The sequence below is a fragment of the Micromonospora sp. DSM 45708 genome (assembly GCF_039566955.1).
Taxonomy (GTDB): Bacteria; Actinomycetota; Actinomycetes; order Mycobacteriales; family Micromonosporaceae; genus Micromonospora.
In genome coordinates this window covers 4,220,275-4,447,326 of the sequence record NZ_CP154796.1, presented here as the reverse complement: position 1 = coordinate 4,447,326, position 227,052 = coordinate 4,220,275, and the positions used below count along the sequence as shown (strand labels likewise).

Annotated in this window: 204 protein-coding genes and 1 riboswitch (1 of these 205 only partly in view); of the genes, 106 read left to right on the top strand and 98 right to left on the bottom strand. The window is 74.1% G+C overall.

Translation table 11 applies throughout. The features are described 5' to 3' along the window. Window positions 1-69: 69 nt before the first annotated feature. The 12 genes from VKK44_RS18865 to VKK44_RS18810 all read left to right on the top strand — a co-directional run bounded on the left by VKK44_RS18865 (window position 70) and on the right by VKK44_RS18810 (window position 13,692). Window positions 70-1,338, top strand: a complete 1,269-nt coding sequence (locus VKK44_RS18865) for a cytochrome P450 (protein ID WP_343442434.1) — start codon at window positions 70-72, stop codon at window positions 1,336-1,338. A gap of 144 nt (window positions 1,339-1,482) precedes the next feature. Beyond that, window positions 1,483-1,932 (top strand): helix-turn-helix transcriptional regulator, encoded by a 450-nt coding sequence (locus VKK44_RS18860; RefSeq protein ID WP_343442433.1) that lies wholly within the window; start codon window positions 1,483-1,485, stop codon window positions 1,930-1,932. A gap of 253 nt (window positions 1,933-2,185) precedes the next feature. Next, window positions 2,186-4,567, top strand: a complete 2,382-nt coding sequence (locus tag VKK44_RS18855) for a sensor histidine kinase (RefSeq protein ID WP_343442432.1) — start codon at window positions 2,186-2,188, stop codon at window positions 4,565-4,567. A 17-nt stretch (window positions 4,568-4,584) separates the two neighbouring features. Continuing rightward, the gene (locus VKK44_RS18850) at window positions 4,585-4,989 is read left to right on the top strand and encodes a roadblock/LC7 domain-containing protein (RefSeq protein WP_343442431.1); all 405 of its coding nucleotides are present in this window, start codon (window positions 4,585-4,587) and stop codon (window positions 4,987-4,989) included. A 49-nt stretch (window positions 4,990-5,038) separates the two neighbouring features. Then, window positions 5,039-6,232 carry an ABC transporter substrate-binding protein gene (locus tag VKK44_RS18845; protein WP_343442430.1) on the top strand — a complete coding sequence of 398 codons (1,194 nt, stop codon included), beginning with the start codon at window positions 5,039-5,041 and terminating at the stop codon, window positions 6,230-6,232. A gap of 3 nt (window positions 6,233-6,235) precedes the next feature. Next, window positions 6,236-7,108: a branched-chain amino acid ABC transporter permease gene (locus tag VKK44_RS18840; RefSeq protein WP_343442429.1), complete on the top strand. Its 873-nt coding sequence runs from the start codon at window positions 6,236-6,238 to the stop codon at window positions 7,106-7,108. After that, window positions 7,105-8,124, top strand: coding sequence for a branched-chain amino acid ABC transporter permease (locus tag VKK44_RS18835; RefSeq protein WP_343442428.1), 1,020 nt, complete (start codon window positions 7,105-7,107; stop codon window positions 8,122-8,124). Before VKK44_RS18840 ends, VKK44_RS18835 begins: the two co-directional genes overlap by 4 nt. Further along, window positions 8,121-8,864 (top strand): ABC transporter ATP-binding protein, encoded by a 744-nt coding sequence (locus VKK44_RS18830; RefSeq protein WP_343442427.1) that lies wholly within the window; start codon window positions 8,121-8,123, stop codon window positions 8,862-8,864. The genes VKK44_RS18835 and VKK44_RS18830 overlap by 4 nt, the downstream gene beginning before the upstream one ends. Continuing rightward, on the top strand, window positions 8,864-9,637 hold the full coding sequence (locus VKK44_RS18825) for an ABC transporter ATP-binding protein (protein WP_343442425.1): 774 nt from the start codon (window positions 8,864-8,866) through the stop codon (window positions 9,635-9,637). Before VKK44_RS18830 ends, VKK44_RS18825 begins: the two co-directional genes overlap by 1 nt. A gap of 32 nt (window positions 9,638-9,669) precedes the next feature. Continuing rightward, window positions 9,670-10,503: a methyltransferase domain-containing protein gene (locus VKK44_RS18820; RefSeq protein ID WP_343442424.1), complete on the top strand. Its 834-nt coding sequence runs from the start codon at window positions 9,670-9,672 to the stop codon at window positions 10,501-10,503. A 106-nt stretch (window positions 10,504-10,609) separates the two neighbouring features. Then, window positions 10,610-12,277 (top strand): NAD(P)/FAD-dependent oxidoreductase, encoded by a 1,668-nt coding sequence (locus tag VKK44_RS18815; RefSeq protein ID WP_343442423.1) that lies wholly within the window; start codon window positions 10,610-10,612, stop codon window positions 12,275-12,277. Next, complete coding sequence (locus VKK44_RS18810; protein WP_343442422.1) at window positions 12,274-13,692, top strand: ATP-binding protein; 1,419 nt, start codon at window positions 12,274-12,276, stop codon at window positions 13,690-13,692. Before VKK44_RS18815 ends, VKK44_RS18810 begins: the two co-directional genes overlap by 4 nt. Window positions 13,693-13,735: 43 nt before the next feature. Here VKK44_RS18810 and VKK44_RS18805 read toward each other — a convergent pair whose 3' ends face one another. Both VKK44_RS18805 and VKK44_RS18800 read right to left on the bottom strand, forming a co-directional pair. After that, window positions 13,736-14,551, bottom strand: coding sequence for a DUF72 domain-containing protein (locus VKK44_RS18805; RefSeq protein WP_343447813.1), 816 nt, complete (start codon window positions 14,549-14,551; stop codon window positions 13,736-13,738). Window positions 14,552-14,961: 410 nt separating this feature from the next. Next, window positions 14,962-16,080 (bottom strand): RNA ligase RtcB family protein, encoded by a 1,119-nt coding sequence (locus tag VKK44_RS18800; protein ID WP_343442421.1) that lies wholly within the window; start codon window positions 16,078-16,080, stop codon window positions 14,962-14,964. A gap of 175 nt (window positions 16,081-16,255) precedes the next feature. Here VKK44_RS18800 and VKK44_RS18795 point away from each other — a divergent pair, with 175 nt between their 5' ends. Then, window positions 16,256-17,011, top strand: a complete 756-nt coding sequence (locus VKK44_RS18795; RefSeq protein WP_343442419.1) for a peptidylprolyl isomerase — start codon at window positions 16,256-16,258, stop codon at window positions 17,009-17,011. An 88-nt stretch (window positions 17,012-17,099) separates the two neighbouring features. Further along, window positions 17,100-18,077: a DUF2804 domain-containing protein gene (locus VKK44_RS18790; RefSeq protein ID WP_343442418.1), complete on the top strand. Its 978-nt coding sequence runs from the start codon at window positions 17,100-17,102 to the stop codon at window positions 18,075-18,077. 43 nt (window positions 18,078-18,120) lie between these two features. Here VKK44_RS18790 and VKK44_RS18785 read toward each other — a convergent pair whose 3' ends face one another. The 8 genes from VKK44_RS18785 to VKK44_RS18750 all read right to left on the bottom strand — a co-directional run bounded on the left by VKK44_RS18785 (window position 18,121) and on the right by VKK44_RS18750 (window position 27,148). Next, a complete protein-coding gene (locus tag VKK44_RS18785; protein ID WP_343442417.1) occupies window positions 18,121-19,494 on the bottom strand; it encodes a glycosyl hydrolase family 18 protein in 1,374 nt (457 codons plus the stop codon). 104 nt (window positions 19,495-19,598) lie between these two features. Beyond that, the gene (locus tag VKK44_RS18780; RefSeq protein ID WP_343442416.1) at window positions 19,599-21,275 is read right to left on the bottom strand and encodes a discoidin domain-containing protein; all 1,677 of its coding nucleotides are present in this window, start codon (window positions 21,273-21,275) and stop codon (window positions 19,599-19,601) included. A 146-nt stretch (window positions 21,276-21,421) separates the two neighbouring features. Continuing rightward, window positions 21,422-23,683 (bottom strand): catalase, encoded by a 2,262-nt coding sequence (locus tag VKK44_RS18775; RefSeq protein ID WP_343442414.1) that lies wholly within the window; start codon window positions 23,681-23,683, stop codon window positions 21,422-21,424. A gap of 88 nt (window positions 23,684-23,771) precedes the next feature. Continuing rightward, window positions 23,772-24,431, bottom strand: a complete 660-nt coding sequence (locus tag VKK44_RS18770; protein WP_343442413.1) for a 4'-phosphopantetheinyl transferase family protein — start codon at window positions 24,429-24,431, stop codon at window positions 23,772-23,774. Beyond that, a complete protein-coding gene (locus VKK44_RS18765) occupies window positions 24,428-25,261 on the bottom strand; it encodes a metallophosphoesterase family protein (RefSeq protein WP_343442412.1) in 834 nt (277 codons plus the stop codon). Before VKK44_RS18765 ends, VKK44_RS18770 begins: the two co-directional genes overlap by 4 nt. Before the next feature lie 54 nt (window positions 25,262-25,315). Next, the gene (pip, locus tag VKK44_RS18760; protein ID WP_343442410.1) at window positions 25,316-26,272 is read right to left on the bottom strand and encodes a prolyl aminopeptidase; all 957 of its coding nucleotides are present in this window, start codon (window positions 26,270-26,272) and stop codon (window positions 25,316-25,318) included. A gap of 43 nt (window positions 26,273-26,315) precedes the next feature. Further along, window positions 26,316-26,690, bottom strand: a complete 375-nt coding sequence (locus VKK44_RS18755) for a hypothetical protein (RefSeq protein WP_343442409.1) — start codon at window positions 26,688-26,690, stop codon at window positions 26,316-26,318. Window positions 26,691-26,770: 80 nt separating this feature from the next. Then, the gene (locus tag VKK44_RS18750; RefSeq protein ID WP_343442408.1) at window positions 26,771-27,148 is read right to left on the bottom strand and encodes a MerR family transcriptional regulator; all 378 of its coding nucleotides are present in this window, start codon (window positions 27,146-27,148) and stop codon (window positions 26,771-26,773) included. A gap of 48 nt (window positions 27,149-27,196) precedes the next feature. Here VKK44_RS18750 and VKK44_RS18745 point away from each other — a divergent pair, with 48 nt between their 5' ends. After that, on the top strand, window positions 27,197-28,201 hold the full coding sequence (locus VKK44_RS18745) for an NADP-dependent oxidoreductase (RefSeq protein ID WP_343442407.1): 1,005 nt from the start codon (window positions 27,197-27,199) through the stop codon (window positions 28,199-28,201). A gap of 3 nt (window positions 28,202-28,204) precedes the next feature. Here VKK44_RS18745 and VKK44_RS18740 read toward each other — a convergent pair whose 3' ends face one another. The 4 genes from VKK44_RS18740 to VKK44_RS18725 all read right to left on the bottom strand — a co-directional run bounded on the left by VKK44_RS18740 (window position 28,205) and on the right by VKK44_RS18725 (window position 32,247). Next, on the bottom strand, window positions 28,205-29,737 hold the full coding sequence (locus VKK44_RS18740) for a coiled-coil domain-containing protein (RefSeq protein WP_343442406.1): 1,533 nt from the start codon (window positions 29,735-29,737) through the stop codon (window positions 28,205-28,207). Between the two features lie 119 nt (window positions 29,738-29,856). Further along, window positions 29,857-30,819 (bottom strand): sensor histidine kinase, encoded by a 963-nt coding sequence (locus VKK44_RS18735; protein ID WP_343442405.1) that lies wholly within the window; start codon window positions 30,817-30,819, stop codon window positions 29,857-29,859. Then, entirely contained in the window at window positions 30,816-31,643 is an 828-nt protein-coding gene (locus tag VKK44_RS18730; RefSeq protein ID WP_343442404.1) for an MEDS domain-containing protein, read from the bottom strand. Before VKK44_RS18730 ends, VKK44_RS18735 begins: the two co-directional genes overlap by 4 nt. Before the next feature lie 88 nt (window positions 31,644-31,731). Next, the gene (locus tag VKK44_RS18725) at window positions 31,732-32,247 is read right to left on the bottom strand and encodes a 2'-5' RNA ligase family protein (protein WP_343442403.1); all 516 of its coding nucleotides are present in this window, start codon (window positions 32,245-32,247) and stop codon (window positions 31,732-31,734) included. An 89-nt stretch (window positions 32,248-32,336) separates the two neighbouring features. On the opposite strand from VKK44_RS18725, the gene VKK44_RS18720 reads away from it, so the two are divergent. Continuing rightward, on the top strand, window positions 32,337-32,846 hold the full coding sequence (locus tag VKK44_RS18720) for a mycothiol transferase (protein ID WP_343442402.1): 510 nt from the start codon (window positions 32,337-32,339) through the stop codon (window positions 32,844-32,846). Here the strand turns inward: VKK44_RS18720 and VKK44_RS18715 are convergent. The 3 genes from VKK44_RS18715 to VKK44_RS18705 form a co-directional block, all read right to left on the bottom strand. Further along, a complete protein-coding gene (locus VKK44_RS18715) occupies window positions 32,830-33,810 on the bottom strand; it encodes a glycoside hydrolase family 88 protein (RefSeq protein WP_343442401.1) in 981 nt (326 codons plus the stop codon). The two genes, VKK44_RS18720 and VKK44_RS18715, sit on opposite strands and share 17 nt — an antisense overlap. A gap of 154 nt (window positions 33,811-33,964) precedes the next feature. After that, window positions 33,965-34,669, bottom strand: coding sequence for a Pr6Pr family membrane protein (locus tag VKK44_RS18710; RefSeq protein WP_343442400.1), 705 nt, complete (start codon window positions 34,667-34,669; stop codon window positions 33,965-33,967). Between the two features lie 23 nt (window positions 34,670-34,692). Next, window positions 34,693-35,649: a hypothetical protein gene (locus tag VKK44_RS18705; RefSeq protein ID WP_343442399.1), complete on the bottom strand. Its 957-nt coding sequence runs from the start codon at window positions 35,647-35,649 to the stop codon at window positions 34,693-34,695. 188 nt (window positions 35,650-35,837) lie between these two features. On the opposite strand from VKK44_RS18705, the gene VKK44_RS18700 reads away from it, so the two are divergent. Further along, entirely contained in the window at window positions 35,838-36,728 is an 891-nt protein-coding gene (locus tag VKK44_RS18700) for a DUF72 domain-containing protein (protein WP_343442398.1), read from the top strand. A gap of 54 nt (window positions 36,729-36,782) precedes the next feature. Next, the gene (locus tag VKK44_RS18695) at window positions 36,783-36,977 is read left to right on the top strand and encodes a GTPase activator (protein ID WP_343442397.1); all 195 of its coding nucleotides are present in this window, start codon (window positions 36,783-36,785) and stop codon (window positions 36,975-36,977) included. Between the two features lie 61 nt (window positions 36,978-37,038). Here VKK44_RS18695 and VKK44_RS18690 read toward each other — a convergent pair whose 3' ends face one another. Both VKK44_RS18690 and VKK44_RS18685 read right to left on the bottom strand, forming a co-directional pair. Next, window positions 37,039-37,668 (bottom strand): hypothetical protein, encoded by a 630-nt coding sequence (locus VKK44_RS18690; protein WP_343442396.1) that lies wholly within the window; start codon window positions 37,666-37,668, stop codon window positions 37,039-37,041. Window positions 37,669-37,721: 53 nt separating this feature from the next. Continuing rightward, window positions 37,722-38,591 (bottom strand): alpha/beta hydrolase family protein, encoded by an 870-nt coding sequence (locus tag VKK44_RS18685; protein ID WP_343442395.1) that lies wholly within the window; start codon window positions 38,589-38,591, stop codon window positions 37,722-37,724. Window positions 38,592-38,748: 157 nt separating this feature from the next. On the opposite strand from VKK44_RS18685, the gene VKK44_RS18680 reads away from it, so the two are divergent. Together VKK44_RS18680 and VKK44_RS18675 are read left to right on the top strand one after the other, a co-directional pair. Next, complete coding sequence (locus VKK44_RS18680) at window positions 38,749-39,186, top strand: RrF2 family transcriptional regulator (protein ID WP_343442394.1); 438 nt, start codon at window positions 38,749-38,751, stop codon at window positions 39,184-39,186. Then, on the top strand, window positions 39,186-39,818 hold the full coding sequence (locus VKK44_RS18675; protein WP_343442393.1) for a class I SAM-dependent methyltransferase: 633 nt from the start codon (window positions 39,186-39,188) through the stop codon (window positions 39,816-39,818). Before VKK44_RS18680 ends, VKK44_RS18675 begins: the two co-directional genes overlap by 1 nt. Window positions 39,819-40,075: 257 nt before the next feature. Here VKK44_RS18675 and VKK44_RS18670 read toward each other — a convergent pair whose 3' ends face one another. Next, a complete protein-coding gene (locus VKK44_RS18670) occupies window positions 40,076-41,332 on the bottom strand; it encodes an SGNH/GDSL hydrolase family protein (protein ID WP_343442392.1) in 1,257 nt (418 codons plus the stop codon). A gap of 294 nt (window positions 41,333-41,626) precedes the next feature. Here VKK44_RS18670 and VKK44_RS18665 point away from each other — a divergent pair, with 294 nt between their 5' ends. Both VKK44_RS18665 and VKK44_RS18660 read left to right on the top strand, forming a co-directional pair. Then, window positions 41,627-43,741 carry a DNA gyrase/topoisomerase IV subunit B gene (locus tag VKK44_RS18665; RefSeq protein ID WP_343442390.1) on the top strand — a complete coding sequence of 705 codons (2,115 nt, stop codon included), beginning with the start codon at window positions 41,627-41,629 and terminating at the stop codon, window positions 43,739-43,741. A gap of 32 nt (window positions 43,742-43,773) precedes the next feature. Further along, window positions 43,774-46,263, top strand: a complete 2,490-nt coding sequence (locus VKK44_RS18660) for a DNA gyrase/topoisomerase IV subunit A (RefSeq protein WP_343442389.1) — start codon at window positions 43,774-43,776, stop codon at window positions 46,261-46,263. A 159-nt stretch (window positions 46,264-46,422) separates the two neighbouring features. Here the strand turns inward: VKK44_RS18660 and VKK44_RS18655 are convergent, their stop codons facing one another. From VKK44_RS18655 to VKK44_RS18645, 3 genes are all read right to left on the bottom strand, one after another. Continuing rightward, entirely contained in the window at window positions 46,423-47,745 is a 1,323-nt protein-coding gene (locus VKK44_RS18655; protein WP_343442388.1) for a uracil-xanthine permease family protein, read from the bottom strand. A 70-nt stretch (window positions 47,746-47,815) separates the two neighbouring features. After that, window positions 47,816-48,454, bottom strand: coding sequence for an alpha-ketoglutarate-dependent dioxygenase AlkB (locus VKK44_RS18650; RefSeq protein WP_343442387.1), 639 nt, complete (start codon window positions 48,452-48,454; stop codon window positions 47,816-47,818). A gap of 43 nt (window positions 48,455-48,497) precedes the next feature. After that, window positions 48,498-49,823 carry a polysaccharide pyruvyl transferase family protein gene (locus tag VKK44_RS18645; protein ID WP_343442386.1) on the bottom strand — a complete coding sequence of 442 codons (1,326 nt, stop codon included), beginning with the start codon at window positions 49,821-49,823 and terminating at the stop codon, window positions 48,498-48,500. Between the two features lie 145 nt (window positions 49,824-49,968). On the opposite strand from VKK44_RS18645, the gene VKK44_RS18640 reads away from it, so the two are divergent. The 4 genes from VKK44_RS18640 (at window position 49,969) to VKK44_RS18625 (ending at window position 54,137) form a co-directional block, all read left to right on the top strand. Next, window positions 49,969-51,177, top strand: a complete 1,209-nt coding sequence (locus VKK44_RS18640; RefSeq protein ID WP_343442385.1) for an acyltransferase family protein — start codon at window positions 49,969-49,971, stop codon at window positions 51,175-51,177. A 78-nt stretch (window positions 51,178-51,255) separates the two neighbouring features. Next, the gene (locus VKK44_RS18635; protein WP_343442383.1) at window positions 51,256-51,702 is read left to right on the top strand and encodes a hypothetical protein; all 447 of its coding nucleotides are present in this window, start codon (window positions 51,256-51,258) and stop codon (window positions 51,700-51,702) included. A gap of 149 nt (window positions 51,703-51,851) precedes the next feature. Next, complete coding sequence (locus tag VKK44_RS18630) at window positions 51,852-52,616, top strand: hypothetical protein (protein WP_343442382.1); 765 nt, start codon at window positions 51,852-51,854, stop codon at window positions 52,614-52,616. A 327-nt stretch (window positions 52,617-52,943) separates the two neighbouring features. Further along, window positions 52,944-53,084: riboswitch (cyclic di-AMP (ydaO/yuaA leader) on the top strand. Between the two features lie 159 nt (window positions 53,085-53,243). Beyond that, window positions 53,244-54,137 (top strand): C39 family peptidase, encoded by an 894-nt coding sequence (locus VKK44_RS18625; RefSeq protein WP_343442381.1) that lies wholly within the window; start codon window positions 53,244-53,246, stop codon window positions 54,135-54,137. A 60-nt stretch (window positions 54,138-54,197) separates the two neighbouring features. On the opposite strand, the gene VKK44_RS18620 is transcribed toward VKK44_RS18625, so the two are convergent. Continuing rightward, on the bottom strand, window positions 54,198-54,752 hold the full coding sequence (locus tag VKK44_RS18620; protein ID WP_343442380.1) for a hypothetical protein: 555 nt from the start codon (window positions 54,750-54,752) through the stop codon (window positions 54,198-54,200). Window positions 54,753-55,364: 612 nt separating this feature from the next. On the opposite strand from VKK44_RS18620, the gene VKK44_RS18615 reads away from it, so the two are divergent. After that, on the top strand, window positions 55,365-56,165 hold the full coding sequence (locus tag VKK44_RS18615) for an alpha/beta fold hydrolase (protein ID WP_343442379.1): 801 nt from the start codon (window positions 55,365-55,367) through the stop codon (window positions 56,163-56,165). On the opposite strand, the gene VKK44_RS18610 is transcribed toward VKK44_RS18615, so the two are convergent. The 4 genes from VKK44_RS18610 to VKK44_RS18595 form a co-directional block, all read right to left on the bottom strand. Then, window positions 56,162-57,835 carry a CDP-glycerol glycerophosphotransferase family protein gene (locus VKK44_RS18610; RefSeq protein WP_343442378.1) on the bottom strand — a complete coding sequence of 558 codons (1,674 nt, stop codon included), beginning with the start codon at window positions 57,833-57,835 and terminating at the stop codon, window positions 56,162-56,164. The two genes, VKK44_RS18615 and VKK44_RS18610, sit on opposite strands and share 4 nt — an antisense overlap. A gap of 16 nt (window positions 57,836-57,851) precedes the next feature. Beyond that, window positions 57,852-59,351: a bifunctional cytidylyltransferase/SDR family oxidoreductase gene (locus VKK44_RS18605; protein WP_343442377.1), complete on the bottom strand. Its 1,500-nt coding sequence runs from the start codon at window positions 59,349-59,351 to the stop codon at window positions 57,852-57,854. A 102-nt stretch (window positions 59,352-59,453) separates the two neighbouring features. Then, window positions 59,454-60,254 (bottom strand): ABC transporter ATP-binding protein, encoded by an 801-nt coding sequence (locus VKK44_RS18600; RefSeq protein WP_343442376.1) that lies wholly within the window; start codon window positions 60,252-60,254, stop codon window positions 59,454-59,456. Further along, window positions 60,247-61,149 carry an ABC transporter permease gene (locus VKK44_RS18595; protein WP_343447812.1) on the bottom strand — a complete coding sequence of 301 codons (903 nt, stop codon included), beginning with the start codon at window positions 61,147-61,149 and terminating at the stop codon, window positions 60,247-60,249. The genes VKK44_RS18600 and VKK44_RS18595 overlap by 8 nt, the downstream gene beginning before the upstream one ends. Window positions 61,150-61,304: 155 nt before the next feature. Here VKK44_RS18595 and VKK44_RS18590 point away from each other — a divergent pair, with 155 nt between their 5' ends. The 5 genes from VKK44_RS18590 to VKK44_RS18570 all read left to right on the top strand — a co-directional run bounded on the left by VKK44_RS18590 (window position 61,305) and on the right by VKK44_RS18570 (window position 67,539). Further along, entirely contained in the window at window positions 61,305-61,937 is a 633-nt protein-coding gene (locus VKK44_RS18590) for a TetR/AcrR family transcriptional regulator (RefSeq protein ID WP_343442375.1), read from the top strand. A gap of 130 nt (window positions 61,938-62,067) precedes the next feature. After that, window positions 62,068-63,177, top strand: coding sequence for a DegT/DnrJ/EryC1/StrS family aminotransferase (locus VKK44_RS18585; RefSeq protein WP_343442374.1), 1,110 nt, complete (start codon window positions 62,068-62,070; stop codon window positions 63,175-63,177). Further along, a complete protein-coding gene (locus VKK44_RS18580) occupies window positions 63,174-64,202 on the top strand; it encodes a Gfo/Idh/MocA family protein (RefSeq protein ID WP_343442373.1) in 1,029 nt (342 codons plus the stop codon). Before VKK44_RS18585 ends, VKK44_RS18580 begins: the two co-directional genes overlap by 4 nt. Then, window positions 64,199-65,878, top strand: a complete 1,680-nt coding sequence (locus VKK44_RS18575) for a glycosyl transferase family 1 (protein ID WP_343442372.1) — start codon at window positions 64,199-64,201, stop codon at window positions 65,876-65,878. The genes VKK44_RS18580 and VKK44_RS18575 overlap by 4 nt, the downstream gene beginning before the upstream one ends. Before the next feature lie 41 nt (window positions 65,879-65,919). Next, a complete protein-coding gene (locus VKK44_RS18570; protein ID WP_343442371.1) occupies window positions 65,920-67,539 on the top strand; it encodes a glycosyltransferase family 4 protein in 1,620 nt (539 codons plus the stop codon). A 63-nt stretch (window positions 67,540-67,602) separates the two neighbouring features. Here VKK44_RS18570 and VKK44_RS18565 read toward each other — a convergent pair whose 3' ends face one another. Both VKK44_RS18565 and VKK44_RS18560 read right to left on the bottom strand, forming a co-directional pair. Further along, window positions 67,603-69,753 carry a glycosyltransferase gene (locus VKK44_RS18565; protein ID WP_343442370.1) on the bottom strand — a complete coding sequence of 717 codons (2,151 nt, stop codon included), beginning with the start codon at window positions 69,751-69,753 and terminating at the stop codon, window positions 67,603-67,605. Continuing rightward, window positions 69,750-71,120, bottom strand: coding sequence for a glycosyltransferase family protein (locus VKK44_RS18560; protein ID WP_343442369.1), 1,371 nt, complete (start codon window positions 71,118-71,120; stop codon window positions 69,750-69,752). The genes VKK44_RS18565 and VKK44_RS18560 overlap by 4 nt, the downstream gene beginning before the upstream one ends. A 206-nt stretch (window positions 71,121-71,326) precedes the next feature. Here VKK44_RS18560 and VKK44_RS18555 point away from each other — a divergent pair, with 206 nt between their 5' ends. Next, window positions 71,327-73,168 (top strand): hypothetical protein, encoded by a 1,842-nt coding sequence (locus VKK44_RS18555; protein WP_343442368.1) that lies wholly within the window; start codon window positions 71,327-71,329, stop codon window positions 73,166-73,168. A 21-nt stretch (window positions 73,169-73,189) separates the two neighbouring features. Here the strand turns inward: VKK44_RS18555 and VKK44_RS18550 are convergent, their stop codons facing one another. Further along, complete coding sequence (locus tag VKK44_RS18550; protein WP_343442367.1) at window positions 73,190-73,624, bottom strand: hypothetical protein; 435 nt, start codon at window positions 73,622-73,624, stop codon at window positions 73,190-73,192. A 1,032-nt stretch (window positions 73,625-74,656) separates the two neighbouring features. On the opposite strand from VKK44_RS18550, the gene VKK44_RS18545 reads away from it, so the two are divergent. The 4 genes from VKK44_RS18545 to VKK44_RS18530 all read left to right on the top strand — a co-directional run bounded on the left by VKK44_RS18545 (window position 74,657) and on the right by VKK44_RS18530 (window position 81,024). After that, a complete protein-coding gene (locus VKK44_RS18545) occupies window positions 74,657-76,222 on the top strand; it encodes a glycosyltransferase family 4 protein (RefSeq protein ID WP_343442366.1) in 1,566 nt (521 codons plus the stop codon). Next, complete coding sequence (locus tag VKK44_RS18540) at window positions 76,219-77,787, top strand: glycosyltransferase (RefSeq protein WP_343442365.1); 1,569 nt, start codon at window positions 76,219-76,221, stop codon at window positions 77,785-77,787. The genes VKK44_RS18545 and VKK44_RS18540 overlap by 4 nt, the downstream gene beginning before the upstream one ends. 3 nt (window positions 77,788-77,790) lie before the next feature. Next, the gene (locus VKK44_RS18535; RefSeq protein WP_343442364.1) at window positions 77,791-79,074 is read left to right on the top strand and encodes a nucleotide sugar dehydrogenase; all 1,284 of its coding nucleotides are present in this window, start codon (window positions 77,791-77,793) and stop codon (window positions 79,072-79,074) included. Between the two features lie 201 nt (window positions 79,075-79,275). Continuing rightward, window positions 79,276-81,024: a CDP-glycerol glycerophosphotransferase family protein gene (locus VKK44_RS18530; protein WP_343442363.1), complete on the top strand. Its 1,749-nt coding sequence runs from the start codon at window positions 79,276-79,278 to the stop codon at window positions 81,022-81,024. 57 nt (window positions 81,025-81,081) lie between these two features. Here the strand turns inward: VKK44_RS18530 and VKK44_RS18525 are convergent, their stop codons facing one another. After that, on the bottom strand, window positions 81,082-81,624 hold the full coding sequence (locus VKK44_RS18525; protein WP_343442362.1) for an acyltransferase: 543 nt from the start codon (window positions 81,622-81,624) through the stop codon (window positions 81,082-81,084). A 67-nt stretch (window positions 81,625-81,691) separates the two neighbouring features. After that, entirely contained in the window at window positions 81,692-82,030 is a 339-nt protein-coding gene (locus tag VKK44_RS18520; protein ID WP_343442361.1) for a DUF952 domain-containing protein, read from the bottom strand. Between the two features lie 85 nt (window positions 82,031-82,115). Between VKK44_RS18520 and VKK44_RS18515 the strand changes: the two genes are divergently transcribed. Next, entirely contained in the window at window positions 82,116-82,772 is a 657-nt protein-coding gene (locus VKK44_RS18515; protein WP_343442360.1) for a response regulator transcription factor, read from the top strand. 10 nt (window positions 82,773-82,782) lie between these two features. Continuing rightward, window positions 82,783-84,225, top strand: a complete 1,443-nt coding sequence (locus tag VKK44_RS18510) for a sensor histidine kinase (protein ID WP_343442358.1) — start codon at window positions 82,783-82,785, stop codon at window positions 84,223-84,225. Between the two features lie 6 nt (window positions 84,226-84,231). Here VKK44_RS18510 and VKK44_RS18505 read toward each other — a convergent pair whose 3' ends face one another. From VKK44_RS18505 to VKK44_RS18490, 4 genes are all read right to left on the bottom strand, one after another. Further along, entirely contained in the window at window positions 84,232-85,194 is a 963-nt protein-coding gene (locus VKK44_RS18505) for a TAXI family TRAP transporter solute-binding subunit (RefSeq protein ID WP_343442357.1), read from the bottom strand. A gap of 45 nt (window positions 85,195-85,239) precedes the next feature. Beyond that, a complete protein-coding gene (locus tag VKK44_RS18500; protein WP_343442356.1) occupies window positions 85,240-85,890 on the bottom strand; it encodes a hypothetical protein in 651 nt (216 codons plus the stop codon). Between the two features lie 107 nt (window positions 85,891-85,997). After that, window positions 85,998-86,795 carry a peroxide stress protein YaaA gene (gene yaaA, locus VKK44_RS18495; protein ID WP_343442355.1) on the bottom strand — a complete coding sequence of 266 codons (798 nt, stop codon included), beginning with the start codon at window positions 86,793-86,795 and terminating at the stop codon, window positions 85,998-86,000. Window positions 86,796-86,817: 22 nt separating this feature from the next. Continuing rightward, window positions 86,818-88,425: a hypothetical protein gene (locus VKK44_RS18490; RefSeq protein WP_343442354.1), complete on the bottom strand. Its 1,608-nt coding sequence runs from the start codon at window positions 88,423-88,425 to the stop codon at window positions 86,818-86,820. A gap of 112 nt (window positions 88,426-88,537) precedes the next feature. Between VKK44_RS18490 and VKK44_RS18485 the strand changes: the two genes are divergently transcribed. Next, window positions 88,538-89,578, top strand: coding sequence for an App1 family protein (locus tag VKK44_RS18485; protein ID WP_343442353.1), 1,041 nt, complete (start codon window positions 88,538-88,540; stop codon window positions 89,576-89,578). A 17-nt stretch (window positions 89,579-89,595) separates the two neighbouring features. Here VKK44_RS18485 and glgB read toward each other — a convergent pair whose 3' ends face one another. The 4 genes from glgB to glgA all read right to left on the bottom strand — a co-directional run bounded on the left by glgB (window position 89,596) and on the right by glgA (window position 96,329). Beyond that, window positions 89,596-91,698, bottom strand: coding sequence for a 1,4-alpha-glucan branching protein GlgB (gene glgB, locus VKK44_RS18480; RefSeq protein WP_343442352.1), 2,103 nt, complete (start codon window positions 91,696-91,698; stop codon window positions 89,596-89,598). Continuing rightward, entirely contained in the window at window positions 91,686-93,782 is a 2,097-nt protein-coding gene (locus VKK44_RS18475; protein WP_343442351.1) for an alpha-1,4-glucan--maltose-1-phosphate maltosyltransferase, read from the bottom strand. The genes glgB and VKK44_RS18475 overlap by 13 nt, the downstream gene beginning before the upstream one ends. Window positions 93,783-94,068: 286 nt before the next feature. After that, window positions 94,069-94,842 (bottom strand): phosphotransferase family protein, encoded by a 774-nt coding sequence (locus VKK44_RS18470; protein ID WP_343442350.1) that lies wholly within the window; start codon window positions 94,840-94,842, stop codon window positions 94,069-94,071. 281 nt (window positions 94,843-95,123) lie between these two features. Then, entirely contained in the window at window positions 95,124-96,329 is a 1,206-nt protein-coding gene (gene glgA / locus VKK44_RS18465; RefSeq protein WP_343442349.1) for a glycogen synthase, read from the bottom strand. A gap of 94 nt (window positions 96,330-96,423) precedes the next feature. Between glgA and glgC the strand changes: the two genes are divergently transcribed. Further along, entirely contained in the window at window positions 96,424-97,656 is a 1,233-nt protein-coding gene (gene glgC, locus VKK44_RS18460; protein ID WP_343442348.1) for a glucose-1-phosphate adenylyltransferase, read from the top strand. A gap of 32 nt (window positions 97,657-97,688) precedes the next feature. Next, window positions 97,689-99,332, top strand: a complete 1,644-nt coding sequence (pgm, locus tag VKK44_RS18455; protein ID WP_343442347.1) for a phosphoglucomutase (alpha-D-glucose-1,6-bisphosphate-dependent) — start codon at window positions 97,689-97,691, stop codon at window positions 99,330-99,332. 3 nt (window positions 99,333-99,335) lie between these two features. Here pgm and VKK44_RS18450 read toward each other — a convergent pair whose 3' ends face one another. Together VKK44_RS18450 and VKK44_RS18445 are read right to left on the bottom strand one after the other, a co-directional pair. Next, the gene (locus VKK44_RS18450; RefSeq protein ID WP_343447811.1) at window positions 99,336-100,202 is read right to left on the bottom strand and encodes an NAD(+)/NADH kinase; all 867 of its coding nucleotides are present in this window, start codon (window positions 100,200-100,202) and stop codon (window positions 99,336-99,338) included. 112 nt (window positions 100,203-100,314) lie between these two features. Beyond that, the gene (locus VKK44_RS18445; RefSeq protein ID WP_343442346.1) at window positions 100,315-101,508 is read right to left on the bottom strand and encodes a glycosyltransferase family 4 protein; all 1,194 of its coding nucleotides are present in this window, start codon (window positions 101,506-101,508) and stop codon (window positions 100,315-100,317) included. Window positions 101,509-101,697: 189 nt separating this feature from the next. Between VKK44_RS18445 and VKK44_RS18440 the strand changes: the two genes are divergently transcribed. Then, on the top strand, window positions 101,698-102,822 hold the full coding sequence (locus tag VKK44_RS18440; protein WP_343442345.1) for a glycosyltransferase: 1,125 nt from the start codon (window positions 101,698-101,700) through the stop codon (window positions 102,820-102,822). Window positions 102,823-102,857: 35 nt separating this feature from the next. On the opposite strand, the gene VKK44_RS18435 is transcribed toward VKK44_RS18440, so the two are convergent. After that, window positions 102,858-104,066, bottom strand: a complete 1,209-nt coding sequence (locus VKK44_RS18435; RefSeq protein ID WP_343442344.1) for a glycosyltransferase family 4 protein — start codon at window positions 104,064-104,066, stop codon at window positions 102,858-102,860. A gap of 190 nt (window positions 104,067-104,256) precedes the next feature. Between VKK44_RS18435 and wecB the strand changes: the two genes are divergently transcribed. Both wecB and VKK44_RS18425 read left to right on the top strand, forming a co-directional pair. Next, window positions 104,257-105,381, top strand: coding sequence for a non-hydrolyzing UDP-N-acetylglucosamine 2-epimerase (gene wecB, locus VKK44_RS18430; protein WP_343442343.1), 1,125 nt, complete (start codon window positions 104,257-104,259; stop codon window positions 105,379-105,381). Window positions 105,382-105,494: 113 nt separating this feature from the next. After that, window positions 105,495-106,358: an FkbM family methyltransferase gene (locus VKK44_RS18425; protein WP_343442342.1), complete on the top strand. Its 864-nt coding sequence runs from the start codon at window positions 105,495-105,497 to the stop codon at window positions 106,356-106,358. A gap of 8 nt (window positions 106,359-106,366) precedes the next feature. On the opposite strand, the gene VKK44_RS18420 is transcribed toward VKK44_RS18425, so the two are convergent. After that, a complete protein-coding gene (locus VKK44_RS18420) occupies window positions 106,367-107,773 on the bottom strand; it encodes a lipopolysaccharide biosynthesis protein (RefSeq protein WP_343442341.1) in 1,407 nt (468 codons plus the stop codon). Beyond that, window positions 107,770-108,975 carry a glycosyltransferase gene (locus VKK44_RS18415; protein WP_343442340.1) on the bottom strand — a complete coding sequence of 402 codons (1,206 nt, stop codon included), beginning with the start codon at window positions 108,973-108,975 and terminating at the stop codon, window positions 107,770-107,772. Before VKK44_RS18415 ends, VKK44_RS18420 begins: the two co-directional genes overlap by 4 nt. A gap of 371 nt (window positions 108,976-109,346) precedes the next feature. Here VKK44_RS18415 and VKK44_RS18410 point away from each other — a divergent pair, with 371 nt between their 5' ends. The 9 genes from VKK44_RS18410 (at window position 109,347) to VKK44_RS18370 (ending at window position 119,739) form a co-directional block, all read left to right on the top strand. Further along, a complete protein-coding gene (locus tag VKK44_RS18410) occupies window positions 109,347-110,495 on the top strand; it encodes a glycosyltransferase (protein ID WP_343442339.1) in 1,149 nt (382 codons plus the stop codon). A 212-nt stretch (window positions 110,496-110,707) separates the two neighbouring features. Continuing rightward, window positions 110,708-112,198, top strand: a complete 1,491-nt coding sequence (locus VKK44_RS18405; RefSeq protein ID WP_343442338.1) for a hypothetical protein — start codon at window positions 110,708-110,710, stop codon at window positions 112,196-112,198. A gap of 96 nt (window positions 112,199-112,294) precedes the next feature. Next, complete coding sequence (locus VKK44_RS18400; RefSeq protein WP_343442337.1) at window positions 112,295-113,239, top strand: NAD-dependent epimerase/dehydratase family protein; 945 nt, start codon at window positions 112,295-112,297, stop codon at window positions 113,237-113,239. A gap of 173 nt (window positions 113,240-113,412) precedes the next feature. Further along, window positions 113,413-114,453, top strand: coding sequence for a polysaccharide biosynthesis protein (locus VKK44_RS18395; RefSeq protein WP_343442336.1), 1,041 nt, complete (start codon window positions 113,413-113,415; stop codon window positions 114,451-114,453). Beyond that, the gene (locus VKK44_RS18390) at window positions 114,450-115,580 is read left to right on the top strand and encodes a polysaccharide biosynthesis C-terminal domain-containing protein (protein WP_343442335.1); all 1,131 of its coding nucleotides are present in this window, start codon (window positions 114,450-114,452) and stop codon (window positions 115,578-115,580) included. Before VKK44_RS18395 ends, VKK44_RS18390 begins: the two co-directional genes overlap by 4 nt. Further along, window positions 115,577-116,875: a glycosyltransferase family 4 protein gene (locus VKK44_RS18385; RefSeq protein WP_343442334.1), complete on the top strand. Its 1,299-nt coding sequence runs from the start codon at window positions 115,577-115,579 to the stop codon at window positions 116,873-116,875. The genes VKK44_RS18390 and VKK44_RS18385 overlap by 4 nt, the downstream gene beginning before the upstream one ends. Window positions 116,876-116,902: 27 nt before the next feature. Next, window positions 116,903-117,643 (top strand): sugar transferase, encoded by a 741-nt coding sequence (locus VKK44_RS18380; RefSeq protein WP_343442333.1) that lies wholly within the window; start codon window positions 116,903-116,905, stop codon window positions 117,641-117,643. Between the two features lie 17 nt (window positions 117,644-117,660). Continuing rightward, window positions 117,661-118,605: an NAD-dependent epimerase/dehydratase family protein gene (locus tag VKK44_RS18375; protein ID WP_343442332.1), complete on the top strand. Its 945-nt coding sequence runs from the start codon at window positions 117,661-117,663 to the stop codon at window positions 118,603-118,605. Between the two features lie 126 nt (window positions 118,606-118,731). After that, entirely contained in the window at window positions 118,732-119,739 is a 1,008-nt protein-coding gene (locus VKK44_RS18370) for a DUF389 domain-containing protein (protein WP_343442331.1), read from the top strand. Here VKK44_RS18370 and VKK44_RS18365 read toward each other — a convergent pair. Both VKK44_RS18365 and VKK44_RS18360 read right to left on the bottom strand, forming a co-directional pair. Next, window positions 119,702-120,136: a hypothetical protein gene (locus VKK44_RS18365; protein ID WP_343442330.1), complete on the bottom strand. Its 435-nt coding sequence runs from the start codon at window positions 120,134-120,136 to the stop codon at window positions 119,702-119,704. The two genes, VKK44_RS18370 and VKK44_RS18365, sit on opposite strands and share 38 nt — an antisense overlap. Before the next feature lie 154 nt (window positions 120,137-120,290). Beyond that, window positions 120,291-122,813, bottom strand: a complete 2,523-nt coding sequence (locus VKK44_RS18360; protein ID WP_343442329.1) for a Tex family protein — start codon at window positions 122,811-122,813, stop codon at window positions 120,291-120,293. A gap of 171 nt (window positions 122,814-122,984) precedes the next feature. Between VKK44_RS18360 and VKK44_RS18355 the strand changes: the two genes are divergently transcribed. Next, a complete protein-coding gene (locus tag VKK44_RS18355) occupies window positions 122,985-124,247 on the top strand; it encodes a nucleotide sugar dehydrogenase (protein WP_343442328.1) in 1,263 nt (420 codons plus the stop codon). A 45-nt stretch (window positions 124,248-124,292) separates the two neighbouring features. Then, a complete protein-coding gene (locus VKK44_RS18350; RefSeq protein ID WP_343442327.1) occupies window positions 124,293-125,804 on the top strand; it encodes a deoxyguanosinetriphosphate triphosphohydrolase family protein in 1,512 nt (503 codons plus the stop codon). A gap of 25 nt (window positions 125,805-125,829) precedes the next feature. Here the strand turns inward: VKK44_RS18350 and VKK44_RS18345 are convergent, their stop codons facing one another. From VKK44_RS18345 to VKK44_RS18320, 6 genes are all read right to left on the bottom strand, one after another. After that, window positions 125,830-126,975 carry an MBL fold metallo-hydrolase gene (locus tag VKK44_RS18345; RefSeq protein ID WP_343442326.1) on the bottom strand — a complete coding sequence of 382 codons (1,146 nt, stop codon included), beginning with the start codon at window positions 126,973-126,975 and terminating at the stop codon, window positions 125,830-125,832. Window positions 126,976-127,054: 79 nt separating this feature from the next. Next, complete coding sequence (locus VKK44_RS18340; RefSeq protein WP_343442325.1) at window positions 127,055-128,002, bottom strand: SDR family NAD(P)-dependent oxidoreductase; 948 nt, start codon at window positions 128,000-128,002, stop codon at window positions 127,055-127,057. Further along, window positions 127,999-129,183 (bottom strand): zinc-dependent alcohol dehydrogenase, encoded by a 1,185-nt coding sequence (locus VKK44_RS18335; RefSeq protein ID WP_343442324.1) that lies wholly within the window; start codon window positions 129,181-129,183, stop codon window positions 127,999-128,001. The genes VKK44_RS18340 and VKK44_RS18335 overlap by 4 nt, the downstream gene beginning before the upstream one ends. 152 nt (window positions 129,184-129,335) lie before the next feature. After that, window positions 129,336-130,097 carry a succinate dehydrogenase/fumarate reductase iron-sulfur subunit gene (locus VKK44_RS18330; protein WP_343442323.1) on the bottom strand — a complete coding sequence of 254 codons (762 nt, stop codon included), beginning with the start codon at window positions 130,095-130,097 and terminating at the stop codon, window positions 129,336-129,338. Beyond that, window positions 130,094-132,028 carry a fumarate reductase/succinate dehydrogenase flavoprotein subunit gene (locus tag VKK44_RS18325; protein ID WP_343442322.1) on the bottom strand — a complete coding sequence of 645 codons (1,935 nt, stop codon included), beginning with the start codon at window positions 132,026-132,028 and terminating at the stop codon, window positions 130,094-130,096. Before VKK44_RS18325 ends, VKK44_RS18330 begins: the two co-directional genes overlap by 4 nt. A 1-nt stretch (window position 132,029) precedes the next feature. Continuing rightward, entirely contained in the window at window positions 132,030-132,662 is a 633-nt protein-coding gene (locus VKK44_RS18320) for a succinate dehydrogenase cytochrome b subunit (protein WP_343447810.1), read from the bottom strand. Between the two features lie 134 nt (window positions 132,663-132,796). Here VKK44_RS18320 and VKK44_RS18315 point away from each other — a divergent pair, with 134 nt between their 5' ends. Then, entirely contained in the window at window positions 132,797-133,729 is a 933-nt protein-coding gene (locus VKK44_RS18315) for a LysR family transcriptional regulator (protein WP_343442321.1), read from the top strand. Here VKK44_RS18315 and VKK44_RS18310 read toward each other — a convergent pair. Then, window positions 133,726-134,304 carry a TetR/AcrR family transcriptional regulator gene (locus VKK44_RS18310; RefSeq protein ID WP_343442320.1) on the bottom strand — a complete coding sequence of 193 codons (579 nt, stop codon included), beginning with the start codon at window positions 134,302-134,304 and terminating at the stop codon, window positions 133,726-133,728. The genes VKK44_RS18315 and VKK44_RS18310 overlap by 4 nt on opposite strands. Window positions 134,305-134,371: 67 nt before the next feature. Between VKK44_RS18310 and VKK44_RS18305 the strand changes: the two genes are divergently transcribed. Then, window positions 134,372-134,863, top strand: coding sequence for an FBP domain-containing protein (locus tag VKK44_RS18305; protein WP_343442319.1), 492 nt, complete (start codon window positions 134,372-134,374; stop codon window positions 134,861-134,863). Window positions 134,864-134,976: 113 nt separating this feature from the next. Here VKK44_RS18305 and hrpA read toward each other — a convergent pair whose 3' ends face one another. Next, complete coding sequence (hrpA, locus tag VKK44_RS18300) at window positions 134,977-138,972, bottom strand: ATP-dependent RNA helicase HrpA (protein WP_343442318.1); 3,996 nt, start codon at window positions 138,970-138,972, stop codon at window positions 134,977-134,979. 132 nt (window positions 138,973-139,104) lie between these two features. Between hrpA and VKK44_RS18295 the strand changes: the two genes are divergently transcribed. Both VKK44_RS18295 and VKK44_RS18290 read left to right on the top strand, forming a co-directional pair. Next, window positions 139,105-139,572, top strand: coding sequence for a cytidine deaminase family protein (locus VKK44_RS18295; protein WP_343442317.1), 468 nt, complete (start codon window positions 139,105-139,107; stop codon window positions 139,570-139,572). 62 nt (window positions 139,573-139,634) lie between these two features. Continuing rightward, complete coding sequence (locus tag VKK44_RS18290; protein WP_343442316.1) at window positions 139,635-140,468, top strand: phytanoyl-CoA dioxygenase family protein; 834 nt, start codon at window positions 139,635-139,637, stop codon at window positions 140,466-140,468. 9 nt (window positions 140,469-140,477) lie between these two features. Here the strand turns inward: VKK44_RS18290 and VKK44_RS18285 are convergent, their stop codons facing one another. Further along, entirely contained in the window at window positions 140,478-141,419 is a 942-nt protein-coding gene (locus tag VKK44_RS18285) for a MerR family transcriptional regulator (RefSeq protein WP_343442315.1), read from the bottom strand. A 119-nt stretch (window positions 141,420-141,538) separates the two neighbouring features. On the opposite strand from VKK44_RS18285, the gene VKK44_RS18280 reads away from it, so the two are divergent. The 4 genes from VKK44_RS18280 to VKK44_RS18265 all read left to right on the top strand — a co-directional run bounded on the left by VKK44_RS18280 (window position 141,539) and on the right by VKK44_RS18265 (window position 145,536). Continuing rightward, window positions 141,539-142,585 carry a FecCD family ABC transporter permease gene (locus VKK44_RS18280; protein WP_343442314.1) on the top strand — a complete coding sequence of 349 codons (1,047 nt, stop codon included), beginning with the start codon at window positions 141,539-141,541 and terminating at the stop codon, window positions 142,583-142,585. A 137-nt stretch (window positions 142,586-142,722) separates the two neighbouring features. Further along, complete coding sequence (locus VKK44_RS18275; RefSeq protein WP_343442313.1) at window positions 142,723-143,715, top strand: FecCD family ABC transporter permease; 993 nt, start codon at window positions 142,723-142,725, stop codon at window positions 143,713-143,715. Beyond that, window positions 143,712-144,554, top strand: a complete 843-nt coding sequence (locus VKK44_RS18270; RefSeq protein WP_343442312.1) for an ABC transporter ATP-binding protein — start codon at window positions 143,712-143,714, stop codon at window positions 144,552-144,554. The genes VKK44_RS18275 and VKK44_RS18270 overlap by 4 nt, the downstream gene beginning before the upstream one ends. A 37-nt stretch (window positions 144,555-144,591) precedes the next feature. After that, window positions 144,592-145,536 carry an ABC transporter substrate-binding protein gene (locus VKK44_RS18265; protein WP_343442311.1) on the top strand — a complete coding sequence of 315 codons (945 nt, stop codon included), beginning with the start codon at window positions 144,592-144,594 and terminating at the stop codon, window positions 145,534-145,536. 108 nt (window positions 145,537-145,644) lie between these two features. Here the strand turns inward: VKK44_RS18265 and VKK44_RS18260 are convergent, their stop codons facing one another. Next, complete coding sequence (locus VKK44_RS18260; RefSeq protein WP_343442310.1) at window positions 145,645-146,292, bottom strand: hypothetical protein; 648 nt, start codon at window positions 146,290-146,292, stop codon at window positions 145,645-145,647. 209 nt (window positions 146,293-146,501) lie between these two features. Here VKK44_RS18260 and VKK44_RS18255 point away from each other — a divergent pair, with 209 nt between their 5' ends. Next, window positions 146,502-146,744 (top strand): ABC transporter permease, encoded by a 243-nt coding sequence (locus VKK44_RS18255; RefSeq protein WP_343442309.1) that lies wholly within the window; start codon window positions 146,502-146,504, stop codon window positions 146,742-146,744. Between the two features lie 45 nt (window positions 146,745-146,789). Next, window positions 146,790-151,703, top strand: a complete 4,914-nt coding sequence (locus VKK44_RS18250) for a VCBS repeat-containing protein (protein ID WP_343442308.1) — start codon at window positions 146,790-146,792, stop codon at window positions 151,701-151,703. Between the two features lie 78 nt (window positions 151,704-151,781). Here the strand turns inward: VKK44_RS18250 and VKK44_RS18245 are convergent, their stop codons facing one another. Next, window positions 151,782-154,286: a DEAD/DEAH box helicase gene (locus VKK44_RS18245; protein ID WP_343442307.1), complete on the bottom strand. Its 2,505-nt coding sequence runs from the start codon at window positions 154,284-154,286 to the stop codon at window positions 151,782-151,784. Between the two features lie 89 nt (window positions 154,287-154,375). After that, complete coding sequence (gene trmB, locus VKK44_RS18240) at window positions 154,376-155,002, bottom strand: tRNA (guanosine(46)-N7)-methyltransferase TrmB (protein WP_343447809.1); 627 nt, start codon at window positions 155,000-155,002, stop codon at window positions 154,376-154,378. A 150-nt stretch (window positions 155,003-155,152) separates the two neighbouring features. On the opposite strand from trmB, the gene VKK44_RS18235 reads away from it, so the two are divergent. Both VKK44_RS18235 and VKK44_RS18230 read left to right on the top strand, forming a co-directional pair. Beyond that, window positions 155,153-155,710, top strand: a complete 558-nt coding sequence (locus tag VKK44_RS18235; RefSeq protein ID WP_343442306.1) for a hypothetical protein — start codon at window positions 155,153-155,155, stop codon at window positions 155,708-155,710. A gap of 482 nt (window positions 155,711-156,192) precedes the next feature. Then, window positions 156,193-156,792, top strand: coding sequence for a class F sortase (locus VKK44_RS18230; RefSeq protein ID WP_343442305.1), 600 nt, complete (start codon window positions 156,193-156,195; stop codon window positions 156,790-156,792). A gap of 414 nt (window positions 156,793-157,206) precedes the next feature. Here VKK44_RS18230 and VKK44_RS18225 read toward each other — a convergent pair whose 3' ends face one another. The 3 genes from VKK44_RS18225 to VKK44_RS18215 are packed head-to-tail and all read right to left on the bottom strand — an operon-like array spanning window position 157,207 to window position 159,303. Beyond that, entirely contained in the window at window positions 157,207-157,527 is a 321-nt protein-coding gene (locus tag VKK44_RS18225; protein ID WP_343442304.1) for an antibiotic biosynthesis monooxygenase family protein, read from the bottom strand. A 20-nt stretch (window positions 157,528-157,547) separates the two neighbouring features. Next, window positions 157,548-158,345 carry an exodeoxyribonuclease III gene (locus VKK44_RS18220; RefSeq protein WP_343442303.1) on the bottom strand — a complete coding sequence of 266 codons (798 nt, stop codon included), beginning with the start codon at window positions 158,343-158,345 and terminating at the stop codon, window positions 157,548-157,550. A 37-nt stretch (window positions 158,346-158,382) separates the two neighbouring features. Continuing rightward, window positions 158,383-159,303, bottom strand: coding sequence for a proteasome assembly chaperone family protein (locus VKK44_RS18215; RefSeq protein WP_343442302.1), 921 nt, complete (start codon window positions 159,301-159,303; stop codon window positions 158,383-158,385). A 389-nt stretch (window positions 159,304-159,692) separates the two neighbouring features. On the opposite strand from VKK44_RS18215, the gene VKK44_RS18210 reads away from it, so the two are divergent. The 3 genes from VKK44_RS18210 (at window position 159,693) to VKK44_RS18200 (ending at window position 161,580) form a co-directional block, all read left to right on the top strand. Then, window positions 159,693-160,556, top strand: coding sequence for a peptidase M23 (locus tag VKK44_RS18210; protein ID WP_343442301.1), 864 nt, complete (start codon window positions 159,693-159,695; stop codon window positions 160,554-160,556). A gap of 93 nt (window positions 160,557-160,649) precedes the next feature. Next, window positions 160,650-160,799, top strand: a complete 150-nt coding sequence (locus VKK44_RS18205; RefSeq protein ID WP_281939450.1) for a hypothetical protein — start codon at window positions 160,650-160,652, stop codon at window positions 160,797-160,799. A gap of 37 nt (window positions 160,800-160,836) precedes the next feature. Next, window positions 160,837-161,580, top strand: coding sequence for an EcsC family protein (locus VKK44_RS18200; RefSeq protein WP_343442300.1), 744 nt, complete (start codon window positions 160,837-160,839; stop codon window positions 161,578-161,580). A gap of 15 nt (window positions 161,581-161,595) precedes the next feature. On the opposite strand, the gene VKK44_RS18195 is transcribed toward VKK44_RS18200, so the two are convergent. Then, a complete protein-coding gene (locus VKK44_RS18195) occupies window positions 161,596-162,441 on the bottom strand; it encodes a GDSL-type esterase/lipase family protein (RefSeq protein WP_343442299.1) in 846 nt (281 codons plus the stop codon). Window positions 162,442-162,562: 121 nt separating this feature from the next. Beyond that, a complete protein-coding gene (locus tag VKK44_RS18190) occupies window positions 162,563-163,162 on the bottom strand; it encodes an antibiotic biosynthesis monooxygenase (protein WP_343442298.1) in 600 nt (199 codons plus the stop codon). A gap of 161 nt (window positions 163,163-163,323) precedes the next feature. Between VKK44_RS18190 and VKK44_RS18185 the strand changes: the two genes are divergently transcribed. The 5 genes from VKK44_RS18185 to VKK44_RS18165 are packed head-to-tail and all read left to right on the top strand — an operon-like array spanning window position 163,324 to window position 167,892. Further along, a complete protein-coding gene (locus VKK44_RS18185; RefSeq protein WP_107160622.1) occupies window positions 163,324-163,587 on the top strand; it encodes a DUF6343 family protein in 264 nt (87 codons plus the stop codon). Window positions 163,588-163,599: 12 nt separating this feature from the next. Further along, window positions 163,600-165,012 (top strand): NADP-dependent succinic semialdehyde dehydrogenase, encoded by a 1,413-nt coding sequence (locus tag VKK44_RS18180; RefSeq protein ID WP_343442297.1) that lies wholly within the window; start codon window positions 163,600-163,602, stop codon window positions 165,010-165,012. A gap of 42 nt (window positions 165,013-165,054) precedes the next feature. Next, window positions 165,055-166,020, top strand: coding sequence for a TIGR03885 family FMN-dependent LLM class oxidoreductase (locus VKK44_RS18175; protein ID WP_343442296.1), 966 nt, complete (start codon window positions 165,055-165,057; stop codon window positions 166,018-166,020). Between the two features lie 37 nt (window positions 166,021-166,057). Continuing rightward, a complete protein-coding gene (locus tag VKK44_RS18170) occupies window positions 166,058-167,638 on the top strand; it encodes a Na+/H+ antiporter (RefSeq protein ID WP_343442295.1) in 1,581 nt (526 codons plus the stop codon). Then, window positions 167,635-167,892, top strand: a complete 258-nt coding sequence (locus VKK44_RS18165) for a UBP-type zinc finger domain-containing protein (RefSeq protein WP_343442294.1) — start codon at window positions 167,635-167,637, stop codon at window positions 167,890-167,892. The genes VKK44_RS18170 and VKK44_RS18165 overlap by 4 nt, the downstream gene beginning before the upstream one ends. Window position 167,893: 1 nt before the next feature. Here the strand turns inward: VKK44_RS18165 and VKK44_RS18160 are convergent, their stop codons facing one another. Together VKK44_RS18160 and VKK44_RS18155 are read right to left on the bottom strand one after the other, a co-directional pair. After that, entirely contained in the window at window positions 167,894-168,427 is a 534-nt protein-coding gene (locus tag VKK44_RS18160) for a GNAT family N-acetyltransferase (protein WP_343442293.1), read from the bottom strand. Between the two features lie 179 nt (window positions 168,428-168,606). Then, window positions 168,607-169,209: an HAD family hydrolase gene (locus tag VKK44_RS18155; protein ID WP_343442292.1), complete on the bottom strand. Its 603-nt coding sequence runs from the start codon at window positions 169,207-169,209 to the stop codon at window positions 168,607-168,609. Between the two features lie 295 nt (window positions 169,210-169,504). On the opposite strand from VKK44_RS18155, the gene VKK44_RS18150 reads away from it, so the two are divergent. Next, window positions 169,505-170,035 carry a DinB family protein gene (locus VKK44_RS18150; RefSeq protein ID WP_343442291.1) on the top strand — a complete coding sequence of 177 codons (531 nt, stop codon included), beginning with the start codon at window positions 169,505-169,507 and terminating at the stop codon, window positions 170,033-170,035. A 10-nt stretch (window positions 170,036-170,045) separates the two neighbouring features. On the opposite strand, the gene VKK44_RS18145 is transcribed toward VKK44_RS18150, so the two are convergent. Both VKK44_RS18145 and VKK44_RS18140 read right to left on the bottom strand, forming a co-directional pair. Then, window positions 170,046-170,366, bottom strand: a complete 321-nt coding sequence (locus VKK44_RS18145; RefSeq protein WP_343442290.1) for a DMT family transporter — start codon at window positions 170,364-170,366, stop codon at window positions 170,046-170,048. Between the two features lie 89 nt (window positions 170,367-170,455). Next, window positions 170,456-173,065, bottom strand: coding sequence for a glycoside hydrolase family 9 protein (locus tag VKK44_RS18140; RefSeq protein WP_343442289.1), 2,610 nt, complete (start codon window positions 173,063-173,065; stop codon window positions 170,456-170,458). Window positions 173,066-173,280: 215 nt separating this feature from the next. On the opposite strand from VKK44_RS18140, the gene VKK44_RS18135 reads away from it, so the two are divergent. Further along, window positions 173,281-174,006 carry a PP2C family protein-serine/threonine phosphatase gene (locus VKK44_RS18135; RefSeq protein ID WP_343442288.1) on the top strand — a complete coding sequence of 242 codons (726 nt, stop codon included), beginning with the start codon at window positions 173,281-173,283 and terminating at the stop codon, window positions 174,004-174,006. 6 nt (window positions 174,007-174,012) lie between these two features. Here the strand turns inward: VKK44_RS18135 and VKK44_RS18130 are convergent, their stop codons facing one another. From VKK44_RS18130 to VKK44_RS18120, 3 genes are all read right to left on the bottom strand, one after another. Next, window positions 174,013-176,679 carry an ATP-dependent RNA helicase gene (locus VKK44_RS18130; RefSeq protein WP_343442287.1) on the bottom strand — a complete coding sequence of 889 codons (2,667 nt, stop codon included), beginning with the start codon at window positions 176,677-176,679 and terminating at the stop codon, window positions 174,013-174,015. Between the two features lie 177 nt (window positions 176,680-176,856). Beyond that, the gene (locus VKK44_RS18125) at window positions 176,857-177,657 is read right to left on the bottom strand and encodes a SigB/SigF/SigG family RNA polymerase sigma factor (RefSeq protein WP_343442286.1); all 801 of its coding nucleotides are present in this window, start codon (window positions 177,655-177,657) and stop codon (window positions 176,857-176,859) included. Window positions 177,658-178,609: 952 nt separating this feature from the next. After that, window positions 178,610-180,199: a phospholipase D family protein gene (locus tag VKK44_RS18120; protein ID WP_343442285.1), complete on the bottom strand. Its 1,590-nt coding sequence runs from the start codon at window positions 180,197-180,199 to the stop codon at window positions 178,610-178,612. Window positions 180,200-180,340: 141 nt separating this feature from the next. Between VKK44_RS18120 and VKK44_RS18115 the strand changes: the two genes are divergently transcribed. Further along, complete coding sequence (locus VKK44_RS18115; RefSeq protein WP_343442284.1) at window positions 180,341-180,469, top strand: hypothetical protein; 129 nt, start codon at window positions 180,341-180,343, stop codon at window positions 180,467-180,469. 62 nt (window positions 180,470-180,531) lie between these two features. Here VKK44_RS18115 and VKK44_RS18110 read toward each other — a convergent pair whose 3' ends face one another. Continuing rightward, window positions 180,532-181,518, bottom strand: coding sequence for a pirin family protein (locus VKK44_RS18110; RefSeq protein ID WP_281939484.1), 987 nt, complete (start codon window positions 181,516-181,518; stop codon window positions 180,532-180,534). Between the two features lie 11 nt (window positions 181,519-181,529). Continuing rightward, window positions 181,530-182,012, bottom strand: a complete 483-nt coding sequence (locus VKK44_RS18105) for a MarR family winged helix-turn-helix transcriptional regulator (protein WP_107160653.1) — start codon at window positions 182,010-182,012, stop codon at window positions 181,530-181,532. Window positions 182,013-182,135: 123 nt separating this feature from the next. Between VKK44_RS18105 and VKK44_RS18100 the strand changes: the two genes are divergently transcribed. Then, the gene (locus VKK44_RS18100) at window positions 182,136-182,723 is read left to right on the top strand and encodes a DUF1684 domain-containing protein (protein ID WP_343442283.1); all 588 of its coding nucleotides are present in this window, start codon (window positions 182,136-182,138) and stop codon (window positions 182,721-182,723) included. A 54-nt stretch (window positions 182,724-182,777) separates the two neighbouring features. On the opposite strand, the gene VKK44_RS18095 is transcribed toward VKK44_RS18100, so the two are convergent. Further along, window positions 182,778-183,365, bottom strand: a complete 588-nt coding sequence (locus VKK44_RS18095; protein ID WP_343442282.1) for a general stress protein — start codon at window positions 183,363-183,365, stop codon at window positions 182,778-182,780. A 121-nt stretch (window positions 183,366-183,486) separates the two neighbouring features. Between VKK44_RS18095 and VKK44_RS18090 the strand changes: the two genes are divergently transcribed. Genes VKK44_RS18090 through VKK44_RS18080 form a run of 3 tightly spaced genes read left to right on the top strand, consistent with a single transcriptional unit; the run spans window position 183,487 to window position 186,635 of the window. Beyond that, entirely contained in the window at window positions 183,487-185,322 is a 1,836-nt protein-coding gene (locus VKK44_RS18090; RefSeq protein WP_343442281.1) for a glycoside hydrolase family 15 protein, read from the top strand. Further along, window positions 185,319-186,098, top strand: a complete 780-nt coding sequence (locus tag VKK44_RS18085; protein ID WP_343442280.1) for an SDR family oxidoreductase — start codon at window positions 185,319-185,321, stop codon at window positions 186,096-186,098. Before VKK44_RS18090 ends, VKK44_RS18085 begins: the two co-directional genes overlap by 4 nt. A gap of 36 nt (window positions 186,099-186,134) precedes the next feature. Continuing rightward, on the top strand, window positions 186,135-186,635 hold the full coding sequence (locus VKK44_RS18080) for a metallophosphoesterase family protein (protein ID WP_343442279.1): 501 nt from the start codon (window positions 186,135-186,137) through the stop codon (window positions 186,633-186,635). A 9-nt stretch (window positions 186,636-186,644) separates the two neighbouring features. On the opposite strand, the gene VKK44_RS18075 is transcribed toward VKK44_RS18080, so the two are convergent. Then, window positions 186,645-186,866: a DUF3072 domain-containing protein gene (locus VKK44_RS18075; protein ID WP_343442278.1), complete on the bottom strand. Its 222-nt coding sequence runs from the start codon at window positions 186,864-186,866 to the stop codon at window positions 186,645-186,647. Window positions 186,867-186,946: 80 nt separating this feature from the next. Between VKK44_RS18075 and VKK44_RS18070 the strand changes: the two genes are divergently transcribed. After that, on the top strand, window positions 186,947-187,912 hold the full coding sequence (locus VKK44_RS18070) for an NAD(P)/FAD-dependent oxidoreductase (protein WP_343442277.1): 966 nt from the start codon (window positions 186,947-186,949) through the stop codon (window positions 187,910-187,912). A 22-nt stretch (window positions 187,913-187,934) separates the two neighbouring features. Here VKK44_RS18070 and VKK44_RS18065 read toward each other — a convergent pair whose 3' ends face one another. The 3 genes from VKK44_RS18065 to VKK44_RS18055 all read right to left on the bottom strand — a co-directional run bounded on the left by VKK44_RS18065 (window position 187,935) and on the right by VKK44_RS18055 (window position 192,139). Continuing rightward, complete coding sequence (locus tag VKK44_RS18065; protein ID WP_343442276.1) at window positions 187,935-189,221, bottom strand: cation:proton antiporter; 1,287 nt, start codon at window positions 189,219-189,221, stop codon at window positions 187,935-187,937. A 102-nt stretch (window positions 189,222-189,323) separates the two neighbouring features. Continuing rightward, window positions 189,324-190,001, bottom strand: coding sequence for an HAD family hydrolase (locus tag VKK44_RS18060; protein WP_343442275.1), 678 nt, complete (start codon window positions 189,999-190,001; stop codon window positions 189,324-189,326). A 41-nt stretch (window positions 190,002-190,042) separates the two neighbouring features. Beyond that, window positions 190,043-192,139, bottom strand: coding sequence for an ATP-binding SpoIIE family protein phosphatase (locus VKK44_RS18055; protein ID WP_343442274.1), 2,097 nt, complete (start codon window positions 192,137-192,139; stop codon window positions 190,043-190,045). 200 nt (window positions 192,140-192,339) lie between these two features. Between VKK44_RS18055 and VKK44_RS18050 the strand changes: the two genes are divergently transcribed. Next, window positions 192,340-193,200 carry a mechanosensitive ion channel family protein gene (locus tag VKK44_RS18050; protein ID WP_343442273.1) on the top strand — a complete coding sequence of 287 codons (861 nt, stop codon included), beginning with the start codon at window positions 192,340-192,342 and terminating at the stop codon, window positions 193,198-193,200. 58 nt (window positions 193,201-193,258) lie between these two features. Here the strand turns inward: VKK44_RS18050 and VKK44_RS18045 are convergent, their stop codons facing one another. Continuing rightward, on the bottom strand, window positions 193,259-193,621 hold the full coding sequence (locus VKK44_RS18045; protein WP_343442272.1) for a DUF6401 family natural product biosynthesis protein: 363 nt from the start codon (window positions 193,619-193,621) through the stop codon (window positions 193,259-193,261). Between the two features lie 164 nt (window positions 193,622-193,785). Between VKK44_RS18045 and VKK44_RS18040 the strand changes: the two genes are divergently transcribed. Next, on the top strand, window positions 193,786-194,232 hold the full coding sequence (locus VKK44_RS18040) for a hypothetical protein (RefSeq protein ID WP_343442271.1): 447 nt from the start codon (window positions 193,786-193,788) through the stop codon (window positions 194,230-194,232). Here VKK44_RS18040 and VKK44_RS18035 read toward each other — a convergent pair whose 3' ends face one another. The 5 genes from VKK44_RS18035 to VKK44_RS18015 form a co-directional block, all read right to left on the bottom strand. Next, the gene (locus tag VKK44_RS18035; protein WP_343442270.1) at window positions 194,233-194,448 is read right to left on the bottom strand and encodes a hypothetical protein; all 216 of its coding nucleotides are present in this window, start codon (window positions 194,446-194,448) and stop codon (window positions 194,233-194,235) included. It abuts the gene before it with no gap. 160 nt (window positions 194,449-194,608) lie between these two features. Further along, a complete protein-coding gene (locus tag VKK44_RS18030; RefSeq protein ID WP_343442269.1) occupies window positions 194,609-194,869 on the bottom strand; it encodes a hypothetical protein in 261 nt (86 codons plus the stop codon). A gap of 101 nt (window positions 194,870-194,970) precedes the next feature. Continuing rightward, window positions 194,971-195,432: an SRPBCC family protein gene (locus VKK44_RS18025; protein ID WP_343442268.1), complete on the bottom strand. Its 462-nt coding sequence runs from the start codon at window positions 195,430-195,432 to the stop codon at window positions 194,971-194,973. 55 nt (window positions 195,433-195,487) lie between these two features. After that, window positions 195,488-195,904, bottom strand: coding sequence for a DUF2795 domain-containing protein (locus tag VKK44_RS18020; RefSeq protein WP_343442267.1), 417 nt, complete (start codon window positions 195,902-195,904; stop codon window positions 195,488-195,490). A gap of 82 nt (window positions 195,905-195,986) precedes the next feature. After that, window positions 195,987-196,964: a YihY/virulence factor BrkB family protein gene (locus tag VKK44_RS18015; RefSeq protein WP_343442266.1), complete on the bottom strand. Its 978-nt coding sequence runs from the start codon at window positions 196,962-196,964 to the stop codon at window positions 195,987-195,989. Window positions 196,965-197,108: 144 nt separating this feature from the next. On the opposite strand from VKK44_RS18015, the gene VKK44_RS18010 reads away from it, so the two are divergent. Then, the gene (locus tag VKK44_RS18010; RefSeq protein ID WP_343442265.1) at window positions 197,109-197,513 is read left to right on the top strand and encodes a ChaB family protein; all 405 of its coding nucleotides are present in this window, start codon (window positions 197,109-197,111) and stop codon (window positions 197,511-197,513) included. Window positions 197,514-197,577: 64 nt separating this feature from the next. Here VKK44_RS18010 and VKK44_RS18005 read toward each other — a convergent pair whose 3' ends face one another. Continuing rightward, the gene (locus VKK44_RS18005; protein WP_343442263.1) at window positions 197,578-199,011 is read right to left on the bottom strand and encodes an aldehyde dehydrogenase family protein; all 1,434 of its coding nucleotides are present in this window, start codon (window positions 199,009-199,011) and stop codon (window positions 197,578-197,580) included. A gap of 70 nt (window positions 199,012-199,081) precedes the next feature. On the opposite strand from VKK44_RS18005, the gene VKK44_RS18000 reads away from it, so the two are divergent. After that, window positions 199,082-200,674, top strand: a complete 1,593-nt coding sequence (locus VKK44_RS18000) for a phytoene desaturase family protein (protein WP_343442262.1) — start codon at window positions 199,082-199,084, stop codon at window positions 200,672-200,674. Window positions 200,675-200,971: 297 nt separating this feature from the next. Here the strand turns inward: VKK44_RS18000 and VKK44_RS17995 are convergent, their stop codons facing one another. Then, window positions 200,972-201,739 (bottom strand): polyprenol monophosphomannose synthase, encoded by a 768-nt coding sequence (locus tag VKK44_RS17995; protein ID WP_343442261.1) that lies wholly within the window; start codon window positions 201,737-201,739, stop codon window positions 200,972-200,974. A gap of 90 nt (window positions 201,740-201,829) precedes the next feature. Beyond that, window positions 201,830-202,276 carry an SRPBCC family protein gene (locus tag VKK44_RS17990; protein WP_343442259.1) on the bottom strand — a complete coding sequence of 149 codons (447 nt, stop codon included), beginning with the start codon at window positions 202,274-202,276 and terminating at the stop codon, window positions 201,830-201,832. Window positions 202,277-202,391: 115 nt separating this feature from the next. On the opposite strand from VKK44_RS17990, the gene VKK44_RS17985 reads away from it, so the two are divergent. Genes VKK44_RS17985 through VKK44_RS17950 form a run of 8 tightly spaced genes read left to right on the top strand, consistent with a single transcriptional unit; the run spans window position 202,392 to window position 211,017 of the window. Next, the gene (locus tag VKK44_RS17985) at window positions 202,392-204,032 is read left to right on the top strand and encodes an HAD-IIIA family hydrolase (RefSeq protein WP_458351544.1); all 1,641 of its coding nucleotides are present in this window, start codon (window positions 202,392-202,394) and stop codon (window positions 204,030-204,032) included. Then, on the top strand, window positions 204,029-205,003 hold the full coding sequence (locus tag VKK44_RS17980; protein WP_343442258.1) for a glycosyltransferase: 975 nt from the start codon (window positions 204,029-204,031) through the stop codon (window positions 205,001-205,003). The genes VKK44_RS17985 and VKK44_RS17980 overlap by 4 nt, the downstream gene beginning before the upstream one ends. Further along, entirely contained in the window at window positions 204,988-206,205 is a 1,218-nt protein-coding gene (locus tag VKK44_RS17975) for a glycosyltransferase (RefSeq protein WP_343442257.1), read from the top strand. The genes VKK44_RS17980 and VKK44_RS17975 overlap by 16 nt, the downstream gene beginning before the upstream one ends. Beyond that, window positions 206,205-206,879 (top strand): D-sedoheptulose-7-phosphate isomerase, encoded by a 675-nt coding sequence (locus tag VKK44_RS17970; RefSeq protein WP_343442256.1) that lies wholly within the window; start codon window positions 206,205-206,207, stop codon window positions 206,877-206,879. Before VKK44_RS17975 ends, VKK44_RS17970 begins: the two co-directional genes overlap by 1 nt. Window positions 206,880-206,890: 11 nt before the next feature. After that, on the top strand, window positions 206,891-208,381 hold the full coding sequence (locus VKK44_RS17965) for a PfkB family carbohydrate kinase (RefSeq protein WP_343442254.1): 1,491 nt from the start codon (window positions 206,891-206,893) through the stop codon (window positions 208,379-208,381). Next, a complete protein-coding gene (locus VKK44_RS17960; protein WP_343442253.1) occupies window positions 208,378-209,085 on the top strand; it encodes an SDR family oxidoreductase in 708 nt (235 codons plus the stop codon). Before VKK44_RS17965 ends, VKK44_RS17960 begins: the two co-directional genes overlap by 4 nt. Further along, a complete protein-coding gene (locus VKK44_RS17955) occupies window positions 209,082-210,041 on the top strand; it encodes a glycosyltransferase family 9 protein (protein WP_343442252.1) in 960 nt (319 codons plus the stop codon). Before VKK44_RS17960 ends, VKK44_RS17955 begins: the two co-directional genes overlap by 4 nt. Further along, window positions 210,025-211,017: a DNA topoisomerase IB gene (locus VKK44_RS17950; protein WP_343442251.1), complete on the top strand. Its 993-nt coding sequence runs from the start codon at window positions 210,025-210,027 to the stop codon at window positions 211,015-211,017. Before VKK44_RS17955 ends, VKK44_RS17950 begins: the two co-directional genes overlap by 17 nt. 174 nt (window positions 211,018-211,191) lie before the next feature. On the opposite strand, the gene VKK44_RS17945 is transcribed toward VKK44_RS17950, so the two are convergent. The 5 genes from VKK44_RS17945 to VKK44_RS17925 all read right to left on the bottom strand — a co-directional run bounded on the left by VKK44_RS17945 (window position 211,192) and on the right by VKK44_RS17925 (window position 215,746). Continuing rightward, window positions 211,192-212,223: an AraC-like ligand-binding domain-containing protein gene (locus VKK44_RS17945; RefSeq protein WP_343442250.1), complete on the bottom strand. Its 1,032-nt coding sequence runs from the start codon at window positions 212,221-212,223 to the stop codon at window positions 211,192-211,194. A gap of 136 nt (window positions 212,224-212,359) precedes the next feature. Continuing rightward, window positions 212,360-212,863, bottom strand: coding sequence for a hypothetical protein (locus tag VKK44_RS17940; RefSeq protein WP_343442249.1), 504 nt, complete (start codon window positions 212,861-212,863; stop codon window positions 212,360-212,362). Window positions 212,864-212,926: 63 nt separating this feature from the next. Further along, window positions 212,927-214,558: a RecQ family ATP-dependent DNA helicase gene (locus tag VKK44_RS17935; RefSeq protein ID WP_343442248.1), complete on the bottom strand. Its 1,632-nt coding sequence runs from the start codon at window positions 214,556-214,558 to the stop codon at window positions 212,927-212,929. A 49-nt stretch (window positions 214,559-214,607) separates the two neighbouring features. After that, entirely contained in the window at window positions 214,608-215,558 is a 951-nt protein-coding gene (locus VKK44_RS17930; RefSeq protein WP_343442247.1) for a TIGR03557 family F420-dependent LLM class oxidoreductase, read from the bottom strand. A gap of 65 nt (window positions 215,559-215,623) precedes the next feature. Next, window positions 215,624-215,746, bottom strand: a complete 123-nt coding sequence (locus VKK44_RS17925) for a hypothetical protein (protein WP_281182311.1) — start codon at window positions 215,744-215,746, stop codon at window positions 215,624-215,626. Between the two features lie 138 nt (window positions 215,747-215,884). On the opposite strand from VKK44_RS17925, the gene VKK44_RS17920 reads away from it, so the two are divergent. Next, on the top strand, window positions 215,885-217,384 hold the full coding sequence (locus tag VKK44_RS17920; RefSeq protein ID WP_343442246.1) for a glycoside hydrolase family 3 protein: 1,500 nt from the start codon (window positions 215,885-215,887) through the stop codon (window positions 217,382-217,384). 46 nt (window positions 217,385-217,430) lie between these two features. Here VKK44_RS17920 and VKK44_RS17915 read toward each other — a convergent pair whose 3' ends face one another. After that, entirely contained in the window at window positions 217,431-217,718 is a 288-nt protein-coding gene (locus VKK44_RS17915) for a GNAT family N-acetyltransferase (RefSeq protein ID WP_343442245.1), read from the bottom strand. Beyond that, window positions 217,715-218,941 (bottom strand): cysteine desulfurase-like protein, encoded by a 1,227-nt coding sequence (locus VKK44_RS17910; protein WP_343442244.1) that lies wholly within the window; start codon window positions 218,939-218,941, stop codon window positions 217,715-217,717. The genes VKK44_RS17915 and VKK44_RS17910 overlap by 4 nt, the downstream gene beginning before the upstream one ends. A gap of 130 nt (window positions 218,942-219,071) precedes the next feature. Between VKK44_RS17910 and VKK44_RS17905 the strand changes: the two genes are divergently transcribed. The 7 genes from VKK44_RS17905 to VKK44_RS17875 all read left to right on the top strand — a co-directional run bounded on the left by VKK44_RS17905 (window position 219,072) and on the right by VKK44_RS17875 (window position 223,432). Beyond that, window positions 219,072-219,437 carry a hypothetical protein gene (locus VKK44_RS17905; protein WP_343442243.1) on the top strand — a complete coding sequence of 122 codons (366 nt, stop codon included), beginning with the start codon at window positions 219,072-219,074 and terminating at the stop codon, window positions 219,435-219,437. A gap of 67 nt (window positions 219,438-219,504) precedes the next feature. Further along, window positions 219,505-220,326: a DUF1206 domain-containing protein gene (locus VKK44_RS17900; RefSeq protein WP_343442242.1), complete on the top strand. Its 822-nt coding sequence runs from the start codon at window positions 219,505-219,507 to the stop codon at window positions 220,324-220,326. A gap of 76 nt (window positions 220,327-220,402) precedes the next feature. Further along, window positions 220,403-221,599 carry a mechanosensitive ion channel family protein gene (locus tag VKK44_RS17895; RefSeq protein ID WP_343442241.1) on the top strand — a complete coding sequence of 399 codons (1,197 nt, stop codon included), beginning with the start codon at window positions 220,403-220,405 and terminating at the stop codon, window positions 221,597-221,599. A gap of 288 nt (window positions 221,600-221,887) precedes the next feature. After that, window positions 221,888-222,322 (top strand): phage holin family protein, encoded by a 435-nt coding sequence (locus VKK44_RS17890; protein WP_343442240.1) that lies wholly within the window; start codon window positions 221,888-221,890, stop codon window positions 222,320-222,322. After that, complete coding sequence (locus tag VKK44_RS17885) at window positions 222,319-222,672, top strand: DUF3618 domain-containing protein (protein WP_343442238.1); 354 nt, start codon at window positions 222,319-222,321, stop codon at window positions 222,670-222,672. The genes VKK44_RS17890 and VKK44_RS17885 overlap by 4 nt, the downstream gene beginning before the upstream one ends. Continuing rightward, window positions 222,669-222,941 carry a DUF4235 domain-containing protein gene (locus tag VKK44_RS17880; protein ID WP_343442237.1) on the top strand — a complete coding sequence of 91 codons (273 nt, stop codon included), beginning with the start codon at window positions 222,669-222,671 and terminating at the stop codon, window positions 222,939-222,941. The genes VKK44_RS17885 and VKK44_RS17880 overlap by 4 nt, the downstream gene beginning before the upstream one ends. 287 nt (window positions 222,942-223,228) lie before the next feature. Further along, entirely contained in the window at window positions 223,229-223,432 is a 204-nt protein-coding gene (locus VKK44_RS17875) for a cold-shock protein (protein ID WP_091424054.1), read from the top strand. Window positions 223,433-223,517: 85 nt separating this feature from the next. Here VKK44_RS17875 and VKK44_RS17870 read toward each other — a convergent pair whose 3' ends face one another. Both VKK44_RS17870 and VKK44_RS17865 read right to left on the bottom strand, forming a co-directional pair. Then, window positions 223,518-223,709, bottom strand: a complete 192-nt coding sequence (locus tag VKK44_RS17870; RefSeq protein ID WP_343442236.1) for a hypothetical protein — start codon at window positions 223,707-223,709, stop codon at window positions 223,518-223,520. Between the two features lie 91 nt (window positions 223,710-223,800). After that, window positions 223,801-224,784 (bottom strand): aldo/keto reductase, encoded by a 984-nt coding sequence (locus tag VKK44_RS17865; protein ID WP_343442235.1) that lies wholly within the window; start codon window positions 224,782-224,784, stop codon window positions 223,801-223,803. An 87-nt stretch (window positions 224,785-224,871) separates the two neighbouring features. On the opposite strand from VKK44_RS17865, the gene VKK44_RS17860 reads away from it, so the two are divergent. Together VKK44_RS17860 and VKK44_RS17855 are read left to right on the top strand one after the other, a co-directional pair. Further along, window positions 224,872-225,663: a trans-aconitate 2-methyltransferase gene (locus tag VKK44_RS17860; RefSeq protein ID WP_343442234.1), complete on the top strand. Its 792-nt coding sequence runs from the start codon at window positions 224,872-224,874 to the stop codon at window positions 225,661-225,663. Beyond that, window positions 225,660-226,685: an adenosine deaminase gene (locus VKK44_RS17855; RefSeq protein WP_343442233.1), complete on the top strand. Its 1,026-nt coding sequence runs from the start codon at window positions 225,660-225,662 to the stop codon at window positions 226,683-226,685. Before VKK44_RS17860 ends, VKK44_RS17855 begins: the two co-directional genes overlap by 4 nt. Before the next feature lie 211 nt (window positions 226,686-226,896). On the opposite strand, the gene VKK44_RS17850 is transcribed toward VKK44_RS17855, so the two are convergent. Then, window positions 226,897-227,052, bottom strand: the 3' end of a protein-coding gene (locus VKK44_RS17850; RefSeq protein WP_343442232.1) for a HAMP domain-containing sensor histidine kinase. 1,233 nt of this gene lie beyond the right edge of the window; only the last 156 of its 1,389 coding nucleotides appear in the window; its start codon lies beyond the right edge, outside the window — the gene reads right to left on this strand; it ends in the stop codon at window positions 226,897-226,899.

The window sequence follows — 227,052 nt, the reverse complement described above, 5'->3', positions numbered from 1 at the left end:
GCAAATCTTGACGCGTGTTCGTCCAGTGGCGCACGGTAAGGAAAGCGGCCGGTAGTGCAGGAGGCGGTCATGCGGTTGAATCCGTTCGCGGGAGCGTATCTCACCGATACGGCCGGCGTCTGGGCCCGCCTGCTGGCCGCCGACGGCGGCGTGCACCACGACGACGAACTCGGGTTGTGGCTGATCACCCGGCACGCCGACGTCCGGCGGGCGCTGGCCGACGCGCGGACGTTCGGCAACGCCCTCACGCTCGCCCCGGTGTACGACATCTGCCCGGAGGCGTTGGCCCTGGTCGCCCGGATCGACGCGCCGCCCACCACCGCCGCGGCCGACCCGCCGGCGCACCCCCGTACCCGCCGGGCGCTGCGGGTCACGTTCGCCAACACCCCGGAGCGGGTCGAGCAGCGCTACGGCCGGATCGTGCGCCGCCGGGTGGACGAGCTGGTGTCGCGGCTGGCCACCCGCGCCGGTGACGAGGTCGACCTGGTCCCGGAGTTCACCGCCGAGCTGCCGCTGCTGGTGCTGCTCGACATCCTCGGCGTGCCGGCGCGCGACGTGCCGCGGATCCGGGCCTGGGCGGACGGGCAGATCGCCCTGGTCTGGGGCAGCCCCGACCCGGCCGAGCAGGTCCGGCTGGCCGGTGGGCTGCTGGAGTTCTGGCGCTACTGCCAGGGCCTGGTGCGGGGCCGACTGGGCGGTGGCGGTGACGACTATGTCGCCGAGCTGCTGGCGTACCGGGGCGGTGACGACGAGGTGCTGACCGTCGCCGAGGTGTCGAGCATCGTGTTCAACCTGCTGGTCGCCGGGCACGAGACCACCGCCGGGCTGCTCGCCCACGCGGTGGACCGGGCGTTGTCCGAGCCGGGTCGGTGGCGCGAGCTCGGCGCGCGTCCGGAGCGGGTCCCGGCGTTCGTCACCGAGACGCTGCGGTTCGCGCCCGCCATCGACGGCTGGCTGCGGGTGACCAACCGTCCGGTCACGCTGGGTGGCGTGGCCATCCCCGCCGGGGCGCGCTGCCTGTTGCTGATCGGCGCCGCCAACCGGGACCCGGCGGTGTTCGGCCACCCGGACCGGTTCGACCCGGACCGGCCGGACGCGCACGACCACCTCTCCTTCGGCCACGGCCCGCACTTCTGCATCGGGGCGGCGCTGGCCCGGCTGGAGGCGGGCACCGCGCTCGCCCGTCTCGCCACGGCGCTGCCGGACCTGCGGCCGGCCCCCGGGCATCCCCGCGTCTTCCGGCCCAACCTGGCGTTCCGCGCGCACCGTGGGCTGCCGGTGATCGTCGCGCCGGCGGTGCCGACCGGTGACCGCCCGGTCGCGCGGCCGGCGGCGTGACCGGGGGCCGTCGGCGGACACGCAGCGCAGTCACGTCTTCACACCCGTACGCCGGTGGGTTAAGAATGACCCCCTGCGAATGCCCAGTCATCGCCCGTCCTCGATCTGTTGCCGATGCCGGTCCGGCGTCGCGAAGGTGAGCACATGGATCGCACGCCCGCGTCGAGCGCCGCTCCCTCCGTCGCCAGCCGCCAGTTCCGTGTCGAGCTGCGCCGCTGGCGGACCCGGCGTGGCCTGACCCAGCGGTCGCTGGCCGAGCGGGTGCGGTTCAGCCGGGAGACGGTCGCCGCGGTCGAGTCCGGCCGGCGGTTCGGCAGTCAGGAGTTCGCCGTCCGCTGCGACGAGGTGCTCGCCACCGGCGGACGGCTGGCCGAGCTGTGGCCGCAGGTCGCCGCCGAGCAGTTGGCGGCGGACGGCCGGCGGGGGCCCCGGCTCGGCGAGCTGGACCCGGCCGGCCCACCGGCGACGCGACGTGATCCGCGCGATCCGCAGGCCGTGGCGGCGGCGATCGACGAGCTGCGCGAACTGATCGGTCAGGTGCTCGCGCAGCCCGAACCGGAAGGCCCGCCGCCGTCGGCGGCCGGCCGGCACTGACCGGGACCGACGCCCCGGCCCGGGTCCGCCGTCGGCGTCGCCAACTCTGGGTACAGATGCTGGTACGGCCTGTTTGTACCACGGTCGGGTCTGGCCTCGGCGCGCGGCTTCCGGCGGAATGAGACGTGCAATCCGCAAGTGCAGATAGAACTTTGCCGATCAGCGCCGGGAGTCAGCAGTGGCGTCGAGCACGAGGTCCCACGCGGCCCGACCCTACCCGCCCCGCCGCCGTCGGTGGCGCATCGGCGGCCGGATGCGCCTCATCGTGGCGGCCCCGCTCGTCGCCGTGATGGGCTTCGCCGGGCTGGCGCTGACCGAGAGCGCCCGGCAGACCGCCCGTGCCAGCGACCTCGGCCAGCTCGCCCAGCTCGGCGCCGAGGCGGGCGGCCTGGCCCACCGCCTGCAACACGAGCGGATCGTCGCCGCCGACCTGCTCACCCGGGGCGCCCCCGACCAGCAGGACGCGTTCGCGGACGCCACCACCGCCACCGACGCCGCGGTCGCCGGATACCGCCGGCAACGGGCCCGGGTGCCCGCCGGCGCCGCCGCCGAACAGGCCGTCCTGCCGCGGATCGACACGGCGCTGGCCAACCTCGCCCCGCTGCGCGCCCAGGTCCGCACCGCCGAACGCGCCTCGGTCTCGGCGATGACGTTCAGCTACCGCATCGTCATCGCCGACCTGCTCGGGCTGCGGGAGAGCGTCACACTCGGCGTGGTCGAGCCGCGGATCGCGGACGGCATCCGGGCCTCCGCCGCGCTGTCCAAAGTGGCCGAGGCGGTCGGCCAGCAGCAGGTGGCCGTGCTGCGCGCGGTCACCGCCGGCCAGGTGACACCCGCGCTCCAGCAGGACATCACCGCCGCCCGCACCGGCTTCACCGAGGCGTCGCTGGCCTTCCTGGCGCTCGCCCGACCGGCCTGGCAGGGCTGGTGGGAGCAGGCCGGCAGCGGCGAGAACGCGCTGCGGCTGCAACGGCTCCTCGACCAGGTGGCCCGGACGGCGGCGGGCGACCGCCTCGACCTGGACCTGGGCACCTGGCTCACCGCCACTCAGCAGTGGTCGGTCCGCCTGGCCGAGCTGCGCCTACGGGTCGACGGGGCGGTGCTCGACGACATCCGGGCCGCCCACGCGGACCAGCGTCGCCGTACCGTGGTGGAGGCGGCAGCCGCCCTGCTGGCGCTGCTGCTGACCGCGTTGGTCACCTGGGCGGTGGCCCGCCAGATCACCCGGCGGCTGCGCCGGCTGCGGGACGCGGCGAACGCGGTCGCGTTCGAGCGGCTGCCCCAGGTGGTGGCCCGGCTGCAACAGCCGGACAGCGCCTCGGTGGACCCGGACGAGCTGGCCCGCCGCCAGGCCGCCGACGCGCTGGAGGTCTCCGGCGACGACGAGATCGGCGAGGTCGGGCAGGCGTTCAGCGCGGTGCACCGGGCCGCCGTGCGGACCGCCGCGGAGCAGGCCGTGATGCGGGCCAACACGGCGGAGATCTTCATCCACCTGAGCCGGCGGGAACAGCGCCTGGTCGACGCCGTGCTGGCCCAGGTGGACCGCGTCGAGCGGGACGAGACCGATCCCGACCGGCTGCACCAGCTCTACGCGCTGGACAATCTCGCCACCCGGATGGGCCGGATCAACGCCAGCCTGCTCGTGCTGGGCGGAGTGGGCGTCGGGCGGGTCCGCCACCACGACGTGCCGCTGCCGCAGGTGCTCCAGGCCGCGCAGAGCCAGATCGAGCACTACCCCCGCATCCGTCTCGGCCTGGTTGACGGCGACGTCGCGGTGGCCGCCGAGTCGGTCGACGAGGTGGTGCACCTGCTCGCCGAGCTGATGGAGAACGCCACCGGCTACTCGCCGCCGGCGACCGAGGCGTGGGTGACCGGCCGGAGCCTCGGCGACCGGGTGATCGTGCAGATCAGCGACGAGGGCGTCGGTCTGCCCCCGCACCGGCGGCAGCAGCTCAACGACCTGCTCGCCCAGCCACCCGCCATCGACGTGGCCACCGTGCGGGCGATGGGACTGGTCGTGGTGGGGCAGCTCGCCACCCGGCTGGGCGCCGTCGTGCAGCTCCGGTCCGGGCCGCGGCGCGGCACCATCGCCGAGGTGGCGCTGCCGGCCGCGCTGATCCGGCCGCTGCCGCCCGAGGAGTTCCTGCTCACCCCCGAGCGGCCGTCCCGGCGGGCGGCCCGCGCCACGGTCGCGTCCCCGGTCGGGCGGGCCGCCGTCGTGCCCGCCGGCGCGCGGCCCGCCCCACAGCCCTGGGCCGGGGGACCGGCCGCCGACCGGGCGCTCCCGGTCGCCCCGGAGTTCCAGCCGGCGTCGGCCGACGCCCCCACCGAGGAGCTGATCATCTTCGACCAGGTGAACCACTGGTTCCAGGCCGACCGGCCGGGCGACGACGCGTCCTGGGCCGGCCCGGCCGACGACGCCTGGCGTACGGCGGCGCGCGCCGACGAGCCCCGGGTCGCCGGCACCACCACGTCCGGGCTGCCGCGCCGGCAGCCGCAGGAACACCTGGTGCCCGGCGGTGTCCCGGCGCCCCGGCAGGCCACCGAGCACCGGGACCCGGCGCGGGTGGCCACCGCCATGGCGGCGTACGCCCGCGGGGTCGCCGGCCGCCGGACCAACCTGATCACCAACTGACCCGACAGGGAGTGCACGTGACCGACCACCAGGATCTCGGCTGGCTGCTGGACTCGTTCGCCGAGCGCGCCGCCGAGGTCACCCACGCGATCGCGATCTCCAGCGACGGTCTGATGGTGGCCGCCACCCGCGGCCTCCCGCCGGACCGGGCCGACCAGTTGGCGGCCACCGGCAGCGGGCTGGTCAGCCTGCTGCGCGGCGCGGCGGCGTTCTTCGACGCCGGCGCGGTGATCTCCAACGTCACCCAGTTGGAGGGCGGCTTCATGTTCTCCATGGCGTTCAACGACGGCGCCTCCCTGCTCGTGCTCGCCGATCCGCGCTGCGACGTCGGCAAGGTCTCCTACGAGATGGCCGAGTTGGCGAACCGCATCGGCGACGCGCTCACCCCCGCGGCCCGGGCGGCCCTGAGCCGCAGCCGCTGACCGCCGGCGTCCCGCCGGATCCGCACCCCTGACACCCAGGAGAGACACCATGTCCCAGACCCTCACCCGGCACCGCCGTGCCCGCACCGCGGCGCTGCTCGCGCTCGTCCTGCTCGCGACGCCCGCCTGCGCCGACGACGGACCCGCCGCCGGCCCCGGCGGCACCGTCAAGATCGGCCTGCTCGCGTCGCTCTCCGGCACCTACCAGTCGGTCGGCAAGGACATCCGCGACGGCTTCCAGCTCTACCTGTCCGGCCACGACGGCAAGCTCGGCGGGCGGAAGGTCGAGCTGGTCGTCGCCGACGAGGGCAACGGCGCGGCCACCGCCGTGCCCGCCGCCACCAAGCTGCTCAAGCAGGACCGGGTGGTGGCGCTCACCGGCATCGTCGGCGGCGGCTCGGTGGCCGCGGTCTACCCGCTGCTCAACGAGACGAAGGTGCCGCTCGTCGGCTCCAACGGCCGGCCGGAACTCAAGGACGTGTCGCGGGTCTGGCACACCTCCTACCTCTCCGACGAGCCCGGCGAGGCGATCGCGTCGCACGTGCGCGAGGACGTCAAGGGCAGCGTCTACGCGATCGGGCCGGACTACCAGGGCGGCTGGGACGAGCTGCGCGGCTTCACCGAGGCGTTCGCGAAGGCCGGCGGCACGCTCGCCAACCCGGACGGCAAGACCACGTTCACGCCGTTCCCGGCGACCACCAACTTCACCCCGTACTTCGCCCGGATCAAGGCGTCCGGCGCGGACGCGGTCTACACGTTCTACGCCGGCAGCGCCGCTGTCGACTTCGTCAAGCAGTACGCCCAGTCGGAGATCAGGGACGTGCCGCTCTACGCCGCCGGCTTCCTGACCGAGGGCGGCGTGCTCGACGCGCAGGGCGACGCCGCACGCGACATCTACTCGGTGCTGAACTACTCACCGGACCTCGACAACGCGGAGAACCGGGCCTTCGTGGCCGCCTGGAAGGCCGAGCACGACGGCTCCCCGACGACCTACGCGATGGCCTCGTACGACGCGGCTGCCGTGCTGGACCGGGCGATCGCGGCGGCCGGCGACGACGCCACCGGAGAGCGGATCAACGCGGCCATCGGCCAGCTCGGACAGATCGCCAGCCCGCGCGGCACCTGGCAGTTCTCGCCGACCACCCACGCGCCGGTGCAGAAGTGGTACCTGCGTCAGGTCCGCCCGGACGGCCGGGCACTGTCCAACACCGTGGTGGGCGACCTCGCCACCGTGGGCGGCTGAGAAGTGCCTGTCGACCCGTACGTCGTCCCGGCCGTGGACGGGGTCGCCTACGGGCTGCTGGTGTTCGTCGCCGCGTCCGGGCTGGTGCTCTGCTTCGGCGTGGCCGGCATCCTGAACCTGGCCCACGGCACGCTGTTCGCGATCGGCGGCTACACCGCCGCCGCGCTGCTGGACGGTGGCTGGGCCAGCCTGGCGCTCGCGCTGGCGGTCGGCGTGGTCGCCGCCACCGCCGCCGGTGCGCTGGTCGCGGTGCTGCTCACCCGGGTCGCGGCGGCCGGGCACCTCACCCAGGCGCTGGTCACCTTCGGCGTCGCGCTGGCCGGCGGCAGCCTGCTGGTGGCCGCGTTCGGCCCGGACGACCCGCCGGTCCGGGTACCGGCCGCGCTGGACGGGTCGGTGCTGGTGGCGGGGCACCGCTACGCCGCGTACCGGCTGGTCTTCATCCTGGTGGCCGCGTTGCTCGCCGGCCTGCTGCACCTGGTGGTGCGCCGCACCCGGGCCGGCATGCTGGTGCGGGCCGCGGTCGACGACGCCGAGATGGTCGCCACGCTCGGGGTGAGCCCGGCCGTGGTGCGGGTCGGCGTGCTGGCCGCGGCCGGTGCGCTGGCCGGAGCCGCCGGCGTGCTCGGTGCGCCGATCATCGGTCCGGGGCCGGGCACGGCCGACGCGGTGCTGCTGCTCTCCCTGGTCGTGGTGGTGCTCGGCGGCCTGGGCTCGACGACCGGCACGCTGCTCGCGGCGCTGGCGGTCGGCCAGATCCAGACGCTCGGCGTGGCGCTCGCCCCGTCGGCGGCCCCGTTCCTGCTCTTCGCCGCGATGGCGGCGGTGCTCGCGGTCCGGGCGCGCGGTCTGGCCACCGCCCGGAGGGCGACATGAGGACCCGGGCCGTGCGGACGCTGCGCGTGGCCGCCGCCGTGCCGGTGCTGGCCGGGTTGGTCGCCGCGCCCTGGGTGGTGGACGACTACACCGTGGCGTTGCTGGCCCGCACGCTGGCGCTGGGCCTGGTCGCGGTGAGCGTCGCGGTGCTGACCGGCGTCGCCGGACTGCCCACGCTCGGCCAGACCGCGCCCTACGCGGCCGGCGCGTACGCCGGCGCGGTGGCCGGCGGCCAGCTCTCCGACGTCGGGCCGGTGCAACTGCTGGTCGCGGCCGGGGCGGGCGCGGCGCTGGCCGTGGTGGCGCTGCCGCTGGTGCTCCCGGCCCGTGGGGTGGTGCTCCTCATGATCACGCTGGCGGTCGGCGAGCTGGCGGTGATCCTCGCCGGCCGGTGGACCTCGGTCACCGGCGGCACGGACGGTTTCGCCGGCATCGCCCCGACCCGGCCGCTGTGGGGCCTGCCGGTGCTGGCCACCGACCGGGCCCGCTACCTCTACACGCTGGTGGTGGTGGCGATGCTGGCCGGCCTGGTGCTGCTGGTGCTGCGCAGCCGGGTCGGGCTGCTGCTGCGGGCCGGGCGGGACGACGAGGCGCGGCTGCGGGCCAGCGGGCACCGGGTGCCGGGGCACGTGGCCGGCGTCCACGTCGCCGCCGGCGCGATCGCCGGCGCGGCCGGCTCGCTGCTGGTCACCGCGCAGCAGTACGTCTCGCCGGCCGACTTCGGGTTCGACACCTCCGCGCTGCTGCTGCTCGGCGTCGTCGTCGGGGGCACCGCCTCGGTCGGTGGCGCGCTGGTCGGCGCCGTGCTCGTGGTCGCCGCCCGGGACTGGCTGTTCGGCGCGTTGCCCGGGCAGGCGCCGCTGGTGCTGGGCCTGGCCTTCGTCGTCGCCGCCCACCTGCTGCCCACCGCCCGCCGCACCCGGTGGGCCGGGCGCGCACGACCGCCGTCCGCCCCGGACGGCGCGCGCCCCACCGACGCCCGCCGGCCACCCGCCGCGACCGGGATACGCGCATGACGCCGCTGCTCGCCGCGGAGGCGGTCACCGTGCGCTACGGGTCGCTGGCCGCGCTGGACGGCGTCGACCTGCGGATCCCGCTCGGTCAGCGGCACGCGCTGATCGGGCCGAACGGCGCGGGCAAGACCACGCTGCTCGACGTGGTGGCCGGCGCGACCCGGCCGGCCGCCGGCCGGGTCCGGCTGGGCGGGCACGACGTCACCCGGCTCGGGCCGGCCGCCCGGGCCCGGCGCGGCGTCGGCCGGATCCACCAGCGGCCCGCCGTCTGGGGTTCGCTGACCGCCCGGGAGAACGTGCTGGTCGCCGCGCTGCCCCGGGCCCAACGGACCGGCCGGTGGCATCCGTCGGCACGGCGTCGGGCGGCCGGGCGCACCGCGGACGCGCTGCTGGACCGGGTGGGCCTCGGCGACCTCGCCGCGACGCCGGCCGGGCAGTTCGCCCACGGGCAGCGCCGGCAACTGGAGATCGCCGTGGCGCTGGCCGGGCGGCCCCGGCTGCTGCTGCTCGACGAGCCGGCCGCCGGGCTGTCCGCGGTGGAGGTCGGCTGGTTGACGGAGTTCCTGCGCGAGCTGCCCCGCGCGGTCGGGGTGCTGCTGGTCGAGCACCGGCTCGACCTGGTCTACGCGCTCTGCGACACGGTGACCGTGCTGCGCGACGGCCGGACGCTCGCCACCGGGTCGCCCGCCGAGATCCGCGCGTCCGGCCCGGTCCGGGAGGCGTACGCGGAGGGAGTGACGTGATGCTGCGCATCGACCGGCTCTGCGCCGGCTACGCCGGTGGCACCGTGCTGCACGAGGTGAGCCTCGACGTGCGGCCCGGCACGGTGCAGGTGGTGGTGGGCCGCAACGGCGCTGGCAAGAGCACGCTCGTGCACTGCGTGGCCGGCCTGGTCCGGCCGCAGGCCGGGCGGATCGACATCGGCGGCGTGCCGGTCGCCGGCCGGCAGCCGCACCGGATCGCCCGCGCCGGGGTGGGGCTGGTGCCGCAGGGGCGGCGGGTCTTCTCCCGGCTGACCGTGGCCGAGCACCTGGTCCTGGCCGCCGCGCCGTGGCGGGCGGCGACGCCGGGCGGCGAGGGCTGGACGGTCGCCCGGGTGCTGGAACTGCTGCCCCGGCTCTCCGAACGGCTGCGGCACCGCGGCGACCAGCTCTCCGGCGGGGAACAGCAGATGCTGGCGATCGCCCGGGCGCTGCTCGGCCAGCCCCGCGTGCTGCTGCTCGACGAGCCGTGCGAGGGCCTCGCGCCGGACCTGGCGCTGCGGGTACGCGACCTGGTCCGGTCGCTGGCCGGCGCCGGGCTGACCGTGCTCCTGGTCGAGCAACAGATCCGGCACGCGGTCGAGGTCGCCGACCGGATCGCGGTGCTGGAGTACGGCCGGGTGGTCTACGACCGGCCGGCCGACGAGGCCCGGGGCGACCCGGGCGCGGTGGCGGCGCTGCTCAGCGTCGCCGCGGTCGCGGAGCCACCGGCTCCCCGGCCCCGGCCCGGGCTGCCGACGCCCTCGGGCCCGTGAACCGTACCGACCGCGACAGGAACGAGGAAGCGATGCCGACCGACGTGCCCGAGACCGACCACGCCCCCGAGACCGACTACGCCTTCGACACCGGCGCCGCCGACGCGGTGCCCCAGCTGCACGCGCTCGAAGCCTTCCTCGACCCGATCACCACCGGCCGGCTCGCGGCGCCGCTGCTCGCCCCCGGCGTCCGGTGCTGGGAGGTCGGCGCCGGCGGCGGCTCGATGGCCCGTGCGATGGCCGCCGCCGTCGGCCCGGCCGGCCGGGTGCTCGCCACCGACCTCGACCTGACGCACCTGCGGTCGGCCGGCAACCTCGACGTCCGCCGGCACGACGTGCGCCGGGACCCGCCGCCCGGGGACGTGTTCGACGTGATCCACGCCCGGCTGGTGCTGCTGCACCTGCCGGAGCGGCGCCGGGTCCTGCGTACGCTGGCCGGCGCGCTCGCCCCGGGCGGGTGGCTGGTGGTCGAGGAGTTCGACTGCACCGCGCCGCTGCGGGTGCTCACCGCGCCGAGCGACGACGCGGCGAAACTCTTCGCCCAGGTCACGGACACGATGCTGGGCATCCTGCAGAGCCACGGCGCGGACCTGGCCTGGGCGCAGGACGTGCACGCCGAGCTGGCCGCCGCGGGCCTGGTCGACGTCGACACCGTCACCCACGCGCAGAGCTGGACGGGCGGCTCGCTCGGCATCTCGCTGTACGGCACGAACTCCCGTCAGCTCGAACCGGAACTGCTCGACGCCGGGCTGTCGCCGGGTCAGCTCGACGCGTTCCGCCGGCTGCTGCGCGACCCCGGGTTCGCGGCGATGTCGTACCAGTTCGTGTCGACCCGGGGCCGGCGTCGGAGTCCGGAACGGCGGTGACGCGCGGGCCTCAGCGCAGCGGGCCGTAGCCCCGGGCCGGCCGGGTCGTCGACGAGGTGCACCGCGGCCGGTGCGACGGTGGGCACCGGCGACCGGGGGTGCTTGGATGGACGGCATGCCCAACCCCGCGATCCTCACCGTCGACGACGACCCGGCCGTCTCCCGGGCGGTCGCCCGCGACATCCGGCGTCGCTACGGCGACCGCTACCGGGTGGTTCGGGCCGACTCCGCCGAGGCGGCGCTGGACGCGCTGCGCGAGCTGAAGCTGCGCGGCGAGCAGGTGGCGGTGCTGCTCGCCGACTACCGGATGCCGCAGATGAACGGCATCGAGTTCCTCGAGGCGGCGATGGACCTGTTCCCCGCCGCGCGCCGGGTGCTGCTCACCGCGTACGCCGACACGGACGCCGCGATCAACGCGATCAACGTGGTCGACCTCGACCACTACCTGCTCAAGCCGTGGCACCCGCCGGAGGAGAAGCTCTACCCGGTGCTGGACCAGCTCCTGGCGGCGTGGACCGCCGAGGGCGCCACCGCCACGCCCGAGCTGCGGGTGGTGGGGCACCGCTGGTCGGCGCCGTCGTTCACGGCGCGTGACTTCCTGGCCCGCAACCTGGTGCCGTTCCGCTGGGTGCCCGCCGACGAACCGGAGGGCGCCGAGCTGCTCACCGCGGCGGGCGTGACCGCTGACGACGTACCCCTGGTGGTGACCGCGGACGGCACGTCGCTGGTGCGGCCGACGACGGCCGACCTGGCCGCGCGGGTCGGCCTCGCCACCACGCCGGCCGCCGACTTCTACGACCTGGTGGTGGTCGGCGCCGGCCCGGCCGGGCTGGGCGCGGCGGTCTACGGCGCCTCGGAGGGGCTGCGGACCGTGCTGATCGAGCGGCGGGCGACCGGCGGGCAGGCCGGGCAGAGCAGCCGGATCGAGAACTATCTCGGCTTCCCGGACGGCGTCTCCGGCGCCCAGCTCACCGACCGGGCCCGCCGGCAGGCGCTGCGGTTCGGCGCGGAGCTGCTCAGCGCGCGCGAGGTGGTGTCGCTGGAGAACGCGGGCGGGGCGCGGGTGCTGCGGTTCAGCGACGGCAGCAGCGTCGCCGCGCACACCGTGGTGCTGGCCACCGGTGTCTCCTACCGGATGCTGCCGGCGCCCGAGCTGGCCGAGCTGACCGGGCGCGGCTGCTTCTACGGCTCGGTGGCGAGCGAGGCGCCGAGCTGCGCCGGGGAGGACGTCTACATCGTCGGTGGGGCGAACTCGGCCGGCCAGGCCGCGGTGCACTTCTCCCGGTACGCCCGCCGGGTGCACCTGCTCATCCGCGGCGACGACCTGTCCCGGTCGATGTCCAGCTACCTGATCGACCAGATCGCCCGGATCGACGCCATCGAGGTGCACCCGTGCACCGAGGTGGTCGGCGGCGCCGGCCAGGAGCACCTGGAGCGGGTGACGCTGCGGGACATGCGCACCGGGGAGACCCGGGAGGTGGACACCTCGTGGCTGTTCGTCTTCATCGGCGCGGAGCCGCACACCGACTGGCTCGACGGCGCGGTGGTCCGGGACCGTCGGGGCTTCGTGCTGACCGGGCCGGACCTGACCCGGGGCGGCCACCGGCCGGCCGGCTGGTCCCTGCCGCGCGACCCCTACCATCTGGAGTCCAGCATGCCGGGCGTGTTCGCCGCCGGGGACGTGCGGGCCGACTCGGTGAAGCGGGTCGCGTCGGCGGTGGGGGAGGGCGCGATGGCCGTCTCGCTGGTGCACCGCTACCTGGAGGCGCAATGAGTGCTGACCGGCTCACCACCGACGAGCTGCGGGGGCTCTTCCTGTTCGAGTCGCTCACCCCGGAGCAGCTCGCCCATCTGGCCGAGCACGGCCGGGTGGAGCGGCGCCGCGCCGGCGAGGCGGTCTACGTCGAGGGCGAGCCGGCGAGCTGCTTCTACGTGCTGCTGGACGGCACCGTGGCGATGCACCAGCGGGTGCAGGGCGACGAGGTGGAGGTGAGCCGCACCAGCCAGCGTGGCGTCTACGGCGGCGCCATGCAGGCGTACATCGGTGACCCGGCCGAGCAGCGCTACCGCAACAGCCTGCGCGCGGTCACCGACTGCGCGGTGTTCGCGCTGCCCGCGGCGATCATCGCGGACGCCATGCGCGGCTGGTTCCCGATGGCCACCCACCTGCTCGAGGGGCTGTTCATCGGGATGCGCAACACGCAGACCATCGTCGGCGAGCGGGAACGGCTGCTGGCGCTGGGCGCGCTCTCCGCCGGGCTCACCCACGAGCTGAACAATCCGGCGGCGGCGGCGGTGCGGGCCACGTCGGCGCTGCGCGGCCGGGTGGCGAAGATGCGGCACAAGCTCGCCATGATCGCCGACGGCCGGCTCGACGGGCGACGGCTGCACGACCTGGTCGCGTTGCAGGAGGAGGCGGTGAAGCGGGCCGCCGCCGCGCCCGCGCTGTCGCCGCTGGCGGCCAGCGACGCCGAGGACGAGCTGGCCGACTGGCTCGACGAGCACGGCGTACGCGGGGCCTGGGAGCTGGCCCCGACGCTGGTGGCCGGCGGCCTCGACACCGGCTGGCTGGCCCAGGTCGACGCCGCGGTCGGCGGCGACGACCTGGAGTCGGCCGTGCACTGGATCACCTACACCATCGACACCGAGCTGCTGATGGGCGAGATCGACGACGCGGTCACCCGGGTCTCCGGGCTGGTCGGCGCCGCGAAGCAGTACTCCCAGCTCGACCGGACGCCCTACCAGACGGTGGACGTGCACGAGCTGCTCGACGCCACGCTGGTCATGCTCCAGGCGAAGGTCCCGTCGGGCGTGCGGGTGGTCCGGGAGTACGACCGGAGCCTGCCGACGATCGCGGCGTACGCGGCCGAACTCAACCAGGTCTGGACGAACCTGATCGACAACGCGCTGGGCGCGATGGCCGGCGACGGCACGCTGACGGTGCGCACCGGCCGCACCGACGACCGGCTGACCGTCGAGATCGCCGACACCGGTCCGGGCATCCCGCCGGAGGTCCGGCCGCGCATCTTCGAGCCGTTCTTCACCACCAAGGCGGTGGGCGAGGGCACCGGTCTCGGGTTGGACATCTCGTACCGGATCGTGGTCAACAAGCACCACGGCGACATCCGGGTCCGGTCGGAGCCCGGCGACACCCGGTTCACGGTGCTGCTGCCGCTCACACCGGCCTGACCGGGCGCGGCCGGCCGGGTGGGCGGCGCCGGGCCGGTCGGTGTCAGAACAGCGTGGCCGGGCCGACCGGGGCCGGCTCGGGCAGCGGCGCCAGCTCGGGCAGGCGGGCCCGGACTTGGTCGTGGAACCGGCGGGCCAGGTCGGGGGCGTCCGCGTTGTCAGGCGTGTGCACGAACACGGTCGGCGAGCGGCCCTCGCGCAGCCAGCCGGTGACCACGTCCAGCCACGGCTGCCAGCCCTCGACCGTCGCGGCCGGGTCGTCCCGGCCCAGGTAGCGCACCACCGGCCGGTCGGTCAGCGCCCCGGTACGCGACGGCAGGCGCGGCTTGCGCGTCCACGCCTCGCGCTCGGCGTCGCTGGTCGGCGGCGTCCGGAAGAACGCGGTGGTGTCGAACGGGACCCATTCCGCGCCGGTCCGACGCAGCGTCTGCTCCAGCGCCCGCACCGCGGCGGAGTCGGTGAAGAACGCGGGGTGCCGAACCTCGACCGCGTACCGGTGGGTGGCGGGCAGGGTGCGCAGGAACCGGTCGAGGTCGGGCACGTCGGTCGGGCCGAACGAGCCGGGCAGCTGCACCCAGAGCATGTGTGCCCGGGGCCCGAGCGGTTCCATCGCGTCCAGGAAGGCCCGCAGCTCCGCCTCGCCGCCGGTGAGGCGACGCTCGTGCGTGACCACCTTCGGCAGTTTCGCCAGGAAGCGGAAGTCCGGGTCCGTCTGCTCCGCCCAGGAGGCCGCCGTCTCCCGGGCCGGCGTCGCGTAGAACGTGGTGTTGCCCTCGACCGCGTCGCACCAGCCGGCGTAGGCCCGCAGCCGCTCGTGGGCCGGTAGGGACCGCCCCGGCCAGGACCGGTGCGTCCACATGGCACACCCGACGTGCAGCCGCATCCGGCCTCCTCCCGCGCCGCGTCGGACGGGGACCGCCCGAACCGTGCCCACCGTATCCGGCGGGGACGGCGGGCCGGATCGGGCCCGCGGCGGCGCGCGCCCGCCTCACGGGGCGTATCTCGGCCCCGGTTACCGTGCGTGACCTTGTCGACGGAACGGTCGGCTCTGAGCGATATACCTCGGAGTCATAATTATGACTCCGAGGTATATCGCTTCCAGCCCTTCGATGCCGCCGGCCCCGACCCGCCGGGTACGGTCCCATGGTCCCGCGCCGGAAAGCCCACATCGACACCGACGCTGACGTCGTCCGGGCCCGGACAGGCGCGCGTCACGGCCGTCCCACGCGCACTCCTGCGGGCCGCGCCCGGCGGACAGGAGAAGATCCGTCACCGCCGCCCCCGGCGGCGACCCGGCGCGGCGTCCGGGGTCTTGTAGGTGACCAGGGGCACCGTGGTGGTGACCGGGGTCGCCAGGTGGTGCGCGACCAGGTCGCCGATCACCTGCTCGATCCGCTTGTAGGCGGTCGGTGCCTCCTCGAACAGCAGTTGCCGGTCGCCGCACACCACGACCGAGCCGACCGGCGTGCGGCGTAGCTCCTCCACGGTGTGCTTGGCCTTGCCCCGGCGCAACGCGTCGGCGCGGGACATCTTCCGTCCGGCGCCGTGTGCCACCGAGTGGTTGGCGTCCGCGCCGGCGTGCGCGGCCACCAGGTAGGACGGGGTGCCCCGGGTGCCGGCGACCAGCACGTCCCGGCCGTCGCCGGGGGCCGCGCCCTTGCGGTGCAGGTAGTGCCCGTCGCGGCGCTCGACCAGGTTGTGGCACTGGTCGACGACCGGCTCGGTGGGCTCGGCGCCCAGCGCGTACGCGACCCGGGCGGCCAGCAGCCGCCGGTTGAGCGAGCCCCACCGGACGGCGTCGTCGTGCCGGGCCAGGTAGGCGTCCGGATCGGGCGCGGGGCCGGCGCCGTGCGCCTCGGTGTGCTCGCGCAGGACCCGCTCGCCCAGCCCGCGCGACCCGGAGTGCACCACCAGCACCAGGTCGCCGGTGGTCAGCCCGAGCCGCTCGGCGTGCGCCGGCGCGTCGAGCGTGCCGACGCGGGCCAGCTCGACGAAGTGGTTGCCGCGCCCGACCGTGCCGAGGCCGTCGAGGTGGCCGGTCGGCACGTCGCCGGTCAGCACCGACCAGGCCGGGTCGTCAGCGTCGCGCTCCGGGTGCAGCGCGTGGTCCAGGTCGGGGAAACGGGCGGCGAGCCGCTCCGGTACGGCCCGCCGCAGCGCGATCGGGAACACCGCGATGCCGCATCCGATGTCGGAGCCGACCAGGAACGGGTAGAGCACTGTCGACGCCATGGCGGCGCCGATCGGGGCGCCCTTGCCGGGGTGCAGGTCGGGCATGGCGGCGACGTGCGTCATGCCGTCCAGCGCGGCGACCTGACGGCACTGGTCGAGCGCGGCGGACTCGATCCAACTGGTGGGGGAGGAGAAGACGGAGACGGTGGCGGGCACGGACGCTCGTTTCTTTCGGTGGGTGCGGGAAGCGGTGGGTGCGGTCCGTCAGAACGTCATGACCGACACCTTCCCGGACCCCCGCCGCGCCCGGCAACCGACTTTCCGTCGACATCGGGTCACCGGCTCCATAGACTCCGGTCGTTCTGGTACCACGAGTCCAGGGAGGAAACACGTGTCGAGCGAAACCCGACCGCACGCCGCCCCGCTGCTGGCCCGTCTCGCCGGGGTGACGGTGGCCGCCGCCGCGCTGGTCGCCGCCGCCGGCGTCGCCGCGAGCGCCGCGCCGGCCGCCGAGCCGACGCCCACCAGGGGGCCGTGCGCGTACACGCCGACGCCGGACGAGCCGGCGGCCCGACCGGTGCCGTTGCCACCGGACCCGCGCCGCACGCCGGACCGGGGCACGGTACGGGTCACGCTGCGCACCAACCAGGGGCCGATCGGGCTGACCCTCGACCGCGAGCAGGCGCCGTGCACCGTGCAGAGCTTCCTGCACCTGGCCCGGCACAAGTTCTACGACCGGACGCCCTGCCACCGGCTCACCGCGTACCCGACGCTGACGGTGCTCCAGTGCGGTGACCCGTCCGGCACCGGCGAGGGCGGTCCGGGCTACCGGTACCGCGACGAGCTGCCCACCGACCTGCCGCCCGCGCCGACCGACCCGACCGGCGTGCGCCGCCTCTACGCGCGCGGCACGCTGGCCATGGCGAACGCCGGCCCGGACACCAACGGCAGCCAGTTCTTCCTGGTCCAGGCCGACTCGGCGCTGCGCCCGAACTACACCGTCTTCGGGCGGGTCGACGCCGCCGGACTGGCCACGCTGGACCGGATCGCGGCCGGCGGCATCGCCGCCACGCCGGAGGACCCGGCGCCGGTGGACGGCGCACCCGCCCAGCCGGTGGAGATCTGCCGGGCCACCCGGGGCCGCTGACGTCGCCGGCCCGGCGGAACGGCGGACGTCCCGCCGGGCCGCCGGGCGGCTGTCGTCGCCCCGCCGGGCCGCCCGGTAGCCTGCGGCGATGACGCACGAGCGGGAGATCACCGAGCCGGTCGACCTGTGCCGGCCGGACGGGCGGCTGAACCCGGCGGCGGTCGGGTGGAGCCGCCGTCCGCTGCACCGGTCGAACCTGCGCGGCTGGGGTCGGGCCAAGCGGTGGGAGCACTGGGGCGTGGTCACCCCGACGCACATCCTCGGCCTGGTCGCGTCCTCGCTGGACTATGCCGGCGTGCAGAGCCTCTACCTGCTCGACCGGCGGACCGGCCGGGAGACCGTCACCGAGGCGGTGGTCCCGTTCGCCCGGGGTGCCGTGTTGCCGCCGGTCAGCGGCGCTGGGGCGGTCCGGGCCCGCGGTGGCGGACTGGTCATCGAGGTGGACCAGGGCCCCGACGGCAGCGCCATCCGGGCCACCGCGCCCGGCGTCGAGGTCGACCTCACGGTGCCGCTGCCACCGGGGCACGAGTCGCTCGGCGTGGTGGTGCCGTGGAGCACCCGCCGGTTCCAGTACACGGTCAAGGACGTGGGCCGCCCGGTGCACGGCACGCTGCGGGTGGACGGCACCGCGTACCCGGTGGGCGCGGAGTCGTTCGCGGCGCTGGACCACGGTCGCGGCAAGTGGCGGTACGCGGTGCGGTGGAACTGGGCGGCGGGCAGCGGGCCCGGCCGGGCGATCCAACTCGGCGGCACGTGGACCGACGGGACCGGCTCGACCGAGAACGCGGTCTTCGTCGACGGACGGCTGCACAAGATCGGGGACGACCTCGCCTGGCGGTACGACCGGGCCGACTGGCTGCGGCCGTGGCGGATCACCGGCGACCGGGTGGACGTCACCTTCCACCCCTTCCACGAGCGGGTGGGGCGCACCAACCTGGTGGTGCTGGCCGGCGAGACCCACCAGTGTTTCGGGCACTTCACCGGCTGGGCCGCCACCGACGACGGTGCGCGGGTGGACCTCGACGGCCTGGTCGGCTGGGCCGAGGAGGCGCGTAACCGCTGGTGACACGCGTCCCCACCGGGTACGGCGGGGACGCGCGTCGGGGCGGTCAGGCCGGCAGTCGCCAGACCTGGTTGGCGCCGGCGAAGCAGTCCCAGATCTGCAACCGGGTGCCGTCGGCGGAGCTGTTGTCGGTGGCGTCCAGGCACCGGTTCGACACCGGGTTGCGCAACGTGCCGTTGCTCTGCGCCTGCCAGACCTGCGCGCCGGTGCCGTTGCAGTCCCAGAGCTGGATCTTCGTGCCGTTCGCGGTGCCGGCGCTGGTCACGTCGAGGCACTTGCCCAGCGACCGCAGCGTGCCGTCGCCGCCCACGGTCCAGTTCTGCGCGGCGGTGCCGTTGCAGGTGTAGAGCTGGATCGCGGTGCCGTTGGCGGTGCCGGCGGCGGCGACGTCGACGCACTTGCCGCCGATGCCGGTGATCGGCCCGGTCCGCCCGGACGGCGGTGGCGTGGTGCCGCCGGTGACCGTGTCGTAGATCGCGCTGACCAGCGACGTCGCGCCGGTGGTGTCCTGGGACAGCTCCCAGTTCATCATGCCGCCGGCGTTCGCCATGGCCCACTGCGTCTTGCGCTTGACCGTCGGAATGCCGTTGTAGCACTGCTGGACGCCGCCGGCCGTGGTGCAGTCCCGGTTGGCGTTGGCCGGGTCCAGGCCGACCAGCGCGGCGTACGTGTAGTAGCCGGGCCGGCTGTAGAACGGCACGCCGAGCACCGCCTTGGCGGCGGGCAGGCCGCGCGCCTTCCACCCGTTGACGCTGGCGATCGACCAGTCGTAGTTGGCGTGCGGGCTGCCGCCGTCGTACGCCATGATGTTGAGCCAGTCGACCGAGCCGAAGACCGCGGTGGGTACGCCGTTGACGTAGTAGCCCTCGGAGACCACGGCGGCGGTGAGCAGTTTGCCGTGGCTGTGCAGGGCGCTGCCGAGCTGCTGCATCAGCAGCGTGTAGTTGCTGGCGGACGCGCCCGGGTCGGGGTACTCCCAGTCGATGTCGACCCCGTCGAGGTTGTACTGGTTGACGAAGGCGACCACGTTGTTCACGAACGCGCCGCGGGCGCCGGAGTTGGCGGCGAGCGCCTCGAACGCGGAGTCGTCGCCGTCGTTCCAGCCGCCGATGGCGATGGAGACCTTGACGTTGTTGGCGTGTCCGAGCGAGACCAGTGAGGAGAGCTTGCTCGGGTTCTCCACCGGGCGCAGGCTGCCGTCGCCGTTGGGCAGCACGAAGGCGTAGTTGACGTGGGTGAGCTTGCCGTACTGGATGCTGGTGACGCTGCCGCTCCACGACGGCAGGTAGCCGACGCTCTTGAAGCCGTTGGGCAGCACGACCGCCTCGGCGGCGGACGGGGTGAGGGCGAGCGTCGCGGCGGCGGTGGCCAGCGCGAGCGCACCGGCGGCGAGGCGACGCCGGAGGTTGGGTGTGGGCATCGAGGGCCTTCCCGGGGGGGACGGGGGCGGACAGGGGGTGTTCCTCGAGGTGGAGCAAATATTAAAGACTATTAACTAAGCCGTCAATGATGAACTTCGATGAGCTAGGCGGCGTACGCGGAGAGTTGCGCGAGCTGCCCGGCCGGCCAGCCGGTGTTGGCGGTGATCAGCACCCGCACGTACCGGACCGGGGTGGCGGCGAACGTCAACGTCGCCTGGTTGCCGGTGGCCGGGTCGAACCGGACGCCGACCGACCCGGCCAGCGTGGCGAACGTCGTGCCGTCCGTGCCGCCCCGCACCGAGAGCGTCTGCGTCCGGGCCTCCCAGCCGGCCGGCAGCGCGAGCACCAGGCGCGCCACCGGCCGGGTGGCGCCGAGATCGACCTGCCACCACTGCGGGAACGCGCCGTTGGCCGACTCCCAGTACGTGCCCCGGTCGCCGTCGACCGCGTTGCCGGCGCCGAACGGCCCGTTCTGCTGGCTGCTCGCCGACGCCGGCCGGCCGGCCGCCAGGTCGCCGCCGGGCGGCTGCCCGCCCCCGGTCACCGGCGGCGTGGGCCGCACCGACGTGAGCGCCAACTGGCCCTTGAGCATCCGACCGCCGTCGGCGGTGATCCGCAGGTAGTAGTCCGCCGAGCAGGCGGTGCCGTCCTCGTCGAGCGCCCGGATCCCGGTCCCGGCCGGGGTGGCCGCCGCCGTCTCGCTGGTCTTGGCGATCTGGTTGCCCTCGTTGAACTCGTCGAACATGGACACGTAGAGGCCCTGCGCGCCGAGCCGCACCATGTTGTAGAGGTGCCGCCAGTAGAAGTCACCGTGTCGCCGGTGGCCGGCGGACAGGTCACCCGGCATCACGCAGGGCTGGTAGTCGATGCCGTGCGCGGCGCAGTCGGCCAGGTCGGGCACGTTGACGTTGGTGTGGAACCAGTCCAGCCCGTCGAGCGTGCCGGTGCGCCCGACCATCCACGGCGACAGCATGTCGAACGCGTGGTAGACGTCGGCGAAGCCGGGCCGGGAGTCGTTGATCCCCTGCCGCCAGTACGTCGGCACGCCGCCGATGACGTAGCAGCCCTGGGCCTTGAGCCACCGCACCACGTCCAGGCAGGCGGCGGGCGCGAACGGCCGGCCGTCGTCGGCGAAGCCGAACCCCCACACGCAGACCACCGGCTTGCCGTTCTGCCGGGCGTACGCCGGTGAGGCGGTGTGCGCCGACATCTTCGTCGCCCAGTCCTCCTTGAGCTGCGACTGCATCGCCGTCCAGCCGGTCACGTCGTACATCACGTAGAACTTGCGGCCGAACCGTTCCGCCGCGGAGCGGACCTTCACCGCCATCGCGTCGCGGGTCGGCCCCTCGTCGCCGAACGGGTTGAACCGTTGCAACGCCGCGGTGTCGCAGCCGTACTCCTGCATCCAGCGGAAGTGGGTGTCCACGGTCTGCTGGTCGTAGGAGGAGAAGAGCGTGGCCGGCCGGCCGTCGCCGAGGTTCGGATAGGCGGTGGGGTAGCCGCGGGCGTACTCCCGCATGTCCGGCCAGGACACGATCGTGGTGTTCGCCGGCGAGGGGGACTGGAACCGGTCCCGGCTCCAGTGCCACCAGCCGCCGATCGGGGCCCCGTCGCCCGGGCAACTGAACCAGCCCTGGTAGCCGACGGAGACCTTGCCGACCACGTCGCCGGGGGGACTGGCGGCGGCTGCGGGGGTGGGGGAGAGCGCGAGGTCGGGCAGCGCGGCGAGCGCGGACCCGGCCACCACGGACCGGATCAGGGTACGGCGGGTGGGCGCCATGCGGACCGCTCCTTCGGGGGGAGGAAGAAATTGACGGTCATCATGGCAGCGCGCGACATGGAACTGCAATACTCAGACAGGTCGATGAAACAAATAGCGCGAGGGGCGGCCCGCCGGTGGCGGACCGCCCCTCGACCGTGCGTCGGTCAGGCGACCGAGGCCGGGAACCGCTCCCAGACCCGGTGCGCCGCCATCAGCCGCTGCACCGACTCCAGCACCTCGGCGCCGGAGCCACCGGTCACCACGCCCGGCGAACCGGCCACCCCGGTCTGTCGCAGCACCTCGGCGCCGGCGCCCCACGCGCCGATCGCCTTGGCGTGCCGCCACGCCTCCTCGACCAGCAGCGACACCCGCGGGTCGACGGTGGCCGCACCCGGTGCGCCGGCCTTGGCGTCCCGCGCCGGCGACGCGTCCGGCGCCGGTGCCGGGGCCCCGGCCAGCAGCACCGCGTCGAACTCGACGGACCGGGCCGTGGCGAACGTGCGCTGCACCGGCAGCCCACCCACCGTGCCGCCGTGCGCGGCGATCAGCAGCGGCACCATGCCGGCCGCGAACACCGCCCGCTGGACCTCCCCGACGTCGTCCAGGTCGCCGTCGGCGTCCACCACGATGCCCACCATCCGGCCGTCCGCCGGCCACTCCCGGCCGACCTGGGACAGCGCCGGGCTCGGCTGCACCTCGGCCAGCGGCACTGTCGGCTGCGGCGCGGGCAGCCCCAGGCCGGTGGCGACCTGCTCGCAGAGCACCGGGTCGATGTTGGCCAGGCACTGGAGCTGCCGCTCCTTGATCGCCTGGTGGTAGCACTTGCCCAGCTCGAACGTGTACGCCCGGATGATGTGCTCCTTCTCCACCGGCGACATGCTCGCCCAGAAGAGCCGGACCTGGCTCCAGTGGTCGTCGAAGGAGGCCGGCGCGGCCCGCACCTTCGGCGCCTCCGCCACCGTCACCGGCACGTCGACGAACGCGTGCTCCCGGTCACCGGCCGGGAACGGGTTGCCGCCGTCGAGCGAGTTCGGCCGGTAGGGCGCCACCCCGGCGTGCACCGCCTGCTGGTGGAAGCCGTCCCGGAGCATGTCGTTGACGTCGGCGTGCGGCCGGTTGATCGGGATCTGGGTGAAGTTCGGCCCGGCCAGCCGGGTGAGCTGCGTGTCCAGGTACGAGAAGAGCCGCCCCTGCAACAGCGGGTCGTTGGTGACGTCGATGCCGGGCGGCAGGTGCCCCAGGTGGAACGCCACCTGCTCGGTCTCGGCGAAGAAGTTGCGTGGCGTCCGGTTGAGGGTGAGCGTGCCGATCGGCTGCACCGGCGCCAGCTCCTCCGGCACGATCTTCGTCGGGTCCAGCAGGTCGATCCCGGCGAACGTCTCCTCCGGCGTGTCCGGGAAGACCTGGATGCCCAGCTCCCACTGCGGGTACGCGCCGGCCTCGATGGCGTCGTAGAGGTCGCGGCGGTGGAAGTCCGGGTCGATGCCGTTGATCAGCTGCGCCTCCTCCCACTCCAGCGAGTGCACCCCGAGCTTCGGCTTCCAGTGGAACTTGACCAGCACCGTCGCGCCGGCGTCGTCGACCAGGCGGAACGTGTGCACGCCGAAGCCCTCCATGGTCCGGTAGGACCGCGGGATGCCCCGGTCGGACATGTTCCAGATCGTGTGGTGCTGCGCCTCGGTGTGCAGCGAGACGAAGTCCCAGAACGTGTCGTGCGCGCTCTGCGCCTGCGGGATCTCCCGGTCCGGGTGCGGCTTGGCGGCGTGGATGATGTCCGGGAACTTGATCGCGTCCTGGATGAAGAAGACCGGCATGTTGTTGCCGACCAGGTCGAACGTGCCCTCGTCGGTGTAGAACTTGGTGGCGAAGCCCCGGGTGTCGCGGACCGTGTCCGCCGACCCGCGCGAGCCCAGCACGGTCGAGAAGCGGACGAAGACCGGCGTCTCGCGACCCTTCTTCAGGAAGCCGGCCCGGGTGACCTGCTCCGCCGCGCCGTTGGCGACGAAGACGCCGTGCGCGCCGGCGCCGCGCGCGTGCACCACCCGCTCCGGGATCCGCTCGTGGTCGAAGTGCATGATCTTCTCGCGCAGGTGGTGGTCCTGGAGCAGCACCGGGCCACGCGGGCCGGCCTTGAGCGAGTGGTCGGTGTCGCGCAGCCGGGCGCCGTTGGCGGTGGTGAGGTACGCCCCCTGCTGCCCCTTGGCGACCTTCGGCACGCCGGTCTCCGCGCCGGTCGGGGTACGCGTGTCCGGCGCGCCCTGCTCGTCCTTGGGCGGCAACGGGCCGTGCGGCGCGGTCGGCTCCTCGAGCGATGGCGGCGCGCTGCCCGGCGCGCCCGGCACGTCCGGCGTCAGCGCCTCGCCGACCTTCTCGACAGCGGCCTCGACGACACCCTTGACGACCTGGGCGGGCTTGCTGGATTCCATCAGGCTCTGTCCTCCCTGCGGCGATCTGACCTAGCCCTCAGGGCCCTACCCTGGGCGGGGGAGGACAAACGCGGATCACCCGGACGGGTCAGCGGTGCGGTACGACCACCGCGGTCACCACCAGCCCACGGTCCACCAGCCATCGGCCGTCGAGCACACGCAACGGCGGCCCGCCGTCGATCCGCGCGCCGTCGACCAGCACGCGGGCGGTGAAGCGGCCGGCCGGGGCCAAGGTCAGCTCCGCCTCCTCGAACCCGAGCCACCGGCCGGTCAACGGGTACCACGCCTTGTAGACGGACTCCTTCGCGCTGAACAGCAGCCGGTCCCAGTGCACGCCCGCGTCGGCGGCGCGCAGCCCGGCCAGGTGCGCCGGCTCGCCGGCGACGGTGACCGCGTCGGCCACCCCGTCGGGCAGCGGCCCGTGCGGCTCGGCGTCGATGCCCAGCCCGGCCAGCGCGGCGGCCGGGGCCACCACCGCCGCCCGGTAACCGGCGCAGTGGGTGATGCTGCCCACCACCCCGGCCGGCCAGAGCGGCTCCCGGCGGGGGCCGGAGCGGATCGGTCCCGGCGCGTACCCGAGCCCGGCCAGCGCCTCCCGCGCGCAGCGCCGGGCGGTGACGAACTCCCGGCGGCGGCTGGGCACCGCGCGGGCCACCAGGTCCTCCTCCCCGGGGAACGGCTCGTCGCCGGCCCGGTCGGCGAACGCCTCCACGGCCACCGCCGCCGGCGGCAGCAACGCCTCGATCACGGGGTGCCGCCGAGGATCCGCCGCATCGGCCGGGGCTCACCGCCCCGGCGGCCCCACTCGCGCGGATAACCCAGCGACACCTCCTCGAACCGCACCCCGTCGTAGTGGGTGGTGCGGGGGATGTGCAGGTGACCGTAGACCGCGACGGCGGCCCGGTGCCGCACGTGCCAGTCGGCGCTGCGGTCGGTGCCGCACCACTGGGCGAACTCCGGGAACCAGAGCACCTCGGTGGGCTGGCGGACCAGCGGCCAGTGGTTGACCAGCACGGTCGGCAGCGCCGGATCGGTCGCCGCCAGTCGCCGCTCGGTGGCCGCCAGCCGCGCCCAGCACCACGACTCCCGGTCCGGGTACGGGTCGGGATGCAGCAGCATCTCGTCGGTGCACACCACCCCGGACTCGTACGCCACGCGCAGCGACTCCTCCTTGGTGGAGGTGCCCGGGGCCCGGAACGAGTAGTCGTAGAGCAGGAACAGCGGGGCCACGGTGACCGGCCCGCCCGCGCCCCGCCACACCGGATAGTCGTCCTCCGGGGTGAGCACGCCCAGGCCCCGGCACATCGCGACGAGCGCCTCGTAGCGCGCCACCCCGCGCAGCGTCACCGGGTCGGTGGGATGGGTCCACAGCTCGTGGTTGCCGGGCACCCAGAGCACCCGGGCGAACCGGTCACGAAGCTGGCCCAGCGTCCGCTCGATGTCGGCGAACAGCTCACCGACGTCGCCGGCCACGATCAGCCAGTCGTCCGCCGACTCCGGCCGCAGGCCGTCCACCACCGCCCGGTTCTCCGGGTACGACACGTGGAGATCACTGACCGCGTACAGCGCACCCGTCATTTGGCCGATCTTGCCAGCGACGCTCCCGAATGACCAGGCGTCCAACGGCGGTGCTCAGCCGATCAGGTCGGCGACCCGGTCGACGGCGCGCAGCAGTTCCCGCGCGATGCCCGGCTCGGCCGCCGAGTGGCCCGCGTCCGGCACGATCCGCAGCTCCGCCTCCGGCCACCGGCGGGCCAGGTCGTACGCGGACACCGGCGGGCAGCACAGGTCGTAGCGGCCGTTGACGATCACGGCCGGCAGGTGGCGGACCCGGTCCACGTCGTCGAGCAGTTGCCCCTCGGTGAGGAAGCCGCCGTGCACCGCGTAGTGCGACAGGATCCGGGCGATCGGCAACGCCTGCTCGTCGGCGGTGAAGTGGGCGAGCACCGCCGGGTCGGGTCGCAGCGACGAGTTCACCGCCTCCCACCGCCCCCAGGCGCGCGCGCAGTCCCGCGCCACGTCGGCGTCCGGGCCGTGCAACCGCCGGTGGTAGGCGGCCAGCACGTCGTCGCGTTCGGCCGGCGGGATCGGGGCGACGAACCGCGCCCACTCCTCGGGCTGGAGGTGCCGCAGGCCGCCCTGGTAGAACCAGTCCCGCTCGCTGCGCCGCAGCAGCAGCACGCCGCGCAGCACCAGGCCGGTCACCCGGTCCGGGTGCGCCTGCGCGTACGCCAGGCCGAGCGTGACTCCCCACGAGCCGCCGAACACCAGCCACCTGTCGATGCCGAGCCGCTGCCGGATCGTCTCCAGGTCGGCCACCAGGTGCCAGGTGGTGTTGGCCCGCAGCTCGCCGAACGGGGTGCTGCGGCCCGCGCCGCGCTGGTCGAACAGCACGGCGCGGTAGCGCGCGGGATCGAAGAACCGCCGCGCCGCCGGCACCAGACCGCCGCCGGGCCCGCCGTGCAGGAAGACCACGGGTACGCCGTCCGGCCGGCCGACCTCCTCCACGTGCAGGACGTGGCCGGCACCGACCGGGACCCGGTGGGTGGCGTACGGCTCGACGGGCGGGTGGAGTGCGACGCCGGTCATGCCCGGTGATTCTGCCCGCCCGACCCGCGTCGTGTGGGCCCGCTCAGCAGGCGACGTTGCCGCCGAGGTTGTCGAGCAGCGCGTCGGCGACCCAGCCGGAGACACCGGTGGTGGTGTCCCGCAGGTAGGTCCAGGTGTAGGTGGTGTGCCCGTTCGCGCTGACCCGGTCGCCGCTGGCGAAGCAGTGGAAGTCGACGTTGTGGCTGAGCTGGCCGTAGCCCAGTGACCCGCAGGTGGTGTGCGGGCCGCTGCGGATGTTGACGTTGGTGGCGTTGAAGAGCTGGCCGAACTTGGTGTCCACGTTGGAGTGCGGGTGACTGCAACTCGCGCTGGCCGGCGTCGCCGCGCCCACCACCGCGACTCCCGCCGCGGCGACGGCCAGGAGTGCAGCCGCGCCGATCGAGGACGCCTTCCGCATGTCGAACCCCCGGGAGTCGTGGCGGCAGATTGATCCACATATTTGCATATCGCAAAGGCGGGTGGCAAGGACGTCCGGGTTCAGCGCCGCGCCCGCGACCGGGCACGCCGCAGTCGCAGGTGCCGGCGTACCGCGTCCCGGCTCAGGCTCAGGCACGCGATCCGGTCGTCGAGGCGGGCCAGTTCGGCGCTGAAGAGCGTGACCATCTCGCCCTCCTCGTCGCCCGGCTCGTCCCCGGCCACCGGGCCGTACGGGTCGCGGAGCAACGGCAGGATCAGCCGGGTCGGTAGCCCCGACCTGATCAGGCTGCCGACCAGCGTCGCCCGTGCCACGTCGGCCTCCGCGTACCGCCGGTAGCCGCTCGGGGCGCGCTCCGGCGCCAGCAACCCGCGCTCCTCGTAGTACCGCAGCATCCGCACCGGAATTCCGGTGCGCCGGGACAGCTCACCGATCCGCACGGCGACTCCTTGACTCTCACATCGATGTGAGACTTTACGGTGCTGTCCATGACCACTCAACCCTCCGGATCCGCCGCCCGGTCGACGCCGCCGCCCGTGCCCGACCTGATCCGCGCCGGCGTCGTCACCCGGTTCGGTGGACCCGACGTGCTGCGCACGGTCCGGCTGCCACGACCCGTCCGGGCGCCCGGACACGCCCTGGTCCGGGTCCACGCGGCGTCGGTCAACCGGGGTGAGACGAAGATCCGGCGCGGACTCGTGCCCGAACTCGGTCCGCCACCGCTGGTCCTGGGCTCGGACCTGTCGGGCACCGTCGTCGAGGCGGAGCCGAACGGCCGGTTCCGGGTCGGTGACGAGGTCTACGGAATCCACTTCATCGGCACGTACGCCGAGTTGGTCTCGGTGTCCGAAGCGACGCTCGCGGCCAGACCCGCGACCGTCGACCATCCGACGGCAGCCGCGCTGCCGGTCGCGGCGCGCACCGCGCTTCTCGCCGTCGCCGAGTACGCGGACCTGCGCCCCGGCCAACGGATCCTGATCCACGCCGCCGCCGGCGGGGTCGGTCACCTCGCGGTCCAGCTCGCCCGGCAGCGCGGCGCGTACGTGCTCGGCACGGCCCGCGCCGCGCACCACCGGTTCCTCCGCGATCTCGGCGTGCACGAACCCATCGACTACACCCGCACCGACTTCCGCCACGTCGCCCGCGACGTGGACGTCGTCCTCGACCTGGTCGGCGGCGACTACGGACGACTGTCGCTCGACGCGCTCCGTCCCGACGGCCTGCTGCTCGGCGCCGCCCTGGACCCGGGCGTCACGGAACAGCAGGCGCACCGACGGGGCCGGCGGTACCGCTGGTTGGGCGGGACGAAGCTGACCGCGCCGCTCGACACGATCCGCGACCTCGTGGACGCGGGCCAACTCTCGGTCCACATCGAGCGGACCTACCCCCTGTCCGAGCTGGCCGCCGCGCACGCGCGCGCCGACACCGGCCGGGTCACCGGCAAGCTCGTCGTCACGATCGACGACGTGCCCGGGGCGGACGGCTCCGCCTGAGCGTCAGGCCGGGGCGCGGACGTCGGCGTCCGGCCCGGTGGTCTCCGCCTCGGGCACCCCACGGGGCGCCGGCGTCCGCACCGCGAACGCGTCGAAGCTCGGCCCGTCCAGCCGCTCGATGAACGGCTCGGCATGTGGCCGGCCGGCCTCGTCCCGTTCACCCTCCGGCCGGCCGGCGCGCGGCCGGTCGGCCTCGTCCCGCTCGGCCTCCACCCGCCCCGCGCGCGGCCGGTCCGCCTCGTCCCGTTCGGTGTCGGTCCGCTCGACGGGCACCGGCTCGGCCGCCGCCGCCCGCACGGCCACCTGCGGGTACTCGGCGGTCTCGCCGCCGCCCGCGGCAGCCGCCATCACCGCCGCCGCAGCCAGGCCCGCCACCCGCTTGGCCTCCCGCTGCACCCGGGCCCGCGTCTCCTTGGCGTGCTGCTCCGCCAGCTCCGCCGCGCGCCGCGCCTCGTCCAGCCGCCTGGTCTCGGCGGCCAGGTCCCGGCGTACGCCGACCAGCCGCTCCTCCAGCTCGGCGCCGGTCCGCTCGATCGTGGCGATCTCCCCACGGGCCTGCTCCAACTGCTGGCCGACGGTCTCCAGCTCGCCCTTGAGCTGAGCCAGCGCCTCCTGCCGCTGCTGGATCTCCCGCTGCACGGCGGTGAGCCGCACCTGGTGCGCCGCGGTCTCCTCGTCGGCCCGCTCGCGCACCTCGGTGGCGTACTGCTGGGCCTCGGCGACCAGCGCGGCGATGTCCCGCTCGGCAGCCGTCGCCCGGTCGGCCAACTCCTGCTCGGCCGCGGCCCGCCGCTCGTCCAGCTCCCGGGCCATGGTCGCCTGCCACTGGGCCAGCTCCTGCTGGGCCTTGCTCCGGTTGGCCTGCACCTCCTGCTGGATCTGGGTGCGGGCGGCCTTCACCAGCGCCTCGGACGCGGACCGGGCCTGCTCGACCTGCTGCGTGGTCTGCTCGCTGATCCGCTTCGCCTCCTGCTGGGCCCGGTCGTGCACGGCCTGACCCTCGGAACGCAGCTTCTCCGCCAGCTCCCGGACGGCGGTCAGCTCGGCCTGCGCGACGGCCCGCCGCTCCTCGTCGGCCCGCTCCTGCTCGGCCCGGCGGGTGGACAGCTCCTCCTCCAGCTCGCGCCGCTGGAGGGCGGCCTGCTCCTGGGCCGCGGTCAGCACCCGCTCCGCCTGGGCCTGGAAGTCCTCGGCGCGCTTCGTGGCCATCTCGGTGATCTGGCCGGCCTGCTTCTCGGCCAGGTCGAGGATCTGGTCGACCATCGGGCCGAGGTCCCGGAACGACGCCCGGTCCACCGCCGTCGGACGGTCCCGCAGCTCGACCGCCTCGGCCTGCGCCCGCTGCACCTGCGCGGTCAGGTCACGCACCTGGGCGTACGCCCGGTCCCGGGCGGCGGTCAGCGCGCCGACCTCGCCGTCCATCTGCTCGACGTACCGGTCGACCTGCCGTTTGTCGTAGCCGCGCAGCGCCGGGTCGAACCGCGGTCGCGCGGACACGTCGTCGTGGGGTGCGAACGGTTCCTCACCGTTGGACATGCGCCATCCTCCGTCGGTTCGCCAGCGCCAGGCCGCAGGGCACGATGAGGCGCAACGGTACCGTGTTCGCGCGCGGCGCTCGCCCCGCCCCGCCCCCGGCCCGCCGGTCGGTCCGACGGTCAGACCGGGAAGTGCGGATTCCCCGCCGTCAGGCGGATGGTGAAACCGTCGGCGTCCCGGTGGTGCGTCACGTGGTCGCAACTCTGGTGGCTGATCCACAACCCCAGGCCGCCCTCGGTGCCGTCACCGGCCGGCAGCAGCCCGGCGTACGGGTCCTTGGGACCGGGCCCCCGGTCGTGGACGCTCACCACCATCCGGTCCGCCGCGCACCACAGCCGCAGGCGCACCGGCGGCGTCCCGTGCCGCGTCGCGTTGCACACCACCTCGCTGACGGCCATCACCAGGTCGTCGACACCGTCGGGCCGAAGTCGCCCGGAGTCGGCGGCGCGTACCGCCTCCCGGGCGAGAGCCGGCGTCGGATCGGTCAGCTCGACCAGCGGCGCCAGGTGCTGGAGCGGGTCCAGCGGGGCCGGCCGGCACTCGGCCAGATAGGTCGCCGGCTCGGTGTAGACGCCGGTCGGCTCGTGGCTGCCGTCCGGCCCGGCGATCCGGGGATGGGTGCGGGCCACATCGGTCAGCACGTGCGGCGGCGTCACCCGCCGGTCGTACGCGCACATGCTCCAGAGCGGGAAGTCGTCGTACGCGTGGTTGATCGCCGACTCGTAGCGGGCCCACCAGTCCCAGGTCGCGCCGAACACCGCCGTCGGCAGCTCGCCGACGATCCGGATCTGCGTCGCACCGGCGGCCACGTGGGAACCGAGCAGGTCACGGTACGCGCGGATCGCCACGGTGGGCCGGGCGTACATGTCGCCGCCGGGGAGGAAGGTGACCCCGGCGTCGGCCGGCAGCGCCCGGCGGACCAGGTCGGCGGTGCGGGTGCCCAGCCCCACCAGGGTCGGCTCACCGGCCTCGACGCCGCCCCGCAGGAACGGCAGCACCACGGCCAGCAGGTGTTCGTCGGAGTCGTACAGGATCGCCTCGTGGAAGTAGCCCACGTGGCCGGCAGCCGCGCCGGTCCTCACCGGACCACCTCCACCCGCACCTCGGTCAGGCCCAGCAGCTCGACCAGCCGGGCCGTGGCCGGCCGGCCGGTGCGCAGCACCGCGACCGCGTCGTGCCGACGGGCGTGGTCGCGCAGGTGCAGCAGGCTGCGGTGGTCGACGAAGCGCAGTCGGGTCGCGTCGAACACCAGCCGCCCGGCCGTCGGGCGCGGATCGGCCCGCTCCAGCGCGGCGGCGAAGAGCCCGTGGTCGGTCGGATCCAGCTCACCGCGGAGCGCCACCACCGCGTCACCACCGCCGGCGTACAGCCGGAACGGCACGTCGGTGTTGGTCTCCGGATGCATGCAGGCCAGCTCCGCGATCGCCGCGTCGCCGAGGACCCGCCGGTCGTAGGCGCAGACCGCCGACATCGGCCGGTGCCGCAGCCAGTGGTCGATGCGGTGCTCGTAGCGGGCGAAGGCGTCACGCTGCGCGGCGGTGCGCACCAGGCCGGTCGCCTCGGCCAGCACCCGCAGGCCGGTGTGGCCGGCGGCCAGCGCCTCGGAGGTGGCCCGCGCGTACGCCTGCACCTGCCGCTCCGGGTCGACGACCTCGTCGTGGCGGTAGGCGTGGCCGACCGGGAACAGCCGCACCGCGCCGCGTCGCCGTGCGGCGTCGAAGCCGGGCACCGGGGCGAGTCGCCGCGCCACGGTGTCGGCCTCCTCCGGGCCGACCAGCCAGACCTGCTCGCCCGCGGCGAGACCGGTGGTGACCTGCTCGACCGCCCAGGCGTGGAACACCGCCGGGTCGTCGTAGGCGAGGCAGGCATGGCCGTAGCCCGGGTCCGTCACGCCCCCGTCGGTCACCGGCTCCGCCTCATCGACCCATCCTATGCCGCGACCCGGTCGGCGGAGCTGCCCCCGCCGCTCCGCCCGGCGGCGGCCGTCCGCGGGATCAGGGGAGAGGATGGGCGATGTCGCGGGCATGGTCGGTCACGGCGGCGCCGACCACGGTGGCGGTCAGCGGCAGCACCTCCAGGCAGCGACGCACCGCGGCGGCCATCAGCGGGTTCGGCACCCGCATGGAGAGCGTGCAGTGCGGCACCCAGCGGCCCGGCCGGTAGTGCTCCACCACGCCGACACCGGCCCGGGCCAGCCGTTCGTGCACCCCGGCGTGGTGTGCCAGCAGCTCCGACGTCGGTGCCGGCCCGAGCCAGAGCACCCGTCCGACGAACTGGCCGGCGTGTTGGAACTCCAGTCGCAGCGGCGCGGCCACCACCGTCCCGGCGAGCGCCGCGGCCACCTGGCCCGGGTCGAGGCGGGGCGCGACGGCCAGCGAGACGTGCGGTCGGTGCCGCTGCGCCAGCAGCGACCGCATGCTCGGCACCCCCTCGGACTCCAGCAGGTCCCACAACACCCGGATCCGCCGGGAGGCGTCGGTGTCCAGATACAGCTCCAGCGCCGCGACCACCCGATCACCCTAAGCGGCGAGGTTTGCCGCCCACGCTGGGCGGTACTGCCCCGGGGACGGCACGAGACGATGGGGGAAGTGAGGCGCACGTGGACGTGAACGACCTGCTGACCGAGGCGTACGGGCGACTGCCGGACCTGGTCGCGGCGGCGCTCGACGGGCTCGGCCCGGAGCAGCTACGGCAGGCCCCGGCGGACGGGGCGAACCCGGTGGGCTGGCTCGTCTGGCACCTGACCCGGATCCAGGACCACCACGTCGCCGACCTGCTCGGCGAGCGGCAGCTCTGGGTCACCGGCGAGTGGGCGGGACGGTGCGGCCTGCGGCCCGATCCCGACGACACCGGCTACGGTCACGGCCCCGAGCAGATCGCCGCCGTGCGGCCGGAGAACGGCGACGTGCTGCTCGACTACCACCGGGCGGTGGTCGAGCGGAGCGTGACGTACCTGCGCGGGCTGCGTCCGGCCGACCTGGACCGGGTGGTGGACGAGAACTGGGACCCGCCGGTCACGCTCGGCGTCCGGCTGGTGAGCGTGCTCGACGACGACCTCCAGCACGTCGGGCAGGCCGGCTACGTGCGCGGGCTCATCCGGCAGGGCTGACCACCGCCCGGGCACGTCGCAGCGCGGCCTGCCCGAGCAGGAAGCAGGCCTGCGCCTCGGGGGAGGTGCCCGGGCCGGTGAAGTCGGGCGCGCCGCTGACGCCGGTCACCCGGCCGTACCGGTCCACCCGGCGGGCGGCGGCGGCCAGCAGCTCCGCGCCGGTGCCGAGCCACGACGGCGGCAGCCAGCCGTCGGCCACCCCGGTCAACGCGGCGCACCCGAGCAGTTGGGCGGTGTTGGCCTCGCGGAACGTGCCGGGGTCGTCGAGCACGTCGGGGAAGAGCCCGTCGTCGGTGCGGTGCCGGAGGCAGGCGGTCAGCACCTCCTCGGCGTGCCCGGCCAGCTCGGCGCGCGTCCCCGCCGGCCAGTCCGGCGCCAGGCGCAGCGCCCGGGCGATCCCGGCCACCACCCAGCCGTTGCCGGTGCCCCACGGCTGCGGCCGGTCCAGCTCGCCCCGCCCCTCGTCCCAGCGGGCCGCGTAGAGGCCGGTACGCGCGTCGTGCAGCCGGCGCCGGTGCCCCGTCACCTGGGCGGCGGCCAGTTCCGTCCGGCCGGTCAGCGCGAGCAGCGGCACCACCATGTAGACCGTGTCGGCCCACACCTGGCGGCCGTCCAGCAGGTGGAACAGCGTGCCGTCGACGGCCCGGGGGGCCCGACGCGTCAGCCAGTCGAGTTGGGCGTCGAGCGCGGCGGCGTACCTCGGGTCGCCGGTGGTGAGCGCGGCGTGCCGGACCACCTCGCCGCACGCGGCGCCGTTCACCGCGCCCACCGCGCCGGCCAGCTCGCCGAGCCGGCCGTCGGGCCGTTGCCGGGTCACCGCGGCGTCGGCGACCAGCGTCGCCGCCTCGGGCCGGCCCAGGTCGAGCAACGCCTGCCCGGTGATCCCCTGCTCCCAGGACTCCCGTTGCATGGTCAGCAGCGCGAGCAGCACCCGGTCGGTGGCGGCGTCCCCGGTCGTCGACATGACCCGTTCCGTACCCGGTGCGCCGGCCCGTCTCACCCGCAGCGGGTGAGTCGGTCCCACCGCACGTACGCCCGGGGGCCGCGGCTGTACAACCAGGTCGGCGCGGTCCGGCCGTCGGGCGGGCCGCCGGCTGCCACGCGGACTGGCCGCGCCGTCAGCCGGCGCCGCGCGCCGCCGTTGTCGTCGGCTCGGCGGCCGGGGGCGGCCCACCCACCCGGGCCGCCCGCGTCGCACCCGTCCGGGCGAGCAGCCGGTCGACGCCCACGAAGAGGAGGCCCAGCAGCCAGAACACGGCGGCGAAGCCGAGCGCGCTGAGCCCGACGCCGTCGTAGCCGAGTTGCCCGGCGTCGAGGAACGGGTACGGGTAGCGGTGCACGACGAGCCCGCGTACCAGCGCGAACCCGAGGTACGCCAGCGGGAACGCCAGCCACCAGGCGGCGTACCGGGGGCGCAGCCGGCCGCGCCTGTCGAACAGCGCCCAGTCGGCGACCGCGAGCAGCGGCACCACGGTGTGCAGGAGGTGGTTGCCCCACCACTCACCCGGCTCGCGGTGCGGCTGGACCATCGCGAACGGGCTCGCCGGATTGGCCAGCACCAGGTGGTAGACCGTGCCGGTGATGGTGATGTAGAGCGTCACCGCGCCCTTGAGCACGCTCGGCGGCTCGGGCCGGTCACGCGTCGCGCACCAGGCGGCGTAGCCGGCGAGCACGCCGACCGCCACGTTGCTCTGGATGGTGAAGTACGGCAGCAGGCCGGTCACCGTGGCCGGGCCGAGCGCGGTGAGCACGATGCCGGCGACCACGCCGAGCACCACGGCCAGGCGGAGGAGGATCGCCGGTCGGCGACGCCGGGGGGTCACCGGGGCAAGTTACCAGCCGGTCGTCAACCGGCGCGCCGGCCGGTCGGGTCGGGCGCGGTGTCGCCCGGGGTCCGGTCGGCGCCGGTTCCCCGACCGGCCGGGGTCCGGTCGGTGTCGGTGCTGGGTTCGACGCCGGTGGGGCTGACCAGCGGTCCGGCGGTGGCGGGGACGGTCGGTGGCCGTGCGGTGCCGACCGGGGGCCCGGCCGGCGGCGAGGTGGGAAGGTCCCCGGTCGGTGGCCCACCCGTCGGAAGCTCCGGCCGCGCGCTCGGGTCACCCGGCGACGGTGTGCCGGACCCGGTCGGCGTGGGGCCGTCGAGCAGGGCGGCGCAGTAGTCGGCCACCCGCTCCGCGCCGCCGGCGGCGGCGACCAGCCCGGCGAAGGCCGGAGCGTCCAACGCGCGGCGTCGTGCGGTCCCGGTGACGGCGCGGTACGCGGCGCAGAGCCCGGCCGGTGAGGACGGGTCGGGTGCGCCGGCGGTGGGACCGGTGGCCGGACGGCCCGGGCGGGCCGGGTGCGGGGAGCCGGCCGTGGGTCGGGCGCCGGTGGTGGTGCCGACCGGTGGCGCTTCGTGGCGAGAGGTGCCGGGCAGGTTGCCGGTCACGGCGGCCAGCGCGACGCCACCGGTGAGCGACGCGGCCAGCGTGGCGACGGCGAGCTTGACGCCGAGCAGCCCGGCGAACCGGCGGGCCGGACGGTCGCCCGCAGCGCGGCGTCCGGCGCCCGCCGGTCGACCGGCGGTGACGGCTGCCGGCCGTAGCCCGATGGCGCGGGCCGCCGGCCCGGCGGCGGGGGTGGTCGACCGGACCGCCCGGAACGCCGCGACGGCGGCGGCCTCGCCGTCGAGTTCCCCGGCGTCGGGCACCGACCGGACCACGTCGAGGAAACGGACGAGCGCGGGGGGAGCGGTCCGCGCGCCGCCGGCGGAACCGGCGAGCAGCCGCTCGACGGTTTCCTGATCCAGGCGGGGTGCGTCCATCTCGTGACCCTCAGCGCCGCCACCTGTGGAAGCGTCACACGACGGGCCCGGCGCGGGACGTGAGACCGGTCACCCTCGCGGGCGCCCGACCCGCCGTGGCCACCGTACGAACCGGCACCGACAACTCCGGCGATCCACACCGGAGCCTCCGGTTGCCGGTCCGTCCGGTTCGCGGTGAACTGAACGACATGGGTGTCATCAAGGTGGGCACGTCCTCCTGGGCCGACCAGATGCTGGTCCGCTCCGGCTGGTATCCGCGCGGGACCAACACGCCGGCCGGCCGGCTGCGCTGGTACGCCGAGCACTTCGGCCTGGTCGAGGTGGACACGTCGTACTACGCCGTGCCAGCGCCGGAGACCACGACGGCCTGGGCGGACGCCACCCCGCCCGGCTTCACCTTCGACGTCAAGGCGTTCCGGCTCTTCACCGGCCACCACACGCCGGTCGACGCGCTGCCCAAGGACCTGCGGCCGGCCGGCGGCCCGAGCCGGATCCGGTGGCGCGACCTGTCCGCCGGGGCGTACGACGAGTTGTGGGACCGGTTCCACGCGGCGCTGGCGCCGCTCGCGGCGGCCGACCGGCTCGGCGCGGTGCTGTTGCAGTTCCCGCCGTGGTTGGCCCGCGGCGACGCGGCCCGGCGGCGGATCGTGGCCGCCGCGCAGCGGTGCCGGCCCTTCCCGGTCACCGTCGAGCTGCGACACTCCTCCTGGTTCACCGGCGACGCCGCGGTCGACACCGTGACGTTCCTGCGCGAGCACGGGCTCGGCTACGGCTGTGTGGACATGCCGCAGGGACACGTCTCCTCGGTGCCGCCGATCCTGGTCGCCACCACCGACCTGGCGGTGGTCCGGTTCCACGGGCACAGCGACGCCTGGGCCGGCGGCGACAAGCAGGAGCGGTTCCGCTACGCCTACGGCGAGTCGGAGCTGCGGCACTGGTCCGTGCTGCTGCGCGAGCTGGCCGACCAGTGCGCCGAGCTGCACGTGCTGACCAACAACTGCTGCGGCGACCAGGCCCAACGGGACGCCACCCGTCTCGCCGAACTGCTCGGTGCGGTGCCGGCCGCCGCGCGCGCCTGAGGTTTTCCCGGCCACCGCACGGGTACCGGCCAGGGACGACAGCGAGGGGGACACGTGGCGCAACGGCGGGACGAGACGACCCCGGACGGCCGGGACCCCCGGGCGACCCGGGAGGCCGAGGAGGCGCACGGCGGCAGCATGGCCCCGGGCCTGGTGGACGACACCGGACGTCCGGTGACCGGGTCGCCGGTGCCGGACAACGAGCCGTCCGCGCCGGGCGCTGCGGGGGAGGACGGCACCGGCTCCTGAGACGGGAACACCGCGCGGCCGGCGACCCACCCCGATGTGGGTCGCCGGCCGCGCGGTGGTCTCAGCGGCCGGACGCGACCAGATGACGCCCGGCCGCGCCCATGGCGGCCATCTTGCCGAGGTTCTTCGGCGTGGACACGAGCCCGTTGGCCCGGCCCAGCATGCCCCGGAACACCTGCCCCGGCTTCTGCTGCTCGCCCATGTACGCCGTCACCACGACCAGCGCGCCGGTCAGCGCCGGAATCGCCCACTGGAGCATCTTCATCTGCCGCTGGCTGGCCGCGACCGAGGCCGGCGTGTGGTGGTTCGGTTCGGTGATCCCGTCGACGGGCGGCCCGCCCGCCTTCTCCAGTCGCATGCCGATCAACCGGCTGTAGCCGGTCACCGCCAGCGCGCCGACGGTGAGCGCGGTCTTCACCGCGCTCACCTTCCCCACCCCGGCCTGCCGGGCCATCCGTGGGCTCTCGGTGACCAGCTCGCCGACCGCGCCGGCCAGGTGCGCGCCGATCGCCGCCGCGTTCACCGGGGTCCACCGCGCCCAGCCGGCCGAGGCCACCGGCAGCCGCTGAGTCGTGTCGTCGATTCGTGCCGCCGCGCCGTTGACGCCGAGCGCCCCCATCAGTGAGCCGCCGAACCAGGCCGCCAGGCCCAGGTCGTGCATCGAGCGCAACGCGGTGTGCCGTTCGGACATCTGATCCCCCTCCGCCGTGTTCGGGCGGTGCGGCATACCCGTCCTCGGCCCGCTCACGCCCCCGGGTTTCGTCTCGGCAGGGCGCCGGCGAACGCGGCCACCCGGGCGGCCAGCGGCGCCGCCGCGCGTACCCAGGTGAAGTGGTCCAGCGCGGCGCCCGCCTCGGCGGCCGAGTAGCGGTGCCGGGTCACCGGCGCGGCGGTCAGCTTGTCGCAGAGGTGATCCAGCGTCTCGTGCGGCGTGTACTGGTCGTCGTCCACGCTGACCGCGAGCACCGGGGTCCGGACCCGCCGCACGGCGGCCTCCGCGTCGACGCCGTCGAGCGTCGGGAACCGGCCGGTACGGGCGGTGTGCGCCCAGTGCCGGATCACGCCGCGCGCCTGCCGGCCGCCGAAGCCCCAGCCGGGCCAGACGCCCAGCAGCCGGGTCACCGCCGCGATGCCCTGGGTGTAGGGCAGCACGCCCCAGCCGCGCCGCCCCGGGTAGCGGCGCCACCACGGCAGGCCCACCGCCACCAGCGCCAGCCCGTCCACCCGGCCGGCGTCGTGCAACGCCTGGTGCAGCACCGCCACCTGCCCGCCGAGGGAGTGCCCGAGCAGCACCCGGACGCGGCCGTCCAGGCGGGGCTTGAGCGCGTCCAGCACCGCGCCGACGTCGGTGGCCAGCTCCGCGTAGCCGTACCGGCAGGTGCGGGCCGGTGCGGGGGTGCTCTCCCCGGTGCCGCGCAGGTCCGCCACGATCACCGCGAGCCCCGCGTCGCGCAGCGCGGCGGCGAACGGGCGGTAGTAGCGGGCCCGGACGCCCATCGCCGGCCAGATCACCACCACCGGCGCGCCGGGCGGCCCGGCCGGCTCCGGATAGACCTGGACGCCGATCCGGGCGCCGTCGACGTCCACGAACTCCTGCGCGTACTCGCCACTCACCGGCCCAGCCTAGCTACCGGCGGGTAGCAAGCGGTGGGTGGACCCGACGCGAGGCGTGCCTGGGCGCGATCCCGTCCAGGACCGGCCCCCCGCGGCGGCGGAGGATTCCGGGAGCACGGCCTGTCTCCTTCCGGCGTCCAATGACTAATGTCGGGGCGTGAGGCTCAACCGGTCGACCGACATGGCACTGCGGATCGCCATGCTGACCGCGGCGTCCCCGGTCCGGGCCACGGTGGACGAGTTGGCCACCCGGCTCGCCCTGCCGCGCAGCCACGTGGCCAAGGTGGTGCAGCGGTTGCAGCGGCTCGGCGTCCTGGTCACCATCCGCGGGCGCTCCGGCGGGGTCGCCTTCGCCGAGCACGCCGGCGACGTGACAGTCGCCGCGGTGGTGCGCGCCTTCGAGGGCGACGACGAGGTGGTCAACTGCGCCGAACCGGCCTGCCCGCTGGTCAGCGGCTGCCGGCTGCGCGGCGAGCTGCGCCGGGCCCAGGCCGCCTTCCTCGCCGTGCTCGACGGCGTACGCCTCGGCGACCTGGTCGACGGCGCGGCCGGCCCGCTCCTGCTCAGCCTCGGCGCCCGCCCGGCCATTCGCTGATGGGCGTCTCGCACCCGGTCTTCGCCCGGCTCTTCGCCCGGGCCAGCGTCGCCATGGACGCCGCCGGCGCGGCCACGCACCGGGGCCGCCTGGTGGCCGGGCTGCACGGCCGGGTCGTCGAGGTCGGCGCCGGCAACGGACGCAACCTGCCGCACTACCCGCCGACCGTGACCCGGGTGCTCGCCGTGGAGCCGGAACCCCGGCTGCGCGCCCTCGCCCGTGCCGTCGCGTCCACCGCCCCGGTCCCGGTGACCGTCGCCGCCGGCCTGGCCGAGGCGCTCCCGGTCGCCGACGGTGCCGCCGACGCGGTGGTGCTGTCGCTGGTGCTCTGCTCCGTGCCCGATCAGGCGGCGGCGCTGCGCGAGGCGGGCCGGGTGCTCCGACCCGGTGGCGAGCTGCGCTTCTACGAGCACGTGGTCGCCCCGACACCGGGCCTGCGTCGGGCCCAGCGTCTCGCCGACGCGACGCTCTGGCCGCTGCTCTGCGCCGGCTGCCACACCGCCCGGGACACCGTGGGCGCGATCCGGGCCGCCGGCTTCACCGTGACCGAGCTGGACCGGTTCCGTTTCCCCGCCGCCGGGATCCCGGCACCCGCCTCGCCGCACGTGCTCGGCACCGCGACCCGCGCCTGACCGACCGCGCCGCCGGTGCTCGACCGGGCTGCGGGGGCGGTGTGTCGACCGGGCTGCGCGGCCCGTGCTCGTCCGGCCGGCGGTTCGCGCGGCGGGCGGGCCCGACCAGGCCGCCGCCGCCTGTCGAGCTGGGTCGTTCGTGATGTCGCCCCGGCCGTGCCCGACCGGCTGTCGCTTCCGCACGCCGGACCGCGCCGGCCGGCGCTCCCGGGACGGGGACGCCGGCCGACGGCCTCAGCTCACGCTGATCGACGGTGTCAGCTCACGCTGATCGTGCCGTCCGGGGCGCGGACGCAGGACACGGCGCGTGCGCCGGTCACCGCCGCTCCGCTCAGGCAGCGGCCGAGCACCTGGTGGCCGGCGGCGCTCGGGTGCCACGACTCCTGGCAGGTCTGGAAGTAGGTCCCGCAGGCGTTCGCGATCCGCTGGATGTCCAGCTTGTCGTAGCCGGAGAGGCTGGTGACGAAGGTGCCGCTCGGGCCGTCCATCAGCCGGATCGGGGTGGCCAGCGCGTTGGCCGGGCTACCCGCCGACTCGCAGAGCCGGGCGCCGTCGAACGCCCGCTGCACGTTCAGGTAGACCAGGTCGTCGGCCGGGAACTCGGCGGCCAGCGTGCCGCGTACGGAGCTGACCAGCGTGCCGAGCCCCTGGGAGAAGCGCTGGCCGGGGGCCAGGCTGGCCCGGTGGATCGGGCAGCCGGCCGCGTACCGCTCCGCGCCCAGCGCGCGGAACTTGTCCCGGGTGTCGTCCCGGCTGTCCTCGCTCCAGTAGCTCTGGTCCAGCTCGTACGGCAGCGGGTTGGTGTAGTCCTGGAACACCACCCGGTGCTGGCCGTCGGCGTCGACCTCGTCGAGCGTGGTGAGCAACTGCCGCAGCGCCGCGGTGGTCTCCGCGGTGGCGGCGGAGAACTGCGCGGCGGTGCCCAGGTCGGCGTCGGTGCACGGCTTCTGCTCCACCGGCCCGCCCAGGTACGCCCAGAACTCCCACCAGCCGGTCCACGCGTCCGCGATGAACCGGTTGGCGCACTTCTCCGCCACGCTGCCGAACGTGAACGAGCTGTTGTTCGAGCCGAGGCCGACGAGCACCAGGTCGATGTCGTGGGTCCGGGCCACCGACCGGAGCTGGTCGAGCTGGGCGGCCACCTGCCGGCCCTTGGTCCGGGAGGCCGAGGCGTTGGCGATGTCGTACGGCTGCCCGCCCGAGCAGGCCAGGTTGAACCGCGCGGCGATGCCCGGCAGGTCGGCCCGGAACAGCGAGGCGTTCGGTGAGCGGTGGCAGAAGTAGGCGTTGGCGTTCGCCGCCGACCACCCGGGGAAGCCCTGCGCGACGCCGTTGACGTCGACCACCGGGGCGTACGCGCCGGCGCCCTCGCCACTGATGAAGCTGTCACCCAGCGCCACCGCGGCGGTGGGCAGCGCCGCGGCGGCGGGCGCGGCGGGCGCCGCGGCGGCCGGCAGCGCTGCCGTGGCGAGCGCCAGCGCCGCCACGAGCACGGAACGACGGAACACGGACATGCCCCACCTCACCCTCACAGATAGAAACGTGAAAGATCCTCTGAGGGGGCGATCAGATCACGGGCGTGTGACGGGCGTCAATGGCTGGACACACGGTCGCGACCGGTGTCGACAGTCCGCCCGCGGGCGCCGGGAAGACGTCCGCAGGTCCGATCGTTGTCGTGCACGGACGCCTTCCCACCGCCACCGTCCGGCGGCCGGCAGGCCCGCCGGACAACGCACCGCACCGGGTGCATCGGAGCTGTCGGAGCGCCGGGCTAGGCTCGCTGCGGCGCGCCGCGCCCGGCGATCGCCGTGGGGACCGCTCACGGTGAACGGCACCACACCGCCGAGACCTGGGAGTACGACCAGTTGACCGCACAGCCTGAGACGCTCTACGGGGCCGACGACCTGACCCACCTGGAGGGCCTCGACGCCGTCCGCAAGCGCCCCGGCATGTACATCGGCTCCACCGACAGCCGTGGCGTGGGTCACCTCGTCAACGAGATCCTCGACAACTCCACCGACGAGGGTGTCGCGGGTCACGCCACCACCGTCGACGTGATCCTGCACGCCGACGGCTCGGTCCAGGTCGACGACGACGGTCGCGGCATCCCCACCGACGTGCACGCCAAGTCCGGCATCTCCGGCGTCGAGCTGGTGCTCACCCGGCTGCACGCCGGTGGCAAGTTCGGCGGCTCGGGCTACAAGACCTCCGGCGGCCTGCACGGCGTCGGCGCCTCCGCCGTCAACGCGCTCTCCCGCCGCTTCGACGTCACGGTCCGCCGCGCCGGCAAGGTGCACGCCATGTCGTTCCGCCACGGCGTGCCCGGGATCTTCGACGGCGACGGCCCGGACGCGCCGTTCACCCCCGGTCCCGGTCTCCAGGTCGTCGGCGCCATGAAGCGCGGTCAGCGCACCGGCACCTCGATCCGCTGGTGGCACGACCCCCGATACTTCGAGACCGGGGCCGCGCTCGACACCGACGCGGTCCGGCTCAAGCTGCGCAACACCGCCTTCCTGGTCCCCGGCGTGGCCTACCGGCTGTGCGACGAGACCGGCGAGCAGGCCGTGGAGGAGCGCTTCCACTTCCCCGACGGCCTGACCGACATGGTGGAGTTCCTCGCCCCGGCCGGTGACCGTCCGGTCTCCGGCACGCTGCTGGTCACCGGCGAGGGCACCTACCGCGAGAACGCCGCCGACGCCAACGGCGTGATGCAGTCCAACGTGCAGCGCCGCGCCGAGGTCGAGATCGCGTTCCGCTGGGGCACCGGCTACGAGCGCACCGTCGAGTGCTTCACCAACACCATCCGCAACGCCCACGGCGGCACCCACCGCAAGGGCTTCGAGCGCGCGTTGGCCCGGACCCTCGCCGAGGCCGCCCGCACCACCCGGGGCCTACTCAAGCCCAAGGAGGACGCGCCCACGCTGGACGACGTCCTGGAGGGCATGACCGCCGTGGTGCACGTGCGGATCCCGGAGCCGCAGTTCACCTCGCAGACCAAGGATGAGCTCTCCACCGCCGGCATCACCAAGGTGCTCCAGGGCCTGGTCGAGGCGCACCTCAAGAGCTGGCTCGACGACCGCCGCACCAAGGCCGAGGCCCGCACGGTGCTCCAGAAGATCGTCGACGCGGCCCGGGTCCGGCTCACCCAGAAGCAGCAGAAGGACGCGGCCCGCCGCAAGACCGCGCTGGAGGGCGCGGCCATGCCGGCCAAGCTGGTCGACTGCCGCGCGTCAGGCATCGACAGAAGTGAATTATTTATCGTGGAGGGGGACAGCGCCCTCGGGACAGGGCGCCTCGCCCGATCCTCCGAGTACCAGGCCCTGCTGCCGATCCGGGGCAAGATCCTCAACGTGCAGAAGGCCAACCTCCAGCAGGTGCTGGACAATGCCGAGTGCGCGGCGATCGTGCAGGTGCTGGGCGCCGGCTCCGGGCGGACGTTCGACCTGTCCACGCTGCGCTACGGCCGGGTCCTGATCATGGCGGACGCGGACGTCGACGGCGCGCACATCCGGACGCTGCTGATCACGCTCTTCGCCCGGTACATGCGACCGCTGATCGAGGCCGGCCGGCTCTACGCCGCGATGCCGCCGCTGCACAAGATCACCACCAGGGGACGCAGCCCGCAGACCGTCTACACCTACACCCAGGCCGAGATGGAGGCGACGGTCCGCAAGCTGGAGAAGGCCGGCAGGCAGATCGTCACCCCGATCCCGCGCTTCAAGGGTCTGGGCGAGATGGACGCCGACGAGCTGTGGGAGACCACCATGAACCCGGCCACCCGGGCGGTCCGCCGGATCACGCTCGACGACGTCGACGCCGCCGAGCGCATCCTCGAACTGCTGATGGGGGAGAAGGTCGAGCCCCGCCGCAACTGGCTCATCGAGTCCGCCGACCGCGTCGACCGCGACGCCATCGACGCCTGACCACCGCGTTCGTTTCGGAAGGAAGCTGCACCATGGCACGCCGCAAGGACGACCGCGCGAAGGCGGATCTCTCCGCCTTCGACCAGGCCGGCGCCCGGGTCTTCGACAACCCGCTGGTCACCGAGGTTTCCGACTCCTACCTGGAGTACGCGTTCTCGGTCATCCACTCCCGCGCCCTGCCGGACGCCCGGGACGGGCTCAAGCCGGTGCACCGACGCATCCTCTGGTCCATGCACGAGTCGGGGTTCCGGCCGGACCGGTCGCACGTCAAGTCGGCCCGTGTGGTCGGCGACGTGATGGGTCGCTACCACCCGCACGGCGACACCGCGATCTACGACGCGATGGTGCGGCTGGCGCAGGACTTCTCGCTCAACGTGCCCCTCATCGACGGGCACGGCAACTTCGGCAGCCCGGACGACGGCCCGGCCGCGGCGCGCTACACCGAGGCCCGGATGTCCCGGGAGGCCATGCTGCTCGTCGGCGAGCTGGGCGAGGACACCGTCGACGTCGAGCCCAACTACGACGGCTCGCTGACCCAGCCCACCGTGCTGCCGGCCGCCTTCCCGAACCTGCTGGTCAACGGCGCGTCCGGGATCGCGGTCGGAATGGCGACCAACATGATCCCGCACAACCTCGGCGAGGCGGTCCAGGCCGCCCGCTGGCTGATCAACCACCCGGACGCCACGCTCGACAAACTCATGGAGTTCGTGCCCGGCCCCGACCTGCCCACCGGCGGGCTGCTGCTCGGCCTGGACGAGGTGCGCCGGGCGTACGAGACCGGGCGCGGTGTGGTGCGGATGCGGGGCCGGGTGCAGATCGGCCCGCTGGAGGGCAGCCGGGGCCGGCAGGCCATCACGGTCACCGAGCTGCCGTACGGCGTCGGCGCGGAGAAGGTCATCGCGGCCATCACCAACGAGGTCAACAAGACCAAGCGGCTGACCGGCATCGCCGACGTCAAGGACCTCACCGACCGGGAGAACGGCACCCGCCTGGTGGTGGAGTGCAAGGTCGGGGTCAACCCGCAGGCGCTGCTCGCCGACCTCTACCGGCTCACCCCGCTGGAGCAGTCGTTCGGCGTGAACAACCTGGTGCTGGTGGACGGCCAGCCGCGCACGCTCGGGCTCAAGGAGCTGCTGGAGGTGTTCCTGGCCCACCGCTACGAGGTGGTGACCCGGCGCACCGCGTACCGCAAGCGCAAGCGGGAGGAGCGGCTGCACCTGGTCGACGGGCTGCTGATCGCGCTGCTCGACATCGACAAGGTCGTGAAGCTGATCCGGGCCAGCGAGGACGCCCAGGCCGCCAAGGACGGCCTGATGCAGAAGTTCAAGCTCTCCGAGATCCAGGCCAGCTACATCCTGGACACCCCGCTGCGTCGGTTGACGAGGTACGACCGGCTGGAGCTGGAGGCCGAGCAGGAGAAGCTGCGCGGGGAGATCGCCGAGCTGTCGACGATCCTGGACGATGAGAAGGTGCTGCGGAAGCTGGTCTCCGACGAGCTGGCTGCGGTGGTGAAGCAGTTCGGCGCGCAGCGGCGCACCACGCTGGTCGACGGGGACCTGAAGGAGGTCCTCGCGGCCTCGGTGCCGGCCGGCCCGCTGGAGGTCGCCGACGACCCGTGCCAGGTGATCCTCTCCGCGACCGGGCTGGTCGCCCGGACCGCCGCCGAGTCGGAGGAGGCGGCCGAGGCGCGTCGCCGCAGCGGCCGGGTCAAGCACGACGCGGTACGCGCGGTGGTGCACTCCACCGCCCGGGGGCGGGTGCTGCTGGTCACCAGCGCCGGCCGGGCGTTCAAGATCGACGTCCTGCCGTTGCCGGTGCTGCCGGAGCAGTCCGGCACGGTGTCGCTGCGCGGCGGCATGTCGGCCGCCGAGTTGGCGCCGTTGGCGCCGGGGGAGACCGTGGTCGGGCTGACGCCGCTGGGCCCGTCCGCCGAGGGGTCGCCCGGTCTGGCGCTGGGCACCCGGCAGGGCGTGGTGAAGGTGTGCGCGCCCGACTGGCCGGTCCGCTCGGACGAGTTCGAGGTGATCTCGTTGCGGGAGGGGGACGAGGTGGTCGGCGCGTCCTGGCTGACCGACGGCGCCGAGGCGCTGGCGTTCGTCTCCTCGGAGGCGTCGTTGCTGCGCTTCGCGGCGTCCCTGGTGCGACCGCAGGGCGTCAAGGGCGGCGGGATGGCCGGCATCAACCTCCCGGCGGGCGCGCGGGTGGTCTTCTTCGGCGCGGTCCGCACCGACGAACCGCGGCACGGTGAGCCGATGGTGGTCACCTCGACCGGCGCCACGGTCAAGGTGACGCCGATGCAGGCGTACCCGGCGAAGGGACGGGCGACCGGCGGCGTGCGCGCGCAGCGGCTGCTCAAGGGTGAGCTGGAGCTGTCCGTGGCCTGGATCGGCCCGCGGCCGGTGGGCGCGACGGCCAACGGTGACCCGGTGGACCTCCCTCCGGCCGACCCGCGCCGCGACGGTTCCGGCTTCGCCGTGATGCTGGGCCCCACCGTCATCGGCCACCACATCGACCGCGACTGACCCCCTGCCCCCACCCCCACCCCCACCCCCACCCCCGCGTCGATCTTGCACTTGCCGCCCGCATCTTCCGGGTGAAGCCGGCATTTCCGAGGCCGTAAGTGCAAGATCGGCGGGACGCGGGGACGCGGGGACGGGGGGACGGGGGACGGGGAGCCGGGGTCAGAGTTCGGGCTCGGGGGCTTGGCGGGGCTCGGGGGTGGTGCCACGCAGGCGGGCGATCAGGCGCATGCCGTGGTAGATCACCAGGGCGGCGGCGGTGCCCAGCGCGATGCCGTTGAAGGACAGGTCACCGGCGGTCAGCGTGTAGTTGGCGGCGCCCACGATCACCGCGACCGCGGCGGTGAACAGGTTGACCGGGTCGTGGAAGTCGACCCGGTTCTCGATCCAGATGCGGGCGCCGAGCACCGCGATCAGGCCGTACAACGCGGTGGTGGCGCCGCCGAGCACACCGGCCGGCACGGTGAGGATCAACGCGCCGAACTTCGGGCAGAGCCCGAGCAGGATCGCCGTGCCGCCGGCCACCCAGTACGCGGCGGTGGAGTAGACGCGGGTCGCGGCCATGACGCCGATGTTCTCCGCGTACGTGGTGGTGCCGGAACCGCCGCCGGAGCCGGCCAGCACGGTGGCGACGCCGTCGCCGAGGAACGCGCGACCCATCTGCCGGTCGAGGTTGCGGCCGGTCATCGCCGCGACCGCCTTGACGTGCCCGGCGTTCTCCGCGATCAGCACCAGGATGACCGGGATGACCAGCACGACGGCGCGCGGGCTGAAGCTGGGCGTGTGGAACTCCGGCAACCCCACCCAGGCGGCCTGCCGCAGCCCGGTGACCGCCTGCTGGTCGAGCTGGCCGGTCAGCGCCGCGACCAGCCAGCCGACCACCACGCCGAGCAGGATCGACAGCCGGGCCAGGAAGCCGCGGAAGAGCACGGTGGTGACCAGGATCGCCAGCAGCGTGACCACGGCGATCAGCGGTTGCGCCTTGACGCCGGTGCCGGCGCCGCCGCCGTCCCAGGCGACCGGGGCGAGGTTGAGCCCGATCAGCGCGACGATCGCGCCGGTGACCACCGGCGGCATCAGGGCGTCGATCCACCGCGCGCCGGCCACGTGCACCACGACGCCGACCAGCGCCAGCGCGGCGCCCGCGACCACGATGCCGCCGAGAGCCGCGCCGATGCCGCCGTCGGTCTTGGCGGCGATCACCGGGGCGATGAACGCGAACGACGAGCCGAGGTACGACGGCAGCCGGTTACCGGTGATCAGCAGGAACAGCAGCGTGCCCAGGCCGGAGAAGAACAGCGTGGTGGCCGGCGGGAAGCCGGTGATCAGCGGCACGGTGAAGGTGGCGCCGAACATGGCGACCACGTGCTGCACGCCCACCCCGACGGTGCGCGGCCAGGAGAGCCGTTCGTCGGGATGGACCACGTCGCCGGGGCGTACCGACCGGCCGTCGCCGTGCACGGCCCACGTGGGGAACTGGGTCATCGCCTCGCCCTTTTTCTCGGGTGACGGGGGCGTGATCGACCCTGGGAGTTGTTTCTAGCACGGGGCCGGGTCAGGCCACCCCGGCGGGGCGGAACTGGACGCTGACCCGGGGACCGACCGGGCGGGTGGTCTTCGGCACGGCGTGCTCCCAGGTGCGTTGGCAGGAGCCGCCCATCACCACCAGGTCGCCGTGGCCGAGCGGAAAGCGCAGGCCGGGGCCGCCCCCGCCCCGGGGGCGCAGCAGCAGCGGGCGGGGCGAGCCGAACGAGACGATCGCCACCATGGTGTCGGTGTGCGCGGAGCGGCCCTTGGTGTCGCCGTGCCAGGCGACGCTGTCCCGGCCGTCGCGGTAGAGGCACAGGCCGGCGGTGACGAACGGCTCGCCCAACTCGGGCGCGTAGTGCCGGGTGAGGGCGTCGCGGGCGGCGGCGAGCACCGGGTGCGGCAGCGGTCGGCCGCCGGCGTACCAGCACAGCAGGCGCGGCACGTCGACGGTGGTGTCGTACATGGCGCGACGCTCGGCCCGCCACGGCACGTCGTGCCGGAGCGTGTCGAGCACCGCGTCGGAGCCCCGCACCCAGCCGGGCAGGTGGTCGACCCACGCGCCCCGGCTCAGCTCGTGCCGACGCACCTGGCCCGCGAGCGGACCCAGGGTCGGGCCGTGCTCGGCCAGGTCGAGCATCGAGGGCTGGTACGCGACGTCGGACACGCAGGCGATCGTACCCCGGGCGATCGAACAGGCGTACGACGGATCAACGTCGCAGCAGACGGCGGACCGGGTCCGGGACGGCCTGCTTGATCCGCTCGCGCAGCCCCTGCGCGCGCAGCGTGCGCACGGTGTCGGCGAGCCGGCGGTTCTCGTCACTGAGCCGCTGGATGCGGGTCAGCAGCTCGGCCGGCGGGGTGGCGGCGGCCGGTCGCACGGCCGGCGGGAACTCCGTCTCCGCGACCCGCCTGTCGAACGCCGCGGCGCTGTCGCCGTCGGCGAACGAGGTGCCGAGGTCGTGCTTGGCCAGGAACGCGGTGATGGTGTCGAAGCGGGCCTTGTGGCCCCCGGTCAGCGAGGTGTAGTCGGCCTCCGCGTAGAGGTCGGCGGCGTCGACGTCGGCCGGCACGTCCCGCATGATCCGGTGCGGGATGCCGAAGTAGCGGGCCAGCTCCAGGGTGCGCGAGTCGTGCGCGAAGAGGTAGCCGGGGGTGCCGGCGATCAGCGCCGTGATGGTGCCGTGGATCCGGGTGCCGAAGTTGAAGTCGAAGCCGGACAGGTGCGACATCCAGGTCCACGGGTCGACGAACATCCGCACCTTGTCCTCGACGAAGAGCGGGTGCGAGGTGTGCAGCGGCATCTCGCTGCTCTTGCCCCGGTGCTCGGGCGCGTCGCCGTAGAGCAGCGTGCCGAGCGTGCGCAGGTCCTGCGGCACGTAGCACAGGTTCGGGTAGCGCTCCCGGTGGCGGCGGACGACCGGGGCCATCGAGGAGACGTAGGGGGAGATGGTCAGCGCGATCCGGTCGTCGGTGGTCAGCTCCGGCCGGGTCTTCTCCAGCGTGAACGTGTCCCCGTGCAGGAACATCGACGGGCAGCCGATCTGCTCCACCGCGGAGAAGCCGAGCGTACGCAGGTAGCTCTCGGTGATCTCGCCGCGCACCCCGATGCTGTGCGAGCGGTCGAGCACCGCCCGGCAGAACGCGCTCACCGGCTCGTCGATCTGGCGCAGGTACTCCCGGTCGCCGTCGACGTTCGTCTGCACGCCGACGCCGAGGACCACCACCGGGATCTTCAGCCGCTCGATCAGCCGGGTCATCGGTTCGAGGCGGTTGATGAAGCTGCGCCGGAACGCGTTGGCCAACGGTACGACGAAGACGTCGTACCGTTCGTTGATCTCGTCGGCGTCGCGCGGGTCGGCGAGCTTCCGGGTCGACGTGACCTCCGCCGTGGAGGTGGCCAGCAGCTTGTGTGCGGCGTGGCTGAAGACCAGGTTGCCGGTGTTGTCGCTGATCCAGTTGCCGGCGAAGGTCTCCTCGGGCGTCAGGACGTCGAACGGGCCCTTGCGGGCGCGGAGGAGGATCCGCTGGTGCATCCGGTTGCTCACCTTCCGTACGGGTCCGGCGGGCCCGGTGGGGCCCCGCCGGGCAGGAACGGAAATCCTATCCGCCGTCCGCGGGCACCGGCCCGGACGTCGCCGTGCCGGAACCCGCGCCCTGCGACCCGGTAAGGTGCCCGGGATGACCAGTGCCCCGACCACCACCCGTGCTCCGCGTCTGCCGTCGCTGACCGGGCTGCGGTGGATCGGGGCCCTGTTGGTCTTCGGCTTCCACGCGGGCACCATGCAGATCATCGCGGAGCCGCAGTGGAAGACGGTGATGGGCAAGGTCTTCAGCCTGGGGCTCTCCGGCGTCGAGTTCTTCTTCATCCTGAGTGGATTCGTGCTGGTCTGGTCGTACCGGGGTGGCGAGTCGGGGTGGACGTTCCTGCGCCGCCGGGCGGCCAAGATCTACCCGAACCACGTGGTGACGTTCCTGGCGGCGCTGGCCGTGGCGGCCTGGTTCGCCGACCCGGTCCTGCCCTGGGCGGCGATCGGCAACCTCTTCCTGGTCCAGGCGTGGATCCCGGTCAACGGCTACTTCTACAGCATCAACAACGTGAGCTGGTCGCTCTCCTGCGAGCTGGCCTTCTACCTGTGCCTGCCGCTGGTGGTGCCGTGGCTGCGCCGGGCGCGTACCGGCGTGCTCCGGGCCGCGCTGGTCGCCGCGCCGCTGCTCATCCTGGCGCTCTGGCCCGGCCAGCACCTGGTGCCCGAGGAGCAGCGCTGGTGGTTCACCCAGATCTTCCCGGTCACCCGCTCGATCGAGTTCTGGATGGGGGCGGCGGCGGCCGAGCTGATGCGCCGTGACCGCTGGCGCGGCCCCGGGCTGACCTCGGCCAGCCTGATCTTCGTCGCCACCTGGGTGGTCGCCGCGCTGTGGATCCGGGCGGAGTTCTGGGCGGCGCTGCTCGCCGTCGCGTACCTGGTGGTCATCGCCGCGGCGGCGGACGCCGACGTGCGGGGCCGGCGGACCCCGTGGCGGTCCCGGCCGATGGTCTGGCTCGGTGAGGTCTCGTTCGCGTTCTACCTGGTCCACGTGCTGGTCATGATGACCGTGCTGCGGCTCACCGGCCACTGGGGGACCGGGCTGCGCGGGTGGCGGGGCCCGCTCGCGGTGCTCGGCTTCCTGCTGCTCACCCTGGCGCTCGCGGCGGCGCTGCACCGCTGGGTGGAGGAGCCGATGATGCGCCGCCTCGGCCCGTCGCGCCGAGCCCGTCGCGGCCCGGCCGCCGCTGCGCCGGCACCCGGCGTGCCCGCACCGCGTTCGGCCGCCGACGACACCGGCGCGGCGTCCGCCGGGGAGCCGGACCGTTCGATCGAGTACGCCGGGCGGCGCCGGCCGGACTGAGCGGTCCACCCTGGTCAGCGGCGTCGCGACACGCCGGGCGACGATGCGCTGTGCCCGGATCGGCGGTAATTTGTAGCCGTGGCTCCGATCGCGCTCACCTGTCCCGTGTGGTGGGTGGCGCGCTGGGCCGCACGGATGCTGGCCAGCCTGGCCGTGGTCGTCGCCTGTTCGCTGGGGGCCGCCACGCTGCCGACCGGCGTGTCCCCGATCGCACCGGCGGTGGCCGGCCCGGTCGCCGGTCCGTCGTGCGGCCCGCCACCGGCTGGCCACACCGTCGTCGACCGGCGGGCCGACGCGATTGCCGGCGCCTCCATCGTCGGTCGGCCCGGCGACGCCGTCGTCGAGCGGCGCAGCAGCACCGTCACCGAGCGACAGGGCGTCCCCGCCGTCGATCGGCAGGGCAGCCGCGTCGACGTTCCCGAGCCGCAGCCGGCGGGCGGGGCCGTGCCCCCGACCGGGCGGCACCCGTTCCCGGCCGGCCAGCCGCCGGCACCGGCCGGTCCGCGGGCCCCGCCCGCGCGCTGACCCGCCACGGGCCCCGGCCCGTGACCGCGCCCACCGAACCTCACCCCGCACCCGCCCTCGGCGGCCCGGCGGCGCCCGGACTCCGGCCGCGCCCCGCCCCGACCGGCCGTGCGGAGTTCCCCGCCACTGTCTCCCGTGAGGTGCCGACCATGTCGCAGACCGTTCTTCTCCACTTCCTCACCGCCGTCCCCGAGGCCGCCGCCATCTGGTCGGCCCTGACCGTGCTCGCCCTCGTCCTGCTCGCCGTGCTGGTCGCGCGCCCGGAACGCGACGGCGCGGTGGACCCGGCACCCGAACCGGTCGACGTGGAGGCGCTCCACCGCGCCGACCTGACCCGGTACGCCGACGAGGTGGCGGTGGCCGCCGCCGGGGCCGCGCAGACCGCCCGCCGTCGCCGCGAGCAGTGGCTGGCCGCCCAGAGCGAGGCGGACCGGGCCTGGACCGCCTACGACGAGTCGGACGCCGCCGCCCGCCGCCTGGCCGCCGCCGGCGCGCTGCCCGCCCCGCACACGCCCCGCACCCCCGCCGAGTACGCGGCGCGCGAGCGTTGGCTGCACCGCACCGCCATGGCGGCGCACTGGCGAGGCGAGCTGACCGCCCGCCAACTCGCCGACGTGCTGGCCCGCCGCAACGGGTGGGACCCACGCCGGCACCCGGCCGAGCAGGAGATCGTGCTGGCCCGGACCATCCGCGACGGGCGGCGGGCCGGCTGGGAGGCAGCCGCCGAACGGGAGCGCCTGGCCTGGCGGGACGCCGAACTCGCCGCCGAGGCGGCCCGGACGCTCGCCGCCGAGGCGTACGCGGCCACCACGGCGCTGCGGCCGGCACCCGCGTCCCGCGTCTCGCCGGCGACCCGCCTCCCGGCCCCGGCAGCCGTACCGGGGACCCGGTGGCGTCCGGCCCGCGTCGGCTGACCGGCACGCACCGGCGCCCACGACGGGACGTCGACCGAATCGTTATCCGGAAGCGGTGACGCCGGTCACCGGTGCCGCCCACCGGTGAGCGTCCGGATCGATGGCCCCTGCTGCGCCCGCTGCCCGTTTCTCCACCCGCCGGATGTCCGCTTCCTGCCGGACGGGCGCCGACGCGACCGCTTGTCCCATAGGGGGAAGTCGGTGACCGACTGTTCCGAATCCGTAGTCGCCCACGACGTTTGCGCAGGTGAGAGCGCTTGGCAGGGCGTGTACCCACCGGTAGTGTCGGCGCGGTCCGGTGCGGTTCCCGATCGCAGATGGCGACGCCGCGCCGACCCGCCTAATCGTGCAATACGAACCGGGGACCCATCGCACCATCGGGGTGAATCCGCGAGCCACGGCCCGCGGTAGGGCGTACTTCCCGCCCGAATCCGTCAGCTAACCCGGTCGGCGGACACGGAAGGAGTTCCATCCTCGTGCCCACCACCCCCCGAACGTCCCCCCGCCTCCACGGCATCGGGGTGCCGGCGCTCGCCTGACGCGACGCCGCTTTCCGACCCCTGTCCGCCCGGCAACCCGGGCGACGTCCCGTGGCCGTTCCGCCCGCCAGCGCATGTGGGTTCCTCCATGTGCGGGGCCGGTGCGTGCCGCCCACCCCCGTGGAGGAAACCCGTGAAGCACCACCTGAAGCGCCACCTGCGTCGCCTCGCGACCCAGCGCCCGTACCAGATCATCGCCGGTTCGGCCGCGGCCCTCGTGCTGGCCGGCGGCACCGGCGCCGCGCTGACCGCCAACGACGACGCGCCGACCCGGCAGGAGAACACCGCCACGGTGGCGGAACTCGGCTCCCGCCTGGGCGACACCGCCAGCCGCAGTGAGGCACGGATCGCCGCCCCGTCGCCGAGCGCGTCACCCAGCGCCTCGCCCAGCCGCTCGCCCAGCGCGTCGCCCACGGCGTCGCCGTCGGCGAAGGTCGCCGACCCGGACACCACCCGCACGGCCAAGCCGAAGCCGCCGTCGAGCAGGGTGCTCGACTACGACTACCAGGCGCAGACCACCTACTACTACTGCGGCCCGGCCGCGGTGCGGAACGCGCTCAGCGCCACCGGCATCGAGCGCAGCCAGGACACGCTCGCCGTCGCGCTCGGCACCACCGAGATGGGCACCAACTCGGCCGAGGACACCACCCGGGTGCTCAACCAGCAGGTCAAGGGCGACCCGTACCGGACCCGCATGATCCCGGGCACGGCCACCGGGGCCCAGATCGACCGGCTCCAGGCCGACGTGGTCAACGCGGTCAGCAACGGCCGGGCCGTGGTCTCGAACGTCGTCGGGGACGCCACCGACACCGACGGCGGCTGGCACTCGTTCCCGGGCGGCCACTACATCGCCGTGGTCGGCTACAAGAACGACGGCCGGACCGTACGGATCGCCGACTCGGCCGACCCGTCGCTGCCGGCGTACTGGATCAGCACCATCGACCTGGCGAACTGGATGGCCACGCGCGGCTACTCCGCCTGACCCGTTTCCGGTACGCGCTGAAGGCCGGCACCCGCTGGGGGTGCCGGCCTTCATGCCGTCTTAGCTGTTCCAGTGCTTGGCGACCAGGTCGGTGGCCTGCTTCTCCCACTGGGCGTACGCGTCCGGGTAGGCCGACACCTGCACCGTCTGGGCGGCCTTGGTCACCGGCATGTCCTGCCAGCCGTCGACCTGCTTCAACCCCTTCAGGAACGCGAGGGTCGAGTACTCCGGGTCGGTGATCTGCTCCGGCGTGCCCCAACCCGAGGAGGGGCGCTGCTGGAACAGACCCAGCGAGTCGTGGTCGTTGCGGTCGCCGAGGTGGCCCAGGTTCTCCAGCTTCGACTCCTGCAACGCCGTCGCGATCGAGACCACCGCCGCCCGCTCCGGCAGGCCGGCCTTCTTCGTCGCGGCGATGATCGCCTTGACGTTGGCGGTCTGCTCGTCGTTGAGGGTGATCGTGGACTGCTCACCCTGCACACTCGCGACCGCGATCGGCTTGCTGGCGGTGGCGGCGTGCGCGGACTCGACGTGACCGGCGATCGGACCGGCGAACACACCACCGGTGAAAGCCAGACCAGCAATACCCAGCACACTCTTACGCAGCATCGTGTTCATGGGGAGGGCTCCATTCGGGGGTCAACGCACCGGGGGGTGCGGGCACCGTCAGGCGCACAAGAAGAAGCTCGGGGGATCCGGCTGCTCGCGGGGCGGGGGCCTCGTCGCGGCGCCGGAACTGTGTGTAACGACCGGGGGTCCACCGTCATTCCCGGGCGGGGGGCGGCGCGGGGGCGCTTGCCTTCCTCGGCCGTGCACCGGGATACAACGCCGCCACCCCGTCGACGATTCCGCCGCCAGCGTGCCGCCCACCACCGCCGAACCGGACAACCCACCCCGTGAGGCACTGGCACGCCAGGGATGTCTCACGCGCGCCCACACATCCACCGCGTTCCACTCGCCGTCCCACCAGTGTCACGTCCAGCGCCTGCAAACCTGATGGTGTGGACGGGTCAGGACGGGTGACCCGTCCACGCCATCAAGTTCGTAGCGCTGCGAGCGCAAGCAACGTCCGGCATGCCCGACGCGTCGACACCGCTCCGCGCCCAGGTTGTGGAACGACGCGGTGGTGTCTCCGGTGTCCGAGGGCAATCACCGCGTTCCATTCGCCCGGGGCGGTGCCGGCGTGCGTGGTCTCGCGCGGGGTGTCCGTGCGGTGGCAGACTGCGGCGTATGGGCGATGTGACGGGGACCCGCCACCTGGTGCTCCTGCACGGCATGGGTGCCACCGGCGAGGTGTGGTTGCCCTGGGCGCCGCTGCTGGAGCGTCGCTGGCAGGGGCGTTGGCTCGCCCCCGACCTGGCCGGCCACGGCTGGTCACCGCCGTTGTCGGAGGCCGGGTACTCGTTCGCGGCCCTGGCGCGGCGGGTGGCGGACGGGCTCGACGCGCTCCGGCTCGGCCCGCACGACCGGCTGGTGCTGCTCGGGCACTCGCTCGGCGGGGTGGTGGCGCTGTCGCTCGCCGCCCGGCAGCGGGGCCTGCCGGTCGACGCGGTGGTCGGGCTGGGCATCAAGGTGGTCTGGTCACCGGCCGAGCTGGCCAAGGCGGACGAGTTGGCGGCCCGGCCGGTGACCTGGTTCGCCACCCGTGACGAGGCGGCCCGCCGCTACCTGCGGGTCTCCGGGCTCGCCGGCCTGTTCGCCCCCGACCACCCGGTGGTCGACGCGGGGCTGCGGCGGGAGGACGGCCGCGGGCACCGGAGCCACCCCGGCGGCGACGAGCGGGGCGGTGGACGGTGGCGGCTGGCCATGGATCCGGCCGCGTTCGCGGTGGGTGAGCCCGACATGCCCGCCCTGCTGGCCGCCGCCGCCGACGCGCAAGTGCTGCTGGCGCGCGGCGAGACGGATCCGATGGTGACGGACGCGCAGCTCAAGGCGTTCGGCGTGCCGGTGGCCACCCTGCCCGGGTTGGGCCACCACGCCCACGTCGAGGACCCGGCTGCGGTGCTCGCCCTGCTCGACCCCTATCTCTAGGCCGGACGCGGCGCCGGGACGGCCCAGTCCGGTTCCAGCTCGCGGCGGGCGGCGGCGAGGAACGCCTCGGCGTAGCCGTCGGTGGGGAAGTCGCCCAGGTAGCGGGTCCGGGCCGTCCAGCGCTCCGCGGCCTTCGGGTCGGTGTCGAGCAGCGCGGTGAGCACGTCGTCCACGTTGGACATGTCGCGGCGCAGCACGTAGCCGGAGGCCGCGAGCGGGAACCGCTCGACGAAGTGCGCGCCGTCGGCGCCGGTGTCGGTGACCGCGTACGGCTTGCCGGAGTAGAGCCAGTCGGAGATGACCCCGGAGACGTCGGAGACCAGCGCGTCGGCGCGGTTGACGCAGTCGGTGAGCGTCAGGTCCCGGGCCGCAGCCGCGCCCCACAGGTGGGGTCGGCCCGTCTTCGCCTTGTCGGCGGCGAGCAGCTCGGTGAGCCGGGCGAGCTGCCGCGCCGAGGCCGGGTTCCGGTCGGTGTACGGGTGGGCGCGCAGGATCACCGCCGCGCCGCGGTCGATCAGCCGGCGGACCAGCGTCTCGGCCACCGGCAGGGAGCAGTAGTTCGCGTCGGCGTGGTGCCCGGTCCAGGTCGGGGTGTAGAGGACGGTCGGGTGCGCCGACGACGACGTCGGCTCCTGGCGTACCTCGATGGCCTCGACCTGGGGGCGGCCGACCACGACGAACTTCTCGGCGGGGATCTCCACGCCGGCGCGGGCGTACCTGTCGATCGCGGCCTGCCCGGCCACGAAGATCTTGTCGAAGATGGCCGAGACCGGGTTGGCGCTGGGCGCCTTGTCGCTGTCGCCGTGGTGCAACTGCACGTGGGTGAGCTGGTGGAACCGGATCACGTGGGCGTTCTTCGCGCCGTGGTTGACGTAGAACGCCGCCCGCAGGCTGGGCACCAGCGCCTCGTCGAGCGCCTTCAGCGTGGGGCAGAGGACCACCGGCGCGCGGGTGGCGGCGGCCACGGTGGACAGGAACTCGGGCTCGCGGACCACCACCAGGAACGGCCGGCCGATCCGCTCCAGGTAGGGCAGCCACATGGTGACCTGGTACTCCGAACCGGGCGGGGCGGAGAAGTGCAGCACGAACTCCGGTTGCTGGCGACGCAGCGCCCGGCCGACCGGACCGCCCCCGGCCGGCGGCCGGAACCGTCGCCGGGCGAGGTCGGACGCGATCGCGGCGCAGCCGGCGCCGACCAGCAGCGTGGCGGCCAGCGGCAGCCAGGCCGGCAGCGTCAGCGCGGCGGCGAGCGCCACCAGGGCGAGCAGCGCCAGCAGGGCGTCGCCGAGCCGGGCGGCGACCAGCGGCGTCCAGGAGCGGACCGGCAGGTTGGCGGCTCGGATCTCCAGCGCGCCGGCCTGCCGCAGCGGGCCGACCAGCAGCACCAGCCCGAGCAGGACCAGCGCGGTGGCGGCCAGCGCCGGATCGAACCCGTCGTCGGCCCGGCGGGCGTAGCCGACCAGGATCCCGGCGGCCACCAGCACCGTCTCGACGAGCCCGTCGGCGCTGGGCCGGACCCGGCGTTCCCAGGCGGTGGCGGCCAGCGCGGCCACCGCCACGGCCAGGCCGGCGCCGGTGGCGCCGGTGAGTGCCACGACGAGGAACGCCAGCACCGCCAGCCCGCTGGTCAGCACCCGGGCGAGCAGCTTCCGGACCAGGTCACCACGCATCTGCACGTCCCTCGGGTCAGGCGCGGGTGGACAGTTCGGACCGGTGCGCGCCGGGCTGCGCCGGCACGTCGGCCACCGGCTCGCCGGGTGCCCGGCGGACGTCGACCACCTGACCGGTCAGTTCGGAGATCAGCACGTCCAGGGACGCCTGCGCGACCGCCTCGGAGGCGAGCAGCGTGTGCTCCGGCTCCTCGCCGAACGCCTTGGTCCGCATCGGGGTGGCGGTGCGTTCCGGGTTGACGCAGTTGACCCGTACGCCGAATTCCGCCCACTCGTCGGCGAGCGCCTGGGTGAGGTTGACCAGCGCGGCCTTGGTGGCCGAGTAGAGCGCGTACCGGGCCCGGCCCCGGGTGTAGGAGCTGGACGTGTAGAGCAGCAACTGCCCCTTGGTCTGCTGGAGGTACGGCAGCGACTGGCGGGCGATGGTGACCGGGCCGACGAAGTTGACGTGCAGGAGACGGTCCATCGTCTCGTCGTCCATCTCGGCGAGCGCGCCCTTCTCCAGGATGCCGGCGGTGACCACCACGTGGTCGATCCGGCCGGTCGCCTCGAACGCGGTCTTCAGCGCGGCGGCCACGTCCTCGGCGCGTTCCACGTGGGTGCCGGTGCTGGACCGGCTGAACGGGAAGACCTGGGCGCCGTAGCGGCGGGCCAGCTCGGTGAGGTCGTGCCCGATGCCGTAGCTGCCGCCGAAGACCACGATGGTCCGGCCGGTCAGCTCCTCGGCGTAGCCGCGGTGGGTGAGCCGGGGCGCCTGGGCGGCGGCGAGCTGAAACAGCTTGTCGGCCAGGTGCACGTCGACCGGGTGGGTGACCTTGATGTTCTCGTCCGAGCCGTCGATCACCTTGATCGGCGTGCCGGGCAGGTAGCGCAGCACCACGCCGCAGTCGTCGGTGGCGGCGAAGTCGGGGTCACCCTCGGCCCGGCGGTACGCCTCCCGGATGGTGCCGGAGCGGAACGCCTGCGGGGTCTGGCCGCGGCGCAGCCGGGACCGGACCGGGATGTCGGTGATGCAGTCGTCCGCGTCGACCTGGACGATCGTGTCGGCGGACGGGATGGCCACGTCGACGGCCGAGTAGCTCCAGAGCGCGTTCACGCACTCGCGCACGATCCGCGCGCTGACCAGCGGGCGGACCGCGTCGTGGAAGAGGATGTTGACGTCGCCCTCGCCGACCGCGTCGAGCGCGATCCGGGTGGTGTCGTTGCGCGTCTCGCCGCCCTCGATCACCTTGGTGACCTTGCGGAAGCCGGCGCCGGCGACGATCCGCTCGGCGTCCGGCACGTGGCCGGTGGCCATCAGCACGATGATCTCGTCGATCTCCGGCGCGGCCTCGAAGACGGCAAGCGTGTGCTCGATGATCGGCTTGCCGGCGATCTTCAGCAACTGCTTCGGGATGCCCAGACCGAGGCGGGTCCCGGTGCCCCCGGCGAGGATCACGGCCACCGTACGCGTGGGGCGCCAGGGTGCCGGGCTCGCCGGCGCGGCGTCCGGTGCGGTGGTGTGGTCCTGCGTCATTGCCGTACCTCACTCTGGGTGAAGGGGATGGGTCCGGAAACCTTAACGCGAACGGCGGAGCGCACCGCCCGGACGGATCCCGGGTCGGTGCGCTCCGGCGGGTTACTTCTGGTTCTCGTAGGCGTCGCAGACCTCCTGGGTGGGGCCGTCCATCCGCAGGACGCCGCTCTCCAACCAGATGGTCCGCTCGCAGGTGTCCCGGATCGAGCCGATCGAGTGGCTGACCAGGAACACGGTGCCGGCGCTGTCGCGCAGCTCGCGGACCCGCTGTTCGCTGCGGACCCGGAACTTGCGGTCGCCGGTGGCCAGCGCCTCGTCGATGAGCAGCACGTCGTGCTTCTTCGCCGACGAGATGGCGAAGCGCAGCCGGGCGCCCATGCCGGAGGAGTAGGTGCGCATCGGCAGCGAGGCGAAGTCGCCGCGCTCGTTGATCCCGGAGAACTCGATGATCTCCGGGGCGATGCGCTTGACCTCGTCCGGGTGCATGCCCATGGCGAGGCAGCCGAGCACCACGTTCCGCTCGCCGGAGAGGTCGTTGAGCAGCGCGGCGTTCACGCCGAGCAGGGACGGCTGGCCCTGGGTGTAGACCGCGCCCCGGGCCGGCGGGAGCAGGCCGGCGATGGCGCGCAGCAGGGTCGACTTGCCGGAGCCGTTGCTGCCGATCAGGCCGATGGCCTCGCCCTCGTACGCGGTGAAGCTCACCCCCTTGACGGCGTGCACCTCGCGGATGTTCGGCGCCTTGGTGCGGGAGACGATCCGCTTGAGCGCGGAGACCGGGGTGGTGCCACCGGCGGCACCCTTGTGGATCCGGTAGATCACGTGCACGTCGTCCACCACGACGGTGGGGACGCGGCCCGAGTCGGTCACGGTGCCGGCGTTCACCGGCAGGGTCTGCTCAGCCACGGCCGTACTCCTTCTCTCCGCGCCAGAAGTAGACGAACCCGCCGACGCCCATGACGATCGCCCAGAACACGCCGAGTGCCCAGAGCTTCGGCGGGGAGCTGACCATGTTGGGCTGGTGGGAGTCGAGCAGCGCGTAGCGGGCCAGCTCGATGAAGACCAGCGGCGGGTTCCACTCCAGGATGCTGGCCGCCCAGGACGGCAGGTGCTCGCGCAGCAGCGCCACCGGGTAGAGCACGCCGGAGGCGTACAGCCAGGTGCGCATCACGAACGGCATGATCTGCTTGAGGTCGGCGACCTTGGAGCCGAGGCGGGCCATGACCATGCTCAGCCCGACGTTGAAGATCGTCTGGAGCAGCAGCATCACCGGCAGCAGCAGCCAGCGGAACGTGATCGGCTCGCCGGTGAGCAGCACGATGGCGGCCAGCACCACCATCGACATGAGGAGCTGCTGGAGCTGCACCAGGGTGACCGTGATCGGCAGCGCGGCGCGCGGGAACTGCAACGCCCGGATCAGCCCCAGGTTGCCGGTGATCGCGCTGGTGCCGTTCGTCGCCGCGGTCTGGGTGAAGATGAACACGAACACACCGGTGCAGAGGTACGCGATGAAGTTGTCCACGTTCCGGTGCTGGGCCAGGATCAGGCCGAAGATCAGGAAGTAGACCGCCGCGTTGGTGAGCGGTGTCAGCACCTGCCAGAGCTGGCCGAGCTGGGTGTTGCTCAGCGAGGACGCGACCTTCGCCCGCGAGTACGCGGTCATGAAGTGTCGGTACGCCCAGAGCCGGCGGGCGTACTCGCCCAGTGGCGGTCGTTCCCCGGCGACCCGCAGCCCGTACCGCCCGGCCAGTTGGGCCCGGGTCAGTCCGGATTCGGGGTCGGCCACCGCGGTGTTGGCCATGGTCAGGCGCTCCGATCTTTTCGTGCCGATGGGGAGCAGTGCGGTGAAGACATCCAGCGTGGCCGGGCGGGGAGGAGCCGCCTCGCTGCTGCATGGAAGGTAGTCCACCGAACGTCGGGACGCAACCGTACCGTCGTTGCGCTACATTGTCCCACGTGACGACCGAGAAGAGGCGTGCCCCGGCCGGCGCGGCGGTGCTGCGCGGCGAGATCACCAGCGCCATCCGCACCGCCGTGATGCAGGAGTTGGCCCAGGTCGGCTACGGTCGCCTCTCGATCGAGGCGGTGGCCCGCCGGGCCGGTGTGAGCAAGACCGCGATCTACCGGCGCTGGCGTTCCAAGCTCGACCTGGTGCTGGACATGGTCTCCGCGGTGGCCGGGCGCAACCTGCCGCTGCTGGACACCGGGAGCCTCCTGGGCGACCTGGAGATCCTGCTGCACGTGATGGCACGTGCGCTGCGTCACCGTCTGGCCGCGCAGATCATCCCCGACCTGCTGGCCGAGGCGGCGCGCAACCCCCAGATCGCCGAGAAGTTGCAGACCGCGCTGGACGACTACCAGCAGGCCGTCGGCCGGATCCTGATCGGCCGGGCGGTGGAGCGCGGCGAACTCTCGCCGGACACCGACCGGCGGGCCGCGGTCGACCTGATCGTCGGGCCGGTCTACTGGCGGATGGCGATCTCCCGGGCCCCGCTCGAGCCGGCGGAGGTGCCACGCATGGCCGCCGCGATCGTCGCGGCGCTGCGGGTAGCATGCTTGGGGCCTGCCCGCGACGAGGTGGAAGTGTGAGTCACCCGTCGATCATGAACAGCGCGGAACATCCGGTCGGACACTGAGCGCGAACGCAGCGTTTTCCGTCCAGACCGCTACCATCCCCCCGAACGTCCCCCACAGTCACGCGTCGACAGGAGGAAGCCCCATGGCCGGGCCGCATCCAGAGTTCATTCCCCCAGCACGACCGATCATCGGCGAGGCCGAGATCGAGGCGGCTGTCCGGGTGCTGCGGAGCGGCCGGGTCGTGCAGGGCCCCGAGGTCGCCGGGTTCGAGGAGGAGTTCGGCGACCTGGTCGCCGGCCGGCACTGCGTCGCCGTCAACTCCGGCACGTCCGCGCTCCAGCTCACCCTGATGGCGCTCGGCTTCGGCCCGGGTGACGAGGTCATCGTGCCCTCGTTCTCGTTCGCCGCCAGCGGCAACGCGGTCCGGCTGGTCGGCGCCGAGCCGGTCTTCGTGGACATCGAGCCGGGCACCTTCTGCGTCGACCCGGAGGCGGTCGCCGCCGCGATCACCCCGAAGACGGTCGGCATCATGCCGGTGCACCTCTACGGCCACCCCGCCGCGATGGACCGGATCATGGCGATCGCGCAGCAGCACGGCCTGGCCGTCGTCGAGGACGCCGCCCAGGCGCACGGCGCCGAGCTGAACGGCACCCCGGTCGGCGCGTTCGGCACCGCCGGCTGCTTCAGCTTCTACCCGACCAAGAACATGCACTCCCTCGAGGGCGGCATGATCACCACCGCCGACGCCGGGCTCGCCCGCACGCTGCGACTGCTGCGCAACCAGGGCATGGAGCAGCGGTACGCCAACGAGATCGTCGGCGCCAACATGCGGATGACCGACGTGGCCGCCGCCATCGGCCGGGTGCAGCTCGGCCAGCTCGCCGGGTGGACCGAGCAGCGCCGCGCGAACGCCAAGTTCCTCGACTCCGCGATCACCGGCATGGTCACCCCGCCGGTCGCCGACGGCGCGAAGCACGTCTACCACCAGTACACGGTGCGGGTGACCGGCGACCGCGACGCCGCCCAGGCCCGCCTCACCGAGCTGGGCATCGGCAACGCGGTCTACTACCCGACCCCGATCCACCGGCTCAAGCCCTACCTGAACGCCGACGGCCAGCCCGGCCCGTGGGAGCTGCCGGAGACCGAGCGGGCCGCCGCCGAGGTGGTGTCGCTGCCGGTGCACCCGTCGCTGAGCCAGGCCGAGCTGGAGCGGATCGCCGACGCCGCGAACCTCGCGGGCGGTGCCCGATGAGCGGGGGGCGCAAGCTGCGCGCCGGGCTGATCGGCCTCGGCGCCATGGGGCGCAACCACGCCCGGGTGCTGTCCAACCTGGACGGCGTCGAGCTGGTCGGCATCGTCGACCCGGCCGGTGACACGACCGGCACGCTGCGCGCGCCGGTCGTGGCCGAGCTGAGCGACCTGCTGGCGCTGGGCGTCGACTACGCGGTGGTCGCCTGCCCGACCGCGCTGCACGAGTCGATCGGTCTGGAGCTGGCCGCCAACGGCGTCTGCGCGCTGATCGAGAAGCCGCTCGCGCAGTCCGTCGAGGCGGCCACCAAGCTGGTCGACGCGTTCGAGACGGCCGGCCTGGTCGCCGGCGTCGGCCACATCGAGCGCTACAACCCGGCGTTGCAGAGCCTGCGTACCCGGCTGGAGGCCGGCGAGCTGGGCGAGGTCTTCCAGGTGGTCACCCGCCGCCAGGGCCCGTTCCCGCACCGCATCGCCGACGTCGGCGTGGTGATGGACCTGGCCACCCACGACATCGACCTGACCGCCTGGGTGACCGGCCAGGAATACACCTCGGTCGCCGCCCGCACGGTCTCCCGCAGCGGCCGGCTGCACGAGGACATGGTCGCCGTGGTCGGCTCGCTCGCCGACGGCACCATGGTCAACCACCTGGTCAACTGGCTGAGCCCGCTGAAGGAGCGGTCCACCGTGGTCACCGGCGACAAGGGCTGCTTCGTCGCCGACACGCTCACCGCGGACCTCACCTTCTACGCCAACGCCGCGATCGACACCGAGTGGGAGGCGCTGCGCGCGTTCCGCGGGGTGGCCGAGGGCGACATGGTCCGCTACGCCATCCCGAAGCGGGAGCCGCTGCTGGTCGAGCACGAGCGCTTCCGCGACGCGGTGGAGGGCAAGCAGAGCGACATCGTCACCCTGCGACAGGGTCTGCGTACCGTGCAGGTGGCGGCGGCGCTGCTGGAGTCCGCGTCCGACGGCAAGGTCGTGTCGGTCGTGCCGAGCGGCAGCGACGCGGAGCCGGCGCTGCGATGAGCCCGGCGCCGGTGCGGCGGACGGTCTCGGCGGTACGGCGGCGGATTCCCCGGCGGTGGCGCATCGCGCTCCGCCGGGCCGCCGCCGGCACGCGGCCCTTCCAGGCCCCGTCGGTACGCGAACTGTGTGAGCTGCCCACCGGCACGCCACTCCTGGTGCACGCCGGCGGGATCACCGCGGACCGGGCGTTGGACGGGGTGGTCCGTGCCCTCGACCGGTTGCCCGAGATCCACCTCGCGCTGGTCTGCGACGAGGCGGAGCGGGCGGCGGCCCAGGAGCTGATCGGCCGCGCCGGCAAGGCCCGCCGCCGGATCCACCAGGTGCCGCGCCCACGCGCGGTGACCGCCGCGTTCCTCGCCTCGGCGGACCTGGCCGTGTTCGGCTTCGACCCGGACGCCGGCCTGGCGCTGCTCGACACCTACCTCGCCGCCGGGCTGCGGATCGTCGCGGCGGACAGCCGGGTGGTCCGCGAGCACCTGGCCCGGCACGGGACCGGCGACGTCTTCGCGCCCGGCTCGCTGCCCTCCTTCGCGAAGGCGGTGCAGCGCGCCGGGCAGCCCGGCGACGGGTCACCGGCACCGGGCGGGCCGGCGGTCCCGCCGATCGAGGCCGGCACGCCGGGCCCCTGGCGGGCGCTCGGCGCCGGTCCGGTCCGGTTGGGGCTGGGCACCGCCAACTACGCCGGGCAGCTCTCCGCCCTGGCGGTGGCGATCACCGCCGCCCGCGCCGACGTCGGCGTCGAGCTGGTGATGGCCAAGCCGCCGGAGACCTACCGCTACCCGGCCGACCGGTACCTCAACTACCCGGGCGAACACCGGCTCGACGTGCAGGCGGAGCAGGCCCGCCGGGTGCTCGGCTGGTACACGCACCTGATCGTGGACGCGTTCCGCCCGGTGCTCGGCCGGGCCAACGGCGACGACATCGCCGCCGACCTGCCCGCGCTGCGCCGGGCCCGGCTCAAGGTCGCGCTGCTGGCGCACGGCAGCGAGATCCGCCATCCGGGCGCGCACCTGGAACGGCATGCCGAGTCCGCGTTCCGGGACGCGGACCCCGAGCTGCGCGAGCGGCTCACCACGGTGGCCGAACGCAACCGGCGCACCGCCGAGGAGAGCGGCCTGCCGTTCTTCGTGACCACCCCCGACCTGCTGGACGACGTGCCGTTCGCCACCTGGGCGCCGCTGATCGTCGACGTGGACGGCTGGGCCTGCGACCGCCCGGTGCTGGAGCGCGCCCGGCCGGTGGTGCTGCACGCGCCGTCGAAGCGGTGGACCAAGGGCACCGACCGGCTCCTGCCCCGGTTGCAGGCGCTGCACGACCGGCGCGTCATCGAGCTGCGCCTGGTGGAGGGCCTGCCGCACGACGAGATGCGTCGCCTGGTGCAGGACTGCGACATCGTGGTCGACCAGCTCGTGATGGGCAGCTACGGCACCTTCTCCTGCGAGGGGATGGCCGCCGGCAAGGTCGTCGTGGCGTACCTCAGCGAGGGCCCGCACCGGGCGGCCGGTGTCCGCCCGCCGATCGCCAACGCCACGCCCGACACGCTGGTCAAGACGATCGAGTCGCTGCTCGACGACCGGCCCGCCGCGGTCGCCCTCGCCGCCGAGGGCGCGCGTTACGTCCGTGACCACCACGACGGGCGACGGACCGCCGAGGTCTTCGACGCCTTCCTCCGATAGCCCCGCCCGTGCCCGCCCCCGTCAACGAGGAGAAGCACCCGATGCAAGCTGGCTCGAACACCGATGCCCGACCGACCCGGGGACGGGTGGTGATGCTGGTCGACAACGGGGTCCACGGCGACTCCCGGGTGCAGAAGGCCGCCCGGTCCGCGGCGGACGCCGGCTGGGAGGTCGTCCTGCTCGGCATCCGCAACGCCCGCTCCGAGGTGGACACCTGGCGGATCGGCGACGCGGAGGTGCGACTGCTGCGCGTGCCCAAGCCGCTGCACCGGCTGCCCCGCGAGTACCGCCGGTCGCTGCGCCGGCCGCTGGCGTACGCGTCGACCAGCCGGGCCGCCTACCGGGTCCAGGAGATCAAGGCCTGGCAGGCCGACCTCTACGAGCGCCGGGTCCGCACCCGGGCGCTCGGCGGTGGGCTGCCCGCCACCGTGGGACGCGCGGCCCAGTTGCCGTCCCGCGCCGCCGCCACGGCGCTGGCCCGCTGGGTGCGGTTCCGCAACGGGGAGACCCACCGGCTGCGCAAGGCCCAGCTCGACCCGGAGGCGCCGCTCACCCGGCTGCCCATCCGGCTCTGGCAGAGCGTGCTGGGCAACCGCGCCTGGCGTCGGCTGGACCCGGGCCTGTGGGACTTCGAGCTGGCGTTCCGGACCGCGATCGACGAGCTGAAGCCGGACATCATCCACGCCAACGACTTCCGGATGCTCGGCATCGGGGCGCGGGCGACGCTGCGGGCCCGCGCCGCCGGCCGGCACACCAAGCTGGTCTGGGACGCCCACGAGTTCGTCGGCGGCATCACCGGCCGGGCCGACAACCCGCGCTGGCTGCCGGCCCAGATCGCCTACACGGCCGAGTACGCCGCCTACCCGGACGCGGTGGTGACGGTCTCCGACACGCTCGCCGACCTGCTCCAGGAGACGCATGCCCTGCCCGAGCGGCCGGCCGTGGTGCTCAACGCGCCGATGGCCCCGCCGGCCGAGGCCGAGGGCGAGGTGCCGGACCTGCGGGCGCTGTGCGGCGTGGACGACCGGACGCCGGTGCTCGTCTACTCCGGCGCGGTGAACCCGAGCCGGGGCTGCCAGATCATGGTGGAGGCGCTGCCGGAACTGCCCGACGTGCACGTCGCGTTCGTGACGATGAACCCGAACGGCGACAACACGTTCTCCGAGCGGTTGCGGGAGCGGGCCGTCGAGCTGGGCGTCGGGGACCGCGTGCACCTGCTGCCGTACGTGGCGCACTGGCAGGTGGTGCCGTTCCTGTCCGGCGCGGACGCCGGGGTCATCCCGATCCACCACAAGCCCAACCACGAGCTGGCGCTGATCACGAAGTTCCTGGAGTACTCGCACGCCCGCCTGCCCATCGTGGTCAGCGACGTGAAGACGATGGCGCAGACCGCGCGGGCCACCGGCCAGGGCGAGGTGTTCACCGCCGAGGACCTCACCGACTACGCGCGGGCCGTGCGGGCCGTGCTGGCCGACCCGCAGCGCTACCGGGCCGCCTACGACAAGCCGGGCCTGCTGGAGGGCTGGACGTGGGAGGCGCAGGCCCGCGTCCTCGACGAGGTCTACACCTCGCTGCGGGGCGCTCCCCGCTCCGGTGGGGCACACCCTCCGGCGTCCCGGCGGTCCGCGGACGAGCAGGAGCTCGCGGGCACCTCGCGCTGACCCGACGAACGAGTTCGGCCGGCTCCCCCGCGGGGGAGCCGGCCGAACTCGTTCCCGCGCCGGTCAGTCCGCGCTGGCCGGCGGCTCCAGCAGCAGCCGGTCGAAGTCCTTCTGGGTGACCGACCAGTCCCAGGTGCTCAGCACGTGCGACGCCGCCGCCCGGCCCGCCTCGCGCCAGACCTCCTCCGACGCGGTGAGCGCCAGGATCCGTTCGGCGGCCTCCTCCGGCGTGCCCACCACCCAGTCGCTCGGGAAGAGCGTCCGGGCGCTGTGCGGGCGGCCGGCGAAGAACGGCCAGTCGCGTACCACCGGCACGGCGCCACTGGCCGCGCCCTCGACGAGCGCGCAGTGGAAGCTCTCCCGCAGCGAGGTGCTGAGGATGACCCCGACGTCGGTGAGCGCGCCCGGCACGTCGTCGGTACGGCCGGCCCGCACCACCGCGCCGGCCGCCTCCAGCTCGGCCAGCTCGGCGTCGAGTTCCCGGACGTACGCCGCGACCGCCGGGCTGAGCTCCGGGTTGAGCGGGTCGCCGACCAGCTTGAGGCGGTACCGATCGTCGCGCCGGCGCAGCTCCCGCAGCACCGCGAGCGCCCAGCGCGGATCCTTGGCCAGCGAACTCAACCCGACCAGCCCGAGCGTGAACCGGCTGTCGGCGGAGACCTTCGGCGCCACGTACCGGTGCAGGTCCATGGCGTTGAAGATCATGTGCGTCCGGGGCCCCTGCGGGTCGCGCAGCCGTGGCACCGCGGCCAGCGCCAGGTCGCGGAGGTGCTCGGAGACGAAGACCACGTCATCCACCCGGGACCAGTCGGTCAGGTGCGGCCACCAGCTGAACGCCTCGAAGCTGTGCAGGCGGACGACCACCCGGGTGGTGCCCGGGTCGATCATCGACAGCATCGCGGCGCCGAGGTTGCACCAGTCCACGAAGACCGTGTCCGCCCAGTCGAGGTGCGGGCCCCACGCCTCCTGGACCTCGCCGGCCCGCTTGGAGGCGCCGGCGAGCATGTGCAGCGCCACGTTCGTGCGGCCGTTGCTGAGCACCGGGAGGATCGACTCCTCCATCAGGTTCAGCCGGCGGACCTCCACCCCGGGCATCGCCTCGTAGCGTTCGAGGATCGGCCCGAGGAAGTTGTCGTTCAGCCCGGTGAAGAAGAGCATCCGGTGCGGCCGGTCGGCCGGCGGGAACGCCGCCGGGTGCTGCCGGCCGCGCGGGGTCGCCATCGCCCGCCCGGCGTCGCTGTTGTGCAGCGGCGCGAGGAACTTCTCCGGGTCCTCGGCCAGCGGCGAGGTGGTGCCGTCGAACTGCACGATCCGGTGGAACATCAGGTTGAAGGCGCGCAGCACGTGCGGCGCGGCCTTGCCCGGGTTGCGCTTCTTGAGGAAGCCGTCGGCGAGCTTGAACTGGCCCCGCACCACGGTCATCAGGTGCTCGGGCACCCGGCCCTGGCTCAGCTCCGCGTCGACGATCGGGCCGAGGAGCTGCCCCCTGGTGGTCGGGCTCTTCAGGCGGCCCTGCGCCGCCAACGCCACCCGCTTCGCGCTGGCGCCGTGCCCGGACTTGAGCATGGTGCCGGTGACCCGCCGGGCGATCTTGCCGCGGTGCCGTTCCGGCAGACCGGGTGCCGTGACGGCCCCCTGCCAGAACCAACGCACCGGGCCGAGCTTCATGGCCCGCTTCCCGGTGCTCAGCTCGAACACCCGCTTCGCCAGGTCGACGGTCTGGCTGCGGGTGGCGCTCGCCAGCACGGCCGGGGCGGGCCCGACGGTCTGGAGCCGGGGACGGCGGTAGCGTGCCGGGTCGGCCGAGCGCTTCTCCACCGCGCGCAGCGCCGGGGCGATGCCGTAGACCGCGTCCGCGCGCCGGTGCCGCTGGGCCAACTGCCAGACCGTGTGCAGCGCCTGCGCGTCCAGCGCGACCAGGACGTCGGCGCGTCGGGCGTGCCGGCGGACCCACGGGTCGCGCTGGGCGCGCAGCCAGGGTCGCCGGGCCGGGTTGGCCCGCTTGACCATCCGGCCGAACCGCGGGCCCAGTTCCTTGGCGGTCGGCAGCAGGTGCAGCTCGGCCAGCTCGGTGGCCGCCGGGATCCGTTCCGCCGGGTCGAACGTGGTGGCCACCCGTACGGTGGCGCCCAGGGCGTGGAACTGCGCCAACGCGTCGGTCAGGACCGCCACCCGCCCGGGGGCGGCGCCCATCACCATCAGGACCTCGATCATGACCTACCTTCTCGGGCCAGGACGCGCGCGCCGGCGGTGGACGCCTGCGGGGCGCCGGTCGACCCGCCACCCGCGAGGACCAGCTCGGTGACCTCGCGGACGGCGGGAATGAGCTGCTCCTCGCGGGCGTACTGCCGGGCCTCGGCGCGGGCCTTCGCCCGCTCCTGCGGACCGGCGGCGCGGGCCATCGCGGCGGCCCGCCGGAACGCGGCGGCCAGCTCGACCGGCTCCAACCCGACCGCGCCGGTCCAGAGCGGGTACGTCGACAGCACGGTGGACGCGTCGTGGTCCGCCTCGTGGGCGGAGACCACCGGCATCCCGGTGGCCATGTACTCGTAGACCTTGCCGGAGGTCATGAACCGGCCACCGGTCACCATCAGCACCACGGCGTCCCACCGGGAGTAGAGGTCCACCACCTCGGCCTTGGGCACCGAGCCACCGACCACCACACCGTCGACGGCGGCGGCCTTGAGCAGCTCGGCGTGGGCGTTGTCACCGCGCGCCCAGGCGGCGCCGATGTGGCCGCGGACCTCGAAGCGGGCGCCGGCCAGTGCCGGGTCCTCCGCGCGCGCCGTCCGCCAGCCCTCCAGCACGGCGGCCAGCAGCGGCACCGGCAGGTTGAGCGCGCCGAGGTAGCCGAAGGTGAGCGGCCGGTCGGCCGGGGCGGGCAGCGTCTCGGCCGGGATGCTGGCCGCGTCGTAGCCGTTGCGTACGACCCGCATCTTGTGCGCCAGCTCCGGATAGCGCTCCCGGTACCAGCGGGAGATCGGCTCGTTGACGTTCCAGATGGCGATGGCGTTGGTGAGCAGCTTGATCTCCCACTGCCCGGAGACCGACTCCCGGGTGAACGCCTCACCGTTGTTGATCACGTCGACGGACCAGCCGTCGCGGAAGTCCACCACGTACGGGACCCGGTGGGTCTCCCACAGCTTCCAGGTGGCGGACAGGTTCACGTACGGGGCGCAGGTGGTGACCAGCAGGTCCACCGGCCGCTCCCGGTGGATCTGGAGCAGCGCCTTCTCCAGCGCGGGGCGCCAGCCGCCGAAGACCGGCTCCGGGAAGACCTTCAGGTTCTGCTTGCGCAGGTCGGCCAGGTAGTCCTTGTGCGCCAGCGCGCGCTGCTCGGTGAACGACCGGATGTCGGTCTCCAGGTCGTCGCGGAACAGCGGCAGCTTCACCACCCGGACGCTGGGGTCCACCCCCTGGGAGAGCGTGTGGTCCAGCCCGTACTCGCGCTCCCAGGCCTCGTCCGCGATGGTGACCGCGGTCACGTCCCAGCCCGCCGCGGCGAACTGGTTCGCGGTCTCCCGCATCCGGTAGGCACAGCTCTTGGCCGCCGGTGGGAAGCCGATGGCGAGGTAGATCATGTGCGGTCGGGACCCGGACCGTCGCGGCCGGGGGAGCTTCAACGAGTCCCAGAGAGTTCGCCCGTTGTTCATCGATTCCGATCCTGGGAGGGTGGGGGAGAGCGGAACGGCCCTCGGACAGCCTGCGGACCCTACAATAACGCCGTCCCGCGCGCCGGACGTGCCACCGAGGGGTGGGGGTCGCCGCTTTCGTAGACTGCTGGGCCATGACCTCGCCCGCGCCCGACACCCGCGATCGTGAGCCCGTCCCCGCCGGGGACGCCCAGGAGGCGGGGGCCGACACCCCCGGTCCGGGACCCGAGGCCGAGGGGCGTCCGGGCCGCCGGCGGTGGTCCCGGGTCGACGCGGTGGTCGCGCTGGTGTTCCTGGCCGGCGCGTTCTGGGTCACCGCCCGGGGTTGGCGCGACCCCGGCGGGCGACTGCTCGGCAGCCGCCCCAACGACCAGGGCTTCAACGAGTGGATGCTGGCGTACGCGGCGCACGCGGTCAGCCACCTGGAGAACCCGTTCTTCACCACGCTCCAGAACGCCCCGACCGGGGTCAACCTGATGACCAACGTCGGGCTCCAACTTCCCGGGCTGGTGCTCGCCCCGGTCACCCTGCTCTTCGGCGCGTCCTTCTCCTACCTGCTGTTCATCACGCTGAACCTGGCCGGCACCGGATACGCCTGGTACCACGTGCTCTCCCGGCACCTGGTCGACTCCCGGGCCGCCGCGTTCGTCGGCGGGCTGTTCTGCGCCTTCGCCCCGGCGCTGGTCTCGCACAGCAACGGCCACCCGCACATCACCGCGCAGTGGCTGGTGCCGTTCATCGTCTGGCGGGTGGTCGCGCTGTCCCGGGGCGGGCACGTGGTCCGCGACGGCCTGGTGCTGGGCGGGCTGGTGGTGGCCCAGTTCTTCGTGAGCCTGGAGATCCTCTTCCTCACCGCGCTCGGCTGCCTGATGCTGGTCCTGGCCTACCTGGCGGTCCGACCCCGCGACGCGGTGCGCCGCTGGCGCCCGATGCTGCCGGGGCTGGCGATCACCGCCGTGCTGGTGGGGGCCGCGGCGGCGTACCCGCTCTGGATGCAGTTCGCCGGGCCACAGCACCGGGTGGGCCACCCGGGCACCCCGGACATCTACGCCCTCAAGCTCGGCTCGTACGTCAGGTTCGCCACCCAGTCGGTGGCCGGCGGGCCGACCAGCGCGGTCGGCTGGGCGCCGAACACCACCGAGCAGGCCAGCTTCTACGGCTGGTCGCTGCTGGTGCTCGCGGCCGGCGCGCTGTGGTGGCTGCGGCGGGACGTCACCGCCCGGGTGCTCGGCGTCGTCGGCCTGGTCTCGGCGCTGTTCTCGATCGGCACCACCTGGACGTCCGGCACCCGCCGCACCGACATCCCGGCGCCGTTCGCGCTGGTGCAGGACCTGCCCGTGTTCGACTCCGTGGTGGTGGCCCGGTTCGCGCTGATCACCACCGTGGCGCTCGGCGTCCTGCTGGCCGTGGCCGGCGACCGGCTCGCCGCCCGGCGGGACGAGCCGTCCGGGCGACTGGCCGCCCGGGTCGGGGCCGTCGCGGTGGCCGCCGCGCTGCTGCCGGTGCTGCCGGTGCCGCTGGAGGCGCGGGGCCGGACGCCGGTGCCGGAGTTCGTCACCGGCGGCGCCTGGCGCGACCACGTCGCACCCGGCCGCACCCTGGTGCCCGTGCCGGTCAACGGCATGACGTCGCTGTACTGGAGTTCCGCCGCGGTGGCCGGCTTCGCGGTGCCCGAGGGCTACTTCCTCGGGCCGGTCTCCGCCACCGACGCGACCGGGCGGTGGGGCGTCGACCCGCAGCCCACCGCCAAGCTGCTCACCGCCGTGTCCCGGGGCGAACGGGACACCGCGGTCGGACCGGCCGACATCGCCCAGGCCCGCGCCGACGTGCGGTACTGGAAGGCCGACGCGGTGGCGCTGCCGGACCGGGGGGCCCGCCGCCACGACGACCTGAAGGTCGTGCTCGACGCGCTGTACGGCCCCGGCCGGCGGGTCGACGACGTGTGGCTCTGGGACGTCCGGCCGTTCACCCGCTGACCGTCCGCCCGGCGGCGGCGGTCAGGGCGACTTCGTCCAGATCAGCAGCAGGTAGCCGCCGAAGTAGGTGGAGAACGCGACGAGCGTCACCAGCACCGTGGCGGCCTTGGCCCGACCGGCCCGGGCCAGGCCCACGGCCGCCGGCAGCAGCAGCGGGAACGCCGGCAGCAGGAACCGCGCCTTGGAGTGGTAGTAGCCGGCCGCGCCGAGCGTGGTCACCAGCAGCAGGCCGCTGTAGAGCAGCAGTTGCCAGGGCTGCCGGTCGAGCACGCTCAGCACGAAGAACATCAGCGACACCAACGCCACCACGGTCACCACCAGCAGCGGCAGCGCGGCCACCTGCACCAGCGCCTGCTGCCCCCGGTCGACGGTGTAGACGCCGAAGTCGAACGAGGTGCCCCAGCCGGCCGACTGGATGTGGAACCAGCCGTCCGGCCGCCCGGTCCGCGCCCCCACCCAGGCCAGGTACGCCAGCCAGCCAGCCGGCGGGCGCGAGCAGCAGCGCCGCGTACGGCCGCCAGCCGTCCCGCCGCCGGGCCACCGCGAGCAGCGCGGCCAGCCCGACCACCGGGATCAGGGACGAGGCGGTCGGCCGGGTCAGGCCGGCGAACAGGCAGACCACCCCGGCGGTGACCCAGCGCCGGCGCAGCAGCGCGTACAGCGTCCACGCGGCGAGCGCGGTGAACAGGCTCTCGCTGTAGCCCATCGACTCCACCACGGCGTGCGGCATCGCCGCCCAGAGCGCGGCGAGCAGCACGCCGGTACGCCGGTCGTGCAGGTACGCGCCGATCGCGAACAGCCCCCACGCGGCGGCCAACCCGGCCAGCCACGCCACCAGCAGGGCCGACTCGCGTGGGCTGAGCGGGGAGAGCCGGTCCAGGCCCGCGGACAGGCCCGGGTAGAGCGGGAAGAAGGCCATGTTGCTCTGCGCCTTCTCGTACCCGTCGTACCCGTGCCGCGCGATGGCGAGGTACCAGCCGCCGTCGGCCCGGGTGAGCTGCTCGACCGGGTTGCTCCCCACGTTGCCGGCCCAGACCCAGACGGTCACCAGCCCGATCAGACGGATCACGGCGTAGACCGCCAGCGCGGGCAGCGCGGCGCGGGCGGCGTGGCGCAGCCGCCCGGCGGGCGTGGGCCGGGGCGGGTCGGGCGCTGCCGACGCCGGGCGGCTCGGTTCCTCGGTCGTCACCACGTCCATTGTCTGATCCATCCGCGCTGACCTGGAGTGATCCGGCGGCACGCGGGCCGCGGGCGGGCGGCCTACCGCCGGCCCGGCGACGACCCGGGGCGAGCGCCGGTCGTTGAACAGCATGGAGGGTAGCAATCGGCGCGACAGGTCACGGACCGCCGACGGCGGCGGGCGTGGCGGCCGGAACCGTTGTCGTAGACTCGCTCGGGTCCGCGGGCGCGGTGCTGGCGACGACGAAACGGGCAGGGATGGGATCTGACGGCACGACCGCAGCGGCGGGCCCCCGGGGACGGGTGGTCATGCTGGTGGACAACGGGGTCATCGGGGACTCCCGGGTGCAGAAGGCGGCGCGGTCCGCCGCCGACGCCGGCTGGGACGTCGTCCTGCTCGGGCGCGCGCCGGTGGGCCAGCCGCAGAGCTGGCGGCTCGGCGCCGCCGAGGTGCGCCTGATCCCCATGGCCGAGCCGCTGTCCCGTCGCCGGCACGAGTTCCGCCGCGCCTGGCTGCGGCATCCGCTGGCGTACCCGCCGAGCGGCCTCGCCGCGCACCGCACCCAGACGGTCCGGGCGTGGCGCGCGGACCTGGCCGTCCGCCGGGCGGCGCTGACCACCGCGGCCCGCGACTCCGGCGCCGGCCGCCCCGGCGGGCTGCCCTGGGCCACGCTGCGCGCCGAGGAGAAGCTGGCCGGCCTGACCCGCCGGTGGGTCGGGTTCCGCAACCGCCAGCTCACCCGCGCCCGCAAGGGTCGCAAGCTGGACGGCCCCTGGGACCGCGCCTACACCGCGTTCTGGCGGAAGCTGCGCGGCGACGGCGCGTGGCGCCGGCTGGAGCCCGGCCTGTGGGACTACGAGCTGGCCTACGGCCCGGTCGTCGACGAACTGGCACCGGACCTGATCCACGCCAACGACTTCCGGATGCTCGGCGTCGGGGCCCGCGCGAAGATCCGGGCCGCCGCCCGGGGCCGGCGGATCGCGCTGCTGTGGGACGCCCACGAATACCTCCCCGGTGTGCAGCCGTGGCGGGACAACGCCCGCTGGCTGCCCGGCAACGTGGCGCACGAGCGGGAGTACGTGCCGTACGCGGACGCCACCACCACCGTCTCCGGCGGCCTGGCCGACCTGCTGCGCGACGAGCACGGGCTGGCCGAGCGCCCGGCCGTCGTGCTCAACGCGCCCGCGGTCGACGAGCTGCCGGCCGACCCGACCGGGCCGGCACCGGACATCCGCGCCCGCTGCGGGCTCGGGCCGGAGACGCCGCTGCTGGTCTACAGCGGGGTGGCCGCCGCCAAGCGGGGGCTGGGCGTGCTGGTCGAGGCGCTGCCCCGGCTGCCCGGCGCGCACGTCGCCCTGGTGGTCAACAAGCCCACCTCGGCGTACGTCCGGGGCCTGGTCACCCGCGCCGACGAGCTGGGCGTGGCGGACCGGTTGCACGTGCTGCCGTACGTGCCGCACCACCAGGTGGTCCGGTTCCTGGCCGGCGCGCAGGTCGGCGTCATCCCGATCCAGCACTGGCCGAACCACGAGATCGCGCTGATCACCAAGTTCTTCGAGTATTCACACGCCGGCCTGCCGCTTGTCGTCTCCGACGTGCGGACCATGGCCGAGACTGTCCGGGAGACCGGCCAGGGCGAGGTGTTCCGCGCCGAGGACGTGGCCGACTTCGTCCGGGCGGTCACCGCGGTGCTCGCCGATCCGGCGCGGTACCGCGCCGCGTACGACCGGCCGGGCCTGCTGGCCGGCTGGACCTGGGAGGCGCAGGCGCGGGTGCTCGACGACGTCTACACCCGGCTGCTGCCCGACGCGCCAGCCCGACCGGTCACGCCGGTCGCGGCACCGGCGCCCGCGTCGGTGGAGGTGGGCGCATGAGCCGGCCGGACGTGACAGTGGTGGTGGCCGTCTACAACACCATGCCCTACCTGACCGCCTGCCTGGACTCGCTGGTCGGCCAGACCATCGGCCGCGACCGGCTGGAGGTCGTCGCGGTCGACGACGGCTCCACCGACGGCAGCGGCGCCGAGCTGGACCGCTACGCCGCGCGCTACCCGGAGACGGTCCGGGTGCTGCACCAGGCCAACTCCGGTGGCCCGGCGGCACCGAGCAACCTGGCCCTGGACCACGCCCGGGGCCGCTACGTCTTCTTCGTCGGCTCCGACGACCACCTCGGGCCGGAGGCGCTGGAGCGCCTGGTCGCCGCCGCCGACCGGTGGGACTCCGACGTGGTGCTCGGCCGGATGGTCGGCACCAACAAGCGGTACGTGCACCAGGCGGCGTACGCCTGCACCGCGGAGCGGCTCGACCTGTTCGACAGCGCGCTGCCCTGGTCGCTGTCGAACACGAAGCTGTTCCGCCGGGACCTCGTCGAGCAGCACGGGCTGCGGTTCCGCACCGACATGCCGATGGGCAGCGACCAGCCGTTCACGCTGGAGGCGTGCTTCCGGGCGAAGAAGATCTCGGTCCTCGGCGACTACGACTACTACTTCGCCGTCAAGCGGGACAACGCCCAGAACATCACCTACGCCAGCCGCTTCGAGGAGCGTCTGCGCTGCGCCGAGGAGCTGGTCGCGTTCGTGGCCGGCCTGATCGGGCCCGGCCCGAAGCGGGACGCGGTGCTGGTGCGCCACTTCAGCTGGGAGGTGGCGAAGCTGCTCCGCGAGGAGTTCCTCACCCTCTCCCCGGACGTGCAGCAGCACGTCCACGACCGGGTCCGCAAGCTGGCCGAGGCGTACCTCACCGAGGGTGTGCTCGCCCGGATGGCGCCCGAGGAGCGGTTGCGGCTGGCCGTGGCGCGTGACGGCGGGCTGGAGCCGCTGCGTGAGCTGATCGGGCAGCAGGCCGACAAGACGCTGCCCGAGGTCACCGTCGACGACGGTCGCTGGTACGCCCACCACGTCGGGTTCCGCGACCCCGCGTTCGGCTACCCGGACGACTGGTACGACGTCACCGACCGGGCCGCCGCGCAACTGGCGAAGCTGACCGCGACCGGGCTGGCCTGGGGGCGGGACGCCGCCGGCGCGCGGGCCCTGGTGGTCACCGCCCGGAGCCGGTGGGCCGAGCTGGCCGAGCTGAGCGCCGAGGCGCTGAAGGTCAGCGTGGGCGATCTCACGGGTGCCACGTCGGTGACGCCGGACGGGCCCGGTACCGTCGTACGGACCGACTTCGCGGTGGACCGGCTGTTGGCGGTCGTCGCGCCGAAGGGGGAGCGGCGGACGGTGCGCGCGGAGGTGTCCGCGCTGGGCGGGGCCGGCTCGGCGCCGATGCGCACCGACCGACCCGTCACCGCGCCCAAGCTGCTGGCCCGCCACGGCGCCCGGCTGCACCTCGTCACACCCGCCACGAACCACAAGGGCCACGTGATCGTCGCGATCACGCCGGTGACCCCCGGTCGGTTCCTTGCCCGCCTGCGCCGCATCTGGCCCTCTGGAGGAAAGTAGTTCATGAACATCTGCGTCGTCGCGCTCGGAAAGATCGGCCTGCCGCTCGCCGTGCAGTTCGCCTCGAAGGGGCACCGGGTGATCGGTGCCGACGTCTCCGAGCGGGTCGTCCAGCTGGTCAACGACGGTGCCGTGCCCTTCCCGGGCGAGGCCGACCTGGACGTCAAGCTGAAGGAGGCGGTGTCCGCCGGGCTGCTGTCGGCCACCACCGACACCGCCGCCGCGGTCGCCGAGTCCGAGGCGGTCGTCGTGGTCGTGCCGCTGTTCGTGGACGCCGAGGGCGTGCCGGACTTCGGCTGGATGGACGACGCCACCCGGGCCATCGCCCGTGGCCTCAAGCCGGGCACGCTGGTCAGCTACGAGACCACGCTGCCGGTCGGCACCACCCGCAGCCGCTGGGCGCCGATGCTGTCCGAGGGTTCCGGTCTCACCGCGGGCACCGACTTCCACCTGGTGTTCAGCCCGGAGCGGGTGCTCACCGGCCGGGTCTTCGCCGACCTGCGCCGCTACCCGAAGCTGGTCGGCGGCATCGACGAGGCGTCCGCCGCGCACGGCGTGCGGTTCTACGAGGCGGTGCTCGACTTCGACGAGCGGGCCGACCTGGACAAGCCCAACGGCGTGTGGGACCTCGGTTCGGCGGAGGCGTCCGAGCTGGCCAAGCTCGCCGAGACGACCTACCGGGACGTCAACATCGGCCTGGCGAACCAGTTCGCCCGCTTCGCGGACACGGTCGGCGTCGACGTCACCAAGGTGATCGAGGCGTGCAACACCCAGCCGTACAGCCACATCCACTCGCCGGGCATCGCGGTCGGCGGCCACTGCATCCCGATCTACCCCCGGATGTACCTGTGGAACGACCCGGCGGCCACCGTGGTCCGCTCGGCGCGCGATGCCAACGCCGCGATGCCGGACTACGCGGTCGACCTGCTCGCCGCCGCGTACGGCGACCTGACCGGGGTGGGCGTGCTGGTGCTGGGCGCCGCCTACCGGGGCGGCGTCAAGGAGACCGCCTTCTCCGGCGTCTTCCCGACCGTGGAGGCGCTGCGCCGGCGCGGCGCGACGCCGTACGTCGCCGACCCGATGTACTCGAACGAGGAGCTGGCCGCGCACGGCCTGCCCGGTTACGACGGTGAGCCGATCGGCGCGGCGGTGATCCAGGCCGACCACGCGGAGTACCGCAACCTGACCCCGGCCGACCTGCCGGGTGTGACGGTGCTGGTCGACGGCCGTCGGGTCACCGACCCGGCCCGCTGGGCGGGCGTCCGCCGGGTGGTCATCGGCGGTTGATCCGGATGCGTGGTGGGCCCCGGCCGTCCCCGGCCGGGGCCCGCTTCGTGCTGTGTCCGGTCGGACACCGGGCGTGAAACCCGTCGTCCGGTGTTCACCTGTCGGACACCCCGGCAATACTTGCGTCACTTGACCCGTTTAGGGTCGCAGCCGTCCGTATCGGGCCTTGCCGACACCGGCGGGCAGACAGGGAGCGTGTCGTTGTTCAGCAGAGTACGCAGCCAGCAGGGCCTCGCCGCGGTGGGCGCGACGCTCCTCGGGTACGGCGTCATGATCCTCGCCGGGGCGCTCGGCCTGGTGGTCCCGTACGCGGTGGCCGCGGTGGTCGCCCTCGCCGGTGAACTGGCGCTGGTCACCCGGTACGCCGGGACGGCCGAGTTGCTCGCCAAGGCCGGAGTGGGCGCCACGTTCCGGCGGCTGCTGCGGGACCTGTCGGTGGTCCTGCTGGTGGTCGCCGCCGTGCGTCCGGGGGTGGCCGGCACGGTCGCGGTGCTGCTGCTACCCGCCGCGCTGTGGACGCTGGCGGTGCTCACCACCGCCGTGACGAAGGCGATCGACGGGCGGGTCGACCCGCCGGCGTACACCCGCAACATCGACCTCGGCGCGCTGCGCCGGGTCCCGGTGCCGCCGGCCTGGGCGCGCGGGCTGGCCGGGCTGCGGATGCCGCTGCTCAACGTGCTGCTGGTGCCGGCGGCGGTGGTGGCCGCCGCGCTGGACCGGGTCGCCCCGGTGGTGCTCACCGCCGCCGTCACGCTGGCCGCCGGCCTGGTCACCGCCGCGGTGCTCGCGCTGACCGCGCTGCGCGGCCGGGGCGGGGCGCCGGGCGTGCTGCCCGCCGTGCACGACTGGCTGGCCCGGGAACAGCCCGAGGTGGCGCTCTACTTCGCCGGCCCGGCCAAGGACGTCTACCAGGCCAACATGTGGCTCGCGCCGCTGGCGGCGACCGGCCGGCGGGCGGTGGTGCTGCTGCGGGCCGCGGACGCGTTCGACCAGCTCGCCGACACCCGGCTGCCGGTGATCTGCGTGCCGGCCGGCGTCGACTTCATGAACCTCGACCTGGGCTCGCTGCGGGTCGCGCTGTACGCGGCCAACGTCGGCGCCAACATCCACCTGCTGCGCGAGCCGGGCGTGAAGCACGTCTTCGTCGGTCACGGCGACAGCGACAAGGCGGCCAGCGTCAACCCGTACAGCAAGGTGTACGACGAGGTGTGGGTGGCCGGTCCGGCCGGCCGGGAGCGGTACGCCCGGGCCGGCGTCGGCGTGCTGGACCGCGACATCGTGGAGGTGGGCCGCCCGCAGCTCGCCGGCGTGCACACGTTCGGCTCCGGCGCGACCGACCACCCGTTCACCGTGCTCTACGCGCCGACCTGGGAGGGCTGGCTGGACGACGACCCCTACCACACCTCGCTGGTGCTGATGGGGGAGCGGATCGTGGCCGGGCTGCTGGCCGCCGGGAACCTGCGGGTGGTCTACAAGCCGCACCCGTTGACCGGCACCCGCTCGCCGAAGGCCAAGGCGGCGCACGAGCGGATCGTCGCCCGGATCCGGGCCGCCGGCGGCGACACCGATCCGACGTCGCTCGACGGCGCCGCGCACCTGGTGGTCACCGGCCGCACGCCGGCGCTGTTCGACTGCTTCAACGTCACCGACCTGCTGGTCAGCGACGTGTCCAGCGTGGTCTCCGACTTCGTGCAGAGCGAGCGGCCGTACGTGGTGGCGAATCCGGCCGGCCTGCCGGAGGACGAGTTCCGCCGGCAGTTCCCCACCGCGCGGGCGGCGTACCTGCTCGCGGCGGACTGCGGCGAGCTGGCCAAGATCCTGGACGTGACCCGGGCCGGCGACGACCCGATGACCGGGGCGCGGCGGGAGCTGAAGGAATACCTGCTCGGTCCCGCCGGGGCCAACCCGATGGACCGCTTCCGGGACGAGATCGGCCGGCTCTGCGGCTGACCGGCGTACCGACGCGCGGGGGCGACGACCGGACCGGTCGTCGCCCCCGCTCCGCGTTCAGCCCTGCTGCGGCGGGTTGTCGACGTCCCGGGAGACGACCTCGCCCTTGGCGTCGACCCAGCCCTTGGGCCGGGCCGGGTTGCCGGCGACGAGCTGGTAGGGCTTGACGTCCCGGGTGACCACCGAGCCGGCCGCGATCATCGCGTACTCGCCGACCTCGATGCCGCACACCAACGTGGCGTTGGCGCCGATCGACGCGCCGCGGCGGACCAGCGTCGGGGTGATCGTCCAGTCCGGATTCTGGGCGCGCGGCCGGAAGTCGTTGGTGAACACCGCGCACGGGCCGACGAAGACCTCGTCCTCGATGGTGACGCCCTGGTAGACCGAGACGTTGTTCTGGATCTTCACCCGGTCGCCGACCGTGACGCTCGCGTCGACGTAGACGTTACGGCCGATCACGCAGCCGGCACCGACCTGGGCGCTCGACCGGACGTGGGCCAGGTGCCAGACCTTGGTGCCGTCGCCGACCCGGGCGCCGTCCTCGACGTCGGCCGTCGGGTGGACGAAGACGGAGGCGGACCGGTCGTTGCTGTCAGTCATTTCCACTCGCATCGTTGCGGGGCGCGTCGCGCCGTCGGGCGGGGCTCGACGCAGCATAACGACCGCCTCACCCGAGCAGTTCCGCCACCGCGTCGGCGGCCGGCCGGTCCGCCGGCAGCACGTGCGCGGCGACCACCGCGTCGACCGGCAGCGCGGCGTACAGGTGCGGGAAGAGCGCGCCGTCGCGGGACGTCTCCCAGCGCAACGCGTCGCCGAGCCGCGCCTCGTCCACCGCGAGCAGGGTGAGACCGGTGACGCCGGCGAAGTGCCGGCGCGCGGTCTCCACCACCTGCTCGGCGGCGGAGAGGTGGAGGTAGCCGTCCTGCACGTCCAGGGCGGTGCCGGCGAAGCTCCCGGCCGCCCGCGCCGCCCGCCACTCGTCGTCGGCGAGAATCTTGTAGATCACCACCGCAGCCTAGAGCGGCCCTCGCGTCCGGGCGACGCGTCTGCCACCATTCCGGGGGCAACTGGTCGAGCGGACGGAGGCACGGGTGCGGATCCTCCTGGTCGAGGACGACCGACGGGTCGCCGCGGCGCTGTCGTCCGCGCTGACCCGCCGCGGCTACCAGGTGGAGCACGCCGCCACGGTCGCCGCCGCGCTCTCCGCGGCCCCCTGCGACCTGGTGCTGCTCGACCTGACGCTGCCCGACGGCGACGGCACCGACCTGTGCCGCGAGCTGCGCCGACGCAGCAGCCAGCTCGGCATCATCGCGGTGACCGCCCGCGGCGAGGAACGCGACCGGGTGCTGGGCCTGCGGCTGGGCGCCGACGACTACGTGGTCAAGCCGTTCTCGATGGTGGAGTTGCAGGCGCGGATCGAGGCGGTGCTGCGCCGCGCCGCGCACACCGTGCCGGAACGGCACCTGATCGAGGCGGGCGAGATCCGCATCGACGTGAGCGGCCGGACGGTCAGCGTGGCCGGGCGGGCGGTGACGCTGACCCGCAAGGAGTTCGACATCCTCCTCTCGCTGGCCCGCCAGCCCGGGGTGGCGGTGCCCCGCGACCGCATCCTGCTCGACGTGTGGGGCACCACCTGGGCCGACCGGCACACCGTCGAGGTGCACGTCGGTTCGTTGCGTGGCAAGCTCGGCGACCCGACGCTGGTGGAAACCGTACGCGGGGTCGGCTACCGGCTCCGCGGCGCGTGAGGAGGCCCCGGTGCGCCGCCGGTTGGTGATCAGCTACCTGCTGCTGATGGTGCTGGTGTTGCTCGCGCTGGAAACCCCGCTGGCGGTGACGCTGGCCTCCCGGGAGACCGACCGGGTCCGGGCCGACCGGCTCGCCGACGCCACCCGCTTCGCGTCGCTGGCCGGTCCGGCGCTGCGCGGCGGCAGTCCCGGCCCGCTCGACGGGGAACTGGCCGCCTACGACGACCTCTACCGGATCGGCGCGGCGGTGGTGGACCGCGACCGCCGGACCGTGGCCGCGTCCACCCGGTGGGAGCCGGGCGCGGGCACCGGCCCGGCGGTCGACACCGCCCTGTCCGGGCAGCAGTTCAGCGGCCCGGAGTCGGTCTGGCCCTGGGTGGACGGGCCGCTGGTGACGGCGGTCCCGATCAACGACGGCGGCGAGGTGCTCGGCGCGGTGGTCACCACCACCCCGGCGGACGCGGTGCGCCGCACCGTCACGGTGTGGTGGCTGATGCTGGCCGCCATCGGCCTGCTGGCGGTGCTGGCCTGTGTCTCCACCGCCTTCGGGCTGGCCGGCTGGGTGCTGCGCCCGGTCACCGAGCTGGACGCGGCCACCCACGAGATCGCCGAGGGGCGCCGCACCGCCCGGGTCCGGCCCCGCCTCGGCCCGCCGGAGCTGCGCCGGTTGGCGACCAGCTTCAACCACATGGTCGACGCGGTCTCCGACGTGATGGACCGGCAGCGGGCGTTCGTCGCGCACGCCAGCCACCAGCTCCGCAACCCGTTGACCGCGTTGCGGCTGCGGGTGGAGGAGCTGGGGCCCAGCCTCACCGATCCGGACGGCCGGGCCGAGCACCGGCTGGCGCTGGAGGAGACCGACCGGCTGGCCACCGTGCTCGACGCGCTGCTCACCCTGGCCCGGGCCGAGCGGGAGGAGAACCAGCGGGTCACCGTGGACGCGGGCGAGGCCGCCGCGTCCCGGGTGGCGGCCTGGCTGCCGCTGGCCCGGCACCGGGCGGTCACGCTCCGGCTCGACCCGGTCGGCACGCCGGCGTACGCCCGGACCGTGCCGACCGCGATCGACCAGGCGCTCGACGCGCTGATCGACAACGCGGTCAAGTTCAGCGGCGTCGGGGGAGAGGTGACGGTGACCGTCGGGCCGGCCGACGGCGGGACGGCGCTGACCGTGCGGGACACCGGTCCCGGCATGACGGCCAGCCAGCTAGGCCAGGCCACCGAGCGGTTCTGGCGGGCGCCGGACGTGCAGAACGTGGACGGCGCGGGGCTGGGGCTGACCATCGCCGCGGTGCTCGTCGACGCGTCCGACGGCCGGCTCACCATGCGCCAGGGCGAGCCCCGGGGCCTGGTCGCCGAGCTGTGGTTCCCGGCGCCGCCCGACGACCCGGGCGCCCTCGACCCGGCCGACGAGCCGGCCGCGCCGGAGCGCCACGACGAGCCGGTCGACCGCTGACCCCGGTCAGGGCTTGGCGTCGCGGTACCACTGCACCGCGCCCGGGTGCAGCGGCAGCGGGGTGGTCACGATCGCCGACCGGGGACTCATCCGACCGGCCGCCGGGTGCGCGGCGGCCAGTTCCTCCCGGCGTTCCATCAGCAACCGGGTCACCTCGCGCACCAGCCCGGCGGGCAGGCCGGCGCGGACGATCAGGTAGTTCGGGTTCGCCACCGTGCTGACCGGGTCCGCCTGGTAGACCGAGCGGGGGATGTCCCGGGTGACGTAGACCTGCCCGTACGCGCGCCGCAGCGGCTCGGTCCAGTCGCCCAGGTCGACCATCCGCAGCGAGGTCTGCTGGGCCAGCTCGGCGACGCCGCGCACCGGCAGGCCGCCGGAGAAGAAGAACGCGTCGATCCGGCCCTCGCGCAGCGCGGCCACCGAGTCGTCCAGCCCCAGGTGCTCCTGGCGGACCCGCTCACCGCCGAGCTGCGCCACCTCCAGCAGTCGGGTGGCGGTCACCTCGGTGCCCGAACCGTCGGCGCCCACCGAGACCCGCCGGCCCCGCAGGTCGGCCAGCGTACGGACCGAGCCGCCGGCGGTGGTCACCAGGTGCAGCAGGTCGTCGTAGACGCGGGCCACGGCGAGCACGGTCGGGTGTTCCGGCTCCCGGGGCGGCAGCACGTCGGCCTGGGTGAAGCCCAGTTCCGCCTCGCCGGCGCCGACCAGCCGGACGTTCTGCGCGGAGGCGGCGGTCACCACCACGTCGGCCCGTACCCCGGGCACCTCCCGGTTGAGCAGCGCGGCCAGCGACTGGCCGAAGGCATGGTAGACGGCGGTCGGGCTGCCGGTGGCGATCCGGATCCGCACCGGCTCGGTGGGCTCGTCCCGGCAACCGGCCAACCCGGCGACGAGCAGCAGCAGCAACGCCAGCGGGGCCGCGGTCCGGCGCCGGCCGCGCACAGACCAGTGTCGGCTCACGCGCTGCACTCTGCGCCGTGCACCCGCCGCCGCGCAAGCCCGCCCCGGGACCGGTCAGCCCAGGGCGGCGCTCTCGGTGATCCGGGCCCGGTGCTCGCCGTTGGCGACGCTCACCAGGAAACAGCCCGAGCCCGGCCGCAGCGCCGCCGGCACGTCCAGCAGCGCCGCGCCGCGCACCAGCACCGCCGCCAGGTCCCGGTCGGTGAGCCGGATGCCGAGGCAGTGCCGGCGAACGTGCCGGCCGCCGGCGAGCAGCGCGGCCCGCCAGACCGCGGTGGCCAACCGGGGACGCCAGATCCGACGGGCCGTCGACGCGCCCGGGAACGGCCCGCCGAGCAGCTCGCGACGGCCCTGCCGCCAGCCTGCCGCCAGCAGGTTCGCGTATGCCGGCCGGTGCTCCGGGGGCACCGACAGCCGGTGCAGCTCGTAGCGGCGCCGCAGCCCACCGGTGGCCAGCTCGTGCTCCACCGGTACGTCGAGGCGGCGCAGCAGGTGCCGCATCCGGTGCGCCGCGTCCTCCCGGTTGAACTCGGCGATCCCGCCCCGGTACGGGTCGACGTCGAGCCGGCGGACGCGGACGGCCGGCGGCGTGGTGCAGCGCACCAGGCAGGCGAGTTCGAAGGCGTCGGTCAGGGTCGGCCAGTCCAGCGGCGGGGGCGACGACGGGCGCGGCCGGTCGAGCAGCGTGGTGGGCTCGGAGAGCATCGGCACAGCTCCTTGGTCGACGTGGGGTCCCTCTACCGTGGCCCTCACCGCCGGGCCGGGGAACCGCTGCGCCCGAGCCTTGAGCAAAATTTGCGCGAAGCCGCGCCTCAGAGTTCGGTGACGACGACGTCGAGCTGCCGGGGCCGGCCGGCCGTGCGGGGACCCTCCTCGACCGTGTGCCCCAGGTCGCGTAGCGCCCCCACCAGCGCGTCGGCGCTGCGCGGGCGGGCGTCGGCGAGCAGCAGGTCCCGGACCAGTCGCCCCTTGGTGGCCTTGTTGAAGTGGCTCACCACCGACCGCGACGGCGCCCCGTCCACCAGCCGCTCGTGCAGCACCCGCACCGTCACCGTCCGGTCGGCGACCGGGCCCCGTGGCGTCCAGGTGGCCGCGTACGCGCCGGAGCGCAGGTCCAGCACCGGACCGCGGCCCGCCGCCGCCGTCACGGCCGGGCCCAGCGCGGCCCGCCAGTACGCCGACAGCGCCCCGATCCCCGGCAGCCGCGCCCCGATCGGGCAGCGGTACGGCGGCACCCGGTCGGCGAGCCGCACCGCGCCCCACAGGCCGGAGCTGATCAGCACCGACCGGCGGGCGGCCCGCTCCGCCGTCGGGGGGAGCGTGGCCAGGCCGAGTGCCTCGTAGAGCACGCCGGTGTAGAGCCGCCCGGCCGGCGCGGTCGCCGCCACCCGCAGTCGCGCGTTGCGTCGCAGTTCGCCGCGCTGCCCCTCGCTCAGGCCCAACGCGTCCCGGGCGGCGGCCTCGTCCGGCCCGGCGCACAGCGCGACGAGCGCGTCCAGCACCGCGTCCCGGGCCGGGTTCAGCTCGGGCAGGGACAGCCGGGACAGGTCCAGCCGGCGGCCGGTGCCGGCGTCGGCCTTGCCCTCGGACGGGGGCAGCAGGATGAGCATCGGCACAGCGTACGGGCGGACCTCAGCGCCACGGCCGCACGGCGTGCTCCGGGTGGTACACGCGACTGTGCCCGACCTCGGCCACCACCGCCGCGTCGGCCCGCCCGCCCAGCAGCCGCCGCAGGCCGCGCTCGGCGGGCGACCCGACCGTGACCACGTACCCGGGCCGGGCCGCCCGCCCCACCCGCCGCCAGTACGCCGGGTAGCGGTTCTGCCCCGGCGTCAGGTTGCCGTCCAGCACACCGCAGGCCACCGCCTCGCCGGTGTTGAAGATCAGCCGATTGCAGGTCCAGTAGTCGCCGTACACCTCGTGCAGCCCGGCGCGCAGCACCGCGCCGGCGAGCCGGCGGGCGTCCCGCTCGTCGGCGCGTACCCCCGGCAGGCCGACGACGAACGCGGCGGTGCCGGCCAGCGTGGCGGCGGTCAGCCCGGCCAGCGCCGCGGCGGCCGGAACGCCGCGCAGCCGGGCCGCCCAGCCGGCGGTGGCACGGAAGGTGGACGCGGCGGCCCGCCAGAGCGGCCAGAGCACCACCGGCAGCGAGATCTGCAACACCGACAGGTAGCGCGCGTCGCCCACCGGGTCGGTCGCGGCGAGCGGGCTGCGCACGTACGCCAGCAGCGTCAACGCGGCGCCGGCGACCAGCGCGAGGACCGCCGTGGCCCGGACCCGCGCGGCCTGGTCCCCGGCCCGGCGGTACGCGACCACGCCGAGCCCGGCGGCGGTCACCAGCAGCACCGGGTAGAGCACGCCGAACCACTGCGCCCAGCCCGCGCAGCCGTCCATCGGGCAGAGCCCGGACGCCAGCGGCACCCCCTCCAGCAGTCCGCCGTGCAGCCGTGCCGCGAGCGACGGGGCGACGCCCTCCTTCGTGCTGATCTCCCGGAACACCGACAGCGAGTCCTGTCCGGCCGGCGCCACCACGTTGTCCTTGATCATCGGCGCGACGCCCACGGCGAAACCGACGGCCAACAGCACGCCGGGCCAGCCGACCAGGTCCCGCGGGGCGGCCAGGACCAGCACCACGGCGGCCACCAGCAGGTAGGGCGTGATCAGCCAGTCCGACCAGAGCGCCAGCCCGGTGAGCAGCCCGAACGCGCCGGTGGCGAGCCAGCGGTGCCGCACCCGCCGCTCGCCGAGCGCGACCGCGAGCAGCAGCAACGCCAGCACCGCCGGCTTGACCTCGGGCCGGCCGCCGACCACGGTGAGCTGGTCCCGGACCACCCGCTCCGAGCCGAGCGCCAGCAGCCCCACCACGGCCACGGCCAGCCAGGGGGAGAACAGCCGGCGGGTCAACCGGTACGCCAGCCACAGGAAGATCGCGTAGAGCGCGAGCAGCGGCAGCCGCAGCACCGGCCAGCTCGGCCCGGCCCAGCCCACCAGCGGCGCGGCCAGGTACGACTCCAGCATCCCCATGTAGCGCTGACCGTAGAGGAAGACCGGCCGCTCGTGGCCGCCGGCGATGTGCAGGGCGGCCAGCCCGAACGTGGCCTCGTCGCTGTTCGAGGCGGGCACCGTGAACAGCGTCAGCACCAGCCGGTAGCCGACCCCGACCGCGCCGAGCAGCAACGCCACCAGCGCCGGCGCGTCCGGCCGGCCCGTTGCGTCCCGCTTCACCTGCGACACGACCAACGCCCCCGTCGTCGCCTCGACCGCAGTCTGTCACGCCGCCGGCCGGCGCCGGGGTGGATCGGCGTAGATCACTCGCGTGGCCGGGTCCGGCCGGTTGTGGCAGGGTTGCTACGTGCCGCCCACACCACCGGACCAGCTCGCCGTGCCCCAACTGCACCGCGCCGCGCGCATCGAGGACGCGCTGCACGGCCTGGTGGAGCGCCGGTTGCGGCGCACCGGATGGCAGCCCAACATCATCGCGTACGCCGGTTACGGCGCGCCGGGCTGGGCGCGGGTGCTCTGCCGGGTGCTGCTGGGCCGCCCGGACACCCGTCGCCGCGGCCGGCTGGACAAGGTGCGCGGCTGGCGCAGCTTCGCCACCCTGCCGGCCAAGCACGCCCGGGTGACCATCGAGGTCAACGGCGTGCGCCAGGAGGTGACCGCGGACCGCAGCGGCTTCGTCGACACCGTCGTCGAGGGCGACTTCACCCCCGGCTGGGGCTGCGTACGGCTGAGCGTGGCGGACGCCGAGCCGGTGGAGGCGCTGGTGCGCATCCTCGACCCGAACGTCCGGTTCGGCATCCTCTCCGACATCGACGACACGGTCATGGTGACCGCGCTGCCCCGGCCGATGCTGGCCGCGTGGAACACGTTCGTGCTCGACGAGCACGCCCGCAACGCCGTGCCCGGCATGGCGGTGCTCTACGAGCGCCTGGCCACCGCCCACCCCGGCGCGCCGGTCTTCTACCTCTCCACCGGCGCCTGGAACGTCGCGCCGACGCTGACCCGGTTCCTGTCCCGGCACCTCTACCCGGCCGGGCCGCTGCTGCTCACCGACTGGGGGCCGACGGCCGACCGCTGGTTCCGCAGCGGGCGGGAGCACAAGCGGGCCACGCTGGCCCGGCTGGCGCGGGAGTTTCCCGAGGTGCGCTGGCTGCTCATCGGCGACGACGGGCAGCACGACCAGGAGATCTACCGGGAGTTCGCCGCCGCCCACCCGGACAATGTGGCCGGCGTGGCGATCCGGCGGCTGTCGCCGACGCAGTCCGTGCTCGCCGGTAGCCTGCCCGCGCCGCAGGGACGATCCTCCTCCGGCCCGGTCGGCCAGAAGTGGCTCAGCGCCCCCGACGGCGCCGGCCTGTGGAAGCTCCTCCGCGAAGCCGACCTGGTCTGACCCCCCGCCCGTCGCCCTCAGCCCTGGCGGAGCCAGAGGACGCCCAGCGGGGGCACCTGCAACGCCGCCGAGGCGGGCAGGCCGTGCCACGGGACGTTCTCGGCGTGCACCTCACCCAGGTTGCCCACCCCGGACCCGCCGTAGTGGTGGGCGTCGGTGTTCAGCGCCTCGATCCACGTCCCGCCGGCCGGCAGGCCGATCCGGTAGTCCGCCAACGGCGTCGCGGAGAAGTTCGCCACGCACACCAGCGTCCGGCCGTCCGGGGCGATCCGGATGAACGACACCGCGTTGTTGGCGACGTCGTCCCCGGCGATCCAACGGAAACCGGCCGGGTCGGTGTCCTGCGCCCAGAGCGCCGGGGTGTCCCGGTAGGCGCGGTTCAGGTCGGCAACCAGGCGCTGCACCCCGGCGCGGGCCGGGTCGTGGGTCAGGTACCAGTCGAGGCCGCGTTCCTCGCTCCACTCCCGGTCGTCGGCGAGTTCGCAGCCCATGAAGAGCAACTGCTTGCCGGGGTGCGCCCACATGTACGCCAGCAGCGCCCGTGTGGTCGCCAGCCGCTGCCAGGTGTCGCCGGGCATCTTGCCGGTCAACGACCCCTTGCCGTGCACCACCTCGTCGTGGCTGATCGGCAGCACGTAGTTTTCGCTCCACGCGTACGCCAGGGAGAACGTGAGCTGATGGTGGTGGTGCTGCCGGTAGATCGGGTCCTTCGAGGTGTAGAGCAGGGTGTCGTGCATCCAGCCCATGTTCCACTTGAACCCGAACCCGAGCCCGCCGTCGGAGGTCGGCCGCGTCACGCCCGGCCAGGCGGTGGACTCCTCGGCGACCATCACCACGCCCGGGTGGTGCCGGTAGACGGTGGCGTTGACCTCCTGGAGCAACGCGATGGCCTCCAGGTTCTCCCGACCGCCGTGCACGTTCGGGGCCCACTGCCCCTCCTGGCGCGAGTAGTCGAGGTAGAGCATCGAGGCGACCGCGTCGACCCGCAGCCCGTCGACGTGGAACTCGTCGAGCCAGTAGAGCGCGTTGGCGACCAGGAAGTTGCGGACCTCGTTGCGGCCGAAGTCGAAGACGTACGTGCCCCAGTCGGGGTGCTCGCCGCGACGCGGGTCCGGGTGCTCGTAGAGCGGGGTGCCGTCGAAGCGCGCGAGGGCCCACTCGTCCTTCGGGAAGTGCGCCGGCACCCAGTCGAGGATGACCCCGATGCCGGCGGCGTGCAGCCGGTCCACCAGGTGACGGAAGTCGTCCGGGTCGCCGAACCGGGCGGTGGGCGCGTAGTAGCCGGTGACCTGGTAGCCCCACGAGCCGCCGAACGGGTGCTCCATCACCGGCAGCAACTCCACATGGGTGAAGCCCATCTCGGTGACGTACGCGGTCAACTGCTCGGCCAGCTCGCGGTAGCCGAGGCCGGGCCGCCACGAGCCGAGGTGCACCTCGTACACGCTCATCGGCTCCTGGTGCGGCTGCCGCGTCGCCCGGTGCTCCAGCCACTCCGCGTCGCCCCACTCGTACCGGGAGTGGTGCACCACCGACGCGGTGGCCGGCGGCACCTCGGTGCGGGTGGCCATCGGGTCGGCCTTGTCCCGCCACCGGCCGTCGGCGCCGAGGACGCGGTACTTGTAGCGGCTGCCGGCCGGCACGCCGGGCACGAAGATCTCCCACACGCCGCTGGAGCCGAGCGACCGCATCGGCCAGCCGTCGTCCGGCCCCCAGCCGGTGACGTCGCCGACCAGCCGCACGCCGCGCGCGTTGGGCGCCCAGACCGTGAACGCCACGCCCTCGTCGAAGACCCGGGCGCCGAGCGCCGCCCAGAGCCGCTCGTGCCGGCCCTCGCCGATCAAATGCAGGTCCAGGTCGCCGAGCGTGGGCGGGTAGCGGTACGGGTCGTCGAGCGTCGCGCCGTCCACCTCCACCCGGTAGTCGAGCACCTCGCCGGGGAGCACCGCCTCGAAGACGCCGGCGTCGTGCACCCGCTTCATCGGGTGCCGGTCGCCGTCGACGAGCAGCGTCACCTCGCCCGCGCCCCGGCGCAGCGTCCGGATCGTGGTGCTCCCGTCGGCCGGGTGGGCGCCGAGCACGGCGTGCGGGTCGTACGCCTCACCGGCGATCAACTGGTCCATCGTGCGTCGTCCTTCTCGGCCGGTGCGGTCGGTGCGGTGCCGCCGGAGAGGTCGGCGGGTACGTCTTCGACGGTCAGGTCCGGCGCGGCCGGGTACGCCGGCTCGGCGGCGGCCGGTGTCGCCGGGCGGCGCACGGTGAGCACGTGCGCCGGTTGCAGGTAAGGATCCAGGCGCACCGCGTTGCGCTGCCCCCAGTCGTACTCGGCGCCGGTCAGCTCGTCGCGCACGGTGAACCGCTCGTGCCAGTCGAACCCGAGCGCCGGCATGTCGAGCGTGGTGTTGCCCCACTGCACCGTGCGGGAGTCGAACGAGCACACCACGATCACCGCGTTGCCGGTCGCCGGGTCGTGCTTCGACCAGCAGAGCAGCGCCGGGTTGTCGATGTCGTGGAAGCGCAGGTTGCGGAGCTGGTGCAGGGCCGGGTTGTCACGCCGGACCCGGTTGAGCGTGGTGATGAACGGCGCCAGCGACCGCCCGCGCGTCAGCGCGCCGGCCCAGTCGCGGGGGCGCAGCTCGTACTTCTCGTTGTCCAGGTATTCCTCGGCGCCGGGACGCGCGACGTGCTCGAACAGCTCGAAGCCGGCGTACATGCCCCAGGAGGGGCTCAGCAGCGCGGCCAGCACCGCCCGGATCTTGAACATCGGCGGCCCGCCGTGCTGCAACGACTCGTGCAGGATGTCGGGCGTGTTGGGCCAGAAGTTCGGGCGCATCCAGTCGGCCGAGGCGACCAGCTCCTCGCAGTACTCCCGCATCTCGGCCGCCGTCGTGCGCCAGGTGAAATAGGTGTACGACTGGGTGAAGCCGATCTTGCCCAGACCGTGCATGATCGCCGGGCGGGTGAACGCCTCGGCCAGGAACAGCACGTCCGGGTCGACGCGCTTCACCTCGGCGATCAGCCAGTGCCAGAAGTCGAACGGCTTGGTGTGCGGGTTGTCGACCCGGAAGATCTTCACGCCCTCGCCGACCCAGTGCCGCACCACCCGCAGCACCTCGGCCCGGATGCCGTCGGGGTCGTTGTCGAAGTTCACCGGGTAGATGTCCTGGTACTTCTTCGGCGGGTTCTCCGCGTACGCGATGCTGCCGTCGGCGCGGGTGGTGAACCACTCCGGGTGCTCGGTGACCCACGGGTGGTCCGGCGCGCACTGCAACGCCAGGTCCATCGCCACCTCCAGGCCCTGCTCGGCGGCGGCGGCGACGAAGTCGCGGAAGTCCTCCGGCGTACCCAGGTCGGGGTGGATGGCGTCGTGGCCGCCCTCGGCCGCGCCGATCGCCCACGGCGAGCCGACGTCGTCCGGCCCGGCGGTGAGCGCGTTGTTGCGGCCCTTGCGGTTGACCCGCCCGATCGGGTGGATCGGCGGCAGGTAGAGCACGTCGAAGCCCATCGCGGCGACGCCGGGCAGCCGGTCGAGCGCGGTGACGAACGTGCCGGAGCGGGCCGGCGCGTCCACGGTGGCCGGGATCGCGCCCTCGGAGCGGGGAAAGAACTCGTACCAGGCGGAGAACAACGCGCGCGGCCGGTCCACCCACAGCGTCCGCTCGTCGCCGGTGGTGACCAGCTCGCGGACCGGGTGCTCCCAGAGCAGCGGCGCGAGGTCCAGCGCCGGGCTCACCCGCCGCGGCAGGCTCTCGGCGTCGTCGGCCAGCGCTCGTGCGGCTTCGCGTACGCGATCACGGTCGGCCTTCGGCACCAGGTCGAGCGCGGCGGTCAGCACCCGGACCCCCTCGGCCAGGTCGTTGGCCAGCTCGGCCGCCCCCTGCCCGGCGGCCAGCTTCTTGGTCACCGCGTTCTGCCAGGTGAGGTACGGATCTCCGAACGCCTCGACGGCGAACCGCCACTCGCCGACCGCGTCCGGGCAGATGGTGGCGTGCCAGCGGTCCTGTCCCGGTTCGCCGGGACGCATCCGGGTGAACGGCCGGGCCACGCCGTCCGGGCCGAGCCAGACCACGTTGCAGCCGAGCGCGTCGTGGCCCTCGCGGTAGGCCCGCGCCGACACCGGCACGACCTCGCCGACCACCGCCTTGGCCGGGTAGCGACCGCAGGCGACGACGGGGGAGACGTCTTCGATCGGGAACCGTCCAGTCACCCGCCCAACCTACTGCGCGAGATCGTCTCGCGCTCGACAGCGTCCCCGATGCCCCCGTCGGTGCCCCACCGCCGCGCGATGGGCGTCTCCGGCGCACGCAGGCACCCATCGCGTGCCGGCCTACCAACTTGATGGCGTGGACGGTTCGCCCTCGTGACTCGTCCACGCCATCAAGTTGGTAGCGATGCGCGCACACCCATTGCGCCGCTACGGCGTCTCGCACCCGGCTCAGGCGCATCCGCGCCGTCCCCGCCGGCCCGCCCCGTCCCGCCGCCGGCCGGCCGGTCTAGGGTTCCCGCATCCGCGCCCGGAGCACGTCGAACTCGCATCCCGGCGCGTCCGGATCGAAGCCGTGCTCGATCAGCCAGGGCGACGCCACCAGGCTGCGCAGCGACCACCAGGCGCGGATCACCTCCCGGTCCGCGTCGGCGCCGTAGCCCGCGAGCAGGTCGTCCAGGCGTTCCTCGTGCCCGAGCGTCAGGGTCGCGAGGTCGGCCATGGCGTCGCCGGGAGCGGCCTCGGACCAGTCGATGACGCCGGTGACCTCGTCGCCGTCGACGAACACGTGGGTGATCTGGAGGTCACCGTGGATGAACGCCGGTTTCCACGGCCGGAGCGCGGCCCCGGCGATCTCCCGGTTGCGCCGGATCACCTCGGCGGGCAGGGCGGCGTTGGCGAGCAGCCACGCGCACTCGCGGTCGAGTTCGGCCGCCACGTCGTCGAGCCGCTGCCCCGGCCACGGCGGCAACGGCGCGTCGTGCAGCCGCCGGACGGCGGCGCCCGTGGCGGCCCACGCCGCCGGCGAGGCGGCCGACGGTTCGCCCAGGCGGCCGAGTGCCGTGCCGGGCACGGCGGCGATCGCGAGCACGGGCGGTTCGTGCCAGCGGATCGCCGGGGTCGGTATCGGCGCGAGGGCCATCGCCCGCATCTCGATGTCGGCGTGCGACGGGTCGCCGTCGACCTTCAGGAACACGTCGCCGACGCGCAGCGTCGCGCGCTGGCGGTGGGCGACGACGACTTCGACGTCCTGCGTGCCGGCCGTCCGGACGGGCTCTGCCATGTCGGCCATCCTGACGGGGACGGCCGCCGATGTCGCCGGAGTTTGCCGGCGGGCCGCGACCGGCGGTCGCGTGTGGCGGACCAGCGCCGGCCTAGGCCGACCGTTGGGTGACGAACACGAACTCCCGGCCGGGGCGGTCGGGCGCCTGCCGCACGTCGAGGACCCGGTAGCCGTTGGTGGCCGGGCCGCCTTGAGCGAGCCACGTCATGAGCCGGGTCGCGGCGGAACGCACACCCGCCCGGCCGACACGGTGAGAAGGGGCCCCGCCTCTACCGGAGGCGTCAAGAAGGGGCCCCTCCCTTCACGGAGTGGTAGAGGGCGAGGGTTTGGGCGGCGATTGCGGGCCAGGAGAAGTGGTCGACGGCGCGCTGTCGGCCTGCCGCGCCGAATGCCGCGATGCGCGCCGGGTCGGCCAGCAGCTCGTTCATCCGGGCGGCCAGGTCGGCCACGAAACGGTCCGGGTCCCGCGGCGTGCCGGAGCCGTCGGCGGCCTGCTCGATCGGCACCAGCAGCCCGGTCTCGCCGTCGGCGACCACCTCCGGGATGCCGCCGGTGGCGGTGGCCACCACCGCCGTCTCGCAGGCCATCGCCTCCAGGTTGACGATGCCCATCGGCTCGTAGACGGACGGGCAGACGAAGATCGTGGCGTGCGTGAGCACCTGGATCACCTCGTGCTTGGGCAGCATCGCCGCCACCCAGACCACGCCCGAGCGCTTCGCCCGCAGCTCGGCGGCCAGCTCCTCCACCTCGGCGCCGATCTCCGGTGTGTCCGGCGCGCCGGCCAGCAGCACGAGCTGGGTGTCGGCGGGCAGCTCCCGGGCCGCGCGCAGCAGGTACGGCAGGCCCTTCTGCCGGGTGATCCGCCCGACGTAGACCACGCTGGGTCGGGCCGGGTCGATGCCGAGCCGGTCGAGCACGTCGGTGTTCCGGTCCGGGGCGTACTGCGCGGTGTCGATGCCGTTGTAGACGACCCGGACCCGGTCCGGGTCCACCGCCGGGTACGCGGTGAGCACGTCGCGCCGCATGCCCTCGCTCACCGCGATGATCGCGTCGGCGCTCTCGTACGCGGTCCGCTCGCACCAGGAGGAGAGCGCGTACCCGCCACCGAGCTGTTCGGCCTTCCACGGGCGCAGCGGCTCCAGGCTGTGCGCGCTCACCACGTGCGGCACCCCGTGCAGCAGCTTCGCGGTGTGCCCGGCGAGGTTGGCGTACCAGGTGTGGCTGTGCACCACGTCGGTGCCGGCCGTGCCGGCGGCCATCTCCAGGTCGACGCCCATGACGCGCAGCGCGGCGTTCGCGCCGGCCAGCCCGGCCGGCTCGGCGTACGCGGTGACGCCCGGCTCGTCGCGGGGCGCGCCGAAGCAGTGCACCCGCACCTCGGCGAGGCGGCGCAGCTCACGGGCCAGGTATTCCACGTGCACCCCGGCCCCGCCGTAGACCTCCGGCGGGTATTCACGGGTGAGCAGGTCGACGCGCAACGGTGCCATGCCCGCACCCTAGTGCAGACCGCCGGATCGCACCGGGTACGCAAGTGTGGCCGTCCGAGTGGTGAAGTCGCTCCCGGGTGGATAGCGTCTGACCATGGCTGCCAAGGTGCTCGCGATCGTCCTGGCCGGCGGGGAGGGCAAGCGCCTGATGCCCCTGACCACCGACCGGGCGAAGCCGGCCGTCCCCTTCGGCGGGATGTACCGCATGGTCGACTTCGTCCTGTCCAACCTGGCGAACGCCGGCTTTCTCAAGATCGTCGTGCTGACCCAGTACAAGTCCCACTCCCTGGACCGTCACATCACCAAGACCTGGCGGATGTCGACGCTGCTCGGCAACTACGTCACGCCGGTGCCGGCGCAGCAGCGCCGCGGCCCGTGGTGGTTCGCCGGCTCGGCCGACGCGATCTACCAGAGCTTCAACCTGATCAACGACGAACAGCCCGACCACGTGATCGTCTTCGGCGCCGACCACATCTACCGGATGGACCCCCGGCAGATGGTGGAGGACCACATCGCCTCCGGAGCCGGCGTGACGGTGGCCGGCATCCGCCAGCCACTGAGCATGGCCGACCAGTTCGGCGTGATCGAGGTCGGCGAGGACGGCAAGCGGATCCGGGCGTTCCGGGAGAAGCCCACCGACGCGGTGGGCCTGCCCGACGCCCCCGACCAGATCTACGCCTCGATGGGGAACTACGTGTTCTCCACGGGCGCGCTCTGCGAGGCGGTCGAGCGCGACGCGGAGGACCGGACCAGCAAGCACGACATGGGCGGCAGCATCATCCCGATGCTGGTCGAGCGTGGCGAGGCCAACGTCTACGACTTCAAGGACAACGAGGTGCCGGGCAGTACCGACCGGGACCGCGGCTACTGGCGTGACGTGGGGACGCTCGACTCGTTCTACGACGCGCACATGGATCTGATCAACGTGCACCCGGTGTTCAACCTCTACAACTTCGACTGGCCGATCTACACCGACCAGCCGCCGTACCCGCCGGCGAAGTTCGTCCACCAGTGGGGCGAGCGGGTCGGCCGGGCGGTCGGCTCGATGGTCTCGCCCGGGGCGGTGATCTCCGGCTCGCTGGTGGAGAACTCGATCGTCTCGCCCAAGGTGAAGGTGCACTCCTGGGCGCACGTCGACGGCGCCGTGCTGATGGAGGGTGTCGAGATCGGCCGGCACGCGGTCGTCCGCCGCGCGATCCTGGACAAGAACGTCTACGTGCCGGAGGGCGCCGAGATCGGCGTCGACCTGGAGAAGGACCGCCAGCGTTACACCGTCTCCGACAACGGCATCGTCGTCATCGGCAAGGGTCAGCGCGTCGAGCCCTGACCGGCCCCATCCAACCCGAGGAGGATCCCGCAGTGGCCCACCCCCGTGCCGGGCAGCCCGCCGAGCCCGCCGACCTGGTCGACGTGCCCCGGCTGGTCACCGCCTACTACGCCGAGCACCCGGACCCGGACGACCCGGCGCAGCAGGTTTCCTTCGGCACCTCCGGGCACCGCGGGTCGAGCCTGCGCAACGCGTTCAACTCCGACCACATCCTCGCCGTGACCCAGGCGCTCTGCGACTACCGGCGGGAGCACGGCGTGGACGGGCCGCTCTTCCTGGCCCGGGACACCCACGCGCTCTCCGCGCCGGCCGAGGTCGACGCGCTGGAGGTGCTCGCCGCCAACGAGGTCACCGTGCTGCGCGACAGCCGGGACGGCTACACCCCGACCCCGGCGGCGTCGCACGCCATCCTCACCCACAACCGGGGCCGCACCAGCGGGCTCGCCGACGGCATCGTGATCACCCCGTCGCACAACCCGCCGTCCGACGGCGGGTTCAAGTACAACCCCACCAACGGCGGGCCCGCCGACACCGACGTCACGAAGTGGATCCAGGACCGCGCGAACGCCATCCTCGCCGCCGGGCTCAAGGAGGTGAAGCGCATCCCGTACGCGCGGGCCCGCGCCGCCGACACCATCGGGGAGTACGACTTCCTCGCCCGGTACGTCGACGACCTGCCCGCCGTGCTGGACATCGACGCGATCCGGGACGCCGGGGTGCGCATCGGCGCGGACCCGATGGGCGGGGCGAGCGTGGCGTACTGGGGGGAGATCGCCGAGCGGCACCGCCTCGACCTCACGGTGATCAACCCGGAGGTGGACCCGACCTGGCGGTTCATGACGCTCGACGGCGACGGCAAGATCCGGATGGACTGCTCCTCGCCGAACGCGATGGCCTCGCTGATCGCCGCCCGGGACCGGTTCGCGGTCTCCACCGGCAACGACGCCGACGCCGACCGCCACGGCATCGTCACGCCGGACGGCGGGCTGATGAACCCCAACCACTACCTGGCGGTGGCGATCGGCCACCTGTTCCGTACCCGGGAACGGTGGGGCCCGGCCGCGGCGGTGGGCAAGACGCTGGTCTCCTCCTCGATGATCGACCGGGTCGCGGCCGACCTGGGCCGGCCGCTGCTGGAGGTGCCGGTCGGCTTCAAGTGGTTCGTGCCGGGCCTGCTCGACGGCGCGGTCGGCTTCGGCGGCGAGGAGAGCGCCGGCGCGTCGTTCCTGCGCCGCGACGGCAGCACCTGGACCACCGACAAGGACGGCATCCTGCTCTGCCTGCTGGCCGCCGAGATCATCGCGGTGACCGGGCGTACGCCCAGCGAGCACTGGGCCGAGCTGGCCGAGCGCTTCGGCGCGCCCGCGTACGCCCGGATCGACGCCCCCGCCAGCCGGGAGCAGAAGGCCGTCCTCGGCAAGCTCTCGCCGGAGCAGGTGACCGCGACCGAGCTGGCCGGCGAGCCGATCACCGCCACGCTCACCAGCGCCCCGGGCAACGGCGCGCCGATCGGCGGGCTGAAGGTGACCACCGAGTCGGGCTGGTTCGCGGCCCGGCCGTCGGGCACCGAGGACGTCTACAAGATCTATGCCGAGTCGTTCCGGGGCCCGGAGCACCTGGCCCGCATCCAGGACGAGGCGAAGTCGCTCGTCGACGGCGTGCTCGGCACAGCCTGACGGTCAGCGGTACGGGGGCAGCTCACGTCGGTTGAGCTGCTCCCGCAGCCCGTCCGGCAGCAGCTCGCGGAGCTGCTCGGGCAGCAGCGGCAGGTCCAGCAGGCTCAGCTTGAGCTGATTGCGCTCCTGGTAGCGGCGTGGGTCGAGGCGGACCACCCGACCGGCGTCGGGGACGTACCGCACGTGCACCGAGCCCTCGGTCGCCGCCTGCCGGATCAGCAGCCCGTCCATCTCCACCGCCACCGGCGCCGAGTCCGGGCGCAGCTCCAGGTGGACGCTCTCGTGCGGGGAGAGCAGCACGGACCGGGAGATCCCGGCCATCGGCGCCGACGGCGTCACCACCAGCGCCTCCGTCGCCGGCGAGACCAACGGACCGCCGGCGGCGTAGCTGTACGCGGTCGAGCCGGTCGGTGTGCTCACCACCAGCGCGTCGCACCGGTAGTAGCCGTACCGCTGGCCGTCCACCGCGAGCGTGGCGGTGACGAAGCCGGCCCCCGGCTGCCGGACCAGCGCGATGTCGTTGAACGCCACCACGTCGTCGCCGCACACGTCACAGGCCAGGCAGGCGTGCGACTCGACGGTGAAGTCGTGCGCCACCAGCCGTTCCAGCGCCCGGGGCAGCTCCGGTGGCTGCACCTCGACCAGGAAACCGACCCGGCCCAGGTTGACCCCGAGCACCGGCTTCGGGGCCCTGACCGCCAGCCGCAGCGCGCCGAGCATCGTGCCGTCCCCGCCGATGCTGATCAACGCGTCGCAGTGCGCGGCCAGCTCGTCGGCGGCCACCGCCTCCACCGAGGTCGGCACCCGGTGCCGGTCCTCGGCGCGTACGGCAAGCGTCTTGCCGTGCCGGGTGGCCCAGCCCACGACCATCTCCACCACCTCGGAGACGTCCCGGGTCGGGTGCAGCACCAGCCCGAACACGTACCCCGCCACCGATACAGCTCACCACACCAGGGGGTGGTCCGTCGGGCGAAGACGGCGTTCAGTGGTGGGCGGCACCGTCGTCGACCGGCGCCCGGTACATCGCCAGGAACTCCCGCCGCAGCGCCTCGGGCGCGAAACTGCTCGCCTCGTACCGGCGCAGCGCGCTCTCCACGTCGCGTTCCCGGCCGGGGGCGGGCGCGAGGCAGACCACCCGCTCGGCCCAGACCTCGGGTGGCGCGTCGACATCCACCAGGGACACCCCACCCAGCTCGTCGTCGATGTACCGCACGCCGGGCAGGTCGGTGGCGACGACCGGAGTGCCGGTCGCGACCGCTTCGAGCACCACCCCGGGCAGACCTTCCCGACTCGCCGGATGGATCATCACGTCGGCCTGCCGCAGCAGCGCGCCGATGTCGTCGCGGGCACCGAGCAGGTGCACCCGGTCCTCGACGTGGTGCGTACGCGCCGTCCGCCGGACCTCCTCGTCGGCGTCCCGCTCGTGCGGTCCCGCGATGACGACGTGGGCCCGCACGCCGCGCGCCTCCAGGGCGGCGACGATCCGGGGCAGCATCGGACGGCGCTTGACCGGATCGGGCCGACCGACGAAGAGGCAGAGCAGGTACTCGGGCGCCGCGCCCACCTCGGCCCGCAGATCCGACTGCGGGAGGCGGCGCAGCCGACGCACGTCGGGCCCGGTCGGCAGGACCCGGCAGCGGGGATCCGACGGCCAGGCCGGGCCGTAGCCACCGGTCAACGAGCCCGGAGCGACCCCGCGGATGTCGGTGGCGAACGTCGAGATCAGCTTCCGCATCACGGCGCGCTGGGCGCGGCGCCGCACGGTGTCCGGCCACCCGTCGCCGTCGGACTGGAAGTAGGCGATGCGGGCCGGCACGCCAGCGATGGCGGCGAGCAGCAGGATCGCCCCCGAGAAGGTGTGCACGTCGGCGTGGACCGCGCGGATCCCGAGCCGCCGCAGGAGCCGGACGAAACGCACGGGGAACGACGGGTCGAGCGGCAACGGGTGGACGTGGGCGCCGGCCCGCTCGGCCGCCGCGGCGTTGGCGCCCCGCCGACCGGTGATGGTCACGAAATGGGTGACCACCCCGGCCTCCCGCAGCCGGGGAGCGATCTCCAGCGCTCTCAGCTCGGTGCCGCCGGTGTCCAGCGACCCCAGCACGCGGGCGACCGCGAGGGGTCGCGCCGGTGGTCGGCGGCCGGTGGTCGGCGGTGTGCCGATCTGACTGGCGGACATGTGGTGCTCAACGATCTCCCCGGGCGGAGGTCGCGGTGGCCGTCCGCGGCATCACCACCCGCCCGGTGGTTCGTTGACCCCAAGCGACGCGGCGCGACGACCGGGACGGTCGTCGGACGGGCCGTCGCGAGACAGGGAAGGGACCGGATGCGGGTTCGAGGCAGTGCACGGCCGGGTGAGCGGCGGACGGTGGCCCCGCCGCCGCCCACCGTGCTGTTCGTCGCCGCGCTGGGCCTGACGCTGGAGGGAGTGGTCGCCCCGGTCTCCCGGGCACTGGAGTCGCACGGGTTCCGCCGGGTCGCCGTGGCCGGGCGCGGCAGCGTCACGCCGTCGCTGCGTCGCAGCTTCGACGAGGTCCACGAGATCACCCCCTTCCGGCGGGCCGGACTCGGCGGCCTCGTCCGCGCCGGTCGGGACCTGGCCCGGATCGTCCGCGACGAGCGGCCCGCGTTGCTGCACCTGCACACGCCGTACGCCATCGCGCTGGGCCGGGTCGTCGCCCGGGCCACCCGGACCCGACACCTCGCCGTCGTGCACGGCACGCTCTTCGGGGCGGCCGGCCGGTCCGGGCGGATCTTCGCCGCGGTGGAGAGCGCGTCGGCGCGGTTCACCCCGTGGTACGTCACCGAGAACCCGGACGACCAGGCGTCGTACCGTCGCCTCGCGCCGCGCAGCCAGGTCCGGCTCGCCCCGTGCGGCGGGGCCGGGGTGGACGTGGTCGGGCTGCGCGCGGCGCGCCGGCGGGCGGATGAGGGTGGGCACCGGGCGCCGCGCGTCCTGATCATGGGTCGCCTGACCCCCGACAAGAACCTCGATCTGGCCGTCGCCGCGTGGCGGCTGGCCCGGCAGACGCGCCCGGATCTGGAACTGCGGGTCGTCGGTTCCACCGTCGCCCGCGAACCGTCGTGGGCCCCGCCCGAGGAGGCGGGCATCGTGCCCGCGGGGTGGACCGACGACCCGGCCGCCGAGCTGGCGGCGGCCGACGTGGTGCTGCTGACCAGCCTGCGGGAGGGGTTCCCGCTGGTCGTCACCGAGGCGCTCGTGGTCGGCACGCCCGTGGTCGTGGTCGACAATCGCGGCACCCGGGCCGTCGCCCGGCACGTGCGGGAGGGGCTGCTGCTGGTGCCGCCGGACGCCACCGCTCTGGCGCTGGCCCTGCTCGCCCAACTCCGCGCCCGGACGGTGCAGATCAGGCCGGAGTCCCTACTGGCGTGGCAGCGGGAGGACGTCGCGGCGTTCCACGCGGACCGGATCCTGGAAGCGGTCGGCGGGATGCCGACCGGCGTCGCTCGTGGGGCCGGGCCCGATCGGTAGCCCGCGGCGACCGGACCCGCCCGGCCGGAGCACCGTCACAGGCGTTCCATCCGCGCCTCGTCGGGTCGACGTCGGGCATCGCGGACCAGGGTGTAGAACCGGTCGCGCCGGGCCGCCAGGCGCTCCGCGGCGAACGTCCGCGCGGTTTCCAGGTTCCGGGCGGACGCCGCGGCCATCCGGTCCGGCGCGGTGACCATCCGCTGGATCGCGTCGGCGAGCGTGGTGGGGTCGCCCGGAGGCACCAGGTCGGCGGCGGGCAGGACCTCCGGAATGCCGCCGACGGCCGACCCGATCGCCGGCAGGCCCCGGGCCATGCCCTCGACGAGGGCACGGGGCATCCCTTCGGTACGCGACGGCATCACGAGCAGGTCGGCGCGATCGAACTCCGCGCGCACCGCGTCCCCGGGGGGCAGCGTGCCGACGAACGTCACCCGCTGCCGTGCCCCGCACCGGGCGGCCCGCTCCTCCAGCCGGGACCGGAACCGTCCGTCCCCCACGTGCCGCAGATGCACGTCGACGGACCGGTCGGCGAGCACGGCGAGGGCGTCGACGAGGACGTCCACACCCTTGTAGAGCTGGTCCAGGGAGCCGACCGAGACGAGCCGACACGTCCGCGTGAGGTCGGCGGCGGCGGGCCGCGGCCCGGCGACGAACGCCTCGGCCGGCAGGTCGACGTCGGAACAGGACATCGACACGGTCGTCGGGCCGGCGGGGTAGCGGGCCTGGAGCGACCGCGCCGTCACGTACGACACCGCCGCGGCGTGCCGGCACTGCCCGGCCAGCTGACGGGCGAACCGGCGGCGGAAGAAGGGCCGGAGCGGGTGACGGACGACGCCCGGCGCGAACACCTCCCACGGGTCGCCGATGACCTCCAGCGCGTACGGCTGCCGGCGTCGACGCAGCTCCTGCGCCATGAGCGTGCCGATCTGGGACGGCACGCGCAGGATGCAGGCGTCGTGCGGCCCGATCGCGGCGCCGACGGCGCGTCTGACCTCCGTCCGCCGGGACACGTACTGCCCCGGGCCGACGTAGTACGGCACGGCCCACACGTGCACCCCGGGCCCGTCCACGGCGCTCGCGCCGACCGGCTTCCCGTCGGTGGGCTGGACCCGGGCGACGATGCGGACCTCGTCGAAGACCGACAGGTAGCGCGACCAGGTGGTGTGGTCGGGACCGCCCCGCGTCCAGACCCGGCCGTCCGGGGTGCGCAGCAGACGCGCCTCCATCGTCACGATGACCCGCACCAGATTCCCCCCGTGCCGCCCGGTCGACCCGGCACCTCCCCGGTTCCGGGGAGTCCGGCGTGCTCGCCCTGTGAACGAATCGGTCGGGGTACGGGTTGCGAGCGCCCCGCGAACGCGAGCCGGAGTAACCCGTCCGGCGGTGGGCTCGTTGGACCGTGGCAGGCCGCCGGGCCGTGACGGGGGACGAAGCATGACGCGCGTGATGACCGTGGTGGGCACCCGCCCCGAGATCATCCGGTTGTCCCGGGTGCTCGACCGACTGGACCGGACCGTGGAGCACGTGCTCGTGCACACCGGCCAGAACTGGGACCTGACGCTGTCGGAGATCTTCTTCACCGAGCTGCGGCTGCGCCAGCCCGACCGCTACCTCGGGGTGGACACGTCCTCGCTGGGCCGCGTGCTCGGTGGGGTGCTGACCGGCACCGAGGAGGTCATCCGCGAGGTCCGACCGGACGCGCTGCTGGTGCTGGGCGACACCAACAGCTGCATCGCCGCGCTGATGGCCCGGCGGATGGGCGTCCCGGTCTACCACATGGAGGCGGGCAACCGCTGCTTCGACCTCAACGTCCCCGAGGAGACCAACCGGCGGGTGGTGGACCACGTCGCGGACTTCAACCTGGTCTACACCGAGCACGCCCGGCGCAACCTGCTCGCCGAAGGGCTGCACCCGCGGCGGATCCTGCACACCGGGTCGCCGATGCGGGAGGTGCTGGAGCACTACCGCCCGGACATCGAGCGGTCCGCCGTCCTCGGTCGGATGGAGCTGACCGCCGGCGGATACTTCCTCGTCAGCGCGCACCGGGAGGAGAACGTCGACCGCCCGGAGCGGCTCGCCCGGCTGCTGGACTGCCTGCGCGCGGTCCGGGACCGGTGGCGGCTGCCGGTGCTGGTCTCGACCCATCCCCGCACCCGCAAGCGGCTGGAGTCGCTGTCACCGGCCCCGAGCACCCTGGAGGGGATCGCCTTCCACGAGCCGTTCGGCCTGTTCGACTACGTCCGGCTGCAACGCGAGGCCCGCTGCACGCTGTCCGACAGCGGCACGATCAGCGAGGAGTCCGCGATCCTCGGCTTTCCGGCCGTGACGTTGCGCGAGTCGATCGAACGACCGGAGGCGCTCGACGCCGGTGGCATCGTGATGACGGGCCTGGACGCCCCGTCGGTGGTCGAGGCGGTGGAGGTGGTCACCGCCCAGGTGACCGCGGCGGGGGTGCCCTGCCCGGTCGACTACCAGGTGCGGGACACCTCACGGCGGGTCGTGGACTTCATCCTCTCGACGGTGCGACGCCACCACGACTGGGCCGGCATCCGACGCTGAGCCCGCCGCGTATCTGGGGACTTGTCCGGATCGTTGGTCTTCTGTCGGTCGCGTCGACGACGGCCGAGTTCCGATCAACCCGAGAGAGAGTTCCGTCCAAGATGAACCGACCGATGAGAAGCCGTCTGCGGGGCGTCGTCAACACCCGGCTCGATCCGCGGCTGGGAAGCGTTCTGGCCAGCGCGTACGTGACGGTCCGGGACCGTTCGCTGTGCCTGGTCCGCCACGAGGGCGACCACTGGGTCCATCGGTACCGTGACGGGCTGGTCGTCAACCGGACGATCGGCGGTCCCTCCGCCGGGGCCCAGGACGACGCCGCCGAGGAGATCTTCCTGCACGGCTACCGGCCCCGACCGGGCGACACGGTGGTCGACATCGGCGCCGGCATCGGCGGCGAGGCCCGGGTCTTCTCCCGGCTGGTCGGTCCCGAGGGCCGGGTCGTCTGCGTCGAGGCCCACCCCGGCACGTTCGCCTGCCTGCGCCGCATGGTGGAGCTGAACGGCCTGCGCAACGTCACTCCGGTGGAGTGCGCGGTGGTGGGCACCCCGGGGACCGTCCACCTCGAGGACGACACGCAGCTGCACCTGGCCAACAGCCTGACCAGCGCCGAGTCCGGCGGTGTCGCGGTGCGGGGACGCACCCTCCTCGACGTGCTCGGCTCGCTCGGCGTCGACCGGGTCGACCTGTTGAAGATGAACATCGAGGGTGCCGAGGCGGAGGTGCTCACCGCGTTCCGCCCGCATCTGTCGATGGTCGACAACCTCGTCGTCTCCTGTCACGACTTCCTGGCCACCGGGCCGGACCAGTCCTGGCAGCGGACGTTCGACACCGTCACCACGTTGCTGCGCGACGCCGGTTACCAGCTCCGTACCCGGCAGGACGATCCGAGGCCGTGGGTGCGGTACTACGTCTACGCCTCCCGGCCGGGCGGCTCGGCCGCCGGCACGGGGTCGGGCATGGTCAGCGCCTCCGTCTGAGGGCACGGTCAGGGGTGGGTGGCGCGCGCGGCGCCACCCACCCGCTCCGGGCGGTGACGACCGGTCCCGCCCCCCGCCTCCGTCGCCGCCCGACGGCTGGCCAGCCGTCGGCGGAACAGCGACCACGAGGTCGCGGAGAGGACCGCGTACAGCAGCACGCTGGCCCCCGCCGCCCCCGCCGCGCCCCACTGCGGAATGGCCACGACGTAGAGGACGACGGCCAGGGCGCTGCCCCCGGCGCCGAGCAGGCCGGCGTGGTTCATCCAGCCGCCGCCGAGCAGGCCCCGGTTGGCCACCTCGAACGGGGCCAGGCAGACCTCCGCGATGATCAGGATCAGCAGCAGCTCACGTGCGTCGGCGAACTCCGCCCCGAAGACCGGCACGACCAGCAGCCAGCCGGCCGCCGCCAACAGGCCGCCGCTGACGACCGAACAGAGGAGCGCCAGCCGGCGCACCCGGCCGGCCTGGTGCAGGCCGTCGCCGAGGGCCACCTCCCGGTAGACGATCTGCCCGAGCGAGGCGGGGATGAGCCGTGGCGTCTCGCTGAGGGTGACCGCGACCGAGTAGACGCCGACCGTCTGCACGCCGGCGAACGCGCCCAGGATGTACCGGTCGGTGCGCAGGGCGAGCGTCAGACCCAGGGTCAGGGCGAGCGCGCGGACACCGGAGCGGACGAGCGTGGCCAGCTCGGCCCGGCCGGGCCGGAGCCACGGCAGCAGGCCGGCCCGCCGGAGCCACACCGTCTGCGCGAGGGCGACCAGCGACATGCCGGCCCCCTGCGCGAGCAGCAGCACCCAGGCCCGGCGGTCCACCGCGGCGGCGGCCAGCATGGTGGCCAGTCCGCCGGTCGCCATCCCCGCCGCCCAACCACTGCCGGCGTGGAACTCCCCGACGGCGTACCACACGTCCGGGAACTGGGTCATCGCCGTGTAGGCGACGGTCACCACGACGAGGGCGACGAGGAACGAGGGTGCGGCCAGGTTCCGGTCGATGAGGAGCGCGCACGCCAGTGACGCCAGGACCGCGATCAGCGCGGACAGCGCGGTGGCCGCCAGCGAGCACCAGCTGTACGAGGACAGGAGCCGCCGCCGGGGCCATCCCGTGGGCGTGGCCGGCAGCCGGGCCCGCAGCGCGGAGCCGGTGCCCAGGCCGCCGAGCAACCCGGCCAGGCTGGCGGTCGTGGTGCCGAGCACCATCAGGCCCCGGTCGTGGGGCCCGAGCAGCCGGCTCGCCAACACGCCGGTGAGCGCGAAGCTGGCGGTTCTGACCAGGCTGGAACCGGTGAGGCTCACGACGGTCGCCCGGTACCCGCTGCCGTGGCCCCGACGCAGGACGGCACGCAGTCGCGCCATCGGGCGGTCCGGAGTTGCGGCCGTCCCCTCCGCGGGCGTGTCGGGCCGGGTGCGCAGCGTCATCGGGTGAGTGTCCCGGCCGACGTCCGGCCGCGGGTCGCGTCCTGGACGGTGTGGTAGAAGGCGTGGCGGCGGGCGGTGAGTGCGGCGGCGGAGTAGTCGTGGGCGCGCGCCAGGTTGGTGACGGCCGCGGTGGCGAGGCGGTGGCGGTCGGTGAGAAGCGTGGCGATGGCGTGGGCGAGCGCGTCGGGGTCGTCCGGCGGGACGAGATGCCCGGGGGGCAGGAGTTCGGGAATGCCGCCGACGGTGGTGCCGACGGCGGGCAGGCCGCAGGCCATGGCTTCGATGAGGGCCTTGGGGAGACCTTCGGTGCGGGAGGGCATGACGAACAGGTCCGCGGCGTGCAGGCGACGGCGGATGGCCTCGCCGGCGGGCAGGACGCCGGCGAACGTGACCTGCTCGGCGATGCCGAGCCGCTCGGCGAGGTGCCGCAGGTGGGGGCGTTGGCGGCCGTCGCCGATGTGGGTCAGGTGCAGGCGTCGGTCGGGGAGCCCGTGGTCGGCCCGGGCGATGGCGTGCAACAGGGTGTCGATGCCCTTGTAGCGCTGCTCCAGGGATCCGAGGGAGACCAGTCGGTGCGGGGCGGCGCGCGGTGGGGCCGGGTGTGGTCGGTACGCCTCCGGCGGCAGGTCCACGTTGGAGAAGTGGAACGTGGGCGTCGCGGCCGGTGCCGGGTAGCGCTGCTGCAACGCGTGCTCGGTGACGTAGGCGACGGCCGCGGCGCCCTGGCAGCGGCGCCGGAGCGTCGCGGTGGCCCACCGGCGCAGCGCCGGTCGCAGCGGATGCTGCACCGCCCCGGGGGCGAAGATGTCGTACGGGTCGGCGCACACCTGGACGCCGTACGGATGCCCGTTCCGTACGCGGGTGGCGGCCAGGAGGTAACCGACCGGCGTGGGCGCCTGGAGGATCACCGCGTCCCGGGGGCCCGCCGCGTTCTCCACCGCTCGACCGATGCCGGCCCGCTGCCGCAGGTACTGCGCCGGCCCCAGGTAGTGCGGCACCGGCCACACCCGCACCCCGGGCCCGTCGACCCGGTGGGCGCCCGCCGGCACGGCCGGGACGTCCCGGACCCGGGCCAGCACCCGAACGTCGTCGAACACCCCCAGATAGCGCGTGAAGTAGTGATGAGCGGGATCGGTCACCGTCCACATCGCGCCGTCCGGGGTCCGGTCGTAGCGACTTTCCACCGCCACCACCACGCGCATCGTCGTCTCCGTTCGGTCGGACCAGACCCATCATCGCGCACCATTTCCGGACGCGATCCGGAATCGTCATTGTCATCACGGCCGGCCGCCGCCACGCGCATTTACTGCCGGAATTGATTTCATCTCTTCGGATGCTCGCCGACGTGGCGTGAACCGGCCCGGACAAGCGTTGTACCAGAATTGCGCCGGCCGCGCCCGCACCGCCGCGCACCCGCGCCGCAGGGCCGGGGGACGACCCCGATCCGTGACCTGTCCGAGGGCGGCTCGTTGTCCCTGCTGGCACGCCGGTCCCGGGCCCGGGTCGCGGACCCGGTCGCGGCCGTGAAGAGGGATCTTCTCCATCACCACACACCGACAGGGACACCCACCCGATGACCGCTCGTACGGCCAGCCTGCGCGCGCCGACCCGACCGGACCGGCGACGGTCGCCCCTGGTGGCGAACGTCATCGGCACGCTCGACCGCGGTGGGGCGGAAACGGCCTGTCTGGACCTGTGCCGCGCGGTGCCGCCGAGCGAGGTGCGCCACGTCTTCGTGACGGTCGGCGGCCGGGAAGGGAGCCTCGCCTCCCGGTTCCGCGCGGCCGGGGCGGAGGTGGTGCAGTGCCCGCTGCACCCGGTCCGGACGTTCGCGCCGCGGCTGTGGCGCACCCTGCGTGCGCTCGACCCGGACGTGGTGGTCTCGCACGTCGAGCTGATCAGCGGGCTGGTGCTCCTGGTGGCCCGCACACTGGGTGTGCGGCGCCGGGTGGTCCGGCTCACCAGCGAGGCGGACAACCGGCCGGATTCGTGGCGGCACCGGCTGTTACGCCGCACCCTCCGTCGCCTGATCAGGTCGGTGGCGACGGAGGTGGTCGGCGTCAGTGCGGCGGCGCTGCGGTTCGCCGACCCGCCCGGCCACGATCCGCGCTACCGGGTGCTGCCGCACGCCGTCGACGTGGCCCGGGTCGCCGGCTGGGACCGCGTGTCGGCCCGCCGCCACTGGGGCCTTCCCGACGACGTTCCGGTGCTCGGGTATCTCGGTCGTGCCGCTCCGGAGAAGAACCGTCCGTTCCTGGTCGACGTCCACCGGGAGGTCCGTCGGATGCGACCGGACGCCCGGCTGCTCGTGGCCGGACCCGGTGGGGTCGCCGACATCACCGCGGTGCATCCCGGCGTGGCGGGCGACCCGACGATCGTCTTCGCCGGTGAACTGGACGAGGTCGGTTCGATCCTGGCCGCCGCGGACGTGCTGCTGCTGCCGTCGCTGCGGGAAGGCCTGCCGGGAGCGCTGCTGGAGGCCCTGGCCGCCGGGGTGCCGGTGCTCGGCAGCGACCTGCCGAGCCTGCGCGAGGCGGCCGACCGGCTCCTCGGCGTGGAGACGGTGCCGCTGGCCGCCGGCACCCGTCGGTGGGCCGAACGCGCGTTGGACGCGGCGGCCTCGGACGCGGCCACCCGGGCGCGGATGGGGCGGGTGCTGCGCGATTCTCCGTTCCTGTTGGAAACGGCGATACCGCAATGGCGGGCACTGTGGGGCATCTAAAGTGAACTGATCGTCCAGGCGGGCCAGCACCTGAATTCGACGTCATGCCGTCCGCTCGACACCAGACAGCCGTTTCGCGGACGACGGGTGACGCCGGCACCGCCGATAATTCAGGGGATTCTTTCATGTCTGTCGCCGGTGAGAGTGCGGTCCTCGCGGGCCGTCGGGAAACCGCGCGGAGCGTTCGTACGGACCCCGTGCAGGACGACGCGGTGAGTTGGGCCCTGTCATTCTCGGTGGTGCTCGTGACCACCATCTGCCTCGTGCTGCTCGACCCGCGGCTGATGCACTGGTTCGTCATTCCCGCCGCCATGTGCGGAGCGATCCTCGGGATCGACGTCGTGGACTGGCTGCGTCGGCGGCTGGACCTCTTCGACCCGCAGGCGTTGATCGGCCTGATCGGCGTCCACCTGTTCTACCTCGCCCCCCTGCTGCACGTGATGTTCGACTGGTGGCCCAAGCGCGTCATCGCGCCGGACGACTGGCGACACGCCTTCGGCCTTATGGCGACACTCAACCTGGTCGGCCTCGTCGCGTACCGCTGGTTGACGAGCAGCCGGCGGGCCCGCCGCCGGGTGGCGCGCGGCCCGGCCGGCGAGCTCTGGCGGGTCCGTTTCGACGAACGGCGCTTCTACCGGTTCGGTGTGCTCATGGCCCTGGTGGGGGTGGGCGCGTTCATCGCCGAGCTGGCCAAGTTCGGGGGCCTGTCCGGCTTCGTCGACACCATGACGGTCAATCGCGACCTGCTGCTCGGGCACAACGGACTGTTGACCGTCGGCGAGTCGTTCCCCTCTATGATCTTCACGCTGGTGGTGGTCCGGTGGAGGCGGGAACTCGTCGGCCGACCCGGCCTGATCGTGGCGCTGCTGCTCGCGCTGGCGCTCGTCCAGTTCTTCGTGGGCGGGCTGCGGGGCAGTCGGAGCAACACGCTGTGGCCGGTGGTGATGGGCCTGATGCTTGTGCACTTCCTCGTCCAGCGGATCTCCCGACGCGTCATGGCCTGCGCGGCGGTGGTCTTCGTGATCTTCATGTTCGTCTACGGGATGTACAAGAACGCCGGCCCGCAGGTGCTCGACATCTTCAAGGGCAAGAAGTCCGTCGCGGAGATGTCCCAGGAGACCGGGCGCGACGCGCCGGCGATGTTGCTCGGCGACTTCGGTCGGGCGGACGTGCAGGCCATCCTGCTGGAACGCCGGCTGGAGGGGGTGGGCGAGCTGGCGTGGGGCGGGACGTACGCGGCCGGTCTGCTGTTGCCGGTGCCCGACTGGATCGTGCCGGACCGGCCGTTGCCGAAGATGTACTACGGGACCGAGCTGCTCCAGGGCCAGGGGGTGTACTCGTTCGAGGACCGGCAGTGGGCGTCCAACGTCTACGGCCTGCCCGGTGAGGCCATTCTGAACTTCGGTCCGCCCGCGGTGCCGCTGGTGTTCATCCCGTTCGCGTTCGCCGTGCGGGGGGTCCGCCGGCTGCACCTGCGCGGGCTGCGGGGTGATCGTCTGCCGGCGGCGCTGCTGGCGCCACCGTTGGGCATCGCCACCATGCTCTGGCTGAGCAGCGACTGTGACAACATCACCTATCTCCTGCTGCAACGCCTGGGGCCGATCGGGCTCGTGCTGTTGCTGTCCATGTCGGTGCGCAGGAGCGACACCGTGCCGGAACCGGGCCCGCCGCACGCCGCCGTCCCGCGTCGGCTGGCCGTGTGAGCCGGGCCGGCCGCGCACCGCACCCCCGGGTGACTCGTTGACCTCGTGGGAGCGGCGCGCCGGATGCCGTTGTGAGGCGGGGGAACGGAGATCAGCGTGAAGGTCGTGGTGACCGGGGGAGCCGGGTTCATCGGTTCCAATCTGGTACGGGCGTTGGCGGCACATCCCCGGACCGGCGAGATCGTCGCGGTGGACGACCTCTCCACCGGGTACGTGGAAAATCTGCTCGACCAACCGGTCCGACTGGTGCGGGGGAGCGTCCTCGACGCGGACGTGCTGGACGAGGCCGTCGCCGGCGCCGCCAGCGTGGTGCATCTCGGCGCGCTCGGGTCCGTGCCGCGTTCGATCGACCGGCCGATGGGCAGCCACCACGCGAACGCCACCGGCACGCTGATGGTCCTGGAGGCCGTCCGGCGGCATCGGGTCCCGCACGTGGTCGTGGCCTCGTCGTCGTCGGTCTACGGAGCGAACCCGGTGCTGCCGCGCCGAGAGGAGCTGCGACCCATGCCGGTGAGCCCGTACGCGGTGTCGAAGCTGGCCACCGAGGCGTACGCACTCGCGTACGCGGCCTGCTACGACGTCGCGGTCCTGGCGTTCCGCTTCTTCAACGTCTTCGGCCCCCGTCAGGCGGCGAACCACGCCTACGCGGCGGTGGTGCCCAGGTTCGTCTCGGCGGCCCTGAGCGGGGAGCCGCTGCGGGTGCACGGCGACGGCGGACAGACCCGCGACTTCACCTACGTGGGGAGCGTGACGGCGGTGATCGTGGACGCGGTGATGCGTCGGGTGTCGTCACCGGACGTCGTCAACCTGGCCTTCGGGGCGCGCGTCTCGCTGCTGGAGCTGATCGCCGAGTTGGAGTCCGTGGTGGGCCGTGGGCTGTCCGTCGTCCACGAGCCGCCGCGCGCCGGGGACGTCCGCGACTCGCAGGCCGACGCGTCCCGGCTGCGCGAGCTGTTCCCGACCGTCGGCCGGCATCCGCTTCGAGCCGGGCTGGAGTCCACCGTGGACTGGATGTCGGACCGGGTCTCCGTCCGGTGTTGACGACCTGTGCGGGTCGGCTGATTCCCGGCTGGGGCGCCCGGTCGGCGTGACGCGTGGTCCGGTGAGTCGTTGACTAGTGAGAATTCGACGGAGAAGTCCGGAATGACGCAGACGGCAGTCAACCGACGAGGCCCTCACCTGTCGTACGTCACCGGTGAGGAGCGGGGGAAACGATGACTCTTGTACCTGTCGGGCGGCGGGTGCTCATCACGGGCGGCACCGGCTCCTTCGGCCAGAAGATGCTCCATCGGCTCCTGGAGCTCGACGTCGGCGAGGTCCGGGTGTTCAGCCGGGACGAGGCCAAACAGGACGCCATGCGCAGTTGCATCGGTGACCCGCGGGTCCGCTACCACGTGGGCGACGTCCGCGACTACGACGCGGTGCTGGAGGCCAGTCGCGACGTCGACTTCGTCTTCCACGCGGCGGCGCTCAAGCAGGTGCCGTCGTGCGAGTTCTTCCCGCTGGAGGCGATCCGCACCAACGTGCTCGGCAGCCACAACGTGGTGGCTGCCGCCGACCGCAACGGCGTCGGATCGGTCGTGCTGCTCAGCACCGACAAGGCGGTCTACCCCGTCAACGCCATGGGCATGAGCAAGGCGCTGATGGAAAAGGTGGCGCAGGCCCACGCTCGCAACAACCCCCGGAGCCGGACCACCGTCTCGTGTGTGCGCTACGGCAACGTCATGTACTCACGGGGCTCGGTCATCCCGCTGTTCGTCAGTCAACTCAAGGCCGGGCGCGCGCCGACGGTGACCGATCCGACCATGACCCGGTTCCTCATGTCGCTCGACGACTCCGTCTCGCTGGTCGAGCACGCCTTCACCCACGCCCGGCCCGGCGACATCTTCATCCGCAAAGGCGTGGCCTGCACCGTGGGGGACCTCGCCGCCGCCCTGTGTCAACTCTTCGACGCGCCGCCGAAGCTGGATCTGATCGGCGTGCGGCACGGTGAGAAGCTCAGCGAGACGCTGGCCACCCGGGAGGAACTCGCGAAGGCCGACGACTTCGGCGACTTCTTCCGGGTGCCGGTGGACGTCCGGGATCTCAACTACTCCCTCTACGTCTCGCAGGGCGAACCCGGGCTCGCCGGCATGCAGGACTTCAACTCGACCAACGCGCCCCGGCTGGGGGTCCCGGAGATCGTCACGCTGTTGACCACGCTGCCCGAGATCCGCGCCGAGCTGGCCGCCCGTGACCTGTTGAGCGTGCCGTGAGGCTGGCGATCACCGGTGCCGACGGCTTTCTGGGGTGGCACGTCCGCGTCCTCGCCCGGGCGCTGGGCTGGCCGCGTCCGGCGACGGTGACCCGTGCCGACCTGGTCGACCCGGCGGCCGTCGCGGCGGCCGTCAAGGGCGCCGACGTGGTGCTGCACCTCGCCGGCGTCAACCGGGGGGACGCCGACGACGTCGTGGCCGGCAACGTCGAGCCGGCCCGGTCGCTGGCGGAGGGCCTCCGCCGGTGCGGCGAACCCCCGCGCCGGGTGGTGTACGCGAACTCGGTGCAGGCGGGAAACGGCACCGTCTACGGGTCCGCCAAGGCCGCCGCGGCGGAGTTGCTCGCGACAGCGGCCGGCGGCGACCACGAGTTCGTGGACGTGCGCCTGCCGAACCTCTACGGCGAGCACGGGCGGCCGTTCTACAACTCGGTCGTCGCGACGTTCTGCCGACTGCTCGCCGACGGTGCCGAACCGGAGGTGCGGGAGGACCGGGAACTCGACCTCGTGCACGTGCTGGACGCCGCGGCCCACCTCACCGGCACCACTCTTCAGGGTCCCTGGGACCCGGCCATGCCCGCGCTGCGTACCCGGGTCGCGCTGCTCCGCGACCGCCTGGCGATGTTCGCCGGCGTCTACGCGGGCGGCGAGATCCCGCCGTTGCGGGACCGCCATGACGTCCGGTTGTTCAACACCTACCGGTCGCACCGGTTTCCGGAACGGGGGCCGGTGCCCCTGCCGCGTCACCGGGACGCCCGGGGCGACCTGGTGGAGGCCGTCAAGGCACACGGTGGAGGCGGGCAGACGTTCAGTTCGACGAGCCGACCCGGCGTGATCCGGGGGCAGCACTTCCATCTCGCCAAGGTGGAACGGTTCGTGGTGCTGCGGGGGCGGGCGCAGATCAACCTTCGCCGTGTGGACGGCACCGGGACGGTCCGGTTCGCCGTCGACGGGAGCGAACCGGCGTTCGTCGACATGCCCACCATGTGGGCGCACAACATCGTCAACGTGGGCAGCGAGGAGCTGGTGACGCTCTTCTGGACCAACGAGCTGTTCGATCCGGCGCGGCCGGACACGTGGGCCGAGGCGGTGGACCGGCCGGGCCGGGCGGCGGCAGGGGTGGCATGAGGATCGGTGTCGTCTCGCAGTGGTATCCACCAGAGCCGATCTTCATCGCCGGGGAGCTGGCGACGGAGCTGGCCGCGCGGGGGCACGAGGTCCGGGTGCTCACCGGCTTTCCGAACTACCCGTCCGGTCGGATCTACGAGGGCTTCCGACAGCGCTGGCGGGAGGAGAGCACCGAGGGGCGGCTCACCGTGCGACGGGTGCCGCTCTACCCGAGCCGGGACGCGTCGGTGCTGCGCCGCGTCGCCACGTTCGTGTCCTTCGGGTTGACCAGCGCCCTCGCCGCACGGAGATTCCTGCGCGACGTCGACGCCGTCTACGTCTACCACCCGCCGCCGACCGCGTTCGCCGGGCCGGCGCTGCTGCGCCTGCTGCGTCGTACGCCGGTCCTCCTGCACGTGCAGGACATGTGGCCGGAGTCGGTCACCGCGTCGGGGATGGCTCCCGGTGGCCTCGGCGGTCGGGTCGTGCACCGGGTGCTCAGCGGCGTCATGCGTCGGCTCTACCGTTCCGCCGCCGCCATCGTCGTCATCGCGCCGTCGATGGCCGACCTGGTGGTGGGACGGGGCGCCGACCCGGACCGGGTCCGGGTGGTGTGGAACTGGACCGACGAACGGCTGTTCCGGCCGGTCCCGGCCACCCCGGCGGGTCGCGCCGCCCTGGGACACCGGGGTCGGCCGATCGTGATGTACGCCGGGAACCTGGGCCCGTTCCAGCGTGTCGAGACCGCGGTCCGCGCCGCCGCGTCCGTCGATCCGCTGATCGACCTGGTCATCGTCGGCTCGGGGCCTGACGAGGAGCGGGCCAGGGCGCTGTGCCGCACCCTGGGCGCGACGAACGTCCGGTTCCTCGGCCGGCGCCCGCCGGCCGAGATGGCCGACCTCTACGCGGCGGCGGACTTCCAACTGGTCACGTTGCGGAGCCTGCCGGCGCTGCGGGGGACCGTGCCGTCCAAGTTGCAGGGCGCGATGGCGTGCGGCGTGCCGGTCATCGTCGCCGCCGACGGGGACGCGGCACGCCTGGTGGAGGCGGCGGGAGCGGGGTTGACCTGTCCGGCCGAGGACTGGCGGGCGCTGGCGGACCGGTTCCGGGACGCCGTCGACATCCCGCCGGCGGAGCGGGCCCGGATCGGCGCGCGTGCGCGCCAGGCGTACCTGGACCAGATGTCCCTGCGGGTCGGGGTGGACCGGATCGAGGACGTGTTCGCCGCGATCTGCCCGGGGCGTCCACCGGCACCGAGAAAAGGTATAAAGCACACCGCAGTCGGCTTACCCACCCATAATGGGATAGACCGTTGACCGTACTCTCCACGAGGACCCCGTCTGATGGATCTTCGTCTTGACCTTGCCCAGCCGCTGGTTCCCGCCGGCGGTCGCCATCGCGCCGTGGTGGCGCCGACCCGGCCCTACGACCATGTGAAGCGGCTGATCGACGTGGTCGGCGCCCTCGTGGTGCTCGTGCTCGCCATCCCCGTGATGATGTGCGTCGCGCTTGTGGTGCTGGTCACCATGGGCCGCCCGGTCCTGTTCCGGCACACCCGGCCCGGCCGGCACGGCCGGCTCTTCGACATGGTCAAGTTCCGCACCATGCACCCGGTGGATCCCGCACGCGGACGGGTCTCCGACTCCGATCGGCTCACGCCGGTCGGGCGGTGGCTGCGGTCCACCAGCCTGGACGAGCTGCCCGAGCTGTGGAACGTCGTCCGGGGCGAGATGAGCCTGGTCGGGCCGCGCCCCCACCTGGTCAGCTACCTCGACCGCTACACGCCGGAGCAGGCCCGCCGGCACGACGTCCGCCCCGGCATGACCGGGCTGGCCCAGGTGCGCGGGCGCAACCAGCTCGGCTGGGAGGAGAAGTTCCGGTACGACGTCGCGTACGTCGACAGCCGTTCCCTCCTGCTCGACCTGCGGATCCTGGCCGAGACGGTGCGGGTGGTGCTGCGCCGCGAGGGCATCGCCGCTCCCGGCACCGACACCTGGCACGAGTGGCAGGGCACCGTCGACCGGGAAACGGTGACGGCCGCGAGCGGTGGCGCGGAGCCGGCGGTCCGGTCCGCCCACCCCTGATTCGATCCGGAGCCGCGATGAGGATTCTGCTGTTCGGCGCCAGCGGGTTTCTGGGACGTCACATCCGTGCCCGACTGGCGGCGGAGGCGACCGTACGGGCCCCCGACCGCCAGGAGTTCGACCTGGTCGGCGCCGACGAGGCGGCCGTGACGGCGCTGCTGCGCCGGGAGCAACCCGACGCGGTGGTCAACGCGGCCGGCCGGATCGTCGGCTCCGACCAGGAGTTCCTCCTGGCGCACGCGGTGGTGACAGCCAAACTGGTGGCGGCGATGGAGGCGGCGACGCCGCAGGCCCGGCTGGTCCGCGTCGGCTCGGCCGCCGAGTACGGCCGGGTCGAACCCGGCCGCCCGGTACGCGAGGACGACCGGGCGGAGCCGGTCGGCGGGTACGGGTTGAGCCACCTGACGGCGACGCGGCTCGGCGCCTTCGCGGCGGCCGAGGGCCGGTTGGACACGGTGGTGCTACGGGTGTTCAACCCGCTCGGCCCGGGCATGCCGGCAGGCAACCTGATCGGCCGTGCCGCGGCTACGGTCCGCGCCGCGCTGGAGCGGGGGGACACGCAGGTGGCGCTGGGGCTGCACGACACCTATCGGGACTTCGTCGACGTGCGTGACGTGTCCGCCGCGGTGTGGGCCGCGCTGCGTGCGGAGCGGCTCGACGCCCGCGTGTGCAACGTCGGGAGCGGACGCAGCGTGCCGACGGCGCAGGTCGTCCGCCTGCTTGCCGACCTGGCCGGCTTCACCGGCGACCTGGTCCCCGGCCGGTTCGTCCCGGGTGCCGCCAGGTCGGCGGCGGTGCCGTGGATGTGCGCGGACCTCGCCCGGTCGGCGCGGGTGCTCGGCTGGTCACCGAGGTACGACCTCGCCGACTCGCTCGCCTCGGTGTGGGCCGACTGCCGCGCCGCCGGGCGGGCCGTCGGGTTCTCGGGCGCGAAGCCGTCGCCCGTGGTCACGGGTCCCTGACCGGGACGAGCGCCGGCCCCGGGCCGATCGTCCGACCGGCCCCGGGCCGGCGCGCGGACCTGCCGGCGCCGGCTCGGGGTAGGGTGCGGCGATCCGTCTTCCCGCTCGGCGACCAGGAGTTGGTCAGTGCTGCACCTGAGGGTGATCGCGCCCGGCGACCGGTCGTCGGCCGTCGTCGACCTGTTGGCCGCCGATCCCGGCGTGACGCATCTCGTGGTGATCCCCGGCGCCGCCCGCCAGCCGGCCGGTGACTACGTCACCTGCGACGTGGTCCGGGAGAGCGCCGACGGGGTGCTGCACAGGCTCCGGGACCTCGGTGTCGAGACGCACGGGGCGATCGCCGCCGAGGACGTGGAGCTGACGCTCTCCGCGGCGGCCGACCGGGCCGCCGACGAGGCTCCCGGGCACGGCGAGGACGCGGTGGTCTGGGACGAGATCGCGGCGAAGACCGGCGAGCAGACGGTGCTCACCGGCACCTTCCTCGCCCTGATCACCGTGGCTACCATGATCGCCGGCATCGGCGTGCTGCTCGACCAGCCCATCCTGATCGTCGGCGCGATGGTGGTCGGCCCCGAGTTCGGCCCGCTCGCCGCGCTCTGCGTGGCGCTGCTGCGACGCCAGCCCGGCGTCGTCGGCCGTTCGGTGCAGGCCCTGACCGTCGGCTTCCTCGTCGCCATGGTGGCCACCGTGTTGAGCACCTGGGCGCTCACCGCGGCCGGCCTGGTCAGCCGGGACATGCTGCTCGACGAGCGCCCGCTGACCGACTTCATCTGGCGGCCGGACGCGCTCTCCTGGGTGGTCGGGCTGCTCGCCGGCGTCGCCGGCATGCTGTCGCTGACCTCGAAGAAGTCCGGCTCGCTCGTCGGCGTGCTGATCTCGGTGACCACCGTCCCGGCCGCCGCGAACGTGGCGGTCGCGGCCGGTTACGGGGTGTGGCACGAGGCGGCCGGTTCCGCCCTCCAACTGGTGATCAACCTGGCGGCCATCGTGCTGGCCGGGCTGCTCACGCTGGTCGTGCAGTTGTGCTGGTGGCGGCGGGTGGCGCGGCGGGCCGGGCGGGGGGTGCCGCGGCAGCGGGCCGACCGGCCGGCGCCGGTCACCGCCAGTCGTCGCCCGCCGCGAGACGCCGGCTGAGCAGCGTCGCCAGCGGAACGGACTCGCCGTCCCGGCCACCCCGGCCGACCACCAGCGGGGGCGCGCTCGGCGGCGGCTCGGCCCCGAACAGCCGCGACCGCAGGCTCGGCGGCACGCTGAGCAGGTAGAAACGGCCTTCCGTGTCCACCGCCCGGCTGCGCGCCCGGTCCACGTACCAGCCGGTGATCCGGGTGCGGTAGCGACCGTGGCCGTCGTGGGCGGTCACGATCAACCGGTCGGTCGCCAGCCCGCGCCGCAGCGCCTCGGCCGCGAACGCGGCCACCAGCTTCGCGGCCTCCGCCTGCTCCGCGGCGCGTTCCCGGGCGTCCGCCGCCGCGTGGGCCGCCACGGCCCGGCGCTGCCGCTCCCGCCACTGCGCGTCGTCGTCCACACCCACGCCCGCGAGGGTACGCCCGCGCCGCGTGCCCGCGCGCACCACGACCGCCGGGGTGGGCGTGCCCGCCCGGGGTGGGCGGCGCCACCGCGCCTCGCGGCGCTGTCGAGCTGAGTCGTTCGTGCTCTCCGCCCGACAGCGCCGCGACCAGCGACGGTCAGGCCAGCCCGGCGCGGCGCAACGCCTCCGCCATGGCGTCGTTGACCGGCGCGGAGGCGCCCCCGCCGCGCCCCTGACGCGGCTGCGAGCCGCCCCGGTCCCCGCGCTGGCCACCGGCCTGCCCGCGGTCCTGACCGCCGCCCCGCCCGCCGCTGCCGTTGCCGCCGCGCTGGCCGCCGCCGCCCTGACCACCGCCCTGGCCGCCGCCGCTCTGGCCGCCGCCCTGGCCGCCGCCCTGGCCGCGGGCCTGACCGCCCGGACGACCGCCGCCGGCACCGCCCCGGCCGTCGCGATCCCGTCGCCCGTCCCCGCCGGCCGGGCGTTCGCGGCCGGCCGGCGCCTCGTCGTCCAGGCGCAGCGTCAGCGAGATCCGCTTGCGCGGCACGTCCACGTCGAGCACCCGCACCCGGACCACGTCGCCGGACTTCACCACGTCGCGTGGGTCCTTGACGAACGTGTGCGACATGGCGGAGACGTGCACCAGACCGTCCTGGTGCACGCCCACGTCGACGAACGCGCCGAACGCGGCCACGTTGGTGACCACACCCTCCAGCACCATGCCGGGCGTCAGGTCACCGATCTTCTCGACGCCCTCGACGAACGTCGCGGTGCGGAACTCCGGACGCGGGTCGCGGCCGGGCTTCTCCAGCTCGGCCAGGATGTCGGTGACGGTGGGCAGGCCGAACGTGTCGTCCACGAAGTCGGTCGCCCGCAGGCCGCGCAGGATCGCGGACCTGCCGATCAGCGCGCGCAGGTCCTGCCCGGTGGAGGCGAGGATGCGGCGCACCACCGGGTACGACTCGGGGTGCACGCTGGACGAGTCGAGTGGGTCGTCGCCGCCCGGGATGCGCAGGAAGCCGGCGCACTGCTCGAACGCCTTCGGGCCGAGCCGGGCCACCTTCTTCAGCTCGGTCCGGGTGCGGAACGGCCCGTTGGCGTCCCGATGCAGCACGATGTTCTCCGCCAGCCCGGCGCCGATCCCGGAGACCCGGGTGAGCAGCGGCGCGGAGGCGGTGTTGACGTCCACGCCGACCGCGTTGACGCAGTCCTCGACGACGGCGTCCAGGGAGCGGGACAGCTTCACCTCGGACAGGTCGTGCTGGTACTGCCCGACGCCGATCGAGCGGGGGTCGATCTTCACGAGTTCGGCGAGCGGGTCCTGGAGACGCCGGGCGATGGAGACCGCCCCGCGCAGCGACACGTCGAGCCCCGGCAGCTCCTGCGAGGCGTACGCGGAGGCGGAGTAGACCGACGCGCCCGCCTCGGAGACCACCACCTTGGTCAGTGTCAGCTCGGGGTGCTGCCTGATCAGGTCACCGGCCAGCTTGTCGGTCTCCCGGCTGGCGGTGCCGTTGCCGATCGCCACCAGTTCGACGCCGTGCGTCGCGGCCAGCGTGGCGAGCGTGTGCAGCGACGCGTCCCACTGCCGGCGCGGCTCGTGCGGGTAGATCGTGTCGGTGGCGACCACCTTGCCGGTCGCGTCGACCACCGCCACCTTGACGCCGGTGCGCAGGCCCGGGTCGAGACCCATGGTGGGCCGCGCGCCGGCGGGCGCGGCGAGCAGCAGGTCACGCAGGTTGGTGGCGAAGACCCGGACGGCCTCCTCCTCGGCCGCCTGCCAGAGCCGCGTCCGCAGGTCGGCGGCGAGGTGGATGAGGATCCGGGTACGCCAGGCCCAGCGCACCGTGTCGGCCAGCCACCGGTCGGCGGGCCGGCCCTGGTCGCTGACGCCGAACCGGCCCGCCACGGCGGCCTCGTAGCGGCTGGGCCCGGGGACCGCGTCGGCGTCGCCCTCGGCCTCCGGGGCCATGGTCAGCTCCAGCACGCCTTCCTTCTCGCCGCGGAGCATGGCGAGGATCCGGTGCGACGGCAGCTTCGGGTACGGCTCGGCGAAGTCGAAGTAGTCGGCGAACTTGGCGCCGGCGGTCTCCTGGCCCTCGCGTACCCGGGAGACCAGTCGGCCCCGCGACCACATCTGCTCGCGGAGCGTGCCGATCAGGTCGGCGTCCTCGGCGAAGCGCTCGATCAGGATGGCCCGCGCCCCGTCCAGCGCGGCGGCGGCGTCGGCCACGCCCCGCTCGGCGTCGACGAAGCCGGCCGCGGTGGCGCGCGGGTCCTGCGCCGGGTCGGCGAGGAGCGTGTCCGCGAGCGGCTCCAGCCCGGCCTCGCGGGCGATCTGGGCGCGGGTCCGCCGCTTCGGCTTGTACGGCAGGTAGATGTCCTCCAGCCGGGACTTCGAGTCCGCCGCCATGATCTGGGCTTCCAGCGCCTCGTCGAGCTTGCCCTGGCCGCGGATCGACTCCAGCACCGCGACGCGCCGCTCGTCCAGCTCCCGCAGGTAGCGCAGCCGCTCTTCGAGCGTGCGCAGCTGCGCGTCGTCGAGGGTGCCGGTGGCCTCCTTGCGGTAACGGGCGATGAACGGCACGGTGGCGCCGCCGTCGAGCAGCTCCACGGCCGCCCGCACCTGACGCTCGGCGACGCCGAGTTCCTCGGCGATCCGCTGGTGCACAGACTGGGTCACGATCTTGCTCCGCCTCTTCCCGATGAGTTCGTCGTGCATTCTGCCCGCAGGTGCCGACGGTCGCGCAGCCGCCCGGTGGCAAAACCGACGAATATCATGAAAGCGCCCTTGGGTTGTCAACGGTGCCTCTAGCCTCCAACCAGGAATTTCTACGCCTGTCTGGAGAACCGGGTGAGCACCGAAAAAGTGGTCGTCATCGGTCAGGGGTACGTCGGTCTTCCGCTGGCCGTGCGCGCCGTCGAAGCCGGCTTCGACGTGGTGGGCCTGGATGTGGACGCCGACCGGGTCAAGCGGCTCGCCTCGGGGGAGTCCTACGTGGAGGACATCCCGGCCGAGCGCCTCGGCCGGGCCCTCGGCAGCGGCCGTTACCGCCCGAGCACCGAGTACGCCGACGCCGAGGGCTTCGACGTCTGCGTGATCACGGTGCCGACCCCGCTCCGCGACGGCACCCCGGACCTGAGCTTCGTCGAACAGGCCGGCCACCACGTCGGCCCGTACGTGCGACCGGGCGCCACGGTGGTCCTGGAGTCGACGACGTACCCGGGCACGACCGAGGAGTTGCTGCGCCCGCTCCTGGAGACGGCCAGCGGATTGCAGGCTCCCGGGGACTTCCACCTCGGCTACAGCCCGGAACGCATCGACCCGGGTAACCCGACCTGGCGGCTGGAGAACACCCCCAAGGTGGTTTCCGGCGTGGACGCCGCCGCGCTGGAGCGGGTGGACGGCTTCTACCGCCGGATCGTGACCCGGACGGTGCCGGTGTCGTCCACCCGGGTCGCGGAGCTGACCAAGCTGATCGAGAACACGTTCCGCCAGGTGAACCTCGGGCTGATCAACGAGCTCACGATCCTCTCCCACCACCTCGGCATCGACGTCTGGCAGGCGATCGACGCCGCCGAGACGAAGCCGTTCGGATTCATGCCGTTCCGGCCCGGGCCCGGCGTCGGCGGCCACTGCCTCCCGATCGACCCCTGTTACCTGTCCTGGCAGGTCAAACGGCGACTGGGTCGTCAGTTCCGGTTCATCGAGCTGGCCAACGACGTCAACCACGAGATGCCCGAGCACGTCACCCAGCGGATCATGGCCGGCCTCAACCGGGCCGGCCGGGCGGTCAGCGGCGCCCGGCTGCTGATGCTCGGCCTGGCGTACAAGAAGAACACCGGCGACATGCGCGACTCGCCGGCGGTGGACGTCGCGCGGCGGCTGTGCGACCTCGGCGCGGACGTCCGGGCCGCCGAGCCGTACGCCGAGCCGCACCAGATCCCCGCCGACGTGCTGGTCGTGCCGCTGACCGAACACGAGGTCGACGCCGCCGACGCGGTGATCGTCGCGACCGACCACGACGTCTTCGACTACGAGATGGTGGCCGGCCGGGCCCGCTACGTCTTCGACGCGCGGAACCGGTGTTCGGGACCGACCGTGGAGCGGCTCTAGGAGCACCCCGCCCCGACCGCCGACGGCTGCGCTAGCGTGGCGATCATGGAGGCACCTGCGGATCCACGGGCCCGGCGACTCTTCGGGGGCAGCGCCCGGGCGCTCGGCGACCTGGCCGCCGGCCCGTTCCGGGCCGACCGGGACCGGATCGTCGGCTCGCCGTTCTTCGCCCGGCTGAACGGCGTCACCCAGGTGATCAGTCCCGGCGGCTCCGGGCTGCTGGTGCACAACCGGCTCACGCACAGCCTGAAGGTGGCCCAGGTGGCCCGCGCGATCGCCGAACGGCTGACCGCCGACCCGGTGCACCGGGACCTGCTGGAGAAGCTGGGCGGCTGCGACCCGGACGTGGTCGAGGCCGCCGCGCTCGCCCACGACCTCGGACATCCGCCGTTCGGGCACCTGGGGGAGCGGGTCCTCGACCGGCTGGCACGGCAGCGGCTCGGGCTGCCGGACGGCTTCGAGGGCAACGCCCAGTCGTACCGGATCGTCACCAGCACCGAGATCCGTGGTGCCGCGACCACCGGGCTGGACCTGACCGCCGCGGTCCGGGCGGCGATGCTCAAGTATCCGTGGACCCGGCTGGACCACCCCGACCCGCATCCGCGACACCTCGACCCGGCGCCCCGGGGCGCCGCCCCGCCGCCCGACGACCCGGAGAGCGGATCGTTGAAGTTCGGCGCGTACCGCACCGAGCTGGACGACCTGAGGGCGGCCCGGGAACCGTTCGCCGGGCGGATCCCGGACTGGCAGCAGACGCCGGAGGCGTCCGTGATGGACACCGCCGACGACATCGCGTACGCCATCCACGACGTGGAGGACTTCTACCGCGTCGGGGTGCTCCAGCAGGGCGCGGTGGCCGCCGAGCTGATGGCCTGGCAACGCGAGTGCGGGCACCTGCGGTCGATCACCGCCTCGGCGCTGGACACCGTGGGCCGGCGGCCCGGAGCGGCGATCGAGCGGCTGCGCCGGCAACTGCACCGCAAGGACGGCTGGATCGCCGACGACGAGGCGTTCGCCGCGGCGGTCGAGCACGTCCGCGAGGAACTGGTGGAGGGGCTGCTGGCGCTGCCGTTCGACGGCTCGATCGAGGCGGAGCAGTACGTCGCCCGCTTCTCCGCCCGCTGGTCCACCCGCTTCGTGGACGCCATCACGGTGACCCCGGAGCCGGACGTCCGCTCCGGGTACGTGCTGCTGGGCAAGGCGCAGTGGCACGAGGTGCAGGTGCTCAAGTTCGTCCACCACCGGTTCGTGCTGGCCCGTCCGGACCTGGCGCTGCACCAGCGCGGCCAGGCGCGGCTGCTGGACACGCTGGTGGAGGCGCTCTGGGAGTGGCTGCTCGACCCGGAGGAGGAGTCCCGGCTGCCCCGCCGGCTGCACGACCTGGTCGAGCTGGCCGAGGCGGAGCTGCACCCGCGTACCCCGGACCGGATCGGTCGGGCCCGGGGCCGGGCCATCGTCGACTTCGTCGCGCAGCTCACCGACGGTCAGGCGGTGGCGATGCTGGACGCGCTGTCCGGGCGTTCCGGCGCGTTGTGGACCGACGCGTTCGTGCTCTGAGTCGCCCCGGGGCGACCTCCGCGGCTCAGGCGATTGCCTGCCACCAGCCGTCCACCGCCGGCGGCTCGTCCACCACGACCCGCTCGCCGGGGCGCGGCACCGCCAGCCGGACGCCCCGCGCCTTCGCCTCGGCCCAGAGCCGGTCCACCGGCTCCGACCAGTCGTGCAGGGCCAGGTTGAACGTGCCCCAGTGCACCGGCACCAGCAGCTCGCCACGGACGTCGAGGTGGGCGGCGACCGCCTCCTCCGGGAACATGTGGATGTTCGGCCAGGCCCGGTCGTATGCGCCGATCTGCATGAGCGTGACGTCGAACGGGCCGTGCTCGGCGCCGATCGCGGCGTAGCCGTCGAAGTAGCCGGAGTCGCCGGTGTAGAACACCTTCCGCCGCGCGCCGGCCACCACCCAGGAACTCCAGAGCGTGCCGTCGCGGCGCAGCCCACGCCCGGAGAAGTGCTGCGCGGCGGTGGCGGTGAGCGTCACGCCGCCGACCCGGTGGCGCTCCGACCAGTCCAGCTCGACGATGCGGTCCGCCGGCACGCCCCACCGGTCCAGGTGCGCGCCGACGCCGAGCGGCACCAGGAACGGCGCGGACTGGTGGGCCAGCAGCCCCCGGACCGTCGCCATGTCCAGGTGGTCGTAGTGGTCGTGCGAGATCAGGATGGCGTCGAGCCGGGGAAGCTCGTCCAGGCGGACCGGCGGCTCGTGGATGCGTCGCGGGCCGACCAGCGCCGACGGCGAGCACCTGTCGCTCCACACCGGGTCGAGCAGGACCCGGTGACCCTCGATCTCCACCAGCGTGGAGGCGTGGCCGTACCAGATCACGTTCAGCTCGCCGGCCGGGTCGGCGGGCACGGTGTCGGCCGGGCGCAGCAGCGGCACGGCGCTGCCGGGGCGCCGCTTCTGCTTGCCGAAGATCAGCTCCCGGACCAGGTTGCGACCCGGGTCGGCGACCATGGTGGCGTTCGTGCCGGTCGGGTTGTGGAACGTGCCGTCGCGGAACCTCGGTGACCGGGCGGCGCGTTCCGCCCGGGCCCCGGTGAGCCGGCCACCGAGTTGGGCCGGCACGTCGCGCGCCGCCCACGCCAGCCCGGCCACGGCGGCCAGCCCGGCGATCCGCCACCCCCGCCCGCCGTCTGCCGTGCCCGGCTCACGCTCCGCTGGTGCCCGCATGTTCGTCCCTCCGCCGTGTCCCGCAGTACACGGTAGCCACCACCGCGCCCATCCGTGGAACGACGGGCGTGGGGACGACTCAGCTCAACCGGCGCCGTACCGCCGACCCGACCGCCGCGGTCGCCCCGCCCACGGTCCGGACCGCCCGCGACAGGTCGGGCAGCCACCCGCCCCGGACCGCCTCGCCGGCCGGATGGGGCGTGAACACCACGCCCTCGGTCGGCGGCACGGGCCGGCCGGTGAGCCCCCCGAGCCGCATCAGCGGGCCGACCAGGACGTCGTAGACGGCCGGCAACGCGGTGAAACCGACCCGCATGACCAGGTTGATCCGCCCCACCGAGATCTCCCGGCGGGGCCTGTCGGCGCAGTGCGCGATGGCCCGGGCCACCCGCTCCGGCGTGGTGATCGGCAGCGGTGGCCGGCCGATCCGTCCCAGGTAGTTCGCCGCCTGCTGGTAGACCGGGGTGTCCACGCTGCCGGGGGTGACCAGGCAGATGTCGACCCCGGGCAGGTCCCGGGACTCCTGCTGCAACGCCCGGACCAGGCCGTGCAGGCCCCACTTGCTGGTGACGTACCCGCTCATGTACGGCGCGGTGATGTGACCGAGCACGGAACCGGTGAGGATCAGCGTGCCCGCGCCGGCCTGCTTGAAGTGCCGCAGCGCCACCCGCGCCACCCCGGCGGAGCCGAGCAGGTCGGTGCGGACCACCTGCTCGAAGACCTCCGCCGGGGTTTCCTCGAAGCGCCCGTACGCCATCACGGCGGCGGTGTGCACCCAGACGTCGACGCGGCCGAACTCGGCGACCGCGGTCGCCGCCAGCGCGTCGAGCGCGTCCGGCTCGGTGACGTCGGTCGGCACCGCGCGCACGTCGGCGGCGCCGGCGTCGGCGCACTCCCGGCGTACCTGGTCGAGGGTTTCGGGGGCGCGGGCCGCGAGGACCAACCGGTCCCCGCGGCCCGCGAACTCCCGGGCCGCCGCCCGGCCGATCCCGCTGGTCGCGCCGGTGACGACCACCGTCCGGGTCACGGTGCGAGCACGACCTTGACGCAGCCGTCCGCCTTCTTCTGGAACATCTCGTACGCCTGCGGCGCCTGCGCCAGCGGCAGCCGGTGGGTACGCAGGTCCTCGACGCCCAGCGGGTCGTCGTCGCCCTCCAGCAGCGGAATGATCTCGTCGACCCAGCGGCGCACGTGGCACTGGCCCATCCGCAACTGGATGCCCCGGTCGAACATCTCCATCAGCGGCATCGGGTCCTGCTCACCGCCGTACACCCCGGAGATCGAGACGGTGCCGCCGCGCCGGACCGCCTTGAGCGCGGCGTGCAGCACCACCAGCCGGTCCACGCCCGCCTTGTCGGTCATGGTCTGGGCCAGCTTGTTCGGGAGCAGCCCGGCGGCGGTCTGCGCGATCTTGCCCAGCGGCGCGCCGTGCGCCTCCATGCCGACCGCGTCGATCACCGCGTCCGGGCCGCGTCCGTCGACCAGGTCGATGAGCGCGCCGGGCACGTCGTCGAGCTCGGTGACGTCGAGCACCTCGATGCCGTGCCGGCGGGCCATCTTCAGCCGCTCCGGCACCAGGTCCAGGCCGATCACCCGACCGGCGCCGAGGTGCCGGCCGATCCGGGCGGAGAACTGGCCGACCGGGCCGAGGCCGAACACGGCCAGCGTGCCGCCGGGCGGGGTGTCCGCGTACTTCACGGCCTGCCAGGCGGTGGGCAGGATGTCGGAGAGGTAGAGCCAACGCTCATCCGGCCCGGTGTCGGGGATCTTGATCGGGCCGAACTGGGCCTGCGGCACGCGCAGGTACTCGGCCTGGCCGCCCGGGACCGAGCCGTAGAGCGAGGTGTAGCCGAACAGCGACGCGCCCTTGCCCTCGGCCGTCACCTGGGTCGTCTCGCACTGGGCGTAGAGCTGCCGCTCGCACATCCAGCAGTGCCCGCAGGAGATGTTGAACGGGACGACCACCCGGTCGCCCTTCTTCAGCCGGGTCACCCCGGAGCCGACCTCCTCGACGATGCCCATCGGCTCGTGGCCGAGGATGTCGCCGGGCTTCAGGTACGGCCCGAGCACCTCGTACAGGTGCAGGTCGGAACCGCAGATGGCGGTCGAGGTGATCCGGACGATCGCGTCGGTCGGCTCCTCGATCCGGGGGTCCGGGACGTCCTCGACGCGGACGTCACGCTTGCCTTGCCAGGTCAGTGCCTTCATGCCTGAATGTCCCTCCTCGGTGCCGTCCGTGGGACTGCTACCCGCGCAGAGTGACTTGAACCGGCGCGGCCGGGCAGGGCCGGTAGCCCGGGACGCGGAGACGCCGACCGCCGCGCCCCTCGGGGAGCGCGGCGGTCGGGTGGCACGTCGGGTCAGGAGCCGGGGGTGCCGGCCCGCTTCGTGGTCGCCTTGAGGTAGTCGCGGTTGAGGCGGCCGATGGTGTTGAGCGGGATGCCCTTCGGGCAGGCCGACGCGCACTCGCCGATGTTGGTGCAGCCGCCGAAGCCGGCCTCGTCGTGCGCGTCCACCATGCCGATCACCCGGGTGTAGCGCTCGGGCTGACCCTGGGGCAGCAGCGAGAGCTGGGTGATCTTGGCGGCGGTGAACAGCATGCCGGAGCCGTTCGGGCAGGCCGCGACGCAGGCGCCGCAGCCGATGCAGGCGGCCGAGGAGAACGCGGCGTCGGCGTCGTCCTTCGCCACCGGGGTGGAGTGCGCCTCCGGGGCGCTGCCGGTCGGCGCGGTGACGTAGCCACCGGCAGCGATGATCTTGTCGAACGCGTTCCGGTTCACCACCAGGTCCTTGATGACCGGGAAGGCCCGGGCCCGCCAGGGCTCGATGTCGATCGTGTCGCCGTCGGAGAACTGCCGCATGTGCAGCTGGCAGGCGGTGGTGCCGCGCTGCGGGCCGTGCGCCTCACCGTTGATCATGAGGCTGCACATGCCGCAGATGCCCTCACGGCAGTCGTGGTCGAACGCGACCGGCTCCTCGCCGTCGAGGATCAGCCGCTCGTTGAGCACGTCGAGCATCTCCAGGAAGGACATGTCCGGGGACACGTCCGGCACCGGGTAGGTCACCATCCGACCCTTGTCCTCGGGGCCCGTCTGGCGCCAGATGCGCAGGGTCAGGTTCACTTGTAGCTCCGCTGCGAGGGGTGGACGTATTCGAAGGTCAGGTCTTCCTTGTGCAGCACGGGCTCGCCGGTGCCGGTGTACTCCCAGGCGGCCACGTACGCGAACCGGTCGTCGTCGCGCTGCGCCTCGCCGTCCGGCGTCTGGTACTCGGCCCGGAAGTGCCCGCCGCAGGACTCCTCGCGGTGCAGGGCGTCGATGCACATCAGCTCGGCCAGCTCGAAGAAGTCGGCCACCCGGCCGGCCTTCTCCAGCGACTGGTTGAGCCCCTCACCGTCGCCCGGGACGCGGACCCGCTGCCAGAACTGCTCGCGCAGCGCCCGGATCTCGGCGATCGCCTTGCGCAGACCGGCGTCGGAGCGCTCCATGCCGCAGTGCTCCCACATGATCTGGCCCAGCTCCCGGTGGAACGAGTCCACCGTCCGGTCGCCGTCGACCGCGAGCAGCCGGGTGATCCGGTCCTCGACGTCGGTCCGCGCCGCGACCGCCTCCGGGTGGCTGGCGTCGACCTTCTCCATCGGGTTGGCGGCCAGGTAGTTCGCGAGGGTGCTCGGCAGCACGAAGTAGCCGTCGGCCAGGCCCTGCATGAGCGCCGAGGCGCCGAGCCGGTTCGCGCCGTGGTCGGAGAAGTTCGCCTCGCCGATCACGAACAGGCCGGGGATGGTCGACTGGAGGTCGTAGTCGACCCAGAGGCCGCCCATCGTGTAGTGCACGGCGGGGTAGATCCGCATCGGCACCTCGTACGGGTCCTCGCCGGTGATCCGCTCGTACATCTCGAAGAGGTTGCCGTACTTGGCCTCGATGGCCTTGCGGCCGAGCCGGTCGATGGCGTCGGCGAAGTCCAGGTAGACGCCGAGACCGGTCGGGCCGACGCCACGCCCCTCGTCGCACACGTTCTTGGCGGCGCGGGAGGCGATGTCGCGGGGGACCAGGTTGCCGAAGGACGGGTAGATCCGCTCCAGGTAGTAGTCCCGCTCGTCCTCGGGGATGTCCCGCGGGCCGCGCTCGTCGCCCTTGGCCTTCGGCACCCACACCCGGCCGTCGTTGCGCAGCGACTCGCTCATCAGGGTCAGCTTCGACTGGTGGTCGCCGGAGACCGGGATGCAGGTCGGGTGGATCTGGGTGTAGCACGGGTTCGCGAAGTACGCGCCCTTGCGGTGCGCCCGCCAGGAGGCGGTCACGTTGCAGCCCTTGGCGTTGGTGGAGAGGTAGAAGACGTTGCCGTAGCCGCCGGAGGCGAGCACCACCGCGTCCGCCATCTCGGTGCTGATCTCGCCGGTGACCATGTCGCGGACCACGATGCCGCGCGCCCGGCCGTCGACGACCACCAGTTCGAGCATCTCGTGGCGGGCGTTCATCTCCACGTTGCCCAGGCCGATCTGCCGTTCGAGGGCCTGGTACGCGCCGAGCAGGAGCTGCTGACCCGTCTGCCCCCGGGCGTAGAAGGTGCGCTGCACCTGCGCGCCGCCGAACGAGCGGGTGTCGAGCAGGCCGCCGTACTCGCGGGCGAACGGGACGCCCTGCGCGACGCACTGGTCGATGATGTTGACCGAGACCTCGGCCAGCCGGTGCACGTTCGACTCCCGGGAGCGGAAGTCGCCGCCCTTGACGGTGTCGTAGAAGAGGCGGTGCACCGAGTCGCCGTCGTTGCGGTAGTTCTTGGCGGCGTTGATGCCGCCCTGGGCGGCGATCGAGTGGGCCCGGCGCGGGCTGTCCTGGTAGCAGTAGGACTTGACGTGGTAGCCCTGCTCGGCCAGCGTCGCGGCGGCGGAGCCGCCGGCCAGGCCGGTGCCGACCACGATCACGGTCAGCTTCCGGCGGTTGGCCGGGTTGACCAGCTTCATCTCGAAGCGGTGCCGGTCCCACCGGGTCTCGACCGGGCCGTCCGGGGCCCGGGTGTCGGCGATCGGGTCGCCCTCGGTGTACAGATCCATGTCAGGCCACCAATCCGGTGAGTACGGCGAACGGGACCACCAGGTAACCGGCGCAGAGCACGACGGCGAAGACGAGCGCGGCGGTACGGGCCCGGCGCTCACCCCGTGGCGTCTGCTGGCCGAGGCTGCGGAACGCGCTGAACGCGCCGTGCCGCAGGTGGAAGCCGAGGGTCACGATGGCCAGCGCGTAGAAGAGGGTGACGTACCAGCGCTCCGGGGCGAAGTCGGCGACCACGTTGCCGTACGGGTTGGCCGGGTCGCCCTGCGGGTTCAGGTGACCGGTGGTCAGGTCCAGGATGTGGTAGATCACGAAGAGCAGGATGATCACACCACCCCAGCGCATGGTGCGGGCCGCGTAGTTCACGTGGATCTTCCGTCGGTGCGCGTACGCCACCGGGCGGGCGGCCCGGGCGCGCATCGCGAGCACGGTGGCCGCGCCGATGTGGGCCAGCACCGCCACGGTGAGGACGGTGCGCTGGATCCACAGGTACCAGGTGGTGGGCAGCAGCGGCGTGCCGAGGTCCCGCAGCCAGTGCGCGTAGTGGTCGAACGACGTCTCGCCCGTGAAGATCTTCAGGTTCCCGAGCATGTGCACGATCAGGAACAGCACCAGGAGGATGCCCGTCACCGCCATGACGGCCTTGAGGCCGACGTTGGAGCGGATGGGCGACCGAGTTTTCGTGATTACCACACGACCGACGCTAGGAGCAGTTCAATCAGGCGTCCAATGCATCAAAATCGCAGTCTTGATAGCCGTAGGCTATGTAGATGCAGCTCCATCAGCTCCGGTACTTCGTCGCGGTCGCAGAAGTACGACATTTCACCCAGGCGGCCGACGTCGTCGGCATAACGCAGCCCTCGTTGAGTAAGCAAATTCACGCACTGGAGGCCGACCTCGGGGCGTCGCTCTTCGAGCGGGTAAGGGGCAACATCACGCTCACCACGGCCGGCGAGGTGCTGCTGCCGCTGGCCAAGCGGATCCTCGCCGACGTGGACACCGCGACCCGCGAGGTGCAGGAGCTGGTCGGGCTGCGCCGGGGGCGGGTCCGGCTCGGGGCCACGCCCAGCCTGGCCACCTCGCTGGCGCCGCCGGTGCTGCGCCGGTTCCGCGACGCCCATCCCACCGTCGACCTGCGTGTGGAGGAGGGCGGCTCGCAGGATCTCGTCCGCGACATGCTCCGCGGCGACCTCGACCTCGCGCTGGTCATCATGCCCTCCGGTGGCGCGGATCCGGGGCTGCGCGTCGACCCGATCCTGCGGGAGAGCCTGGTGGTCGCGTCGGTCGACCCGCTGCCGGGCGTCTCGGCCGGCGGCGAGCTGCGCATCACCGACCTGCGGGACCAGCCCCTCGTCATGTTCCGCGAGGGCTACGACCTGCGCGACGCCACGCTCCAGGCCTGCCGGGCGGCCGGCTTCGAGCCGACCCTGTCGGTGGACGGCGGGGAGATGGACGCCGTGCTCAGCTTCGTCGAGGCCGGGCTCGGCGTCGCGCTGGTGCCCGGCATCGTGGTGGCCCGCCGGCCCGGCATCCGGGTCACCCGGCTCGCGCCGCCCGGCGTGCGACGCACCATCGCGGTGGCCCGCCGCCGGGACGTGGTGCCCACCCACGCCGGCCGCGAGCTGCGCCGCATCCTCCTGGAGTACGTGCACGACGCCACCGACGGCGACCACCTGCCGCCCGGGGTGGAGCCGTTGGCCTAGGTGGCGGCGGCCGTGGGCCAGGTGCGCAGCAGGGCGTCGACGGCGTCCAGGAGCCGCGCCCAGCTCTCCGGCGGAGCCGGCGGGCTGTGGTCGAAGCCGCCCCCCATCTCCAGCCCGACGAAGCCCTGGAAGACGCTGCCGAGCAGGCGGACGGCGTGCGTCTGGTCCGGCTCGGGCAGGTGGTAGCCGCGCAGGATCGCCCGCATCATCTGGGCGTGCCGGACGCCGGCGCTGCCGGCGGCGGTCGCTGGATCGAGCCGTGACTGGGCCGCCGCCCAGCGGCCCGGGTGCTCGTGGGCGTAGTCGCGGTAGGCGTTCGCGAAGGCGGTCAGCGCGTCCTTGCCGGCCCGCCCGGCGAGCGCGTCGGCGGCGCGGTCGGCGAGTTCGCCGAGCGCGAGCAGCGCGATCCCGGTCCGCAGGTCCTGGGAGTTGCGGACGTGCGAGTAGAGGCTGGCGACCGTGACGTCGAACCGTCTGGCCAGCGCCGAGACGGTCACCTGGTCGAAGCCGGCCTCGTCGGCCAGCTCCGCCCCGGCCTGGAGCAGGCGCCCCCGATTGAGTCCCGCACGTGCCATGAGTCTCCTCTCACCTAGACTCATTATGCCTTTGCCTAATACCTTTAGGAAAATTACCCTCGGTTCTATGACCCCGTTGACCGAATCCGAGATCCGCGCCGCCTTCGTGAACTGCACCAAGGGCGAGGCGAAGCGGATGCACGTGCCGCGCGACCTCGACGCCCGCCCGTGGGCCGACCTCGACTACCTCGGCTGGCGAGATCCCCAGGCACCCGACCGGGCCTATCTCGTCGCCACCGTGGACGGCCGCCCGACCGGCCTGGCCCTGCGCCGCCCCAGCCCCGAGCCCCGGCAGCGGCGCCGCAACATGTGCTCGGTGTGCCTGACCAATCCGGCCGGCGGCGTCAGCCTGATGGTCGCGCGCAAGGCGGGCAAGGCCGGCCAGCAGGGCAACTCGGTCGGCGTCTACCTCTGCGACGACCTCGCCTGCTCGCTGTACCTGCGCGGTCGCAAGGACGCCGGCCCCGGCGCCCGCCTACCCGAGTCCCTGACCCTGGAGCAGAAGATCGACCGCACCCTCGCACACCTCACCGCCTTCATAACCCGCGTCACCACCTGACCCCCGCCCCCGCCCCCGTTGATCTTGCACTTGTCGCCCCGGCAAATGGTGCGAATGCCCCGGTTCGGGGGCACCAAGTGCAAGATCGACGGGGCGGGGAGGGCGGGGAGGGGTCAGCGGGCCTCGGCGTCGTCCATGGCGCGGTAGATGCGTTGTTCGGAGACGGGGTACGGGGTGCCGAGGGCCTGGGCGAACACGTTCACCCGCAGCTCCTCGATCATCCAGCGGATCTGGCGGGCCGCTGTCGAGCCACGCCGGGCCGGCGGCAGCGCGGCCAGCATGTCCTGGTACTCCTTCTGCACCACGGCGATGCGGTCCTGCTGCTGTTTGTCCCGCTGCGGATTGCCGGGCAGCCGGTCCAGCCGGCGCTCGATCGCGGTCAGGTAGCGCAGCAGGTCGGGCAGGCGGGCGTAGCCGGCCTCGGTGAGGAAGCCGGCGTGCACCAAACCGGTGAGCTGGGCGCGGATGTCGGCGAGGGCGGCCACCACGGCCAGGTTGCGGGTGGCGCCGAGCCGCTGCTCCACCGCGTACGAGGCAGCCAGCACCTGCCGGGCCCGGGCCATCACCTCGACCACGGTGTCGACCAGGTCGGCGCGGACCCGCTCGCGCAGCGCGGCGAAGCCGTCGGCGTCCCAGGCCGGACCGCCCGCGTCCGCCATCAGCTTGTCGATGGCGGCGCCGGTGGCGTCCTCGATCAGCGCCGGCACCCCGCCGTGCGGGTTGCGGGACAGCGCCAGCTTCGCCTCGTTGCTCAGCCGACCCTGGAGGAACCGCGCCGGCGACGGCAGCGTCAGCCGGAGCAACCGGCGGGTGCCGGCCCAGTGCGCGGCCTCCTGCTCGCCGGCGGAGTCGAACACCTTCACCCCGACGGTCGCGCCCTCGTCCACCAGCGCCGGGTACGCGGTCACCGCGAACCCGGCGCGCACCTGCTCGATGGTGCGGGGCAGGCCGCCGATCGACCATTCGGTGAGCCCGCTGCGGGCCACGTCCGGCGCGGCGGCGGCGACGACCTGGCGTACCTCCTGGCGGAGCCGGCGTTGCAGCGCCGGCAGGTCCTTGCCCTCGGCGACCGGTTCGTCGTCGTCGCCGAGCACCCGGAACGTGACCCGCAGGTGCGGCGGCAGCTTGCCCACGTCCCACGCGTCCGGCGGCACGGTCACCCCGGTCATCCGGCGTAGCTGCCGGGTCAGCGCGGCCAGCAGCGGCTCCTCGCCGGGCGTGATGGCGGCCAGCGCCGCCCGCGCGTAGTCGGGCACCGGGACGAAGTTGCGCCGGACCGGCTTGGGCAGCGAGCGGATCAACGCGACGACCAGCTCCTCGCGCAGCCCCGGCACCTGCCAGTCGAAGCTCTCCGCCGGCACCTGGTTGAGCAGCGGCAGCGGGATGTCGACGGTGACGCCGTCGGTGGGCGCGGTCGGGTCGAACGTGTACGTCAGCGGCAGCGTGACGCCGTCGGCCCGCCACTCGTCCGGGTAGTCCTCCTCGTCCACACCGCCGCGGCCGGCGTTGACCAGCAGCTCGCGGGTGAAGGTGAGCAGGTCCGGCTGCTCCCGGCGGGTCTTCTTCCACCAGGTGTCGAAGTGCCGGCCGGAGACCACCTCGGCCGGGATCCGCTGGTCGTAGAAGGCGAAGATGGTCTCGTCGTCGACCAGGATGTCGCGTCGTCGGGCCCGGTTCTCCAGCTCCTCGACCTCGGTCAGGAGCTTCTGGTTGTCCCGCCAGAACTGGTGGTGGGTCTGCCAGTCGCCCTCCACCAGCGCGTGCCGGATGAACAGTTCCCGGCTCAGCGCCGGGTCGATCCGGCCGAAGTTGACCTTGCGGGAGGTGACCAGCGGGATGCCGTAGAGCGTGACCTTCTCGTAGGCCATCACCGCGGCCTGCTTCTTTTCCCAGTGCGGCTCGCTGTAGCTGCGCTTGACCAGGTGCTGGGCCAGCGGTTCGACCCACTCCGGCTCGACCCGCCCGGCGACCCGGCCGAAGAGCCGGGACGTCTCGACCAGCTCGGCGGCCATCACCCAGCGCGGCGGCTTCCGGAACAGCGCCGAGCCGGGGAAGATCACGAACTTCGCGCCGCGCGCGCCGAGGTACTCGTGCTTCTGCGCGTCCTTGAGCCCGAGGTGGGACAGCAGGCCGGGCAGCAGCGACTGGTGCACCTTCGGGGTGTCGATCTCGTCCGGCAGGTCCGCGCCGGCGCCGCGCCGGCCGTCGCCCTTGTCCGAGGTACGCAGCACCTGGCGGACCTGGCTGACGATGTCCTGCCACTCGCGTACCCGCAGGTAGTTGAGGTGTTCGGCCTTGCACATCCGGCGGAACGCGCTGGAGGACAGCTCCCGCTGCTTCTCCCGCAGGTGACGCCACAGGTTCAGGTACGCGACGAAGTCCGACTCCTTGTCGGCGAACCGGGCGTGCGCCTGGTCGGCCTGGGCCTGCTTGTCGGCGGGGCGTTCGCGCGGGTCCTGGATGGAGAGCGCGGCGGCGATCACCACCACCTCGGTGGCGCAGCCGTTGCGTTCGCCCTCGATCACCATCCGGGCCAGTCGGGGGTCGACCGGGAGCTGGGCCAGCCGCCGGCCCAGGGCGGTCAGCCGCTTCGCCGGGTCGGCCTCGGCCGGGTCGAGTGCGCCCAGCTCGTGCAGCAGGTTGACGCCGTCGGCGACGTTGCGCCGGTCCGGCGGGTCGATGAACGGGAACGCGGCGACGTCGCCGAGCCCGATCGCGGTCATCTGGAGGATGACCGAGGCGAGGTTGGTGCGCAGGATCTCCGGGTCGGTGAACTCCGGCCGGGAGTCGAAGTCCGACTCGTCGTAGAGGCGGATGCAGATGCCGTCGGAGGTACGCCCGCAGCGTCCCTTGCGCTGGTTGGCGCTGGCCTGGGAGACCGGCTCGATCGGCAGCCGCTGCACCTTGAGTCGGCTGGAGTAGCGGGAGATCCGGGCGGTGCCCGGGTCCACCACGTACTTGATGCCGGGGACGGTCAGCGAGGTCTCCGCGACGTTGGTGGCGAGCACCACCCGGCGGCCGGCGTGCGGGGCGAAGACCCGGTGCTGCTCGGCGGTGGAGAGCCGGGCGTAGAGCGGCAGGATTTCGGTGCCGAGCAGCGAACGCTTCTGCTGCACCAGTTTGCCGAGCGCGTCGGCGGTGTCCCGGATCTCCCGCTCACCGCTGAGGAAGACCAGGATGTCGCCCGGCCCCTCGGCGGCCAGTTCCTCGACCGCGTCGCCGATGGCCTGGATCTGGTCCCGGACGTTCTCCTCGTCGGCCTCGTCCTCCTCGTCGGCCTCGGTGACCTCGACCAGCGGCCGGTACCGCACCTCCACCGGGTAGGTGCGGCCGGAGACCTCGACCACCGGCGCCGGGTTGCCGTCGGCGTCGGCGAAGTGCTTCGCGAACCGGTCGGTCTCGATGGTCGCCGAGGTGATGATCACCTTGAGGTCGGGCCGGCGGGGGAGGAGCTGCCGCAGGTAGCCCAGGATGAAGTCGATGTTCAGGCTGCGCTCGTGCGCCTCGTCGATGATCAACGTGTCGTACTGCCGGAGCATCCGGTCGGTCTGCAACTCGGCCAGCAGGATGCCGTCGGTCATGAGCTTGACCAGGCTGTTCTCGCCCACCTGGTCGGAGAAGCGGACCTTGTAGCCGACCACGCCGCCCAGCTCGGTGCCGAGTTCCTCGGCGATCCGGTCGGCGACCGTCCGGGCGGCCAGCCGCCGGGGCTGGGTGTGCCCGATCAGGCCGGTGACACCGCGCCCCAGCTCCAGACAGATCTTCGGGAGCTGGGTGGTCTTGCCGGACCCGGTCTCGCCGGCCACGATCACCACCTGGTGGTCCCGGATGGCGTCGGCGATGTCGTCCCTGCGCTCGCTGACCGGTAGCTGCGCCGGGTAGGTGATCGTCGGCACCGCGGCCCGCCGGGCCGCCAGCCGCGCCTCGGCGCGGGCCACCTCGGCCCCGATCTCGGCCAGCGCCGCCTCCCGCCGCTGCGGGTCCCGCAGCTTCCGCGCGCCGTCGAGCCGCCGCTGGAGCCGGCGCTGGTCGCGGAACATCAGGGGGCCGAGTCGGCGGTGCAGGTCGCGGGTGGTCTCGGGAACGGCGGGTACGGCTGGATTCTGCATGTCGTCGCCAAGGATAGGCAGCCGCGCGGCGGACCGCTCCCGGGTTACCGCGCGTGGGCGTGCCGTCCGGGTCCGGCGCCCCGGCCCGGATAGGGTTGCCGCCGACGAGGTCGACGAGGGGCGGGGATGATCATGCGGGACACCGACCGGGCGCTCGTGCAGGCCGCCACCGCGGTCGCGAAGCTCCGCTGCCGCAGCGACAACCACACCGTCGCGGCGGCCGTGCGCAGCGCCGACGGGCGGGTGTTCAGCGGCGTGAACGTCTACCACTTCACCGGTGGCCCGTGTGCCGAGGTGGTGGCGCTCGGCGCCGCCGCCACCCAGGGCGCCGGTGAGCTGGAGACGATCGTCGCGGTGGGGGACCGGGGCCGGGGCGTCATTCCGCCGTGCGGGCGCTGCCGGCAGGTGCTGCTCGACTACTTCCCGTCGATCCGGGTGATCGTCGGGCCGCTGGACGGGCTGCGCGCGGTGCCGGTGGCCGAGCTGCTGCCCGAGACGTACGTCTGGTCGGATCACCAGCTCGACGCGCCGGCCGTCCCGCGTACCGGGGTGTGGCCGCTGCCGGTGGTGCCCGGGAGCCGCCAGTCCGCGGAGGACTGAGTCCCGCGCTTGCGGCTGCTTTTCAACGTTGTAATACTCGGGTCCCGTCCTCAGGAGGCCCGATGACTCCGTATCCCGCGCTCGACGACGAGACCCCGGTCGAGGCGCTCGGCGACCTGTACCGCGACGGCATCACCGCCTGCCGGGGCGCCTTCGACGTCGACTGGGTGACGCGGGTCGGCGAGGACGTCGAGGCCGCGTTCGCCGAGGCCCGCTCCCGTCCCGACGGCGCGGTCGGCCGCGGCCCCGAGCGCTGGTACGTCGAGATCCACCCGGAGCAGCTACGCGGCTTCGTCGACCTGGTCACCCACCCCTGGGTGGTAGCGGTGTGCCGGGCCGTGCTCGGTCCGGACTACGAGATCGTCGAGCTGGGCTTCGACATCCCGTTCCCCGGCGCGAAGATGCAGCCCTGGCACCGCGACTTCCCGATGCCCGAGGAGACGCGGCTGCGCCGCCGGCTCACCTCGCTGGCGTTCAACCTCACCACCGTCGACACGGTCGAGGAGATGGGCCCGTTCGAGATCGCCCCCGGCACCCAGTGGGACGACGGCCGCGCGTTCGACCACGAGATGTTCCCGCCGAAGGACCGGTACCCGCGCTACGAGGCCCGCGCGGTGCGCAAGTACCCGAAGCGCGGCGACCTCTCGGCGCGCTCCGCGCTCACCGTCCACCGGGGCACGCCGAACGTCAGCGACCAGGCCCGCCCGGTGCTGGTGCTCGGCGTCGACGCCCCGGGCGCGGGCAACGCGGCCCACCACGACCTGGCCGTGACCCGCCCCTATTGGGACGCGCTGCCCGACCTGGTCCGCGACCACCTGCGCTGCCCGGTGGTGGACACGCTCGTCCCGATCCGCCAGAAGCACACCATCGAAGGACTGGTGATGGGCGCGGAGTGAGCCGCCCCCTCAGCCGACGGCCGGCCGGGCGGGGCGGGCACGCAGCGCCCGGACCGCCCAGTCCAGCATCGGCGCCAGACTCTCGGCCGGTGGCCATCCGTTCACCACGGCGAGCAGGTCCGCGTACCGCTCCCGGCGGGGATCGCGGGCGGTCTCCAGCCGGTCCAGCAGTCGCCGCCGCAGGTCGGCGTCGTCCGGCCGGCCGCACAGCCGGGCGTAGCGCGCGGTGGCGCGGGCGAGGACCGGGTCGGCCCGGGGCGAGGCCGGCGCCACGCCGTCGGCCAGCGCCGGGGCGACCTCCTCCCGGACCACGGCGACCGCGTCCCGGCGTACCCCCTCGACGCCCGCCCGGTCGTCCGCGTGCTGCTCGGCCAGCCGGCGCAGGCCGGCCCGGAAGCCGGGGTCCAGCGCCAGTTCGGCCAGCTCCACCCACGCCTCCACCTGCTCGTCGTCCGGGTCGTCGGGCAGCTCCGGGGTGAGCGAGCGGCGGATGCCCGCGAAGCCGGGATCGGTCAGGCCGCGGAACGTGGCGTCCAGGAACTCGTCGACCAGTCGCCGTCGCTCCCGAGCGGCCAGCCCGGCCAACCGGTGCAGCAGCTCGGCCTCGACCGGGCCGGAGCCGCGCCGGGCGATCACGGTCAGCACCGCGCGACGCGAGCGCAGCACCCGGATCTGGGCGGCCAGCGCCTCCGCGTGCGCCGCCGCGACCGCGGGGAGCGTGACCTCCCGGGTCACCACCCGACGCACCGTGGGCAGGTCCACGCCCAGCTCGCGGAGCGTGCGCACCAGGTCGAGCCGGGCCACCGCCTCCGGGCCGTACCGGCGGTGGCCGGTCGGGCCCCGGTCGGTGGGCGGCACGATCCCGCGATCGGACCAGAACCGGATGGTCTTCACCGGCACCCCGCTCCGCCGGGCCAGCTCGCCGATCCCGTAGCGCTCCGCGTCGTCCATGCCGCCACCCTGCCGCCTCCACCGGGGGGAGGCGCAAGCCCATCGACAATGTCGAGTTAGGTACGCCTTACCAGGTCAGTTAAGGTAAGGCGAACCTAATCGGAAGGCGAACACCCCTCGTGACCACCGTCGCCGTCCGGCCCGCCCGGGCCGACGTTCCCGCCCGCCCCGGCGCGCCCCGCCGCGTCGCGGTCACGCTCGCGGCGGCGCTCCTGCTGGTCGCCGTGCTGCTGGCCAGCCTCGCGCTCGGCAGCCGCCACCTGCCGGTCGACCAGGTGTGGCACGCGCTGGTGGCGCCGGACGGCGGCGACGCCACCACCGTGGTCCGCGAGCTTCGGGTGCCGCGTACCGCCCTCGGGCTGGTCGTCGGGCTCGCGCTCGCGCTGGCCGGGGTGCTGTTCCAGGCCGTCACCCGCAACCCGCTCGCCGAGCCGCGCATCCTCGGCGTCAGCGCCGGCGCGTCCTTCGGCGTGGTGCTGGCCATCGCCGTGTTCGGGGTGGGCACGCTGGCCGGGTACGTCTGGTTCGGCATCGCCGGCGCGCTGCTCGCCGGGCTCCTGGTGTTCGCCGTCGCCAACCGCACCCGCGACGGCGCGAGCCCGGTCACGCTCGCGCTGGTCGGCGCCGCGCTCGACGCCGGTCTCGGCGCGATCGTGTACGCGCTGCTCAGCATCGACGCCCGCACGTTCGAGGAGTACCGCTTCTGGGTGGTCGGCGGGCTCACCGGCCGGGACGTGGGCGTGGCCGGTCAGGTGCTCCCGTTCGTGCTGGCCGGCGTGCTGCTGGCCGCGCTCGCCGCCCGGGGCCTGGACGCGCTCGCCCTCGGTGACGACGTCGCGCGGGGGCTCGGGCACCGGATCGCCCTGGTCCGGCTGGCCGCCGGCGGCGGGGGCGTGCTGCTCACCGGTGCCGCGGTGGCCGCCGCCGGCCCGATCGCGTTCGTCGGGCTGGCCGTGCCGCACCTGGCCCGGGCCCTGGTCGGCGCCGACCACCGCTGGACCCTGCTGGTCGCCGCGCTGCTCGGCCCCGCGCTCGTGCTGGCCGCCGACGTGGCCGGCCGACTGGTCGCCCCACCCGGCGAGATCCCCGCCGGCATCGTCACCGCCCTCCTCGGCGCCCCCCTCCTGGCCGTCCTGGTCCGCCGCGCCAAGGTCGTCACGTCATGACCACCCCCACCCCCACTCCCCGCGATCTTGCAGTTGCCGCCCCGGCAAAGCGGACAAGTGCCGCGCTCGATGGGCCGAAACTGCACGATCGCCGGAGTGGCGGGCTGGCCGGGCGGGCGCTGCTGCGGGTGGGACCCGTGTCGGTGCCGTTCCGGTGGCGGCCGGTGGTGGTGGCCGGCGTCCTGTTCGCGCTGCTCCTGGGCGCGGTGGTGGTCAGCCTGTCGTTGGGGACTCCCTACGTGGCGCCGGCCGACGTGCTGCGGTCGCTGTCCGGCGCCGGCACGCCGTACGACCTCGTGGTGCGCGACCTGCGACTGCCCCGCGCGGTGCTCGCGGCGCTGGCCGGGGCGGCGTTCGGCGTGGCCGGCACGCTGATCCAGAGCGTGGCCCGCAACCCGCTGGCCAGCCCCGACGTCATCGGCGTCACGCAGGGCGCCGGGCTGGCCGCCACGGTGGCGCTGACCAGTGGGGCGGCGGCGGTCCTGGTGGCCCCCGCGGCGCTGGTCGGCGGTCTGGCCGCGGCGGTGCTGGTGTTCGCACTCGGCGCCCGGCACGGCCTGGCCGCCCAGCGGTTCGTGCTGGCCGGCGTGGCGGTCGCGTTCGCGTTCCGGGCGCTCATCGAGGTGGTGATGCTCACCGCCGACCCGATCGACGGCCTGCGCGCCCAGCTCTGGCTGATCGGCACGCTGGCCGGCAAGGGGTGGACCGAGGCGGCCTGGATCGCCGGCACGCTCGCCGTGCTGCTGCCGGTGCTGCTCTGGGCCGGCTGGGCGCTGCGCGGCTCCGCCCTGGACGACGACACCGCGCGGGGGATCGGGCTGCGCCCGGTGGCCCGCCGGATCGGGCTGGCCGGCACCGGCGTGCTGGCCGCCGCCGCGGTCACCGCCCAGGTCGGCGCCGTGGACTTCGTGGCGCTGGTCGCCCCGCAGGTGGCCCGCCGGCTGGTCCGCGCGGAACGCCCGCCGATGCTCTGCGCCGCGCTGCTGGGCGCGCTGCTGCTGGTGCTCGCCGACCTGGCCGGCCGCCGGCTGTTCGCGCCCACCCAGTTGCCGGCCGGCGTGCTGACCGCGGCCATCGGCGGCCCGTACCTCATCTTCGTGCTGCTGCGTACCCGAGGGAGGCGGTCGTGACCGCGCTGCTGTCCACCCGCGACCTGGTCGTCGGCTACGAGGGCCGGACCGTGCTGGACGGGCTGGACCTCGACCTGCCCGCCGACGCGTTCACCGTGATCGTCGGCCCGAACGCCTGCGGCAAGTCGACGCTGCTGCGCACCATGGCCCGGCTGCTCACCCCGCGTCGCGGCACGGTGCTGCTCGACGGCGCGCAGATCCGCGACCTGCCCACCCGGGACGTGGCGCGACGACTCGGCGTGCTGCCGCAGAGCCCGCTGGTGCCCGAGGGGATCACCGTGGCCGATCTGGTCGGACGCGGCCGGCAGCCGTACCAGCGCTGGTGGCGGCAGTGGTCGACCGAGGACGGACGGGCCGTCGACGAGGCGATGCGGCTGGCCGACGTGACCGCGCTCGCCGACCGCCCGGTCGACACGCTCTCCGGCGGGCAGCGCCAGCGGGTGTGGATCGCCATGACGCTCGCCCAGGACACCGGCGCGCTGCTGCTGGACGAGCCCACCACGTTCCTCGACCTGGCCCACCAGGTGGAGGTGCTGGACCTGCTGCACCGGCTGCGCGCCGAGCGGGGCCGGACCGTGGTGGCCGTGCTGCACGACCTCAACCAGGCCGCCCGGTACGCCGACCACCTGGTCGCCATGCGCGACGGCGCGGTGGTGGCGGCCGGCCCGCCGCGCGAGATCCTCACCGCCGATCTCGTCCGCGACGTGTTCAGGCTCGACTGCGTGGTTGTGCCCTGCCCCGTCACCGGCGCTCCGCTGGTGGTGCCCGCCCGCACCCAGACCTCGGCCGCTCCGGCCGGTACGCCGGCCCCGGCCGGCGCCCCCGTCGGCGACGCCTGAGCGTGCCGACCGCACCCGTACCACGGAAAGGAACCTGATGCGTCGCCTCGCCGCCGTACTCACCACCGCTCTCGCCCTCGGCGTCGGCCTCACCGCCTGTGGGGAGAGCGACCCCGTCGCCGGCGCCGGCGCCGGGGAGACCCGGGAGATCACCCACGCCATGGGCGCCACCAAGGTGCCGGCCGCGCCGAAGCGGGTGGTGGTGCTCGACACCGACAAGATCGACACCGCGCTGTCGCTGGGCGTCACGCCGGTCGGCGCGGCCACCGCAGGCGAGGCGAAGAGCTGGCCCACCTACTTCGGTGCGGAGAAGCTCGCCGGCATCAGCGAGGTCGGCGTGCTCACCGAGCCCGACCTGGAGGCGATCAACGCGCTCAAGCCGGACCTGATCCTCGGCAGCAAGTTCCGCCAGGAGAAGTTCTACGACGAGCTGTCCGCCATCGCGCCGACCGTGTTCACCGAGAAGGTGGGCGTCACCTGGAAGGAGAACTTCCTCCTCGACGGCAAGGCGCTCGGCAAGGAGCAGGAGGCCAAGGACCTGCTGGCCACGTACGAGAAGCGGGCGAAGGACTTCGGCGCGAAGCTCGGCGACCCGGGCGCGCGGAAGATCTCCATCGTGCGCTTCATCCCGGGCAACATCCGGGTGTACGGCCCGGACTCGTTCTCCGGCATCGTGGTCGGTGACACCGGCCTGGGCCGCCCGGAGCGGCAGCTCCTGGACGGCAAGGAGGACAAGCGCTTCGACCTGGTCAGCGCCGAGCGGGTCAACGAGGTCGACGGCGACGTGGTGTTCGTGACCGCGTACGGCGAGAAGGCCGCCGCCGAGCAGGCGAAGGTCACCACCGGGCGCCTCTGGCAGGGGCTGTCCGCGGTCAAGGCGGGCAAGGCGCACGTGGTCTCCGACGAGACGTGGATGACCGGCATCGGCGTCACCGCCGCCAACAGGATCCTCGACGACCTGGAGAAGTACCTGGCCGCCTAGCGCACCCACCCCCGTGGGGCGCAGATGCACGGAAAGAGTGGCCATCCGACGCTGGATGGCCACTCTTTCCATGAATCAGCGCGCTCGGGAGAGGGGGAGGGGGGAGGGTTAGGCGGCGGTGGACCAGATGGCGCGGAACGCGGCGGCCTCGCCGGCCAGCCACTGCTCGATCCGCTCGGGCTTGGCGTCGGCCGGCATGCGGTGCGCCTCACCTCGCCGCACGTCGACCAGCACCGGCTCGGCGTGCGGCAGCACGGCGTCCATGTGCCGGGCCATCAGGTGTAGCGTGGCAAGCGTCGCCTCCTCGCTCGGCGGCGCCTCGTCGAAGTGCAGCCGGACCGCCTCGGCCCGGCCGTCGGCGAAACGCACGCCGAACTGCGGATTGATCTTCACGGGCAGGTCGCCCAGCATCGCCAGCGCATCACGGGTCTGGGCCAGGTCGACGCCGGTCGGCTCGCCGAGCGAGTGCAGCCAGCGGGTCGCGCCGGGCACGAGCGCCTCGTAGAGCGGGCGCCAGCGCGGCTTGACCAGGTCGGCGATCTGGGCCAGATGGGTGCCGCCGGTGTGGAACGCGACGTCGGCCTTGAGTGCCTTGACGAACTGCCCGTGCGGGTTGAAGCCGTGCCGGCTCGCCCGCTGCCGGCGCAGGCCGCCGACGAACGTCGCCTTGGTGGGGCCGGTGCGGTCGACGTAGCGGGTGAAGCCGAGAAGGGTGGCGTAGGGGGTGAGAGGGGCGGCTGAGGTGGGCGCAGTCACGAGCATCCTCCCAGGTCAAAAGCTCGTTTAGTACATACATTCTAATCGACGGGTGTGACATCGCCCAGCGTTCCGGCCCCTCCCGGCGTGCGGATGGCGCACGTTCCCGAGCGGTGTCGTCCAGCCGACGGCGGCACGCCCGGCACCGGCCTACGCTGAGCGCCGTCACCCCCTCCGTGACCTGGACGGACGACGTCGAGGAGCGAGACATGAAGCCGCCACCCCGCAGGTTCCGGGCCCGGTTCTGGGTCGAACTCGCCGCCGCGTCGCTGTTCGGCGCGCTGTTCCTGGTGACGCTGGTGCGGAGGGACTGGCTCGAGGCGTTCGGCATCGAGCCCGACAACCACGACGGCACGGTCGAGTGGCTGCTGGTCGCCGGCCTGTTCGTGCTGTCCGCCGCGTGCGCCGACTCCGCCCGCCTGGAGTGGCGTCGGACGGCGCCCGCGCAGTAGCCGGCCGGCGCACCGGCCACCACCAGCGGCGCTCGGGAGGCCCTCGTGCCGAGGATCGACGATGTCAGTCCCACCCGGGACAACACACCACACCGCAAGTCCGGGCAGTTCACCACCGGCCGGATGCTCTCGCTCGACAGCTCCGACGACGGCCGGCTGGTCTTCGCCGGGTCCTTCTCCAGCGACCTCTGGGTCTCCGAGGACGGCGGCGAGTCGTGGGCGCAGATCGCCCGACCGGAGCCGGCCGCCGACCAGTTCGGCGTGCCGGGCGCGATCGGCGGCTACTGCGTCACCTCGATCGCCGTCGCGCCGGACGTGGCGCGCTGGTCGGTCGCGCGCAACCCCCGCCTGCCCGGCCGGATCTCCGCCGACCCCGGCGCGGGCATCGTCGGCTTCGGCGACACCGGCGTGTGGACGGCGACGAGCAGATCCGACGGTACGTTCGCCGCGCCCCGGCTGTTGTCGGCGGACTTCGGCGCGCAGGCCGGAGGCTGGCGGGTGGACCGGCACCCCCGGTTCCTGGCGGACGTGACCGGTGACGGTCGGGCCGACATCGTGGGGTTCGGCGACGACGGGGTGTGGGTGGCGTTGAACAACGGCGACGGCACGTTCGCGCCGCCCCGCTTCGTGCTGGCCGATCTGGGCTACAGCTCCGGCTGGCGGGTGGAGAAGCACGTCCGGGTGCTGGCGGACCTGACCGGGGACGGGACGGCCGACATCGTGGCGTTCGGCGACGCCGGGGTGTACGTGGCGTTCAGCCAGGGCGATGGCTCGTTCGCGTTCACGCCGGTGCCGGCGGTGCCGGGCTTCGGGGCGCAGGCCGGTGGTTGGCGGGTGGACCGGCATCCCCGTTTCGCGGTGGACGTCACCGGGGACGGGAAGGCGGACATCGTCGGGTTCGGCGACGACGGGGTGTGGGTGGCGTTGAACAACGGCGACGGCACGTTCGCGCCGCCGCGGTTCGTGCTCGCCGACCTCGGCTACCAGGCGGGTTGGCGGGTGGAGAAGCACCCCCGGTTCCTGGCGGACCTGACCGGTGACGGCAGGGCCGACATCGTCGCCTTCGGCGACGCCGGTGTCTACACCGCCCGCGGTAACGGCGACGGAAGTTTCGCGTTCGTCCCCACGCCCACGCTTGCCGACTTCGGCTACGCCGCCGGTGGCTGGCGGGTCGAGCGGCATCCCCGCCTGGTCGCGGACGTGACCAGCGCCGGGCACGCCGACCTGGTCGGCTTCGGCAACGCCGGCGTCCACCTCGCCCGCAACAACGGCGACGGCACCTTCGCGCCACGCCGACTGGCGGTCGCCGACTTCGGCCACGACCAGGGTTGGCGGGTGGAGAAGCATCCCCGGTTCCTGGTCGACGTGACCGGCGACGGTCGCGCCGACGTCGTCGGGTTCGGCGACGCCGGCGTCTACGTCAGCCTCGCCAACGGGACCGGTTTCGACCCGCCCCGCTTCGTGCTGCCCAACTTCGGCGCCGAGGCGACCGTCCTCGCCCTGGCGCAGAGCGACCGGGAGTCGCAGGACGCCGGCGTCTGGCGCTCCAGCGACCGGGGGGCGACCTGGGCCCGCGTGCACACGTTCCCCCGGGGCGCCGGCCAGGCGCGGCTGCCCGGGGCCGGCCAGCTCGTCTGGGCGCCGGGCACCGCCAACCTGGTCTACGCCGCCGGCGGCAGCGCGCTGGCGGTCAGCACCGACGGCGGGGCCACGTTCGCCGACGTGCTGCGCCGGCCCGGCGGTGGACTCCAACCGGTGAACCACGTGGCGGTCGCCGAGACGCCCGTGGGCAGCCTCCGACCCCCGACCGTGTACGCGCTGGCCAGCGGGCAGGTCTTCGTCTCCGTCGACGCCGGTGTGACCTGGGTCCGCGACGCCGGCCCGGTCCCCACCACCGTCGGCGGCGCGACGGGCCTGTCGAACGCGCCCAACGAGCGCGTCATGGTGGTCTCCCCGCGCTCGCCGCTGGAGGTGTTCGCCACCGGCAACGCCAACCTGGTGCCGCCCCAGCTCTGGCGCGGCGACTACGCCCGGTTCGCGCAGACCGGCGCGGCGCGGTGGACGCCGGTGCCGCTGCCGACGCTGGGCCAGCAGTACAGCGGCAACGTGTTCGTCGCCGCCACCCGGCCCGGCCACGGCGAGGTGCTGTTCTACGGGCCGCAACGCGCCAAGGTGTTCGCGTCGCCGCTCGACCCGACCTCCGCCGCCGACTGGCAGGAACTCGACGACGGCCAGCACGCCCACGTCGACCTGCACGGCGTCTTCCTCTCCGGCGACTTCGCGGCCACGTTCTCCGACGGTGCGTACGCGCCGACCGCCGGCACCGTCTGGATGGCGAGTGACGGCGGCGTCTTCCGCAGCACCGACGGCGGCCGGCACTTCCACGCCGCCGGCAGCATCGGCACGCTCTCCGTGGTGAACGTCGCCGGCCTCGCGCTGCCCGGCCGGGGCCCGGTCATCTCGCTGAACACCGGTGACAACGACGGCTTCGCGTCGCCCGACGGCGGGCGGACGTGGCGACCGCAGGACTACGGCGGCGGCGACAACGACTGCTCCTTCGCCGACCCGCTGCGGCCGTCGCAGATGCTGGTCTTCACGCCACGGTGGAACACCGACGGCGAGTTCGCGGTCGGCGGCACCGGGCAGACACTGGCCGTGTACGGCGCGGACGCCGGTGAGCTCCCGGACGTCACCAGCACCTCGCACCGGCAGATGATCCCGGGTCCGCCGCTGCGCCCCGGGTCGACGATCTGGAACGCGACCAGCCCGTTCGTCATCCGCGGGTACCGCCCGGTCGTGCCCGGCCTGCCCGGCGACGACCCGCAGCCCGACGACCACGTCTTCATCCGCTTCTTCGGCAACTTCTCCTCCCCGGATCTGGGCTCGTTCCCGAACAACCTGGCCGTGCTGCTGCGCGTCCGGAACCTCCGCGGCGTCACGAAGCGCACGGACTGGGACACGCCCGGCGGCTGGCGGGTGGACCGGCATCCCCGCCTGCTCGCCGACCTGACGGCGGACGGCCACGCCGACATCGTCGGCTTCGGCGACGCGGGCGTGTGGACGGCGTTGAGCACGTCCGGCGGCTCGTTCGCCGACCCGCGGTTCGTGCTGGCGGACCTGGGCTACGACTCCGGTTGGCGGGTGGACAAGCACGTGCGGGTGTCGGCGGATCTGACCGGTGACGGGCGGGCCGACATCGTGGCGTTCGGGGACGCGGGTGTCTACACCGCTCTGGGCAACGGTGACGGCACGTTCGCGTTCTCGCCGGTGCCGGCGGTGGCGGGGTTCGGGTACGCGGCGGGTGGCTGGCGGGTGGACCGGCATCCGCGGTTCGCGGTGGATGTGACCGGGGACGGGAAGGCGGACGTCGTCGGGTTCGGCGATGACGGGGTGTGGGTGGCGGTGAACCACGGGGACGGCACGTTCGCCGAGCCGCGGTTCGTGCTGGCCGATCTGGGGTTCGACTCCGGTTGGCGGGTGGAGAAGCACGTCCGGGTGCTGGCGGATCTGACCGGTGACGGGAAGGCCGACATCGTGGCGTTCGGGGACGCCGGGGTGTACGTGGCGTTGAGTCAGGGCGACGGTTCGTTCGCGTTCAACCCGGTGCCGGTGGTGGCGGGGTTCGGGTACGCGGCGGGTGGGTGGCGGGTGGAGCGGCACCCGCGGTTCGCGGTGGACGTGACCGGGGACGGGAAGGCGGACATCGTCGGGTTCGGCGACGACGGCGTGTGGGTGGCGTTGAACAACGGCGACGGCACGTTCGCCGACCCGCGGTTCGTGCTCGCCGACCTGGGGTTCAACTGCGGCTGGCGGGTGGAGCGGCACGTCCGGGTGCCCGCGGATCTGACCGGCGACGGTCGGGCGGACATCGTCGGGTTCGGCGATGCCGGGGTCTACGTCGCCCGCAGCCAGGGCGACGGTTCGTTCGCGTTCACGCCGACCCCGGTGCTGGCCGACTTCGGTTACCAGGCCGGCGGCTGGCGGGTGGATCGGCATCCCCGGTTCGTCGCGGACGTCGCCACCACCGGCCACGCCGACCTGGTCGGCTTCGGGGAGGCCGGCGTGCTCGTCGCCGTCAACAGGGGCGACGGCACGTTCGCGCCCCGTCCGCTGTTCGTCATCCCCGGCCTCGGCGCCGGCCCCAGCGGGCCGTTCACCCAGCAGGGGCCGTTCCTGCCGGACCCGAACGTCGGCCTCGTGCAGGCGTCCGGCGGGCATCGCGACACGGTGTTCTACGTCGGCGGCGACGCCGCGCGCCGGCTCTGGACGTGGACCGGGGGCATGGCCGCCTGGCAGCAACTCGTCCCCGGCGGGGGTGCCGGCGAGGCCCGCCGCTTCTTCGTCGACCCGTACCGGCCCCGGCTGCTGTACCTGCTGGACCGCGACCACGTGCGACGCTCCGACGACGGCGGCGTCACCTGGCAGGTCGACACCGCCCTGGAGCAGATGCTCACCTGCGGCGGCCGGATCGAGGTCGACCGCGACGAGGACGCCGACGGCCAGGGCGACCACTACGGCGGCATCCTCAGCGACATGCAGTTCGACGCCACCGACCCCGGGCGGCGCTTCGCGGTCGGCCTGGCCGGCGCGTTCACCACCGCCGACGGGCAGCACTGGACGCGACTGCTCGACACCGGCGCGCTCCGGGGCCGGCCGGCGAACTGCTACTACGACCCGATCTCGAACCCGGCCGACCCGGCGCTCTACGTGTCGTTCGCCGGGCGGAGCATCGTGCGGATCAGCGGGTTCGCGGCCACCGGCGTCGCGGCGGCCGGCACCACTCCCGCCCGGTTCGCCGACGCGTCGCCCGAGCCGCGCCGTACCCCGGTCCGGACCCCTGACGGGCGGGTCGGCACCGCGCAGGCCCGGCCGGACGGCCGCGCGGCGGTCACCTTCGACGACGGCCGGACCGCCGTCGTCGACGCCGCCGACCTCACCCCGCCCGACGGCGTCGGCTGACCCGTCGGCCCGACACCCGCTGGCTCAGCCCGGCAGCGGCCGGCTCGGCCAGGAAAAGGCCAGGCCGGCCGAGTCGGGTCAGAGCTGGCCGACGTCGGTGACCCGGACCACCGCCGCGCCCACCTCGTCCGAGGCGGCCAGGTCCACCTCCGCGCTGATGCCCCAGTCGTGGTCGCCGTCGGGGTCGTCCAGGATCTGGCGTACGGTCCACCGCTCCCGGCCCTGCTCGATCATCAGCAGCGCCGGCCCGCGCGCGTCCGGCCCCACCCCGATCGAGTCGTACGCCTCGAAGTACGGCTCCAGCGCGTCCGCCCACGCGTCCGCGTGCCAGCCGTCCCCGGCATCCAGCTCGGCGAGCAGGTCCCAGCGACGCAGGGCGGCCAGCTCGACGCGGCGGAACAGCGCGTTGCGCACCAGCACCCGGAACGCCCGCGCGTTGCGGGTCACCGCCGGCGGCCGGTCGTCCAGCGAGGCGGCGACCTCGGCCACGTCGGACGGGTTGCGCAGCCGCTCCCACTCGTCGATCAGGCTGGAGTCGACCTGGCGGACCAGCTCGCCCAGCCACTCGATGAGGTCGACCAGTTCCTCGGTCTTGGCGTCCTCCGGCACGGTCTGCCGCAGCGTCTTGTACGCGTCCGCGAGGTAGCGCAGCACCAGCCCCTCGGACCGGGACAGGCCGTAGAACTGGACGTACTCCGGGAACGTCATGGCCCGCTCGTACATGTCCCGGACCACGGACTTCGGCGCGAGCTCGTGGTCGGCGACCCAGGGGTGGCCCTGCCGGTACATCTCGTACGCGCCGGTCAGCAGTTCGGCGAGCGGCTTCGGCCAGGTCACCTCGTCGAGCAGCTCCAGGCGGGCCTCGTACTCGATGCCCTCGGCCTTCATCGCGGCGACCGCCTCGCCGCGGGCCTTGAACTGCTGCGCGGAGAGGATCTGCCGCGGGTTGTCGAGGATCGCCTCGATCACGCTGAGCACGTCCAGCGCGTACGCCGGGGACTCCCGGTCGAGCAGCTCGATGGTGGCCAGCGCGAGCGGCGACAGCGGCTGGTTGAGCGCGAAGTCGAGCTGGAGGTCGACGGTGAGGCGCACCCGGCGGCCCGCCTCGTCCGGCTCGGGCAGCTCCTCGACCACGCCGCCGGCGCGCAGCGCCCGGTAGATGGCGATGGCGCGGCGGATGTGCCGCCGCTGGGCGGCCGGGTCCTCGTGGTTGTCGGTGAGCAGGTGCCGCATCGAGGCGAACGCGTCGCCGGGGCGGCCGATCACGTTGAGCAGCATCGAGTGGCTGACCTGGAAGCTGGAGGTGAGCGGCTCCGGCTCGGCCTCGACCAGGCGCTGGAACGTCGGCTCGCCCCAGCCGATGGAGCCCTCCGGCGGCTTCTTCTTCACCACCTTGCGGCGCTTCTTCGGGTCGTCGCCGGCCTTCGCGAGCGCCTTCTCGTTCTCGATCACGTGCTCGGGCGCCTGCACCACGACCCGGCCGATGGTGTCGAAGCCGGCCCGTCCGGCCCGGCCGGCGATCTGGTGGAACTCGCGCGCCTTGAGCAGCCGGGTGCGGATGCCGTCGTACTTGCTCAGGCCGGTGAAGAGCACGGTGCGGATCGGCACGTTGATGCCGACGCCGAGCGTGTCCGTACCGCAGATGACCTTGAGCAGGCCGGCCTGGGCGAGCGTCTCCACCAGGCGGCGGTACTTCGGGAGCATGCCGGCGTGGTGCACGCCGATGCCGTGCCGGACCAGCCGGGACAGCGTCTTGCCGAAGCCGGAGGTGAACCGGAAGTTGCCGATCGCGGTGGCGATCAGGTCCTTCTCGGCGCGGGTGCAGACGTTCACGCTCATCAGCGCCTGGGCGCGTTCCAGCGCGGCGGCCTGGGTGAAGTGCACCACGTACACCGGGGCCTGCTTGGTCTCCAGCAGCTCTTCGAGCGTCTCATGCAGCGGCGTGGTCGCGTACGAGAAGAGGAGCGGGACCGGTCGCTCGGCCGAGCGGACGACGGCGGTCGGCCGGCCGGTGCGCCGGGTCAGGTCGTCGACGAAGCGGGCGGTGTCGCCGAGCGTGGCCGACATCAGCACGAACTGGGCCTGCGGCAGCTCGATGATCGGCACCTGCCAGGCCCAGCCCCGGTCGGGCTCGGCGTAGAAGTGGAACTCGTCCATGATCACCTGGCCGACGTCGGCGCGGCGGCCCTCCCGCAGCGCCAGGTTGGCCAGGATCTCCGCGGTGCAGCAGATGATCGGGGCGTCCGCGTTGACGCTGGCGTCGCCGGTCAGCATGCCGACGTTCTCCGCGCCGAAGACCTCGCAGAGCGCGAAGAACTTCTCCGACACCAGCGCCTTGATCGGCGCGGTGTAGAACGTCGTCCGGTCGTCGGCCAGCGCCGCGAAGTGCGCCGCGACCGCCACCAGGCTCTTGCCCGAGCCGGTCGGCGTATTCATGATCACGTTCGCGCCGGAGACGATCTCGATGACCGCCTCCTCCTGGTGGGGGTAGAGGTCGAGACCGCGCTCGGACGCCCAGGAGGCGAACGCGTCGTAGAGCGTGTCGGGGTCGGCGGTCTTCGGCAGCGCGGCGGTGAGAGTCATGGCGGCTCCCATCGTGCCTGGGCGGTGCCCTGCCGCGCCAACCGGGTTCAGCGCTGCGGCGTCAGCGCCCCCGGTTCAGCGCCCCGGCTTCAGCGCCGCCGGTGGATCAGGTCGAAGACGTCCCGGCCGGCGGCCAGCGCCCGCCGCTCGAACTTGGTCACCGGCCGGTGCACCGGGCGGGGAGCATACCCACCGTGCACGTCGACCAGCTCCGGGTCGGCGGTCAGCGTCGCCCGCATCGACTCGGCGTACTCGGCCCAGTCGGTGGCGCAGTGCAGCGTGCCGCCGGGCGCCAGCCGGGACCGCAGCAGCGCCACGTGCGCCGGCGCGATGATCCGCCGCTTGTGGTGCCGGGTCTTCGGCCACGGGTCCGGGAAGTAGACGTGCACCGCGTCGAGGCACCCCTCGGGCATGGCCCGGACCAGGTCCAACGCGTCGCCCTCGGCCACCCGGACGTTGTCCAGCCGGTGCCGCTCCACCAGCTCCAGCAGGTTGGCGATTCCCGGCGTGTGCACCTCGACCGCCAGATAGTGTCGGCTCGGGTCGGCCGCCGCCATCGCGGCGGTGGCGTCGCCCATGCCGGAGCCGATCTCCAGCACCAGCGGCGCCCGCCGTCCGAACAGCGCCGCCGGATCGCACGGCCCGTCGAGGGCGGCGATCTCCAGGCCGTACGCGGGCCAGAGCCGGGTGAGCGCGTCGCGCTGCCGGTCACTCATCCGTCCGCGACGCGGATGGAAGGTGCGGATGCGGGCGGTGGAGACGTCGGTGGTGGTCACAGCGACCCGAGCCTACGCGACCGTCGCGGCCGAACGGATGTGAGGTGCGGCCGGGGGTGAGAGGATTCATCCCGTACGCCGGGAGGGGTCATGGGGTCAGTCAGGGGACGGGCGGCGCTGCTGGTAGCGGTCGCCGCGTGCGCCTTCCCGCTGCTCGGCGCGGTGCCCGCCCGGGCCGAACCGGTGCCCGAGCAGCCCGCCGGTGACGTGATCTTCGTGGAGGTCACCCCGAGCACTGTGGAGCCGGGCTTCCTGGTCGGCATCCGGGCCAGTTGCCGGGACAATTCGGTGCCCGCGATCGTGGCCTCCGACGCCTTCGGCAAGATCCAGGTGCAGCCGCAGCGCGGCCTGCTCACCGCCTCGCCCATGGTCAACGAGCGCACCCGGCCGGGCAACTACCGGGTCAAGCTGGAGTGCCCGGGCGGGGAGACCGCCTCCACCATGCTCCAGGTGGTCAAGCGGGCCCAGCCCACCCGGCCGCCGAGCCACCCGCCCAGCCACTTCCCCAGCCGCGGCCCGGCGACCGGCTTCGGCGGCACCGCCGGCCCCGGCCTCGGCGGCCTGCTGGTGCCGATCGGGCTGGCGCTGACCATGGTCGGCGCCGGTCTCGGCGTGGCCGCCTCCCGCCGGCACGCCGCCGGGCGCTGAGTCCCGCCATGGCCGACCACGCCGCCCCGCCGCCCGCCGGTTCCCGGCGCTCCGGTTGGCCGTTCCTCGCCCTGCCCCCGCCCGCCGCCCCGCCGCGTTCCGGCGCCGCCCCGCCGCGTTCCGGTGGCTTCCGTTCTGCCGGGCCGGCCACCGGTTCCCGGTCGGTCACCGCACCCCCCGGTGGCTCGGGGCCGTGGAGTCCGCCCCCGGCCGGGCCGTCGTCGGTCGAGGTGCCGCCCGCCGGGTCCCGTCCGGCCACGACGTCGTCGACGGGGTCGCGACCGTGGATGCCGCCACCCGCCGCCTCCCGGCCGTGGAACCCGCCCGTGGCCGGGCCGCCCCCCGTGCGCTCCCGACCGGCCGGTCCGCCTCCCGCCAGCGGGTCGCCGTCCGGTCCGCCGCCTGTTGGCGGGTCGTCGTCCGGTCCGCCGCCGGGCTCTCCGCAGAGGCGGGGCCGCGGCCGGAGCCCCTGGTCGAAGCCGTTGGCCGTGGTGCTGGTGCTGGTCGGCGTGTTCGCCGTCGGGGCCGGACTCGGCCGCACCGCCGGGCCGTTCGACTTTGCCGAGGCGTCTGCCGGGTCGAGCGCGGTGGCACCCCCGCCGGCCTCGGCCCCCGCGCCGGCGCGGAAGCCGGTCGGCCGGCCGGTCCGCCTGTCCGTGCCGGCCATCAAGATCGACGCTCCGGTCACGCCGGTCGGTCAGGCGCAGGACGGGTCGGTGGACGTGCCGCCGCTGACCGAGACCGACCAGACCGGCTGGTACAACCGGGGCGCGGTGCCGGGGGAGCCGGGACGGGCGATCATCGTCGGTCACGTCGACAGCAAGAGCGGGCCGGCCGTGTTCTACCGGCTCCGCCAGCTCAAGCCGGGCGCCCTGATCCGGGTGACCCGCGCGGACCGGAGCGTGGTGTCGTTCACCGTCGACAGCGTGGAGTACTTCGACAAGGCGAAACTGCCCGCCGCCCGGGTCTACGGCGACTCCGGCCCGGCCGAGCTTCGGCTGATCACTTGCGGCGGCACGTGGCTCGGCGGTCGCACCGGCTACGAGGACAACGTGATCGTCTTCGCCACCCGCACCCCCTGACCCGGGTTCCGCCCGCGAGATCTTGGTGCGAATCGGCCCTCCGGGGGCGGCACCTGCGCAAACGACGGGTCCTCAGGTTCTGGCTACCGCCCCGCTGTTCAAATCTTCGAGGCCCTCGCACCATCGACGTTCACCGGACTCGCCCGCCCGACCGGACCCTCCCTGTGCGTGATCAAGGGGTTTGTGTCGGAGTCGGATCTCCGGGGTGACGTGAACTCCTTGATCACGCGCCCACTCCTACCGGTCGGGCCGTTGGGCGCGAGCGGGTGGCCGAGCGGACGGGTGGAACGTCATGGGTGTCTACCGGGCCGTGACACACCCGCACCGTTCCACTCACGGGCAGGGTGGGGCACGAGTGGAACGGCACGGGTGTCCATGGTGTTCCACCCGCTGGCGGGGCGGGCGGGGCCGAGGTCAGGGGGTGTGGGGGACCTGGAGGGCCACCTCGAACTCCAGGAGGCTGGCGCCGGTGGCCACCGGCTTGCGGGGCTCGGCACCCTCGGGGGAGGCGTGCGCGGCGCGGGACGAGCCCTGCGCCCACGCCTGGTACGCCTCCTCCGTCTCCCAGCGGGTGTAGACGAAGTACCGGGTCTCGCCGGCGACCGGGCGGAGCAGCTCGAAGCCGAGGAAGCCGGGGGAGTTCTCCACCGCGCCGGCCCGGGCCGCGAACCGCTTCTCCAGTTCCTCGCCGGCACCGGGCGGGACGTCGATCGCGTTGATCTTCACGACTGCCATGCCGTCCAGCCTACGGTGACTCAGAACGCCTCGACGGTGGGCGTCAGGTCGGCGTCGACCACGATCGGGGCGTGGTCGGAGGGGCCCTTGCCTTTGCGGGCCTCCCGGTCCACGTACGCGGAGCGGACCGCGCGGGCGAACGGCGCGGTGGCGTACACCAGGTCGATCCGCATGCCCTTGTTCTGGTGGAACATGCCGGCCCGGTAGTCCCAGTAGGTGTAGGGGTGCGGCCCCTTCATCGGGGTGGGCACCACGTCCTCCAGACCCAGGTCGCGCAGCGCGGCCAGGGCGGCCCGTTCGGCCGGCGTGACGTGGGTGGAGGTGGCGAACAGCGCCGGGTCCCAGACGTCGGCGTCGGTCGGCGCGACGTTGAAGTCACCGCAGACGGCGAGCGGCAGGGCGGCGGCCACCTCCGGCTCCAGCGCGTCGCGCAGCGCCGCGAACCAGGCCAGCTTGTACGCGTAGTGCGGGTCGTCCGGGGCGCGGCCGTTCGGCACGTACACCGACCAGACCCGCACGCCGTCGCAGGTGGCGGCGATGGCGCGGGCCTCGGGCGCGGGGAACCCGGGTTCACCGGGGAAGCCGACCGCCACGTCGGCCAGCCCGACCCGGGACAGCACGGCCACGCCGTTCCACCGTCCGTCGCTGTGGCTGGCCACCTCGTAACCCAGCGCGCCGACCTCGGCGACCGGGAATGCCCCGTCCGGGCACTTCGTCTCCTGGAGGCAGACGACGTCGGGCTTCGTGCCGCCCAGCCAGTCGAGCAGCCGGGGCAGGCGGGCCTTCACCGAGTTGACGTTCCAGGTCGCCAGGCGCATGGCTCCAGCCTGCCGCATCCCGGCCCGTCCCGCCCGGTCAGCGTTCCGGGGTGTCGCCCGGGCGGGTCTGCTCGGCGAGGAAGCGTTCCAGCTCGGCGCCGAGCTCGTCGGCGCTGGGCAGCGGGCCGGTCTCGGTGGCGAGCAGGCTCTTCTCGCCACGGCCCCGGGCGAACGTGTCGTACTGCTCCTCCAACGCCTGCACGAGCGTGGCCGCCTCCTCGGTCTGGGCCACCTGGCGGTCGATCTCCACCCGGATCGACTCGGCCGCGGTCCGCAGCCCGTCGCGGGGCAGCAGCAGCCCGGTGCCCTTGGAGACGGCGGCGAGCAGCGCCTCCGCGGCGGCCGGGTACTCGGTCTGGGCGACGTAGTGCGGTACGTGCGCGGCGAAGCCCAGGGCGTCGCGTCCCTGCTCGCCGAGCCGGTACTCCAGCAGGTGCCCGACGCTGGCCGGCACCTGCACCTTCTGGAGCCAGGGTTCGTGACCGGCGATCAGCTCCGGCCGGGTGGCGTGCGCGGTGACGCCGCTGGGCCGGGTGTGCGGCACCGCCATCGGGATCGAGTTGAGCCCGACGGTGAGCCGGACGTCGAGGCGGGCCGACAGCCCGGCGACGGCGGCCACGAACCGTTCCCACTGGAGGTCCGGCTCGGGGCCGGTGAGCAGTAGGAACGGAGTCTCGTCGTCGTCGTGCAGCAGGTGCAGCTCAAGTTCCGGGGCGTCGTACTCGGCCCAGTGGTCCTCGACGAACGTCATCACCGGCCGGCGGGAGCGGTAGTCGAACATCTGGTCGACGTCGAAGCGGGCGATCGTCCGGGCGTCCAGGGAGGTGAGCAGTTGTTCCCGGGCCAGCCGGGTGGCGCTGCCGGCGTCGACGAAGCCGGTGAGCGCCTGGATCAGCACCGGCTGGCCGAGGTCGGGCAGCTCGTCCGTGAGTTCGTAGAGCTCGTGTGGGTCGAGCACCGGTGGGTCCTCCCTGTCGACGCGTACGGGGGGCGTCGCGCGAACGCGTCCCCGATTCGGCAAACGTACCGGGGGGAGTGGTCCATTCCGTTACGGACCCGTCGACCGCCCGGAGCGTGATCACAATTCGGCCACGGCTCGGTCCGGCGGCCCACGACGGGTCACCCGAACGGACGAGTTAGTCGATCAACGGCCGGGACGCCGCCGGCTGCGTGCTTCCTGCCCGGGCCGGCCGGCTCCGTGGCGGACCGGAGGTTGGCCCGTTCCGCGAGGTCGACACCGTGGTGGGTGGGCCCGCACGCGAATGTCCGGCTGCCTGCCACCGAAGTGTGGCGAGGGCCACCCTTTGGACCTGGGTGATCCCTATTTGCCCTGTCTAGCCTCGTCGGATGCGTGACAACGGCACCCCCGACGACCCGAACAGCCCCGGCCGCCCGGCTGACCGTTTGGACGATACCCCGTCAACCGAATGGACAACCACTGCCTCGACGGGTACCCGGGGTACCCGCCTGCGGGCGCTGCTGAACCCCCGCGCCCGGCTGGCGGTCGCCGCCGGCACGGCCTGCTGCCTCGGCCTGGTCGGCGTCAGCCAGCTCGGCCTCGGCGCCCCGGACCGCGCCGCCAAGCCCGCCCCCGCCGTGGAGCTGGCCGAGCGCGCGGCGCTGGACGCGGCCTCCCGCGGCCTGGCCCGTCCGAGCGCCGCCCCGACCACCCCGACCACCCCGAGCGCCAGCCCGTCCCCGTCGCTGTCCCCGTCCGCGACGCCGAAGCCGAAGGTCAAGGCCACGCCGAAGGCGAAGCCGAAGCCACGCCGGATCGTCCCGGTCGCCGGCCTGACCCGCACCCAGATGGACAACGCCACGAAGATCGTGCGGGCCGGCCGGGAGATGGGTGTGCCGCGCCGTGGGCTGGTCATCGCGGTGGCCACCGCGATGCAGGAGAGCACGCTGCTCAACTACGCCAGCGGTGTGCTGCCCGAGTCGCAGAGCTACCCGCACCAGGCCGTCGGCTGGGACCACGACTCGGTCGGGCTGTTCCAGCAGCGGCCGAGCAGCGGCTGGGGCACCGTCGCCCAGCTGATGGACCCGGAGTACGCGACCCAGGCGTTCCTCGCCGCGCTGGAGGAGATCCCCGGATGGCAGGACCTGCCGCTGTCGGTCGCCGCCCAGGCGGTGCAGATCTCGGCGTTCCCCGACGCGTACGCCCAGCACGAGTGGCTGGCCGGCGAGGTGGTGGCGGAAGTTCTCGGCTGACCGAACCGGACGGTTGCCGGACGGGCGGTTCGGGTACCAGGGAGGTTGCCGGTTCCAGGTACACATGAGGGGGACCGCAAACAGGAGGACGCCATGTCGCTGATGCAACGGATCACCACCTTCCTGCGGTCGCCGCGTGGTCAGCAGTTGGTCGACCGGGGTCGGCGCGAGATCGCCAAGCCGGAGAACCAGGCCCGGCTACGGCAGCTCGCCACCCGGCTGTCGTCGACCCGCCGCCGCTGACCGGCCCACCCCCGCCGTACGAGCCCCGGAGCGTCCCGTGACCGACCCCGCCCCCGTCGACGGGGAGCCCAACGCCGTCCCCGCCGCCCCGGTCCCGCCGGTGGAGGCGCCCGAAGCGCCGCCGGCCACGCTGTGGGACCGGATGCGGGAGGACCCGCAGTACGCGCCGGAGCACCTGGCGCTGGAGGCGGTGCGCCGGCTCGGCCCCGAGGCCGCGCAGTGGGCCGCCCGGGCGCGGGCGGAGCGGCCGGACGCACCCCCCGAGCAGGTGGCCGACCAGGCGGTGCGCAAGTTCGTCAACCACGCCCGGCTCTCCGGTGCGGTCTCCGGCGCCGCCGGGCTGCCCGGCGCGGTGATCGACGTGGGCGTGCTGGCCTGGACCCAGGCCCGGCTGGTGCTGCACGTGGCCGCCGCGTACGGCGTCGACCCGACGCACCCCGACCGGGCCACCGACCTGCTGGTGCTCCAGCGGGTGCACAAGGCCGCCGAGACCGCCCGGCTGGCGCTGGGCGTGGCCGCCGGCCGGGAACGCGCCGGCGCGTTGTTCGGCTCCGCCGGCAACCGGGCGCTGGGCCGGGTGATGCTCCAGCTCGGCGTGCGGCTGGCCCGGATGGCCGGGGTCCGCGCCGCCAAGCGGATGTTCGCCAAGGTCGTCCCCGGTGCCGCGATCATCCTCGGCACCTGGGCAAACTCGTCGGCCACCAAGGAACTCGCCGACCGGGCCCGCGCGCTCTACCGGGTGGCCGGCCCCCGGCAGCTCCCGGGCCCGCGCCAACCCTGACCGGGTCGGTCGGTCTCAGTCGCGGGCCCAGCCGGAGGCGTTCCAGGCCACCTCGGCCAGCCGGCCCTGGCCGGCCGCGTTCGGGTGGAACCAGTCCAGCGCGTTCACCTGGTCCAGGCTGAACCGGTGCCGGTGCACCGCGCCGCCGTCCCAGCGGCAGCGTGAGCCGTACGCGCGACAGGCGGCGCGCAGTTCGTCGTCGTACGCCTCGATCCGGGCCTTGACCTTGGCCCGGCGGGCCGTCGCGGCCGGCGCGGTCGACGTGGCGTCGGCCAGCAGCGCCGGGCAGACGCCGCGCGACCAGGCCCGGACGGCCCGTGACTCGGTGTGCCCGAGCTGCCAGAGGCGGTAGAGGTCCGGGATGCTGACCACCAGCACCCGCGCCTTGGGCCGGCCCTTGCGCAGCACCGCCAGCGCCGTGTCGACCTGGTCCCGGAACGTGGCGACCGGGGTCATCGCGTCGACCCCGGCCCGGCACACGTCGTTCGGCCCGATCAGCACGGTGACCAGGTCCGCCTTGTCGCGTACCGCGCTCCGGGCCTGGTCGGCGAGCCCGGCCGCGCGGGCCCCGGGCACCGCCCGGTTGTACGCCCGCAGCGCCGGCGCGTCCGCGCGCAGCCGCCGGTAGACGCTCTCCACCCGCAGGCTGTCCCCGCTCGACCAGGAGTTGCGTTCGCAGCTCACCAGCACCAGGCAGGAGCCGAAACCGGTGGTGACCGAGTCGCCGAGCGCGGCCAGCACCCGGGGGTCACCGGGCCGGGGGGTGTCGGACGGGCGGGGCGACGCCGAGCCGGAGCCGTCGCAGGCCAGCGCCACCAGCGCCGCGACGCAGGCGAGCGCGGCGATCCAGCGTCGAGGCATGCGGGTTCCCCCGTCCGGTGGCACGAAGCGGCGCGTCGACCCTATGCGCCTCGGCTGTCCGGACGGAAGGTCTGTCGACTTTCTTTCATCGACACCCGTCGTTCACATGGGTGTGCCGGGGTCAGTGCCGCCAGGGTGCCGGCTGGCCGTGCAGCCACCAGTGCAGCGCCCGGGTGATCCGCGGCAGCACCAGGTAGGTCATCAGCGGCGTCAGCACGAGCGTCATCAGCAGCGTCCGGCCCGCCAGCGGCACGTCGGCGACGAACCGGGCGGTCAGCAGCGTGGCGGTGAGGCTGAGCGGGAAGAACGCCAGCCAGATGGTGACCGCCTGCTTCCAGCGCGGCGGCGCGGCCGGCGCGACCGCCTCCGCCGCCCCGACGGTCTCCACCACGTGGTCCACCGGCGGGTCGAACCAGCCCTCGATGCCGGTGCGGCGCTCCACCCGGGTGTGCTCGACGATGCCCTGCGCGGAGCTGAGCCACCAGTGCCGCTGCGGCGAGTCCTCCCAGCCGCGCAGCGTGTCCGCGTCGGCGAAGCGGTACATCACGTGCCACTCGGCGGAATTCGGGGCGCTGCGGACGAAGCCGGCGCCCAGGAACCCCGGGAAGCTCTCCGCGAGCGCCGTCCCGGCCCGCATCCACGCCACCATCTCCCCGGTACGCGCCGGGTCGGCGCGCCGGGACACGGCGACGGTCACGGGTACCGCCTGCATCGTGGTCATGCCATCCTCTCCACCGCCGCGGGATCTCCGCCGGAACCGGCAGACCGATCCAACGCGTCCACCCCGCGATCGCATCCGGCGCGTACCCGCTCCGTGTCCGGGATCACCGGTCGCGGCGGCCCGACCGGTTAACCCCGGCCGAGCCGGGGTAGCCGGGAAGAATGACCCGATCACAGCCCCGCCGCGCCCGTGGCACGGTCGGACACGCGAACAGCGCGCTGAACCTGCGCCTCGTGCTGGCCCTGTTCGGTGTGGTCGTGATGACCGTCCTCGCGGTGTTCGCGTTCGCCGCCGACCTGGCCTGGCTGGGCGTGGTCTGCGCGATCCTCGCCGTGGTGGCCGTGGTCGACCTGGTCGTCATCCAGCGCCGTCGCGCCGCCCGCCGTCGGGAGGAGCCGGGCGTGCGGCACTCGCTGTTCGAGTGACAGGAGTACGCCATGCCCATCGCCACCACCGATCCCGCCACCGGACAGGTGCTCAAGACGTACGACGCGATGTCGGACGAGCAGGTCGACGCCGCCATCGAGCGGGCCCACCTCGCGTACCGGCGGTTGCGGGACACCACGGTCGCGCAGCGCGCCCGGTGGCTGCTCGCCGCCGCCGATCTGCTCGACGCCGAGCGGGACGGGACCGCCCGGCTGATGACCACCGAGATGGGCAAGACGTACGCCGCCGCGAAGGCGGAGGTCACCAAGTGCGCCACCGCCTGCCGCTTCTACGCCGAGCACGCGCCGGCGATGCTCGCCGACGAGCCGGCCGACGCCGCGGCGGTCAAGGCGAAGCGGGCGTACGTCCGCTACCAGCCGATCGGCGCGGTGCTGGCGGTGATGCCGTGGAACTTCCCGCTCTGGCAGGTGATGCGCTTCGCCGCCCCGGCCCTGATGGCCGGCAACACCGGCCTGCTCAAGCACGCCTCGAACGTGCCGCAGACCGCGCTCTACCTGGAGGACCTGTTCCGCCGGGCCGGTTTCGGCGAGGGCGCGTTCACCACGCTGCTGGTCGGCTCCGACGCGGTGGACCGGATCCTCAGCGACCCCCGGGTCCGCGCCGCCACGTTGACCGGCAGCGAGCCGGCCGGCCGCTCCATCGCCCAGATCGCCGGCCGGGAACTCAAGAAGACCGTGCTGGAACTGGGCGGCAGCGACCCGTTCGTGGTGATGCCCTCGGCCGACCTGGACAAGGCCGCCGAGGTGGCCACCACCGCCCGCTGCCAGAACAACGGCCAGTCCTGCATCGCCGCCAAGCGGTTCATCGTGCACACCGACGTCTTCGACGCGTTCGCCGAGAAGTTCGCCGCCCGGATGGCGGCGCTGCGGGTCGGCGACCCGATGGACTCCGGCACCGACGTCGGCCCGCTGGCCAGCGAACGCGGCCGGGACGAGGTCCACGACCAGGTGACCGACGCGGTCCAGCAGGGGGCCACCGTGCTCTGCGGCGGCGAGAAGCCGACCGGGGACGGCTGGTACTACCCGCCGACCGTGGTCACCGACCTGCGGCCGGAGATGCGGATGTGGAGCGAGGAGGTGTTCGGCCCGGTCGCCGGCCTCTACCGGGTCGGCTCGTACGAGGAGGCGATCGAGGTGGCCAACGGCACCAGCTTCGGCCTCGGCTCGAACGCCTGGACCACCGACCCGGCCGAGCAGGAGCGCTTCGCCACCGACCTGGACGCCGGCAACGTGTTCGTCAACGGCATGACCACGTCCTACCCGGAGTTGCCGTTCGGCGGCGTGAAGAACTCCGGGTACGGCCGCGAGCTGTCCGCGCTGGGCATGCGCGAGTTCTGCAACACCAAGACGGTGTGGATCGGCGAGGGCGAGGCCGGCGCGGGCGCCGGCGCCCACGCCGAGTGAGGCGAGGTTGGCCGGCCGCCGGCATGGGTAGGAGTGCTGCCCATGACGGCGTTCGGCTTCCACGCATCCCATGAGCAGATCCACCCGGCCCGGCTGCTGGAGGCGGTGATCCACGCCGAACGCGTCGGCTTCGACGCGGCCATGTGCTCCGACCACTTCTCCCCGTGGAGCGAGCGGCAGGGCCAGTCCGGGTTCGCCTGGTCCTGGCTCGGCGCCGCGCTCCAGGCCACCAACCTCTCCTTCGGCGTGGTCAACGCGCCCGGCCAGCGCTATCACCCGGCGATCATCGCGCAGGCCATCGGCACGCTCGGCGCCATGTACCCGGGGCGGTTCTGGGCGGCGCTGGGCACCGGCGAGGCCAGCAACGAGCACATCACCGGCGACGTCTGGCCCCGCAAGGACGTCCGCAGCGCGCGGCTGCGCGAATGCGTCGACGTGATCCGGGCGCTGCTGGCCGGCGAGGAGGTCAGCCACGACGGGCTGGTCACCGTGGACCGGGCGAAGCTGTGGACCCGCCCCGAGGAGCCGCCCGCGCTGGTCGGCGCCGCGGTCAGCGTGGCCACCGCCCGCTGGTGCGCCGAGTGGGCCGACGGGCTGATCACGGTCAACGCGCCGGTCGAGCACCTCCGGCAGATGATCGACGCCTACCGGGACGCCGGCGGGCGCGGGCCGCTGCACCTCCAGGTGCACGTGAGCTGGGCGCCCGAGCAGGCCGAGGCCGAGGCCATCGCGTACGAGCAGTGGCGCAGCAACGTGTTCGCGCCGCCGGTCTGCTGGGACCTGGAGACCGCCGCACACTTCGACGAGGTCAGCGCCGAGGTGCCGATGTCGAGGGTCACCGAAGCCGTCAACGTCTCGGCCGACCTGGGCCGGCACGTCGGCTGGCTGGAGGAGTACGTGGCGCTGGGCTTCGACCAGATCGCCCTGCACCACGTCGGGCAGGAGCAGCGGGCGTTCCTCGACGCGTTCGGGGCCGAGGTGCTGCCGAAGGTACGACCGGCCGCGTGATCACGGCGCGACCGGGGGACGCCTAGGCTCGTACCCCATGGAAGCTCTGTTCGAGGTCGTGGTGTTCCTGGCGATCGCCACGTTCGGCGCGGCGCTGGCCCGCCGGCTCGGGTTGCTGGCACCGATCCTGCTGGTGGTGCTCGGCCTCGCGTTGTCCTTCCTGCCGTTCTTCCCGCACGTACGGCTGGACCCGGACCTGGTGCTCGTCGGCATCCTGCCGCCGCTGCTCTACGTGGCGGCGGTGAACACGTCGGTGCCGGCGTTCCGGCTCAACCTGCGGCCGATCCTGCTGCTCGCGGTCGGGCTGGTGATCTTCACCGCGTTCGTGGTGGGCACCGTCGTGCACCTGTTCCTGCCCGACCTGCCGTACGCGATCTGCCTGGCGCTCGGCGCGGTGGTGGCGCCGCCCGACGCGGTCGCCGCCACCGCGGTGGCCCGTCGGGTCGGCCTGCCCCGGCGCATCGTCACCATCCTGGAGGGCGAGAGCCTGGTCAACGACGCCACCGCGCTGGTGCTGCTGCGGGTGGCCATCGTCGCGGCCACCGCCACCAGCGGCGGGGTCGGTGTCGGTGCGGTGGCCCGGGAGGTGCTGGTCGCCGCCGGCGGCGGAATCGTGGTCGGGCTGTTGGGCGTCGTGGTCTTCGGCCACCTGCACAAGCGCATCACCGACCCGGTGCTGGACAATGCGCTGTCGCTGATCGTGCCGTTCGCCGTGGTGTACGCCGCCGAGGAGATCCACGCGTCCGGCGTGGTCGCGGTGGTGGTGACCGGGCTCGGCATCGGGCACAAGCTGCCGATGCTCATGTCGGCCGCGTCCCGCCTCCAGGTGACCGCGTTCTGGCGACTGATCCAGTTCCTGCTGGAGGGGCTGGTGTTCCTCCTGGTCGGCCTGCAACTGCCCGAGGTGGTGCGCGACCTCGACGAGCCGATCGGCTCGCTGGTCGGGATCACCGCCGGGGTGCTGGCCGCCGTCTTCCTGGCCCGCTTCGTCTGGATGTTCCCCGCCACCTACCTGGCCCGGCTGGTGCCCCGGGTCCGCCAGCGTGACCCCGCGCCGCCGGTGCAGATCCCCATCGTCATCAGTTGGGCCGGCATGCGCGGCGTGGTGACGCTGGCCGCCGCGCTGGGCCTGCCGCTCACCCTCGCCGACGACCGGCCCTATCCGCGTGCGCTGCTGATCTGGCTGGCCTTCGCGGTGATCGTGGCCACCCTGGTCGGGCAGGGCGCCACGCTGCCGTGGGTGGCCCGTCGGCTGCGGCTGCCCCCGGACGACCCGGTGCAGGACGCGCTCTCCGCCGCCGGGGTGCAGCAGCGGGCCAGCCGCGCCGCCCGGGAACGGCTCGACGCGCTGGCCGGCGAAGCTCCCGAGGCCGTGGTGGAGCGGCTGCGCGGACTGACCACGTCCCGCGCCAACGTGGCCTGGGAACGGCTCGGCGGCACCGACCGGGAAACCCCCTCCCAGGCGTACGCGCGGCTGCGGCAGGAGATGATCGACGCCGAGCGGGAGGTGTTCCGCGCCGCCCGCGACTCGGGCCAGATCCCGGAAGAGGTGCTCACCCGCGCCTACCGGGATCTGGACCTGGAGGAGTCGCTGCTACGACAGGAGGTTTCCGAATGAGTTGCGAGCACCTGACCGGGGCGGGCGACGCCGAGCCGGCCACCACCACCGAGTGCCCCGACTGCGTGGCGATCGGCAACCGGGACTGGGTCCACCTGCGCGCCTGCCTGAGCTGCGGGCACGTGGGCTGCTGCGACTCGTCGCCGTACCAGCACGCCACGAAGCACTTCCAGTCCACCGGGCACCCGGTGATGCGCTCGATCGAGCCGGGGGAGTCGTGGCGCTGGTGCTTCGAGGACGAGGAGATCGGCTGACTCAGTCGAGCCGGCGGGCCAGCACCTGCCCCGGCCACGGCGCCCGGCCCGGCCGCTGCACGGTGAACGGGTCGGTGGCGGTGAAGCCGCAGCCCTCGTAGAAGCGCACCAGCGCCCGGTCCGCGCTCCGGAAGCAGTCCACCCGCAGCAGGCCCAGCCCGCGTTCGCGGGCCAGCTCCGCCGCGTACGCCAGCAGCCGCGCGCCGACCCCCCGGCCCGCGTGCGCCCGGTCGGTGACGAGCAGGTTGACGTACAGCTCCGGCTCGGTGGCCGGCGGCACGTGCTCGGTCGCGTCGCCGACCACCAGCGCGCCGACGACCGCGCCGTCGATCTCGGCGAGGTGCAGGCCGCCGCCGCGAGCGTAGGCGTCGGCCCGGGCGATGTGGCGCGTGTCGGTCGAGACCGGGTCGACGCCCCACTGCTCGGGCCGGCCGCGTTCGACCAGCCACGCGATGGCGCTGTCGAACAGCCGCAGCACGGTGGGCGCGTCCGCCGGGCCGCCCGGCCGGATGGTGATGCTCCGCTGGTCGGTCATCCCGCCATGCTGCTACACCGGCGCGGTCGGTGCGGGCCGGCTCGGCGCCTACCGAACGTTGCCGTCGCGAGCGATATGACAGCAGGTCATAAATATGACCCAGCGGTATATCGTGTCCGTCCGCATGCTCCCGCTGACGCGTCACGCACCGTGAACGCCCGGCGGTCCGCTCGGCACGGTCACCGGGCGGCCGACCGCTCCCGGGGGTGGGGCACCCGGACCGACGCCATGCCGGCCGCCGTCGCCGCCGCCACGCCGAGGTCGGTGTCCTCGAAGACGAGACAGGCGGCCGGTTCGACGCCGAGCCGTCGGGCGGCCAGCAGGTAACCCTCCGGGTCGGGCTTGGGCCGCGCGCAGTCCTCGGCGCAGACCATTGTGTCGAACCGGTCGAGCAGGCCCAGCGTGGTCAGCGACGCGGTCACCGACTCCCGGGTGCTGCCGGAGACGACCGCGAACGGCAGCCGCCCGTGCGCGTCCTCGATGTGCGCCAGCACCTCGGGCACGGCGCTCACCCCGGGCAGCAGCTCCTGGAACAGGTCCTCCCGGCGGCGGGCCACCGCCTCGACCGGCATCGCCAGGCCGTGCCGCCGGTTCAGGTCGACGACGATGTCGACGACCGGCCGGCCGCCCCAGGCGTAGAAGAGGTCCTCCGGGAACTCGCAGCCCCACTCGGCCAGCGCCGCGCACCAGGCCCGGTGGTGCACCGGCATCGAGTCGACGATCGTGCCGTCGCAGTCGAACAGGTACGCGCGGAAGTCGCCGGCCGGCAGCGGAAGGGTCACCGGTGCAGGGTACGCCGAAATGCGCTCGCCTCTTTCCTCCGCTCTGCCAGGGTCGGCGCCGTGCCGCAGACCAGAACCGCCGCGAACTGGCCGAGGCGGAGCTGACCCCGGGGGCTGGCCGGGTTCCTGGCGGCCGAGGCGGCGCTCGGCTTCGACGCGACCGACCGGGTCGCGATGCGCCGGCCGGTCGACTGAACCGCCCGCCGGCGAGGGGCCGTCGGGCCGAACGCCGGGCCGTGCGACCGGGGCCGGTAATCGATAGCCCGGACCCCCGCTGCCGTGCCACGATCGGCCGGTGACCCTCACCGCCCCCGCCCTGCTGCGCTGGCAGTTCGAGCTGACCTGGTCGTTGGGTGAGCACCACCTCGAAAGGCTGGACGCGGCGGACTTCCTGTGGGAGCCGGCCGCGCTCTGTTGGACGATGCGCCGCGACGCGGACGACGCGTGGCGTCCCGACTGGGCCGACGTCGAGCCGGACCCGGTCCCGGCGCCCACGATCGCGTGGCTCACGTGGCATCTCGGGTGGTGGTGGTCGGTCGCCGGGGACCACCTCGGCCAGCGGCCGGCACGGCAGCGTGACGACGTGGTGTGGCCCGGGCCGGGGGAGGAGACCATCTCCTGGCTGCGTGGCCTACGGACGGAGTGGACGGACGGGCTCGGCCGGCTGACCGCCGCCGACCTGGCGCGGCCCGCCGCGTTCCCGTGGTCGGCGGACGCCGGGCTCACGGTCGCGCACCTGGTCGGCTGGGTCAACGCCGAACTCATGAAGAACGTGGCCGAGATCGGTCAACTCCGGTTGCTGCGCGCGGCCTCCGGGCGACCCTGACGGCCGTGGCTCAGTGGGCGCCGCCGAGGTTGAGCACCACCACGCCGGCGATGACCAGGCCGGCCCCGACGACCTTGGTCACGCTCAGCGGCTCACCCAGGAACGCCGCGCCGACCGCCATGATGGCGGCGGTGCCCAGCCCGGACCAGATCGCGTACGCCACGCCGACCGGGACGTCCCGGACCACGAGGGCGAGCAGCCCGAACGCGGTCAGGTAGCACACCACCAGGCCGACCGTGGGCCAGAGCCGGGTGAACCCGTCGCTCGCCTTGAGCAGGCTGGTGCCGACCACCTCGGCGGCGATCGCGAGGGCCAGGAGCAGGTACGCCATGCCGGGACCGTACCCGCCGGCGTCACCGACCGTGCGGTGACGACGCCGGGCGGGCGCCGCCACCGCACGGTCGCGGGGACGGGAACGGGTCAGGAGAGCGTGCAGGCCTTCCCGTTCAGGGTGATCAGGGTGGGATCGGGGTTGGGGGCACCCGAGGAGGTGCCGTTCAGGCCGAACGTGGTGGACGCGCCCGGTGCCAGTTTGGCGTTCCACGCCAGGTTCTTCGCCGTCACCGTGGCGCCGGTCTGGGTGACCTGCGCCGACCAGGACTGGCTCACCTTCTGGTCGCCGGTGAAGGCCCACCGCAGGCTCCACCCGTTCACCGCCGACGTGCCGGTGTTGCGCACCGTCACCTGGGTGGTGAAGCCGGACGGCCAACTCCCGTGGGTGGTGTACGTGACCGCGCAGGTGGGCGCCGGCACCGCCGCCGCGTCACCCTGGTCGGCCAGGAACGAGGCGAGCCAGGCCAGCGCCGAGTTCCAGTTGATCGCCACCTCGTTGGTCGAGTACGAGTTGATGTCGTCGACGTAGCAGAGCGTCGGCGCGCAGCCGGCGAGCAGGTTCGCGGCGTACGGGTCCTGGAGCGCGGCGTTCGGGCCGCCGGCGAGCGAGCCGGCCGGCGGGTTCGGCAGGTCCGGGTTCAACTGGTGGGCGAAGATCCGGCTGTGCTGGTTGTGGGCGTTCTGCTCGCCCCAACCGGTCACGTAGGACATGTTCAGCGCGTTGCGGCCGAACAGGTAGTCGGCGCTCTGCACCGCGCCGTCCCGGTACTTCGCGTCCCGGCTCAGGTCGAACGCGGTCGCCAGCACGATGGCGTTGTTCACCATGTTGCTGTTGCTGCCCCAGACGTACGCGTCGGCGGTGCCGGGCAGTGGCAGCCCGTACGCCTGGTCGCGGAGCGCCGCCAGGTAGCGGTCGGCGGCGGTGGTCACCGAGGCGCGGATCCGGGTCTTCTCGGCTGCCGGGAGCGTGTTCGGCACGGTGGCCAGGTCGAGCCGGCCCAGCGCGGCCACGCTCTGCCAGCCGAACGCGCCGTTCGGGGTGAACACGTCGGCGGTGTGCAGCGGCGAGCCGGTGACGTCGGCCAGGTACGCCTTGTCGCCGGTGGTCAGCCACAGCTCGACCGCCGCCCAGTAGAACTCGTCGCTGACGTTGTTGTCCTCGTACGCGCCGCCGCCGGTGCCGTCGCTGGCCGAGGCGTAGATCGCCGGGTGCGCCTTGGCCGCCGCGTACGCGGTCTTCGCGGCCGTGCCGCAGCGGGCCGCGAACGCGGCGTCGTACGGGGCGAACAGCCGGGCGCACTGGGCGGCGACGGCGGCCAGGTTGAGCGTGGCCGCGGTGGACGGCGGGTGCAGCTCGCGCGGCTGCGGGTCGTCCTGCGGGGCGAGCGGAAGGCCGGTCCAGTTCTGGTCGTGGATCTTGTGGTGGACCATTCCGGCCAGCGGCTTGCCGGCCGGCACCTGCATGCGCAGCAGGAAGTCCAGCTCCCAACGGGCCTCGTCGAGCACGTCCGGCACGTCGTTGCCGCGCTCGGGCACCCGGAGCGTGGCGTCGCCGAGCGCCGCGCCGCCGTCGGCGGTCTCCGCGGTCTTGGTGCGCTCGAACGCGTTGAGCAGCTGGTAGGTGGCGATGCCGCCGTTGACCACGTACTTGCCGTGGTCGCCGGCGTCGTACCAGCCGCCGCGCACGTCCAGCTTGTAGTCGCAGACGCCGGGCTGGCAGGGCACGTCGGTGTCGCCCTTGTTGGGGGCGACGTCGAGGTGGCCGGCGGGACGGGCGTACTCGTCACCGATCAGGTCGCCGTCGATCGCGATGCCGCTGCGCTGGGCGTAGAAGAACTGGAGCGAGTCGGCGCGCAGCCGGTCGTAGAGCGTGCCGGAGATGTCGAACGGGTGGCTGGTCTCCCCGTCGACGGTCAGCCGGTAGCCGGTGCCGGGCGTGCGGTACGCGGAGAAGTCGACGGTCTGCACGCGCTGCGCCGACGCCTCGTCCACGCCGCGCGGCGTGGTCTCGCCGCTGGCCACCACGGACCCGGCGGCCGACGTCAACTGCCAGGGCAGCGCCTCGGTGGCGTCGGTGACCACGGTGGCGTGCTTCGGGCCGCCGGGCAGGTAGCCGACCTGGTTGACCCGGACCCGGGGGCCGGTGTCCGGCTCGTACGGCGGGGCCGCCTCGCCGCCGCGCAGCGACACGTTGTCGAGGCAGAACGTCTGCGCCTGGGCGCTGCCGCCGACCTGGAAGATGAGCTGGGCGCCGGCGTTGTCGGCCGGCGCGGTGAACGTGGTGGTGACGTGCTTCGCGGTGCCGGTGGCGGTGGCGTCGACGCTGGCGTACGTGGTGTAGGGCGCGCTGCCGAGCTGGAGCACCGCCTTGAGCGCCGCGCCGGGGGTGGCGGAGACGTCGAAGGAGAGTTCGTACTCGGCGCCGGAGATCAGCGGCACCGCGTCCTGGCCGATGCCGGCGTCCCACGGGTTGGCCGTGCCGGCGGCGACCGTGGTGCAGAGGCGGCCGTCGGTGACCCCCAGCTCGCCGGTGCCGTAGGAGAACCAGGGGGAGACACCGGCGCTGAAGTCGCCGTTGCGGAGCTGTTCGGGGGCGTCCGGGGGTACTTCGGCAAGGGCCGGGCCGGCGGTGGCGCCGGTGAGGGCCAACGCGGCGGCCGCGGTGAGCGCGACCAGCCGACGACGGGATCGGGTCACGGAGGTTCCTTCCGTGCTCGGGGGTGGTGGGGGAGAACACGGGAGCTGGGAGCGCTCCCAATATCAGGCCGATGTTTCCATCGCGTTCCGTCGCTGTCAATCGATCCGGTCCGATGGCGGGCGCACGCCCACACGCAGTGAGATTCGCCGCGCCACGTACGATGATGGTGATCTCCTAGAGACAACCGAGCCCTCGACCTGGCAGGCTGCGTCCCATGACCCTGAAGCTTCGTTCCGTCGGAGCGAGCGACCGTGGGCTGATCCGCAGCGGCAACCAGGACGCCCAGCACGCGGGTCCCTGGCTGGTCGCGGTCGCCGACGGCATGGGCGGCATGGCGGCCGGCGACCTGGCCAGCCGCATCGCGATCGACGCGATCGCCCCGCTGGACGTGGAAACCCCGGAGGACGCGCTGGTCGCCGCGCTCCAGGGCGCCATCGAGCGGGCCACCGCGGGCATCCGCGCGGCGGTCGAGGAGGACCCGGAACGCCAGGGCATGGGCACCACGCTGACCGCGCTGCTGTTCGCCCGCACCGGGAGCTGCCTGGCGTTGGCGCACGTCGGCGACTCCCGGGCCTACCTGTTCCGCGCCGGCGTGCTCAAGCAGGTCACCCGCGACGACACGTTCGTGCAGATGCTCGTCGACCAGGGGCTGATCACCCCCGACCAGGCGAGCAGCCACCCCCGCCGCGCCGTGGTGACCCAGGCGTTGCAGGGCGACCAGGTCTCCCCGGCGTACGCGACCATGGTGCCCCGGGCCGGTGACCGCTGGCTGCTGTGCAGCGACGGCCTCTCCAACGTGGTCCGCGCCGACACGCTCACCGAGGTGCTGGGCGAGGGCCTGGACCGGGACGCCTGCGCGGCCCGTCTCATCGACCTCGCACTGCGCGCCGGCGGCCCGGACAACATCACCGTGGTGATCGCCGACGTTGTCGAGGAGTGAGCCCGGTCAGCGCCGGCGCGGGCTGGCCCGGCGGGTCGGCTCGGCCGTCGTCGGGTCCTCCGGCCACGGGTGTCGCGGGTAGCGCCCGCGCAGCTCCGCCCGCACCTGCGGATAGCCGCTCCGCCAGAACGACGCCAGGTCCGCGGTGACCGCCACCGGCCGCCCGGCCGGGGAGAGCAGGTGCAGCAGCACCGGCACCCGCCCGTCGGCGATCCGCGGCGCGTCCCGCCAGCCGAACGTCTCCTGGAGCTTGACCGCGAGCACCGGGGCCGCCGGGTCGGTGTAGTCCACCCGGATCCGCGAGCCGCTCGGCACCGGCAGCCGCTCCGGCGCCAGCTCGTCCAGCCGGGCCGCCGCCCGCCAGTCGAGCAGCCGGCGCAGCGCCGTGGCCACGTCGATCCGGGCCAGGTCGGCCCGGCGGCGGGCCCGGGCCAGCTCCGGTCCGAGCCAGGCGGGCGCGGCGGCGAGCAACGCGGCGTCCGACACGTCCGGCCAGTCGTCGCCGAGCGCCTGTCGGCAGAAGGCCAACCGGTGGCGCAGCGCGGTCGCCTCGGGCGTCCAGCGCAGCAGCCCCGGACCCTCCTGCCGCAGCCCGTCCAGCACCGCCGCCGCGACCAGTTCCGGCTCGGGCGCGGCGAGCGGGCGGTCGACCAGCTCGATCGCGCCGAGGCGGACCACCTCGCGGGCCACCACCTCGCCGCCGGACCAGGCGACCTCCCGACCGTCGCGCAGCAGCGCCGCGCCGGCCTCGCGCGCGGTCGCCTCGTCGACCGGCGCGGCCAGCCGGACCCGGGCGGCCGGCGCGCCGGGGGAGCGGTCGGCGACCGCGACGGCCAGCCACGTCGACCCGGCCAGCCCCGACCCGGCCGCCAGCTCCGCGGCGGTCCCACCGGCCATCAGGTACGCGGACCCGCCGGCCCGCCGCACCCGGGCCAGCCGTTCCGGGTACGCCAGGCCGGCCAGCAGCCCGGCGGCCAGATCGTCGGGCAGGCGGTCCGGCCGGCCGCCGGTTCTCCCTCCGGGCTGTTCCGGGCGTTCGCCGGCTTTCCCGCCGGACTGTTCCGGTCGGCCGTCGGTGTCGCCGGCGGGCCGGTGCGGTGGTCGGCCGGTCGTCGCCCCGGGTGCCGGCCGGCCGTCGGCGGTGCGGGCGGGCAGCGCGGCGCGCAGCCGGCGTACCTCGGCCCGCCACCGGGCGGTGGCGGCCGGGTCGGTGCCGGCGCGCAGCCGGCGCCACCGGGCCGGCAGGTCGTCCCCGGCGCTGCCCGACGCCTCCTCGGCGAGCACCGCCATCACCTCGGCCGCGCGGTCGGCGCCCACCCGCCGCGCGCCGTCGAGCAGCGCCCGGGCCAGCCGGGGATGGGCGCCGACCGACGCGATCGCCCGGCCCCGGGGCGTGATCCGGCCGTCGGTGTCGACCGCGCCGAGCGTGGCCAGGGTTTCCCGGGCCACCGCCAGCGCGGCCGGCGGCGGTGCGTCGGGCAGGGCCAGGCCGGTGCCGTCCGGCGTGCCCCAGGCGGCCAGCTCCAGCGCGAACCCGGTCAGGTCGGCGGTGGCGATCTCCGGTTCGGGCTGCGGGGCGAGCCGGGCGTGGGTCGCCTGCGACCAGCAGCGGTAGACCGCGCCCGGCGCCTCCCGCCCGGCCCGGCCGGCCCGCTGGGTGGCCGCCGCCCGGGACACCGGCACGGTGACCAGGGCACCCAGCCCGCGGGCCAGGTCGGTGCGCGGCACCCGGCTCAGCCCGGCGTCCACCACCACCCGTACCCCCGGCACGGTCAGGCTGCTCTCCGCCACGGCGGTGGCCAGCACGACCCGCCGACGGACGGGTCCCGGGCCGGCCGCTCCCGGGCCGGGAGCCAGCGCCGCGTCCTGGGCGGCACCGGACAGCCGGCCGTGCAGCGGCAGCACGGCGACCGTGTCGCGCAGGTCGGCCAGTCGCCCGGCGACGGCCGCTATCTCGCCCGCCCCGGGCAGGAAGACCAGCACGTCGCCGGCCCGCTCGCGCAGCGCCCGACGCACCGTGGCGGCGACGTGGTCCAGCAGGGCCGGGTCCACCCGGCCGGCGCCGGGCGGGGCGATCGGGCGCGGCGGCGGCGCCCACACCCGGTCGACGGGATGCAGGGCGGCCTCGGCACGGACGACCGGGGCGGGCGCGCCGCCGCCGAGCAGCGCGGCGAACCGGTCCGCCTGCGGGGTCGCCGACATCGCCAGCAGCCAGAGGTCCGGGCGCAGGGTGGCCCGGGCCTGGACGCTGAACGCCAACGCCAGGTCGGCGTCGAGGTGCCGCTCGTGGCACTCGTCGAGCAGGACCGCGTCCACTCCGGGCAGCTCCGGGTCGTGGTGCAGCCGGCGTACCAGCAGGCCGGTGGTGACCACCTCGACCCGGGTACGTGGCCCGCTCCGGCGCTCGCCCCGCACCGCGTACCCGATGCGGTCACCGACCCGCTCGCCGAGCAGGGCGGCCATCCGGTGCGCGGCGGCGCGGGCGGCCACCCGCCGGGGCTGGGCGATCACCACCCGCCCGGCGACCGCGTCGGCGACCGCCAGCGGCGCTGTCGTGGTCTTGCCGGTGCCCGGCGGCGCCACCAGCACCCCGGCGCCCGCCGCGCGCAGCGCCTCGACGAGCGCCGGCAGCACCGGTCGGACCGGCAGGTCGAGGGGAACATCGGCGAGCACGGACCCACTCTCGCACGGGCGTCGGCGGGCCCTGGACCGGACGCCGTCGGCGGCGCGGCAGACGGGCGTCGATGGCGCCGCTGTCGGCCGGGTCTGGGCAGCGAACGGCCCGGTCGGCGCATCGCCGACCGGGCCTGGTGGATCGCGCGCCGGGTCCGCCGACCCGGCCGCGACCCGCTAGTACGTTCCGTCGAGCTGGCCGCGCAGCTTGGTCAGCGCCCGCGCCAGCAGCCGGGACACGTGCATCTGCGAGACGCCGATCTGCTCGGCGATCTGCGACTGGGTCAGGTTGCCGTAGAAACGCAGCGTGAGGATCCGCTGTTCGCGCTCGTCGAGCGTGGCCAACGCCGGGCCGAGCGCGACCCGCATCTCGGCCAGTTCGAACTCGCCGTCCTCGCCGCCGAGCAGGTCGCCCAGCTCGGTGGCGCGCTCGCCGTCACCGGTCGGGGTGGACAGCGACACCGCGTTGTAGGCGCGGGCACCCTCCAGGCCCTCCAGCACCTCCTCCTCGGTGACCTTGAGGTGGGCGGCGATGTCGGCGACCGTCGGCGACCGGCCGAGCGTCTGGAGCAGCGTGCTGTTGGCGTCGGAGATCGCCAGGCGCAGCTCCTGGAGCCGGCGCGGCACCCGGATGTCCCAGGTGCGGTCGCGGAAGTGGCGCTTCAGCTCACCGATGATGGTCGGGATGGCGTAGCCGGCGAAGTCGACGCCGCGGGACGGGTCGAACTTGTCGATCGCCTTGATCAGCCCGATCGCGGCGGTCTGCGCCAGGTCGTCGTTCGGCTCGCCCCGGCCGCTGTAGCGGTGGGCGAGGTGGTTGGCCAGCGGGAGCCAGGCCTCGATGGCGCGGTCGCGCAGGGCAGCCCGCGAGGGGTGGTTCACGGGCAGCGCGGCCATCGCGGCCAGCAGGTTGGCGGCGCTGTCGGTGAGCGAGCGGGGATCGAGCTTCGCGGGTGCCTTGGTCGTCGGGGCGGTCATGGTGGTCCTCCCTGCACCTCGTCCGCGGAGAAAAAAGAAGAGACGCTGTGGTTTAGGTTTAAGTAGTCCGTTCGGGAGCAACCTTAGCCCGATCGGCCAGAAAAAATCCAGCCGAAAGTATGATGCACTTAAGGTGTATCGGGGTAGGAAGGGTCCGGATCGGGTCATACTCCGCACGAATCGCGGGGACGGAGTGTCGACTTTCTGTCGTTGTTCCGCCAACGGGACCGCCCGTAGCGTCCGTGGGGGACACGTCTACGGAGGCACCGTGCTGGATCCCGCCGCGCCGCAACTCGTCATCAACGCCCGGACGCTGCTGTTCAGCTGGCTCCCGGCGGACCCGGGCGCGGTCGAGGCGCTGGTCCCGGCCGGCCTCCGCCCGCACCCGCAGCGGCAGGTCTTCGTCAACCAGTACGTGGTCGACGACGACACGCAGACCTCCGGCTTCGGGGCCTACTCGCTCACCTACCTCGGGGTCGCGCTGGCGGACATGGAACCGCCGGACCGGGAGACGCCCGGTGGCTGGTGGACGCACTACCTGGCCTCCAGCAACCGGGTCCGCCAGTACGCCGCCGCGCGCGGCGCGCCGGCCGCCGAGGGGGTCACCCGGCTCGAACTGCGGGGCGGCTGGCTCACGGCCGAGACCTCGGTCGACGGCCGCCCGCTGATCCGGGTCACCGCCCGGGTCGGGCACACCGGCACCGACGCGCACAGCGGCCATCACCGCTACCTCACCCGCCGCGACGGAGAGCTGATCGTCACCGACTACCCGTACGTGGCCGAGCCGGTGTCGCCGTTCGAGGTCGAGTCGGTGGAGTTCCTGGCGCCCGACCATCCGGTGCACGCGCTACGCCCGGCCAACCCGCTGCACGTCTGCTGGGGGGTTCTACTCGCCCCGGGTGTCCTTCGCCTACCCGGCCCGGCCGAACCCGCTGGACGACACGGCGAGCCGTCACCAGGTGCCGGCGCGTCGGGCCCGCAGCGGCCTGCCGTCCGGGTCGTAGACCAGCCGGTACGCGGGCAGCGCCCAGATCCGCGTACGCCAGGGCAGTCGCTCGGGGCGGTGCGGACGCAACCGGCCGGGCGGGCGGGGACCGACGCGGCCCCCGTCGTGCCAGCGGTCCAGCGCGTCCGCCGCCGCGGTGATCGCCGCCACCGCGTCCGCCGGGTCCAGCAGGTCGTCGTCCTGCGCCCCGTCCGGGTCCCGGTCCAGGTGCTCGCGCCACAGCCGCAGCCGCAGGTCCCGGGCGAAGGCCCGGGCGCCGTCGCCGAGGCCGGCCGGGTCGGCGGGCGCCCGCTCGTCGCGGGTGTCGTCGAGCACGGCGCAGGACAGCTCGCTGTCGTGGGTCCAGGAGCGGCGGTTGAAGTTGTCGCTGCCGACGCTGGCCCAGACGTCGTCCACCACGCACACCTTGGCGTGCACGTAGACCGGGGTGCCCTCGTGGTTCTCCACGTCGAAGACGTGCACCCGCTCCGGGGCGGCCCGGTGGCAGAGCGAGAGCGCCTGCTCCCGGCCCACCATGTTCGGCGGCAGCGCCAGCCGGCCGTCCACGTCGGGATGGCGGGGCACCACCGCGACCAGGTGCAGCTCCGGGTGCTCGCGCAGCGCCTGGGCGAACAGCTCGGCCACCTCGGTGGACCAGAGGTACTGGTCCTCCAGGTAGATCAGCCGGCGGGCCCGGCGGACCGCCTTGGTGTAGCCGCGGGCCACGGTGCGCTCGCCGTCCGGGGCGAAGGAGTAGCGCGGGCGGACCGCCGGATAGGTGCGCAGCACCTGCACGTGGTGCGGGCCACGGGGCGGCGGGTCGGCGGGCTGCGCGGGCAGCGGATCCGGGGTGAGGTCCGAGCCGCGCAGCCGGTCCCGCAGGTAGGCGAGCGGGTTCTCCGAGTCCAGCGGCATCGGGTCGGTCCACCGCTCGCGGAACGTGGTGTCCAACGCGCCGACCACCGGGCCGCGCACCGCGAGCTGCACGTCGTGCCAGGGCGGGGTGGGACCGTACCGGGGGGACATGCCCACCGGCTGCGGGTCGCCGGCGTGCGAGGCGTCGTCGCGCCGGCTGTGGCACAGGTCGATGCCGCCGGCGAACGCGATGTCGCGTTCCGGCTCGTCCGGGTGGCGCAGCACCACCAGCTTCTGGTGGTGCGAGCCGCCGCGGCGGACCCGCTGGTCGAGCAGCACCTCGCCGCCGGCCGCGCGGATCGTCTCGCTGAGGTCGCGGTTCTCCGCCTCGCTGTAGGAGAGCGTGTCGAGGTGGGAGCGCCAGATCAGCCCCTTGACGATCACTCCGCGCTGGGCGGCCTGCGCGAACAGTTGGGCCACGGTCGGCCCGTCGGGGCGCATCCGCTCGTCCGGGTCGCCCCGCCAGTCGGTGAAGAACAGGTGGTCGCCGGCGCCCAGCGCCTCCACCTCGCTGACCAGCCGGTCAAAGTACGCGGATCCGTGAATCAGCGGCTCGGCGAGGTTTCCATCCGTCCAGACGGGTAACTCAGACTGTGGGTTGGCGCGTTCCTGTGCGGTGAGGAACCAGTCCCGCAGGGTCACGTTCCAGCCTCCCGAGGTCGACGACAGTCCTCACACGGTAGGACCCCCGGCAGGGCCCCGCACCACGACGCAGCAGGTCGGCGGCGGTACGCGCCTGGGGTACCCCGGACCCCTGGATCGCGAAACCAAGGAGGCACCGACATGCCCGCCGAGACGACGAACACCGTGACCGACAGCCGCGACCAGGCGGTGGAGGGGGAGCGGGGTGCGCTGGTGGCGGTCCTGTTGATGGTGATTCTCGGGGTGGCCGGCATCTTCGCCGTCTCCTGAGCCGCGTCGGGCGCCCCGGCGAACCGGAGCGCCCGACCCGGGCTGTGGCCCTGATCACCCGGTCAGGGCCGGTCGCCCTGCCCGTCGCTGTGCGGCAACCGCCCGGTCGGGATCACCCCGAGCCGGCCGGCCTGGAAGTCCTCGACCGCCTGGATCAGCTCGGCCCGGGTGTTCATCACGAACGGGCCGTAGTGCGCCACCGGTTCGCGGATCGGCTGGCCGCCCATCAGGTAGAGCTCCAGCGCCGGGGTGTTGCCGTCCTGCGTCCGGTCGGCGGTGATCCGCAGCGCGTCGCCCGGCCCGTGCACCGCGAGCTGACCCAGGTGGATCGGCTGCCGGTCGGTGCCGACCGTGCCCCGGCCGGCCAGCACGTAGACGAGCGCGTTGAAGTCCGGCCGCCAGGGCAGGCTCAGCTCGGCCCCGGGCTGCAACGTCACGTGCGCGATGGTGATCGGGGTGTGGGTCGAGCCCGGCCCCCGGTGCCCGGCGATCTCGCCGGCGATCACCCGGATCAGGCCACCGCCGTCGGGCGTGGTGAGCAGCGCCGACTCCCGACCGCGGATGTCCTGGTAGCGCGGCGCGCTCATCTTGGCCACCCGGGGCAGGTTGACCCAGAGCTGGAGGCCGTGGAACAGGCCACCGCTCATCACCAACTGCTCCGGCGGCGCTTCGATGTGGAGCAGGCCGCTGCCGGCCGTCATCCACTGGGTGTCGCCGTCGGTGATGGTGCCGCCGCCACCGGTCGAGTCCTGGTGGTCCATGATCCCGTCGATCATGTAGGTCACCGTCTCGAAGCCCCGGTGCGGATGCCACGAGGTGCCCTTCGGCTCTCCCGGCGCGTAGTCCACCTCGCCCATCTGGTCGAGGTGGATGAACGGGTCGAGATCGGTCATGGAGACCCCGGCGAAGGCGCGGCGGACCGGGAAGCCCTCGCCCTCGTAGCCGCTGGGCGCGGTGGTCACCCGGCGGACCGGGCGGTAGCTGGTGGACTCGTCGAGCTTCGGCAGGCGGGGCAGGACGAGGACGTCGTCGACGGTGATCGCGGGCATCACGGGCTCCTTTACTTGTCGGCCGGGGTGGACGACGCGAGGCGGTCGGCGCGCAGGCGCCGGCCGAGCCGCTCGAAGACCCGGGTGAGGCAGGCGACCTCGGCGTCGTCGAGGTCGTCGATCAGGTGGGTGCGCACGGAGCGCAGGTGGTGCGGCGCGGCCTCGCGCAGGGCCAGCAGGCCGGCCGCGGTGAGCACGGCCTCGCTGCCGCGCCGGTCGGCCGGGCAGGACTCCTTGGCCACCAGGCCGCGCTTCTGCATCGAGGTGACCTGGTAGGTCAGCCGGCTCGGGGAGAACACCAGCCGGTCGGCCAGCTCGCCCATGCGCAGCCGCTGCCCGGGCGCCTCGGAGAGCAGCACCAGCACGTGGTAGTCGGCGAAGCTCAGCTCGCTGGCCGCGCGCAGGTCGTCCTCCAACTGCGTGAACAGCCGCTGGCTCGACTCGATGTAGGCCCGCCAGCAGGCCATCCGCTCCGCGTCCAGGCTCTCCGTCATGTCCGCAACAGTAGCACTACTTAAAATTTAAACAAGTGGCCCGGACGTGGCCGCGCGCACAGTACTGCCCGACTGGAGGTGATCGGTCGAAATTTGAAGTGATCGGCCGGTTAGGGTCGGGGGATGGAGGATCTCGACGTGCTCGACTGGCGGGAGCGGGTGGCCGGGCTCTATCTGTCCGACCTCGACCTGGCCGGGTTCCGCCACGCCCGGGACGAGCTGTTCCGCAGCCACCCGAGCAGCCCGGTGCCGCCCGCCGACCGGGCCGGCTTCACCGGACTGCGCTGGTACCCGCCGGACCCGGCCGCCGTGGTGGAGGCGCCGCTGCGGCCCGCCACGGGCGCGCTGAGCATCGACACCGGCGGGCCCGACGGGGTGGTCGACTACCGCCGGGTGGCGGTCGCCGAGACGCCCTGGGGGCCGCTCACCCTGTGGTGGATCGACGCGTACGGGGGCGGGCTGTTCGTGCCGCTGCGCGACGCGAGCTGCGGGGACGGGTCGTACGGCGGCGGGCGCTACCTGACCGACACGGTGAAGGGCACGTTCGGGCGGGGCCTGACCGTGCTGCCCGGGAACCGGGTCCGGCTGGACGCCAACTACCTCTACAACCCCAGTTGCGCCTACGACGACCGGTGGGCCTGCCCGCTCGCCCCGCCGGAGAACCGCCTCGACGTGCCGCTGCGCGCCGGCGAACGGGCGTACCACGACTGACACCGCACGGGAGGGCCCCGACCGGGACCCTCCCGTGCGTGGCCGCCGGGCGCCTCAGCGGGCGGTGGCCCCGGTGGGCGTCAGGTGCATCCGGCCGAGCATCTGCCGGGCCTGCTCCGCCAGCTCCGCGTCCACGGTGACCGCGTACTGGCTGGCCCGCAGCGAGCTGGCCGAGGTGAAGTCGCGCTGCCCACCGCTCATGGCGTGCGCGACCGCCCCGAACACGGCGCCCCAGATCGCGCCGATCACCAGCCCGACCAGGATCACCGCCAGCCAGTTGCCGGCGGTGAAGATGCCGAAGAGCAACCCGATGAACAGGCCGAACCAGGCGCCGGTGCCGGCGCCCAACAGGGCCGCCCGACCCGTGGTGAGCCGCCCCATCACGGTCTCCACCAGCGTCAGGTTGGTGCCGACGATCGACGTTCGTTCCACCGGGAACCGGTTGTCGGCCAGGTAGTCCACCACGCGCTGGGCGGACGGATAGTCCGGGTACGAGCCGATCGTGACAGTCGGCGGGCCGGCCTGCGGCCCCGGCCCGTCCCCGCTCGGCGGCGTCGGGCGACCGCCCGGGCCGGACGGGAGGTTGTCGCTGCCCGGCATTCCGGGTCGCCAGGCCGCGGTCGGAGTCGAGGGTCTGGTCATGAGCATCCTCCTTCGTCAACCCGCCGCGTTCCCGCCGTCGGCGAGCGGTAACGCGGCGGTCCGCGCCGGTCCGCGCCGGTCCGGCCAGGCATGGCGGCGGTGATGCCGGGTAGCCAGCACCGTGCGGACCGGACGGATCAGTGAGCACGGCTTCCTTGCCGACGGGCGTAGTGCCGCCCTGGTGGACACCGCCGGCGCGGTCAACTGGTGGTGTCCGGCCCGGTTCGACGGGCCGTCGGTCTTCGGGCGGCTGCTCGACGACCGCGCCGGGCACTGGGCCATCCATCCGGAGGGCGAGTTCACCAGCACCCGGTCCTACCTGGACGAAGCGTTGGTGCTGCGTACCGTCTTCACCACGCCGACCGGGACGGTGGCCGTCACCGACGCCCTGGCGTTGGAGCCCGGCGCGCGCGGTCACGAGGTCGGGATGCGGTCGCCGCGCGTGCTCGCGCGGGTGGTCGAGGGGCTCGGCGGCGAGGTGCCGATGCGGGTGGACTACGCGCCGCGGTTCGAGTACGGGCGGGTCGGCGCCTACCTCACCGAGCGCGACGGGGTGGTCGTGGCCACCGCCGGGGCGTGCCGGCTGGAGCTGCGCGCCGACGTGGACCTGACGTTCGTCGACGGGACCGCCGTCGGGCGGTTCACCGCCCGCGCCGGCAGCGCCCACCACTTCACCCTCGGGTACGCCCCGACGTACGCCGGCGGGTCGCCGACGCTGCCCGACGCCGCCGAGGTGGTGGCCGGTACGGTCGCCGGCTGGCGGTCCTGGGCGGAGCTGCACGACTACCGGGGGGAGTACCGCGACGTGGTCCGGCGCAGCGCGCTGGTGGTGCAGGGGATGACCTACGGGCCGAGCGGCGCGGTCGTCGCGGCGGCCACCACCGCGCTGCCGGAACAGCTCGGCGGCGACCGCAACTACGACTACCGCTTCGTCTGGCTCCGCGACTTCAGCCTGACGCTCCAGGCGCTGTGGCGGGCCGCCTGCCCGGACGAGGCGGACCGGCAGTTCACCTGGGTGGCCCGGGCGATGGGCCGGCTCGGCGACGCCCCCGCCCCGATCATGTACGGGGTCGAGGGGGAGCGGGACCTGACCGAACACGACCTCGACCACCTCGCCGGGTACGCCGGCAGCCGGCCGGTGCTGATCGGCAACGACGCCTGGCGGCAGCGGCAGAACGACGTCCTGGGTGAGGTGCTCGACGCGGCGTGGCTGATGCGGCACTACCTCGACCCGATGTCGCCCGACGTGCGCCACCTGCTCCGCACGCTCGCCGACCAGGCGGTACGCGACTGGCACCGGCCGGACGCCGGGATGTGGGAGGCGCGCGACGCCGAGCGGCACTACGTCTCGTCCAAGGTGCAGTGCTGGACCGCGCTGGACCGGGCGGTCCGGTTCGGGCCACGGCTCGGCGACCCGGCCGACGTGGCCCGCTGGGCGGCGGCCCGGGACGAGGTCCGGGCGGCGGTGCTCACCCGGGGCTGGAACGAGCGGGTCGGCGCGTACACCGGCGCGTTCGACTCCGACGACCTGGACGCCTCGGTGCTGGTCATGCCGCAGGTCGGGTTCCTGCCGGCGGACGATCCGCGGATGCGCGCCACCATGGACGTGGTCGAGCGGCGGCTGTCCCACAACGGGCTGCTGCGTCGCTGGGACGGTGACCCGGCCGGCTTCGTGATCTGCTCGTTCTGGCTGGCCAGTTGCCTGGCCGAGGCGGGCGAGCTGGACCGGGCCCGGCGGTTGTTCGAGCAGCTCGCCGCGCGCACGAACGACCTCGGCCTGTACGCCGAGCAGATCGACCAGGTCACCGGCGAGCAGCTCGGGAACTTCCCGCAGGCGTTCTCGCACATCGGCCTGATCAACGCCGCCGGCCGGATCACCGAGGCCGCCGCGCGGTTCGCGCACGACCGACCGGCCGTGCCGACCGGCGCGGCCCGCACGGAGGGAGCACGCGGATGACCGGACGGCTGGCGGGGAAGACCGCCCTGATCACCGGCTCGGACTCAGGCATCGGCCAGGCCACCGCCATCGAGTTCGGCCGGGAGGGCGCCGACGTGGTGGTGCACTACCTGCACGACCACGCCGGGGCCAACCACACCCGGGCCGAGATCGAGTCCGCCGGCGGGCGGGCCGTGGTGGTGCAGGGCGACATCAGCGTCGAGCACCAGGTCGACGCGATGTTCGACGAGGCGCTGGCCGAGTTCGACCGGCTGGACGTGCTGATGAACGACGCCGGCGTGGACGCCTCCGGCATCCCGGTGGCCGACCTGGACACCGAGACGTGGGACCGGTGCATCCGGACCAACCTCTACGGCATGTTCTTCTGCTGTCGGCGGTTCGTCCGGCACCGCCGGGACGCCGGTGGCGGCGGCAAGATCATCAACATCACCTCGGTCCACCAGGAGGTGGCCCGGGCCGGCGGCGCGGACTACGACGCCAGCAAGGGCGGGATGCTGGAACTGGCCAAGAGCCTGGCGCTGGAGGTCGCCCCGATGCGGATGAACGTGAACAACATCGGGCCCGGGATGGTGCTCACCCCGTTCAACCAGGAGGCGATCGACGACCCGAAGTACCTGCACGAGCAGGTGCAGAGCATCCCGTGGAAGCGGGCCGCCGAGCCGTCCGAGATCGCGAAGCTGGCGGTGTTCCTGGCCAGCGCCGACGCCGACTACGTGACCGGGTCGACGTACTTCATGGACGGCGGCCTGATGCAGAACCAGGGCCAGGGCGCCTGAGCGGCGCCGCCGCGCCGGGTGCGGGAGGATGGCGCGGTGAAGCTGGTCATCATGGCGGACACCCACGTGCCGAAGCGGGCGCGGGACCTGCCGGAACGGCTCTGGGCGGCCGTGGACGCCGCCGACGTGGTGCTGCACGCGGGGGACTGGGTGGACGAGGCGCTGCTGGACGCGCTCGAGGCACGGTCGCGCCGGCTGGTCGGCGTGTACGGCAACAACGACGGGCCGGCGTTGCGCGCCCGGCTGCCCGAGGTGGCCCGCGTCGAGCTGGCCGGCCTCAGGGTCGCGGTGGTGCACGAGACCGGGCCGAAGACCCGGCGGGAGGAGCGGTGCGCCGCCGCGTACGGCGACCGTGACCTGCTGGTCTTCGGGCACTCGCACATCCCGTGGGACACGGTCGCGCCGGGCGGGCTGCGGCTGCTCAACCCCGGCTCGCCCACCGACCGGCGGGCCCAGCCCTACGCGACCTACCTGACCGCCCGGGTGGCGGCGGGGCGACTCGACCGGGTCGAGCTGCACCGCCTCCCCCCGCGCTAGCCGCCGGGCTCAGCGCCCCCGGCCGGTCTCCGCCTGGAGCTCGTCGATCCGCCGGGACGCCTCGGCCTTGGTCAGCCCCTCCGGCACCGTCTCGCCCGCCTCCTGGGCGAGCGTGTGCAGGTAGGACTGCTGGGCCGCGGTGGGCGGCTCGTCGCCGGTCACCCAGTCGTCCGGGTCCTTCACGGCGGCGTCCGGGTTCACGTGGGTGCGGTCGTTGGTGCGGTCGGCCATGATGATCACCTTTCCTCGAACAGATGTGCCATTACCCCCGTGCCGGCGGGTTCATGCCGGCCGGCACCTACGATCAACCGATGACAGCGGACCGGGCGGGTGTGGTGGTGGTCGGCGCCGGCATCGCCGGGGTGGCGTGCGCGGCCGAGCTGGCTCGCGTCGGCATCCCGGTCGAGGTGCGGGAACGCGCCCGGGTGACCGGTGGACGCATGGCCAGCAGGCGCTTCGACGGCCGCCCCGCCGACCTGGGCGCCGCCTACTTCACCGTCGACGACCCGGACTTCGCCGCCGTGGTCGCCGGCTGGCAGGCCGCCGGGCTGGTCCGGGAGTGGACCGACACGCTCGTCGCGTACGGGCCGCGCGGACGGGAACAGGTGACCGGTCCGATGCGCTGGGCCGCCCCCCGCGGGCTGCGCTCGCTGGTCGAACACCTGGCCGCCGACCTGCCGGTCACGCACGATCGGCTGATCATGATGGTCGAGCCGGGACCCCGGGTGGACGGTCGGGCCGCCGAGGCGGTGGTGCTCGCCATGCCGGGCCCACAGGCCGCCCTGCTGCTCGACCCGGCGCTGGACGCGGCCACCCGCGCGGTGGCGACCCAACGCTGGTCGTCCACGTTGACCGCGGTGCTGCACTTCCCGTCCCGCCGCTGGCCCGACTTCCGGGGCGCGTTCGTCAACGACCACCCGGTGCTGAGCCTGGTCTGCGACGACGGCGACCGACGCGGCGACGGCGCCCCGGTGCTGGTCGCGCACACCACCCCTGGGTTCGCCGCCGGGCACCTGCTCCAACCGACCGCCGCCCGGCCGGAGATCGAAGAGGCCGTCCGGGACCTGCTCGGGCTGCCCGAGCCGGCCCTGTCGACCCACGTGCACCGCTGGACGTACGCCCGGCCGGTCGCGGCCGGCTCGGGGGGCACGTTCCACCTGGACGACGACGGGATCGGGCTGGCCGGCGACGCGTTCGGCCGACCGCGGGTGCAGAGCGCCTGGCGGTCCGGCCACGATCTCGGCCGCGCGCTGGCCGCCCGGCTGCGCGGGGACTGACCCGCCGCCCGCCGGGGACCGCTCAGCCGGCCGGCACCGGCTCCTTGGCCGGACCCGACTCCGTGCTGTCCCGGGTGCGGTCGCCCGCCCGGTCCAGAAGCTGCATGACCGGCGTCGCGGCGACCCCGTGGACCACCACCGAGACCACCACCACCAGGCCGACGGTGGCCCAGAGCAGCTCCGCCTGCGGGAAGTCCGTCTTGCTGGTGGCGTACGCCAGGTAGTAGAACGACCCGACGCCGCGGATGCCGAACGCCGAGATCACCCAGTGCTCGGCCGGCCGGCCGGGCGCGCCGCGCAGCGACAGCCAGCCGACCAGCGGCCGGATCACCAGCACCAGGCCCAGCCCGACCAGCGCCGCCGGCCAGGTCAGCGGCGCGAGCAGCCCGCCGATCACCGCGCCGCCGAACAGCAGCAGCAACAGCACGGTGAGCAGCCGTTCCACCTGCTCGGCGAAGTCGTGCAGCACGGAGTGGAACTCGCTGGTGCGCTCGGCGGCCCGGATCGCCCGGGCGGCCACGAAGACCGCCAGGAAGCCGTACCCGCCGATCACCTCGACCAGCCCGTACGCGAGGAACGTGGCGGCCAGCGCGAGGAAACCCTCGGAGTGCTTGGCGAGCCGCAGCGTGCTCGGGGCGCGGAAGAACAGCTTGCCGAGCAGCCAGCCGACCAGCAGGCCGCCACCCACGCCGGCGCCGAGCTTGTAGACCACGTCCACCGCCACCCACTCGGCCAGCCAGGCCGACGGGGCGAGGCCGGTGCTGGCGATCGCGATGGCGGCGTAGACGAACGGGAAGGCCAGGCCGTCGTTCAGGCCGGCCTCCGAGGTGAGCGCGAAGCGCACCTCGTCCTCCGAGTCCTCCACGTCGGTCGGCTCACCCACCTGCACGTCGGAGGCGAGCACCGGGTCGGTCGGTGCGAGCGCCGCCCCGAGCAGCAGCGCCGCCGCCGGCACCAGGCCGGCCCACCACCAGCCGAGCAGCGCCACCGCGGCGATGCACAGCGGCATGGCGATGGCCAGCAGCCGCCAGGTCGACGACCAGCGGGCCCAGCTCAACGGTCTGTCGATCTTTAAGCCGGCGCCCATCAGGGCGACGATCACCCCCACCTCGGTGAGGTGGGTGGTCAGCTCCGGGGAACGCAGCGGGTCCGGTGTCGGCAACCCGGTCGGCAGCGCGAAGACCAGCATGCCGAGCCCGAGGAACGCGATCGGCATGGACAGTGGCCGCTTCTCCAGCACCCGGGGCAGGATGCCCGCCAGCAGCGCACCGACGCCCAGCAGAGCGAACGCGACATCGACCGGTTCCACGACCCCACCCTTCGGCCGCCCGGCGGCCGGGCGGAGGTGGTCAGCAGTGCCCCGAACCCGCTTCGGCTAAGCCTTTCGACGCACCCTGTGTTGACCGGCGGCTCAGCCGAGGGAACCGATCGCGCTCTCCGGCAGCGCGGCGAGCAGCTCGGCCGGGTCCTCGTACACCGCCACCGCGCCGGCGCCCGCCAGCTCCGCCCGGCCGGTGCCACCGCAGGTCAGCCCGATGCAGGGAATGTCGAGCTTGCCGGCGGCGGCCACGTCCCAGACCGAGTCGCCGACGAACACCACCCGCTCGGCGGCCAGCCCCGACTGCTCCAGCGCGGCGGCCAGGATGTCGGGGGCGGGCTTGCTCTCCTGCGCGTCGGCGGAGGAGGTGACCGTGTCGATCACGTCGTCGGCGTCCAGCGCGGCGCGCAGCGCGGCCACCTCGTGCTCGGCCGCCGAGGTGGCGAGCACCACCCGCAGGCCCCGGTCCGCGCAGGCGTGCAGCAGCTCCCGGGCCCGGGGCAGCGGCGCGAGCCGCTCCCAGTACTCCGCGTAGAGCGCGCCGTGCGCGTCGCGCAGGCGCCCGTCGGCGCCGGTGTCCCGCTCGGCGCCGAGTAGGTGGTCGAGGAGCTTGTCCGACCCCATGCCGACGGACCGGTGGATCCGCGCCATCGGCACCCGGTGGTCGGCCTGGCGCAGCGCCTCCCACCAGCTCACCGTGTGCAGGTACGTGGAGTCGATCAGGGTCCCGTCGACGTCGAAGAGGACGCCGTGGCGCTTGTCGTCGGTCATGGCCTGCCTCCTACCCGGCCCGGACGCGACCGACGCGTGGCTCACCCCGCCGGAATGAGGATCTCGAACCAGACCGTCGAGCCGCGGACGGTCGGGTCGGTGCCCCACGCGTCGCTCAGCTCCTCGATCAGGCCGAGCCCCCGGCCACGGCTGCTCAGCGTGTCGGTCTGGGCGCGGGTGACCTGCCCCCGGGTGCCCGAGTCGGCGACCGAGACCAGCAGCCGCTCCGCGCTCAGGTCGATCTCGACCCGGGCGGCGGTGCCGGCGTGCAGCAGCGCGTTGGTGGTCAGCTCGCTGGTGCAGAGCACCGCCGCGCCGATCACCGCCTCCGGCACCCGCCACTCGGTGAGCTGGGCGGTCAACCAGTGCCGGACGCGGCTCGGCGCGGTCGGCTCGGCCGGCACCTCCATGCCGGCCGACCGGCTGGGCCGGACCGCGTGCTCCACCGCCAGCACGGCCACGTCGTCCTCGGTGGCGCCCGGCACGGCCGCGGTCGCGACCGCGCACAGCGCCCGGGGGTCGCCGCCGCTCGCGGCGCTCACCGCCGCGCCCAGCCCGGCCAGCCCGGTGGCCAGGTCCTGCCAGCGTCGCTCCACCACGCCGTCGCTGTAGAGCAGCAGCGTGTCGCCGGGGCGGAACGGCACGGTGACCGTACGCGGGACGCCGCCCAGACCCAGCGGCGGGCCGGGCGGCACGTCGACGAACTCCGCGGCCGGGCCGGCGTCGGTCCGGCCGCGTCGGATCAGCGGCGCGGGATGGCCGGCGCTGGCCAGCGTGACCCGCTCCCGGTCGGCGTCGACCACGCCGAACACGACGGTGACGAAGAGCTCGTGCGTGCCGCCCTCGACGCCCAGGCTGGCCACCAGCCGGTCCAGGCCGCCGAGCACCGCGTCCGGTCGGGGATCGGACAGGGCGAGCGCGCGCAGCGCGGCACGGACCTGGCCCATCCGGGCGGCGGCCTGCACGTCGTGGCCGGCCACGTCGCCCAGCACCACGCCGAGCGCGCCGGTGGGCAGCAGGAACGCGTCGTAGAAGTCGCCGCCGGCGGCGTTGCCGTCGACGCCCGGCTCGTAGCGGGCGGCGATGCGCAACCGGGGCAGATCGGGCAGTTGTTCCGGCAGCATGCTGCGTTGCAGCAACTGCGCGGTGCCGTGCTGGGTCTCGAAGCGGCGGGCCCGTTCGGCGGCCTGGCCGATCAGCTCCGCGGACGCGGCGAGCAGCGCCCGTTCCGCCGGCGACCAGGGACGCGGTGTCTGGTAGCCCACGGTGAGCGCGCCCCGGATCACGGTCGAGCGCAGCGGCAGCGCGGCGAGCGCCCGGATCTTCTCGTCGTGCCGGTCCGCCGCGACGTCGCGCAGCGGCTGCCCGTCGGCGGTGAACGACGGCACGCCGCTGCGCGCGGTGACCACCGACGGCAGCGCCGCGTCGGCGCTCGTCCGGCGCCACAACGGCGGCAGCCGCTCGTCGGCCTCGTCGAGCAGCTCGCCCCGGATCCGGCGGACCAGCCGCCAGGTGGCGCCCTCGTCGACCACGAAGGAGACCCGGTCGGCGTCGAACGAGTGCAGGCAGTAGCGCAGCGTCACCCGGGCCACGTCGTCCAGGGTGAGCGTGCCGGACAGCGCCGCGGCGAAGTCGCTGAGGCTCTGCAACTGCCGGGTCAGCTGGGTGGTCTGCGCCGAGACGGTGAGCACGCCGACGATGCGGCCGGTGGAGTCGCGGACCGGGGAGTGGCCGCGGGTGAACACCGCCGGCTCGGCCGGGCCGGCGCCCTGCCGGTCGGCCGGCAGCACCACCTCCCGCTCCAGGAACGGCTCGCCCTGCCGGTACACCCGCGCCAGCGCTTCGCCGGCACCGGCCTCCCGCCACACCTCGGCGAACACCTCCGCCGCCGGCCGGCCCAGCGCGTCCGGGTGCCGATCGCCGATCAGCTCGGCGTAGCCGTCGTTGTAGAGCAGGACCAGATCGTCGCCGAGGAGCAGGGCCATCGGTACGGGGGAGGACAGCACCACGTCCGCCACGGCACGGACCGCCGGGTCCCAGCGATCCGGGGCGCCCAGCGGCGTGCCGGCCCACGGGTGGGCGGTCGCTCCCGGAGTGGGGGCGGACGGCGTGGGAATCCGACCGACGGTGCCTGGCATGACCGCAGCCTAACCGGCCCGTGGCCGAGGGGTTCCGATCATGCGTCCACCGCGGCTGCCAGCCGCCGGCTGTGTGGACGTTAGGGCAGGTCAGAGTCGGTTCGTCGGGTCATGTCGGGAAATTGCCCCGGTCCGGCCCGGCGTGCTGCCCAGAGCACCGGGTATGCGGGCGGCGCAGTTCACGCGACAGGAGGGACATCATGCCGAAAACCCTCGCGGTCGGCCAGGTCGACATCAGTGCGGCCTGGACCGACTTCTGGAGGTCGGTGCTGCTCTTCGTACCGAGGGCCATCGCGTTCATCGTCATCCTCGTGGTGGGTTGGCTCATCGCCCGAGCCGTCCTCAAAATCGTGGACGCGGCACTGGAACGGGTCGGCTTCGACCGCGCCGTGGAACGCGGCGGGATCAAACGCGCCCTGGAACGCACCAAGTACGACGCCAGCGACATCCTGGCCAGACTGGCCTACTACGCGGTCCTGCTGTTCACCCTGCAGTTCGCCTTCGGGGTGTGGGGACCCAACGCGATCAGCGACCTGATCCGCGGGGTGGTGTCCTGGCTGCCGCGGGCGTTCGTGGCGATCGTCATCGTGGTGATCGCAGCCGCCATCGCCAACGCCGTCCGGGAGCTGGTCTCCGGAGCGCTCGGCGGGCTCTCGTACGGCCGGGTGCTGGCCGACGTGACGGCGGTCTTCATCCTGGCGCTCGGTGTCATCGCGGCGCTGAACCAGGTCGGCATCGCCACCACGGTGACCACGCCGGTGCTCGTCGCGTTCCTCGCCACGGTGGCGGGAATCCTGGTCGTCGGCGTCGGCGGTGGTCTGATCAAGCCGATGCAGAACCGGTGGGACGGCTGGCTGGAACGGGCCGCCGAGGAGTCCCGGGCGTTCCGCCAGCAGCGGCAGGCGCAGCAGGCCGGCCGCGGCGACTACGAGCGGCGGATGGCCGACCGGGGCGGACAACCGACCCCGACCGGGCCGCAGTCGTCGATGTCCGGAGCGGGCACCTACCGCTCGGGCGAGATGGGCGACGAGACGCAGCAGTTCCGCCGGCCCAACGGCTGACGGCAGCACGGGTGACGGGGTGTCCGCGGGGCGATCGCGGGCGCCCCGTGCCGCTGTCTCAGGCCAGGTGGCGCGGGTCCAGCGCGCGGGCCAGCAGGCAGACCGCGAGCAGTCGGGTGAGCAGCCAACCCGGCGCGGACCAGTCGACCGGCCCGACCGGCGGCGTCCAGCCCTGCTCCGACGCCGCCGCCCGCAGCCCCTCGGCGTACCCGGCGAGCGCCGCCACGGTCAGCGGGCGACGGTCGCCGTGCAGGCTGTCGCGTACCCCGGCGGCATGCTGGTCGACCTCGGCCAGCAGTCCGGGGTTCAGGCGGGCCGCGGCCAGGCCGGCGGTGCCGACGGCGGCGGTGAGCGTGGTGAGGGTCGACCGTGCGGCCACCGCCGCGGACGGGGTCGTGACCCGGTTGTTCGGCACGCGCATGGGGACCGAGGCTAGCCCCGCGCGGACCGGGGCGGCCTCGGCCGACCGGACGATGCCCGGCTCGTCCGGGCGACCCGGCCGGCCTCCGCCCCCGGGATTGAGCCGCCCGCGGCGGGGCAGAAGGGACCACGCAGACGACGCAGCCGAGTCCGCGGAGGCACACCATGGGACAGCAGGTCGACGGACCGGACCGGGCGCACCGCCGGCCGGACGGGGTGAGTGACGCCACGGTCGAGGCGCTGGGCAAGCTCAGCGAGGCGCTGGAGTGCGTCGAGCGGGCCCGCGGCCACCTCTACGAGCTGCACCAACTGATCGGCCACGCCGACCTGATGCTGGACGAGGCAGTGGAGCGGTTCCGCGCCGCCGGCCACCCGACCATCGCCGAGCGGATCGACCGGGACCTGCTCGGCCGCAACGTGATCGCCGGCCGGTGGACGTTCCAGATCGTCGAGGACTTCGACGACGGCTACCACGCGCTCTTCCGGGAGGTGGACCGGCAGGCCCGGGACGAGCTGGTCGGTGGCCGGCGGCACCTCTACGAGGCGGAGATGAAGGAACGGCGCCGTAGCCGGGGCCGGCCGGGGCACGAGGCGCGCCCGGCCGAACGGTGATCAGTCGGCGGAGCGGGCCCCGGCCGGGCGACGGCGACGGGCACCGTCGTCGGCGATGATCACGGTCGCGACCATCAACGCGACCACCACGCTGAACAGCCAGGAGCTGTCGTCGCTGAACTTCGCCGCGACCGGAGCCTGGACCGCGGCGAGCAGGAAGCCCAGCCAGGCGAGGCGGCGCTGACGATTGGAGAGGAAAGCGGAGTCCTGATCCATTCCGAAATTCTTACGCGCCGACCGGGGAGTGCCGTCAGCCGTTCGGCCGATTCTGGATGGGCTGTCCGTTTTCCCGGCCATCCGTACGACAATTCTTGTCGTTACGGTCGATGCGCGCTCCCGGTCCCGGGCACTCGACGGTGCCCGGAACCGGGGGTGCTCACATGCTGTCCGGTCCGGTCCGGCCGGTGGTCGACGGCCGGTACGCCCGGTCCGCGTCGGTCATCTCCCGGCGCTCGGCCTCCGCGCCGGCACCCCGGTCGACCGCCTCCGGGCCGTGGCCGAACGCGGCCTCCTCGCCGGCGTCGTTGCCGGTGGCGTCGTCGGCCTGCCCGTCCAGCGTCGACCGGGCGATCGCCTGGTCCAACTCGTGCAGGGGAGTGCGGTCCTCGTCGCGCCACTGGCGGTCGTTGTCGGTCATTCCCCTGCGGTACCCGGGCCGGATGATCGCAAACGGACCTCCGGACACGGCGATGGCCGCCGGCGAAGCGGCGGCCATCGGGGTTCGTGCGGGGGTGACGCTCAGGGGGTCGGCCGGTCGACCGAGCCGCGCCAGGCGCCGGTCTCCTGACCGCGCCGCTCGATGAACGTCTTGAACCGCTCCAGGTCGCCCTTGGCCCGGCGGTCCACCACGCCCAGCTTGTCGCCGGCCTGCTCGACCACGCCGTGCGGCTCGAACTCCATCTGCAACGTGACCCGGGTGTGCCCCTCGTCGAGGCGGTGGAAGGTCACCACACCGGCCTGCTGGGTGCCCCCGGTGGAACGCCAGGCCACCCGCTCGTCCGGGAGCTGCTCGGTGATCTCGGCGTCGAACTCCCGCTTCACGCCGGCGATCTCCACGGTCCAGTGCGTCATCTTCTCGGAGAGCTGCCGGACCTCCTGCACGCCCTCCATGAAGTGCGGGAACTCCTCGAACTGGGTCCACTGGTCGTACGCGGTCCGGATCGGGACGTCCACATCCACGTGTTCCATAACGCCGCTCATGTCGGGGTTCCTCCTGTTCCGCCGGTGTCGTGTCGCGAACCGTGGGCCGGTCCGCTCACCAGCGCGTCGTCTCGTTCCGGTGCCCGAGTGCGGCCCACACCTCGGAAATCGTCTGGTAACGCGTGTCGTCCGGCAGACTCTCCAGGGCGGCGACGATGTCCGCCGGCGCCTCGTTCTCCCGCGCGTTGGCCACCAGCGCGTCACGGTCGCCGGGCAGCGCCGCCATGCCGATGAACCGACCGAGGCGGCTGCGCGCCTCCACGTCCGCCGAACTCATCCCCTGCGGGGTGCCGGTGCGCAGGTCGCCGGCCGGCGCCGTGGTGGCCTCGGGCTGGTCCTCGCCGGACGGCTCGGGCTGGCGGAACTCGTCGACCCGGGCACCGCCCGCGCCCGGACCCTGGACCAGGCCGCTGACCTCGCTGCTCATGTCGTCGTCGACCCGGGGCGAGTGCTTGCTGCTGCCACGTTCCATGCCTCAGAGATGCCCCGGGTGACCGCCGGTAAACCGGAGCCGGCCCGGGGAGCCGGTCATCCGGCCCGGAACCGGGCGGTGTTCAGGAGCCGGCCGGCGCGCGGGGCGGCAGCACCGGCTCCGCCGGGTCCTCGACGCCGGCCTGTATCGCCCGGCCCCGCTGCAACTCCGCGTTGACCTGCACACCGAGCATCAGCGCGCAGTTCGACAGGTACAGCCAGACCAGGAACGCGATCACCGCGCCGAGACTGCCGTAGGTGACGTCGTACGAGCCGAAGTTCGCCACGTAGAGGCCGAAGCCGAAGGACGCCAGCACCCAGGCCACCAGCGCCAGCCCGCCGCCCGGGGTGAGCCAGCGGAAGCGCGGCTGCCGCACGTTCGGCGCGATCCAGAACAGCAGCGACAGCAGCGTCATCGCGACCAGGGCGAGCAGCGGCCACTTCGCCACCGACCAGGTGGTCCGGGCCAGACCGCCGGCGTTCAGTCGGTCGCCCACCGCGTCGGTGACCGGGCCGCTGACGATCAGCCCGGTGGCCACCACCGCCAGCAGCAGCATCGTCACCGCCGCCATGCCGATCTGGAGCGGGCGGAGGCGGTAGAACGGCCGCCCCTCCTGGACCCCGTAGATCGCGTTGGAGGCCCGGGTGAACGCGCCGATGAACCCGGACGCGGACCAGAGCGCGCCGAGCAGACCGAAACTCAGCAGCGCCTTCGCGGGACCCTGCTGCTCGACCACGGTGCGTACCACGCCGACGAACGCGTCGTTGCCGACGACCGAGCCGGCGCCGATCTCCCGGGCCAGGTCGATCACGGTGTCCACCGTGCGGGGGCCGTCGGAGACCAGGCCGACCAGGGCCACCACCACGATCGTGGACGGGAAGAGCGCCAGCACCCCGTAGTAGGTGAGCGCGGCGGCCCAGTCGGCGCAGTTGTCCTTCACGAAGCCCTGCCCGCTGCGCAGCAGCACGCCCCGCCAGGTGCGCCAGTCGAGCTGGCGCATCCGGCGGGGGAAGCGGGCGCGGGCCGCGCCGTCGACAGTGGGTGGTGTCGTCGCCGTCATGACCGCCTCCTCCACGCGCCGGGTGCGCCACCGGGGCGTGGCCGGGCGGTACCCCACCACGGAAATCGACAAACCGTGCACCGGTTTGTCCTCGGGACCGGGGGGAACGACAACTGACACCCGATCGAGACGGAGGTGGACGAGATGCCCGGGCGCGAGGTGTTGCCCAGCACGTTGAAACGCTCTCCGGCCAAGGCGCAGCGGACCTGGGAGAAGACGCACGACTCGGCGGTCGAGACGTACGGCGAGGGGGAACGCGCGCACCGCGTCGCCTTCGCCGCGGTCAAGCACGAGTACGAGAAGGTGGGCGACCACTGGGAGGCCAAGGGCCGCAAGGGGCCGAGCGACAGGCAGGCCGCCGGCGGTGGGCCGACCCGGCGCGCGCCCACGGCCGGCGGGGTGGACGCCAACGCCACCAAGGACCACCTGATGGCGGTGGCGAAGAAGCTCGACGTGCGGGGCCGCTCCCGGATGACCAAGCCGGAGCTGGTGAAGGCGATCGAGAAGGCGAACGACAACGCCACCCGCAAGGCCCGCGGCGGTCGCTGACCCGTCACGGGTACGACGAGGGAGCCCGGGACCGCGCCGGTGCCGGGCTCCCTCGTGCGGGTTCTCACCAGTGGCCGCCGCCCGGCGCCTCCAGGTGGACCACCTTCACGGTGCTGAACTCGTCGAGCAGCTCCGGGCCGTACCCGAAGCCCTGGCCGCTGCCCCGGCGCGGCTGGCCGGCCCCGCCCGGCGCCCCGCCGAACACGGCATTGACCTTGACGGTGCCGACCGGCAGCTCCCGCCAGGCCCGCTGGGCGTGGCTCATCGAGCCGGTCAGCACGGTGGCGGCCAGCCCGTACGGGGAGTCGGCCGCGCACCGCAGCCCCTCGTCGAACGAGTCGACCACCACCACCGGCGCGACCGGGCCGAACGTCTCCTCGCGCACCAGCGCCATCTCGTGCCGGCAGCCGTCGACCACGGTGGCCGGGTAGAACGCGCCCGGCCCGTCCGGCACCGCACCTCCGGTGCGGATCCGGGCGCCCTGCGCCACCGCGGCGGCGACCTGCCCGTGCACGTGGTCCCGGTGTCGCCTGTCGACAAGCGGGCCGAGCCGGGTCCCCGGGTCGCGGCCGGGGCCCACGGCGAGCGCCTCGGCGCGGGCCACCAGCGCGTCGACGAACTCCTCGGCGACGTCACGGTGCACGTAGACGCGTTCCACCGCGACGCAGATCTGCCCGGCGTTGGCGAAGCAGCCCAGCGCCGCCTGCTCGGCCGCCCAGACCGGGTCGACGTCGGCGTCGACCAGCAGCGGGTCGCTGCCGCCGTTCTCCAGCAGCACCTTGGCGCCGGTCCGCGCGCCCGCGGCGGCGATCGCCCGGCCGGTGGCGGTCGAGCCCACGTGGGCCACCACGTCCACCTCCTGCCCGGCCAGCGCCGCGCCCACCTCGCCGCCGCCGGTCAGCAACGACAGCACGCCGGCCGGCAACGCCGCGTCCAGCGCCCGGGCCAGCAGCCAGCCGGTGGCCGGGGTGCGTTCGCTCGGCTTGTACACCACCACGTTGCCGGTCACCAGCGCCGCGCCGAGCAGGCCGCAGGAGACCGCCACCGGGTCGTTCCACGGGGTGATCGCGGCGACCACGCCGCGCGGCTCCGGCGTCATGAAGTCCACCGCGGCGCGACCGCCGTGCAGTGTCCGGCCGCCCCGCACCGGCGCCAGCTCGGCGTACTGCCGGAGCGTGCCGACGCCCGCCGCCACGCCGCCGCGGGCGTCGTCGAGCGGTTTGCCCATCTCCGCGGTCGTCGCCTCGGCCAGCTCGTCGGCCGCCGCCTCGACCGCGTCCGCGGCCCGGTGCAGCGCGGCGGCCCGCTCGGCCGGGGCGGTCGCCGCCCACTCCGCCGCCGCGCCCCGGGCCGCCTCCACCGCCTTGGCCACCTCGTCCGCGCCGGCCACCGGCGCGCGGGTCACCGGCGTCCCGTCGGCCGGGTCGTGGACGACCAGCTCGCCGCCCTCGCCCCCGGCGCCCCACACCCCACCTATGAGCTGTGCAACCGTGTACATGCCCGTGCTTGCCCCGGTCCGGGCCGGGCAAACGCGTTTCGCCCGGTCACCGGCCGGGTAGGCGGACCGGATGACTTCCACCGCCGACGCCGTCGTCATCGGGGCCGGGCACAACGGGTTGGTGGCGGCGAACCTGCTGGCCGACGCGGGCTGGGACGTGCTGGTCCTGGAGGCCACCGAGGCGCCCGGCGGCGCGGTGCGCTCCGCGTACGTCACCGCCCCGGGCTACCTCAGCGACCTGTACAGCTCCTTCTACCCGCTGGGCTTCGCCTCCCCGGTGCTCGGCGGGCTGGGCCTGGAACGCCACGGCCTGTCCTGGACCACCGCCCCGGACGTGCTGGCGCACCTGCTCCCCGACGGGCGGGCCGCGGTGGTCAACCGCGACCTGGACACCACCGCCGCGTCGCTGGAGGCGTTCGCGCCCGGCGACGGGGAGCGCTGGCGGCACGCGTACGCCGACTGGCTCCAGGTGGCGGAGCCGATGCTGGACGCCATCACCAGCCCGTTCCCGCCGGTCCGTGGCGGGGTGGGCCTGCTGCGCCGGCTGCGGGTCGCCGGCGCGCTGCGACTGGCCCGCCGGCTCGTGCTGCCGGTGCGCAAGCTCGGCGCGGAACTCTTCGAGGGTGAGGGCGGGCCGGCGCTGCTGGCCGGCTGCGCCCTGCACACCGACCTGTCCCCGGAGGAGGCCGGCTCCGGCGTGTACGGCTGGCTGCTCGCCATGCTCGGCCAGCAGGTCGGTTGGCCGGTGCCGGTGGGCGGCGCGCAGCGGATCACCGACGCGCTGGTGGCCCGGCTGGTCGAGCGCGGCGGCCGGATCGAGTACGACGCCCGGGTCGAGCGGGTGCTCACCGCCCGGGGCCGCGCGATGGGGGTGCGGACCGCGGACGGGGCGGACCGGCGGGCGCGGCGCGCCGTGCTCGCCGACGTCCCCGCCCCGGCGCTCTACCTGGACCTGGTCGGCGCGGCGGCGCTGCCGCCCCGGCTGGTCGAGGATCTGGCGCACTTCAAGTGGGACGGCTCCACGCTCAAGGTCGACTGGGCGTTGTCGGCGCCGGTGCCGTGGCGGAACCGGGACCTCGCCGGCGCCGGCACCGTGCACCTCGGCGCGGACCTGAACGGCCTCACCACGTACGCCGCGGCGCTGGCCCGTGGCGAGGTCCCGGCGGATCCGTTCCTGTTGGTCGGACAGATGACGGTGGCCGACCCGAGCCACTCCCCGCCGGGCACCGAGTCGCTCTGGTCCTACACCCACCTCCCGTTCCGCCGGCACTGGCGGGCCGAGGAGGTGGCCGGGCACGTGGAGCGGATGGAGGAGGTGCTGGAGGCCGCCGCGCCGGGCTTCCGCGCGTCGATCGTCGGCCGGCACGTGGCCGGTCCGGCCGATCTGGAGGCGGCCGAGCCGAGCCTGGTGGGCGGCGCGTTGGGCGGCGGCACCGCGGCGGCGTACCAGCAGCTCTTCCTGCGGCCGATCCCCGGGCTGGGTCGTGCGGACACCCCGGTGGACCGGCTCTACCTGGCCAGCGCCTCGGCCCACCCGGGCGGTGGGGTGCACGGCGCGCCGGGCGCGAACGCCGCCCGCGCCGCGCTGGCCCGTGACCGCGCGCTCACCGGCCAGGTGTACGCCCGCGCGATCGCCGCGGCCCACCGCACCGTCTACCGCTGACGGCCGTCCGCCGCCGCGCGGCCCGGCGCCGGGTGCCGGCGGTCGGCATCCCAGCCCGTTGCCGACGGTGACGAGGTTCGGACGGACGCCAGGTCCCGCCGCCGCCTTTGCTCTGCAGCCCCATACGCATCGGTCACGCACCGTACCCGACATGAGCGTCGGGCGGTGGCCGGGTGAATCATGGCCGAGCAGCTCAGAGGCGTGCTGCGTCGATGGGTGCAGAGCAAAGGGCGGCGAGCGTACCCACGTCCACGCGCCCCGGAAGTCACGCTGCGTCAGAATGACGCAGCGTGATTGTCAGGAGTCGATGTTGCGGTGCCGGGTGCGCAGCTTGAACGGCATCAGCGCACTCTCGATCTTGGTGGCCGTGGTCATCTTCGAGTCGCCCTCGCGGCGCTCCTCGAAGCGGATCGGCACCTCCAGGATGGTGTGGCCCAGCTTGGTGGCGAGGTAGTGCATCTCCACCTGGAAGCTGTAACCGTTGGACTGCACCCGGTCCAACCCGATGGCGCGCAACGCGTCGGCCCGCCAGATCTTGAAGCCGGCGGTCAGGTCGCGGATCCGCACCCGCAGCAAAGTGTGCACGTAGAGGTTGGCCCAGCCGCTGAGCGCGCGGCGGTAGAGCGGCCAGTTCTCGTCCAGCTCCCCACCGGGCACGTAGCGGGAACCGATGACCACGGACGCCTGGGTGGAGAGCAGCGCGCCGAGCATGCCGGGCAGCGCCTCCGGCGGGTGCGACAGGTCGGCGTCCATCTGGGCGACGTACTCCGCGCCGTCGTCGATCGCGCGGCTGATGCCGTCCACGTACGCCCGGCCGAGGCCCTCCTTGCCGGGGCGGTGCACCACCAGGACCCGCTCCGGGTGCTCGATGGCCAGCTTGTCGGCGACCTCGCCGGTGCCGTCGGGGGAGTTGTCGTCCGCGACGAGCACCTTCAGGCCGGGCAGCGGCAGCGCGAGGAGGCGCTCGACCAGCACCGGGAGGTTGCCCGCCTCGTTGTAGGTCGGAACGACGACGGTCAGGCGCGCGTCCGCCCACGGGGAGGGCAACTGCACGGGTTCGATCATCACGGACTTCCTCGGTCGGCCGACAGGTTCACCTGAGAGGGTAGCCAGTCCGCTTACCGGCGTCCGCACAGACGCCCCGCGATCGACCGCTCACCGCTCCGACTTCTGCCGCGTCGCGATGTCCGACAGCCGGGCCAGCGTCTCTCTGTTACGCAGATGCAGCACGAGGTCGTTCAGCTTGGTCCGGACCCACCGCAGCGGCCCGGCCGCGAAGTCCTCGCCGATGGTGACCCGGGTCCGGCCGTCGCCCAACGGCTCCAGGACGAACGCCACGATCGCCTCGCCGGCCGGCCAGAGGCCGGCGCGCAGCACGAGGCGATGCGGCGCCTGGCACTCCAGCACCGTCGACGCGTCCTGGAGCGAGAACGGCCACGGGCCGGCCCGGTGGTGCAACCGGCTGCCCACCCGGGGCCAGGTGTCGTCCACGTCCCGCACGTGGGCGGTGCCCACCACCCAGTCGCTGTAGGTCCAACCGTCGGCCAGCACCTCGAAGACCCGGTCCGGGGACGCGTCGATCACTTTCTCCACCACCGCCACGGGTGTCCGGTACCCCCGCCGGTGCCGTCGCTAACGGCAGCCGGGTTAGCTTCTCGGAGGCGGCGGGTAACCGGGGCTGACGTTTACTCCTCGGGGGGTCGGGAACCCGCCGCCCGTGCGACGGGACCACGAGCGGGATCAGTGCAGGTCAGCCCGGGTTTACCCGGGTGCTGACCGGCTCCCGTCCGGCCTGTACGAGGCGGTGCTGCTGGACCGGGACGGCACGCTCGTGGAGGACGTGCCGTACAACGGCGACCCGGAGAAGGTCCGGCCGGTGCCGGGTGCCCGGGAGGCGCTGGACCGGCTGCGCGCGGCCGGGTTGCGGCTGGCCGTGGTGACGAACCAGTCCGGACTGGCCCGGGGCTACTTCACGGCGCACGACCTGCACCGGGTCAACGCCCGGGTCGAGGAGCTGCTCGGCCCGTTCGACAGCTGGCAGATCTGCCCGCACGCGGAGCCGGACCGGTGCGGCTGCCGCAAGCCCGCGCCGGGGCTGGTGCACGCCGCCGCGCGTGCGCTCGGCACCACGGCGAGCCGGTGCGTGCTGATCGGGGACATCGGCGCCGACATGGCCGCCGCCGCCGCAGCCGGCGCCGCCGCCGTCATGGTGCCCACGCCGGCCACCCGGGCCGCCGAGGTGGCCGCCGCGCCGACCGTCGCCGCCGACCTGCCGGACGCGGTGGACACCGTGCTGGACCGGATGCGGCTGGTGGCCGCGCCGCCGCCCGACCGGCGCCGCAGCGCCGGCACGGTGCTGGTGGCGCGCAGTGACGCGGCCGGCGACGTGCTGGTCACCGGCCCCGGAATCCGGGCGGTCGCGGCCGGCGCCCGCCGGGTGGTCCTGCTCTGCGGCCCCCGCGGCCGGGCCGCCGCCGAGCTGCTGCCCGGCGTCGACGACATCATCGAATGGCCACTGCCCTGGATCGACGCCCCCGCCCCACCCGTCGACCCCACCGCCATCCGCGCGCTCACCGACCGGCTCGCCGCCGTCCAGGTCGACGAGGCCGTCATCTTCACCAGCTTCCACCAGTCCCCCCTGCCCCTCGCCCTGTTGCTGCGCCTCGCCGGCGTACCCCGCATCAGCGCCATCAGCGACGACTACCCCGGCACCCTGCTCGACGTCCGCCACCGCGTCCCCGCCGGCGTCCCCGAACCCGAACGCGCGCTCTCCCTCGCCGCCGCCGCCGGCTACCCCCTGCCCGACCACGACGAACCCGCGCTGCGCCTGCGCACCGACCGGTTGCCGCCCGTCCCGGCCGCGGCCGGAGCGCCCGGCTACGTGGTGCTGCACCCGGGCTCCTCGGTGGAGACCCGGGCCTGCCCGGTCGAGCTGGCCACCCGGGTGGTCCGGGTGCTCGGCGCCGCCGGCCACCGGGTGCTGGTCACCGGCGGGCCGGACGAGCGGGAGCTGACCGCGCGGGTGGCCGCCGCCGGCGGCGTCGACCTGGGCGGACGGACCGGGCTGGACGAACTGGCCGCCGTGATCGCCCGGGCCGGCGCGCTGGTGGTGGGCAACACCGGCCCGGCGCACCTGGCCGCCGCGCTGGGCGTGCCGGTGGTCAGCCTGTTCGCCCCGACCGTCCCGTTCGGCCAGTGGGGACCGTACCGGGTCCCGACCGTCCGCCTCGGCGACGCCGGAGCGGCCTGCCGGGACACCCGCGCCACCGCCTGCCCGGTCCCCGGACACCCCTGCCTCTCGGCGGTCGAACCGGGCCGGGTGCTGGAGGCGCTGCGGCTGCTCGGGGTGGCCGGATGAACATCCTGCTGTGGCACGTGCACGGGTCCTGGACCACCTCGTTCGTGCACGGCAAGCACCGCTACCTCATCCCGGTCAACCCGGCGCGGGACGCCTACGGACTCGGCCGGGCGCGCACCTACCCCTGGCCGGACAGCGCCGTCGAGGTCACCCCGGAGCAGCTCCGCCACACCGACGTCGACGTGGTCGTCCTGCAACGCCCCGAGGAACTCGACCTGGCCGCCCAGTGGCTCGGCCGCCGCCCCGGCCGCGACCTCCCCGCCGTCTACGTCGAGCACAACACCCCCAAGGGCGACGTCCCGAACACCCGCCACCCGATGGCCGACCGCGACGACCTGCTGCTCACCCACGTCACCGGATTCAACGAACTGTTCTGGGACAACGGCGCCACCCGCACCACTGTGGTCGACCACGGCGTCGTCGCCCCGGCCGTCGAATGGACCGGCGAACTCGACCGCCTCGCCGTGGTGATCAACGAGCCGGTACGCCGCTGGCGGGTCACCGGCACCGACCTGCTCGCCCGGTTCGCCGCGCTGGCGCCGCTGGACGTCTACGGCATGAAGGTGGCCGGGCTCGCCGCCCATCTCGGGCTGCCCGAGGAGCGACTGACCAGCCACGACGACGTGCCGCAGCACGCGATGCACGCCGAGCTGGGAAAACGACGCGCCTACCTGCACCTGTGCCGGTGGACCTCGCTCGGGCTCAGCCTGGTCGAGGCGATGACCATCGGCATGCCGGTGGTCGCGCTGGCCACCACCGAGGCGGTCGAGGCCGTACCGCCCGCCGCCGGAGCGCTCTCCACCCGGGTCGACGTGCTGCTCGACGCCGCCCGGGGCCTGCTGGACGACCCGGCGGCAGCCCGCCGGGCGGGCGCCGCGGCCCGGGCCGCCGCCCGCGACCGGTACGGCCTGGAGCGTTTCCTCGCCGACTGGGACCGGCTGCTGGAGGAGGAAGTATGCGCATCGCGATGATCTCGGAACACGCCAGCCCGCTCGCCGTCCTCGGCGGGGAGGACGCCGGTGGCCAGAACACGCATGTCGCCGAACTCTCCGCCGCGCTCGTGGCAGCCGGACACGACGTCCGCGTCCACACCCGCCGCGACGCGGTGGACCTGCCGGTGACCGTACGCGCCCCGGACGGGTACGAGGTGGTGCACGTGCCCGCCGGCCCGGCCGAGCCGGTGGCCAAGGACGACCTGCTGCCGTACATGCCAGCGTTCTCCGACTGGCTGGCGGACCGGTGGCGCACCGGTGACTGGCAGCCCGAGGTGGTGCACGCGCACTTCTGGATGAGCGGGCTGGCCGGGCTCGCGGCGGCCCGGCGCACCGGCGTGCCGATCGTGCAGACCTACCACGCGCTCGGCACCGTCAAGCGTCGCCACCAGGGCGCCCAGGACACCAGCCCGCCGGGTCGCGTCGACCACGAACGGGAGCTGGGCCGCTCGGTGGACCGGGTGGTCGCCCAGTGCCAGGACGAGGTCGCCGAACTGGTCCGGCTCGGGGTGCCCCGGTCCCGGATGACCGTCGTGCCGTCGGGGGTGAACCTGTCCACGTTCGGCCCGCTGGGCCCGGCCGCCGGGGCCGACGGCGGCCGGGCCCGCATCCTCACCGTCGGACGGCTGGTCGAGCGCAAGGGCTTCCAGGACGTCATCCGCGCCACCGCGCTGGTGCCGGACGCGGAGTGCGTGGTGGTCGGCGGTCCGCCGGCCGGGCTGCTGGAGACCGACCCGTACGCGATGCGGTTGCGGGCGCTGGCCCACTCGCTCGGCATCGCCGACCGGGTACGCCTGGTCGGCGCCGTGCCGCGCGAGGAGATGGGCCGCTGGTACCGCTCGGCGGACGTGCTGGTGGCCGCCCCCTGGTACGAGCCGTTCGGGCTCACCCCGCTGGAGGCGATGGCCTGCGGCGTGCCGGTGATCGGGACCGCGGTCGGCGGGCTGATCGACACCGTGGTGCCCGGCCGCACCGGCGACCTGGTGCCGGCCCGCGACCCGGCGGCGCTCGGCGCGGCGATCCGGGGCCTGCTGGGTGACCGGATCCGCCGCTTCGCCTACGCCACCGCGGCGCTGGAACGGGCCCGGACCCGCTACTCGTGGGCGACCGCCGCCGACCGGCTCGGCGCGCTGTACGGCGAGGTGGCCACGGTGCGTCGGCGCACCCGGGTGGTCGCCTGATGACGGCCACCCCGACGCCCGGCGCCACGGTGCTGGCGGACCACCTGACCCGGCTGGCCGGCGCGTTGCTGCCGCTGCGCGAGGCGGAACACCTGCTCGCCCGCTGGGGCGGTGAGCTGGCGCACCGCCTCGCCGCGGGCGGCCGGTTGCTGGTGGCCGGCAACGGCGGCAGCGCCGCCGAGGCCCAACACCTCACCGCCGAACTCGTCGGCAAGCTCCGCCACGAGCGCCGACCCCTGTCCGCCATCGCCCTGCACGCCGAAACCAGCGCCCTCACCGCCATCGGCAACGACTACGGCTACGACGAGGTCTTCGCCCGCCAGGTCCGCGCCCACGGCCGACCCGACGACCTGCTCCTCCTGCTCTCCACCAGCGGCACCAGCAGCAACCTGCTCACCGCCGCCCACGCCGCCCACGACACCGGCCTGCGCTGCTGGGCGTTCACCGGCCCCGCCCCCAACCCCCTCGCCGACCTCTGCCACGAGCGGTTGGCGGTCGACTCGCCGGACAGTCAGGTGGTGCAGGAGCTGCACCTGGTCGCCGTGCACGTGCTCTGCGAGTACGTCGACCGGGCGCTGCCGGCGGCGCTGGCCGCCCGTGCCCCGGCCGGCCCGGTGCGCACCGGCGTCGAGGTGGTGCTCGGCGACCCGGATCCGGAGGTGCAGGCCCGATGAGGAGGTCGAGCATGGCGGGACCCGTGGTGGTGCTCGGTGACACGCTGCTGGACCGGGACGTCGAGGGGTTGGTGAACCGGCTCTGCCCGGACTCCCCGGTGCCGGTGCTCGACGAAACCACGTCCGTCGACCGCCCCGGCGGGGCCGGCCTCGCCGCCGTCTTCGCGGCCGGGCTGGGCGCCGAGGTCGCGCTGGTCACCGCCGTCGCCGACGACGCCGGCGGGGCCCGGCTCAGCACCCTGCTCGCCGCCGCCGGGGTGCAGCTCTACGCGCTCCCGCTGGCCGGCGCGACGCCGGAGAAGATCCGGCTGCGGGCGCGCGGGCGGGTGCTGCTGCGCCACGACCGGGGCGGGCCGACAGGCGTGCCGGGGGAGCCGGGCGAGGCCGTGCTGCGGCTGCTCGCCGACGCGTCCGCGGTGCTGGTCAGCGACTACGGCCGGGGCCTCGCCGGGCAGCCCGTGCTGCGCGCCGCGCTGGCCGCCACCCGGGCGCCGGTGGTCTGGGACCCGCACCCGCGCGGCCCGGCGGCCGTGCCCGGCGTGCACCTGGCCACCCCGAACGAGCCGGAGGCCCGTGACCTGGCCAAGACACCGCCGGGCGGGTCCCGCCTGGCGAACGCGTCCCGGAGCGCGCAGGCGCTGCGCCGGCGCTGGCAGGCCGGCGCGGTCGCGGTCACCCTGGGCGGGGACGGCGCGCTGCTCTGCCACGCCGGCTCCACCCCGCTGGTGGTGCCGGCGCCGCCCGCCGAGGGGGACACCTGCGGCGCGGGCGACCGGTTCGCCGCCGCGGCGACGCTGGCGCTGGCCCGGGGCGCGCTGGTGTCCGAGGCGGTGCAGGAGGCGGTCGCCGAGGCGTCCGCGTACGTGGCCGGCGGGGGAGTGACCACCGCGTTGCCGGCGCCGGTCCGGGCGGTCGCCCCGGCGGTGGTGACCGTCGGCGGGGACCGGATCGGCGCCGGGGCGGCCGGTGAGGTGCTGGCCCGGGTACGCGCGGCCGGCGGCACGGTGGTGGCCACCGGCGGCTGCTTCGACCTGCTGCACGCCGGGCACGTCGCGACGCTCCAGGCGGCCCGGCGGCTCGGTGACTGCCTGGTGGTCTGCCTCAACTCCGACGCGAGCGTGGCCGGGCTCAAGGGACCGGAGCGCCCGGTCGTGCCGCAGGGCGACCGCAGCCGGCTGATCGCGGCGCTGGGCTGCGTCGACGCGGTGCTGATCTTCGACGAGCCGACCCCGCACGCGGCGCTGTCCTGGCTGCGCCCGGACATCTGGGTCAAGGGCGGTGACTACGCCAGCGGCGGCGGCACGGAGACGCTGCCGGAGTCGGCGATCCTGGCCCGCTGGGGCGGCCACACCGTGGTGGTGCCGTACCTGGACGGGCGCTCCACCACCGACATGATCGCGGCGGCCCGCGCCGGCCGCGGCAGCGCCCGCCGGCCGGCCGGCGCGGGCGCGGAGAACGGCCGGGAGCCGGTCGTCCGGTCCACGGCGAAGGGAGCACGATGAGCGCGCCACGCAACCGGCCCGGCGCCGGGCCGACCGTGCTGGTCACCGGCGGGTCCAGCGGCCTCGGCGCGGCGGTGGTCGCGGCCGTGGCCCGCTCCGGCGGCCGGCCCCTCGTGCTGGACCGGCAGCGGCCCGCCGACGGGGTGCCGTGGGCCGAGTGCGACCTGGCCGACACCCGGGCCGCCGAGGCCGCCACCCGGGACCTCGCGGAGCGTTCCGGCGGGTTGGACGCCGTGGTCACCGCCGCCGGCGTGGACGTGCCCGGCAAGCTGGCCGACGTGCCGGCGGAGACGTGGGAGCGGATCGTCACGGTGGACCTGCTCGCCACCGCGGCGGTGATCCGGGCCGCGTTGCCCTTCCTGGAGGCGTCCCGGGGCACCATCGTCACGGTCGCCTCCACGCTCGGCGTGAAGGCGGTGGGCGACGCGACCGCGTACTGCGCGGCGAAGTTCGGGGTGGTCGGCTTCACCAGGGCGCTCGCCGCCGAGCTGGCCGGCGCGGTCGGGGTGACCCTGCTGATCCCCGGCGGCATGCGCACCGCGTTCTTCGACGAGCGCGACGAGCAGTACCGGCCCGGACCGGACGCCGTGCTCAACGAGCCGGCCGACACCGCCGCCGCGGTGATGTTCGCGCTCTCCCAGCCGGCCGGCTGCGCGGTCCGCGAACTGGTGGTCTGCGCCGAGCGGGAGTCCTCGTACCCGTGATCCTGGTACTGCGCGCGCTCGGGGTCGGCGACCTGGCCACCGCCGTCCCGGCGCTGCGCGGCCTGCGCGCCGGTCTGCCCGGCCGGGAGCTGGTGTTGGCCGCCCCGGCCTGGCTGGCGCCGCTGGCGGCACTGACCGGGGTGGTCGACCGGGTGCTGCCCACCGCCGGGCCGGACCGGATCCGGTGGATCGGGCCGCCGCCGGAGGTGGCGGTGAACCTGCACGGTCGGGGACCGCAGTCGCACCGGGCGCTGGCCGCCGTCCGGCCGGGTCGGCTGCTCGCCTACCGGAACCCGTCGGCCGGCCACCTCGACGGTCCGACCTGGGACGCCGACGAGCACGAGGTGCGTCGCTGGTGCCGGCTGCTGCACGCGTACGGCCTGCCGGCCGACGCCGGGGACCTGGCGTTGCGGCGGCCGGCCGTGGTCGGCGTACCGGCCGGGGTGACGGTGCTGCACCCGGGCAGCAAGGTGCCGGCGAAGCGCTGGCCGGCGGACCGCTTCGCCGGGCTGGCCCGGACGTTGACCGCGGCCGGCCACCGGGTGGTGCTCACCGGCTCGGCCGACGAGCGGGCGCTGGCCGCCCGGGTGGCCCGCGCCGCCGGGCTGCCGCCGGCGGCGGTGCTGGCCGGTCGGACCGGCCTGACCGAGCTGGCCGCGCTGGTGGCCGACGCGCGCCTGGTGGTGAGCGGCGACACCGGCGTGGCCCACCTCGCCACCGGGTACCGGACCGCCTCGGTGGTGCTGTTCGGGCCGGTGTCGGCGGCGCACTGGGGTCCACCGCCCGACCGCCCCCGGCACCGGGCGCTCGGTCGCGCCGACGCCGCCGGACCTGCCCCGGATTCGACCGGTTCCGCGGGGGTAGGAACGCATCCGACATTGGATGCCATCGGGGTCGACGAGGTGGTGGCGGCGGTGGCCGAGGTGGAACGGGTCTCCGGTGCGGTTGCGGCGTAGCGATCCGGGCCGGCCGGGGTACGCCCGGCGGCGGCGCGGCAAGGGCTGGCTCTTCCTGGACGCGAAGGGCGAACCGGTGCGTGACGCCGACGAGCTGGCCCGGCTGCGCGCGCTGGTCGTCCCGCCCGCCTGGCGGGACGTGTGGATCTCGCCGTACCCGAACGGGCACATCCAGGCCACCGGCATCGACGCGGCCGGCCGCAAGCAGTACCTCTACCACCCGCAGTGGCGGCGCAAGCGCGACGAGGCGAAGTTCGACCACGTGCTGGAGGTGGCCCACCGGCTGCCGACGCTGCGCGACCGGGTCGCGCACGACCTGGCGCTGCGCGGGCTGCGGCGGGAGCGGGTGCTGGCCACCGTGGCCCGGCTGCTCGACATGGGGGCGTTCCGGGTGGGCAGCGACCAGTACGCGACCGGCGACGACCCCACGTTCGGCGTGGCGACGCTGCGACCGGAGCACGCCCGCTCGCGCGGTGGTTGCGTGGTGTTCGAGTTCCCGGCCAAGGGCGGCATCGACCAGGTCCGCCGCGTCGAGGACGCGGAGCTGTGCCAGGTGCTGCTCAACCTGCGCCGGCGGCGCCGCGCCCAGGAGCGGCTGTTCGGCTACTGGGACGGTCGCGGGTGGCGCGACGTGCGCAGCGACGAGGTGAACGACTACCTGCGCGACGCCAGCGGTGGGGAGATGACCGCGAAGGACTTCCGCACCTGGCACGCCACCGTGCTGGCCGCCGCCGAGCTGGCCTCGGTGGGCCCGCAGCGGTCCGTCACCGGGCGTCGCCGGGCGGTGGCGGCGGTGATGCGTTCGGTCGCCGAGCTGCTCGGCAACACGCCGACGGTGGCCCGCACGTCCTACGTGGACCCGCGGGTGGTCGACCTGTACCACGACGGGGTGCTGGCACCGGTGCAGCCGGAGATGCCGCGCGAGGCGGTGGAGAAGTTCGTGCTGGCACTGCTGAAGGAGGAGGCGACCGACTGAGCCCGACCGGCCCCGTCGGTCCTGGGGGAGAAACGACGGGGCCGGAGCCCGGGTGCCGTCGATTGCGGCGCGGGAGGGCCACCGGGCGGCCGCCCGCGGCTGGACCGCCGCGGGCGCCACGCCACGGCCCCCCGTTACCAGCGGGTCGTCACCGTCACCGGTGTCGACCCGGGTTCATTGTGTGCGAGTCGAGTTGACTTCGGACGCCGCGCTGTTGACGATCCGTGCCTGTTCCAGGTGACGCGCCCGGAACGCCTGCGGTGTCTCCGCCTGGGTGGCCCGGAAGGCGCGGCTGAAGTGGGCCTTGTCCCGGAACCCCCAGCGGCCGGCGATGACCTGGATGGACCGGTCGGCCAGCGCCGGGTCGGCGAGGTCCCGCCGGCACCGGGCCAGCCGCTCGTCCCGGATGTACGCGGCGACCGTGGTCTCCTCGTCCTCGAAGAGCCGGTGCAGGGACCGCACCGACAGGTGGTGGGCGTCGGCGATCGTGCCGGGGCCCAGCGTCACGTCGCCGAGGTGCTGCCGGACGTACGCGTGCACCTGGGCGAGCAGCGCGCGGCGCCGGACCTCGGTCGGCACCGCCTCCTCGGAGACCAGGTGGCGACCGAGCAGCGTGGCGATCAGGTCGAGCGCGACGCCGCCCAGCCGGTCCGCGTCGACCGCGTGGTACTGGTCCGGATGGCCGGTGATCCGGATGAGGTAGTCGGCCAGCAGGGCGCCGATCCCCTCGGCGCCGGACATCCGGCTGGCGAACAGCGGCGTGAGCCGGCGGTGCGGCAGCGGCAGCGCCTCGTACGGGATGAGCGCCACGATCGACGCGGCGGACCGGTCGTCGGCACGGTCGGTGTGGTGGCTGAGTTCCTGGGGCCGGGCGCAGTCGTAGAAGGTGAGGTCGCCCGGTGGACAGACCCCCCGCTGCCCGTCCTGGTCGGCGATGCCGGTGCCGACGAGCGTCAGCGCCAGCAGGTAGCAGTCGGCGTCGGAGCGGCTGATCAGCTTGCGGGTCCGGATCCCGTGCAGCGGCGGGTAGCGGTGCCGGATGAGCCGCATCGGCCCCAGTTCGAGGAACTCGGCCCGCGCCTCGAAGTTGTCGGCGTGCTCGGTGCGGACCCGCATCAGCGTGGGCGTCCGGGCGAGCATCTCCAGCCAGAGCCCGAAGCGGTCGGCGGCGGGTATCTGTGCGGTGTCGAAGATCTGTGGTTGCATCGGTGTGTCCATGAACGACCCCCGTGGTCTGTCGACATCCCTCCACAAACACGACGCCCCACGGGGCCGAAACGCGGCACCCGTGGGGCGTGACGTCCGTCATTGACGAACGTGGAAGCCTCTGTTAACTCTACGTTCAGTCGTTGAGCACGTGGGAGAGTCGGTCCCGGAACCGACGCTCGGAGTCGCTCACCACGTCCCCGCCGATGCCCAGGATGCCGCCGGTGGAGGCGGCGCCCACGACCTGCTCGGCGATCTCCACCAGCCAGTGCCGGTAGGCGCCGGCCTGCCCCTCGTCCACCTTGCCGGTGAGCAGGGCGGACGCCTGACCGGCCCGGGTGAGCACGTCCTCGATCATCGCGGCCGGGTCGTCCGGCGTGATCACCGGCAGCTCCGCGCCGGTCTCCGGGTCGCCGACCCGGGCGACGATCTCGCCGGCCACGGCGGCGACCAGCGGGCTGGCCGACTCCCGGCCGGCGGCGATGGTCTCCAGCCCGGCGGCGTTCTCGGCCATGGTGCGCCGGGCGCCGTCGGACTCGGCGGCAGCCGCCGCGGTGAGCACCGACTGCGGCAGACCCACCAGCAGCCCCCACTCCTCGTCCGAGACGCCGAACCGGGTGTACGCCGGCTGCTCGATCACGATCAGGTTCCTTTCGCCGCGGTCGTCGTTGTCGACGGGCACCGTCGCGGTGCCCGGATCAGGCTAGTCCAGTTCCAGCAGGCCCTGTTCGGACACCACACGCACGGACAGCGTCTTGTAGCCCACCTCGTCGAAGAGCACCGTCATCCGGTCCTCCTCGTAGCTGAGCACCAGGCCGGACCCCCACTCGGCGTGGCGGACCTGGCTGTGCACCGGGAACGGCCCGACCGCGCCGTCGTTCGCCACGCTGGTGCCGGCGTGGCAGTTGTCGCAGTGGCCGCAGACCTCGCTCATCTGCTCGCCGAAGTACGCCAGCAGCGCCTGCCCGCGACAGCCGGTGGTCTCCGCGAACGCGCGCATCATGTCCGTCCGTGACCGGGTCACGGTCTGCTGCCGCTCGGCCTCGGCGCGCGCGGCGCGGCCGGCCTCGGCGGCGTCCGGCGCGTAGCGGGGCACGCCGACGCGTTGCCGGGCCCGCGGCTCGGCGGCGCCGATCTGCTCCAGCAGGGAGAGGTACTGGCCGAGCTTGCGCGGGCCCAGACCGGTCAGCTCGCGCAGCTCCTTGCGGGTGCGGGCCTTGCTGCGCAGCACCGCGGCGAGGTCGGACAGTTCCTTCTCGTCGGGCAGCCCGCCGCTGAAGTAGCGCTGGAGGCCGACGTCCTCGGACCGCCACAGCAGCAGCACCCGGGACGGGGAGCCGTCGCGGCCGGCCCGGCCGATCTCCTGGAAGTAGCTGTCCGGCGAGTCGGGCAGCGCCATGTGCACCACCCAGGCGATGTTCGGCTTGTCGATGCCCATGCCGAACGCCGAGGTGGCCACCATGATGGGCACCCGGTCGGCGAGGAACGCCTCGTGCAGCTCGTGCCGTGCCGCGGTGGGCATGCCGCCGTGGTAGAACTCGGACGGGAAGCCCGCCTTGGTCAGCCGCTCGGCCAGTTCCTCCGCCGCGCGACGGGTCGGCACGTAGATGATGCCGGGCCGCTCGTCGTCGCGCAGCAGGGCGACCAGCCGCCGCCACCGGTAGTCCTCGGTCGGGCAGTGGGCCACCTCGAGGAACAGGTTCGGCCGGTCCAGCCCGGAGACGACGACCTCCGGCTCGCGCAGCCGCAGCCGGGCGATGATGTCGTCGCGCACCGGGGGCGAGGCGGTGGCGGTCAACGCGACCACCGGCGGCCGGCCGAGGCCGTCGATCAGGTGGCCGAGCGCGAGGTAGTCCGGCCGGAAGTCGTGACCCCAGGACGAGATGCAGTGCGCCTCGTCGATCGCGACCAGCGCCGGGGACAGCGAGCGGACCTCGGCCAGCCGGTCCGGGTTGCTCAGCGCCTCGGGCGTGATGAACAGGAACTCGGCCCGGCCGGCCCGGATGTCCTCGACCGCCTCGGCCTGCTGCGCGGCGCTCTCGTCCGAGCTGATCCGCACCGCGCGCAGCTCGGGCCGTTGCCGCTCGTTGAGCGCGGCGATCTGGTCCTGCTGGAGCGCGAGCAGCGGGGAGATGACCACGGTCGGGCCGGGGATCAGGCTGGCCGGGATCTGGTAGATCGCCGACTTGCCGGCGCCGGTGGGCAGCACCACCAGGGCGTCGTGGCGCTTCATGACGGCGCGCATGGCGGCCAGCTGGTTGGGCCGCAACGCGGTCCAGCCGAACAGGTTCTTCGCCGCGCGGCGCAGGTTGGTGGCGTGCCTGGTCAGTTTCATCAAGCGCCTCAGCTACCCCCGGCGTCCGGTCGCGAAACCGTCCTCGCGATCACCGCAGCCGGGGCAGCACGTCGGCCTGGTAGAGGTCGAACAGGCCCTGCCAGTGCGGGCCGGTGTTGGCCACGTAGACCTCGTCGAAGCCGGCCTCGGCGTACCTGCCGATCATCTCCAGGTGGGCGTCGGCGTCCCGGCCGCAGACGAACGCCTCCCGCACCTGCTCCGGCCGGACCAGCTCGGCGGCCTGCTCGAAGTGGCGCGGCGAGGGGAGCACCTGGGACAGCTCACCCGGCACGCCCGCGTTGGGCCAGCGCTCGTACGCGATCCGGGCGCCCTCGTCGGCGGTGTCGGCGTACGCGGCCTTGAAGCCGCCCTGGCACGGCTTGTCGCCGCCGCCGGCGTCCCGGAACCGGCGCACCATGTCGGCGTCGGGCATCATGCTGACGTAGCCGTCGCCGATCCGGGCGGCCAGCTCGATCGCCTTGGGGCCGAAGCCGGAGACGTAGATCGACGGCGGTGTCTCGGGTCGGGTGTAGATCCGGGCGTGCTCCACCGTGTAGTGCTTGCCGTGGTGGTTGACGAAGTCACCGCGCCACAGCTCGCGGATCACCTCGACCGCCTCCGCCAGCATCTCCAGCCGCACGTCGGTCTGCGGCCAGGCGTCGCCGAGGATGTGCTCGTTCAGCGCCTCGCCGGTGCCCACCCCGAGCACGAAGCGGCCCTCGTGCAGCACCGCGCTGGTGGCCGCCGCCTGGGCGACGACCGCCGGGTGGATGCGGACGGTGGGGCAGGTGACGGCCGTGGTCACCGGCAGCCGGCAGACCTGGCTGAGTGCGCCGAGCATCGACCAGACGAACGGGCTCTGGCCCTGGGCGTCGACCCACGGGTGGTAGTGGTCGGAGATCCACAGTGCCTCGAAGCCGGCCTGCTCGGCGCCGCGTGCCTGGGCCAGCAGCTCCGCCGGCGTGTACTCCTCGCTGGACAGGAAGTAACCGATCTTCATGTTTCCCCTCCGCCGTGTCCGGATGCGGACCTCCCTACCCCGGCGGAACGGGCCGAACCCGGGGGTCAGCGGCGGAACATCGCCCGGATCGCGATCAGCAGGAACAACGCGCCGACCACCAGGCCGAGCAGGCGTACGCCGGGGATGTCGGCGGCGCCGGTGGCGTCCGCGAGCGGCAGGACGGGCATGGACGAACTGTCCCACGGGGCGTGGCGGGACGCCAGCAGTTAACAGTAAGGATTGTTGACTATTTAGCTGCGCGGTGTGACCATGTCAGCACCCGTCGGTCCCGGCGGGACCGTGGGGATACGGGGGTACGACAGCGCATGAGCGAGCGGATCGTGGGAGCCACCGGAGACCTGGCGGCGCTCGCCGCCGCCGTCCTGCAACCCGGGTTCGTCGGCACCACCCCGCCGCCCTGGGTCTGCCGGTGGCTCGGCGAGGGGCTCGGCGCGGTGGTCCTGTTCGCCCGCAACGTCGTCGACCACGAGCAGGTCGCGACGCTGACCGCGAACCTGCGGGCGGAACGGCCGGACGTGATCGTGGCGATCGACGAGGAGGCCGGCGACGTCACCCGGATCGAGTCGGCCCGGGGCAGCTCCCGGCCCGGCAACTTCGCGCTCGGCGCGGTGGACGACGCGGCGCTGACCGAGGACGTCGCCCGCGACCTGGGCGCCGAGTTGGCAGCGGTCGGCATCACGCTCGACTACGCCCCGGACGCCGACGTCAACTCCAACCCGGCCAACCCGGTGATCGGGGTGCGCTCGTTCGGCGCCGACCCCGAGCTGGTCGCCCGCCACACCGCCGCGTGGGTGCGCGGCCTCCAGGCCGGCGGCGTCGCCGCCTGCGCCAAGCACTTCCCCGGGCACGGCGACACCCGGGTCGACTCCCACCTGGACCTGCCCCGCATCGGCGGCGACCGGGCCCGGCTGGACGCGGTCGAGCTGGCCCCGTTCCGGGCCGCCGTGACGGCCGGGGTCCAGGCGGTGATGACCGGCCACCTGCTGGTGCCGGCGCTCGACGAGGAGCTGCCGGCCACGCTCAGCGCACGCATCCTGGGCGGGCTGCTCCGCGAGGAGCTGGGCTTCGGCGGCGTGGTGGTGACCGACGCGGTGGAGATGCGCGCGGTGTCCGACCGGTACGGCTTCGCCGGCGCGGCGGTGCGTGCGCTCGCCGCCGGCGCGGACGCGATCTGCGTGGGCGGGGAACGGGCCACCGAGGCCGACGCCCGGGAACTGCGCGACGCCATCGTGGCCGCCGTGGTGCGCGGCGAACTGCCGGAGGAGCGGCTGGCCGAGGCGGCGAAGCGGGTCGGCCAGCTCGCCGCGTGGAGCGTCGCCGCCCGCGCCCGCCGCAGCAGCGGCCGGCCGGCCGCCGACGGATCGGCGATCGGGCTGGCCGCCGCCCGCCGCGCGGTCCGGGTCACCGGCGACGCCGGACTGCTGCCGCTGGCCGGGCCCGCGCACGTGGTGGAGTTCGCGCCGCCCCGCAACATCGCCATCGGCGAGGAGACCCCGTGGGGGATCGCCGCGCCCCTGACCCACCTGACGCCCGGCACCACCACCGCCCGGTACGCCGCCGACGCCGTCCCGGCCGACCCGGCCACCGGCCCGGCCGACCGGCCGCTGGTGCTGGTCGTGCGTGACCTGCACCGGCACGAGTGGATGCGGGACGCGGTCACCCGGGCGCTGGCCGCCCGCCCGGACGCGGTGGTGGTCGAGCTGGGCGTGCCCGAGCTGGCCGCCGGCCGGGTGCACCTGGCCACCCACGGCGCCACCGCGGCGGCGGCCCGGGCCGCCGCCGAGCTGCTGGCCGGCGTCCGCTGAGCTCCCGGCCCGGCCGGGTGGGGAGGTCCCCCGGTCGGGCCGGGCCCTACGGCGCGTCGACCACCAGGTCGGCGTAGTCCGGGTGCCGTTCGATGAACGCGGCCATGAACGGGCAGCGGGGCACCACCCGCCCGCCGCGGGCGCGCACCTGGTCCAGCGTGCCCCGCATCAGCGCGGCGCCCACGCCCTGCCCCTGGTAGCGGTCCTCGACCTCGGTGTGCGTGAAGACCAGCACCTCACCGCGCGGCAGGTACGCGGTGAAGCCGGCCAGCGCGTCGTCGACCAGGATCTCGAAGCGGTGCTTGGCGGGGTTCTCCTCGACCAGGAAGCTCACCGGACCATTGTCCCCTCGTCGTCGGCCAGCCGGTCGAGTTCGGCCAGCAGCCGGTCCACCTCGTCGACCGTGTTGTAGTGGTAGACGCTGGCCCGCACCGCGCCACCGGTGTCGCGCAGGCCCATCGCCTGGAAGTACTCGTAGGCGTAGTAGTCGCCGGAGGAGAGGCAGAGGCCCGCCTCGCCGAGCGCCGCGGCGGTCTCCGCCGGGGCCCGCCCGGCCACCCGGAACGACACCGTGGGGCAGCGTCGGGCGGGCGTGCCGTACACGGTGACGAAGGGCCGGGCCGCCAGTCCGGCGAGCAGCCGGTCGAAGACCTCCTCCTCGTGCGCCTGGGCGGCGGCGAGACCGGCGCGGACCCGCGCCCGGCGGTCGCCCGTCGCGGTCGGGTCGAGCGACGCCAGGTGGTCCACCGCCGCGGTCACGCCGGCCAGCAGCGGGAAACTGGGGGTGCCGTACTCGAAGCGGTCCGGGACCGTGTCGGCGGAGGGCAGCAGCTTCGCCGGGCGCAGCGACTCCCACCGCGCCGGGTCGGCGACCATCGCCGCCAGGTGCGGGCCGGACCACTTGTACGCGCTGGTGACCAGCACGTCCGCGCCGAGTGCGGCCAGGTCGGTGGGGCCGTGCGGCACCGAGTGCACCCCGTCCACGCAGACCAGCGCGCCGACCGCGTGCGCGGTCTTGGCGATGGCCGGCACGTCCGGCGCGGTGCCGGTCGCGTTGCTGCCGGCGGTCACCGCGACCAGCCGGGTGCGCTCGCCGACCAGGTCGGCGTACTGGCCGGCGGGCAGCTCGGCGGTGGCCGGGTCGAACTCGGCCCAGCGCACCGTCGCGCCGGCCGCCTCGGCGGCCTGCACCCAGGGCCGGACGTTGGCGTCGTGGTCCAGCCGGGAGACCACCACCTCGTCGCCCGGGCGCCAGCCGGCGCCCAGCGTCCGGGCCAGCGTGTAGGTCAGCGCGGTGGCGCTGGGCCCGAGCACCACGCCCGACGGGTCCGCGCCGAGCAGGTCGGCGACCGCGGCGCGGGCGCCGGCGACCAGCTCCAGCGCGCGCCGGCCGGGCCGGAAGGCGGCGCTGCGGTTGCCGGTGGCGGCGCGCATGGCGTCGGCCACCGCCTCGATCACCCCGGCGGCGGTCTGGGTGCCGCCGGCGCCGTCGAAGTGCACGAAGCCTTCGCCCAGCGCGGGATAGGACCCGCGCACCCGGGCCACGTCAAAAGCCATCCCCGCACCCTAGCGTGAAAGGAGGGGCCCCTTCCTGACGCCTTCGGTGGAGGCGGGGCCCCTTCTGCACGCCCCACCTCGGCGCGCACGTCGCCCGGGAGCGTGGCCGGCGGGCGGTACCGTTGGGGAGGTGACGAACCGACGCGCCACCTTCCCCCCGACCCCCACCCGTCGTGCCGCCGGGCTGCTCGCCGGTCTCGCGCTCGGCGCCGCGTTGCTCGCCGGGTGCAGCTCCAACGGCGCCGACACCGACTGCGGCCTGGACGCCTGCACCATCACGTTCGACCGTGGCGTGGACGCCAGCGCCACCATCCTCGGCGTCGAGGCGAAGCTCATCGGCACCCAGGACGACCAGGTCACCGTCGAGGTGGCCGGGGAGCAGCTCTCGCTCACCACCGGCCAGCAGGCCACCGAGGTCGGCGGCTTCCAGGTCAGCCTGGACAGCGTCACCGACCAGAACGTCGTGCTCCGGGTGGCCCGCAACCCCAACAACTGATCGGATTCGGCCGGGCGGCGGTGGGCGGTGACGTTTGGAAAACTGCACGTCGGGAGATTGAGGGCCCATGTCTCTCACCCGGAACGCCGGAGCCACCGCCGCCCAGGCCAAGAACAGCCGGTGGCTCGAACTGTTGACTCGCGCCGGTTTCATCGGCTACGGAATCGTGCACCTCCTCTTCGCCTGGCTGGCGTTGCAGATCGCCTTCGGGAAATCCGGGGAGGAGGGCAACCAGAACGGCGCGCTGCGCACGCTCGGCGAGCAGCCGCTCGGCAAGTTCATGCTGGTGGCGATCGCCGTCGGTCTCTTCGCCATGGCCATCTGGCAGGCCTCCGAGGCGCTGGTCGGCCACCAGTCCAGGACCGGCAAGGAGCGGACCTTCGAGCGGATCGCCTCGGTCGTCCGGGTGATCATCTTCGTCTGGCTGGGCTGGACCTCGATCAAGGTCGTGCAGGACGCCAGCGCCAACTCCTCCAACCAGCAGCAGCAGCTCACCGAGAAGCTGATGGCCTCCGACGGCGGCCGGTGGCTGGTCGGGCTGGCCGGTCTGGTGCTCGCCGCGGTCGGCGTCGGCATGGTGATCTACGGCCTGAGGAAGAAGTTCGAGCGCAACCTCAAGACCGGTGAGATGAGCCCGAAGACCCGCCAGCTCACCCGCCGTCTCGGCATGGCCGGGTACGCCGCCCGGGGCGCGGTCTTCGCCATCGCCGGCCTGCTGATCGTGGTCGCCGCCGTCAAGTACGACCCGGAGAAGGCGCGCGGCCTGGACGCCGCCCTGCGGACGCTGCGCGACCAGGCGTACGGGCCGTGGCTGCTGGCGCTGATGGCGCTCGGCATCGCCGCGTTCGGCGTCTACTGCTTCTTCCAGTCCCGGTACCGCAAGGTCTGAGCCTGGTCGATATCCGGGCCGCCGGGCACCATTGGGCCTTTGCCCGATTCCGCCCGGGCCGGAGGGAGAGAATGTCGTGCAGAGTTATCTGGTGACCGTCGCCGCCGCGCTCGCCGCGGCGGCGGTCGCGTTGGTGCTGGTCGAGGTGGTGCACCGGGCCACCCGCCGGCTCGGCCGCCGGTCGCTGCTGATGACCGAGCTGACCGAGCACGCGCACCGCGCGTTCCAGGTCGCCGCCACCGTGGTCGGCGTGCAGCTCGCGATCCGGTTCACCACGCTCTACGCGGTGGGCAGCCCGTGGCGTCAGTTCGTCCTGCACACGCTCGGGCTGGCCATGATCGCCGCGGTCGCCTGGCTGGTGGCCGCGCTGCTGGTGGTGGCGGAGGACACCGCGCTGGCCCGGTTCCGGGTGGACGTGCCGAACAACCGCCACGCCCGCCGGGTACGGACCCAGGTGGTGCTGCTGCGCCGGCTGACCATCGCGGTGATCGTGATCCTCGCCGTCGGCGTGATGCTGATGACGTTCCCGGCCGTACGCGGCATCGGCGCCGGCGTGCTCACCTCCGCCGGTGTGGTCGGTGTCGTCGCCGCGCTCGCCGCGCAGAGCCTGCTCGGCAACGTCTTCGCCGGCCTCCAGCTCGCCTTCAGCGACGCGGTACGCCTGGACGACGTGGTCGTGGTCGAGGGGGAGTGGGGCCGGATCGAGGAGTTGACGCTCAGCTACGTGGTGGTGCAGATCTGGGACGACCGCCGGTTGATCCTGCCCACCTCGTACTTCACCAGCCGGCCGTTCCAGAACTGGACCCGGACCGAGGCGGCGGTGCTCGGCACCGCCGAGTTCGACCTGGACTGGGCCATTCCGGTGCAGGCCATGCGGGAGGAGCTGCGCCGGCTCTGCGAGGGCACCGACCTCTGGGACGGCCGGGTCTGCGTGCTCCAGGTGACCGACGCGACCGGCGGCATGGTCAAGGTCCGCGCGCTGGTCAGCGCCGCCGACGCCGGCAGCCTCTGGGACCTGCGCTGCCTGGTCCGGGAGAACCTGGTGACCTGGGTACGCGACCACCGCCCGACCGCCCTGCCCCGGCTGCGCGCCGAGGTGGGCGAGGCCGCCGGCCCGCTGCCCTGGCAGGTGGTGCAGCCGCGCCGGACGGGCCGCCGGCCGGCCGACACCGAGGCGCCCGACGACGCGCGGGTCTTCGGCGGCAGTGACGACGGGGAGGCCCGCAGCGAGGTGTTCGTGGGCCGGGAGGACCACGCCGAGGCCCGCCGCTGATCCGCCGTACCCCGATCGGAGCCCCCGGCCGCCGCCCGGCGCCGGGGGCTCCGTGCGTGCCGTGCGCGGGCCCCGGCCCCGGGCCGGACGGTACGGGCGGTTCGTGGACGGGTCGGGCCGAGTGGGTTTGTCCGGCGGAGTTCCGGGGACCTGCTGCGCACGCCCCGGATTCCGGCCGGCCGACGCCGGGCCCCGGTGGCGCGCGGCCGGGCCGACCGGCCGCCCCGCGCAGGATTGACGGGCGGCGACTCCGGGCATACAGCGCGGTGATGAAGAAAGGAGGACAGCATGGCTGACGTCGCGAGTCACCGTACGTCCCGGACCGGGAACGAGCCGTCCACCGCGGAACTGGTGCAACGGGCCACCGAACAGGTCACCCGTCTGGTGAGGGACGAGTTGACGCTGGCCCGGGCGGAGCTGACCCAGAAGGGCAAGCACGCCGGGATCGGGATCGGGCTGTTCGGCGGCGGCGGGGTGATGGCGCTCTACGGCGCCGGCGCGCTGGTCGCCACCGTGATCCTGCTGCTGGCACTGGTCATGCCGGCGTGGCTGGCCGCCCTGATCGTGGCGGTGGCGTTGTTCCTGCTCGCCGGGATCCTGGCACTCGTGGGCAAGAAGCAGGTCAGCCGTGCCGTCCCGCCGGTGCCGGAGGCGACGGTGCGCAGTGTCCGGGCGGACGTCGACACGGTCACCGCCGCGGTGAAGGACGGGAGGCGGTCATGACCGGTAACGCTAACGGCAACGGGACCGGGGACGTGGCGGCGCTCCGGGAGGAGATCCGCCGGACCCGGGTCGAACTCGGTGAGACGATGGAGCTGTTGGCGGCACGCGCCGACCCGAAGGCGCTGGTGCGGCACTCCGCCGAGCAGGCCAAGGCGCGGGTGCGCCAGGAGGCGGCGCTGACCGTCGCCCGGGTGCGCGAGCGGGCCACGGAGCGGGCCCGGCAGGTCCGGGCGCAGGCGTACGGGTCCGGTGAGGCGGTCGGGCGCAACCCGTTGCCGTGGGCGGCCGTCGCGGCCGGCGCGGTGGTGACCGTGGTGGTGCTGTTGGTGGTCCGAGGGAGGCGCAGGTGAGCGGCAGGATCGGTAAGGCGGCCTACAAGCCGGTGGGGGTGCTGCTCGGCCTGGCCGCCGGCACCGTCGCCGGGATGATCTTCCGGCAGGTCTGGAAGCTGACGGCGGGCGACGGCGATGCGCCGAGCGCCACCGACGAGGACCGCAGGTGGGGCGAGGTGCTGGCCGCCGCGGCGCTCCAGGGCGCGATCTTCGCGGCGGTGCGCGCCGCCGTGGACCGGGGTGGCGCGGTCGGCGTCCGCCGGCTGACCGGGCACTGGCCGGACTGAAGCAGCTCGATGGAAGGCCCCTTTCCCACGCGGTGGAGAGGGGCCTTTCGCGCGTCCGGACCCCGGTCGTCCGTCGATCTCCGGACAACTTTCAGGTCACATGTCAGAGAAGTTCGTCCGGTAGGCTGTGCGAAGTTTTTGCGTACGTGGTTTGCTGTCTCACGCTGTTGCGAGACGCGTGGGTTGAGGGACGTTCCCTGCACGGGGGCCGCCTCAGGCGCCGCTGCTCGAAAACGGCCAATCGGCCGCACGGCGTGCTCGGCCGCCAGTTTTAGAAGGAGTTGCACATGGCGCAGGGAACCGTGAAGTGGTTCAACGCTGACAAGGGCTTCGGCTTCATCACCGTCGACGGCGGGGGTGCAGACGTGTTCGTCCACTTCTCGGCCATCCAGTCCAGCGGCTACCGCACGCTGGAGGAGAACCAGCGGGTGGAGTTCGAGATCGCCCAGGGTCAGAAGGGTCCGCAGGCCGAGCAGGTCCGCCCCATCTGAGCTGACACAGTGCCGGCCGCGCCGGCCGGTGCGCGAAGCCCCGCATCCCGCACGGGAGGCGGGGCTTCTCCATGTCCGGTACGCCTCAGCGGCGCCGGGCCCGCATGCCGTGCCAGAGCGCGACGAGTCCGATGCCGACGAGCGCCGGGCCGACCAGCGCCCAGATCCGCCGGTCGGTCAGCGCGCTGCCCTCGACGTAGCCGAGCCCCAGCACGGTCCAGAGCGCGCCGAGCACCACCGCCAGCAGGCCCATGGTGAGCCGGAACCAACCCCTCATCGCGCCCCCTCCGACGACGTCCGCCCCGATCCAGCATGCCCGCCGACGCCGCCCGTCGGCGACGCCGCGCCGACGGGCGGGGCCGGTGCGGTCACCACCGGTCGTGCACCTGCGGCCGGATCAGCTCGTCGTAGGTGGCCCGCACGGAGGCCAACTCCACCTCGGTCAGCGGCGGCTGGCCGGCCGCCTCGGCGTTGCGCCGGGCCTGCTCGGCGGAGCGGGCGCCGGGGATCACCACGGTCACGCCGGGCTGGTCGAGGATCCAGCGCAGCGCGAACTGCGCCATGGTGCGGTCGTCGCCGACCAGCGGCGCGAGCCGGCGGACCGCGGCCAGGCCGAGGTCGTAGTCGACACCGGAGAACGTCTCGCCGACGTCGAACGACTCGCCGTGCCGGTTGAACGTGCGGTGGTCGTCCTCCGGAAACGTGGTGTGCTCGTCGTAGCGGCCGGAGAGCAGGCCACTGGCCAGCGGGACCCGGGCGATGACGCCCACCCCGGCCGCGGCGGCGGCCGGCAGCACCCGCTCCAGCGGCTTGTGCCGGACCGCGTTGAGGATGATCTGCACGCTGGCCACGCCGGGCCGGGCGATGGCGGTGAGCGCCTGGTCGCAGGTCTCCACGCTGACCCCGTACCCGGCGACGCGCTTCTCGGCGACCAGCGTGTCCAGGGCGTCGAAGACGCGGTCGTCGGCGAAGACCGCGGTGGGCGGGCAGTGCAGCTGCACCAGGTCGAGCGTGTCGACGCCGAGGTTGGCCCGGGACCGGTCGGTCCAGGCCCGGAAGTTGTCGAGCGTGTACGCCTCCGGCGTCTGCGGCACCCGCCGGCCCATCTTGGTGGCCACGGTCAGCCCGTGGTCCGGGTGGGCCCGCAGGAACCGCCCGATGAGCTGCTCGCTGCGGCCGTCGCCGTACACGTCGGCGGTGTCCAGGAAGGTGACGCCGGCGTCGACGGCGGCGGTCAGCACGTCGAGCGCCGCGTCCTCACTGACCTCGCCCCAGTCCGCGCCGAGCTGCCAGGCGCCGAGTCCGATGATGCCGACGTGCCGGCCGAGCCGGTCGAAGTTGCGCTGTTCCATCCGGTCGAGCCTAGTGAGCGGGTTGCCGTGGCGCTCGTCGGGCCGTACGGTCCTTAGCAAGACGTACGTACGGTTTGGAGATGTGACATGTGGGATCCGAGCACCTACCTGCGCTACCGCGACGAACGCTCCCGGCCGTTCCACGACCTGCTGGCCCGCGTCGGCGCCGAGCGCCCGCGCGCCGTGGTCGACCTCGGCTGCGGCCCCGGCACGCTCACCGCCGGGCTCGCCGCCCGCTGGCCCGACAGCCGGGTCACCGGGCTCGACTCCGCACCCGAGATGATCACGCGGGCCGCCGCCCTGGCCGCCCCGGTCACGTTCGCCGTCGGCGACGTCCGCGACTGGCGGCCCACGCCGGACGTGGACGTGCTGGTCGCCAACGCGGTGCTCCAGTGGGTGCCCGGTCACCGCGAGCTGCTCACCCGCTGGGCCGGCGAGCTGCCGCGCGACGCCTGGCTGGCCTTCCAGGTGCCGGGCAACTTCGCCGCGCCGTCGCACCGCGCGCTGCGGGCGGTCGCCGGCCGGGACCGGTGGCGTGAGCCGCTCGCCGGGCTGCTGCGCGAGGCCCCGGTCGGGGAACCGGTCGACTACGCCACGCTGCTGACCGGGGCGGGCTGCGCGGTGGACGCCTGGGAGACTACCTACGTGCACCTGCTGCCGGCCGCCGGCGCGGACCACCCGGTGCTGGCCTGGATGGAAGGCACGGCGCTGCGCCCGGTCCGCGCCGCGCTGGACGCCGCCGGCTGGGCCGACTTCCGGGCCGAGCTGGGGGTACGCCTCGCCGAGGCGTACCCGGTGCGGCAGGGTCAGGTGTACTTCCCGTTCCGCCGGATCTTCGTGGTGGCCCGCACCGGCGCCCGCGCAGAGGAGAACCCGTGACCGACCTGTCCACCTTCATCGCCGGCCTGCCCAAGGTGGAGCTGCACGTGCACCACGTCGGCTCCGCCTCGCCCCGGATCGTCGCCGAGCTGGCCGCCCGGCACGAGGGGCGCAGCCCCGTCCCGGCCGACCCGGAGGCGCTCGCCGACTACTTCGCGTTCCGCGACTTCGCCCACTTCATCGACGTCTACCTGAGCGTGGTGGACCTGATCCGCGACGCCGACGACGTCTGGCTGCTCACCCACGAGGTGGCCCGCGAGCTGGCCCGCCAGCAGGTCCGCTACGCCGAGCTGACCGTCACCCCCTACTCGCACGTGCACCGGGGCATTCCCGCGCCGGCGTTCTGCGAGGCGATCGAGGACGCCCGCAAGCGGGCCGAGGCCGACTTCGGCATCACGCTGCGCTGGTGCTTCGACATCCCCGGCGAGGCCGGGCTGCCGGCCGCCGAGCAGACGCTGCGCATCGCGCTCGACGAACGGCCGGACGGGCTGATCAGCTTCGGTCTCGGCGGCCCCGAGATCGGCGTGCCCCGGCCCCAGTTCAAGCCCTGGTTCGACCAGGCCCGGGCGGCCGGGCTCCGGTCGGTGCCGCACGCCGGCGAAACCACCGGCCCGGAAACCGTCTGGGACGCGCTGCGCGAGCTGGGCGCCGAGCGGATCGGGCACGGCATCTCCGCCGCGCTCGACCCGGCGCTGCTGGCCCACCTGGCGGAGCGGCGCATCCCACTGGAGGTCTGCCCCACCTCGAACGTGCGCACCCGGGCGGTGGCCAGCCTCGACGAGCACCCGCTGCCGCAGCTCGTCGAGGCCGGCGTGCCGGTCAGCATCAACTCCGACGACCCGCCGATGTTCGGCACCACGCTCGACGAGGAGTACGCGGTGGCCGCCCGGCTGCTGAAGCTCGGCCCGGACGGGGTGGCCGCGCTGGCCCGCGCCGCGGTGGACGCCGCCTTCCTGGAGCCGGCCGAACGGGCCCGGATCAGCGCCGAGATCGACGCGTACGCGGCGGGCACGACGCGCTGAGGACCGGCCGGGGGAGCGGCGCGCGACGGGAGCGAGGTGTGGGGGGACCGGACTCCCGCCGCGCGCACGGATCCGCCGGCTGGAAGGTGTTACGGGGCGTCCCGGCCGACGGAACTGATGGGTTCTGGGGAGATCCTGGCATTTCGCGGCGGTGTCGGGGCGGTGGTTAAACCACTCCTAAGGAGAACTTGCGCCGGCCCACAGCCACGGGTCAGCGCGGGCGCGGCCAGCGCCGCCCGGCGCGTGGCTCCCGGGCGTCGCGGGCCATCCGACCCACCAGCCCGAACCGGTTGACCTGCCGGGGCGCGGCGTCCGGATCGGCCAGCAACATCACCACGCTGGCCCCGCCGAGCCGGGCCCGGTCCAG

Bases quoted from the DNA above. Each gene is read 5' to 3' on its own strand.
- VKK44_RS18865 (WP_343442434.1), top strand. From the start codon at position 70: ATGCGGTTGAATCCGTTCGCGGGAGCGTATCTCACCGATACGGCCGGC.
- VKK44_RS18860 (WP_343442433.1), top strand. From the start codon at position 1,483: ATGGATCGCACGCCCGCGTCGAGCGCCGCTCCCTCCGTCGCCAGCCGC.
- VKK44_RS18855 (WP_343442432.1), top strand. From the start codon at position 2,186: ATGCGCCTCATCGTGGCGGCCCCGCTCGTCGCCGTGATGGGCTTCGCC.
- VKK44_RS18845 (WP_343442430.1), top strand. From the start codon at position 5,039: ATGTCCCAGACCCTCACCCGGCACCGCCGTGCCCGCACCGCGGCGCTG.
- VKK44_RS18835 (WP_343442428.1), top strand. From the start codon at position 7,105: ATGAGGACCCGGGCCGTGCGGACGCTGCGCGTGGCCGCCGCCGTGCCG.
- VKK44_RS18830 (WP_343442427.1), top strand. From the start codon at position 8,121: ATGACGCCGCTGCTCGCCGCGGAGGCGGTCACCGTGCGCTACGGGTCG.
- VKK44_RS18825 (WP_343442425.1), top strand. From the start codon at position 8,864: ATGCTGCGCATCGACCGGCTCTGCGCCGGCTACGCCGGTGGCACCGTG.
- VKK44_RS18820 (WP_343442424.1), top strand. From the start codon at position 9,670: ATGCCGACCGACGTGCCCGAGACCGACCACGCCCCCGAGACCGACTAC.
- VKK44_RS18815 (WP_343442423.1), top strand. From the start codon at position 10,610: ATGGACGGCATGCCCAACCCCGCGATCCTCACCGTCGACGACGACCCG.
- VKK44_RS18810 (WP_343442422.1), top strand. From the start codon at position 12,274: ATGAGTGCTGACCGGCTCACCACCGACGAGCTGCGGGGGCTCTTCCTG.
- VKK44_RS18805 (WP_343447813.1), bottom strand. From the start codon at position 14,551: ATGTGGACGCACCGGTCCTGGCCGGGGCGGTCCCTACCGGCCCACGAG.
- VKK44_RS18790 (WP_343442418.1), top strand. From the start codon at position 17,100: ATGACGCACGAGCGGGAGATCACCGAGCCGGTCGACCTGTGCCGGCCG.
- VKK44_RS18785 (WP_343442417.1), bottom strand. From the start codon at position 19,494: ATGCCCACACCCAACCTCCGGCGTCGCCTCGCCGCCGGTGCGCTCGCG.
- VKK44_RS18780 (WP_343442416.1), bottom strand. From the start codon at position 21,275: ATGGCGCCCACCCGCCGTACCCTGATCCGGTCCGTGGTGGCCGGGTCC.
- VKK44_RS18775 (WP_343442414.1), bottom strand. From the start codon at position 23,683: ATGGAATCCAGCAAGCCCGCCCAGGTCGTCAAGGGTGTCGTCGAGGCC.
- VKK44_RS18765 (WP_343442412.1), bottom strand. From the start codon at position 25,261: ATGACGGGTGCGCTGTACGCGGTCAGTGATCTCCACGTGTCGTACCCG.
- pip (WP_343442410.1), bottom strand. From the start codon at position 26,272: ATGACCGGCGTCGCACTCCACCCGCCCGTCGAGCCGTACGCCACCCAC.
- VKK44_RS18755 (WP_343442409.1), bottom strand. From the start codon at position 26,690: ATGCGGAAGGCGTCCTCGATCGGCGCGGCTGCACTCCTGGCCGTCGCC.
- VKK44_RS18745 (WP_343442407.1), top strand. From the start codon at position 27,197: ATGACCACTCAACCCTCCGGATCCGCCGCCCGGTCGACGCCGCCGCCC.
- VKK44_RS18740 (WP_343442406.1), bottom strand. From the start codon at position 29,737: ATGTCCAACGGTGAGGAACCGTTCGCACCCCACGACGACGTGTCCGCG.
- VKK44_RS18715 (WP_343442401.1), bottom strand. From the start codon at position 33,810: ATGTCGACGACCGGGGACGCCGCCACCGACCGGGTGCTGCTCGCGCTG.
- VKK44_RS18705 (WP_343442399.1), bottom strand. From the start codon at position 35,649: ATGGACGCACCCCGCCTGGATCAGGAAACCGTCGAGCGGCTGCTCGCC.
- VKK44_RS18700 (WP_343442398.1), top strand. From the start codon at position 35,838: ATGGGTGTCATCAAGGTGGGCACGTCCTCCTGGGCCGACCAGATGCTG.
- VKK44_RS18690 (WP_343442396.1), bottom strand. From the start codon at position 37,668: ATGTCCGAACGGCACACCGCGTTGCGCTCGATGCACGACCTGGGCCTG.
- VKK44_RS18675 (WP_343442393.1), top strand. From the start codon at position 39,186: ATGGGCGTCTCGCACCCGGTCTTCGCCCGGCTCTTCGCCCGGGCCAGC.
- VKK44_RS18670 (WP_343442392.1), bottom strand. From the start codon at position 41,332: ATGTCCGTGTTCCGTCGTTCCGTGCTCGTGGCGGCGCTGGCGCTCGCC.
- VKK44_RS18660 (WP_343442389.1), top strand. From the start codon at position 43,774: ATGGCACGCCGCAAGGACGACCGCGCGAAGGCGGATCTCTCCGCCTTC.
- VKK44_RS18655 (WP_343442388.1), bottom strand. From the start codon at position 47,745: ATGACCCAGTTCCCCACGTGGGCCGTGCACGGCGACGGCCGGTCGGTA.
- VKK44_RS18645 (WP_343442386.1), bottom strand. From the start codon at position 49,823: ATGCACCAGCGGATCCTCCTCCGCGCCCGCAAGGGCCCGTTCGACGTC.
- VKK44_RS18640 (WP_343442385.1), top strand. From the start codon at position 49,969: ATGACCAGTGCCCCGACCACCACCCGTGCTCCGCGTCTGCCGTCGCTG.
- VKK44_RS18630 (WP_343442382.1), top strand. From the start codon at position 51,852: ATGTCGCAGACCGTTCTTCTCCACTTCCTCACCGCCGTCCCCGAGGCC.
- VKK44_RS18625 (WP_343442381.1), top strand. From the start codon at position 53,244: ATGTGCGGGGCCGGTGCGTGCCGCCCACCCCCGTGGAGGAAACCCGTG.
- VKK44_RS18620 (WP_343442380.1), bottom strand. From the start codon at position 54,752: ATGAACACGATGCTGCGTAAGAGTGTGCTGGGTATTGCTGGTCTGGCT.
- VKK44_RS18615 (WP_343442379.1), top strand. From the start codon at position 55,365: ATGGGCGATGTGACGGGGACCCGCCACCTGGTGCTCCTGCACGGCATG.
- VKK44_RS18610 (WP_343442378.1), bottom strand. From the start codon at position 57,835: ATGCGTGGTGACCTGGTCCGGAAGCTGCTCGCCCGGGTGCTGACCAGC.
- VKK44_RS18605 (WP_343442377.1), bottom strand. From the start codon at position 59,351: ATGACGCAGGACCACACCACCGCACCGGACGCCGCGCCGGCGAGCCCG.
- VKK44_RS18595 (WP_343447812.1), bottom strand. From the start codon at position 61,149: ATGGCCAACACCGCGGTGGCCGACCCCGAATCCGGACTGACCCGGGCC.
- VKK44_RS18585 (WP_343442374.1), top strand. From the start codon at position 62,068: ATGGCCGGGCCGCATCCAGAGTTCATTCCCCCAGCACGACCGATCATC.
- VKK44_RS18580 (WP_343442373.1), top strand. From the start codon at position 63,174: ATGAGCGGGGGGCGCAAGCTGCGCGCCGGGCTGATCGGCCTCGGCGCC.
- VKK44_RS18575 (WP_343442372.1), top strand. From the start codon at position 64,199: ATGAGCCCGGCGCCGGTGCGGCGGACGGTCTCGGCGGTACGGCGGCGG.
- VKK44_RS18570 (WP_343442371.1), top strand. From the start codon at position 65,920: ATGCAAGCTGGCTCGAACACCGATGCCCGACCGACCCGGGGACGGGTG.
- VKK44_RS18565 (WP_343442370.1), bottom strand. From the start codon at position 69,753: ATGATCGAGGTCCTGATGGTGATGGGCGCCGCCCCCGGGCGGGTGGCG.
- VKK44_RS18560 (WP_343442369.1), bottom strand. From the start codon at position 71,120: ATGATCTACCTCGCCATCGGCTTCCCACCGGCGGCCAAGAGCTGTGCC.
- VKK44_RS18555 (WP_343442368.1), top strand. From the start codon at position 71,327: ATGACCTCGCCCGCGCCCGACACCCGCGATCGTGAGCCCGTCCCCGCC.
- VKK44_RS18545 (WP_343442366.1), top strand. From the start codon at position 74,657: ATGCTGGTGGACAACGGGGTCATCGGGGACTCCCGGGTGCAGAAGGCG.
- VKK44_RS18540 (WP_343442365.1), top strand. From the start codon at position 76,219: ATGAGCCGGCCGGACGTGACAGTGGTGGTGGCCGTCTACAACACCATG.
- VKK44_RS18535 (WP_343442364.1), top strand. From the start codon at position 77,791: ATGAACATCTGCGTCGTCGCGCTCGGAAAGATCGGCCTGCCGCTCGCC.
- VKK44_RS18525 (WP_343442362.1), bottom strand. From the start codon at position 81,624: ATGACTGACAGCAACGACCGGTCCGCCTCCGTCTTCGTCCACCCGACG.
- VKK44_RS18500 (WP_343442356.1), bottom strand. From the start codon at position 85,890: ATGCTCTCCGAGCCCACCACGCTGCTCGACCGGCCGCGCCCGTCGTCG.
- yaaA (WP_343442355.1), bottom strand. From the start codon at position 86,795: ATGCTCATCCTGCTGCCCCCGTCCGAGGGCAAGGCCGACGCCGGCACC.
- glgB (WP_343442352.1), bottom strand. From the start codon at position 91,698: ATGGACCAGTTGATCGCCGGTGAGGCGTACGACCCGCACGCCGTGCTC.
- VKK44_RS18470 (WP_343442350.1), bottom strand. From the start codon at position 94,842: ATGGCAGAGCCCGTCCGGACGGCCGGCACGCAGGACGTCGAAGTCGTC.
- glgA (WP_343442349.1), bottom strand. From the start codon at position 96,329: ATGGCACCGTTGCGCGTCGACCTGCTCACCCGTGAATACCCGCCGGAG.
- glgC (WP_343442348.1), top strand. From the start codon at position 96,424: ATGGCTGCCAAGGTGCTCGCGATCGTCCTGGCCGGCGGGGAGGGCAAG.
- VKK44_RS18450 (WP_343447811.1), bottom strand. From the start codon at position 100,202: ATGGTCGTGGGCTGGGCCACCCGGCACGGCAAGACGCTTGCCGTACGC.
- VKK44_RS18445 (WP_343442346.1), bottom strand. From the start codon at position 101,508: ATGTCCGCCAGTCAGATCGGCACACCGCCGACCACCGGCCGCCGACCA.
- wecB (WP_343442343.1), top strand. From the start codon at position 104,257: ATGACGCGCGTGATGACCGTGGTGGGCACCCGCCCCGAGATCATCCGG.
- VKK44_RS18425 (WP_343442342.1), top strand. From the start codon at position 105,495: ATGAGAAGCCGTCTGCGGGGCGTCGTCAACACCCGGCTCGATCCGCGG.
- VKK44_RS18420 (WP_343442341.1), bottom strand. From the start codon at position 107,773: ATGACGCTGCGCACCCGGCCCGACACGCCCGCGGAGGGGACGGCCGCA.
- VKK44_RS18415 (WP_343442340.1), bottom strand. From the start codon at position 108,975: ATGCGCGTGGTGGTGGCGGTGGAAAGTCGCTACGACCGGACCCCGGAC.
- VKK44_RS18410 (WP_343442339.1), top strand. From the start codon at position 109,347: ATGACCGCTCGTACGGCCAGCCTGCGCGCGCCGACCCGACCGGACCGG.
- VKK44_RS18395 (WP_343442336.1), top strand. From the start codon at position 113,413: ATGACTCTTGTACCTGTCGGGCGGCGGGTGCTCATCACGGGCGGCACC.
- VKK44_RS18385 (WP_343442334.1), top strand. From the start codon at position 115,577: ATGAGGATCGGTGTCGTCTCGCAGTGGTATCCACCAGAGCCGATCTTC.
- VKK44_RS18380 (WP_343442333.1), top strand. From the start codon at position 116,903: ATGGATCTTCGTCTTGACCTTGCCCAGCCGCTGGTTCCCGCCGGCGGT.
- VKK44_RS18375 (WP_343442332.1), top strand. From the start codon at position 117,661: ATGAGGATTCTGCTGTTCGGCGCCAGCGGGTTTCTGGGACGTCACATC.
- VKK44_RS18350 (WP_343442327.1), top strand. From the start codon at position 124,293: ATGGAGGCACCTGCGGATCCACGGGCCCGGCGACTCTTCGGGGGCAGC.
- VKK44_RS18345 (WP_343442326.1), bottom strand. From the start codon at position 126,975: ATGCGGGCACCAGCGGAGCGTGAGCCGGGCACGGCAGACGGCGGGCGG.
- VKK44_RS18335 (WP_343442324.1), bottom strand. From the start codon at position 129,183: ATGAAGGCACTGACCTGGCAAGGCAAGCGTGACGTCCGCGTCGAGGAC.
- VKK44_RS18325 (WP_343442322.1), bottom strand. From the start codon at position 132,028: ATGGATCTGTACACCGAGGGCGACCCGATCGCCGACACCCGGGCCCCG.
- VKK44_RS18320 (WP_343447810.1), bottom strand. From the start codon at position 132,662: ATGGCGGTGACGGGCATCCTCCTGGTGCTGTTCCTGATCGTGCACATG.
- VKK44_RS18315 (WP_343442321.1), top strand. From the start codon at position 132,797: ATGCAGCTCCATCAGCTCCGGTACTTCGTCGCGGTCGCAGAAGTACGA.
- VKK44_RS18310 (WP_343442320.1), bottom strand. From the start codon at position 134,304: ATGGCACGTGCGGGACTCAATCGGGGGCGCCTGCTCCAGGCCGGGGCG.
- VKK44_RS18305 (WP_343442319.1), top strand. From the start codon at position 134,372: ATGACCCCGTTGACCGAATCCGAGATCCGCGCCGCCTTCGTGAACTGC.
- hrpA (WP_343442318.1), bottom strand. From the start codon at position 138,972: ATGCAGAATCCAGCCGTACCCGCCGTTCCCGAGACCACCCGCGACCTG.
- VKK44_RS18295 (WP_343442317.1), top strand. From the start codon at position 139,105: ATGCGGGACACCGACCGGGCGCTCGTGCAGGCCGCCACCGCGGTCGCG.
- VKK44_RS18290 (WP_343442316.1), top strand. From the start codon at position 139,635: ATGACTCCGTATCCCGCGCTCGACGACGAGACCCCGGTCGAGGCGCTC.
- VKK44_RS18285 (WP_343442315.1), bottom strand. From the start codon at position 141,419: ATGGACGACGCGGAGCGCTACGGGATCGGCGAGCTGGCCCGGCGGAGC.
- VKK44_RS18265 (WP_343442311.1), top strand. From the start codon at position 144,592: ATGCGTCGCCTCGCCGCCGTACTCACCACCGCTCTCGCCCTCGGCGTC.
- VKK44_RS18255 (WP_343442309.1), top strand. From the start codon at position 146,502: ATGAAGCCGCCACCCCGCAGGTTCCGGGCCCGGTTCTGGGTCGAACTC.
- VKK44_RS18245 (WP_343442307.1), bottom strand. From the start codon at position 154,286: ATGACTCTCACCGCCGCGCTGCCGAAGACCGCCGACCCCGACACGCTC.
- trmB (WP_343447809.1), bottom strand. From the start codon at position 155,002: ATGAGTGACCGGCAGCGCGACGCGCTCACCCGGCTCTGGCCCGCGTAC.
- VKK44_RS18235 (WP_343442306.1), top strand. From the start codon at position 155,153: ATGGGGTCAGTCAGGGGACGGGCGGCGCTGCTGGTAGCGGTCGCCGCG.
- VKK44_RS18225 (WP_343442304.1), bottom strand. From the start codon at position 157,527: ATGGCAGTCGTGAAGATCAACGCGATCGACGTCCCGCCCGGTGCCGGC.
- VKK44_RS18220 (WP_343442303.1), bottom strand. From the start codon at position 158,345: ATGCGCCTGGCGACCTGGAACGTCAACTCGGTGAAGGCCCGCCTGCCC.
- VKK44_RS18210 (WP_343442301.1), top strand. From the start codon at position 159,693: ATGCGTGACAACGGCACCCCCGACGACCCGAACAGCCCCGGCCGCCCG.
- VKK44_RS18205 (WP_281939450.1), top strand. From the start codon at position 160,650: ATGTCGCTGATGCAACGGATCACCACCTTCCTGCGGTCGCCGCGTGGT.
- VKK44_RS18195 (WP_343442299.1), bottom strand. From the start codon at position 162,441: ATGCCTCGACGCTGGATCGCCGCGCTCGCCTGCGTCGCGGCGCTGGTG.
- VKK44_RS18190 (WP_343442298.1), bottom strand. From the start codon at position 163,162: ATGACCACGATGCAGGCGGTACCCGTGACCGTCGCCGTGTCCCGGCGC.
- VKK44_RS18185 (WP_107160622.1), top strand. From the start codon at position 163,324: ATGACCCGATCACAGCCCCGCCGCGCCCGTGGCACGGTCGGACACGCG.
- VKK44_RS18180 (WP_343442297.1), top strand. From the start codon at position 163,600: ATGCCCATCGCCACCACCGATCCCGCCACCGGACAGGTGCTCAAGACG.
- VKK44_RS18175 (WP_343442296.1), top strand. From the start codon at position 165,055: ATGACGGCGTTCGGCTTCCACGCATCCCATGAGCAGATCCACCCGGCC.
- VKK44_RS18170 (WP_343442295.1), top strand. From the start codon at position 166,058: ATGGAAGCTCTGTTCGAGGTCGTGGTGTTCCTGGCGATCGCCACGTTC.
- VKK44_RS18165 (WP_343442294.1), top strand. From the start codon at position 167,635: ATGAGTTGCGAGCACCTGACCGGGGCGGGCGACGCCGAGCCGGCCACC.
- VKK44_RS18160 (WP_343442293.1), bottom strand. From the start codon at position 168,427: ATGACCGACCAGCGGAGCATCACCATCCGGCCGGGCGGCCCGGCGGAC.
- VKK44_RS18145 (WP_343442290.1), bottom strand. From the start codon at position 170,366: ATGGCGTACCTGCTCCTGGCCCTCGCGATCGCCGCCGAGGTGGTCGGC.
- VKK44_RS18135 (WP_343442288.1), top strand. From the start codon at position 173,281: ATGACCCTGAAGCTTCGTTCCGTCGGAGCGAGCGACCGTGGGCTGATC.
- VKK44_RS18125 (WP_343442286.1), bottom strand. From the start codon at position 177,657: ATGACCGCCCCGACGACCAAGGCACCCGCGAAGCTCGATCCCCGCTCG.
- VKK44_RS18115 (WP_343442284.1), top strand. From the start codon at position 180,341: ATGCCCGCCGAGACGACGAACACCGTGACCGACAGCCGCGACCAGGCG.
- VKK44_RS18110 (WP_281939484.1), bottom strand. From the start codon at position 181,518: ATGCCCGCGATCACCGTCGACGACGTCCTCGTCCTGCCCCGCCTGCCG.
- VKK44_RS18105 (WP_107160653.1), bottom strand. From the start codon at position 182,012: ATGACGGAGAGCCTGGACGCGGAGCGGATGGCCTGCTGGCGGGCCTAC.
- VKK44_RS18100 (WP_343442283.1), top strand. From the start codon at position 182,136: ATGGAGGATCTCGACGTGCTCGACTGGCGGGAGCGGGTGGCCGGGCTC.
- VKK44_RS18095 (WP_343442282.1), bottom strand. From the start codon at position 183,365: ATGACCAGACCCTCGACTCCGACCGCGGCCTGGCGACCCGGAATGCCG.
- VKK44_RS18085 (WP_343442280.1), top strand. From the start codon at position 185,319: ATGACCGGACGGCTGGCGGGGAAGACCGCCCTGATCACCGGCTCGGAC.
- VKK44_RS18075 (WP_343442278.1), bottom strand. From the start codon at position 186,866: ATGGCCGACCGCACCAACGACCGCACCCACGTGAACCCGGACGCCGCC.
- VKK44_RS18070 (WP_343442277.1), top strand. From the start codon at position 186,947: ATGACAGCGGACCGGGCGGGTGTGGTGGTGGTCGGCGCCGGCATCGCC.
- VKK44_RS18060 (WP_343442275.1), bottom strand. From the start codon at position 190,001: ATGACCGACGACAAGCGCCACGGCGTCCTCTTCGACGTCGACGGGACC.
- VKK44_RS18055 (WP_343442274.1), bottom strand. From the start codon at position 192,139: ATGCCAGGCACCGTCGGTCGGATTCCCACGCCGTCCGCCCCCACTCCG.
- VKK44_RS18050 (WP_343442273.1), top strand. From the start codon at position 192,340: ATGCCGAAAACCCTCGCGGTCGGCCAGGTCGACATCAGTGCGGCCTGG.
- VKK44_RS18045 (WP_343442272.1), bottom strand. From the start codon at position 193,621: ATGCGCGTGCCGAACAACCGGGTCACGACCCCGTCCGCGGCGGTGGCC.
- VKK44_RS18040 (WP_343442271.1), top strand. From the start codon at position 193,786: ATGGGACAGCAGGTCGACGGACCGGACCGGGCGCACCGCCGGCCGGAC.
- VKK44_RS18035 (WP_343442270.1), bottom strand. From the start codon at position 194,448: ATGGATCAGGACTCCGCTTTCCTCTCCAATCGTCAGCGCCGCCTCGCC.
- VKK44_RS18030 (WP_343442269.1), bottom strand. From the start codon at position 194,869: ATGACCGACAACGACCGCCAGTGGCGCGACGAGGACCGCACTCCCCTG.
- VKK44_RS18025 (WP_343442268.1), bottom strand. From the start codon at position 195,432: ATGAGCGGCGTTATGGAACACGTGGATGTGGACGTCCCGATCCGGACC.
- VKK44_RS18020 (WP_343442267.1), bottom strand. From the start codon at position 195,904: ATGGAACGTGGCAGCAGCAAGCACTCGCCCCGGGTCGACGACGACATG.
- VKK44_RS18015 (WP_343442266.1), bottom strand. From the start codon at position 196,964: ATGACGGCGACGACACCACCCACTGTCGACGGCGCGGCCCGCGCCCGC.
- VKK44_RS18010 (WP_343442265.1), top strand. From the start codon at position 197,109: ATGCCCGGGCGCGAGGTGTTGCCCAGCACGTTGAAACGCTCTCCGGCC.
- VKK44_RS18005 (WP_343442263.1), bottom strand. From the start codon at position 199,011: ATGTACACGGTTGCACAGCTCATAGGTGGGGTGTGGGGCGCCGGGGGC.
- VKK44_RS18000 (WP_343442262.1), top strand. From the start codon at position 199,082: ATGACTTCCACCGCCGACGCCGTCGTCATCGGGGCCGGGCACAACGGG.
- VKK44_RS17995 (WP_343442261.1), bottom strand. From the start codon at position 201,739: ATGATCGAACCCGTGCAGTTGCCCTCCCCGTGGGCGGACGCGCGCCTG.
- VKK44_RS17980 (WP_343442258.1), top strand. From the start codon at position 204,029: ATGAACATCCTGCTGTGGCACGTGCACGGGTCCTGGACCACCTCGTTC.
- VKK44_RS17975 (WP_343442257.1), top strand. From the start codon at position 204,988: ATGCGCATCGCGATGATCTCGGAACACGCCAGCCCGCTCGCCGTCCTC.
- VKK44_RS17970 (WP_343442256.1), top strand. From the start codon at position 206,205: ATGACGGCCACCCCGACGCCCGGCGCCACGGTGCTGGCGGACCACCTG.
- VKK44_RS17965 (WP_343442254.1), top strand. From the start codon at position 206,891: ATGGCGGGACCCGTGGTGGTGCTCGGTGACACGCTGCTGGACCGGGAC.
- VKK44_RS17960 (WP_343442253.1), top strand. From the start codon at position 208,378: ATGAGCGCGCCACGCAACCGGCCCGGCGCCGGGCCGACCGTGCTGGTC.
- VKK44_RS17945 (WP_343442250.1), bottom strand. From the start codon at position 212,223: ATGCAACCACAGATCTTCGACACCGCACAGATACCCGCCGCCGACCGC.
- VKK44_RS17935 (WP_343442248.1), bottom strand. From the start codon at position 214,558: ATGAAACTGACCAGGCACGCCACCAACCTGCGCCGCGCGGCGAAGAAC.
- VKK44_RS17930 (WP_343442247.1), bottom strand. From the start codon at position 215,558: ATGAAGATCGGTTACTTCCTGTCCAGCGAGGAGTACACGCCGGCGGAG.
- VKK44_RS17925 (WP_281182311.1), bottom strand. From the start codon at position 215,746: ATGCCCGTCCTGCCGCTCGCGGACGCCACCGGCGCCGCCGACATCCCC.
- VKK44_RS17920 (WP_343442246.1), top strand. From the start codon at position 215,885: ATGAGCGAGCGGATCGTGGGAGCCACCGGAGACCTGGCGGCGCTCGCC.
- VKK44_RS17910 (WP_343442244.1), bottom strand. From the start codon at position 218,941: ATGGCTTTTGACGTGGCCCGGGTGCGCGGGTCCTATCCCGCGCTGGGC.
- VKK44_RS17900 (WP_343442242.1), top strand. From the start codon at position 219,505: ATGTCTCTCACCCGGAACGCCGGAGCCACCGCCGCCCAGGCCAAGAAC.
- VKK44_RS17890 (WP_343442240.1), top strand. From the start codon at position 221,888: ATGGCTGACGTCGCGAGTCACCGTACGTCCCGGACCGGGAACGAGCCG.
- VKK44_RS17885 (WP_343442238.1), top strand. From the start codon at position 222,319: ATGACCGGTAACGCTAACGGCAACGGGACCGGGGACGTGGCGGCGCTC.
- VKK44_RS17875 (WP_091424054.1), top strand. From the start codon at position 223,229: ATGGCGCAGGGAACCGTGAAGTGGTTCAACGCTGACAAGGGCTTCGGC.
- VKK44_RS17870 (WP_343442236.1), bottom strand. From the start codon at position 223,709: ATGAGGGGTTGGTTCCGGCTCACCATGGGCCTGCTGGCGGTGGTGCTC.
- VKK44_RS17865 (WP_343442235.1), bottom strand. From the start codon at position 224,784: ATGGAACAGCGCAACTTCGACCGGCTCGGCCGGCACGTCGGCATCATC.
- VKK44_RS17860 (WP_343442234.1), top strand. From the start codon at position 224,872: ATGTGGGATCCGAGCACCTACCTGCGCTACCGCGACGAACGCTCCCGG.